Here is a 230686-nt window from a genome sequence, read left to right on the forward strand (position 1 = left end):
GTCGTACCGATCCTCTTCCTCATCGAGGCGCTGGACGTCTGGCTCGGCGCCGGCTTCGACATGGCCGCCGGGATCATCCCGCGCCGGATCGACGGCCTCGACGGGGTCTTCTTCTCCCCGTTCCTGCACCACGGCTTCGACCACCTCTACAGCAACAGCATCCCGCTGATCCTGCTCGGCACCTTCGTGCTCGCCGCCGGGGTGCGCCGGTTCCTCTGGTCGACCCTGGTCATCATCCTGGTCAGCGGCCTGGGAGTGTGGTTCACCGGCTCACCGAACTCCATCGTGGTCGGTGCCAGCGGGGTGATCTTCGGATACCTCGGCATCCTGTTCATGCGGGGCATCGTCGAGCGCAGCTGGTGGAACTTCGCGGTGGTGCTCCTGGTCGGCCTGCTCTACGGCTGGCAACTGCTCGGCATCCTCCCCACCGACGAGCGCATCTCCTGGCAGGGGCACCTGTTCGGGCTGCTCGGCGGGCTGGTGGCCGCGGTGATCTTCCGCCGCCGTCGGTCGGAGACCGAGCCGTACTCCGACTCCTCGTTGCTCTGAGCTGGCACCGGCCGCGGTCAGCCGCGTCGAGCCGATCCGAGCCGGCCGCGGTCAGCCGCGTCGACGCCGACCGGAGCCGAGGGCGGCGATCAGCACCGCGACCAGGGTCAGGGCCGCCCCCACCAGGGTGATCGGCCCGGGTCGCGAGGCCGCCGTGGGCAGCACCAGATCCAGCAGTACGGCACCGAGGATCTGCCCGGCGATGGTCGCCAGGCCGAGCAGCAGCACGCCGGTGAGCCCGACCAGCGCGGCGGCGACGGCAATGAAAGCGACCCCGATCGGGCCGCCCAGATAGAGCCACGGCTCGGTCGGCAGGCTGCCGGTCGGCCAGCCCCGTACCGCGACGTCCACGGCGAACGCGAGCAGCAGGGCCGCCAGACCGACGACGAAGTTGACGAGCGTGGCGGTCGGCGTGCTGCCGGCGGCGGCCCGGACCCGGCCGTTGACCGCCTGCTGCCAGGCCACCCCCACCCCGGCCAGCAGCGGCAGCACGGCCAGCGCCAGGGCACCCGGGTCTCCCAACCGGTCGCCGACGGCGAGCAGCACCGCCAGCACGGTGAGCACCGCCCCGGCGAGCCGGGTGACGGTGACCGGCTGCCGGCCGGCCGGGCCGATCCCCGCCCGGTCGACCAGCAGGCTGCTGCCGGACTGCCCGGCGACCACCGCCACGGTGAAGATCGCCACGCCGAGGGTGCCGATGGTCAGCCCCTGGGCGGCGACCAGGAAGGCCCCGCACACCCCGCCCAGAAGGTGCCAGGGGCGCAGCGAGCCGTCGCTGAGCGCCGTCCGCAGGGCGACCAGCCCGCCCCGCCCGGCCGCGGTGGCCAGGACCAGCACCAGCAAGATCAGCAGCCCCAGGCCGAACGAGATGACGGCGGCGGCGAACCCGTCGGCCAGCCGTACGCCCAGCTCGCCGTTGATCCGGGACTGCACCGCGACGGTGAAGCCGGCCGCGGTCGCCAGCGCCACCCCGGCGACCCGACGGGAGGTGGGCAGAGTTGCGTGTTCCGTGGCCTACTCCTGCTCAGCGAGGGGGCGGCCGTCGAAGTCGATGGCCGAGTAGAGCGCCAACTTCTCCAGCCGGTGGTACGAGTCGATCACCCGGATCGTGCCGCTCTTGGACCGCATCACGATCGACTGCGTGTACGCCCCACCGGCCCGGTAGCTGACCCCGCGCAGCAGGTCGCCGGAGGTGACCCCGGTCGCGACGAAGAAACAGTTGTCCCCGGTGACCAGGTCGTCGGTGGTGAGTACCCGGTCCAGGTCGTGCCCGGCGTTCAGCGCCCGGTCCCGCTCGGCGGCGTCCTGCGGCCAGAGCTTGGCCTGCATCACCCCGCCGATGCACTTGAGGGCGCAGGCCGCGGTGATCCCCTCGGGGGTGCCCCCGATGCCCATCAGCACGTCGATCTCGGACTCGTTGCGGGCCGCGGCGATGGCCCCGGCGATGTCGCCGTCGGAGATGAACCGGATGCCCGCGCCGGTCCGGCGGATCGTCTCGACAAGTTCGTCGTGGCGGGGGCGGTCGAGGACGCAGACCGTGACCTCGGACACGTCGGTGCCCTTGGCCCGCGCGATCCGGCGGATGTTCTCCACGGCGCCGGCTTCGATGTCCACCACGTCGGCGTAGGCCGGGCCGACGGCGAGCTTCTCCATGTAGAACACGGCGCTGGGATCGAACATCGCGCCCCGCTCGGCGACCGCCAGCACGGCGAGGGCGTTCGGCATCCCCTTGCTCATCAGGGTGGTGCCGTCGATCGGATCGACCGCCACGTCCACCTCGGGGCCGGTGCCGTCACCCACCTGCTCGCCGTTGTAGAGCATCGGCGCGTTGTCCTTCTCGCCCTCGCCGATCACCACGACGCCGCGCATCTGGATCGAGTTGATCAGCTTGCGCATCGCGTCGACGGCGGCCCCGTCGCCGCCCTCCTTGTCCCCCCGGCCGACCCACCGACCGGCGGCCATCGCTGCCGCCTCGGTGACCCGGACCAGGTCGAGGGCGAGGTTACGGTCGAGATCCTGGGGGATCCGCGTCCTGGTGTTCGTCATGGCTCTCCTCGCGACGCTGCGGGGTGGACCGGCGCACGGCCCGCTGCCGGCTCTGCCGCGCGGCTGCGCTGCCGGCTTCGCCGCTGATCCTCACACGCTGGTCAATCTAGCGCCGGGGCGGGTCGGTGGTGGCCCGGTTCCCGGGACCAGGGGGGCTGTCAAGATGGGGAGGTGGAACCCGTCCAGCCAGCCAACCGCGTACCCGCCGACCCGACGCCGCCGGACGGCCAGCCGCCGGTGACCCCGGCGACCCCGGCCCCCGACGAGCCGGTCGAGCCGACCGCTGACGCCCCGCCGTCGGTGCGGCCGTCCGAGCACGGCCGGCGACCCCGGGACATGGCGATCTCGCTGCTGGTCCTGCTGATCCCGATCGCCCTGCTGTTCGTCTTCTACCGGGGGTTCCTCGGTGGGGACCAGCCGATCTCGATGGACCCGGCACCGGCGGTGGAGCAGGCGCGGGACGCCGGCCTCTTCCCGGTAAGCGAGCCGACCGGGCTCGGCCCGGACTGGCACCCGGTGCGGGCCAGCTACCAGACCGTCGAGGGCGGGGCGAACCTGCGGATCGGCTACGTCACGCCCGAGGGCCGTGGTGCCCAGCTGGTGCAGAGCAACGTGCCGGCGGAGCGGCTGCTCCCCGCCGAGCTGACCGCCGAGGGGCAGCCGCAGGGCTCGGTGGACCTGGCCGGGCGCAGTTGGCAGCGGTACACCGCCCGGGGCAACGAACAGGCGTACGTCCTGCTGGAGCCGAACCGTACCGTCCTGGTCGTCGGCGACGCCCGGGACAACGAACTCCGTCAGTTGGTCACCGCCCTGGGGTGACGGTGCGGTGGGATTGGTCACCGCCCTGCGGTGACGAAGCGGTGGGATTAGCGAAGCCGACGTTCGGGAACAGAAGGTACGGATCCCGTCGGTCGCAGGTCGGACCGGGCGGGACCGGTGCCCGGGGTGGGCGTACGCCTCGGCACCCCACCTCCTGCGGCCCCACCCGGGCCGGACGACCGGTTGGAGATGCTCACGTGACGATTCGGCGCTTCGGCGCGGCGGTCTTCGCCGCGACGCTTCTCGCCCCCACGCTGTCCGCCTGCACCGGGACCGCCGAGACCGGGGCCGGGGCAACTCCCACGGTCTCCGGCAGCGCCTCGCCCGCCCCGTCGGGAACCGTCTCGCCCGGCCCGTCCGGCGCGGTCAGCGGCGACGCCAAGCAGGCCCTGCTGAACTCGACCAACGAGATCAAGAACGGCAACTTCCGGTTCACCATGTCCGGTGCCGGATCGACGGCACAGGGCCAGGTGCACCAGCCGAGCCAGAGCGCCCAGCTGAAGATCAGCCTCGGCGAGGCGGGATCCGACCTGATGCTGGCCCTGGACCTCATCCACGCCAAGCCGGACAGCTGGGTCAAGCTGGACCTCGGTGGTCAGGTGGCCCCGAGCCTGCCGCCGGCGCTGCGCGAGCTCAACCTCGACAAGTACCAGCACCTCGACCAGACCAAGATCCAGGGCAACCGGAGCCTCGGCTTCGACTTCGACAAGCTCGACCCGGCCGGCAGCGCGGTGCTCACCCAGGGGATCACCGAGGTCCGGCAGACCGGCGAGGGCGCGTACGCCGGCACCGTCGACGTGTCGAAGGCGGCCGAGGCCGGGTCGTTGGACACCAGCCTGATCACCGCGCTGGGCGCCCAGGCCCAGTCGCTGCCGTTCACCGCCCGGCTCGACCCGCAGGGGCGGCTCAACGAGCTGATCATCAAGATCCCAGCCACCGGCCAGACCGAGGCGCAGGACGTGAAGATCACGTACTCGGATTACGGCAACGCCACCGAGGCGCCGAAGCCGCCGGCCGACCAGACCGTCGAGGCCCCGGCGGAGCTGTACAACCTGCTCAAGTGACCCGCCGCCCGGCCGGGCAGTGACCCGCCGCCCGGCCGTGGCCGGGCAGTGACGCGGGCCCGGCGCTCGCCGGGCGGATGATGCGGGTGCCCGACCGTGACCGGGCGGGTGGACCCGGCGGCCTGCCGCCGGCCGGCTTCCTCGACCTCCGGGTCAGGAGTCGGTCGGCTGTCGGGCCGCGTCGATGCGGGTGCGCGCCCCGTCCAACCAGCGTTGACAGATCACCGCCAGCGCCTCGCCGCGTTCCCACAGCGCCAGCGACTCCTCCAGCGAGGTCCCGCCGGTCTCCAGGCGCTCCACCACCGAGGCCAGTTCGGCGCGGGCCTGCTCGTAACTGAGCCGTTCGTCCGGCCCGGCCTTCTTCTCGTCAGTCATCGCCACCATCTCAACACACCGGGTCCCGGCCACCCTCAGGCCAGGTAGCCGCTCGGATCCCGTGTCGCGCCAGCTCCGTGCCACCAGTCCCGGGCCGGGCCCAGCTTCGGGCCGGGCCCAGCTTCGGGCCGGCTCAGCTTGGGGTCGGGCTCAATACCGGGTCGCGTCCAGCTTGGGGTCGGGCTCAATACCGGGTCGCGTCCAGCTTCGGGCCGGGCTCAGCTTCGGGCCGGGCTCAGTATCGGGCCGGGCTCAGTATCGGGCCGGGCTCAGCTTCGGGTCGCGGTCACGGTGGCCGCGATCTCGCCCTCGGCCAGCCGGACCCGCAGCGGATCACCCCCGGCCACCTCGGTCGCGGCGCGTACCACGTGGCCGTCGGCGCGTTGCACGATCGCGTACCCCCGGTCGAGGGTGGCGGCGGGGGAGAGCGCCCGCAGTCGGGCCAGGGTGTGCCGCAGGTCCTCGCCGGCGGCGGTGAGCCGATGGTCCAGGCTGCGTCCGGCGCGCTGCCGCAGGGCGGTCAGCTCGCTCGCCCGCTGGTCGAGCATCACCTGCGGCCGGGCCAGCACCGGCCGGGACCGCAGTCCGTCGAGGCGGTGCTGTTCCCGGTCGACCAGGTTGCGTACCGAACGTTCCAGCCGGTGCCGGGCCTGCCGGATGAGGCGTACCTCCTCGGTGAGGTCGGGCACCACCCGCTTGGCCGCGTCGGTCGGGGTGGAGGCGCGCACGTCGGCGACGTAGTCGACCAACGGTGCGTCGGTCTCGTGGCCGATCGCGCTGACCACCGGGGTACGGCAGGCGAAGACCGCCCGACACAGCGCCTCGTCGGAGAAGGGAAGCAGATCCTCGATGCCGCCACCACCGCGGGCCAGGACGATCACCTCGATGCTCGGATCGGCGTCGAGCACCTTCAACGCGTCGATGATCTGCGGTACCGCGCCCGCCCCCTGCACCGCCACGTTGACCGTGCGGAACTCCACCGCCGGCCACCGACGACGGGCGTTGGTCAGCACGTCCCGCTCGGCCGCCGAGGCCCGGCCGGTGACCAGACCGATCCGGCCGGGCAGGAACGGCAGCCGACGCTTGCGGGCCCGGTCGAAGAGCCCCTCGGCGGCGAGTAGCTTCTTCAACTTCTCCAACCGGGCAAGCAGCTCACCGAGGCCCACCTGGCGGATCTCGTCGGCCCGCAGGCTCAGCGTGCCCCGGGCGGCGTAGAACTCCGGCTTGGCGTGCAGCACCACCCGGGCACCCTCCCGGAGCTCCGGCGCACCGGCGTCGAGCACGTCCCGGTTGGTGGTGACGGTCAGGCTGAGATCCGCCGATGGGTCACGCAGAGTGATGAAGACCGTGCTCGCTCCCGGCCGTCGGCTGATCTGCGCCACCTGCCCGTCGACCCAGACCCAGCCGAGTCGGGCGATCCACGCCCCCACCTTCTGGCTGACCACGCGTACCGGCCACGGCTGTTCGGAGCTGCTCCTACCATCCTCACCCACCCGCCCACCCTACGGACGCCCGCCACCCCCCACGACCCCACCACCTGTAAGGAAGGGCCCCTTCCTATCGCTTTCTGTTGTACAGGGGGCCCTTCCTTACCCCCGGTCGCGGTGGATGTCGGGGGTGGAGAGAGGCACGTACGATGGGTGGGTGACTGAGGCTGACCCGACTCCCCGGACCGGCAAGCGCGTGCTCCTGGCCAACCCCCGCGGCTACTGCGCGGGCGTGGACCGCGCGGTGCAGACCGTCGAGGAGGCGCTCAAGCTCTACGGCGCCCCGATCTACGTCCGCAAGCAGATCGTGCACAACAAGCACGTGGTGCAGACCCTGGAGGCCCAGGGTGCGATCTTCGTGGAGGAGAACGAGGAGGTGCCGGAGGGTGCCACCGTGGTCTTCTCCGCGCACGGCGTGGCACCCGAGGTCCACGAGCAGGCCAAGGCCCGCTCGCTCAAGGCGATCGACGCGACGTGCCCGTTGGTGACCAAGGTCCACCACGAGGCCCGCCGGTTCGCCGCCGAGGACTACGACATCCTGCTGATCGGTCACGAGGGGCACGAGGAGGTTATCGGTACCGCCGGTGAGGCTCCGGCCCACATCCAGCTGGTCGACGGTCCGGACGACGTACAGAACGTCACCGTCCGTGATCCGAACAAGGTCGTCTGGCTCTCCCAGACCACCCTCTCGGTCGACGAGACGCTGGAGACGGTCGCCCGGCTCAAGAAGCGGCTGCCGCTGTTGCAGTCGCCGCCCAGCGACGACATCTGCTACGCCACCTCCAACCGGCAGCACGTGGTCAAGGAGATCGCGGCCGAGTGCGACGTGGTGATCGTGGTCGGCTCGCGCAACTCCTCCAACTCGGTACGCCTGGTCGAGGTGGCCCTGGACGCCGGAGCCCGCGCCGGGCACCTGGTCGACTTCGCCACCGAGATCGACGACGCCTGGCTGACCGGGGCCGGCACCGTCGGTGTCACCTCCGGCGCCAGCGTGCCGGACGAGCTGGTGCAGCAGGTGCTGGCCCACCTGGCCGAGCGGGGTTTCACCGACGTCGAGGAGATCACCACCGCCGACGAGCGACTCGTCTTCTCCCTGCCGCAGGAGCTGAAGCGGGACATGAAGGCCGCCGCTGCCGCCGCCCGGGACTGAGCCCGCTGAGCACCGCCGGGGCTGAGCACCGTCCGGGAGTGAGCACCGCCCGGACGGGTGGTTCCGGCCGTGGACCGACGGCGCGTGCGGGTGGCGTGACCGGGCCGTCGGCCCCGCTCCGACCCGGGTCCGCGCCAGCGGGTGGGAACGGAACTTCTCCCGGGTACGTCAGAGCTGGTATGAGGACTACTCGGATCGCCCTTCCCGCCCTCGTCGCCTGCCTGGTGCTGAGCGCCTGCGGTGGCCAGGGCCCCGGTGACGTGACCGGCGAACCCGGCAGCACAGGAGGACCGTCGATGGCCACCCCCACCGATCCGACCGACCCCACGGGCCTGCCCGATCCCACCGCCTCGGCCGATCCGACCGCTGCGGTGTCCCCGTCGCCCCCGACCCGGCTGCCGAAGCTCAGCCCGCCCGCCACCCGGCCGGCCGAGCCGCCGGTGCCAAACCCCGGTGGCTCCGGCGGACCGGCCGCCACCACCCTGACGGGGACGGTCGAGGCCGGGGTGGAGCCGGGCTGCCTGTTGCTGGACGGCCACCAGTTGGTCGGTGGCCCCCGTGACGTGCTGCGGGCCGGCGCCCGGGTGACCGTCACCGGGCAGGTCCAGCAGGACCTGATGACCACCTGCCAGCAGGGCATCCCGTTCCTGGTGGCAAGCGCCCGCGCGGCCTGAGCCGCGCTCACCCGGCCTGGGCCGGAGCTCGGACGTGCCGGAGCTCGGACGCGCCGGGGGCTCGATGTGCCGGGGGCCCGATGTGCCGGAGCCCGGCCCCGAGGATCGGGGGCCGGGCTCCGGTGTCGAGCGGGTGCCGGTGGGTCAGTTCACCGCGTCGATGGCCACCGCACCGCGGCCGACGACCGCGCCCTCGGTGGTCACCACGGCCAGCTCACCCTGCAGTTCCCGGCCGGCGGCCGGGGTGGACAGGGCGGTCACCGTACCGGTGAGGGTGGCGGTGGCGCCGTACGGCAGGGTGAGCGGGGTGCTCGGGGCGGCGAGCGTGCCCAGCGACGGGGCCGAGAACGAGTCCCGGTAGTCGTAGGCGGTGCTGGTGCCCGGCCCGTCGACGGAGTAGCCGTCCACCACGATCCGGTAGGTGCCCGGTGCCGGGTTGGTGATGGTCACCGCCTCCTCGGAGTCACCGTCGGCCTGCTGGCCCACCAGGGTGGTGCCCCGGTAGACGAAGAGATCGAGGTCGGCACCGGGGTTGGCGGTGTTGCCGATCCGGGCGGAGAGGGTGGTCGCCCCGGCCGGAACCTCCACCGTGAACTCCTGCTGCGCGCCGTCGGCGATGGTCGGCCGTTCGGTGTGCACGCTGGAGAGCGGGCCACCCCGTCCGGTCACCGAGACCGGACCGAAGGTGTTGGTCAGGTCCCAGGTCACCGGGGTCGGCGTACCGGCGGTGACCGCCGGCAGTTCGACCACGGCCGGCGAGAGTGCCACGCCCTGGATCCGGGCCCGCAGGTGGAACGGGTTGTTCAGCGCCGGCGAGGTACGCCGTGACTCCACCTCGATCTCCCAGACCCCGGGAATCGGGTTCTGGTAGTCGCGTTCCTGCGGCTTGCACGCGTTGGCGTCGGAGAAGTTGGTGAAGCAGGCGGTGCTGGCGGTGCTCTCCACCGGCACGCCGTACGGGTTGATCGCGATGAACCGGGTCTGCGAGCCGGTGGCGATGCCGGAGAGGTTCACCTGCAGCGCGCCGGCACCCGGCGGCACCGTCACGAAGAACGAGGTGAAGCTGTTGCGGTCGACCGTACCCTCGCCGGAGAAGGAGAAGCTCGGCCTGGTCGGCTCGTGCGGGACGACCACCGTGACCGGGATCTCGAAGTCCACCGTGGAGGTGTTCGGGTCGTCGATCGTCATCAGCACGGCGTGCAGCCCACGGGCGGTCGGCCGGGCGGTGACCGGGATGGTGACCGGCCGGTTCAGCGCCAGCGACACCTGCTGACGGGCCCGGAAGGTCCCGTCGTTGCCGCGCAGCGTGATCTGGTGCGGGATCCCCTTGGCCGGGCCGCTGGTCCGGGTGATGGTCACCTCGTACGCCCGGGACTGGTTGATCCGGTGGCCACCGTCGGCGGTCGCGCACCGGTTGTACACGCCGCTGCCCCGGTGCGGGTTCGGCACGAAGGTGCCGAGGTCCCGGTCGTACCGGGTCAGGTTGGCCGACAGCGGGGTGCAGACCGGCGCGTCCGACAGGTACGAGCGGGCCTCCACGCCACCGGCGAGCAGCTCCCAGCTGGCCGGTACGTCGAACATGCCGTACCCCTGGGCGTAGGTCGGCACGTCGGCGATCGGCTTGCCGGCGGTGTAGATGGCCCGGCGCAGCGCGGCCGGGCTGACCCCGCGGTCGGTCGCCTTGGCGGCCGAGAGCAGCAGCGCGGCGGCACCGGCGGCCTGCGGTGAGGCCATCGACGTGCCGTTGAGCATCTGATAGCCCGGGGGCAGCGGGTAGCCGGCCTCCGGTACCGGGTTGCCCGGCTGCCAGAGCGGCGCGGTGGAGATCGCCGAGCCGGGGGCGGCGATGTTGGGCTTGAAGCCGCCGTCCTCCCGCGGACCCCGGGAGGAGAAGTTGAACAGCGCGTTCTCCTTGCGCACCACCGAGCCGTAGTTGGCCAGCCAGGTGTCCTTGCTGATGCTCGCCGCGACGCTCACCACGTTGCTGGCCACCGACGGGTCGCCCACGGTGTTCGCGCCCGGGCCGGAGTTGCCGGCCGAGATGAACATCTGCACGCCGTAGATGTCGATCAGGTCGTTGTAGAGCTGCGCGCGGGCGTTGGACCCGTCGTTCAGGGTGGGCAGGCCACCGATCGACATGTTGACCACGTCGACCTTGCGGTTGACCACCAGGTCGACCATGCCGGTGGTGAGCGCCGCGGCGGTGCAGCCGCCGCCCCACGAGCAGGCCCGGGAGGAGACCAGCTTGGCACCGGGTGCGGCACCGTCGAAGGCGGCGTTGCCGAGCATGTCGTTGGCGGCGGTGATGCCGGCGACGTGCGTGCCGTGGGTGCTCTCCACGATGCCGATGTTGACGTAGTCGACCAGGCCGGGGCCGCCGGCCGGGGTGGTGTCGACGTTCTTGCGGTACTCCACCACGAACGGGATCTGCTCCCGGACCGGGGTGGCCGGGTTGTCGGTGCCGAAGTGGCCGACCTGGAAGCTCTCCCGGTACGGCCGGATCAGCTCGTCGGCGGAGAAGTTGCGGTCCTGGTTGGCGTCGACCCAGATGTTGTTGGTCTGCGGGTCGAACAGGATGCCCCAGGTATCGGTGGTGTCACCGTCGCGGTTGACGTCACCGCGGGCGTCGCTGTTGGCGGTGATCGACTCGCTGAACCGGTTGAACCGGTAGGTGCCGGCCGGCGCGGTCCAGGTGAGGCCGGCGGCGGTGAAGGTGGGGCCGGCGACCTCGGTGATCATCGCACGCCAGCTGGCGTCCTCCAGCGGGTCGGTGGCGGTCACCCAGTCGACGATCTTGCGCTCGCCGGTGGTGGTCTGCTGCAGGGCCGGGTGGTCCAGGTCCACCCCGGAGTCCATGATGCCGATCGTCACGCCCCGGCCGTCCCACTGCGGGTTGTCGGCCTTGAAGGCCTCCGCGCCCGTCTCGTTCGTGGGCATGTACGGGTTGACGCCGGGCGTCTGCGCGTCCGGGCCGGCCAGGGTGCTGCCCTGGGCGGTGGCCGTCGCGCCGTTCGGGGCCCGCTCCGGAGCCGGGTCGGGCAGCGGGATCGTCTCGTCGAGGTCGACCGCGGCGACCCCGGGCAGGGTGGCGGCCTTGAGGACCTGGCCGGTCGGCACCTTGGCCAGCACGTAGCCGACCCGGTCGAATTGCTGGCTGACCGTACCGCCGAGCTTGCGGACGCCGTCGGCGACCTGCTTGGTCTCGCCCTTGTCGGCGGCGACGATCAGGGTCACCGTGGCGGCCTTCTTCGCCTGGGCCTGGGCCAGCAGCTTGGCGTCGTGCGCGCCGAGGGCCTCGGCGGCGGTGGCCGGTGCGTCGGACGTGCCGGGGGCGGCGCTGGCGGTGCTGGCACCACCGGCCACGGAGATGGCTCCGGCCGCCATGACCGAGGCGATGAAGGCGGCGGAGGTACGCCGACTCCGATTGCGGGGTTTGCTCACGTTCGGTATCCCCCAGGATGATGAGGGCCCCGAGAGATCGCGGGGCGTGGTGTGAGCGCATCCTTTGTCGTCCCGCCCGTCGATGTCACTACTCGGCAGTACGTTGTGACCAGGTCGTGACGTGTGGCCGTACACAGTGTCATGTTTAAGGTGATGAAACTCGGACACACCTCAGCGGTCGGTCGATGTGGACGCCGCCCCGTCGGCCAACTCGGGCGCCTGCGGTTGGCGCGGCGCCACCTCAAGCTGACCCGGGGTGGCCAACTCCTGATCCGAAACGCCCAACTCGGCGAGCTTGCGGGCACTTACCAGCACCCGCGCCTCCAGCGACCCCACCGCCCGGTTGTACGCGGTCACCGCCCCGCCCAACGAGGTGCCCAGCTTGCCGACGTGCTCACCGAGGGTGGAGAGCCGCCCGTACAGCTCCCGGGCCAGCGAGTGGACCGCCACCGCGTTACGGGCCAACGACTCCTGCCGCCACGAGTACGCCACCGTACGCAGCAACGCGACCAGGGTGGCCGGCGTGGCCAGCACGACGTTGCGGGCGAAGGCGTGCTCCAGCAACGTCGGATCGCGCTGCAACGCCACGTCGAGAAAGGTGTCGGCCGGCACGAACAGCACCACGAACTCCGGCGTGCTGTCGAACGCCGCCCAGTACGACTTGGCCGCCAACGCCTCGACGTGCATCCGCAGGTGCCGGGCGTGCAGGGTCAACTGGGCCTCGCGGCCCCGCTCGTCCCGGGCCTCCATCGCGGTCAGGTACGCGTCGAAGGGCGCCTTGGCGTCCACCACCACGCTCCGGCCGCCGTGCAACCGGACCACCAGGTCGGGGCGTACCGTCTGGTGGTCGGCGGCGGCGGTGACCTGCTCGTCGAAGTCACAGTGCTCCAGCAGGCCGGCGGCCTCGACGATCCGCCGCAACTGGTGCTCGCCCCAGCGGCCCCGGACCTGCGGCGCACGCAGCGCCGACACCAACTGCTTGGTCTCGGTACGCAGCTCGCCCGAGACCGCGCCCATCGCCCGCACCTGCTCCCGCAGCTCGGCGTACGCGTCGACCCGGTCCCGTTCCAACTCGGCCACCCGGGACTCGTAGCGCAGCAGCGTGTCGTGCAGCGGTGCCACCGCCCGCGCCACCGCCTCCTGGGACTGGGCGGTCGCCTCGAAGCTCAACGCCCGCATCGACTGCTCCAGCCGTCCCTCGCCGGCCTGCGCGGCGGCCAGGGTCGCCTCCAACCGGGCCACCTCGGCGGCCGTCCGGGACCGGGCGGCGAGCCAGCCGAGCGCACCACCGGCGGCGAGGCAGACGACCACCACGGCCAGCGTCGAGAACTCCATCCCCGAAGCTTGCCAAACCCCACCCCCACCGCTGTGTAAGGAAGGGCCCCTTGTTAACGCTTTTCGTATAGCGGGGCACCCCTCTCACACCCCCGAAGTTGATCAACGGCGGTCGCCCGGAGGGCGGGTGTGGGCCGGCCCGGGTACCGTCGAGTCATGGATTTTCTGCTGGTGGTCGTACTCGTGGCGCTTGTGGCGGGCGGTTTCCTGTGGTGGCGGCGGGAGAGCGCCGCGCGGCAGGCCCGGGAGTTGGCCGACGTCCGGGCCGACGCGCAGCGCTGGTACGAACGGCTCGGCGGCCAGGTGATGAACCTGCACGGCGACGAGCCTGCGGTCCGGCAGGCTCTCGTCGACGCCGGCGAGCGGTACAACGCCGCCGGCAGTCAGCTGGAGCAGGCCCGCACGGCGCAACAGTTCCGGCTGGCCCGGGAGACCGCCCTGGAGGGACTCGCCTACGTCCGGGCGGCCCGTACGGCGCTCGGCATCGACCCGGGGCCGGAGCTGCCGCCGCTGGCCGCCGCCCAGGGCGTGGGGCAGATCACCAAGGAGCGGCAGGTCGATGTGCAGGGGCAGACCTTCAAGGCCGGCCCGCAGCCGGGGCGGGACACGCCGTACTACTACCCGGGTGGGCGGATGCAGGGCCGACCGGTGCCCGCCGGGTGGTACTCGACGCCCTGGTGGAAGACGGCGCTCGGAGCCGGTGCCGGTGTCCTCGGTGGCATGCTGATCGCCGACGCCCTGCTCTCGCCCAGCTTCGGCGACCCGGGCTACGCCGAGGGTTACCAGGACGGCATGGGTGACGCCGGTGACATGGGTGACATGGGCGGCGACATGGCCGGCGGGGACATGGGCGGCGACTTCGGCGGTGGTGACTTCGGAGGCGGTGACTTCGGCGGCGACTTCTGAGCCGACGCCGACGCACCTCGGTGGCCGACCCGCTCCGGGTCGGCCACCGCTTTTTTCGATCTCGCCGCTGCGGGCCGGTCTCACCGCCGCGCCGCTGCGGGCCGTAGCCGGTGAGAAGGGGCCCCTGCTATACCGAAAGCGTTAACAGGGGGCCCTTCCTTACACCTCAGCCGGTGTTGCGCATGCCGGCGGCGATGCCGTTGACCGTGGTGAGCAGGGCGCGCTCCAGGGCGGTGCCGTCACTGGGGGCGCGGCGGCCACCGGGGGCGGTGACGACCGCCCGGCCGGCGGCACCGGAGTCGCGGTACTGGCGCAGCAACGCCACCTGCAGGTGGTGCAGCGGCTCCAGGTAGGTGTCCCGCACGGCCAGGGTGCGTTGCAGCACCGGCGAGTTGTCCAGCAGGTCGGGTGAGGCGGTCACCGCCAGCACCTCGCGCCGGGTCAGCTCGTACTGCTCCTCGATGGTGTCGAAGATCGGGTGCAACGGCTCCGGCACCAGGGTCTCGACGTACCGGCGGGCGATGCTCAGGTCGGTCTTGGTGAGCATCATCTCCACGTTCGACAGGAACGTCCGGAAGAAGTGCCAGTTGCGGTACATCTCGGCGAGCACGTCGGCGTGGCCGGCCTCCCGGGCGGCGGCCAGCCCGGCGCCCACGCCGAACCAGCCGGGCACGATCTGCCGGGTCTGGGTCCAGCCGAAGACCCACGGGATCGCCCGCAGGCCGGACAGGCCCGCGCCGGTGTTGGGCCGCTTCGCCGGCCGGGAGCCGATGTTCAGCGCGCCGAGCAGCTCGGTCGGGGTGGAGGCCCAGAAGTACGCCGGCAGGTCCGGGTTCTCCACCAGCGAGCGGTACGACCGGAAGGCCGCCTCGGAGACCACGTCCATCGTCGCGTCCCAGCGTTCCAGCATCTCGGCCGGCTGCCGGGGCGCGGTGTGCAGCAGCGTCGCCTGCAGCACCGCCGCCAGGGTCAGCTCCAGGTTCTCCCGGGCCAGCGAGGGCAGGGTGTACTTGTCGGAGATGACCTCACCCTGCTCGGTGACCTTGATCGCGCCGTCCAGGGTGCCGTACGGCTGGGCCAGGATCGCCTCGTGGGTCGGGCCGCCACCGCGCCCGACGGTGCCGCCGCGACCGTGGAACAGCCGCAGGTGTACGCCGTGCCGGGCGGCCACGTCCCGCAGCGCCCGCTGGGCCCGGTGGATGGACCACTGGCTGGTGGTGATGCCGGCCTCCTTGTTGGAGTCGGAGTAGCCGAGCATCACCTCCTGCACGTCACCCCGGGCCGCCACCAGCGCCCGGTACGCCGGCAGGGAGAGCAGTTCGTCGAGGAGTTCGCCGCCGGCGTTCAGCTCGGCCGGGGTCTCCAGCAGCGGCACGAGGCCGATCCGGGCCCGGCCGCTGTGCACGTCCACCAGACCGGCCTCGCGGGCCAGCACCACGGCGGCGAGCACGTCGTCCACCCCGAGGGTCATCGAGATGATGTACGACTCGATGATCTCGGAGCCGAACCGGTCCTGCGCCTCGCGGATGGTGGTGAAGACGTCGAAGGTCTTGCGGGCCGACTCGGTGAGTGGGGTGTCGGCGGCGGAGAGCGGTCGACGACCGGCCAGCTCGTCGGCGAGGAGCTTGGTGCGTTCCAGCCGGCTCAGCGCCGGGTAGTCGTCGACCTCACCCACCGAGCGGTAGAGCTGACCGAGCACCTCGTGGTGCTTCTCGGCGTGCTCGCGTACGTCCAGGGTCGCCAGGTGCAGCCCGAACGCGGAGACCGTACGGATGGTGGAGGCGAGCCGGCCGACGGCGGTGAGCTGGCCGGCGTTGCGGGCCAGCGAGGCGCGCAGCAGCTCCAGGTCGGCGATCAGCTCGGCCGAGCCCCGGTAGTCCCGCCCGGGTACGTGCGGGGTGGCCTGGCGCAGCCGCTGGCGGGTGTTGGCCAGCTTGGCCTTCACACAGCGGGCCTTGAGCCGGTACGGCTCCTCGGCGTTGACCCGACGGAACCGGGGGGCCACCTCGGGCAACGCGTCCAGGTCGGCGGCGAGGCTGGCGGAGAGGTCCAGCGACACCCCGCGCAGCCGGCGGGAGACGCTCACCTCGTCGATCAGCGCCTCCATCGCCGCCTCGGTGGCAGCGATGCCGTGCTCGTGCTGGATGGTCAGCACCTCGCGGGTGACCAGCGGGGTGACGAACGGGTTGCCGTCCCGGTCGCCGCCGATCCAGCTGCCGAAGGTCAGCGGCCGGGCGGTGGGGGAGGTCTCCACCCCGAGGGTACGCAGCGTCTCGGCGAGGTCGTCGAGGACCTGCGGGGCGGCCTCGGCGTACAGGTCACGCAGGTAGTAGATGGCGTTGCGCGCCTCGTCGGTCGGGTCGGGCCGGTCCAGCCGCAGCTCGTCGGTCTGCCACATCAGGTCGAGCAGCTCGGCCAGTCGCCGGTTGGCCGGTCCCTCGTCGCTGGCGCCGTAGAGGATGGCGTTGGCGGTCTCGGTGTCCAGCTCGTCGGCGACGGCCCGCAGCTTGGACAGGATCGAGCGCCGGGCCGCCTCGGTCGGGTGGGCGGTGAAGACCGGCCGGACCGCCAGCCGGCGGGCTGCCGCGGCGATCTCCTCCGCCGGCACCCCCCGCTCGGCGATCATCCGGGCCGCCTGGTCCAGCCAGCCGCCCTGGACTGCCCGGCGGCGGCGCAGGTCCCGGGCCCGGTGCACCTGCTCGGTGATGTTGGCCAGGTGGAAGTAGGTGGAGAAGGCGCGGGCCAGCTTGGTGCCGGTGGTCACGTCCAGCCCGCCGAGCCGCTGGGCGGCGGCCGGGGCGTCGGTGCGCACCTGGGCGCGGATCTCCTCGACCAGGTCCAGCAGGGGACGGCCCTCCTGCCGGGCCAGGGTCTGGCCGAGCAGGGTGCCGAGCCGGCGGATGTCCGCCCGCAGGGCGGCGTCGGGGCCGTCGTGGTCGTGGTGGTCGGTCACGATGCGCTCCTTACGCGAGTACGAAGGACAGCGCTGTCCGACTCCCCCCGATCGTATCCGCGCCCACCCGCCCGCAAGGAAGGGCCCCTTGTTAACGCTTTTTGTATAGGAAGGGTCCCTTCCTTACCGCTGGGGGTGGTAGGGGGAGGGGGTGCGGGCACGGCGGTGCCGGGTACGGGGGCTGTCCCCGTACCCGGCATCTGGTGGAACGTCAGAGCGCGCGGACCCGGATGTCCCGGAAGTCCATCACGTCACTGTTGCCGTGGTTCTGTAGACCGACGAACCCGCTGGTGAACTGACGCAGGTCGGTCGGGGGGTCCCCGGCCCGGGAGGACTGCTTGCCCGGGACGTTGTCGAAGACGTTCAGGGTGACCCCGTTACGGATGATCGTGTAGCGCTGCCCGACCACCCGGATCTCGTAGTCGTTCCACTCACCCTTCGGGGTGGCCCCCGACTGGTCCAGGGTCAGCGGCTGGAAGTTGTACACCGAACCGGTCTTCTGGGGCTCACCGGTCGCCCCGTCGTACAGCTGAATCTCGTGACCGCACATGATCGCCACCCAGGCCTGGGAGGTGCGGGCCGAACCCAGCGTGGAGCAACTGCCCTCGGGCCGCTCCTCCAGCGGCGTCCGCGGGTCCGGGAACCGGACGAAGACACCGCTGTTGGCTCGGGTCGTGCCCGGCGAGGAGTCCCGGAACTTGAGCTTGATCGAGTAGTCGGCCAGTTCCTGGCCGGCGTACCAGAGCATGCCCATGCCGCCGATACTGCGGATGGACCCGTCGGGGTTGAGCGCGAACGACCCGCCGGGTGCCTGCCGCCAGTCCGCCAACGAGTACGCCGACCCGTCGAAGATGGGCTGGTAGCCGGGGGTACGGCCGATCGGGGACGCCTCACCGGCGGTCCGCAGCGCGGCCTTCTCCTCGTTGTTGATCACCCGGGTCTTGCTGAGGTGGTCGAGCACGGAGTCCAGGTGGGCCAGGAACGAGCCCTGGTTGGGCCAGCTCCGCTCGTCGTCGATCAGGTCGTTGATCGTGCACCCGCCGTTGGCCTTCCGGTTGGGCAGGCCGGTGTCGGTGTCGAGCAGCCAGACCGTGTCGCGCCGGTCCGGCGCGACGCAGCCGGTGCTGACGTCGATGGTGCTGGTGGCGGTCTTGCCGTCGGCGTACTTCACCTTCAGCGTGACCTGGTAGGAGCCGTGCGTGCGGTAGGTGTGTGTCGGGTGCGGCTGGGTGGAGCCCTTGGTGCCGTCGCCGAAGTCCCACTCCCAGGAGACGCCACCGACCTTGGCGCTGGAGAAGGAGACCGTCCGGTAGTTGCTGGCGGCCTCGATCTGCGCGCTGGCGTGGCTCGGGCCCGGGGTGGGCTCGCCGCCGGTGTAGACGATCCGGATCAGCTTCTGGTTGCCGTGCAGGCTGAAGAAGCCACCGGCGTAGTCCAGCATGTAGAGCGCGCCGTCCGGGCCGAACTTGGCGTCCATCCAGGACTGGAGCTGGTTGGCCCCGTTGCCGCCCGGGATGATCGCCCGCAGGTCCTCGGCGAAGGACGGTGCGCCCTGCTCGGGCACGGCGGCCGGGTCGACGGTGACCGCCACCCGGTTGCCCGAGTTGGACTGGTCGCCGATGAACCACTTGTTGTCCCAGTGGGCCGGCCAGGCCACCCCGCTGTCGGTGTCGACCTTCGAGCGCTGGTAGGTCGGGCCGTCCATCACGGCCTGGCCACCACCGCGCAGGTACGGGCGGGTGAAGGTCTCCTCACCGAGGACGTACGAGGGCAGCCCGCTGCCGTCGGTGCGGGTCGGGTAGACCGGCCCACCACCCTGCGGCGAGTACCAGATCATGCTGGGCCGGGACGGCGGAATGTCCACCAGACCGGTGTTGCGCGGCGAGGTGTTCTTCAGGTTGTCGCAGTCGTACCAGCCGGTCAGCTGGGTCGCGTCGGTGTTGCTCCGGTCCCGGTACGGCTGGTTGTTGCCCATGCAGTACGGCCAGCCCTGGTTACCGGCGGAGGTGATGATGGTGGCGTGCTCGTACTTGGCCGGGCCCAGCTCCGGGCTCGGCGTGGCGGCGTCCGGGCCGACCCAGGCCGCGGTCAGCCAGTTGTTCACCGGATCCCAGTTGAGCCGGGAGATGTTGCGGACACCCATCACGTAGATCTCGGGGAGGGTCTTGCCGCCACCCTCCTCCTGCCCGGTGAAGAGGTTGCCCTCGGGAACGGTGTACGTGCCGTCGTCCTCCGGGTGGATCCGCAGGATCTTGCCGTTGTAGCTGTTGGTGTTGCCGGAGGTACGGCGGGCGTCCTGGAACGAGATGCCGGCGTACTCCTGGGTCCAGTTGTTGCCGGAGTAGCCGTTGGAGCCGCCGGAGGAGTTGGCGTCCCCGCTGCCGATGTAGAGGTTGCCCTCGTTGTCGAAGGCCATCCCGCCACCGGCGTGGCAGCAGCTGTGGATCTGGGTGTCCCAGCTCAGCAGGTCCTTGCGGGTGTCCTGGTCGATCGAGTCGGCCTGCTTGTCGTAGGTGAACCGGGAGACGGTCCGCTTGCCGACCCGCTTCTCCCGGTCGATGGACTCGTGCGGCATCCAGAACGCGTAGACCCAGCCGTTCTCGGCGAACTTCGGGTCGAGGGTGATGCCGATCAGGCCCTCTTCGTTCTTGACCAGCTCGCTGCCGCTGCCCCGGTTGCCCATCACCGGCAGGGTGGTGAGCAGCTTGACCTGCTTGCTCTCCGGGTCCCAGCGGTGGATGGTGCCGCAGCCCAGGCCGACGTTGGGGTTGTTCCAGTCGGCGATCGGGCCGGACGGGCAGGCCGCCTTGCCGATGTAGAAGACCGAGCCGTCCTCGGCGATGGTCAGCCCGTGCGGCTCGCCGATCTGGTCGAGCTGCCCGGACTGGTTGGCCACGGTGAGCCGCTCGACCCGGTAGTTGGCCGAGATGGTCGCCTTGCAGTCACCCTGGACCGTGCCGGCGGTCCACTGCAGCGCGCCGAGCAGGTGGCTGCGGAACTGGGTGTCGGAGGTCCAGGTGTCCTCGGTACGCCCCATCCCGGTGTAGAAGGACCGGCCGCCGTCGTAGTCACGGCACCAGGAGACCGGGTGGAATGGACCGTTGCCGGCGAGTCCGGCGTCGTAGCTGGTCTCGTCGACCTGGGCGATGGTGTGCACCCGGCCGACCGGGCTCGGGTCCCAGTTGATCCACTGGTCGGAGCGGGTCCAGTTCAGCGGCAGGCCCTTGTTGGCCGGGTGCTGGCGGTCGGTCACCTGGACCACCGCCTCCTGCACCTTGGTCTCCGGGGCCGCCGGCGCGTCGTTGCCGATCAGCCACAGCTCGGCGAGCTGGATGAGCGGCTCACCGCTGTTGGCGGTGATGTTGAGCCGGTAGTGCTGGTAGGCCTGGGTGTTGGTGAACGAGTACTGCTTGGTCTGGAAGCGCTGCGGGAAGCTCTCGCCGGTGCGCTTGTCCAGGTCGGTCCAGGTCTGCCCGTCGGCGGAGCCCTGCAGCGTCCAGTCCCGTGGGTCCCGGCCGGGCGAGTCGTTGGCCGAGGAGAGGGCGTACCGGTTGACCACGGTCGGCTCGGCGAGCTTGCCGGCCAGCCAGCCGGTGTTGGTCCGGGTCAGCCACTTGGTGCTGGTGGTGCCGTCGAAGGCGTGGGCGGCGGTCTCGTTCGGCGGGTTGTTGCCGCTGGCGGTCGCCTCCACCACCTTCTCGGCGGCGGGCAGGCTGGGCGCCGGCCGGGTGCCGATCAGACCGGTGAACCACTCCGAGCCGGGTTGGGCGTACGCGGCGTCGTGGATGCCGACGAAGCCGCCGCCACCCTTGACGTACGACTGGAACGCCGCCTCCTGGTCGTCGCTGAGGGTCACCCCGTTGGCGGAAAGGAAGACGACGCTGCGGTACTTGGCCAGGTTGTCGGCGGTGAAGACGCCCGGGTCGGCGGAGGTGTGCACGTAGAACCCGTGCTCGCTGCCGAGCTGGCGGATGATGTTGGCGGCCCGGTTCACCGGGTCGGCCTGGTCGGCGGCGGGTCCGTGGAAGACCAGCACGTTGACCACCCGGGATCCCCAGGTGGGCGGGGCCGCGCTGGCCGGCTCGGAGGCGGCCGGGACCACGGCGAGCAGGCCGGCGGTGAGGACGGCGGCCGAGGTCACGGCGAGCGCGCGGCGGGTGGTGGTGGTCAGTCGGGTTAGTCGGAAATGGCGTTTAAGGGCCATTTCTGCTCCTTCGGTGGACGGGTGGGGGTGGTGGGCAGGTCAGGAACCGGCGGGTTGGTGCCCGGCGTGTGCCGCACTTCCGGCCGTGGTGGGGTTGCCGGCCGGCCCGTTGACCTGGGCCGGGCCGTGGTGCCCGTGGTGCGGCGGCATCTGGCCGTTCTTGTCGAGGATGTGCAGCGACGTCGCCATGCCGAGGTCGGAGTGGAACTGCATGTGGCAGTGCAGCATCCAGTGCCCCGGTCCGACCGCGTCACCGGCGACGATCGTCACCCCGAAGGAGTCACCCGGCCCGAGTGTCTTGTTGTCGATCACCGGAATCGAGTCGACCAACGCCTTGTTGTCCCCGGCGACCACCCCGGTGCGGGTGTCCGCCCAGGCATGCCCGTGCAGGTGGAAGGTGTGCATGTCGTTGCCGATCCCGACCACGATGAACTCCACCCGCTCGCCCTGCTTGGCGACCAGGCAGGTCGGTCCGGGCTGTGGGTTCTCCGCGTCACAGGTGTCCACCTCGGCACCCCGGCGCAGGTTGATGGTCTGCCGGTCACCGAAGAAGCTCACGTAGGTGCGGTCCGGCCGGAGGTCGCCCTGCCGCCGTACCACCAGGCCGCCGAAGAGGCCGGCGTTGAGACCCTGGGTACCGTGGGTGCCGCCGACGACGTGGTCGTGGTACCACCAGTAGCCGGCGGTGCCCGGCGAGCCGGTCTTGGCGTTGCGCGGCTTGGCGTACCAGGTGTAGGTACGCGACTCGCCCGAGGCCACGTACGAGCCGCTGTGCACCGTGCCGTCGGAGTCCTGGGTGTACTTGACCCCGTGCACGTGCAACGAGACCCCGAGCGGATGCTCCGGGTCGGTGCGCAGCTGCGCCAGGGTCGCCTCCGGCACCTGGTTGTGCAGGGTGATCGCCAGGCACTCGCCCTCGATCATCTCCATCGTCGGCCCCGGGTACGAGGCGGTCTGCGGGGTCAGCCCGTACCCGAGCCGGACCTGGTTGGTCGACGGGTCCTTGGGCAGCTCCACCGCGTACAGCTGCAGGGTGCGGTCCGGTGCGACGCAGCCGTCGGGCTTCTCGGCGAAGAAGCCGGACTGGACCGCGAAGGCCGTTCCCGCGCTGCCCAGCGTGACCGCGGCCACCGCCAGCGCGAGCAGGGTACGCAGGCCGCTTGTTCGGCGTCGTCGCGGAGGTTCGGGTTGGTTGTCGAGCACGTCGTTCTGATCCACGGTGGTTCCAATCGGGTCGGTCAGCCGTGGCCGGCAGCCCTGCCGGCCACGGCTGACGAGAAGTGGAGGCGGGGTGGGGTCAGGGGGTCAGCGGCGCGACGCGGACGTTGCGGAAGCTGACGATGTCGTTCGCCCCGTGCACCTGGAGGCCGATGTACCCGTGGGTGTTCTGCCGGCCGGCGCCACCCGGGTCGTCCGCCCGCGGCGGGCTGAAGGCCGCACCGGGGTCGTTGACGTACTCGTTGATCAGCACGCCGTTGCGGAAGATCGAGTAGTGCTGCCCGACCACCCGGATCTCGTAGTCGTTCCAGGTGCCCTTCTCGGTGACCCCGGCCCCGGCCAGGTTCACCTGGTCGAATCCGTAGACCGACCCGGTCTTGTACTGGTCACCGTCGGTGCGGTCGAGGATCTGGATCTCGTGGCCGTACTTGATCGCCACCCACTCGGGCCGGGACTCCTGCGGGTGCTGGTGCACACCCGGGAAGCGGACGAAGACCCCGCTGTTGGCCCGGCCGTCGCCCGGGGCGTCGTCGCGCCACTGCAGCTTCAGCGAGAAGTCACCGTAGCTGCGGACCGGGTACCAGAGCATGCCCAGGCCGGCGACCGGCTTGCTGGTGATCGAGCCGTCGGAGCTGCGGGTGAACCCACCCGGGCCGACGTGCTCCCACTCCTTGAACGAGGCGCCCGAGCGGCTCAGCAGTGACCGGTAGCCGGTCTGCTCGTCGGACTTGCCGACGTTCGACTCGCGGGCCGAGTCGACCAGGAGCTGCCGCTCGTCCCGGTTGATCACCCCGAGGTGCATCAGGTGCTGGGTGGTCGCCCGGACGTGGGTCATGAACTCGGCGTGGTTGAGCCAGTTCCGCTCGCTGGCCATCAGGTTGTTGATCGTGCAGCCGGTGCCCACCGTCCGGTTCGGCAACCCGCTGTTGACCGTGCCGAACCAGACAGTCGTCCGGGTGTCCAGCACCGGGCAGTCCGGGTCGGTACCACCCATCACCACCGAGAAGCTGACCGTCTCGGCCGTCGAGGTGTTGCCGGCGTTGTCGGTGGCCCGGTAGCTCACGCTGTGCTGACCCGGCCGGTTGACCGCGAACGGACCGGTGTACGTGGTGAACGGCTGGCTGTCCAGGGAGTACTCGATCCGGGCCACGCCGGAGTCGGCGTCGCTGGCGGTCAGGGTCACCGTGGCCGCACCGACGTACGCGCCGTCGGCGTCCCGCTCGCCGCTGACCGCCACCGTGACCGTCGGCGCGGTGGTGTCCGGGTCCGGCGGAGCGACCACCGTGAAGTCCACCGACCGGACCGCCGAGGTGTTGCCGGCGACATCGGTGGCCCGGTAGTCGACCTTGTGCGCACCGGGCTCGTTGACTGTCAACGGCGCGGTGTACGTGGTGTAGGGCGCACCGTCCAGGGAGTACTCGACGCTCTCCACACCGGACCCGGCGTCCTCGGCGGTCAGGGTGACGGTGGCCGCCCCGACGTACGCGCCGCTGTTGTCCTGTTGTCCGGCGAGCGAGGCGCTCACCGTCGGTGCGGTGGTGTCCTCCTCCTCGTCTCCGCCGGTGACGACCAGTAGGCCGGTCATCGAGCCGTGCCCGGGGATCGCGCAGAAGAAGCGGTACGTGCCGGGGGTGAGCACCACGTCCACCGTCCACCGGCCACCGTTGGCGTCGAACGGGTCGGCCAGGATGTTGACGTTGACGTCCTGGTTGTACCGCGGGTCACCGGTGTCGAAGGTCAGGGTGTGCTGCATGCCGCTGGTGTTGCCGGTCGCCGCGCTGTTCTCGAAGACCAGCGTGGTCGGCCCGGCCACGGCGGTGGTGGGTGCGGTCTTGTACCTGGTGACGTCGTTGTCCGCCGTCCAGGTGAGGGTCTGCTCCAGTTGCTGGGCGCTGCTCTCCTGGGCACCCACCGGCACGGCGTTCAGCGCGGAGGTGACCACCAGGGTGAGCGCCAGGGTGAGGGCGGCCAGCGGCCGGCGGAACCGGCCGGAGGGTGTTATGGGAGGACGGGGACCGCTCGGTGTGCCGTCTCTGAGGGAGCGCAATAGCATCTCCGGCATACCTTTCATCAACGTCTTTTTCAGACTTTGTCGGGTATCCCGGGGGTGAGGTCCGCCGGGACGTCGGGGTGGTGGCCGTTGTCGGGCGCGCGGCAGCCGCACCTGCCCGGTGTCGCTGGTGGGCAGGCTTGCCTGGGGTACGACGTGATGTGCGGTGCGACCTGACGCGCGGTGCAGCGGTGGCGTGCGGTGCAGCGGTGGCGTGCTGTGCAGCGGTGGCGTGCTGTGCAAGGTGGCGTGCGTGGGGTCCACGTGCGGTGAGGCTCAGCGTGAGGCGGGCTCAGGCAGGCGACGGCCCAGCGTGCGGCGATCGTGGTGAGGCGGTGGTGGATCGTCCGGGCTGGTCTCGCTGCGCGGGGGAGGGCGGGCGGAGTCGGAGGGGCCAGGGACAGGACGCGCGCCGACGCGTCGGAACTGGAGCTGTTCCGCTGGGGTGCGACCCCGACGGAACGACCGTGGCCGTGGGCGCGTGAGGCTCGCCCCGTTGCCAGGTCCCGCGAGGTAGCCGCGCCGCCGGATACCTCGTCGAAACAAGTTCGTGGCCTGACCCTAACGGACTTGCAGTCAGGGTGTCCACAGCTTTCATCGATCTGGCAACTACTTTTATCGAAGTGAACGAAAGTGATGGCTAAGGTCCACTTCGACCGATCGGCGAGGTTGCGCCCTTCCCCCGTTAGCCCAGCTCAGACGGTCAGCAGACGCTGCTCAGACGGGGAGCAGACGCTGCTCAGGCGGGCAGGGGACGCTGCTCCGGTCAGGACGGGGCGCTGCTCAGCCGGGCAAGGTCGCGAAAGCTCGGACCGGGAAGGTGCCCATGCCGGCGACCATCGGAGGGGCGGCGGTGAACCGGAAACCCTGCGGAGGCAACGCCGCCAGCCCGGTCAGATGCTCCACGATGGGCACCCCGGCAGCCAGCAACGTGCTGTGCGCGGGACGGGTGCCGACCTCGGCCGGCCGCATGTCGTCGATGTTCACCGAGTCGATCCCGACCAGCACGGCCCCCGCCTCGACCAGCCACCGGGCGCCCGCCCCGGTCAGGTACGGCGCCTCCGGGCCGGAGTACCGTCCGGTGCCGAAGTGGACATCCCAGCCGGTGTGCAGCAGCACCGCCCGCCCCGCCACCTCGTACGTCGCCAGCAACGGCCGGTCGACCGCCCGGGAGCCGGCGGGCACCCGGACCACGACCCCGGGCAGGTCGGCGAGGCGGTCCAGGGGCACACCGGTCAGGTCCGCCCCGTCGGCGTACCGGTGCGACGGAGTGTCCAGATAGGTGCCGGTGTTGGCGATCATGTCGATCCGCCCGACGTGGAACTCGGTGCCGGGGGCGTACCGGTCGCGGGACGCCTGCCGGGAAAGCCAGTCGCTGATCCGGGGTCCCGGCCAGTCCGGCAGGGTCGTCATGCCGTCCGAGATCACATGGCTCAGCTCCACGTGCCGGCGGGCACCCGGGAGCTCACGTACGGGATCGGTAGGCATCACCGCATCGTGCCCGGCCGCCGGTGGGCCCGTCCACCCCGCCCGGGAAACCGCTCGATCGCCACGGCTCAGGCTGGACCAGTCGTGGGCCTCGACCGGGAAGAAGCCCGACAAAAGTGACCTACCGAACCCCGAACCGCCTGCTGGTCGGCCACCGAGTGCCGCGCCGCTTCGCGTCGCCGGACGTCAGGGGCAACGAAAGGTGTGGGGAGATCTGTTGTCGCCAGGGCGACAACAGATCTCCCCAGACCCGCGGCTACTGGTGGTTCGCCCGTAGTCAGGTGGGTGGGGGGTGGGGGGCGTGCTTGGGCTACTTGTCTCGGGTGGGCCTGTCCGCGCCGCTTTTTGTTCAGCGGAGGGGGCAACGGCCGGCGCTGTAGTACTGGACGGCGGCCAGGATCTCCGCCTCCGACCTGTCGGCGAAGTTGAGCGTGGCGACCAGCCCGGAGCCGTAGAAGGCCTTCAGGAGTCCGCTGTCGAAGGCGGTGTACGCGCCCAGGTTCTGCAGCGTCCGGGGGTCGTGGGGCTGAACGACCAGCATCTTCTCCAGACTCCAGCGGCGACGGGAGATCTGCGCGACGGCCTCCCAGGGCAGCCAGACCGCCTGACCCCGGGTCGGTCGGGACCGGATCCACAACCCGTCGGGGCCGAGCGCCAGCACCGGCCCACCGGACGCGAGCAGCCAGATCTGGAGTCCCAGCGGCAGCACGAGCCCGAGCAGGCTGATCACGGCGATGACCACGGTGATGCCGACGGCGCTTCCAGCACTGCCGGCCTGGGCGATGGCGAAACCGACACAGCAGAGGATGGGCAGGAGGACCGCACCCACGACCGCGCTGATCAGCCCGACTCGCTTGGCGATGTTGGGCCGGGCCACGAAGGGCTGGTCCTCGGGGATCCGCTTGGTCGTCGGTGCCGGTGGAGGCACCGGCGGGTAGGACTGCGGGTAGCCGGGCTGCGACTGCCCCGGCTGCGGCCATCCCTGCGGGTACGCCGAGGGTGGCCCGGACTGCGGTTGTTGGTCGGGCGACGACCAGGACGGCGGGGTGGACACCGGAGGCACTCCAGAGATCGACGGGTGAGGCGGAGTCGTCCCACGAGCGCGGTCTCGTCCCCGGCGCTCGATCAACTCCGCCCACCGTAGTCCGGGCGTGCACTTCCCGCCCGGCACGGCAACCCTGGCGTACCCGGGGCGGGGGCCGCGGGCCTCCCCGAACAGGTCCGCGCACCCCCGGGCCGCCAGCACGGCGATCTCCCCGGGCCCCGTGGACCATCTTCGGCCGGCTACCGGGCCCGGGTCTTGAACATCGTTGCTCACTTCACCGACACAGCCACCCCACCCCACCCCCCAGGCCGCCGCCCCACCCCCGGGCCACCCGCACCGGCACTCCGCCAACCTGGTGTCGCCTCCGCCCGGCGGAGAAGATCTTGGAAGTTATCGGCCCCCGGAGGGGCACTTTTCTTCCAAGATCTTGTGCGCCGCTCCGTGTGCGCCGCTCCGTGTGCGCCGCTCCGTGTGCGCCGCTCCGTGTGCGCCGCTCCGTGTGCGCCGCTCCGTGTGCGCCGCACCGGGTTCACCGCCCGCCCAGGGGGTGCCAGACACCGCCGTCCCTCGGGACACCGGACGCCCAGTCATCGGGCTGGGCAGAAAGGGTCAGGTGAGCAGCCGGCGTAGCTGGGCCGGCGGCTGGCCGAGTTGGTCCCGGACCACCCGGGTGAGGTGGGCCTGGTCGGCGAAGCCGTGGTCGGCGGCGACCGCGCGCAGCGGCCGGCCGTCGGACTCGGCGAGGGTGTCGAGCACCGCGCGGACCCGCAACCGGTTCCGGTACGCGGTCAGGCTCTCCCCGGTGACCCGCTGGAACACCCGGCTCAGATGGTGCGGTGAGCTGCCCACCTCACGGGCCACCTCGTCGAGGGTACGGGTGAAGCCGTGGCCGGCCAGCACCTCGCGGGCCCGGTCGGCCAGTCGCCGGTGCGCGACCAGGGTGGCCGGCCGGCGGCGGACGGCCCGGTCCACCTCGGCACCGGGTGGGTCGGCGGCGCGGGTGGTGTGCTGCAACAGCCGGCCGAGGAACAGGTGCAGCCGTTCGGCAAGCTCGAAGGCGTCCAGGCCCCGACTCGCCTCGGCGACCAGCAGCCGGTGTGCCAGGTCCAGCCGGGCGTCGGAGCTGCCCGCCCAGCCACCCCGGTCGAGCCAGTGCGCGGCGTCGGGTCGCTCGGCCAGCACCTCGGCGTCGACCTCCAGACAGGTGTACGAGTCTCCGCAGCCCAGCGGGTGGGAGACCGACAACTCGTCACCGGGGCGGGTGAGCACCACCGAGGTGGCGTCGGAGAACTCGATCCGGTCGTTGAGCCGCCGCCGGTACACCCCGGAGCGGCCGAGCAGCACCCGGTGCCGGGCCTCCGGTGCGGGCTCGGTCCAGCCGTGCTGCTCGACGAGGCATCGCGCCTGGAAGATCAGCATGCCGTCGGGGTGCCCGAGCACCCGCCACCGGGCGGCGGTCGTGGCCCGGCGGGGATCACTGCCGACCCCCTCAGACACCGAACCACCCCAGGTCGGACCCGCACAGCTCGGACCGCGCTGAACTGGATCTTCGTGGGCCGGACCGTACCGGGCCGTGGCTACCGGCTGGCCGAACGGATGTCACCACAGAGAGATAGTGTCGACTGGTGTAACCCCCCGTCCAGCCCGGACGCGGGGTGATCGTCGTGTCCTCCCGCTGGAAGTGATCACATGCTCGCCGGACTTTTCTCCGCCGCCCTGGCCGACCCGGGGCTGGCTCGGGCGCGTGACCTCGCGCGGTCCGGTGCCGCGCAGGTCGACGGGCTCGATCTGACCGCCCCACCGGCGTTGCGCCCGTTCGCGGTGGCGGCGGTCGCCGCCGACCCCGACGGCCACCCCGACACCGAGAACGACACCCGGCGACCGGGCGGCGGAGCAGCGGCACCGGGCACCGGCACCGGGCACCCGGGCGGAGGCGCCGGGCACCCGGGCACCGGCACCGGGCGGCCAGGCACCGGTACCGGGCACCCGGGCGGAGGCGCCGGGCGGCCGGGCACCGGCGGCGGGGCCGGGCGGCCGGTGCTGGCGGTGACCGCGACCAGCCGGGAGGCCGACGACCTGGCCGCCGCGCTGGGTGGTCTGCTGCCGGCGGAGCAGGTGGCCGTCTTCCCGTCCTGGGAGACGCTGCCGCACGAGCGCCTCTCGCCCCGCTCCGACACGGTCGGCCGCCGGTTGGCCGTGCTGCGCCGGCTGGCCCACCCGGACGCCGCCGACGCCCACGGTCGTACCGGGGCGTTGCGGGTGGTCGTCGCTCCGGTCCGTTCGCTGCTGCAACCGCAGCTCAAGGGGCTCGGCGACCTGGAACCGGTGCGGTTGACCGGCGGGGCCGAGGCCGATCTGGAGCAGGTCGCCCGCCGGCTGACGGACCTGGCGTACGCCCGGGTCGACCTGGTCACCAAGCGCGGCGAGTTCGCGGTGCGCGGCGGGATCCTGGACGTCTTCCCGCCCACCGACGAGCATCCGTCCCGGGTCGAGTTCTGGGGCGACGAGGTGGAGGAGATCCGTACCTTCGCCGTCGCCGACCAGCGGACCATCGAGGCGGTGCCGGGGCTGTGGGCACCGGCCTGCCGGGAGCTGCTGCTCACCCCGGACGTGCGGGAGCGGGCCGCCGCGCTGGCCAAGGAGCATCCCGAGCTGGCCGAGATCCTCGACAAGCTGGCCGAGGGCATCCCGGTGGAGGGGATGGAGTCGCTGGTCCCGGCGCTGCTCGGCGACGACAGCCTGGAGCTGCTGCTGGAGACCATGCCGGCCGGCACCCACGTACTGCTCTGCGATCCGGAGCGGATCCGCACCCGGGCGCACGACCTGGTCCGTACCTCGGAGGAGTTTCTGCAGGCCAGCTGGGCCGCGGCCGCTGTCGGAGGCCAGGCCCCGGTGGACCTCGGCGCCGCCGCCTTCAAGACCCTGGCCGAGGTACGCGCCACCGCCGCGACGCGGCGTCAGCCCTGGTGGACGCTGTCGCCGTTCGGGCTGGCCCAGGCCGACGCGGCACCGGCCCGGCAGCCCTGGGAGGACGCGCCCGGGGAGGTGGACGTCACCCCCGACGACGCGATCGCCGTCACGCTGGCCGCCCAACCCGCCCCGCTGTACCACGGCGAGACGCCGCGCCTGGTTGACGACCTCACCCGCTGGTCCGGCGAGGGCTGGTCGATCGCGCTGGTCTTCGAGGGGCACGGTCCCGCCCAGCGGGCCGTCGAGGTGCTGCGCGACGCCGGCCTCGGTGCCCGCCTGGTCGACCAGGTGCCGACCGCCCCGGCCCCGGGTGAGCTGCTGGTCGCCTGCGGTCCGCTGCGCCACGGCTTCGTCGACGAGGCGTCCCGGTTCGTCCTGCTCACCGGCGACGACATCACCGGCGGCCGGGGCAGCTCGACCCGGGACATGCGCAAGATGCCGAGCCGGCGGCGCAACACCATCGACCCGCTGGAGCTGAAGGCCGGCGACCACGTGGTGCACGAGCAGCACGGCATCGGCCGGTACGTGGAGCTGGTGCAGCGCACCGTGAACGGGGCCTCCCGGGAGTACCTGGTCATCGAATACGCCCCCAGCAAGCGCAACCAGCCGGGCGACCGGCTCTTCGTCCCCACCGACCAGCTCGACCAGCTCAGCCGGTACGTCGGCGGCGAGCAGCCCACCCTGCACAAGATGGGCGGCTCGGACTGGCAGAAGTCCAAGGCCCGGGCCCGTAAGGCGGTCCGGGAGATCGCCGCCCAGCTCATCCAGCTCTACGCCGCCCGCAAGGCGTCCAAGGGGCACAACTTCGGTCCGGACACCCCGTGGCAGCGGGAGCTGGAGGACGCCTTCCCCTGGCAGGAGACCCCCGACCAGCTGGCCGCCATCGAGGAGGTCAAACGGGACATGGAGCAGACCGTCCCGATGGACCGGCTGATCTGCGGCGACGTCGGGTACGGCAAGACCGAGATCGCGGTCCGGGCGGCGTTCAAGGCGGTCCAGGACGGCAAGCAGGTGGCGGTGCTGGTGCCCACCACGCTCCTGGCCCAGCAGCACTACAACACCTTCGCCGAGCGGATGGGGCAGTTCCCGGTGGTCATCCGGCAGCTGTCGAGGTTCCAGACGCCGAAGGAGACCGAGCGGACCCTGGAGATGGTCGCCGACGGCAGCGTCGACATCGTCATCGGCACCCACCGGCTGCTGCAGACCGCCACCCGGTTCAAGCAACTCGGCCTGGTGATCGTGGACGAGGAGCAGCGCTTCGGCGTCGAACACAAGGAGCACCTGAAGACCCTGCGCGCCTCGGTCGACGTGCTCAGCATGTCGGCCACCCCGATCCCGCGGACCCTGGAGATGGCGATCACCGGGATCCGGGAGATGTCCACCATCGCCACCCCGCCGGAGGAGCGGCACCCGGTGCTGACCGCCGTCGGGGCGTACGACGACCGGCAGGTGGCCGCCTCCATCCACCGTGAACTGCTCCGCGACGGGCAGGTGTTCTACCTGCACAACCGGGTCGAGTCGATCGACCGGACGGCCCGGAAGCTGCGCGAGCTGGTGCCCGAGGCCCGGGTCGCGGTGGCGCACGGGCAGATGGGCGAGGAGGCCCTGGAGAAGGTGATGGTCGGCTTCTGGGAGAAGGAGTTTGACGTGCTGGTCTGCACCACGATCGTGGAGTCCGGCATCGACATCCCGAACGCCAACACGCTGATCGTGGAGCGGGCCGACCTGCTCGGCTTGGCCCAGCTGCACCAGATCCGGGGCCGGGTCGGCCGGGGCCGGGAGCGGGCGTACGCGTACTTCCTCTACCCGCCGGAGAAGCCGCTGACCGAGCACGCCCACGAGCGGCTGGCCACCATCGCCCAGCACACCGAGCTGGGCGCCGGCATGTACGTGGCGATGAAGGACCTGGAGATCCGGGGCGCGGGCAACCTGCTCGGCGGCGAGCAGTCCGGCCACATCGAGGGCGTCGGCTTCGACCTGTACGTCCGGATGGTCGGTGAGGCGGTCTCGGCGTTCAAGGGTGAGCAGGCCGAGGAGGAGACCGACGTCAAGATCGATCTGCCGGTCGACGCGCACCTGCCGCACGACTACGTCGGGGTGGAGCGGCTGCGCCTGGAGATGTACCGCAAGCTCGCCGAGGCCCGCGACGACGACCGGCTGCGCGAGGTGGCCGCCGAGATGACCGACCGGTACGGCGAACCGCCCGCCCCGGTGCAGAACCTGATCGCGGTGGCCCGGTTCCGGCTGCTGGCCCGCCGCTACGGCCTGACCGACGTCAGCATGCAGGGCAAGCACCTGCGCTTCGGCCCGCTGCCGCTGCCCGACTCCAAGCAGCTGCGACTCAAGCGGTACCACCCGGACTCGGTCTACAAGCAGGCCACCGACCAGGTGAGCGTGCCCCGGCCGAGCACCCGCCGGGTGGGCGGCGAGCCGCTGCGCGACCAGGCCCTGCTGCAGTGGTGCGAGCAGTTGCTCACCGACGTCCTCGGCGCGCCCGTCGGGGCCGGGAAGTGACGCCCCGGGCCGGTCGGGGCCGCCCGGAGGGTGTGAGAGAGTGATCCGTATGCGTGTTCGTCGTCTCATCGCCGCTGCCAGCGTCGCGGCTCTCGGTCTTGTCTCCGTCGCCGGCTGCGGCAACAGCTCACCGGACGTCGCCGCGTACGTCGGTGACGCGAGGTACTCGCTGGAGCGGGTGGACGAGGTCTACGACGACGCCCAGGCCCGCTACGGCGCGGCCGTACGCGAGCAGGCCACCCAGGCCGACGCCACCCTGTCGCCCGAGCAGCTGCGCTCGAAGGTGACCCGCCAGGACGTGGTCAACCTGCTGGTCAGCCTGGAGCTGGGCCGGCGGGTGGCCGCCGACAAGGGTGTCCAGGTGCCCGACGAGATCCGGCCCGAGCAGCTGGCGGAGCAGCTCCAGATGCCCGCCACCGCCGAGTACACCAAGCTCTGGAGCGAGTGGCTGGACGTCTCCACCGCGCTCGGCGGCGCGCTGCCGCCGGCCCAGCTCAGCGACGACGCGGTGCTGGCGGTCTACCGGGCGATCGAGAAGACCGGGGCGATCCAGCCCGGCCTCTCCGTGGCCGAGGTGCGGCAGGCCTTCGGCGAGGGCGCCTTCGTCCGGCAGGCCTCCGCGCTCAGCGCCGCCCTCACCTCCGAGGCCGAGCGGGTCGGCACGACGATCAACCCGAGGTTCCGGCCGATCGGGGTGCCGTCGGTGGTCAGCACCGGCCAGTCGCTGGTCTTCTACTCGCTGCCCTACATCGACGAGGCCGGCCCCGTGACCGACATCTCGACCCCGCGCGCCCCGGCCGGCGGCCCGAGCGCCGCCCCGGCCGCCGGTTGAGCATGACCCGGCGGATCGTACTGCTGGTCACCTCACCGCGGCTGCCGGCCGGCCTGCTGACCGCTGCCGCCTGGGACGTGCTGCGTACCCGTCCGGTGTTGGCCGGGGAGCGCAGCGCGCTGACCGCGGCGCTGGACGCGACGGGCGTCGAGGTCACCGTGGTCGACGGCCCACCGGCGCAGGCGTTGCTGGACGCCGCCGCCGAACACGGCACGGTGGTCTGGTTGGCCGGCCCGGCCGGCGACGAGTCGCTGGCCCGGCAGGTGGGGCTGCGGCTGGCCCGCGAGCCCGGCCTGGCCGAGCTGGAACTGATGTACGGCTCGTGGGACCCGCCGGGGGCCCGGCTGCTCGACGCGGTCGAGGTGATGGACCGGCTGGCCTCGCCCGGCGGCGACCCGTGGAAGCGGGCGCAGACCCACCGCAGCCTCGCCCACTTCCTGCTGGAGGAGTGCTACGAGGCGTACGACGCGATCAGCGCCGACGACACCGAGGCGCTCCGCGAGGAGCTGGGTGACGTGCTGCTCCAGGTGCTGCTGCACGCCCGGCTGGCGGAGAACCTGCCCGACGACGAACGGTGGAGCGTCGACGACGTGGCCGGCGCGCTGGTGGACAAGCTGGTGCGGCGCAACCCGCACGTCTTCGCCGACGGCGAGGCCGGCTCGTTGGCTGACATCGAGGCGAGCTGGGAGCGGATCAAACAGGCCGAGAAGGCCCGGGACTCGGTGCTGGACGGCATCGCGCTGAGCCAACCCGCCCTTGCCCTGGCGGCCAAGATCCTGGACCGGGCCGGCCGGGTCGGGCTGGCCGTCCCGCCGCCGCTGGCCGACTCCCAGGTCGACCCGGAGGCCCGGCTCGGCGCGAGCCTGCTCGCCACCGTCGCCGCCGCCCGCACCGCCGGCCTGGACCCGGAGGCGGCCCTGCGCCGCGCCGCCCTGGCCTACGCCACCGCCGTCCGCGCCGCCGAACGGGAGCCGGTCGTGGACCCGGCCGCCGAACGGCAGCCCGTCGTGGACCCGGCCGCCGAAGGGCAGCCCGTCGCGGATTCCGCCGCCGAGCACGCCGCCGCCGAGCACGCCGCCGCCGAGCACGCCGCCGCCGAGCACGCCGCCGCCGAGCACACCGTCGGCGAGCGCACCGACTGAGGACGGTCCGGCTAGGGTCGTCGCATGTCGTCCTTCGCACCCCGGGCCGAACGGATCGTGGACGCCCTGCTGGCCAGCCGTCCCGGCTTCGCCACCTCGCTCGGCGACCACCGGTACGACGACCGGCTGCCCGACCTCTCCGCCGAGGCGACCGCCGTCGACCGGGCGATGCTCACCGAGGCCTCGCACGCGCTGGCCGAGCTGGACCCGGACGCCCTCGACCCCGACGAGCAGGTCGACCACGAGCTGCTCAGTGCCCTGGTCGACCGGGAGCTGTTCGAGTCGACCGAGATCCGTACCCACGAGTGGGACCCGCTGCGGCACAACCCCGGCCCCCTGCTGCACGCCCTGCTCGCCCGCCCGTACGCGCCGGCCGAGGTCCGGTTGACCGCCCTGACCGGGCGGCTGGCCGCCGTACCGGATGCGTTGGCGACCGCGCGGGCGACGCTGGCGCAGATGCCCCGGATCCATGCCGAGACGGCGGTCGGGCAGTTCACCGGCGCGGCGGCGCTGGTCCGCGACGAGGTCCCGGCGTTGCTCGCCCAGGCCCCCGCCCTGCGGAGCCAGGTCGAGCCGGCCGCCACCGCCGCGATCGCCGCGCTGGAGGAGTTCGTGGCCTGGCTGCGGGCCGGGCTGGCCGCCGACGCCGGGCCGGGACCGGACCCCCGGCTGGGACGGCGACGCTTCGAGGCGCGGCTCTGGCACACCCTCGACACCGAGCTGAGCGCCGCCGAGATCCAACGTCGGGCCTGGGCCGCCCTGGACGAGATCACCGAGGAGATCCGGGCAGCGGCCGTCGAGCTGGTAGGTGGCCCGGCCGACGACGAGACGGTACGCCGGGCGCTGGACCTGCTCGCCGCCGAGCACCCCGACGACCACACCATCGTCGACCTCGCCTCGACCACCCTGGACGAGGCCACCGACTTCGTCCGCGACCACGACCTGGTCACCCTGGTCGACGATTCCTGCGTGATCCAGGAGATGCCCGGCTTCGCCCGGGGCGTCGCGGTCGCCTACTGCGACGCGCCCGGCCCGCTGGAGACGGCGAACCTGCCCACCTTCTACTGCATCGCGCCGACCCCCGAGAACTGGCCGGCGCAGCGGGTCGAGACGTTCTACCGCGAGTACAACGATCACCTGATCCGTGGGCTGACCGTGCACGAGGCGATGCCCGGCCACTTCCTCCAGCTCGCCCACGCCCGCCGGTACGCCGGCTCCACCCGGGTCCGGCCGATCACCCGGTCCGGGGTCTTCATCGAGGGCTGGGCGGTCTACGCCGAGCAGCTGATGGTCGAAGGGGGCTTCGGTGGCCTGCCGGTCCGGCTCCAGCAGCTCAAGATGCAGCTCCGGATGGTCATCAACGCCCTGCTCGACCAGCTCGTGCACGGCGAACAACTCGCCGAGGCCGACGCGTTGGCGCTGATGACCGGCCGGGGCTTCCAGGAGGAGGGCGAGGCGGTCGGCAAGTGGCACCGGTCGCTGCTCACCTCCACCCAACTCTCCACCTACTTCGTCGGCTACACCGAGATGGCCGAGATCGCCCGGTCCCGACCGGCCGAGGTGCCGCTGCGCGACTGGCACGACGCGATGCTCGCGCACGGCTGCCCCCCACCCCGCCACCTCCGCACCCTCCTCCACCTGTAAGGAAGGGCCCCCTGTTAACGCTTTCGGTATAGAAGGGCCCCCTTCTCACACCGCCAACGGCAGCGGCGCGGAGGATGGCCGGGACCGCCCGAGAGGGGCGGTGGCGCGGAGGATGACCGGGACCGCCCGAGAGGGGCGGTGGCGCGGGTGGCCGAGGGGACAGTCCGCGTGGCGTCAGCCGGTGGCGCGGGTGGCGGCGGCGTCGATCAGCCAACGCGAGATCGAGTACGCCGGCGGTAGCGCCTCGGGGAGCGCGTCCAGCGGGAACCAGCGGGCCTGGACCAGCTCCCGACCGTCCACGACCGGCTCGGCGGCCGGGTCGGTGACCGTGGCCGTGAAACCGGCGAGCAGCACGCCCGGCCCCGACATCGCCCACGGTTGACTGCCGAAGTAGACCGGCGGACCAAGATCGAGTCCGACCTCCTCGGCCACCTCCCGGTGGACGGCCGCCTCCAGCGACTCGCCGGCCTCCACGAACCCGGCCACCAGGGCCCACAGCTCGGTCGGCCCGTACGAGTGCCGGACCAGGAGCAGTTCGTCGACCGGGCCGGGGCGGGTGATCGCCACCAGCACGGCGGGGGAGAGCTGCATCGGCACGTACAGCCGGCAGTCGGGGCAGCGCCGGGCCGGTTCGCCCGGCACGTCGGCCAGTTCGGCCCGGCAGGCACCGCAGTACCGGTGCCCGCGCCGCCAGGTGACGACCTGCAGGGCCCGGCCGGCCAGGGCGGCCAGCGGCTCGGGGACCTGCGCGGCGAGCGCCCGCCAACTACGCCACCGACCGGGTACGTCGCCGGTCGCCGTCACAGCCGCACCCCAGGCCGGTACGCCGTCGAGGGTGCCCAGCGGCAGCCAGCCGGTGTCGGCGGGCAGGTCGGCGACCCGAGGAAACCCACCGTTCGGGCTGGTCAACAGCTTGCGCCCGGCCACCACCACGGCCGTATCGTCCGGTCCCGGCGGCCCCGGATGCCCAGCCCCCGGCACGAACCGCGCCCCGAACTCGGCCCGAGCCGTCCACCCCGGCCCCGCGACCTGTTCGGCTCGCGCCTCCGATCCGGCCCGCGTACCCGATTCGGTTCGCGCGCCCGGCTCGGTTCGTGCCCCTGGTTCGGTCCGGTCCTCTGCCTCGGCTCGCGCGCCCGGTTCGGTCCGCGCGCTCGGTTCGGTCCGCGCGCCCGGTTCGGTCCGCGCGCCCGGTTCGGTCCGCGCGGCTGGGGTGTGTGTTTCCGGTACGGGCGGTGCGGCTGGCTCAGCCCCGGTGGGGGCGTCGGTCACGAGTCGGTGGGTCGCTGGTCGACCACGCCCGCGCCGGACGGTACCTCGAACGCGGCCTGGTCGACGGTGTTGGCGTAGCGGGTCAGGGCCAGCTCGACCCGCTTGCCCTCGACGTCGCCGGTGAAGCTGCCGAGCACGCCCTCGGTGGTGACGCAGGCGCTGAACGGGTCGGGCACCTGGGAGACCTGCACACAGGTGGCGTGGTACCCGGCGAGGGTGGTGTCGCTCTGCTCGATGACCGCGGCCGGTTCCAGGGCGGCGGCCGTCAACAGCCCCACCACCACCGGCGGGGTGACCAGACCGCGCCGCTTGGCCTCGGCGAAGACGGCCACCGAGGGCGGGCCGCTGGCCGGCGGCTCGACCACGGTGCAGACCGGCCGCTCGCTGGCGGTCTCACACTCTGTGGTCGCTTCCCTGGTGACGGTGAGCTTCCCACCCGGGTACGTGTACGCGGTGCGGGCCGGCTTCTGCTCCTGGGCGATCGAGGCGCTCTCCCCGCCGGCGAGCTGGTACTCGGCCAGGTAGGTCGACTCCATCGCCTGGTCCATCCGGGCGGCGACGTCGTTGACGAGGTCGGATCGCCCGAGTACCCGGCCGGCGTCGTCGAGTGTCTGGCAGCCGGAGACGGTGAACAGGGCGATGACCGAGAAGACGAGCACACGGAGAGTGGTCGTGGCGGCGGGCATGGCGCCCAGCCTTGTCGATCGGGTCCGCCCGGCGCAAACCCGTTGCCCGGTTGAGCCACGAGAATTCGGGAATGTCCGTCCTTGACGGTGGCCCAGAGTGAGCGGCGGTGTCGGCCCTCGGGCGACTCCCGGCCCGGTGGGCGAGCGTCGGCCGAAGACGAGGCAATTACCCTTGGTAGCCGGAGTGCCGCGTTCCGGTGCGGGTGGGCTGCCGGGTGACGCCGGGTCGGTGAGCGTCGCCCGATACGCTGCGTGGTAACACCTTCCTCAGCCGCACCGTCGCGGCCCATACCGCACCGGAAACAGACAAACGAGGAGCGACTTAGTGGCAACCATCGAGGGAATCGTCGCCCGGGAGATTCTCGACTCGCGGGGCAACCCGACGGTCGAGGTCGAGGTCGGGCTGGACGACGGCACGATCGCCCGCGCCGCGGTGCCGTCCGGCGCCTCCACCGGGGCCTTCGAGGCGGTCGAGCTGCGCGACGGTGACGCCGACCGCTACCTGGGCAAGGGTGTCGAGAAGGCGGTCTCGAACATCGAGGACCGGATCGTCGACCAGCTGGTCGGGTACGAGGCCAGCGAGCAGCGGCTGATCGACCAGAAGATGCTGGACATCGACGGCAGCGACAACAAGGGCGAGTTGGGCGCGAACGCCATCCTCGGGGTCTCCCTGGCGGTGGCGAAGGCGGCGGCCGGCAGCGCCGAGCTGAGCCTCTTCCGCTACCTGGGTGGCCCGAACGCGCACCTGCTGCCGGTGCCGATGATGAACATCCTCAACGGTGGGGCGCACGCCGACTCCAACGTCGACGTCCAGGAGTTCATGATCGCCCCGATCGGCGCGCCGAGCTTCCGGGAGGCGCTGCGCTCCGGCGCGGAGGTCTACCACGCGCTGAAGTCCGTACTCAAGAAGAAGGGCCTCTCCACCGGCCTCGGCGACGAGGGCGGCTTCGCGCCCAACCTGCCGACCAACGCCGCCGCCCTGGACCTGATCGCCGAGGCGGTCGAGAAGGCCGGCTACCGGCTGGGCACCGACATCGTCTTCGCGCTCGACGTGGCCGCCACCGAGTTCTTCGCCGACGGCACCTACACCTTCGAGGGCACCGGCAAGTCCGCGGAGGAGATGAGCAACTACTACATGAAGCTCGCCGACGACTACCCGATCGTGTCGATCGAGGACCCGCTGGCCGAGGACGACTGGAGTGGCTGGCAGACGCTCACCGCGTCGGTCGGTGAGCGGATCCAGATCGTCGGCGACGACCTGTTCGTCACCAACCCGCTGCGGATCGCCCGGGGCATCGCGGAGAGCGCGGCGAACGCCGTACTGGTGAAGGTGAACCAGATCGGCTCGCTCACCGAGACCCTGGACGCGGTCGACCTGGCCCACCGGGCCGGCTTCCGCTGCATGATGAGCCACCGTTCCGGCGAGACCGAGGACACCACCATCGCCGACCTGGCGGTGGCCACCGGCTGCGGCCAGATCAAGACCGGCGCCCCGGCCCGCTCGGACCGGGTCGCCAAGTACAACCAGCTGCTGCGCATCGAGGAGGAGCTGGGCGACGCGGCGCGCTACGCCGGGGCCGGCGCGTTCCCGCGTTACCGTTCCGCCTGACCAGACCGCGACGCTTCGGGGGAGGGGTGTGATGCAGCAGCGGCGCACACCGGGCGGCCCACGTCCGGCCCGTCGGCCCACCGGCCGGCCGGGCGGGGCCCGTGGTGTCCGCGCCGAGCCGCGTGGACGCGCGTCGGGCACGGCCCGCGCCGGTGACGGGGTACGCTCCGCGAACCGGCCGGCCGCAGCCCGGCGTACGGTCGCCGGCGGCGGCGTCAAGCGGCTCTCCGCACCCCACCCCCGACGCATCACCGGGCGGGCCACCGTGCTCTTCGCGGTGCTGATCGCGCTCGCCCTGGCCTACACCTATCCGGTGCGGGTCTACCTCGACCAGCAGGCCGACATCGAGCGGATGGAGTCGGCCCAGAACGCCCAGCGTGCGGTGATCGAGCAGCTCTCGGTCGAGGCGGCCAAGTGGCGCGACCCGGCGTTCATCGAGAGCGAGGCCCGGCGTCGCTTCTACATGGTGTACCCGGGCGAGGTGCCGGTGATCGTCCTCAACGACCCGGCCGGCGCCGCCCGGGAGGCCGGCGCGGCCGGGCAGCCGACCCGACCCGAGACCCCCGATCCCTGGTACGACACCCTGTGGTCGAGCATCCGAGCCGCCGACGCCGAGCCCACCGGCCGGTGAGCCCGCACCGACGAGAGATGGACAACGTGACTGTCGTACCCCCGCCGGAGCCGGCGGCGGACTCCGTACCCCTGCCGGAACGGCAACCGGCCACCCGGGCCGACCTGGCCGCGGTGGGCGCGCAGCTCGGACGCCAGCCCCGGGGCACCCGGGCGGTGGCCCACCGCTGCCCCTGCGGCCTGCCCGACGTGGTGGAGACGACGCCCCGGCTGGCCGACGGCACCCCGTTCCCGACGTTGTTCTACCTGACCTGCCCCCGGGCCACCGCCGCCTGCAGCCGGCTGGAGTCGGCCGGGCTGATGAAGGAGATGGCCGAGCGGCTGGCGACCGACCCGGACCTGGCCGCCCGGTACCGGGCGGCGCACGAGGACTACCTGGCCCGCCGGGAGGCGATCGGCGAGGTACCGGAGATCGCCGGGATCTCCGCCGGTGGGATGCCCGGCCGGGTCAAGTGCCTGCACGTGCACCTCGGGCACGCCCTGGCCGCCGGCCCGGGGGTCAACCCGTTCGGCGACGAGACACTCGCCCTGGTGGAACGCTGGTGGGCCGCCGGCCCCTGCGTCGAGCCGCCCGAGCCGGCTGAGCCCGAGCCGGCTGAGCCCGAGCGGGCTGAGCCCGAGCCGGCTGAGCCCGAGCGGGCCGAGCGGGCCGAGTCCGAGCCCGACGGGGCGGACGGAGCGGCCGGGGCGTGAGCGACGGCCCGGGGCAGACCGGTCAGGACGTCGTCGTGCGGCGGGCCCGCACCCGGGACGTCCGGGGCATCCGGTCGCTCGTCGACACGTACACCAACGACCGGCGGCTGCTCAGCAAGGCCACCGTCACCCTGTACGAGCAGGTGCAGGAGTTCCGGGTCGCGGTCCGCCACACCGACGAGGCGGTGGTGGGCTGCGGCGCGCTGCACGTGATGTGGGAGGACCTGGCCGAGATCCGTACCGTCGCGGTGGACCCGTCCTGCCGGGGCCAGCGGATCGGCCAGCGGATCGTCGACGAGCTGATCGACGCGGCCCGCGAGCTGGGCGTACGCCGGATCTTCGTGCTCACCTTCGAGACCGACTTCTTCGGCTCGTTCGGCTTCCGGCCGATCGACGGCGCCCCGGTACCGCAACCGGTCTACGAGCAGCTGCTCCGCTCGTACGACGAGGGGGTGGCCGAGTTCCTCGACCTGGAACGGGTCAAGCCCAACACCCTGGGCAACACCCGCATGCTCCTCCGCCTGTAAGGAAGGGCCCCCTGCTAACGCCTACGGTCGAGAGGGGTACCCCGCTAACCACGCCGGGTCCGCGTTGAGCGCGCCGGGTCCGCGTTGAGCACGCCGGGTCCGCGTTGAGCGCGCCGGGTCCGCGATGAGCACGCCGGGCCACGTTGAGGGGGCGCGCGAGTGGGTGGGGCAGCGCGCGGGCTTGACGCGTACCCGCACTGTGGCGGGGTGAGGAAGCGGACGGTCGGCGCGTTGCTGGTGGGGGTGCTCGCCCTGGGCGGCGTGTTACGGCTGGTCGCCCCGGCGACGGCCGGCGCCGACGGCGAGCCGCCCGGGGTGGGTCGGCAGCTCACCTTCGTGCGGGCGGCGCTGGACGACGGGGCGGGTGGGGATGCCCAGCGGCTCTTTCCCGAGGGCTACTTCTTCGCCCACGCCCTGTACGGGTTGGCCCGGGTCGAGTCGGGACTGCGCCGGCCGGTGGGGGATCCGCAGCGGGCGGTGGCGCTGCGGGAAGCCCGCTGGGCCTTGCAGCGGTTGGATTCCCCGGCCGGCCGGGCCCCGTTCAGCCCCGAGCTGCTCCCCGCATACGGCGTCTTCTACGTGGGTTGGACGAACTGGTTGCGCGGCGGGATGCTCGCCCTGCAACCGCCCGAGCGGCGCAACCCGACCGAGGTACGCCGGTTCGCCGACGACTCGGCCGCGCTCGGGGCCGCCTTCGCCTCCGCCGGCACGCCGTACCTGTCCGCGTACCCGGGGCAGGCCTGGCCGGTCGACTCGACGGTGGCCGTGGCCTCGCTGCGGCTGCACGACTCGCTGCTGACGCCCCGGTACGGGCCGACCGTCGACAGGTGGCTGGCCGGGGTACGACAGCGGCTGGATCCGGCCACCGGGCTGATGCCGCACCGGGTGGACCCGGTCAGCGGTGGCCCGGTCGAGGTGGCCCGGGGCACCTCGCAGAGCATGATCCACCGTTTCCTGGTCGACGTCGACCAGGAGTTCGCCCGCGAGCAGTACCTGCGCTTCCGGGACCGGTTCGTGACCACGCCGCTGCGGCTGGGCCCCGCCGTGCGGGAGTATCCCGAGGGGACCACCGGGGCCGGCGATGTCGACTCCGGCCCGCTGCTGCTCGGGGTGAGCCTGTCGGCGACCGTGGTGACCCTCGGCGCGGCCCAGGCCCACGGCGACGACCGGCTCGCCGGTGCGCTTGCCAACTTCGGTGAGTTCGCCGGTCTGCCGCTGCACACCCCGTGGACCAAGCGGTACGCCCTCGGCGCGCTGCCGATCGGGGACGCCTTCCTGGCCTGGTCGAAGACCGCCCGCCCGTGGGTGGCGGACCCGCCCGCGCCGCCACCGGCGAACGTGTCCGGCTGGTGGCGGCTGCCGCTGCTGACGGCCCTGCTCGGGCTGGCCCTGCTGCCCTGGACCCCGTTGCTGGCCGCCCGGCGACGCGCCGCCGGCCGGCCAGCTGGCTGACGGCCGCGCCGCGCCGGCAATCTCGCCGGCCGACCCGCTGGCCGGCGGCCGCCGCGCGCCGGCTCGCGGTCAGATCGGCCGCGCGCCGGCTCAGGGTCAGGGTCAGATCGGCCGCGCGCCGGCTCAGGGTCAGATCGGGGGTCCCGGGCCGATTCGCCCTCCGGTGACGCCCCGCCGGGCCGTCGACTGTCGCGGGAGGGCGGTGGACCGTAGGCTTCCCGGGGTGACGACGCGTGTGGCGGCCATCGACTGCGGAACCAACTCGATCCGGCTCCTGGTGGCCGACCTGCCCGATCCCTCGGCCGGCCCGCAGGCACCGCTGGTGGACGTCAGCCGGCGGATGGAGATCGTCCGGCTGGGGCAGGGCGTGGACCGTACCGGCCGGCTCGATCCGGCGGCGATCGAACGGACCCGGGTGGCGTTGGCCGACTACGCCACCGAGATCGAGAAGCTGGGCGCGGAGCGGGTCCGGATGTGCGCCACCTCGGCGTCCCGGGACGCCGCCAACGCCGACGACTTCACCACGATGGTCCGCCGCACCCTCGGCGTCGACCCCGAGGTGGTCACCGGGGACGCCGAGGCCCGGCTGTCGTTCACCGGCGCGGTGCGGGGACTGCCCGACCACACCGAGGAGCCGTACCTGGTGGTCGACATCGGGGGCGGTTCCACCGAGTTCGTGGTCGGTACCCGTACCGGCGGGGTCGAGGCGGCGGTGTCGACGGACATCGGCTGCGTCCGGATGACCGAGCGGCACCTGGCCGGCGACCCGCCCACCCTGTCCCAGGCCGCCGCCGCCCGCGCGGACATCGCCGCCGCCGTGGACCAGGCCCTGACCGCCGTGCCGGGCCGCGAGGCCGCCACCCTGGTCGGGCTGGCCGGTTCGGTCACCACCGTGGTCGCCATCGCCCAGGGCCTGACCGGGTACGACCCGGAGCGCATCCACCACGCCCAGGTGACGTACGAGCAGGTCGTCGAGGTCACCACCGACCTGCTGGCGAAGACCCGCGAACAGCGGCTGGCCATGCCGGTGATGCACCCGGGCCGGGCCGACGTGATCGGCGCGGGTGCCCTCATCCTGGAGATCATCATGAAACGGGCCGGCCTGCCCACGGTGATCGCCAGCGAACACGACATCCTCGACGGCATCGCCTGGAGCCTCCAGGAGTCCGACGGCGGGGCAGCCCCCAGATTGCGGAACATCGCTCACGAAGTGGCCGAGCGTGACGCGGAGTTGCTGCGTCGACTGGGCGAGTGACCGAGGTCGCCCCGGTCACCGTGGCCGAGGCCGAGCGGGTGCAGGAGGCGTTGCGCCGCCGGGTCGACCTGACCACACCCCTGCCCGGCCCTCCGGCGACGGTGGTCGGCCTCGACGTGTCGTACGAGGTGGGTAGTGACCGGGTGGTCGCCGCCGCCGTGCTGCTCGACGTGGCGACCGCGCGGGTACGCCGGGCGGAGTTCGCCGTCGGCGAGGTGAACTTCCCGTACGTGCCGGGGTTGCTGGCGTTCCGGGAGGTGCCGTTCCTGCTGGCGGCGCTGGAGAAACTGACGGTACGCCCCGACGTGCTGGTCTGCGACGGCTACGGGGTCGCCCACCCGAGGCGGTTCGGCCTCGCCTGTCACCTGGGGGTGCTCACCGGACTGCCGAGTCTCGGCGTGGCCAAGACCCCGTTCACCGCCCGCTTCGACCCGCCCGAACAGGCCCGGGGTGCCTGGTCGCCGCTTGTCGACGGGGACGAGACGGTGGGCCGGGCGGTGCGTACCCAGACCGGGGTGAAGCCGGTCTTCGTCTCGGTGGGGCACCGGATCGGCCTGGCCGAGGCGACCGGGTTGACGCTGGCGCTCGCGCCCCGGTACCGCATCCCGGAGCCGACCCGCCAGGCCGACCTGCTCTCCCGTACCGTCCTGCGCGAGCTGCCACCTGCGGGTTAGCGGGGTAGTCGGGGCGTGCAGGGGGTCTGGTGGTCGGCGCGCAGCACGCACCGCCGACCACGGTCGAGCCGCCGATCGCAGAACACCCGGTGGCGTACCCCCTGCTCGTCCTCGGCCGACACGGTGGTCTCGCCGGGATCGACCTGGGTGAGGAAGGCCAGCGCGCGGACCGCCGTGCGGGCCAGGATCCGGGCCCGGACCAGGTCCGTCGCCACCACCGGCAGGTGGATCACGTACCTGCCGACGCGGCTCACACCGGCCCCGCCACGCCCGGCACCTGCTGGGACTGCCACCGGCGCAGCGCGTCCCGGACCCGGGCGGCCTCCTGCCGGCTCGCGGCGAGCGCGACCTGCGCGGCGGCCAGCTCGCCGGCCACCCGGTCGAGGTACGCGGCCACCTCCACCGGGTCCGCCCCGCGCCGCCGGATCGTGAAGGTCCGGCTGCGCACCTGCCACGGCCGCAACGCCGGGTACGCCCCGGACGGCTGAACGTCGGGCAGCCAGGTCGGACTGTCGGTGCGACGATGCGCCGGCCGCGCTCGCCTTCGCCAGGTCAGGGATCTCAGCAGGTCACGCACGATGTCCTCAGCCTTTCGTGGAGTTGGTCCGGTGCCGCGTGGAGGCGGCCCGGCCGGGCCCGGAACCCGGCCCGGACCGCCCGCCCTGTCGCCGCAGCCCTGCTGGCGGTACGTCGACAGAGCCGTGCGCGTGATCGGGGCGGACCACCGGGGCTCACCCGCCCCGATCACCAGCGGGACCCTGAGGTTGGAGACCGATGAGCAGCCCGCTGGGGACAACTTAAGCGAACTACTTCGCTTAGGTCAAGGAACTAGTTCGCTGTACCGGCAACTTGCCGGCGGAAGTTCGTGCGTGCTCTGATGATCGGTGGAGACCGAGGAGTGCCCATGCCTGCCACCAAGTGGGAAAAGCTCGCTGAACACATTCGGACGCAGATCAAGGCCGGAGAACTGAAGCCGGGCGACAAGTTGCCGTCAACCGCCCAGCTCAAGGCGGAACACGGCGTGTCCGATTCCGTCATCCGCTATGCCATGCATGCCCTGCGCACGGAAGGTCTCGTCACGAGCGCCCACGGGGTCGGCGTCTTCGTGGCGGAGCGGGCCTGAAATAGATCTTGGAAGATTTCGGCCCCTCCGGGGGGCACATTTCTTCCAAGATCTTCCGTAGGTCGGCCGCCCGGCCCGGCTGCAGAGGCCGCGCAGGCGCACAAGCGGGACAAATCGCCGCAAAGAGTTTCGGCTTCCCGATCCGCCCCACCGACCCACCCGCCTCCGTCGCTGCCGAAGCGGGCAGCGAGGTAGATCTTGGACACTTACCGTTCTATTTGGACGGTAAGTGTCCAAGATCTACGCGTCCATCGCGCCAGCCGTGCCGACCACACTCACCGCGCAACCGCGCCGAGACGCGTACTGCGCAACCGCGCCGAGACGCGCACTGCGCAACCGTGCCGACCGCGCCATCAGTGCTGGACCGAGGAGCAGCCCGACCGCCAGGTGCCGGCGTATCCGTACTGCCCGGACCTCGCACCCTTCCGGGCCGCACCCGGAGCACCCGCAGTGCCATCAACGCCCGGAGGATCCGGAGCACCCGCAGAGCCCGGCGTGCCCGCAGTGCCGGGAGCACCCGGAGCGCCCGCGCCGGAGTTGCCCTCGGTCCCGCCCACCTCGACCACCGCACCGGCTGCCGGTCCGTCGCCGAGCCAGGCCGCCCCGACGACGGTCGGGCCGCTGCCCACCGGGCCGACCGATGCCGGCACGCCCGACCTGCCGCCGACGAGCGACCCCCCGCCCGCAGGCCCGGGACCGGTACCCGCTCCGACCGCCTGACCTGCCGCGGACGAGCAATGCCCGGCCCGGGGCCGGTACCCGCTTCGACCGCCTGACCTGCCGCGAGACGTGAGCGGCGGGGGTTGGGGACGAAACGAACAGGAGGCGAATGCCACTGGTCCGGCGTCTTTCCCCGGCCGGTCACCGCGTGGCAGGCTACCGGCACGTATCACCACTGTGCGACCAGCCAATGTTGACTGACCGCTAGGAGGACGGGCCGATGGGCGAGATGGTGACCTACCGCGACAACGGGGGCACGAGTCAGGGGTATCTGGCGGTACCCGCCACCGGGACGACCAGCCCGGCCGTCATCGTCATCCAGGAGTGGTGGGGCCTGGTGCCGCACATCACCTCGGTGGTGGACCGGTACGCCGAGGCCGGCTTCGTGGCCCTCGCCCCGGATCTCTACCGTGGCGAGTCCGCCGACGAGCCGGACGAGGCGCGCCGGCTGATGATGGCGCTGCGGATGGACGACGCCGCCAAGGACATCGCCGGGGCCGCCGACTACCTGGCCGGTCGGCCCGAGGTCGCCGGCAAGGTCGGCGCGGTGGGCTTCTGCGCCGGGGGGAGCCTGGCCCTCTGGTCGGCGACCCTCTCCGAGCGGATCGTGGCCACGGCCGGCTTCTACCCGGTGCTGCCGTGGGAGAAGATGAGCCCGGACTGGGCCGACTACGCCGGCAAGAGCGCCATCATCCACTGCGCCGAGGCCGACGGCACGTCCAGCGCGGACGGGGTGCAGACCGCCCGCGCGGCCATCGAGGCGGCCGGCGGCACCTGCCAGACCTACGACTACCCGGGTACCGCGCACGCCTTCTTCAACGACGACCGGCCCGAGTCGTTCGACCAGCCGGCCGCCGCCAGCGCCTGGGCCCGTACCCTCGAACTGTTCCGGGCCAAACTTGGCTGACCGACCCATCCCACCCGCCGCCGCCGACCCGGGCGGCGTGGTGTCGCGTACCCCGGTGGAGGTGGTCGGGCGCGCGGCGCGGGCGGCCGACCTGGCCGACCTCGACGGCGCGGTGGTCGACTGTTTCGCCTGCCCACGGCTGGTGGCCTGGCGCGAGGAGGTGGCCCGCACGAAGCGGGCGGCCTTCCGGGAGCAGGAGTACCACGGTCGGCCGGTGCCCGGATTCGGTGCACCGGACGCCCGGATCGCGATTCTCGGGCTCGCCCCGGCCGCGCACGGTGGCAACCGGACCGGTCGGGTCTTCACCGGGGACCGCTCCGGTGACGTGCTCTTCGCCGCGCTGCACCGGGCCGGCCTGGCCAACCAGCCGACCAGCGTCGCCGCCGACGACGGACTGGCGTTGACCGGCACCCGGATCTTCGCCGCCGTACGCTGCGCGCCGCCGGACAACAAGCCCACCCCGGCCGAGCGGGACACCTGCGCGCCATGGTTGCACCGGGAGGTCGCGCTGATCCGGCCGAGCCTGCGCGTCGTGGTCGCCCTCGGGGCCTTCGCCTGGGCCACGTGGTGGCCGGTGCTGCGTGACGTGTACGGGGTCCGCCCGCCCAGCCCGCGACCGGCGTTCGGCCATGGGGCACACTGGTCCGGCACGGCCGCACCGGAGTTGCTCGGCTGCTACCACGTCAGTCAGCAGAACACTTTCACGGGGCGGCTGACGCCGGGGATGCTGGACGACGTGTTCGTCCGGGCGAAACAGGTGGCCGGGTTGGACTGAGATCGCGTGGGGCGGTGGCGATGACGGACGTACGGCGTACGCCCCGGCCGAAGCTGACGCTGGCCCGGAGGTAACCGCCGGTGGAGTTCAGCGTGCTGCGCAGGTGGTGGCCGATCGCGGTGGTTGCCGCCCTGCTCGGGCTGGCCGCGTTCGCGGCGGGACACTCGTCGATCGGGGCGCAGCGGATCCCGCCCGCCGCCGAGAACCTCCCCCTGGTGCCGGAGTACCCGGAAGGGGTGGCCGAGACCGCGATCCCGATCGAGCCCCGGCAGGACGCCGAGGCCACCCAGTTGGAGATCCCGGCGTGGCTGGCCACCGGTGCGCTCGCCGTGCTCGGCGTCGCCCTGCTGGCTGCCGCCGGCTACCTGGTCTGGACGCTGCTGCGGGGCGTGCTGCGTCGGCGTACCCGGGCCCTGCCGCAGCAACGGGCCCGCACCGCTGCCGGTACCGCCGCGGAGGTGGTCGCCGCCCTCGACGCCGGCCTGGTCGAGTTGGACGACACCGACACCGATCCACGTACGGCGGTGATCGCCTGCTGGGTACGCCTGGAGGAGGCCGCCGCCACGGTCGGGGTGCCGCGCCGGGCCGGCGATACCCCCACCGACCTGGTCACCCGGCTGCTCCGGGGCGACCCGACCGCCGGGGTGCCGGCGATCGTCAGCGCCGACGTGCTGGCCGGCTTCGCCGAGGTCTACCGGGAGGCCCGGTACGCTCCCCGCGCCGTCGACGAACGGACCCGGGACCAGGCCCGGGTGGCGTTGCGTCGGTTGCGTGGCGAGCTGACCGCCACCGCCGGGAGCGACTCGTCGACCGGGGACGAGGTGCCGGCGTGACCGGGCGGCGTACCGGGGACGGGATGTCCAGGTGAGCAGCACCAGCATCGACGACCTGCTCGGCTCCGACGAGGAACGACCGGCCACCGTGGAGCCTCGCCGCTCCGGTGGGCGGATCCGGGCGGTGCTGAAGTTTCTCGCGGTCACCGCGGCGGCCAGCGCGGTGGTGGTCGCGGTGCTGCGTGCGGTCGGTCTCACCGTCTCGCTGGAGGTGGTGGTGGCCGGGGTGGTCGCCGTGCTCACCGTGCACCGGGTGAGCAGGGCGCTCGCGCCGCCGCCGACCCGGCGGGTGGGCACCCGGCTCAACTCCGGCGAGGAGCCGGGCACCTGGAACTTCGGGGCGCGTGACGCCCTGCGTACCGCGATCAACGGTTGGGGGGCGCCGCTGGAGTGGTCGGCGGGCAAGCCGGAGCGGTTCACCAGCGTGCTGCTGCCCCGCCTCGGTGAGCTGGCCGACGAGCGGATGCGCCAGCGGCACGGCCTGACCCGCGACTCCGACCCGGTCCGGGCCCGCGCCCTGCTCGGCGAGAAGCTCTGGACCTTCCTGGAAACCCCGCCCCGACGCACCCCGTCGCCGCGCGATCTCGCGGCGATCGTCGCCGATCTGGAGAAGATATGAACGACGTGGACCGCACCATTTCCCCCGCCGAGGTCGGCCGGCTGGCCCGGGCGGTGCTGGACGCGGTCGGCACGGTCGTGGTCGGCAAGCGGGACACCCTGGAGCTGGTGCTCGCCGGCATCCTGGCCGGCGGCCACGTCCTGCTGGAGGACCTGCCCGGTCTGGGTAAGACGCTGACGGCACGCTCCTTCGCCCAGGCGCTGGGGCTGGACTTCCGCCGCCTGCAGTTCACCCCCGATCTGCTGCCCGCCGACGTCACCGGCTCCTTCCTGTACGACCAGAGCAGCGGGGACTTCTCGTTCCGCGCCGGGCCGGTCTTCACCAACCTGCTGCTGGCCGACGAGATCAACCGGACCCCGCCGAAGACCCAGTCCGCCCTGCTGGAGGCGATGCAGGAGAAGCAGGTCTCGGTGGAGGGCGTCACCTACCGGTTGGACGAGCCGTTCCACGTCCTGGCCACCGCCAACCCCATCGAGTACGAGGGCACGTACCCGCTGCCGGAGGCGCAGCTGGACCGGTTCCTGCTGCGGGTCTCGTTCGGCTACCCGGAGCCCGAGCAGGAGTGGGAGGTGCTGCGTCGGCGGATGACCCGCCGCCGCGAGGAGGCCGAGATCTCCCCGGTGGTCGACGCCAAGACGCTGCGGGCCATGCAGGCGGCGCTGGAGAACGTGGTGGTGGAGGACTCCATCGGCCGGTACATCGTGGCGTTGACCTCGGCCACCCGGGAACACCCGTCGGTGCTGGTCGGTGCCTCGCCCCGCGGGTCGCTGGCGCTGCTGCTGCTGTCCCGGGTCCGGGCGGTCTTCGCCGGCCGGGACTACGTGGTGCCCGAGGACGTCAAGGAGGTGGCGGTGCCCGCCCTGGCGCACCGGATCACGCTGCGTCCGGAGATGTGGCTGCGCCGGGTCGATCCGTCCTTCGTGGTGGGTGAGGTGCTCGACGCCACCCCCGCGCCGGCCAGCGGCGCGCTGCCCAGTCACGGCCGGCCCGGGTACTGATGGCCGCTGACACCACACCGGAGCAGGAACCGACGTCCGGCTGGACACCCACCGCGGCGCTGGGGCGGGCGGTGCTGCTCACCGGGCTGCTGTTGATCGCCGCGGTGCTGCTCGGCCGGGCCGACCTGGTCGTGCTTGCCGCGCCGTTCGCGCTCGGCACCGCGTACTCGTTGCGTCGCCGGCCGACGGCCGCCCCGCAGCTCTGGGTGGCCACCGGCGACGCGCACCTGGTCGAGGGGGGCGAGCTGAGCGCGGCGATCACCGTCGGCAACCCGGACCGGGTGGCCTACGACCTGACGGTGGTTCGCACCCGGGTCTCACCCTGGCTGCGGATCACCCGCGCCGGCTTCGGTGGCGCCCAGGTGGACGTGACCCCCGGCACCGCGGACCGGCCCTTCGTCACCTCGGTACCCGTCGGCGCGGCGGTCGACCTGGAGCTGACCGGTACCGCCCGGCGGTGGGGCCGGCACCCGCTCGGCCCGGCCGGCGCGCGGGCCGCCGCCGCCGACGGCCTGCTGGTGTCCCGGGCGACGGTGGTCGAGCCGGAGCGGGTCCGGGTCTATCCGAAGACCGAACCGTTCGAGGCGGTGGAGGCGATGCCCCGGGCCGCCGGCCTGGTCGGCGCGCACCGGTCCCGCCGCCCCGGCGAGGGCGGTGAGCTGGCCGGGGTACGCGTCTTCGCCCCCGGCGACCGGCTGCGCCGCATCGACTGGCGGGTCTCGTTGCGGGCCCGGCAACTGCACGTCGCGGCGACCCTGTCGGACCGGGACGCCGAGGTGGTGCTCCTGCTCGACGTGCTGGCCGAGGCGGGCCGCTCCGGTGGCGTCGACGGGGCCGCCTCGGTGCTGGACACCACGGTCCGCTCCGCCGCCGCGATCGCCGAGCACTACCTGCACCGGGGCGACCGGGTCTCGATGCTGGAGTACGGCCCGACCGCCCGGCGGCTGCGCCCCTCCACCGGCCGGCGGCAGTACCTGACGGTGCTGGAGTGGCTGCTGGACACCCACGCCGAGTCCTCCCCGCACGAGCCGTACGACCAGGTCTTCGGCCCGCACCTGCTCTCCTCGGACGCGCTGGTGGTGGTGCTCACCCCGCTGTTGGACGAGCGGTCGGCGCAGATGCTGGCCCGGCTGGCCCGCTCGGGCCGGTTCGTGGTGGCCGTGGACACCCTGCCGACCGAGCTGTCCCCACCGGGCGACGCGGGCTGGGCGAAGGTCGCCTACCGGCTGTGGCGGCTGGACCGGGACACGATGATCGGCCAGCTCCGTGAGCACGGCGTGCCGGTGGTCCGCTGGGCCGGGGCGGGCAGCCTGGACGAGGTGCTGCGGGACGTGGCCCGACTGGCCACCGCGCCCCGGGGGGGTGCCCGGTGACGGCGCTCACCGCCCGGCTGCGCGCGCTGCGGCACGGCGTCACCCGGATCACCCTCGCCCCGCTGCTGGTCCGCTTCGGCATCTTCCTGACCACCCTGGCCGGCCTGGTCCTGGCGTACCCGACGGAGCTGCTGGTCGGCCGGACGCTCGGCGTACTGGCGGTCGTCGCGTTGTTGCCGGCGGTGTCACCGGGCCGGTTCTGGCCGACCTTCGCGGCCCTGGTCACGGTGGGTGGCTGGTGGCTGGCCACCGCCGGGTACGGCCGCCCGGTGGCGCTGTGGCGGTTGCTGGCCGTGGCGGCGGCGCTCTACCTGGCGCACACCCTCTGCGCGCTGGCGGCGCTGCTGCCCTACGACGCGGTGCTCGACCCGGACGTGGTGACCCGCTGGTTGACCCGGACGGCGGTGGTGCTGCTGGCCACCTCGGTGCTGGGGGTGTTGCTGGTCGCCGTGGGGGCGGTCGGGCCCGGTGCCGGATTCCGCGCGGTCACGGTGGCGGGGCTGCTGGTGGCGGTGGGCCTGAGCGGGCTGCTGGGCTGGTTGTTGCGACGCAGGTGAATGGCACGTCATGCAGGTCACAGGGTTGTGCTCCGTCACAGAACAGGGGCGTGGACGGGATTAGGCGGGCCGGCCGGGGAAAGATGTAAGCGTGAATCCGAAGCGGATCCTTGTCGTTGGTGCCGGACATGTCGGGCTGTACGCGGCCCTGCGGCTGTCGAAGAAGCTCAGCTCCCGTGAGGCTGAGGTGATCGTGGTCGACCCGCAGCCGCACATGACCTACCAACCGTTCCTGCCCGAGGCGGCGGCCGGCAACATCTCGCCCCGCCACTCCGTGGTGCCGCTGCGCCGGGAGCTGCGCAAGTGCACGGTGGTGGCCGGCGCGGTCACCTCGATCGCGCACGACCGCAAGGTCGCCACCGTCCAGCCGATCATCGGCCCGCCCCGGGAGATCGCCTACGACCACGTCGTGGTGGCCCCCGGCTCGGTGTCCCGCACCCTGCCGATCCCCGGCCTGCACGAGCACGGCATCGGCTTCAAGACCATCGGCGAGGCCATCTACCTGCGCAACCACGTGCTGGACCGGCTCGACGTGGCCGCCGCCACGACCGACCCGGACGTCCGCCGTTCCGCGCTTACCTTCACCTTCGTCGGCGGCGGGTACGCCGGCATCGAGGCGCTGGCCGAGATGGAGGACATGGCCCGGGACGCGCTGCGGTACTACCCGGAGCTGAAGCCCGCCGACATGCGCTGGGTGCTGGTCGAGGCGACCCAGCGGGTGCTGCCCGAGGTCGACCGGGACATGGGTGCCTACACGGTGCAGCAGCTGCTCAAGCGGGACATGGACATCCGGCTGGACACCCGGCTGGAGTCCTGCGTCGACGGGCTGGTCAAACTCTCCGACGGCGACAGCTTCCGCTCCGACACCATCGTCTGGACCGCCGGGGTGAAGCCCTCGCCACTGCTGGACGCCACCGGCTTCCCGCGCGACGAGCGGCGGCGGGTCACCTGCCTGCCCACCCTCCAGGTGGTCGACGGCGAACAGGTGATCGAGGGGGCGTGGAGCGCCGGTGACTGCGCGGCCGTGCCGGACCTGACCGGCCCGCCCGGGGCGTACTGCTCGCCGAGCGCCCAGCACGCGGTGCGCCAGGCCGCCGTGATGGCCGACAACATCCGCGCGGTGATCCGGGGCCAGGAGCCGGTGGAGTACAAGCACAAGCACGCCGGCAGCGTGGCCAGCCTGGGCCTGCACAAGGGCGTCGCCCAGGTGTACGGGATCAAGATGACCGGCTGGCCGGCGTGGTTCATGCACCGGACGTACCACATGAGCCGGATCCCCTCGTTCAACCGCAAGGTCCGGGTCGTGGTCGACTGGACGCTTGCCTTCTTCCTCAAGCGGGAGGTGGTCGCGCTCGGCCAGCTGCACGACCCGCGTGAGGAGTTCGAGGTCGCCTCGCAGCCGGTCGACGCGAAGCGGTCCTGAGGCCCCGGCCGGTTGCGGCCTGCCTGGCGGGTCCCGGAGGGTGGCGGTTTGTCTGCCGGGTCAGACCCGCCAGATCCAGGCGTCGGCTATCCGGCGGGGCGGGCCGTAGAGCTGCTGCAACGTGGCGAGCAGGTTGCCCACGTGCGGGGCGTCCTCGGTGAGCACCACGCAGGACGCCCCCCAGAAGGCCGCGTCCCGCGCCGCCTGCCGGCGTTGCGCGTCGCCGATCGCCGGCGAGCCGCCCTCCCTGGCGACCCGGGCGAGCATGGCGGAGGTGGGCTGCTTGAAGGTGCCCATCGCCGCCGTGCCGCCCTTGCCGTACGGGCCGATGAAGAAGCCCTCCGGCAGGCGGAACTCGGCGTCGGCGGCGGTCGCCCAGCGCATCGGCCAGGGTTCCTTCGGGGTGGGAGCGGGCACCGGGACGAGCACCCCGCCCGGTGACACGCACTCGCGCCAGTGCCCGCCGGTGATGAACTCGGGCAGCGCCGGGCGTTCGGCGGTGGGCAACGGCGTCGGCAGCGTCGGCAGCAGGGCCGCCGCCACGGCAACGGGCACGATCCACCGGGTCGGGCCGCCACCGCGCAGCGCCCGGTCCACGACCAGCGCCAGCACCACCCCGAGCAGCGGCAGCACGGCGAGGGCGAACCGCATCGGCAGCGCGCCGTCGACCACGGGCAGACCCATCAACAGCCGGTACGGCCCCGGCACGGTGCTCCGGTCGCCGGCCACCACCACGTCGGGGCCGAGCGACAGCCCGCCCATCACCAGGGCGGAGACCAGACAGGCCAGCACCAGCGGCCGGTACCCGCAACGGCCGGAGCCGCGCTGCGCATCGGGCCGCTCGGCGGTCGTGGCCTGCGCGTGGGGTTGGTCGGCTTCCTCGGCGGGCGCGGGGGTGCGGCGGGTGCCGGTCAGGAGCCAGCCGGTGCCGGCCAGGGCGACCACCAGCAGCGGCCAGCCGAGGAACGTGTTGTACTCGGCCGGACCGGTGGTCAGCCCGGCCGCCTCGGCGCTGCCGGCCACCGAGAGCGGGGAGAACGTCCACCAGCTGCTCAGATCCGCCGAGAAGTAGTACGGGCTGAACATTCCGTCGGCGACCCCCTGCGGGCCGGCGAACTGGAACCACAGCGGGTATCCCACCACCATCAGGGAGAGGCCGGCGGCGAGCAGCAGCCCGCCGGCGAACCCCGGCAGCACCCGGCGGACCAGGGCCCGGTCGGCGACCGCGTAGGTGAGCGTCATCACGATCAACGTGACGGCGGCGAGGAAGAGCACCTCCTCGCCGATGAAGATCTGCGCGCTGACGGCGGCGGCCAACCCGAGCGACGAGGTGATCATCCGCCGCCGGTCCACCCCGCCGTCACGGGAGCCGTCGGCGGCCGGGTCGGCGGCCCGGACCAGCCGGACCACCAGCCAGACGATCACCGGAACCAGCCACTGGGCCGTCATGTGCAGGTGGCTGTTGCTCTGGGACAGGATGCCCGGCCCGAACCCGGCCAGCCCGGCACCGAGCGCGGCGGCCAGCCGCCGGACCCCGGTCGTCCGGGTGAACAGCAGGTACCAGGCGACCGCGGTACCGGCCAGGTTCGCCCCGGCCAGCAGCGCGAAGGTGACCGGGGCACCGAAGACCAGGGTGACCGGCGCGAGGAGCACGCCGAGCGCGATGACCGTGGTGTTGGTCATCAGGTTCACCCCGTCCGGGGCGTTCAACTTCTCGGTGAGCAGCGAGAAGTCACCCAACAGCGCCCGCGCGTCCACCGCCAGGAACCACTCGTACAGCGCCTGGTCCTCCGGGTTGAGCGCGAGCACCCGGCGGGCCGGATCCGGCCAGAGACCGTGGGTCAGCCACCCGGCCAGCAGGACGAAGATCCCGATGACGACCAGATCGGCCCGGTGCCGCCGGACGCCGGCGACCAGCGCGGCGGGGCTTTTCCTGGCGGCGGCGACCAGCCGGACGGGGCTTTCCCTGGCGGCGGTGACCAGCCGGACGGGGCTTTGCCGGACGCCGGCGACCAGCGCGGCGCGGTACTGCCGGACGCCGGCGACCAGCGCGGCGCGGTACCGTGCGGTGGCGGGCAGCGGCCGGTCGGCGCGCTCGTCGCGGGTCGCCTGGTCACCCGGTGGGACCGGCTGGTCCGAGCCGGCCTCGGCTGCCGTGGGGGCTGTGCTGGTCACGGCCTCGACCCTAGTGTTCCGGACCCACCCGGGTACGCCGGGACGTGCCGGCGAGGTCCGGGCAGGGTACGCCAGCCCGGTCGGGACCGGTTACCGTGACACTGCACCGCCGCGCGTCGACCACGCCGGTGGGGGTCGCCCGGGTGGTGGAAAGGCAGACACGGCCGCCTTAAAAGCGGCTGCCGCAAGGCGTGCGGGTTCGATCCCCGCCCCGGGCACCGACACTCTCAGCTTCCATCCAGCTTGCCGATCTGCGCTGGGCTGCCCCGGGCGTTTACTCTTGGGGTGCACGTTCACGTGCGACGACCCCCTGAGGGAGGCCTGAAAGTGAAGACTTCGAACCCGGTGCTCGCCCGTCTCGGCCAGGCGGCCGAGCGGGAGCGTTCCGCCGGGTACGCCCCGACCGGGCCGTACGGACAGCCCGGCCATCCGCAGCAGTACCCGGGCGCGCCCGGGTACCCGGCCGCACCGCCGACCGTCTCGCCCATGTCGATCGACGACGTGGTGGTCAAGACCGTCATGCTGCTGGCCATCGTCGGCGCTTCCGCCGCAGCAGCCTGGGTGCTGGTGCCGGACGCGCTGCTCGGCGCCGCGTGGATCGGCGCGGCCGTGGTCGGCCTCGTACTCGGCATGATCATCTCGTTCTCCCGGATGGCCAACCCGGCGTTGGTGATCGCGTACGCCGTCGTCGAGGGCGTCTTCGTCGGCATGATCAGCAAGTTCTTCGAGTCGCTGTACGACGGCATCGTGCTGCAGGCGGTGACCGCCACCTTCGGTGTCTTCTTCCTGATGGCGATGCTCTACAAGGCGCGCGTCATCCGGGCCACGCCGAAGTTCGTCCGCGGCATGATCGCGGTGATGGTCGGCCTCTTCGCGGTGATGCTGATCAACCTGGTGCTGGCGCTGTTCGGCATCAACACCGGTCTGCGCGACGGCAGCCCACTTGCCATCGGCTTCAGCCTGGTCTGCATCGTGGTCGCCTCGTTGAGCTTCGTGCTCAGCTTCCACGAGGTGGAGGAGGGCGTCCGGATGGGCCTGCCTCAGCGCTACTCCTGGACGGCCGCCTTCGGCATCCTGGTCAGCCTGATCTGGCTCTACATCGAGATCCTGCGTCTGCTGAGCTACTTCCAGGGTGACGACTGACGTTCGTCATCGACCGGCGCCCGCCCCCGCGATCCCGCGGCGGCGGGCGCCGGTCGTTTCACCGGGCTGTTCGGCCCGGAAGTCGCCCGAGGGCTTGCCCCCGCCCATTCCACGAGCGCACCACAGCCTGCCGTCCCGCCGTCCCGCCGTCCTGCCGTTCCGCCGTCCCGGCGAGGCAGCAGCAGCGCCGCCGTGGTTCGAGTGCCGCAGAAGATCTTGGAAGAAAAGTGCCCCTCGTTCAGGGGCCGAAATCTTCCAAGATCTTTAAAGCCCACCAGCCGCCAGCCGCCAGCCACCAGCCACCAGCCGCCAGCCGCCAGCCGCCAGCCGCCAGCTGCGGGGGCGCTCGGGGCGCTGAGGGCCGTAGACTCTCTCGGATGGGCGCAGGGGTGGACCTTCAGCGGGCGGTGGAGTTGCTGACCCGGCAGGTGGGGCACTGGCAGCAGCCTCGCTGGGCGGCCATCGCCACCGGTGGCAACGTCTCCCGGGCCGACCTGGTGCACCGGCTGGTCCAGGAGATCGCCAACCTCGCCGCCGACGCGGAGGGTCAGCCGCGACGTTCCGTACCCCGGCTGGCCAACGACCTGGCCCTGCCCGACCAGCTCCGGGTGGTCAGCGCCGATCTGGTCGCGGCCGACCCGCCCGCCGAGCTGCTGGCGCGGGCCGACGCGGAACTGACCGCCACCCGGCGCGCTCTCTGACACCGGCTCCCGCCGACCCGCCCAACGGTCGCCCAGCCCAGCCCAGCCCAGCCCAGCCCGTCCCGGCCCCAGCGAGAGCCCAGCCCGGTCCCGGATAGCCCGGCCAAGCGCCCGCACCGGCCCGGCCAAGCGCCCGCACCAGTCCGACCGATGCCCGTGCCGGCCCACCTCCGGCCGGTGGTACGGCCCACCTCCGGCCGGTGGTACGGGTCAGCTCAGGCGTTCGAGGACCATGGCCATGCCCTGGCCGCCGCCGACGCACATGGTCTCCAGGCCGATGCTCTTGTCGTGCCAGTCCAGAGCGTTGAGCAGGGTGCCGGTGATCCGGGCCCCGGTCATCCCGAACGGGTGGCCGACGGCGATGGCGCCACCCGCGACGTTCAGTTTCTCCAGCGGAATGCCGAGCTGCCGGTAGGAGGGGATGACCTGCGCGGCGAACGCCTCATTGATCTCGACCAGGTCGACGTCGTCGATGGTCATGCCGGCCCGCCGCAGGGCCTGCCGGGAAGCCTCGACCGGACCCAGGCCCATGATCTCCGGGGAGAGGGCGGTGACGCCGGTGGAGACGATCCGGGCCAGCGGCGTGATGCCCAGGTCCCGGGCCCGCTGGGCGCTCATCACGATCACGGCCGCCGCGCCGTCGTTGAGCGGGCAGCAGTTGCCGGCGGTGATGCGGCCGTCCGGGCGGAACACCGGCTTCAGGCCGGACACCCCGGCCAGGGTCACTCCGGCGCGCGGGCCGTCGTCGGTGCTGACCACGGTGCCGTCCGGCGTGGTGACCGGGGTGATCTCGCGGGCCCAGAAGCCGTCGGCGATCGCCTTCTCGGCCAGGTTCTGGCTGCGGACGCCGAACTCGTCCATCTCGGCCCGGGTGACGTCGTACACCTGGGCGAGGTTCTCGGCGGTCTGCCCCATGGCCAGGTAGACGTCCGGTAGTTCGCCGGCCTCGCGCGGGTCGGTCCAGACCTCCGCGTCGCCCTGCGCCCGGCGTTCGGACCGCTTGCCGGCCTCGGCGAAACGCGGGTTCTCCCATCCGCCGCCGACCAGCGCCTGCGCCGCCGACGGCAGGCCGTCGGAGTTGCCTCGGGCGTACCGGGAGACGGTTTCGACCCCGGCGGAGACGAACACGTCGCCCTCGCCGGCCCGGATCGCGTGCATCGCCATTCGGGTGGTCTGCAGCGAAGACGCGCAGTACCGGGTCACGGTCGTACCGGGAAGGGTGTCGTGCCCGAGCAGGGTGGCCACCACCCGGCCCAGGTTGAAGCCCTGCTCACCGCCGGGCAGTCCGCAGCCCAGGTGGAGGTCGTCGATCTCGGTGGGGTCGAGCTGGGGAACCTTGTCCAGGGCGGCCTGGACGATGGTGGCGGCGAGATCGTCCGGACGGACGTCGCGCAGGGAACCCTTGTGCGCCCGGCCGATGGGGGAGCGGGCGGTGGCGACGATGACGGCGTCGCGGGACGACTCGGTCGGCATGAACCAACGTTAACCTGCAGGTAACTTTCCGTGGAAGGCGTCGTCCCGGCGGGAAATGTCACCCCGGCGGGCCGCCGTGGGACCGGAGGCGACGGTTACGGCGGCGTCAGTGCGGGGAGGTGACCGCCGCGGCGGCGGCGACCGCGGGCAGCAGCGCGTGCGCCCAGATCCGGTACCCGTCGGCCGACGGGTGGAAGCCGTCGTGACAGAGCGTTCCGGCGTCGGCCCGGAAGACCGGACCCGTCTCGGTGGCCAGGTCAACCACGGTGCCGCCGGCCTCCAGCACCGCGATGGTCTGGGCGTACGCGATGCGCCGGCCGGACCACCCGACCACCTGTCGCAGCGGCGGCGCGATCGCCCGGACGGCACCCAGATCGGGGCAGGTCCCCACCACCACCTCGGCGCCGGCCTCCCGCAGCCGGTGCACCGCCGAGGCGAGGTAGGCGGCGGAGTCGGCCGGCCGGCGCAGGGTGGTCGCGTCGTTGGCGCCGATCAGGATCAACGCCACGTCGGGTGGCTCACCCAGCAGCGACCTGGCCACCTGGGTGGCCAGGTCGGTCGAGCGCGAGCCGGAAACGCCGACGCTGGACAGGTGCACCAGGCGGCCGGTCGGACCCTCGGCGAGCAGGCCGGCCAGCAGGCCACCGACGGTGTCCTCCAGGTGCGTCACGCCGACCCCGAGCGCCGCGGAGTCGCCGAGCAGCACCAGCCGCAGGGCGGGCGCGCCGGGCCGTCCGATGGTGGCGCGCAGGCCCAACCCGAACTCCGGCTGGGCGTACCGACGGTGGCGGGCGGCGAGCACCTCGCCAGCGAGCAGTGCCGCGCCACCCACGGTCCCGGCGACCACGGAGAGAGCCGCCGCCCGACCGAGGCGGGCGGTGAGACCGCTGATGATCTGACCGCTCATGACAGTCCTTCCACTGTGGGTGACTCGGCGGTGGTGCCGGGGCGCGGCATTGTGGCGGCGCTGGCCGGGTGCCGGCGGCGCAACTGGGCCCACCGCCCCGCCGGCCCACGCTCACGGCCGCTGACCTCGGTGCCGCTGACCTCCGTACCGGCCTGGTGGGCCGCCTCCTGAGCCGCCTGGGGCAGCGACCGCACGCCTTCGCCGTGGGTCAGCGGTAGCCGTTCCTGGCCGGTGCCGAGCGCGGCGAGCACGGTCGGCAGCAGCGCGGCGGCGACCGCCGCATACCCCTGGGCCGAGGGATGGAACCGGTCCCAGGCGAACATCCGGACGGGATCGGCGGTGAACCGGGGGCCGATCAGGTCGCCGAGCGAGACCGTCCAACCGCCGGCCTCCACCACCGCCACCGTCTGCGCCGCCGCCAACTGCCGGCTCCACCGCCGGGCCACCCAGCGCAGCGGCGGCTGGATCGGCCGGATCGCACCCAGGTCGGGGCAGGTGCCCACGACCACCTCACAACCCGCGGCGCGCAGCGTGCGCACCGCGTCGACCAGGTGGCGCACGGCCGCCCCGGGGGCCGACCGGTTGGTCACGTCGTTGCCACCGACCATGATCACCGCAACGTCCGGTGCGGTCTCCAACGCTGACTCGACCTGCGGCTTCAACCCTGCGGAGAGCGCACCGACCACGGCGAAGCGGTGCACCCGCACCGGTCGGCGCAACCGGCGGGACAACCCGGTGCCGAGCAACCCACCGGGGGTCTCCCGGCGACGGTGCACGCCGTAGCCGGCGGCCGAGGAGTCACCCAGGATCACCAGGGTCAACGGTCGGCCGGGGAACCGTGGGCCGTAGACGCCGTCGCAGCGGGGCGGGGGTGCCTGGGCCATCGGGATGGTGCGCCGGGCCTGCCGGGCCTGACCGAGCAGCACCCCGGTGGCCGCGGCGAAGGCCGCCGCGGTGGCACCCGTGCCGATCGCCGCGAACCGGGCGACCTGCCGGGTGCGCTGCCAACGCGGACCAGTCGGTACGACGGAACCAGCGACCCCCATACCGCGACATTATCTCGCCGCTACGACAGACCGCCGTCGTCGAACGGCCGGGAGGTGGCTGGAAGACGACGGTTCTGGGTACCAGATCCGACAGTCGGACGTCGATGACCGTACCGTCGTGCCGAAGCGGCGGGCAGTGGACGGCGCGGCGAGCCGGCGGCGGGCCGGTCGGCGCGGCGGGTCGGCGCGGCGCGGCGGGCGGGCCGGCGGCGGGCGGGGTGGCTGCCGGTTGCGGCGATCCCGCACGATGGGCGAGGACAGAAGGAGGCGACGGGATGGGCAGGACGCTGAAGCGGACCGCGGCGTTCACCGCGTTGGCGAGGGCGCTGGCCGCCGGGTCCCGGGGTGGGCCGGCGCTGGGCACCCGGGTGGCGGCGGTACCCCGGATGATCCGGGCCAGCATGCGGGGCGAGTACGACGGCGGTCTGCGACTGGCCCTGATGACCGCCGCGGTGGCGTACGTGGCCTCCCCGGTGGATCTGGTGCCCGAGTTGATGCTGAGCGTGTTCGGCCTGGTGGACGACGCCGTGGTGGTCACCTGGCTGGCCGGTACGGTGCTCGCCGAGACCGAGCGCTTCCTGCAGTGGGAGAAGACCCGCAGCCCGGTGGTCCCCGGACACGTCGTGCCCTGACGGGACGTACGCTGGGCGTTGAGTCAGCAGCGCCCGGCACCGCCGCCGGGGCCGGAGTGAGGGGCACAACGAGGTGCGGTACTACGACAACGTCGTCGACATGATCGGCGACACCCCGCTGGTGCGGCTGCGCAACGTCACCGAGGGCATCCGGGCGACCGTGCTGGCCAAGGTCGAGTACCTCAACCCCGGCGGTTCGGTGAAGGACCGCATCGCGCTGCGGATGGTCGAGGACGCCGAGGCCGCCGGGATCCTCAAGCCCGGCGGCACCATCGTCGAGCCGACCAGCGGCAACACCGGCGTCGGACTGGCCCTGGTGGCTCAGCTCAAGGGCTACCACTGCGTCTTCGTCTGCCCGGACAAGGTCAGCCAGGACAAGCAGGACGTGCTGCGGGCGTACGGCGCCGAGGTGGTGGTCTGCCCCACCGCGGTCGCCCCGGAGGACCCGCGCTCCTACTACAACGTCTCCGACCGGCTGGCCCGGGAGATCCCCGGCGCCTGGAAGCCCGACCAGTACAGCAACCCGGCCAACCCGCGCTCGCACTACGAGACCACCGGTCCCGAGCTGTGGCAGCAGACCGAGGGCCGGATCACCCACTTCGTCACCGGGGTGGGCACCGGCGGCACCATCTCCGGCATCGGCCGGTACCTCAAGGAGGTCTCCGACGGGCGGGTCCGGGTGGTCGGTGCCGACCCGGAGGGCTCGGTCTACTCGGGCGGGACCGGCCGGCCGTACCTGGTCGAGGGGGTCGGTGAGGACTTCTGGCCGGAGACCTACGACCGCTCCGTCGCCGACGAGATCGTCGAGGTGTCGGACAAGGCCTCGTTCGAGATGACCCGGCGGCTGGCCCGCGAGGAGGGGCTGCTGGTCGGCGGCTCCTGCGGGATGGCCGTCGTCGCCGCGCTGGAGATCGCCCGGAAGGCCGGCCCGGACGACGTGGTCGTGGTCCTGCTGCCGGACAGCGGCAAGGGCTACCTGTCCAAGATCTTCAACGACGCCTGGATGGCCCGGTACGGCTTCCTGACCGCCTCCGGCACCGAGCCGACCGTCGCGGACGCCCTGTCCAGCAAGCCGGGTGGCCTGCCCGAGCTGGTCCACGTGCACCCGACCGAGACGGTCCGCGACGCCATCGACTACATGCGCGAGTACGGCGTCTCCCAGCTTCCGGTGCTCAAGGCCGAGCCGCCGGTGGTCACCGGCGAGGTGGCCGGCTCGATCGCCGAGAAGGACCTGCTCGACGCCCTCTTCACCGGTCAGGCGCACCTGCACGACACGATCGAGCGGCACATGGCCGACCCACTGCCGATGATCGGTGGCGGGCAGCCGGTGAGCGAGGCGGTGGGCCTGCTGGAGAAGTCCGACGCCGCGCTGGTCCTGGTCGACGGCAAGCCCAAGGGTGTACTCACCCGACAGGACCTGCTGGCCCACCTCGGCGCCCACTGACCCGCGTGTAAGGAAGGGCCCCCTGTTAACGCCTGCGGTATAGAAGGGCTCCCTTCTTACCGTACGCGGGTGGGGACCCGAGGCTGGCCGGATCCACAGCGCCAGCACACCCGCCGCACAGCGCCCGCGTAACCGGTCTCCCTAACGTCCGTGGTGGATCACCTGATCCACCACGGACCTGGGAGGACCGCATGGAACACGCCCACGACCACCACGAGGGGCAACGGGTCAGCCGGCGTCGGCTGATCGCCGGGATCGGCTCGGTCGGCCTGGCCGGCCTGCTGACCGCCTGCGGCCGGGACGGGGGCACCGTCACCACGTCGACCGGCGAGACCGTCACCCCGCAGGCCAGCACCACGAGCGACCTGACCGGCTTGTTCGCCGATGCGAACACCTGCACGCTCACCGCGAGCACCACCCAGGGCCCGTACTACTTCGACGCCGACAAGATCCGTAGCGACATCCGGGAGGACCGGGCCGGTACCCGGTTGCGGTTGGCCATCCGGGTGCAGGACAGCGAGGCGTGCGGGCCCCTGCCGAACGCGGTGGTGGAGATCTGGCACTGCGACGCCGCCGGGCTCTACTCGGGCGCTGAGGCGCAGTCCTCGGGCGCGGACGACGGGCCCGGCGGCGCTGCCGGTGGTCCGGGTGATGCTGGTACGCCGCCGAGCGGCGGTCCAGGCGACGCTGGTACGCCGCCGAGCGGTGGTCCGGGTGACGCTGGTGCGCCGCCCAGCGGTGCCGCGGGCGGTGCCCCGGGCAGTGGCGGACCCAGGGGCGACGGGGGCGGGGCCGCAGACCTCACCCCGACCGACGATCAGCGGTACCTGCGCGGGGCGCAGGTCACCAACGCCGATGGGATCGTCGAGTTCACCACCATCTGGCCCGGTTGGTACCGGGGACGCACCGTCCACGTGCACGCCATGGTGCACGTGGACAACAGTCGGGTGCTCACCACCCAGGTCATGTTCGACGAGGCGCTCAACACGAAGGTCTTCGCCGCCCAGCCGTACGCCGCGCACAGCGGCCGGGACACCTTCAACGACAACGACAGCATCTACGCCGACAGCATGCTGTTGACGCTGAGCGAGGAGGGAGACGGCTTCCTCGGAGTGATCAACTTCTCGGTCGACTCCGACCAGGACGGCTCCTGACCCGCATCCGGATGGTGAGCGGGGTGCCCCTCTCTACCTAAAGCGTTAACAGGGGGCCCTTCCTTACACGGGGCGGTGGTAGCGGAGTTGGGTGGTGGGGATGGTGCCGATCCGGTCCGTACGGCGCTCACCGGTGGGCCGCCAGTCGCCCCGTTCGTAGAACCGGCGGGCCAGGGTGTTGCGTTCCAGCACCCAGAGGGTGGCCCGCCGCCAGGCCCGGTCCCGCATCACCGCCAGCGCGTCGACCATCAACAACCGGCCGGTGCCCCGCCCCCGCTCGGCGGGGTCGAGGTGCAGGGCGTTGAGCAGGCCGGTGGCCGGGTCGCCACCGTCGTCCGGGCCCAGGTAGCTGAAGCCCACCAGCTGGCCGTCGCGCTCGGCGACGGTCATCAGGTGGTCGTCGCGCTCCCAGACCCAGCGTTCGGCCCAGTACGCCCCCATCGCCTGCGCGGACGGCTCGGCCAGCGCCTCCACCGGCAGGAACGCCGAGTAGGTGGCGACCCGGGAGCGGTGGTGCAGGGCACCGACCGGGTGCAGATCGTCGAGGGTGGCGTGGCGGAGGGTGAGCGTCACCGTCCGAGGCTACCGCCGGGGTGGCACCGGTACGACGCTCAGGTCCTCGGCGATCACCAGCTCCCCGGCGAAGTGCTCCCGCGCCTCGGCGGCGAAGCGTTCCGGGTCGGCGTACCGCTGGGAGAAGTGGGTGAGCACGAGTCGGCGTACCCCGGACTCGGTGGCCACCCGGGCGGCCTGCGCCGCGGTCAGGTGGCCGACCTCGGCGGCGAGGGCGGCCTCCGAGTTGAGGAAGGTCGACTCGATGACCAGCAGGTCGGCCCGCTCGGCGAGGGCGTACACCCCGTCGCAGAGGCCGGTGTCCATCACGAAGGCGAACCGCTGCCCGGGTCGGGGCCGGCTCACCTCGGCCAGGGTGACGCGACGCCCGCCGACCTCCAGGTAACCGGCGCGCTGCAGCTCGCCGACCGCCGGCCCGACGATGCCGTACGCGGACAGCCGCTCGGGCAGCATCCGGACGCCGTCCGGTTCGACCACCCGGTACCCGTAGGTCTCGATCGGGTGTCGCAGTCGGCGGGCCTGGAGCGTCGCTCCGGTCAGGGCGAACCGCGCGCCGTCGGTGTCGACCGGCTCGGGGCGCAGTTCGGCGGTCTCGTGGAAGGAGCTGGCGTGCCGTAGCCGGGCGAAGTAGTCGACGCCGCCGGCGGGGAAGTGCACCGGCACCGGGTGCGGGACCCGGTCCAGGCTGAGCCGTTGGATCAGGCCGGGCAGGCCGAGGCAGTGGTCGCCGTGGAAGTGGGTGACGCAGATCCGGGTCAGTTGGGTGGCGGTGACGCCGGTGTGCAGCAGTTGCCGCTGGCTGCCCTCGCCCGGGTCGAAGAGGATCACCTCGTCGTCCCAGCGCAGCACGTACCCGTTGTGGTTGCGCTGCCGGGTCGGCGTCTGGCTGGCCGTCCCGAGCACCACCAGTTCCCGCGTGGACAAGGGCCCTCCCGGACATGAAGCGACCCCCGGGGCTTCCGCGCTCGCGCGCGGGCCGGCTGGACTTGGGCCGGCACCCCGGGGGTCGGGTGGCTGTCGTGGTTTCGCCGCACCGCTGCCACACGGTCTCGACGATCTTGCGTGTCCGCCTCGCGACGGACGAGTTTTCACTGTCGAGGACAGCGGCTAGCGGACAGCCACCTCACGAGTCCGATTGCTATACAAGTCTGGACCACCTCCTTTCCCGTGTACCGCCACGCTACCCAGTCGTCGGCCGGGTCCGGTACTCCTTTTTCGGAGTTCTTCTCTCCTGGTGCGGCGGATCACGGCGTCGGGAGGTGTCCGGCGCCTCGTGCGGTGGCGGGAAACCGGTCACCGACCACGGACCGCTGCGCAAGCGGGACATCGGCGACTGCGCCGCACCGCCCCGCTGCGCGAGGCCCGCACCGCCCCGCTGCGCGAGGCCGAGCGGCTCGACGGCCAGATGGTTGGTGAGAAGGGGCACCCTCTCGACGTTATGCGTTAAGCGGGGGCCCTTCCTTACACCTCAGTCGAGGCCGATGGGGCCCTCGCGGGGGCCCTCCTCGCTGGCCGGCTGCACCGACAGGGACGGGAAGTCGGCCAGCTCCCCCTCGGGCTCGGCGTCCCACTCCGGGAAGACCAGGTCGCTCTGCAGGTAGAGGCAGAGCAGTTGGGTCAGGTGGCGCAGCCCCTCCAGGTGGGTGCGCTCGTGCCCGTGGGTGGCGTCCACGCCGAAACCGAGCAACGCCACCCGGGCGTGCGCCCCCGCCTCGACGGCCGCCGCCACGTCCGAGCGGTAGTAGTCGAAGACGTCCCGGACCAGGTCGACCCCGTGCTCGGCGGCGATGCCGGCGAGTTTGCGGGTCAGGTGGTAGTCGAACGGTCCCACCCCGTCGCCCATGGCCAGGGTGGCTGAGGTCTCCCGGGACTGCTGTCCGGGAGCTACCACGGCCGCGTCCACCGAGATGATCTCGGCCACGTCCGGGTCGAGGCCGTGACTGGCCCCGTGCCCGATCTCCTCGGTGACCGTGACCAGCAGGTGGGCGGTGACCGCCGGCGTGATCCCGGCGTCGACGATCGCCTTGAACGCGGTCAGCACCGCGGCCACCCCGGCCTTGTCGTCCAGGTGCCGGGACTTGACGTACCCGCTGGGGGTGATCGTGGCCGTCGGGATGATGGCCACGAAGTCCCCGGCGTCGATGCCGAGCGCCCGCAGGCCGGCGATGCCCTCGACCGGCTCGTCCACCCGGACCTCGACGTGCTCCCAACCGACGCCCTGCAGGTCCACGTCGTCGTTGTAGCGGTGCCCGCTGGCCTTCAACGGCAGCACCTGACCGGTGATGACCTGGTCCAGTTCGTCGGTGAAGATCCGGACGTGGGCGCCCTCAGCGAACCGCGCGCTGTGGGTGCCGATCGGCTTGAGTTCCAGCCGGCCGTTCTCCTTCAGCCGCTTCACCATCCCGCCGATGGTGTCGGTGTGCACCACGATCGCCCGGTCGGCCCCGGTCTGCCGAGGGCCGGCCAGGCACGCGCTGAGCGCGCCCCGGCGGGTCAGCGTGGACGAGATGCCGAGTGCCGAGAGGCGCTCACCCACGTACTGCTGCACGTGGTCGGTACGCCCCGACGGACTCGGGATGTCCAACAGTTCCAACATCACCTGCTGGAGGTAGTCAAGATCGAGTTTGAGCGGAGCGATGGTGCGTGCGGTCATGTCCCAGATGGTGCCGCACCCGCCGGAGTCCACAGCCGTTGCGGTGCCCGTGTTCCGGGGAACAGCAGGTCGACGAAGCGTTCGGCGGTCGGTTGGGGCTCGTGGTTGGCCAGGCCGGGCCGCTCGTTGGCCTCGATGAACACGTGTTCGGGCCGGTCGGGGGCGGGCACCAGCAGGTCCAGCCCGGTGACCGGGATGTCCAACGCCCGGCTGGCGGCCACACACGCCTCGGCGATCTTCGGGTGCAGCTCACCTGTGACGTCGTGCATCGTGCCGCCGGTGTGCAGGTTGGCGGTCCGACGGACGGCGAGCACCTCCCCCTCGGGCAGCACGTCGTCCATCGCGTACCCGGCCTCGGCCACCACCTCCCGGGTCAGGTCGTCGATCGGGATCCGGGACTCACCGCCGGTGGCGGCGGCCCGGCGACGGCTCTGCCGCTCGATCAGTTTGCCGACGGGGTGCACCCCGTCACCGGTGATCGACGCGGGCCGGCGCACCGCGGCGGCCACCACCTCGTGGTTGATCACGATCACCCGCAGGTCCTCGCCGGCGCGCAGCTCCTCGATCAACACGTCCGGGCAGAACTGGGAGGCCAACGCGACGGCGGTGACCAGCGCCTCCGGGGTGCGTACCCCGACGGTGATGCCGTTGCCCTGCTCACCGCGGGCCGGCTTGACCACCACCTCACCCAGCTCGGCGAGGAAGGCCGCATCGGCCTCGTCCCGGGTCGCGGTGCGGCCCCGGGGGACCGAGAGGCCGGCCGCGGTGAGGATCCGGCGGGTGACCCGCTTGTCGTCGCAGCGGCTCATCGCCACCGCCGTGGTCAACTCCGACAGCGACTCCCGGGTGAGCACCGTCCGTCCGCCGTTGCTCAGCCGCAGCTCACCCCAGTGCGGGTCGGTGACCTCCACCCGGATGCCGCGGCGCATCGCCTCGTCGGCGACGATCCTGGCGTACGGATTCAACTCGTCGTAGCCCACCGGCACGCCGGGCAGGAAGAGCCGCTCGTTGATCGGGTTCTTCCGCTTCACGCAGAGCGTCGCGATGCGGTAGAAGCCGAGCCGCTCGTAGAGCCGGATCGCCCCCTCGTTCTCGGCGAGCACCGACAGGTCGACGAAGGCCCGCCCCCGGTCGGTCAGCCGGGCCGCCAGCTCCAGCAGCAGCGCCTGGCCGGTGCCCGGAGGGGCCTGGTTGAAGTCCACGGTCAGACACCAGAGGCTGGCACCGTTCTCGGGGTCGTCGAAGACCGCCGTGTGGTCCACGCCGGTGATGGTGCCGACGATCTCGCCGGTGACCGCCTCGGCGACCAGGTGCAGGAACTTGTCCGTGCCGGCGTTGGCCACCAGCACGTCGACCGGGGCGGTGACCATGCTGTTGCGGGCGTAGATCCGGTTCACCGCGTCCGCGTCGGCGGCGTCCCGCAGCTGACGGATCCGCAGTCCCGGGACGTCACCGTGCTCGACTGTCGCCCCGGTACCGGCAGCGGCCCGCGGGGTGTCGCCGATGCCGTCGTCGGTGGTCGGCCCGGCCGTCCCGGTGAAGCGGCCGGGACCGAGCGGCAGCCGGTACGTCAGGGACGGGTCGATGAAGATCTCGTCCGGCAGTCGGGACACCAGCACGTGCGGGTCGCGCAGGTAGACGCAGATGTCCCGGGCACCGGCGGCCTCCGAACGCAGCACGTCGGCCACGGCGGCCTGCTCACTGAAGGTCTGCCCGAAGACCAACCGGCCCCAGCCGCAGTCGAGGACCACACCGGTGTCGTCGCCCGACCGGCGGACGGCGTCGTCCGCGGCGGTGGGGGCCATCGGGTCGCCGCCCGGCCCGACCCGCTCGTAGCGGCTACCGCGCCCACGGGACCGGTCGGTACGCGCCACTCCGGTGGCCAGGGTGTCGGTCACGGTCAGTCGATTCCGTGGCTCTGCAGCCACATCTCGAGGAGTCCGAGCTGCCACAGCTTGTTTCCCATCAACGGGGTGAGTTCGGCGTTCGGGGCGTCGAGCAGGGTGTTGACGTAGTCGGGACGGAACAGGTTGCGGCGGCGGGCCTCCGGGGCACCCAGCGCGTCACGTACCCGGTCGAGCAGCTTGCCCTCCAGGTGGGTGATGCCGGGCACCGGGAAGTAGCCCTTGGGTCGGTCGATCACCTCGTGCGGCAGGACCCGCCGCCCGATCTCCTTGAGCACGCCCTTGCCGCCCTGGGCCAGCTTCAGCTCGGGCGGGCAGGTAGCGGCCAGCTCGACGAACTCGTGGTCGAGGAAGGGCACCCGGGCCTCCAGCCCGTGCGCCATCGTCATGTTGTCCACCCGCTTGACCGGGTCGTCGGTGAGCATGACCTGGGTGTCCAGGCGCAGACCGGCGTCGACCGCGGTCTCGGCACCGGCGCGGGCCAGGTGCGCCGCGACGAATTCGCGCGCCGGATCGCCGTCGGCCAGCCAGGCCGGGTCGAGCACCCGGGCCAGCCCGGCCGCGTCCCGGTCGAAGAAGGCCTTCGCGTACGTCTCGACCGCCTGCTCCCGGCCGACCGAGGCCAGCGGCGGGTACCAGTGGTAGCCGCCGAGGATCTCGTCCGCGCCCTGACCGGACTGGACCACCTTGACGTGCCGGGCGACCTCCTGGCTGAGCAGGTAGAACGCCACACAGTCGTGGCTGACCATCGGCTCGGCCATCGCCGCGACCGCCGCCTCCAGCGGGGGCAGGAGGTCCTGGGCGGCGACCCGGATCTGGTGGTGGTCGGTGTCGAAGGTCTTGGCGACCACGTCGGAGTAGCGGAACTCGTCGCCCTCCCGACCGCCCACCGAGTCGAAGCCGATCGAGAAGGTGGCCAGGCCGCGCTGGCCCTCACCGGCCAGCAGCGCCACCACCAGGCTGGAGTCCAGGCCACCGGAGAGCAGCACGCCGACCGGCACGTCGGCGACCATCCGGCGGCGTACCGCGGTGGTCAGCGACTCGTGCAGGGCGTCCTCCCAGTCCCGGGCCGACCAGTCGGCCCGGTCGGCCCGGCGGGTGAAGGACGGGTCCCAGTAGACCCGCTCGTCGACCCGCCCGTCGGGCTCGTAGACCCGGACGGTGGCCGGCGGGAGCTTGCGTACGCCGCGCAGGATGGTCCGCGGCGGCGGGACGACGCTGTGGAAGCTGAGGTAGTGGGCGAGCGCCACCGGGTCGAGGTCGGTGTCGACGTCGCCGCCGGCGAGCAGGGCGGGGACCGTGCTGGCGAAGCGCACCACGCCCGGCGTCTCGGCGACGTAGAGCGGCTTGATGCCGAGCCGGTCGCGGGCCAGCACCAGCCGGCCGGTGGCCCGTTCGGTGATCGCCACGGCGAACATGCCGATCAGGTGGTCGACGAAGTCCAGACCCCACTCGGCGTACGCCTTGAGCACCACCTCGCTGTCCCCGGTGGAAAAGAAGCGGTGGCCCTTGGCCTGCAGCTCCTCGCGCAGCTCGCGGTAGTTGTAGACGCAGCCGTTGAAGACGCCGGTGAGTCCGGCGGCGGAGTCGACGATGGGTTGACCACTGGCGGCGGAGAGGTCGATGATCTTCAGTCGTCGGTGACCGAACGCCACCGGCCCCTGCGCCCACAGCCCGCCGTCGTCCGGCCCCCGGTCACTCATCGTCGCCGCCATGCGGGCCACCGCCGACACGTCGGCGGCGCGACCGTCCCGCCGGAGCTCCCCTGCCAGTCCGCACATGCGGTCAATGGTGCCAGGAATGCCGGAGAATTGCCCGTTCGGCTAGTGGGCGATGGTGCAACAGGCTGATACGGTTGCGGGCTTTGGGTAGGGTGCATACTGCGGAAAAGTCCGAAAAGCGCGGGGACGTTCATCCTGTTTTGCCGCATCAGCGGTGTGGTGTTGACCACAAAACTGCCGACCCTGCCGCGCGGGCGATTCGCCCGCGCGGCAGGGTCGGCAGTCGCTTTCCGCCACGTTTCACCTGCGGTGAGTGTCGACGTCCCGGTCGCGATCGGTGGGCTGCGCGATCCGGCGGGCTCCGCGATCGGTGGGCTCCGCGATCCGGCGGGCTCCGTGATCGGTGGGCTCCGCGATCCGGTGGGCTCCGGCGGGCTCCGCGATCCGCGCCAGCGCCCTGCCGGGGTCAGGCCGTCCTGGCCACGCCCACCGGGCAGGTCATCCCGTTCGGGCCGTGGTTGCAGTAACCTCCCGGATTCTTCGTCGGGGCCAGGTACTGCTGGTGGTACGTCTCGGCGAAGAAGTAGTCGCCCAGCGGAGCGATCTCCGTGGTGATCTCACCCTTGCCGGCGCTGGCCACGATCGGCGCGAACGCGTCCCGGGAGGCCTGGGCGGTGGCGAGCTGCTCGTCGGTGCTCGCATAGATCGCCGACCGGTACTGGGTGCCCACGTCGTTGCCCTGACGCATGCCCTGGGTCGGGTCGTGGTTCTCCCAGAAGACCTTGAGCAGGTCCTGGTAGCTGATCGTCGACGGGTCGTACACCACCTGGACCGCCTCGGTGTGCCCGGTCATCCCGGAACAGACCTCCTCGTACGTCGGGTTCGGGGTGCTGCCCCCGGCGTAACCGACGGACGTGGTGTACACCCCCGGCAGGGTCCAGAACAACCGCTCGGCGCCCCAGAAACAACCCATCCCGAAGACGGCGACCTCGGTGCCCGCCGGGAACGGGCCCTTCAGCGGGGTCCCGAGAACCTCGTGCCGGTCGGCGACGGGCATCGGCAACGGGCGACCCGGCAGGGTCTGGTCGGCGGTGGGTAGCTCGGCCTTCATGCGGCGAAGGAACACGGTGGAACTCCTCTCGTACCTCTCGCAGCCTGCAACGCCAACGGGCCCGGCATCCTTACCCGCCTGTTGCCGGATCAGGCGACTGCCGGCGTCGGCTTGCCATGAAGTATGAAAAAGTTCAGAATTGAGGCATGCCGACGACCAGGGAAGTCCAGTGGAGTGAGCTGCAGCGCGATCCCAAGAGCGTGGCTGCGCTGGCTGACTCTGGGGACGTCAGAGTCCGCCGCCGGGACGGGGCCGCGCTCCTCTTGACCCGGGAGGACCGGATGATGGCAGCCGGTGAGGGTGCGGTGGCCGCTGCCCGGGCCCTTCGTAACGCCCTGGCGCACCTTCCCCGGGAGGTCGCTGCCGAGGTCCTGATGGACGAGTTTCCGTGGCTCGGGCTGCTTCCGGAGGAGAGTCTCGCGCAGTTCGTGACGGATTTCGTCACGGCAACCCGGATCTCGGCCGACCTGGGAGAGTGGTCGGTGCTGGCGCAGACCGTCCGAGAATGGCGGGCTACCGCAGCTGTCTACACCGACCCCCGTCTGGTGCGGGAGCTCAGCGAGCCGCTGTCGGAGGACCATGGCCCCGTTCCCGGTCCCACGGAGGCATGATCCGTGGGAGCCAAACGTGGTGACCGGGTCGCACCGCCGGGACGACCGGGCGGATGGGAGGCCCGGTTCGCGACCTCAGAGGCGGCCAAGGGTTGGGAACAGCTCTGCCAATCCGCCCGTTCCAACACCTGGGAAGCGTGGGTCGTGCTCACCGAGCGGCCCACGGAGCCGGAGAATCCGGCGCGGCAACACCGGCTGAGAGGCCCTCTCGCCACCCGGGAGGTGGGCGGCCGAGCCTTGTCGCAGTGGCAGTACGAGGTGACTGCCGGTGGTCGAATCTGGTACTGCCCGGATACGGAACGTCGTATCGTCTGGATCGTGTCGGCCGGGCCGTCCCACCCGAAGCTCACCGAGTGAATGCCCCGGATCAGGCGAGTGCGGCGGTGATCCGGGCGGCGTGGTCGGTCGCCTCGGCGTCGTCGGCGTAGCGCCTGCGGGGCCAGAAGAACCCGCGCAGGCCGTCTCCCCGGGTCCTCGGCACCACGTGGGTGTGCAGGTGTGGCACGGACTGGGACACCTTGTTGTTCATCGCGACGAACGTGCCGCCGGCACCGAGCCCGCTCTCCACCGCGAGTGCCACCCGCTGGACCAGCGCGAAGTAACCGGGCAACGCCGCCGCCGGCAGGTCACCGAGGGTCACCAGGTGCGGGCGCGGCACCACCAGCACGTGCCCGGGGAAGACCGGTCGGGTGTCCAGGAACGCCACGCCGTCCGGCTCGTCGGTGACCCGGAACGCCGGTACGTCGCCGGCGACGATCCCACAGAACACGCAGTCCGCCATCCGCCGAGGCTAGCCCCGCGGACCCTCGAACGGTCAACGGCGGTGAGAAGGGTGCCCCTCTTTACCGTAGGCGTTAATGGGGGGCCCTTCCTTACAGCTAGCCTCACGGGAATGAACCACGGCTTCGAGACGCTCGCCATCCACGCCGGTCAGGACCCCGAGGCCCGCACCGGCGCGGTGATCCCACCGATCTACCAGACCAGCACGTACGCCCAGGACGCCGTCGGCGCGCCCCGGCTCGGGTACGAGTACAGCCGCTCCGGCAACCCGACCCGCGACGCCCTCCAGGAGTGCCTGGCGGCCCTGGAGGGCGGTCGGGTCGGGCTCGCCTTCGCCAGCGGTCTGGCCGCCGAGGACGCCCTGCTGCGGGCGGTCTGCCAGCCGGGTGACCACGTGGTGATCCCGGACGACGCGTACGGCGGCACGTACCGGCTCTTCGCCCGGGTGGCGCAGCGGTGGGGGCTGGACTTCACCCCGGCGCGGGTCTCCGACCCGGACGCGGTACGGGCCGCGATCCGCCCCGGCAGCACGAAGATCGTCTGGGTGGAGACGCCGACGAACCCGCTGCTCGGCATCGCCGACATCGCCACCCTGGCCGCCGTGGCGCACGACGCCGGGGCGCTGCTGGTGGTGGACAACACCTTCGCCTCGCCGTACCTGCAACAGCCGATCGCCCTCGGTGCGGACGTGGTGGTGCACTCCACCACCAAGTACGTCGGCGGTCACTCCGACGTGGTCGGCGGCGCGCTGGTGGTCGCCGACGCCGGCCTCGGCGACGAGCTGCGCTACCACCAGAACGCGATGGGCGCGGTGAACGGCCCGTTCGACGCCTGGCTGACCCTGCGCGGCGTCAAGACCCTCGGGGTACGGATGGACCGGCACTGCGACAACGCCGAGCGGATCGTCGCCTACCTGGACGGGCACGCCAAGGTGGCCGAGGTGCTCTACCCGGGCCTGCCGTCGCACCGGGGACACGAGGTGGCCGCCAAGCAGATGCGCCGCTTCGGCGGGATGATCTCCTTCCGGGCCACCGGTGGCGAGGCGCACGCCGTGGAGATCTGCAACCGGGCGAAGCTCTTCGTTCTCGCCGAGTCGCTCGGCGGGGTGGAATCCCTGATCGAGCACCCGGGGAAGATGACACACGCAAGTGCTGCCGGCTCGCCGCTTGAAGTTCCCGCCGATCTCGTGCGACTGTCTGTCGGCATCGAGACGGTCGAGGACCTGCTCGCCGATCTGGAGCAGGCGCTGGGCTGACCGCTGGCTGGGGAGGGTGGCCGTGCAGGACATCATGCCGACCTGGGTGGGGGCAACCGCCAAACAGATCGCCCGGGGCGTACGCCGGGGTGATGTCTCGGCGACCCAGGTGGTGGCCGACCATCTCGACCACATCGACCGGGCCGACGCCGGACTCGCCGCGTTCCGCACGGTACGCGGCGGGGCGGCGATCACCGAGGCGGAGAAGGTCGACGAGCAGGAGGACCTGGCCAACCTCCCGCTGGCCGGGGTGCCGGTCGGGGTCAAGGAGAACACCCCGGTGGCCGGGCTGCCCACCTGGAACGGCTCCGCCGCGGTGCGGACCGCGGTCGCCGAGGCCGACCACGAGGTGGTCCGCCGGCTGCGCGGGGCCGGCGCGGTGATCCTCGGGGTGACCCGGATGCCGGAGCTGGGGCTCTGGGGGCTCACCGACGACGAGACCGCCGTCACCCGCAACCCGTGGGACACCGGGCGTACCCCCGGCGGCTCCTCGGGCGGGGCCGCCGCCGCGGTGGCCGCCGGGCTGGTGCCGATCGCGCACGGCAACGACGGGCTCGGCTCGATCCGCATCCCGGCCGCCTGCTGCGGCCTGCTCGGTCTCAAGCCCGGCCGGGGCGTGGTCCCCTGCCAGCTCGGCGCGGACGACTGGTTCGGCCTCGCCGAGCACGGCGTGCTGACCGGTACGGTCGCCGACGCCGCCGTGGGCTTCGCCGTCCTGGCCGGTCGACGGCCGGAGAAGCTGGTGCCGCCGCAGCGGCTGCGGGTCGGCGTCTCGCTGCGCTCGCCGGTCCGGGGCGTCCACCCCGACCAGCCGAACCGGGACGCGGTCACCGCCGCCGGCCGGCTGCTCGCCGCCGCCGGACACGACGCCGTACCCGCCGACCCGGTCTACCCGACCGCGCTGGGCCTGCAGGGGATGGCTACCTGGTTCGCCGCCGCGGCCGCCGACGTCCGGGCCGCCGGCGTCGACCGGCGCAGCCTGCAACGGCGCAGCCGCCGGCACGTCGCGCTGGGCGAGTGGGCCCAACGACGCGGGTACGTCCGCGAGGCCGACCGCGCCGCCTGGCGGGACCGGTCCATCGGGTTCTTCGGCGACCACTCGGTCGACCTGCTGCTCACCCCCGCGCTGGCCAGCGCCCCGCCGCCGGCGCACGCCTGGTCGGGCCGGTCCTGGCGGTCCAACCTGCTGACCAACATCCGGTACGCCCCGTACGCCGCCCCGTGGAACGTCGCCGGCCTGCCGGCCCTGGTGGTGCCGGTGGGCCGCCGCCCGGACGGGCTGCCGGTGGGGGTGCAGCTGATCGGGCCACCCGGCTCGGAGCTGCTGCTGCTGGCCGTCGCCGGGCAGTTCGAGCTGCAGGCCCCCTGGCCCCGGCACGCCCCCGGCTACCCCCGGGTCGGCACACCGGTCGTCGCCTGAGCGTCCCGCTCCCGGTGACGGGGTCGTTGCCGCAGGTAGTGGCCGGTGTGCCCGCCGATGTCGCCGTCGGCGGCGGGCCGGGCGGGTGGCACGATCGGGGCATGACGGAACTGGTAGGCCTCGCCGACGTGCAGGCGGCCCGGGACGTGCTCGCCGGGGTCACCCGGGTCACCCCGCTGGAGCCCTCCCGGCCGTTGAGCGCGGCGCTCGCCGGTCCGGTCTGGCTCAAGTGCGAGAACGTGCAGCGCGCCGGGTCGTACAAGGTGCGCGGGGCGTACCTGCGGATCTCCCGGCTGTCGGCGGCGGAGAAGGCCCGGGGGGTGGTGGCGGCCAGCGCCGGCAACCACGCCCAGGGGGTCGCGCTCGCCGCCGGGCTGCTCGGCACCCACGCCACGGTCTTCATGCCGGTCAACGCCCCGCTGCCCAAGGTCGCCGCCACCAAGGGGTACGGCGCGCAGATCGAGCTGACCGGCGCGAACGTCGACGAGGCGCTGGTCGCCGCGCAGGCGTACGCCGAACGGACCGGTGCGGTGCTGATCCACCCCTTCGACCACCGGGACGTGATCGCCGGCCAGGGCACCGTGGCGCTGGAGATCCTGGAGCAGTGCCCCGACGTCAGGACCATCGTCACCGGCGTCGGCGGCGGTGGGCTGATCTCCGGGATCGCGGTGGCCGCGAAGGCGCTGCGCCCCGACGTCCGGGTGATCGGCGTGCAGGCGGCGAGCGCCGCGGCGTACCCGCCCTCGCTGGCCGCCGGTGAGCCGGTGCCGCTGACGGCCTTCTCCACCATCGCCGACGGCATCGCGGTCGGCCGACCGGGGGTGATCACCTTCGAGCACGTGCGCAAGCTCGTCGACGAGATCGTCACGGTCACCGAGGAGGACATCTCCCGCGCCCTGCTGATGCTCCTGGAACGGGGCAAGCAGGTGGTCGAGCCGGCCGGGGCGGCCGGCGTGGCCGCGCTGCTGGCCGGCGCGGTGCAGGTCGAGCCACCGGTGGTGGCGGTGCTCTCCGGCGGCAACATCGATCCGCTGCTGATGCTCCGGGTGATCGAGCACGGGCTGGCCGCCGCCGGCCGGTACCTGCGGGTCACCGTCCGCTGCTCGGACCGGCCGGGTCAGCTCGCCTCACTGCTGGCCGAGATCGCCGAGCACCGGGCGAACGTGGTCGACGTGGAACACCAGCGGGCCAACCCGCACCTGCACCTGGGCGAGGTGGAGGTGGCCCTGTCGGTGGAGACCCGGGGGGAGGAGCACTCCGAGGAGCTGATCGGCGCGCTGCGCGCCAGCGGCTACCAGGTCGGCTTCCCCGGCCTGGCCTGAGCCGTACGGCGGTGCCGCGCCCGTCGGCGGGCGCGGCACCGGTGCGCGGTGGGTCAGCCGGAGAACGGCTCGTAGTTGACCACGGTGACCTTGATGTCGGCCCCGCTCGGCGCGGTGTAGGTGACGGTCTGGCCGGACCGGCTGCCGAGGATCGCCTGACCGAGCGCCGACTCCGGGCTGTAGACGGTCAGGTCGGTGGTGGAGGCGATCTCCCGCGAGCCGAGCAGGAACGTCTCGGTGTCGGCCTGGTCGTCGTCGAAGTAGATCGTCACGACCATGCCGGGGGCGACCGCGTCGGCACTCGGCGCCTCGCCGACCTTCGCCGTGCGCAACAGCTCCTGCAGGTAGCGGATGCGCCCCTCCTGCTTGCCCTGCTCCTCGCGGGCGGCGTGGTAGCCGCCGTTCTCCTTCAGGTCGCCCTCCTCGCGCCGGGCGTTGATCTCGGCGGCGATGACCGGACGGCCCGCGATCAGCTCGTCGAGCTCGGCCTTGAGGCGGTCGTGCGCGTCCTGGGACAGCCAGGTGGCGGGCGCCTCGTTGTCAGTGGTGGACACAGGCGGTCTCCTCGATTCTGCGGTTCTGGCTGACAGGTGAATGTCCAAGTTACCAGTGCCGCGCACCACAGCGGTGTCGTCGATCACCGGCCGTACCGACGGCCCTGCCCGTCGTGCCGGCGCTCGGGTGGGCTCAGTCGGGGGCCCGGCAGCGCAGTACCTCGCCGATGAACGGCCGGCCGGTGGTGGTCAACCGGTGCCGGGAGGTGAGGTGCCGTTCGTCGGGACCGGCGGTCACCGTCACCTCCTCGCGGGCCACCTCCGCACCGGCCTGGTCGCGGGCCCGCAGGACACAGAGCGCCGAACCGCCGGCCGGCACGGTGACCCGGAAGTCGACCACGATCTGCGTGTCGGTGATCCCGGTGTAGGTGATCACCTCGGCGTCGTAGTTCGGGTCACCGTAGAGCTGGTACTGCCGGACCGCGACCAGGCTCAGCACCGCCGCCATCGCGACCGCCACGAGCACGACGAGCACGGTCCGCCGACGGCCGGGCGCGCGGCGACGGCCGTAGCGCCCGGGTGGGAACACCGGTGCCCCGGCGGGAATTGTGGCGTGCGTCTCGGTCACCGGCGGGTATCTCCTGGCGTTGTTGTCGGTGGCATCGGCAAGAATGGTCAGAGTCCATCTTTCCAGCCCGGCGCTGAGTCAACGATGGCAGGTCGGCACGGCTTGTGGTCACGATCTTGCAGGCACGATCTTGCGGGCACGATGTCGGGGTCACGATCTTGCGGTCACGATCTTGCGGTCATGGTCCGCTACGGTTCGGGCCGACCCGGGTGGGTCTGCCGCCGGGCACAGACGAGGAGCGCCGAAGTTGGCAGAGCAACTGCGTCTCATGGCCGTTCACGCACACCCCGACGACGAGTCGAGCAAGGGTGCCGCGATGATGGCCAAGTACGTCGCCGAGGGGGTGGACGTGCTGGTCGTGACCTGCACCGGCGGCGAACGCGGCAGCGTGCTCAACCCGAAACTCGACAGGCCCGAGGTGTGGGCCGACATCGCCGACATCCGCCGCCGTGAGATGGACGCCGCCCGGGCCGTCCTCGGCGTCGACCAGGCCTGGCTGGGCTTCGTCGACTCCGGGCTGCCCGAGGGCGATCCCCTGCCCCCGTTGCCGGAGGGCTGCTTCGCGCTGCAGGACGTCGAGCAGGCGGCGGGGCCACTGGTGCGGCTGATGCGACAGTTCCGGCCGCACGTCGTCACCACGTACGACGAAGAGGGCGGTTACCCGCACCCCGACCACATCATGTGTCACAAGGTCACCGTGGCGGCCTTCGACGCCGCCGCCGACGCCTCGCGCTATCCGGAGCTCGGCGCGCCCTGGCAGCCGCTGAAGCTCTACTACGACATCGGCTTCTCCCGGGGCAAGATCATGGCGCTGCACGAGGGGATGCTCGCCGCCGGCCTGGAGTCGCCGTACCAGGACTGGATCAAGCGGTGGGAGGACCGGGTCGACAAGGGCCCGCGGATCACCACTCGGGTGGAGTGCGCCGAGTACTTCCCGGTCCGCGACGACGCCCTGCGGGCCCACGCCACCCAGGTCGACCCGGACGGCTTCTGGTTCCACGTGCCGATGGAGATGCAGCAGCGGGCCTGGCCGACGGAGGACTTCGAGCTGGTCCGATCGCTGGTGGACAGCCCGCTGCCGGAGTCCGACCTGTTCGCCGGGGTGCGGGAGACCGTTGATGCCCGCTGACCACCGCCGGGGCTACCCTGGTGGGCAGTCATCCACCGGAGGTCCCTCATGCTGACCGCAGCCCAGGTGCTCGCTGCGAACAATTTCGGCAACACCCGTACGGGTGGCCTGGCCGGTCCGATGGGCCTCTTCCTCATCCTGGTGCTGGCCATCGTCACCGTGCTGCTCATCCGGAACATGAACTCCCGGCTGCGCCGGCTGCCCGACCGGTTCCCGGAGTCGCCGGGCGAGGCGTCCCGGGCCGAGGCGACCGCCGCCGAACCGGCCGACGTGAGCGTCGCGCAGGAATCCTTACCGAATGCCGGCAAGGGGCGCCAGCAGCGCCGCAACGGGTAGTTCATTCGTGATTCACGCCGAACCGGATGGTCGCCCCCTGTTGCGACCATCCGGTTTGGCTTAGCCTTCCGCCGGGGGACCAGACGTTCCCCGAGCCGTGCGCGGAAGGGGGCGCCGATGAAGGTCACCGCACCGGTCGCCCGTGGTGCCCGCCACCGGCCGACCGACGGAGGCGTCCGGTGATCCCCGGCCGGGCCGGCGAGGATCCGATCGACCGGCTCGGGTGGCGCGGCACACCGACGCGCGTACTGCTGCTCACCGGCGCGGTCCTGCTGACCGCGCTGGCAGCCGCCGTGGTCGGATTGACCCTGCCCGCCCGCCTGCCTGCCGACGACCCGCTACCGGGTCCCGCCCGCTTCGGCCTCGCGGTGGCCGCCTTCGCGGTGGCCCAGCTGGCCCGGCTGCGCTTCCGCACCACAGCGGGCATGGTGAGCATCACCTGGGGCGAGGCCGCCCTGATCGTCTGCCTCTACCTGGTACCGGCCGGCTGGCTGCCCGCCGCCGCGCTGCTCGGCACCGGACTCGCCTGGTGGGCGATGTCCATCGCCGGGGACCGTCAACCGACGCTGGAGATCGTCCGCATCGCGGCCTCGTTGGCCGCGGCGACCGCGCTGGCCGCCTCGGTCGCCACCACCCTGGGTCGGCCCCTGCTCGCCGCCCCCACGCCCGGGCTGGCGCTCGCCCTGGTCGCCGGGTCGGTGACGTACCTGCTGGTGACGGCCTGGCTCGGCGGGGTGATGCTGGGGCTGCGACACAGCGTGCCGATCGGCACCCCGCTGCTGGCCGCGCTCCGCGGCAAGCTGTTGATGTTCGTCGGCAACATCGCCGTCGGCCTGGTCGTGGTCGCCCTGATGGAGATCGACCCGCGCTGGCTGCTGCTGCTCCCGCCACCACTGTGGCTGCTCCAGCAGACCTACCGGCACCGGCTGCGCTCCGATCAGGAACGTCGTACCTGGCGGGCCTTTGCCGAGGCCACCGCCGCACTCAACCAGCTGGAGGAGCGGGGGGTGGCCACCGCCGCGGTCACCGGCGCGCTCAACCTGTTCGGCGCGGAGACGGTCGAGGTGGACGTGGCCCGCCCGGACGGCCACTGGCGACGTTACCGGTGCGACGTGGGTGGCCAGGTGACCGAGCTGGACGCCGACCCGCCGACCGGTCACGAGCCCGGTGAACACGAGCTGCTCCGCCGGCTCGGCGTCGGCTCGACCGAGGTCGGCGAGCTACGGCTGCGTTTTCCCCGCTCGGCACCGCCGGAGGCCCGGGAACGGGACGCCCTCGCCGCCTTCGGTGACGCGCTGGCCGCGGCCCTGCACGACGCGGCGACCCACCGGGAGCTGCGGCGGGTCACCGAACGCTCGTCGTACGAGGCGGTGCACGATCCGCTCACCGGACGGCTGAACCGGACGGCCATGCTCAGCCGGGGCGACCAGGCGCTGCGCCAGTTGGCCCACGAGCACCCGGTGGCGCTGCTGCTGCTCGACATCAACCAGTTCAAAGAGGTCAACGACACCCTCGGGCACGCCGCCGGTGACCAGCTGCTGCGGCTGACCGCCGACCGGCTGGAGGCCCTGGTCCGCCCCGGTGACCTGCTCGGGCGGCTCGGCGGCGACGAGTTCGCGCTGCTGGTGACCTCTGTCCCGGTGGTCGGCGACCGGGCCGCCCCGAGCGCGTACGCGCTGCGCCGGGCCCGGGAGATCGCCGAACGACTCGCCGCCCCGACCGAGGTGGCCGGGGTGCGGATGTCCGTCGAGGTCTCGGTGGGGGTGGTGGTGACCGCCGCCGGCACCGCCGACCTGACCGAACTGCTGCGCCGGGCCGACATCGCGATGTACCAGGCCAAGGGCAGCGGCGGCAGCATCGTCGCGTACGACAGCGCCCGGGACGCCGCCAGCACCGACCAGCTCGCCCTCCTCGCCGAGCTACGGGAGGCCCTCGCCGCCGACGACCAGCTGGTGCTGGCCCTGCAACCGGCCGTCGACCTGACCACCGGGGCACCGACCGGGGTGGAGGCGCTGATCCGCTGGCACCACCCGCGCCGGGGCTGGCTCAACCCGGTGGAGTTCATCCGCCCGGTGGAGCTCAGCGAGCAGCTCGGCACCTTCACCCGGTACGTCCTCGACAAGGCGCTGGCGGTGGCGGCCGGCTGGGCCCGGGAGGGGGTGGACGTACCCATCTCGGTCAACCTGTCGGCGCGTAGCCTGCTGGACCCCCGGCTGCCGGCCGACATCGCCGACCTGCTGCGTCGCCACCAGGTGCCGGCGCACCGGCTGGTGCTGGAGATCACCGAGACGGTGGTGATGAGCGAGCTGGAGATCATCGACGAGGTGCTGGCCACGCTGCGGGCGATGGGTGTGCAGCTCGCCGTGGACGACTTCGGCACCGGCTTCTCGTCGTTGACCTTCCTGACCCGGATCACCGTGGACGAGCTGAAGGTGGACCGCTCGTTCGTGCTCCGGATGGCCGACTCGCCCGAGGCGGCGGCCATCGTACGGACCACCGTCGGGCTCGCCCACGAGCTGGGGCTGCGGGTGGTGGCCGAGGGCGTGGAGACCGCCGAGCAGCGCCTCGCCCTGACCGAGCTGGGCTGCACGGCGGCCCAGGGCTACCACTTCTTCAAGCCGATGCCGGCCGACAAGATCAGCGCGGTACTCGGCTCGATGATCGACACGAGCCGCCCCACCGTCGTCCCGCTCCGCGCCGACGGCGCCTCCTGACCGCTGCGCGCCCGGCGGGGCCTCCCAGGCGCTGTGCCGATGGGGCCTCCCAGGCGCTGCGCCGATGGGGCCTTCTGGGCGCTGCGCGCCGGGCGTGGGGTTTCATGGGCGCTGCGCGCCGGGCGCGGGGCTGGGTAGGGTCGTCGGGTGAACCGACTCGTCGACGCCACCAGCCCGTACCTGCTCCAGCACGCCGACAACCCGGTGGACTGGTGGCCCTGGTGTGACGAGGCGTTCGCCGAGGCCAGGCGCCGGGACGTGCCGGTGCTGATCTCGGTGGGCTACGCGGCCTGCCACTGGTGTCAGTGAACCGGCAACCCAGTAGTGCGGCAGTCGGCACGACAGCGAAGCGCGTTGCATCAAGGCCGCCACTCGCCCGTCGCTACCCGTTAGCCATCCGTTACGGCAGGTCAGTCATCGTAGGTTGCCGGGCAACGGTGGCCGAGCCGTGAGAACGGTGGTGACCCGGCTGCCCTGCTCGACCCAACGTCGACTCGTGGGACAAATCCAGTCAGCGACTTGCAGTGAAGTTCGGTACAGGCTCACCAGTGGCCGATTGAACATCGGTTCGTGGTGAGCCATCCGGTTTCGTGCCTCGTGTAGCAAGCCGACCGCATCGGAGACCGCTGCACGCCGCTGACGAGGGAAAGCTTCGTGAAGGCAGGGATGCCACAGGCCGCGGTCGTACCGACGAGCGAGAAGGAACCGCCAGAAACCAAGGTTCAGTTCTGCGACGACGCGCCCTGGCGTCTCGGGCCGCCCGTTGCGTACGGCACGAGCCCTCGCCTTAGTGATGTCTTCGACAGCCTCGGGGAACAGGAAACCTCTCGGTAGCGCCGAAGATCGGGGATTGAGGTACCAGCATGGCTCGCCGAAGGTTCGGGCAGACCAGGCTTCGAGTTGGCAGTGCAGGGCGTTGCGCAACAGCACTTCGATGTGACCCAATGTAACCGAAAGCGCTGCGGTGACCTCGGTGTTCCACCGGTACAGCGCTAGTGCTGCCCGTAGATCGCCGCCGCATGCCAGCTTGTACGGACCGAGGCGCTCAGGTGAGAGGCGCTCTTCGAGCACCGTCAGCTCTTCCGCCTGCATGCCCGTCTCCCGCTCCTGGTCAAAGCACGCTATGATTCAGCACGAAGACCCCGGTCCGCCTCTGCCCGTGAGGGCATGCCGCCGGGGTTTTGTCTGTGCTGAGTCTCGATCACATGGCCCCATGGCCGTCCCGGTGAGTGGCGACCGAGCCAGCGCTCCTAATCGTAGAGAATGACGATTGGCAGCGCAAGTCTAGCTGTGCTCGACTTGGCTGCGGAGCGCATGAAGCGGCTTGCCGCTCGGTACGTGGACATAGACCCAGCCGTTGATCGTTGTGCCGGTCTGTTCCGCAAGCGCTCGTGACGGAGTTGCGAACGATGTTCCGTTCGCAAGCTTGAGCCAGCCTCGCGTCGTGACCGTTGCCTCGTGAACCATGCGCCGTCTCGGCTGCTCGTGCCGTAGAACGTCCCCGGGGGCGAGGACGCCAGCCTTGATCAACGGCAGCAGGGCTCCTGGCCGCGGGGGTAGGCGCCTTATGGTTGGTGCGGGCTTCTCGTGTGGTTCCTCCGAGTCTCCGCTGAGAAGCAGGCGGCGCAACACATCGTTCGGTGTGTCGACCAGTGGCTCGCAGTGCTCCTGTAGGAAGGTGAACACTTCGTCATCGACCTCGATGGTGCGTCTGGTCATTACGGTCCCCAGCCTCCCGATCGCCGCAGCTCTGCTAGCCTAGCTGACGATTGAGAGATTAGGCTGTGCTCACCGACTGCAGAGGTCGAGGAGGAGCCATGTCAGCAGCGTGAAGCCTTGGCGTGAGAGGGTGGGAGTCGTGAACCGGCTCTCTGACAGCACTTCCCCCTACCTTCTCCAGCACGCCGCCAACCCGGTGGACTGGTGGCCGTGGGGAGAAGACGCCTTTGCAGAAGCCAGACGACGAGACGTACCAGTGCTGATCAGCATTGGGTATTCGAGTTGTCATTGGTGTCATGTGATGGCCCACGAATCGTTCGAGGACGAGGCGGTCGGTGCCCTGCTCAACGAGGGCTTCGTGGCGATCAAGGTGGACCGGGAGGAACGCCCCGACGTCGACGCCGTCTACATGACCGCCACCCAGGCGATGACCGGGCAGGGCGGCTGGCCGATGACCGTCTTCGCCACGCCGGACGGTACCCCGTTCTTCTGCGGCACCTACTTCCCGAAGGCCAACTTCGTCCGGCTGCTGGAGTCGGTGGGCACGGCCTGGCGGGAGCAGCGGGACGCCGTACTCCAGCAGGGGGCCGCGGTGGTCGAGGCGATCGGCGGCGCGCAGGCCGTCGGAGGTCCCACCGCGCCGCTCACCGCCGACCTGCTCGACGCCGCCGCCGGTCAGCTTGCCAAGGAGTACGACCGCCAGCACGGCGGTTTCGGCGGGGCGCCCAAGTTCCCGCCGCACCTGAACCTGCTCTTCCTGCTCCGGCACCACCAGCGCACCGGGTCCGCCGAGAGCCTGGAGATCGTCCGGCACACCTGCGAGGCGATGGCCCGGGGCGGCCTGCACGACCAGCTCGCCGGCGGTTTCGCCAGGTACTCGGTGGACGCGCACTGGACGGTGCCGCACTTCGAGAAGATGCTCTACGACAACGCCCTGCTGCTGCGGGTCTACACCCAGCTCTGGCGGCTCACCGGTGACCCGCTGGCCAAGCGGGTGGCCCGGGACACCGCCCGGTTCCTCGCCGACGAGCTGCACCGCCCCGGTGAGGGCTTCGCCTCCGCGCTGGACGCCGACACCGACGGCGTGGAGGGGCTCACCTACGCCTGGACGCCCGCCCAACTCGTCGAGGTGCTGGGCGAGGAGGACGGCCGGTGGGCCGCCGACCTCTTCGCGGTCACCGAAGCCGGCAGCTTCGAACACGGCACCAGCGTGCTGCGGCTGGCCCGGGACGTCGACGACGCCGACCCGACGGTACGGGGGCGCTGGCAGCGGGTGGTCCGGCAGCTGCTGGCCGCCCGGGACACCCGCCCGCAGCCGGCCCGCGACGACAAGGTGGTGGCCGCCTGGAACGGCCTGGCGATCACCGCGCTCGCCGAGTTCGTCCGCCTCGTCGAGGCCGAGGTAACCACCGGCCCGCCTGGTGGTCCGGCGTCGCCCGGTGAGCGGGCCGGGGCTGACGATGGCACCGATGCCGCCGACCGTGCTGCTGACGCGGCCGGTGCCGCCGACCGTGCTGCTGACGCGGCCGGTGCCGCCGGGGTCGCGGGGGCCGGTGACGACAACCTGCTGGCGGGGGTGACCATCGTCGCCGACGGGGCGATGCGCGACGCCGCCGAACACCTGGCCCGGGTGCACGTCGTCGACGGCCGGCTGCGCCGGGTCTCCCGCGACGGCGTGGTCGGCGAGCCGGCCGGGGTGCTGGAGGACTACGGCTGCGTCGCCGAGGCGTTCTGCGCGATGCACCAGCTCACCGGTGAGGGGCGCTGGCTGGAGCTGGCCGGGCAGCTGCTGGACACCGCCCTGGCCCGCTTCGCCGCCCCCGGTGGCGGCTTCTACGACACCGCCGACGACGCCGAGCAACTCGTCGCCCGGCCGGCCGACCCGACCGACAACGCCACCCCGTCCGGTCGGTCGGCGATCGCGGCGGCGCTGGTGACGTACTCGGCGCTGACCGGCGAGACCCGCTACCGGGAGGCCGCCGAGGCCGCCCTGGCCACCATCGCCCCGATCGCCGCCCGGCACGCCCGCTTCACCGGGTACGCGACCACGGTGGGAGAGGCACTGCTCTCCGGGCCGTACGAGATCGCGGTGGCCACCACCGACCCGGCCGCCGACCCGCTGGTCGCCGCCGCGTTCCGGCACGCCCCACCCGGGGCGGTACTGGTCGCCGGCCTCCCGGACCAGCCCGGGGTGCCGCTGCTGGCCGACCGCCCGACACGCGACGGCCAGCCCACCGCGTACGTCTGCCGGGGTTTCGTCTGCCAACGTCCCGTCACCACCGTCCCCGACCTCCTCACCCAGCTGTAAGGAAGGGCCCCCTGTTAACGCCTGCGGTAGAGAAGGGTCCCCTTCTTACCGCCCGACCGACCGCCCGTCCGGCGCGGCCCCGTCCGGCGCGGCCCGTCCGGCGCGGCCCGTCCGGCGCGGCGCGGTCTGGCGTGATGCGGACTGCGGGGGGCGGGGGGCGAGAGGGGGGTACCGGAGCGCGCGGTTAGGCTGGCGGCCGAGATGGATACCCGAACCGGTCTGCCTGTTGTCGGCATGGTGGGGGGCGGCCAGCTGGCCCGGATGACCCACCAGGCCGCGATCGCCCTCGGTCAGTCGCTGCGCGTGCTCGCGCAGTCGCCCGACGATGGTGCCGCCCTGGTCGCCGCCGACGTGCAGTACGGCGACCACACCGACCTCGCCGCGCTGCGTACCTTCGCCAAGAGCTGCGACGTGGTCACCTTCGACCACGAGCACGTGCCGACGGAGCACATCCGGCTGCTCGCCGCCGAGGGGGTGAAGCTCTTTCCGCCGGCTGACGCCCTGCTGCACGCGCAGGACAAGCGGATCATGCGGGAACGCCTCGGCGCGCTGGGCGCGCCGAACCCGGTGTGGCAGCCGGTCACCGAGCCGGCCGACCTCGTCGCCTTCGGCACCGAGCAGGGCTGGCCGGTGGTGCTCAAGGCCGCCCGGGGCGGGTATGACGGCCGGGGCGTCTGGCTGGTCGACGACGCCGCACAGGCAACCGAGCTGGCCGGCACCCTGCTGGCCGGCGGGACCCGGCTGATCGTCGAGGAGCGGGTACGGCTGCGCCGCGAGCTGGCCGTGCAGGTGGCCCGCTCGCCGTTCGGCCAGGTGGCGGCGTACCCGGTGGTGGAGACCGTGCAGGTCGACGGCGTCTGCGTCGAGGTGCTGGCCCCGGCCCCCGGGTTGGCCGAGGAGGTGGCGGTCGCCGCCCAGCAGCTCGCCATCGACCTGGCCACCGCGCTCGGGGTGGTCGGCCTGCTCGCGGTGGAGCTCTTCGAGACCCCGGCCGGCCTGGTCGTCAACGAGCTGGCGATGCGACCGCACAACTCGGGGCACTGGACCATCGAGGGGGCCCGGACCTCGCAGTTCGAGCAGCACCTGCGGGCGGTCCTGGACTACCCGATGGGGGACACCGCGCTGACCGCCCCGGTGGTGGTGATGGCGAACGTGCTCGGTGGTGAGCCGGGTGGGATCTCCGTCGACGAGCGGTTGCACCACCTCTTCGCCGCCGAGCCGGGGGCCAAGGTCCACCTGTACGGCAAGCAGGTGCGTCCCGGTCGCAAGATCGGGCACGTGACGGTGCTCGGTGACGAGCTCGACGACGTACGGGCGCGGGCCGCGCGGGCCGCCCGCTGGCTGCGAGAGGGAACCAGTGAGTGAGCTTGCCAACGTCGGGGTCGCCGACGAGGGACTGCCGACCGCCAGTACGGTCGGACTGATCATGGGCAGCGACTCGGACTGGCCGACGATGCGGGCCGCCGCCGAGGCGCTTGACGAGTTCGGGGTCGCCTACGAGGTGCACGTGATCTCGGCGCACCGGACCCCGGTCAAGATGATCGAGTACGGCCGGGCCGCCGCTGACCGGGGGATCAAGGTGATCATCGCCGGGGCGGGTGGCGCGGCGGCCCTGCCCGGCATGGTCGCCTCGGTGACCCCGCTGCCGGTGATCGGCGTACCGGTGCCGTTGAAGCATCTCGACGGGATGGACTCGCTGCTGTCGATCGTGCAGATGCCCGCCGGGGTGCCGGTGGCCACCGTCTCCATCGGCAACGCCCGCAACGCCGGCCTGCTCGCGGTACGCATCCTGGCCGCCGCCGACCGGGCCCTGCTGGACCGGATGGCGACCTACCAGGCAGACCTGGAGCAGTTGGTCGCCGAGAAGGACGCCACCCTGCGCGCCTCCCTGGCCTGACCCCACCCGCCCCACCCTGCCTTCCGCACGGCCCTGCCTTCCGCACGGCCTCGGCTTCGCGTCGGGCTGGCCTCCGGCTGGTGAGAGGGGTACCCCGCTATACCGAAAGCGTTAACAGGGGGCCCTTCCTTACACCCTCATCAGCGCATGCCGCGTAGGGCGGTCTGGAGGCGTTCCTGGGCGCGGCGGCGGCGTTCGTTGCTCGCGCCCAGGACCAGTAGCACCAGTCCGACCGGGATCAGCACCAGCCACGGGCCGAGGCTGAACAACGCGTGCAGTGCGGCGATCGCGGTCACCACCGCCCCGATGATCACCGGTGCCTGCTGCTGACTGGTCGAGCCGAAGACCAGCACGGCCACCGCGCCGAGCAGCAGCAGCACCTGGCGCATCAGGCTGGTGTCGGTGGCCAGCACGATCGCCAGGGTGGGTACGAAGGCGGCGACCAGCGCCGGACCGTACGCCACCCAGCTGCTCAGGTCCGCCCGCTGCCGCAGCTCCAGGAGCCCGACCAGGAGGGCGAGCAGGGCGAACGGCAGGGTGTACGCCTCCGGCAGGGCCACGTCGGCGACCCGCATCAGGATCCACCAGGCGGTGATCTCGCAGAGCACCACCGCCCAGAACAGGATGCGCCGTTCGGTCGGCCGGCGGCCGGGCCTGGTGGCCGCCACTCCGAGGACCGCGCCCCAGGCGGCGAGCAGGCCGGCGATGTGTCGGGGCGAGTCGAAGGCCAGGGCCAGCGCGATGAGTGCCGCGGCGAACCCGCTCCACTCGACGGTGGCCGCCTCGCGCTGCGCCTCGGGGCGACGCAACCGGGGCAGCGTCACCGCGAGCACCTGCAGGGCCGCCCCCACCGCCAGCACCCCGAACGCGGACCAGACCGCCGGGAAGCCGGCGGCCAGCCCGAGGGTGAGCACGAAGAGTTGGGCCTTGAGCGAGGCGAAGAGCCAGCCCAGGATCCGGGCCCGTCCGGTGGTGCCGAAGATGGCCGCGACCAGGCCCACCGCCGCGCCGCCGCCGAGGACGAACAACGTCAGCTCCTGGGTGGCCAGTCCGGCCGCCAGTCCGGCGCCGCCGGCGGCCAGCCCGAGGCCGAACACCAGCACCCGGGCCCACCGCAGCGAGCGGGCCCGCTCGGCGGGCGGCGGCGGTGGGGTCAGCGCCAGGCCGAGCATCGAGATGGTGAAGACCGCGAGTCCGGCCAACGCGCTGGCCGGCCAGGGCTGTCCGAGGGCGATCGGCGCGATCAGCAGCGTGACGCCGATCCCGGGCAGGATCACCGGTACGGCCCGGGACCGGCGTCCGTCGCTGAAGCCGACGGCGGCCAGCGCGGCGGTGACGGTGAGCAGCAGCGTGGTCAGCACGTGGGTCGGGTCGGCGGCGGCCGGCGGCACGCTGAGCAGCTCCGGTGGTGGCCCCTGCCAGGTCGCCGACAGCGTCCGGTACGGCTGCACCAACGCCATCACCAGGGCCGGCCCGATCGAGTAGAGCGCCAGCAGGATCGGCACCGTGGCGGCGGCGAGCGCCCCGGCGGCGGGGCTGACCCGCCAGCGCAGCACCGGATCGTCCGGGTCCCGGCGCAGCGCCCCGTCGAACCGGACCGACCAGCGGCGGACCGGCCGGGCCGACTCGGCAGGTGGTGCGGTGGCCGCGCGGAGCAGTTCGGCGAGTACCCCGAGCAGCGCCGCGGCGGCGGCGTACACGCCGACGGGCAGGCCGACGGGGATCGCCGCCAGCGCGGTGATCGTCGCACCACCGGCGACCGCGCCGCTGCCGTACGGCAGGTACTGCGGCACCCGGTCGCGGACCGTGCCCAACGCGACCAGCCCGAGGCTGGTCGCGGCCAGCGCCGAGGTGAGGATGACCTGGGGCGAGCGACCGAACTCGGCGGCCAGCGCGGCGACCGCGCCAGGGGTGGCCAGCAGGGCGGCACCGGCGGCGGCACCGCCGATCTGGACCAGGTGCGGCGGCATGCCCTCGGTCGTCAGGTCGTTCACCTGCCAACTGGCCTGGACCCGGGCCACCACGGCGACCGCCACACCGAGCAGCACGATGCTGCCCAGGGCGAGGGCGGTGGTCCACGGCCGGACCAGCCCGGCGCCGGCCGCGTACAGGCAGAGCAGGCCGGCCAGCAGCGCCCGGGAGAGCCCGGCCCGGGGGTCCACGGTGGCCACCGCGGCCATCGCGAAACCGGTGGCGACCATAATGCCGACCAGGACCGGCGACCACCACGGCAACCCGAAGGCAGCCGGTACGGCGATCGTGGCGAGCACGGCCGCGCCGCCCGACACGTCGTACCGCCAGGGCGGTGGTAGCAGCACCGCGGCGGCGACCGCCAGCAGCGCCAGCGCGACCGGCGCCTGCCAGGTCGAACCGCCGGTCGGCGCGGCCGGCCAGTTGGTCAGGTCACCGGACCAGATCGGGCCCGGCGTGGCCAGCACCCCGAACCCGCCGCGCACCGCCGACCAGCCGGCGAGCACGCCGATCAGGACGCCGCCGACGGCCACCCCGAGGATGGGGCCCCGTCGCCACTCCACCGGCATCGCCCGGGCGGCGACCGCGATCACCAGGACCAGCACGGCGGCGACCACGAGCTGACCACCCGGGGTGAGCACCGCCGCGATCCGGACCATGGTGGCGACCAGCGTCGTGGTCACCGCGGCGAGGGCGAGGTCGGCACCGTCCACCGAGGCGTCGGAACGGCGACTCGCGTCGATCGACGGGGCGAGGACCACCAGGGCCGTGGTGGCCAGCACCAGTACGCCCACCCACAGGTCGGCCGCGGTTCGCCCGGGTGCCACCACCGCGGTGGCGCCGACGACCAGGGCGCCCAGTCCGGCGCCGGCGGCCAGGGGTGTGGGGATGTGCCGCTGGGACACCTGGACCACCGCGGCGTAGCCGAGGGTGACACAGACCGCCAGGAAGCTGGCGGCCAGCACCGGCACGGTCATCTCCCGCACGCTCGCCGGGGTCGGCGTGGGATCGACGACGATGTTGGCGGCGACGAACGCGGCGACCGACCCGGGCAGGGCGAACGCCGCACCGCCGGCGGCCCACGCGGCGACCGTTCCGGTGCCGGCCGGGGTCATCCGGTAGCGCGGGGCCAACGCCACCGCGATGCCGGCCAGGCAGAGCGCCAGCAACACCGCGCTGGTCAGCCCCGGTCGGGCCAGCGACGCCCCGGCGCCCGCCGCGCCCACGACGGCCGCGGTGACCACGTGTGCCAGCGCGGACCGCTCCGTCGTGGTGCTCAGCCCGAGCGCCCCGATGCCGACCGCCGCCAGCACCATCGGCCAGGGCGCGGCCGACCAACCCAGACCGAAGGCCGCCGGTACGGCCAGCGCAGTCAACGCCGCCCCCACCACGGCGAACTCCCGGCGGATCGGCACCGGCAGGGCCAGTACGGCGGCCACCGTCAGCAGCAGCGCGGCGGCCGGCAGCTGCCAGGCGGCCGGGCCGACGGCGGCGGCCAGCTCACCGGGGTACCGGTCCAGGTCGGCCGCCCAGGCCGGCAGGGCGGCGCGGACCGGTGCGAGGCCGGCGCGTACCGCGTCGACGGCGACCAGGACGCCGCAGACCGTCAGCGCCGCGGCCGAGGCGAGCTGCGGGCCGCGCCGGGCCGCCTCGGGTACCGCCCGCACGGCGAGCCCGGTCAGCGCGATCACCGCCGCGATCAGCAGGACCGCCCGGCCGGGCAGGGCCACCGCGGCCACCCGGCTGAACGCGGCGATCACCGCGAGCGTGACGATGCCCGCGCCGAGGTCCGGCAGCGGCGGCTGGCGCAGGGTCAGGGTGCCGGCCAGGCAGACCACCGCGGCCAGCAGCAGCGCCATCCCGGCCCCGGCGGCGGCCGGCACCGTGTCGGCGCGCAACAGGCCGGTGACCGCGTACGCCAGCGCCACCGCGATCGCGACGCCGTGCAGCGTGAAGGTCAACTCCCGCAGCCCCGGTACCGGTCGGGCCGGGCCGGTGGTCATCCGGGGGCGGGTGGGCCCGGCCCCGAGGACCTCGCCGGTCTCCTCCTGCGCCGTCTCGGGGCGGCCCTCGGTCGGCATCGTCAGCGGTGGGTACCGGTCGGCGAGGTCCTGGCGTACGGGTCGTTCGACGGTCAGCGGGGACCGGGCCAGCCAGAGGTCCACCGCGGCGACCACGGTCAGCACCAGCGCCCAGCCCACCGGCCCGCTGATCCAGTCGTACGCCAGCAGTGGCACCACCGGTTGCGCGGCCAGCACGGTGGTGAAACGCGGCACCCGCAGCCCGGTCCACCGCGCGTACGCCAGGCTGCACCCGGCGGTGCCGCCGAGGACCAGGGCGGCGAAGAGCGCGCCGGAGACGGCGCCGGAGCCGATCCGGTCCACGGCCCAGAGGGCGTACCCGGCCAGCGGCAGCAGGAGCAGCCCGACCGCCGCGATGGTCTCGGCGGTGGAGGTGAGGCCCCGGCGGGCCAGTACCGGCGGCGCGAGCAGCATCAGCACCGTGGCGACCAGCAGCACCCCGAGCCGGCCCAGCGCCCCCATCGAGCTGGTCCCCAGCACCGCGAAGACCACCGCGGCCACCCCGAGCACCAACGCGCTCAACCCGAGGGGGATGTTCTGTACCTCCCGGGAGGAGGCCTCCGGCGGGTGCTCCGGGTCGTCGGCGTCCAGCCAGGTGGCCCGGGACAGCGGCGGGTCCTCCGGTGGGGGCGCGACCGTGGGGCCCTGCCGGGGCACCCGTGGGGGCGTACCCGGGCTTCTGGTGCCGGTGGTCTCCGTCGTCGCGCCGGCGGTCGGTGCCCCGGCCTGCTGGGGCACCCGCCCCGCCCCGCCGGTGGGTGTATCGGTCCTGCCGGGGGACGTGTTGCGCCCGCCGGGCGACGTCCCACCGGTCCGGGGTGGCGTGCCGACCGGCCCGGCGGCGGCACCGCTCGTGCCGGCCTTACCGCTCGTGCCGGCTCTGTGGGCCCTGCCGGTGGTGCCGCCCGCCCGGCCGCGCCGGACCCGCCGCGGCCGGACGCCCTGCTTGCCCGGTTGTTCACCGGCGTGCGCGAGGATGTCCCGCTGGAAGAGCGCGGCCTGCATCTTCTGGGCGATCTGCCGCTGCTCGGCGGCGATGGCGGCCTCCCGGGCCTTCATCTCCGCGATCGACCGCTCCACCTCCGCCAGGTGCCCGGCCCACTGTGGCTGGTCGGCCCCGCAGTGCGGGCAGTGGGCGGCGGCTTTGATCTCCCTGCCGCACGAGGAGCACTGAAAGGTCTGCACGACACCCCTCCACCCGGCTGGCCCGCACTGTGGACTTCCACTGTCGCAGCATGCCAAACCCGGCGCTGATCTCGACACCCGTCGCCGCGTGGTCGATCGGAATCCTTCGTCCCCGGCCACGCCCCCTCTCCCGGGAGAGGGCACGCCCCTCCCGGGAGAGGCGAAGCCTCCCTCTCGGGGAAGGCACGCCAGAAAGCAGGAAATAGTGGCCTCACCAGGGGGTGAGACCACTACTTCCAGGAAACAGCCGCCCAGACCCTGGGGAGCGGGGCGGGGCAGGTCTCAGGGGCGGCCGAGGCCCCGGTACTCCCAGCCGGCCTGGGTCCAGAGGGCGGAGTCGAGGCAGTTGCGACCGTCGACGACCCGCCGTCCGTTCACCAACTCGCCGAGGACGATCGGGTCGGCGTTGCGGAAGTCGGCCCACTCGGTGAGCACACAGACCAGGTCGGCACCGGTGACGGCGTCGGTCATGCTGTGCTCGTAGCTCAGCTCCGGCACCGCCCGGCGGGCGTTCTCGATCCCCTGCGGGTCGAAGACGTGCACGTCCGCGCCGGCCTTCTGCAGCAGCGCGGCGACCGACAGGGCGGGGGCGTCCCGGACGTCGTCGGTGTTGGGCTTGAAGGTGGCCCCGAGCACCGCGATCCGGGTCCCGGAGAGGTCCGGGCCCGCCGGGCCGGCGCGGCGACCGAGCAGGTCGGCGGCGAGATGCAGGACCCGGGTACGCCGACGCAGGTTGATCAGGTCGACCTCGTGCAGGAACCGCAGCGCCTCCCCGGCGCCCAGCTCCTGGGCCCGCGCCTGGAAGGCCCGGATGTCCTTGGGCAGGCAGGCCCCGCCGAAGCCGAGCCCGGCCTGGAGGAAGCGGTTGCCGATCCGGGGGTCGTACCCGATGGCCCGGGCCAGCTGGGTGACGTCGCCGCCGGAGGCCTCGCAGACCTCGGCCATCGCGTTGATGAAGGAGATCTTGGTGGCCAGGAAGGCGTTCGCGGCGACCTTTACCAGCTCGGCGGTGGCGAAGTCGGTGACCACCAGGGGCACCTCGCGGTCCTCGGTGGCGGCCAGGTCGAAGACCCCCTTGTGGGCGGCGTAGAGCATGCCGTTGGCCCACTCGCTCTTGACCCCGACCACGATCCGGTTGGGGCGCAGCACGTCGTCGACGGCGAAGCCCTCCTGGAGGAACTCCGGGCTCCACGCCACCTCGACGCCGAGGTCATCCGGGGTGTGCTTGCCGACCAGCTGCTCGACCCACTCGGCGGTGCCCACCGGCACCGTCGACTTGCCGACGATCAGGGCCTTGCGGGTCAGGTGCTGGGCCAGGCCGGTCACCGACGCCTCGACGTACGACAGGTCGGCGCCCATGCCGTCGGCGCGCTGCGGGGTGCCCACGCAGATGAAGTGCACGTCACCGAAGTCGGCGGTCTCGGCGATGTCGGTGCTGAACCGCAGCCGGCCGGCGGCCAGGTTGCGCTTGAGCAGCTCGTCCAGGCCGGGCTCGTGGATCGGCACGTCACCGGCGTTGAGCTTGGCGATCTTGTCGGCGTCGACGTCGAAACCGAGCACCTCGTAGCCGAGTTCGGCGTAGCAGATGGCGTAGGTCGCGCCCAGGTACCCGGTGCCGAGGAAGGTCACCCGGGGCCGGGACGCGCCGGACGGCGGTGTCACCGCGGCGATCGCCGGCATCGGCTGGGTGTTCGGGTACGGGATCGTCACGCCTGTCTTCTCCGCTCGCACTGGCGGCGCTTGGTTTGCGTCGCGTTCGGCTGGGCGCCTGTCCGGGGCACCAAGAAAGTTGTGGATCGTGGTGGGGGTCGGCGGCGCGCGCCGACGGCATCAGGACGAGCCTACGCGGCGGTAAGGATCACCTGAAGCATGGTCGCTATCCTTCATTCTGCGCGGTCGACGGGGCCGGCCACGGCGCCGACTGCGCATGATAGCGGTGAAGGGGAGGGGGCCGACATGGCCGCAGAGGAACCGTTCGACGTCTACCGGCTGCCCGAGGAGCACGAGGCGATCCGGGCTGCGGTCCGTGAGGTCTGTGCGGCGAAGGTGGCCCCCGGTGCTGCTGCGGCCGACGAGACTGGTGAGTTCCCGCAGGCCTCCTACGAGGCGTTGCGGGCCGCCGACTTCCACGCCCCGCACGTGCCCGTCGAGTACGGCGGCGCGGGTGCCGACGCCCTGGCCACCGCGATCGTCATCGAGGAGGTGGCCCGCGCCTGCGCGTCGTCCTCGTTGATCCCCGCGGTCAACAAGCTGGGCACGATGCCGCTGCTGCTGGCCGGCTCGGAGGAGCTGAAGCGGCGGTACCTGACCCCGGTGGCGGCGGGCGAGGCGATGTTCTCGTACTGCCTGTCCGAGCCGGAGGCCGGCAGTGACGCCGCGTCGATGACCACCCGGGCCGTCCGCGACGGCGACCACTGGGTGCTCAACGGGGTCAAGCGGTGGATCACCAACGCCGGTGTCTCGGAGTACTACACGGTCTTCGCCGTCACCGACCCGGCCGCCAGGTCCCGGGGCATCTCGGCCTTCGTGGTCGAGAAGTCCGATCCGGGGGTCAGCTTCGGCGCACCGGAGAAGAAACTCGGCATCAAGGGCTCACCCACCCGCGAGGTCTACCTCGACAACGTCCGGATCCCCGCCGACCGCATCATCGGCGAACCCGGCACCGGTTTCGGCACCGCCATGCGGACCCTGGACCACACCCGGGTCACCATCGCCGCCCAGGCCGTCGGCATCGCCCAGGGCGCCCTCGACTACGCCAAGGCGTACGCCGCCGAACGCCAGCAGTTCGGCAAGGCCATCGCCGAGTTCCAGGGCATCCAGTTCATGCTCGCCGACATGGGCATGAAACTGGAGGCGGCCCGACAGTTGACGTACGCCGCCGCCGGGAAGTCCGAACGCGGCGACGCCGACCTGACCTACTTCGGCGCGGCGGCCAAGTGCTTCGCCTCCGACGCCGCCATGGCGATCACCACCGACGCCGTACAGATCCTCGGCGGCTACGGCTACACCCGCGACTACCCCGTCGAACGCATGATGCGCGACGCCAAGATCACCCAAATCTACGAGGGCACCAACCAGGTCCAACGCATCGTCATGGCCAGGCAACTCCTCAAGGACTGACCCGGGTCGGTGGCGGGCCGCCCCATCGGCCCGCCACGGCTCAGATGTCGTCCAGGGTGTCGTCGGATCGGCGCGGTGCGCGTGGCGGCGCCGACCAGGGTGAGTTGCCGGTGCGCCGGGGCAGCGGCTCGGTAGGTGTGTCGTCGGGGTACCCGAGGGTCGGCGGGTTGGTGTCCCGGTCGTACGAGGGGCTCGCCGGCCAGTCGTACTCCTGGGTCTGGGTTGTCGTCGGCTCCGGCTCGGCCGTCGCCGGCACGGGCGCGGGCGCGGGCAGCACCGTCGGCCTGGGCCAGCGCCGCCACCGTTGCCCGCTGAAGGTGGCCATCAGCAGCATCAGGCCCAGCAGGAACAGGGTGCCGTTCTGCACCGGCAGTTCCAGGGGCAGCGGATCGCCCAGGATCCGCCAGCCGTCCGGGATCCGCTCTCGGACCTCGAACGGGACCACGAACATGCCGACGTACGGGGTGACGAGCAGCAGCCCGGCCACCAGCGGGCCGAGCGGTGAGACGCGCAGTGTGCCGAGCAGACCGAGCAGGATCCCGGCGACGCCCAGGTAGACGGCGGGCTCGATCAGGTTGGCGGTGTTGAAGGTACCTACCTGCACCCAGCGGTCGACGGTCCGGGCGGACCCGTCCTGCCCGAGGGTGACCAGGACCCAGGTGACCGGTGCCACCACCAGCCCACCGAGAAGGCTCCACAGATGTCGCATCCGCGCACCGTACCGTTTCCGCCATGACGGAGCACTTCTCTGCCGCGCCGGGTAAACCGACGTCGTACTCCCGGGTGACGCTGAGCCGCATCATGACGGCGGTCGATGTCAACCTGTACGGGACGGTACACGGTGGGGTACTGATGAAGTTCGTCGATGACGTCGCCGGAGCCGCCGCGGCCCGGCACAGCGGAGGCACCGCCGTCACCGCCGCGATCGACGAGATCGTCTTCTCCGAGGCGGTCCGGGTCGGCGACCTGGTGCACGCGCACGCCCAGGTCAACTGGACCGGGCAGACCTCGATGGAGGTCGGGGTCCGGGTGGTGGCCGAGCGGTGGGACTCGGCCGAGGACGAGGCGGTCCGAGTCGCCACGGCGTACCTGGTCTTCGTCGGGGTCGACGCGGGCGGCGCGCCCCGGGCGGTCCGGCCGGTCCTGCCGGAGACCCCGCAGGACGAGCGGCGGTACCGGGAGGCCGAGATCCGCCGCGCCCACCGGCTGGCCCGCCGCCGCGCCATCCAGGCCCACCGCGCCACCTGACCTCTCGCGCCGCCGCCCCGGCCCCCGCGCCGCGGTCTCGGCCCCCGCGCCGCGGTCTCGGCCCCCGCGCCGCGGTCTCGGCCCCCGCGCCGTCGTCCCGGCCCCCGTGCCGCCGTCCCGGCCGGCTCCGCGCGGGTCGCCGGGGTGAGAGGGGAACCCCGCTATACAAAAGGCGTTAACAGGGGGCCCTTCCTTGCAGTTGGGGAGGGAGGGGTGGGGTGGGGCAGGATGGCGGCATGGACGTGTTGTGGACGCCGCCGGCGGACGTACGCGAGCGGTCCCGGATCGGGGCGTACCTGCGCTGGCTGGCCGAGCACCGGGGGCTGGAGTTCGCCGACTACCACGCGTTGTGGCAGTGGTCGGTCGACGACCTGGACGCCTTCTGGCGTTCGATCTGGGACCACTTCGAGGTGGTCGCGCACACCCCGCCGACGGCCACACTCACCGATCCGGCGATGCCTGGTGCCCGCTGGTTCCCCGGGGCCCGGCTGAACTACGCCGAGAACGTGCTGCGGATGCCCGGTCGGGCCGACGACGACCCGGTGGTGGTGGCGCACGGCCAGACCCGCCCGGCGGTCACCCTGACCGCCGCCGGCCTGCGCGAGCAGGTTCGCCGGGTGGCGGCCGGGCTGCGCCGGCTCGGTGTCGGCCCCGGCGACCGGGTGGCCGCCTACGCCCCCAACATCGGTGAGACGTACGTGCTGCTGCTGGCCACCGCCAGTCTGGGTGCGGTCTTCTCGTCCTGCGCGCCCGAGTTCGGCACCCGCAGCGTCGTCGACCGCTGGCAGCAGATCGAGCCGGCGGTCCTGGTCGCCGTGGACGGCTACCGGTACGGCGAGAAGCCGGTGGACCGGCGCGCCGAGGTGGCCGCGATCCGGGCCGCGCTGCCGTCGCTGCGGCACACCGTCTGGGTCCCGTACCTGGACCCGGCCGGCCCGCCGCCGGCGGAGACGCTTACCTGGGCCGAGTTGGCGGCGGCGACCGACGAGCCGTTGGCCTTAACCCCGGTGCCGTTCGACCATCCGCTCTACGTGCTCTACTCCTCCGGCACCACCGGGCTGCCCAAGCCGATCGTGCACGGGCACGGGGGGATCCTGCTGGAGCATCTCAAGATGCTGGCGCTGCACCACGATCTGGGTCCGGCGGACCGGTTCTTCTGGTTCACCACCACCGGCTGGATGATGTGGAACTTCCTGGCCTCCGGCCCGGCGGTGGGCGCGACGATCGTGCTCTTCGACGGCAACCCGGGCCACCCCGACCTGGGCGGGCTCTGGCGGCTGGCCGAGGAGACCGGCACCACCTACTTCGGCACCTCCGCGCCGTACCTGCTGGCCTGCCGCAAGGCCGGGTTGGTGCCGCGCGAGACCGCCGACCTCAGCAGGTTGCGCGGGGTCGGCTCGACCGGCGCGCCGCTGCCCGCCGAGGGCTTCGCCTGGGTGTACGAGGCGGTCGGCGACGACCTGCAACTGCAGTCGCTGTCCGGCGGCACCGACGTCTGCACCGGGTTCGTCGGCGGGGTCCCGCTGCTGCCGGTGTACGCCGGGGAGATCACCTGCCGGGCGCTCGGCGCGAGGGTGGAGGCCCGGTCGGCCGACGGCACGCCGGTCCTCGGTGAGCTGGGCGAGCTGGTGATCACCGCGCCGATGCCGAGCATGCCTGTCGGCTTCTGGAACGACCCGGACGGCGTCCGCTACCGGGAGGCGTACTTCGACCACTATCCCGGGGTGTGGCGGCACGGCGACTGGATCACCATCAACGACCGGGGCGGCTGTGTGATCACCGGTCGTTCCGACGCCACCCTCAACCGGGGCGGCGTCCGGCTCGGCACCGCCGAGTTCTACTCGGTGGTCGAGGGCCTGCCCGAGGTGGTCGACTCGGTGGTGGTGCACCTGGAGGACGACCAGGGCGGCGCCGGTGAGCTGCTGCTCTTCGTGGTCCTCGGCGAGGGGCTGACCCTGGACGACGAGCTGCGTCGGAAGATCAGCCGCGAGCTGCGTACCGCGTTGTCGCCCCGGCACGTGCCCGACGAGATCCACCAGGTCCGGGCGGTGCCCCGCACCCTGTCGGCGAAGAAGCTGGAGGTCCCGGTCAAGAAGATCCTCACCGGGGTGCCGGTCGACCGGGCCGCCGCCACCGGCGCCCTGGTCAACCCGGAGTCGCTGACCGCCTTCGCCGCCCTCGCCCAGCGCCGGGCGGTCACCGGCTGAACCGCCGCCCCGGGTCCGGTTGAACCCGCCCGGGTCCGGCCCGGGTCGCGCCGCGATCCGGGCCGCCGCCGGGGTCAGGTCAGGGTGTGGGTGGTCTTCTCGGTCTCGGCGCGGGCGGCCAGCCGGGCCGGGTCGAGGTTGCCGCAGAGCACCACGCTGGCGGCCACCGTGAGCGGGGCCAGCAGCCAGTCCACCGGGTCCGGGTGGGCCGCCGCGTCGACCAGCACCCGGTCGCCGGGGCCGAGCCCGAGCTGATCGGCCCGATCGGCCGCGCGGGCCAGCAGCGCCGCGTCGTCCGGACCACCATCCGGGTACGGGGTGAAGTGGTCGCCGTGCACCCGTACCTCGCTCACGTAGTCGGCGAAGCCGGGCGGCACCTGCCGCAGCGGCCGGGCGAACGGGTCCAGCGCGAGGGCGTACCGTTCGCCGGCCGGCCAGGCGTCCGCCTCGGTGACCCGGTCGACGGCGGCGAAGAGCACCTCGACCGGACCTGGTCGGGGCAGCACGCTCAGCCGGGCCGACCAGCAGCCGAGCAGCACCGCCGCGGTCTGCCAGTGCGGGGGGAGCAGGACGGCGACCAGATCACCCTCGGTTACCGCCACCTCGTCGACGAGCAGGTTGGCCGTCTTGGCCACCCAGTTCGCCGCGGTGGCGCCGGAGATCTCGGTGCGCTCGCCGGTGGCGTCGTCGTACCAGGTCAGCAGGGGGCGGGCGGGGTCGGCTGCGATCGCGTCGGCGAACACCCGGGCAATGTTGTCGGCCATCGTCGCGAACGATACGCCGCCGCCGGCCGTACTCGTTGACAACGACAAGTCGGCGTACGGTCGGGTCGCAGTCAGCACCCGTACCGCGCGGCGGCGTAGGCTTGCCCGGAGTGTTGTTCCACACATCAGCGAAGTTCTAGGAGTCGCCCCGTGACCCCCGGCCGTCCGCCCCGCGTACTGATCGACGCCACGAGTGTCCCGGCCGACCGTGGTGGCGTCGGTCGATACGTCGATGGCCTGCTCGGTGCCCTCGGCAAGGTCTGCGGTTCGGGGGTGGACCTGGCCGTGGTCAGCCTCCGCACCGACCTGGAGCGTTACACCCGGATGCTGCCCGGCGCGGAGATCGTCCCCGCCCCCGCCGCGGTGGCCCACCGGCCCGCCCGGCTGGCCTGGGAGCAGACCGGGCTGCCGCTGCTGGCCCAGCAGGTGGGTGCCCAGGTGCTGCACTCGCCCTTCTACACCTGTCCGCTGCGGGCCGGCTGTCCGGTGACGGTCACCGTGCACGACGCCACCTTCTTCACCGAGCCGGAGCACTACGACAAGTCCCGGCGGACCTTCTTCCGCAGCGCGATCAAGACCTCGTTGCGTCGGGCCGAGCGGGTGATCGTGCCGAGCAAGGCCACCCGCGACGAGCTGATCCGGCTGCTGGACGCCGACCCGACCCGGATCGACGTCGCCTACCACGGGGTGGACCACACCGCCTTCCACGCCCCCAGCGAGGAGGAGAAGGCCCGGGTCCGGGCCCGACTGGGGCTGGGCGGCAGCAGCTACGTCGCCTTCCTCGGGGCCAAGGAGCCGCGCAAGAACGTACCCAATCTGATCCGGGGTTGGGCCCGCGCGGTGGGTGACCGGCCGGATCCGCCGGCGCTGGTGCTCGCCGGCGGGCAGGGCCACGACGACGACATCGACCGGGCGGTCGCCGAGGTCCCGTCGCACCTGCGGCTGTTGCGGCCGGGCTACCTGCGCTACGCCGACCTGCCCGGCTTCCTCGGCGGCGCGCTGGTGGCGGCCTACCCGTCCTACGGGGAGGGTTTCGGGCTGCCCATCCTGGAGGCGATGGCCTGCGCCACCCCGGTGCTCACCACGCCCCGGCTCTCCCTGCCGGAGGTCGGTGGCGACGCGGTCGCCTACACCAGCGAGGCGCCGGACCAGATCGCCACCGACCTGGCCGCGCTCCTCGACGACGAGCAGCGCCGGCTCACCCTGGCCAAGGCCGGGTTCGACCGGGCCAAGGAGTTCACCTGGGCGTCCAGCGCCGAGGTGCACATCGCGGCGTGGAGCCGGGCCCGTTCCTGAGACTTCACTGGCGGTGCCCGCGAGGCTTCGTCCCTAGCGTGGCGGTTCGGGCATGATGTGCTGATGCTCTACGCCGTCATTCCGGCGGGTGGCAGCGGCACGAGGTTGTGGCCGTTGTCCCGCGCCGGCCACCCCAAGTTCCTCCACCCGCTCACCGGCTCGTCGGCCTCCCTGCTGCAGGAGACGGTGCGCCGGTTGGCTCCACTGAGCACGCCCGAGCGCACGTTGGTGGTGACCGGGGTGGCGCACGCCACGGCGGTCGCCCGGCAGCTGACCCAGCTGCCGGAGGAGAACATCCTGGTGGAGCCCTCGCCCCGGGACTCCTGCGCGGCCATCGCGCTGGCCGCCGCGGTGATCGCGACCCGGGACCCGGAGGCGGTGATGGGGTCCTTCGCCGCCGACCACGTGATCGGCGATCCGCAGCGCTGGGCGCAGACCGTGCGGGAGGCGGTCCACGGCGCCGAGCAGGGGCTGCTGATGACCGTGGGCATCACCCCGACCCGGCCCGAGACCGGCTACGGCTACCTGCAGACCGGTGACCCGGTGGGCGACGGTCCACTGCGTCCGGTGGCCGAGTTCAAGGAGAAGCCCGCCGTCGAGGTCGCCGAGGCGTACCTGCGCTCCGGGCACCACCTCTGGAACGCCAGCATGTTCGTCTGGCGGGTCGACGTGTTCCTGGCCGAGCTGGCCCGCCAGCAGCCCGACCTGTACGCGGGCGTCACCGCGATCGCCGCCGCCTGGGGCACCCCGGCGCAGGACGAGGAGCTGGGCCGGGTCTGGCCGACCCTGCCGAAGATCTCCGTGGACTACGCGGTGATGGAGGGTGCGGCGGCGGCCGGCCGGGTGGCCACGGTGCCCGGTGACTTCGGCTGGAACGACGTGGGTGACTTCCACACCCTCGGTGACGTGCTGCCCACCGACCCGGCCGGCAACGTGGTGCTCGGCACCGACGCCAAGGCGGACGTGCTGCTGCGCGACAGCAGCGGTCTGGTGGTGGTCTCCCAGTCCGGCCGGCTGGTGAGCGTGCTGGGCATGCGGGACACGATCGTGGTGGACACCGCCGACGCGGTGCTGGTCTGCCCACGCGAGCGCGCCCAGGACGTCAAGGCGCTCGTCGACGAGCTGAAGCAGCGCGGCGAGGAAGCCCTGATCTGAGGTTGCCCGGTCGGCCCCGGTCGGGCCGGCCCGGGACCCGCAGGCTCAGCGCGGCCGGTGGAAGGTGGCCCGGGTCAGGGTGGCCAGGGCCGGGGCGACCAGCTGGGCGGTCGCGTTGGCCAGCGGCCGGGGCAGCCGGTCCGGGGGGAACCAGCCCAACGCCTCGGACTCGGCACTCACCCGCTCCACCGCCCCGGGCGGCGCGAGGACCGCGAAACGCACGTCGTAGTGCGCCGATTCGCCACCACAGCGCACCGGGTGGATGTCCACGTCGATGGGGACGGGGTCGACGCGCAGGCCGTCGATCCCGGACTCCTCGGTGGCCTCCCGCAACGCCGCGCCGGCCAGCGTACGGTCGCCGGGTTCGCAGTGTCCGCCGAGCTGCACCCACCGACGCAGCTTGCCGTGCAGGCAGAGCAGCACCCGGGAGCCGGTCGGGTCCAGCACCAGCGCGCTGGCGGTGACGTGGCCGACCCGGTGGGCCCGACCCAGCGCCGACGGACCGGCGGTGAGCAGGCCGAGGGTACGGTCGCGGCCCACGGCGGCGCTCGGGCTGGTCGGCTCCCAGCCGGTCAGCAGCGCCACGGCGTCGGCGTGCAGGTCGAGGTACGCCGACCCGGCCGGCTCCACCGGCAGTGCCCCGCTCACAGGGCGAGGGCGGCGCTGGCGGTGCTGCCCGCGGGCGGGGGCAGCAGCACGGACGACACCTGCTCGGCCGCCAGCGCGGTCCGTAGCCGCTGCAGGTCGGCACCGAACCGGATCAGGTCGGCCGGTTCCACCGGGGTGGCCGGCGAGCCCAGCACCAGGGTGGCCGCCCCGGCCGGCCAGCCAGGCACGGCGGCGACCAGCTCGGCGCGTACCTGGTCGTCGGTGACCAGGGTGAAGGTCGTGCCGGGGGCGACCGAGTCGGCGACCACGGCGATCGCGCGTCGGACCGCGGCCGGGTCGACAGGTGCCGCCTCGTGGCGGTCGGGCAGGGTGGCCGCCTGGCGCAGGCCGGCCGCCTTCGCCTCGGCGGTGCCCAGCGAGAACAGGTCGAGCGCGGCGTCGCGGATCAGCGTTGACGCACCGGCGTCGGGGTCGGCGTCGGTACGGGTCGCGTTGAGGTAACCCCGGACCACCGCGACCGGCACCTGGTCGCACTTGCCCTTGACCAGTTCGGCCGCGCCGGCCAACTCGTCCACCACCGCCATCTGGGTCAGGCTCAGCTCGTTGCCGTACGGGTCGACCTCCCCCCGGTGGTCGCGCAGCGCCGCCATCCCGGCCACCCCGAGCGCCACGTCGGTCAGCCCGTTGCGCCACGGTCGGCCCATCGTGTCGCTGACGATCACCGCGACGTCGAGGTCGTACCGCTGGCGCAGGGCGGCGCGCAACGCCCGAGCCGAGGCGTCCGGGTCCACCGGCAGCAGCACCAGCCGGGTCTTGGCCACGTTCGAGGCGTCGATCCCGGCGGCGGCCAGCACGAAACCGTGATGGGTCTGCACGATCCGGGTCGCCCCCCGGGTCGCCACCACCCGGGCGGTCTCGGCGGCCAGCACCTCGTCGCGGGCGGCGATCCGCTCCGGGCCGTCGGCCGGCACGTCGACCAACCGCCCCTCCGCCTTCGACACGATCTTGCTGGTCACCACCAGCACGTCGCCGTCGCGTAGCCAGGGCGCGGCGTTGCCGATCATCGTCGCCAGGTCGTCGCCCTCGGTCACGTCGCCGATGCCCAGCACCGGCAGGATCTCCAGTCTCACGCCAACTCCAATGCGGCCCGTACCATCTGCGCGGTCGCCTCCTCGTCGGTCATCCGCAGCGGGGCGGCCCGGACCGTCACCCCCGGCACCACCGTGCCGGCGTCCTCCTCGGCGACCAGCCAGCCGTCCAGCAGACCACCGGAGCCCCGCCCGCCGTAGAGCCGGCCCACCCCGGCGGCGCTGCACTCGACCCCGAGCACCGCCAGGCACCGGTCGGCCATGCCGCGTACCGGCGCGCCACCGATGATCGGTGAGACGCCGACGACCGGGGCCGGCCCGTCGGCGACCGCCTCGCGCAGCCCCGGCACGGCCAGCACCGGGGCGATGCTCACCACCGGGTTGCTCGGCGCGATCAGCACCGCGTCGGCGGAACCGAGCGCCTCCAGCACGCCGGGTGCCGGCTTCGCGGTGTCGGCACCGACGAAGACGAAACGGTGCGTGTCGATCATGGCGCGGTGCCGCACCCACCACTCCTGGAAGTGGATGGCCCGCTGGCCCGTCCCGCTCCCGTCGGTGCCGTCGCCGCTGACCACCGCGTGGGTCTCCAGCCGGTCGTCGGTCGCCGGCAGCAGCCGTACGCCCGGCTGCCAGCGACCGGCCAGCGCCTCGGTCACCGCGTGCAGGGGGTACCCGGCGTTGAGCATCGTGGTGCGGACCAGGTGGGTGGCGACATCCCGGTCACCGAGGCCGAACCAGGTCGGTTGGGCACCATAGGCGGCCAGCTCGGCCGAGACCGTCCAGGTCTCGTCGACCCGGCCCCAGCCCCGCTCCGGATCGGCGCCCCCACCGAGGGTGTACAGGACGCTGTCCAGGTCGGGACAGATCTTCAACCCGTGCAGGAACAGGTCGTCGCCGACGTTGACCACGGCGGTCACCTCGGCACCGACCTCCCGGGCGTACGCCCGGACGCCGAGCAGGAAGCGGGCCCCACCGATGCCACCCGCCAGAACCACGATGTGCATGAGGTCCATCCTCGCGCACCGACGTCCCCGGCCCGCGCTCGCGTGGGGAGACTAGGCTCACGTCCGCAACCATTCGTCCATCCACGCCCTTCTAGGGGGAGCCCGTGACCAGCCCCGCCGGGTCCGCGTCGCCCGACGCGCCACAGGCCAGCCAGCTGACCAAGCCGTTACGCGAACTCGGCGCGTTCGTGCTCCTCGGCGCGAACGCGGTTCTGCTCTTCGTCGGACTGATCCGCCTGCTGGCCCCGACCGGATACGGCGACTTCACCGCTCGGGCCGGCCAGAACTACTTCACCTTCGTGGGCCTTGAGGCCGCCGTGCTGCCGGTGCTCGCGGTGCTGCTGGCCACCCACGTCCAGCCGGTCCTGCCGAAGGCGAAGTTGATCGTCCAGGTGGCCCTGGCCCAGTACGGGTTCAGCGTGCTGCTCGGCGGACTGACCTTCCTGATCTGGACCGTCGGCCGGCTGGCCGCCGCCGAGGTCCTGGACGCCCTGCTCGGCATGCTCACCCGGACGGCCTGGCTGGCGCTGCTCGCGTTCGGCGCGTTCGTGGTCTACCGGGTCTGGCGCAACCTCTACCACGTGCCGAAGCCGCAGGCCGAGCCCGGCGTCTACGGTCAGCCCCAGCCCGGGTGGGGGCAGTACCCGGGCGCGCCCGGTCAGCCCGGCACCGGCCAGCCGGGTGGTTACCCGCCCGCCGGCCAGTACGGCTACCCGCCCAATCCCGCCTCGGCCCCGCCGTTCGGCGCACCGTCCGCTCCCTCCTTCGGCGGGCAGCCGGCCCAGCCGCAGTCCGCACCGCCGTTCGGCGGGCAGCCCGGTGCTCCGCAGTCCGCACCGCCGTTCGGTGGCCAGCCGCAGTCCGCACCGCCGTTCGGTGGACAGCCGGGTCAGCCGCAGTCCGCACCGTCGTTCGGTGGGCAGCCGTCGGCTGGTTGGCCGACCACGTCGTCCGCGCCCGCGCCGCCGGTGCCGGCCCCGCCCTTCGGGCAGCCGCCCTCGGCGGACCCGACCCAGGCCATCCCCCGGCAGCCGCACCACCCGACCGAGACCGGCGGGCAGCCGCCGGCGGAGGCCACCGAGCAGTTCCGGGCCGCGCCCGCCGAGGCCACCGAGCAGTTCCGTACCGGTTCGGCGGACGCGACCGAGCGGATCGCTCAGGAGAAGACGGCGGCGACCGAGGCGATCGGCACCGGTTCGGCGGATGCGACCGATCGGTTGGGTACCGGTTCGACGGATGCCACCGAGCGGATCGCTCAGGAGAAGACGGCGGCGACCGAGGCGATCGGCACCGGTTCGGCGGATGCGACCGATCGGTTGGGTACCGGCTCGGCGGATGCCACCGAGCGGATCGGGCAGGAGTCGGCGGAGCCGACCGAGGCGATCGGCCGGACCGACAGCGACAGCGACCGTACCCAGCCCTTCACCGCTCGGCCCGACTCCCGCTGACCGTCCGACCGGCCCCGGCCGGGACATCCACCGCAGGCCCAGCGGGCCGACGCCGGATGTCCCCGGCCGGGGCCGGCGTCCCGGTGGGCACGGATCGGGGGGTGGGCGGGGCCGACAGGACCGGTCGGGCTGGGCATAGGCTGGGCCGATGGTTGATCGCACCGAGCCCGGTCCGACGGTGCAGAGCATTCGTCGGGCCCTGCACCGGGCCGCGACCGGGCGGACGCTCGACGTGGCCGAGGCGACCGCACTGCTGGCCGCCCGGGACACCGAGCTGACCGAGCTGCTCCGGCTCGCCGCCGGGATCCGGGACGCCGGGCTGCGCGAGGCGGGGCGACCCGGCGTGGTCACGTACTCGAAGAAGGTCTTCATCCCGCTGACCCGGCTCTGCCGGGACCGCTGCCACTACTGCACCTTCGCCACCGTGCCGCACCGGTTGCCGGCGCCCTTCCTGGACCGCGACGAGGTGCTGGCCATTGCCCGCGCCGGGGCCGACCAGGGCTGCAAGGAGGCGCTGTTCACCCTCGGTGACCGGCCGGAGGAGCGTTGGCCGGCGGCCCGGAGCTGGCTGGACGAGCGCGGCTACGACTCCACCCTCGACTACCTGCGGGCCTGCGCGGTGGCGGTGCTGGAGGAGACCGGGCTGTTGCCGCACCTCAATCCCGGCGTGCTCTCCTGGTCCGAGCTGCAACGGCTCAAGCCGGTGGCGCCGAGCATGGGGATGATGTTGGAGACCACCGCCACCCGGCTGTGGTCCACCCCGGGTGGCCCGCACTTCGGCTCGCCGGACAAGGAGCCGGCGGTCCGGCTGCGGGTCCTCGACGACGCCGGCCGGGTCAACGTGCCGTTCACCACCGGCATCCTGATCGGCATCGGCGAGACGGCCGCCGAGCGGGTCGACGCGATCTTCGCGATCCGCCGGGCGCAGCGCGGGTACGGCCACCTCCAGGAGGTGATCGTGCAGAACTTCCGGGCCAAGCCGGACACCGCGATGCGGGGCATGCCCGACGCCGAACTGCACGACCTGGCCGCCACCGTGGCGGTGGCCCGGGTGCTGCTCGGCCCGAAGGCCCGCATCCAGGCCCCGCCGAACCTCATCGCCGGCGAGTACGACCTGCTGCTCAATGCCGGGATCGACGACTGGGGCGGGGTGTCCCCGCTGACCCCGGACCACGTCAACCCGGAGCGGCCCTGGCCGCAGCTCGACGAGCTGGCCCGGCACACCGCCCGGGCCGGCTTCACCCTGCGCGAGCGGCTGACCATCTACCCGGAGTACGTCCGCGCCGGTGACCCGTGGCTCGATCCACGGCTGCTGCCGCACGTGCGTGCGTTGGCCGATCCGGAGACCGGGCTGGCCGTCGAGGCGGCGCGGCCGGTGGGCCGGCCGTGGCAGGAGCCGGACGAGACCTACGGCGGGCGGACCGACCTGCATGCCACCATCGACACCACCGGCCGCAGCGAGGACCGGCGCGGCGACTTCGACCACGTCTACGGCGACTGGTCCGAGGTCGCCGAGCGGGTCACCCCGGCCGGCCCGGTGGTCCCGGCGGCCCGGGAGCAGGGGGGTGGGGTGGGGGATCCGGCGTTGCGTACCGGGCTGCGGCTGGCCGCCGACGACCCGGCGGCGCTGCTGGAACCCCGGCACACCGACGCGGCGCTGGCGCTCTTCGCCGCCGACGGGCCGGCGTTGGACGAGCTCTGCCGGCTCGCCGACGACGCCCGGCGGGACGCCGTCGGCGACGACGTCACCTACGTGGTCAACCGCAATATCAACTTCAGCAACGTCTGTTACGTCGGTTGCCGGTTCTGCGCCTTCGCCCAGCGGGAGCGCGACGCCGACGCGTACCGGCTCTCCGTCGACCAGGTCGCCGACCGGGCCGAGCAGGCGCGGGCGGCCGGTGCGACCGAGGTCTGCCTGCAGGGCGGGATCGATCCGAAGCTGCCGGTGACCATCTACGCCGACCTGGTCCGGGCGATCAAGGCGCGGGTGCCCGACATGCACGTGCACGCGTTCTCCCCGATGGAGATCGTCACCGCGGCGGCCAAGGCCGGCGTGCCGATCCGGCAGTGGCTGACCCAGTTGCGCGAGGCCGGGTTGGACACCATCCCCGGCACCGCCGCCGAGATCCTCGACGACGAGGTCCGCTGGGTGCTGACCAAGGGCAAACTGCCCGCCGCCGCCTGGGTCGACGTGGTCGCCACGGCCCACGAGCTGGGCATCCGGTCCAGCTCCACGATGATGTACGGGCACGTCGACCATCCCAATCAGTGGTTGGCGCACTTCCGGGTCCTGGCCGGGGTGCAGGACCGTACCGGCGGTTTCACCGAGTTCGTGGCCTTGCCGTTCGTGCACACCAACGCGCCGATCTACCTCGCCGGCATCGCCCGGCCGGGGCCGACCTGGCGGGAGAACCGGGTGGTGCACGCGATGGCCCGGCTGCTGCTGCACGGCCGGATCGACAACATCCAGTGTTCCTGGGTCAAGTTGGGCGACGCCGGGACGGCGGCGCTGCTGCGGGGCGGCTGCAACGATCTGGGCGGCACCCTGATGGAGGAGACGATCTCCCGGATGGCCGGTTCCGGCAACGGTTCGGCGCGTACCGAGCAGGAGTTGGTCGCCATCGCGCAGGCCGCCGGACGGCCGGCGCGCAGGCGTACGACCGCGTACCGTCACGCGCGCTAGGAACATCGAACCTTTTCCCGCCGCCGGCCGTACGACTGGATGCCGGCGGCGGTCGAGGCGAGGACCGCCGCCGGGTGTCCACGAAGGACCCGCCGCACCCGCGGCATTGGGATCCCTTCGCCCGTTGGCGCGGGTGTCGCGTGTCGCCCGCCGGAAAGGGTGCTCATGAGAAGTGACCAGTCGAAGTGGCGTCTGCCCAGACTGACCCGCCGTCAGACGTTGACCGCAGCGGCGAGCGCGACCCTCGGGGCGGCGGCGCTGGCGGTGCCCGGCCTGTCGGCCGCCACCCAGAACGACGCCGTCGAGGCGTCGGGTGAGCCGATCATCGTGCATCTGCGCGACGCCGAGAAGGGCACGATGGACATCTTCGTCGGCACGTCCAAGGTCGAGGTGCGGGACCGGGGCCTGGCCGACCGGCTGCGCCGCGCCGCCGCCCGTCGCTGACCCTCAGGTACGGCCACCGCTGGTGGCCCCCCGCCGCTTCCGATCCGTTCGACGCCCAGTGAGGTTGGTCCACCCATGTCTTCCCACCGCGAGGCTCCGGAGATCGCCAAGGATCCGGTCGCTGACAGCGCCGACCTGTACGCCTTCGTCAGCCCCGACAAACCCGACACGGTCACGCTGATCGCCAACTACGTGCCGTTGCAGCTGCCCTCCGGTGGCCCGAACTTCTTCGAGTTCGGCGACGACGTGCGGTACGAGATCCACATCGACAACGACGGCGACGGCCGTCCCGACGTGACCTACCGGTTCGAGTTCACCACCGAGATCACGAACCCGAACAGCTTCCTCTACAACACCGGTCCGATCGACGCGCTCGACAGCGAGACCTGGAACCGGCGGCAGTTCTACAGTCTGACCCGGATCGCCGACGGCCGGGAGCAGCGGCTGGCCAAGAAGCTGCCCTGCCCGCCCTGCAACGTCGGGCCACTGTCCACGCCGAACTACGCGAAGCTGGCCCGGCAGGCCACCTTCGCGCTCTCCACCGGGGAGAAGGTCTTCGCCGGGCAGCGGGCGGACGGCTTCTTCGTCGACCTCGGCGCGATCTTCGACCTGGGCACCCTCCGGCCGTTCCAGCAGCTGCACGTCGCCGGCAAGAAGCTGTTCCGGGACGAGGGCACGCCGGTCAACGCCACCGACCGGATGAACGTGCACAGCATCGCGCTGCAGGTGCCGCTGGGCAGGGTCCGGCGCAAGGCCAACCGGTACTCGGTGGCCGACCCGGCGTCGACGATCGGCGTCTGGACCTCGGCCTCCCGCCAGCAGGTACGGGTGCTGGACCCGGGTCCCGACCTCGCCGCCGGACCCTTCGTCCAGGTGTCCCGGCTGGGCAACCCACTGTTCAACGAGGTCATCGTGCCGATGGCACAGAAGGACAAGTGGAACTCGCTGCCGCCGTCGGAGGACAAGCGGTTCGTCGGGTTCGTGGAGAAGCCGGAGTTGGCCGGCCTGCTCCCGGCGCTCTACCCGGGGGTGTTTCCCAACCTGGACCGGCTCAACAAGGCCGGCAAGCCCCGCGCGGACCTGGTCGCGATCCTGCTGACCGGGGTGCCGGCCGGGTTGATCGACGGGTTCACCAACACCACGGGTGACGTCCAGGCGGACATGCTGCGGCTCAACACCGCCATCCCGCCGAGCCGTCGACCGAACCGGTTCGGCGTGCTGGGCGGGGACCTCGCCGGGTTCCCGAACGGCCGTCGGGTCGACGACGACGTGGTCAGCATCGAGCTGCGGGCGATCGCCGGGCTCACCGTACCGCTCGTCGACAAGACCTTCCGGCCGGACGAGGCGGCGGCCGCGCTGACCCCCGGGCTCAGCGCGGCGGACGTCACCGCTCCGCTGCTCGGGCACTTCCCGTACCTGGGTACGCCGTACGACGGGTTCAACAACCCGCCGGCGTCGTCCTGACGATCGGAACCGGCCAGGAGAGGAGCAGATCGTGCACGAGCACCGGTACGGACCCTCGGAGACCGGCAGTGTCGTGCTCGACATCGGTGGCGATGCGGGCGCGTTGATCATCTATACCGGACAGCAGTGGCACGGGCACGAGATCGAGGTGAGCCGGGTCGACCAGCCCGACGAGCCCCGGACCCACTCGGCGGTGCGGGAACGGCGGGTCCGCGACGGTACGTTCCACAGTGCGGTCTATCCGGACCTGCCGGCGGGCCGCTATACCGTCTGGTGGGACGACGACACGCCGGCCGGCGCGATCTCGGTCACCGGGGGTGTCGTCGCCGAGTTCGTCTGGCCCGCCAGCGCGCCGCCCGGGGCGCACTGAGCTGCCCGACCGGTTTCCGAACCACAGCGCCCCGTCCACGATGTGGACGGGGCGCTGTGCTGTGTGGCGGATTCCGGTGCGCGGATGTCGGCGGCTCGCGTTACTCTTGCCCACCAAGATCACTGATCTTGGTGGGTTGCTTGTCGGTGCCCCGCGTCGACGGCTCCGGCCGGGGGTGCCGGTGGCCGCCGTGACCGGTCCGTCCCTGGTGTCGGCGGGCCGACGCGCGGTCGGCCACGGGAGAAAAGTCGAGCGACTCGCCGGGAGGGCGTTACTCGTCCGGGGTCTGAATCGGTAGGGCAGGTTGCGAGGTCGGACGGCCTGGACGGCCGTCGGGCGCAGTGTCAGGAGGACGACTCCATTATCAAGTTCGGCTTGACGGCGCACGCATTACACGCGTGTAATTTGAATGGGGTTGTCCGCACGGAACACAGCAAATCGGGACCGGACGGACACGCACGCCTTTCGCGTGGGGGGTTGCAGCGGCGGAGTCGTCGGTGCGCGACAAGGAGGCAACTGAATGGACGGCCAGCTTGAGGTGGCCGACCTGCTCGGGAACGCGCCGGAGTGGCAGGAGCGGGCGCTCTGCTCGCAGACCGACCCGGAGGCGTTCTTTCCCGAGAAGGGCGGTTCGACCCGCGAGGCGAAGCGGATCTGCTCGCGTTGCGAGGTCAAGACGGAATGCCTGGAGTACGCGCTCGGCCAGGACGAGCGGTTCGGAATCTGGGGTGGGCTCTCGGAGCGGGAGCGGCGCAAGCTCAAGCGACGGGTCGCCTGAGCCAGCCGGGCCGGGGCGGTGGGGGCCGCCCGGCTCAGGCCAACTCGTCCGGGTCCACGCCCAGCAGGTTGGCGACCTGCTCGATGATCACGTCGTGGACGAGATCCGCCAGATCCTCCCGGTCCATGGCCCGGAACTCCAGCGGCCGCCGGTAGAGCACGATGCGGGGCGGCATCTCCTGCCGGCCGGGGCGCCCCGGCAGCAACCGGGCCAACGGCACCTCGCCGTCCTCCAGCACGTCGGAGTCGTAGACGTTCAGATCCGGTGGGACGTCCTCCACCGCGAACTCGACCCCCGCCAACTCCTTGGCGAACCGCCGTTCCAGCGCCTCCACGGTGTCCAGGACCAGATCGTCGAAGACCTCGGCCTTGGTACGCGCCAACGGGACGGTCGCCGGCACCAGCCGTCCACGCAGCCCACGCCCGTGCCGATCCCGATGGGTACGGCGACCGGAGCCGGGGCGGCGGTGTTCCGGGCTCGTCATGCGGCCAGCGTAGCCCCCACCACGGCCTGGCCCGCGACTGCGGCCACGACCTGGCGTGCCGGGGTTGATCCGGGCCGGGCGGCTCCGAATTGTGATCACGGAGACGGGCGTGTCGCAACGCGAACCGGTGCGCCGGACCCGGTAATGGAGATACCCTGCCGCCGTGAGGTCACCTCGGCGCTGCTCCCGTAACGCCTGCCCCCGGCAAGCGGTCGCCACATTGACCTATGTCTACCACGAGTCGACAGCGGTCGTCGGGCCGCTGGCGGCGTTCGCCGAGCCGCACACCTACGACCTCTGTGAGCCGCACGCCCGCAGCCTCACCGCCCCCCGGGGCTGGGACGTGGTCCGACACGAGGGCGAGTTCGAGCCCCCGCCGCCCACCACCGACGACCTGGTGGCGCTGGCCGAGGCGGTCCGGGAGGCCGCCCGCCCCGCGCCCCGCCCGCCCGCCGAGGACGAGCGCGCCCCCACCAACCCGCAGACCGGCCGCCGGGGCCACCTGCGGGTGATCCCTCCCCACCACTGACCCCCGGCGGGGGCTCAGCCGTACGGCTGGCTATCGGCGTACCCCTTGCGGGCGGCCCGCCCCACGACCCACGATGTGCAGATGACGCCCCCGACCGTCGACGCGGCAATCGGGCGGATCCAGCTGGTCGATCTCTCCGTCGAGCCGGACGCCACGCTGCTGCGGCGGGCCTACACCGAGATCCTCGCGCCCAGCTTTCCGCCGGACCAACTGGACTCCTTCGAGGTCGTCACCGAGTCCGACACCGTCCTCGTCGGCGTCGCCACCCACGACAGGTCGCCGGTCGGCGCCGTGGTGGCCGACCCCTTCGACCGGGTGTTGCTGCTGAGCTACCTGGCCGTCCGGCCGGGTATCCGGGGCGGCGGCGTCGGTGGCGCGTTACTGGCGCACCTGCTGCCGGCCTGGCGGGAGCGCTGCGGCTCCGACGTGGTCCTCGCCGAGGTGGAGGACCCCCGGCTGCACCCGGCCGGCGAGTTCGGCGACCCCACCGCCCGCCTACGCTTCTACCAGCGGGCCGGCTTCGGCCTGCTGCCCGTACCCTTCACCCAACCCCGGGTACGCCCCGACGCCCGGCGCGAACCCGGCCTGCTGCTGGCCGGGTGGCCGATGGCCGGCCCGGTGCCGGCGGCGATGGTGCGGTCGTTCGTCACCGACTACTACCGGTCGGCCGAGGGGACCGGGCCCGGCCAGGACCCCGAGCTCGACGCGCTGCTGACCGCCGTCGAAGGCCAGGGGCCCGAACTGGCCCCGCTCACCCTCGACCGGTACGAGCAGGTGCCCCTGTTGGACGTGCCTACCCGCCGGCCGGGGGAGCAGGGGTAGCCCCCGGCTGGTTCCGGCCGCCGGTCGGGCCGCGTCCCCGTGCTGTCAACCGGTCGAGCCGTCGCCGGACAGCTCGTCGGCGAGCTGGTCGATCCGGTCCAGTTCGGCCCGGGGATCCAGGTCCAGCCGGTCCACGACCTCGCCCCAGTGATCGGTGAACGGCCCCGAGCGCCGGTACAACTCCGCCGGCTCCGGTCCCCGGGGGAAGAGCTGAGCCGCCACCCGGTCGGTCGGGGTGTCCGGACCGGGTCCCACGTCGAGGACCTCCGGCGGGGTACCGGCGGTCGCCTCGACCAGGGCCGCCAGGATCTCCGCCCGGCGGGGCAGCTGATCCCAGCCGACCGCCCGGGCCGCCGCCCGCAAGGTGATCTCGGTGTAGAACTGGCTGGTGTAGTCGTCCGGCGGGCTCACCGAACCGTCCAGCACGTTGTCCATCCGGTGGAATACGAAGGCGTGCTTGACGGCCTGGCCGTACTGCTCGGCGGCGGCGACCGGGTCCGACTCGTGCAGCAGGTCACCCAGCAGCCGGTGCACGTTGGCCAGCAACTCCGACTCGATCTCCTCGTCGGCGACGAGCTGGCGGAGCCAGTGGCTCGACCGCCGGCACCGGGTCGCGGCCGCCCGCCGGTCGCCGGCGTCCCACCCGACCTGGGCCCACTCGTAGTAGAGCCAGGCGAGCATCCACTCGTCGGCCAGGTCGAGGAACTCCGGCTCCAGCTGTCCGTACGTCGCCTCGGCCGCGGCGAACCGGCGGTCGTACCAGTAGGTGTGGGCGGTGAACAACCGCAGGTACAGCCAGGCCTGCCGGCGGAGCTCCTGGACCTCGGCGGAAGAGCCCGGATCCCGCCAGCCGTGGTGCACCCCGCACAGCTCGCCGATCGCCCGTAGCGCGTGGCGGGCCTGTGTCCAGTGCGCGCCGGTCGGTTTGTCCGGCCCGGTGGGATAGTGCTGGTGGAAGCGGCGTACCTCGTCGAGCAGGTCCCGGTCCAGCCCGGTCCGGGCCGCCCGCTGCCAGCTGTCGAGCAGCTGGTGGCAGAAGGAGAACGTGATGTAGAGGCCCCACCACCAGAACGCCTTGAGGAACAACACGACGAACTGGATCCGGGTGACCTGCCGCTCGTCGGGCAGCTGGGCGGAGTGGGACAGCCACTCGGCCTCGTACATCTGCCAGACCGCGTTCTCGTACTTGAACCAGGAGCCGTACACCGTGGTGGTCTTCTCCTCCACGGCGGCCACCTGCCGGTAGTAGTAGGCCGCCGCCCGGCGGTGCAGCTGCGTCCACCGGGTCGGCTGGAACCTCCGCACGGCCGAGGCGACCGCCGGCCGGACGAAGTCGTGCAGGCGGAACCGTCCCGCCACCGGCAACGGGTCGAGCAGGCCGAGCCGCTCGATCCGGCCCACCGCCCGGCCCACCCGCTCGGCGTCGGTGGCCAGTTCCTCGCCGTCGAGCAGCTCCACCAGCATCGGTACGTCGAAGCTGTTCAACAGGGACGCCACCTGGGCCACCCGCCACACGTCCGGACTGCGCTCCGGCCGGATCACCGCCCGGACCAGCTCGTTGACCCGCGGGTCGCCGTCGTCGGACAGCTGGGACAGCAGCTCCCGCAGGCGGTCCGGGTCCAACGCCTCGTCGACGTGGGCGTGGATGAACTGCACGACGAGCTTGAGCCCGTACGGGTGACCGCCGGTGAAGCCCACCACCAGCTCCGCCAGGCGCCGACCGGCCCGATCCCCGAAGTGGTACGCCAGGTGGGCCTGGGTCTCGGCGACGGTGAACCGGGGCAGGTTCTCGACGAGATCGGGGTCCAGCACCCGCCGGCCGTGCTCGGCGTACTCGCGCGGCACCAGCGACAACACCACGACGGTGTCCGGCAGGCGCGCGGCGAACGCCACGAACCACTGCCCCACCGCGTCGTCGATCAGGGTCTCGAACCCGTCGAGGATCAGCACGGCCCGCCGGCCGGCCAGGAAGGTACGCCAGTCGGCGAGGAACGCCTCGTCGATCCGGCGCTGCGCCCGGCGCAACCGCTCGACCGGGCTCTCGTCCCTGACGTTCACGTCGATCCGCGCGTCGGAGACGGACCCCCACGACCTCGCGGCGAACGTGTTCTGCACGGTCACCGAGTTCGCCGTCCCCCGGATGCCCTCCGTCGCCAGGACGAACCCGCCGAACTGCGGCACCAGGTCCTGCACCAGGTCACCGAGGAGCTGGGCCGATTTCTCCAGCACCAACGCGGAGATGCCGGTGGTGGTCGCCGACCCGTACTGCCCCCGGTACAGCTCACTCAACCCGTACGGCTCCGCCGTCATGTCCGCCCGGGTGGGCATCAGCACCACGTCCGGCAGGTCCCGCCGGACGGCCACGCGCAGCAGGCTCAGGAACGAGGTCTTGCCCATGCCCTGACCGCCGAGGACGGCGAAGGTCCCGTGGCCTCCCCGGATACCGGCCATGACCTTGGCCAGCTGTTCGTCCCGCCCGACCAGCCCGTCGACCACCCGGACCCGCTGGATCGCCACCTGCGGTGGGCGTACCTCGTGCGGTGCTGGTGCTGGTGCTGGCCCGGCGACCCGGACATCCTCGATGGTGGCGCCGAGCCCGGCGGTGAAGGTGTGCCCGGCACCGGAGTCGGCGAGCAGGATCCGGCGGATCCGCGCGCCGATCCCGGCCCGAAAACTGTGCCCCGGCCGTCCACCCTCGCCACCGGTGCCATTGGCGACGAACGCGACGGCTGCCACGAAGCTGCCGATGCCGGCCAGCCAGCCGAGCACCTCCACCCCTCGCAGGCCCCAGAACGCCGCGGCGACGCCGAGCGTGACCGCGCAACCGCCGATCAGGAGGGCCCGTCGAGTGCGCCAAGCCGGGGAGACCATAGGGCCAGTGTGGACAGTGCGGAGATGTCGCTCAATCAGATATCTGCATCATTCGGCCTGCTCGTTCGGTGTGCCGGTCCGCCGATCGTGGCGGGTCGCTGCCGTTCCGTTGCCGCCGGGTGTCACCAGGTGCCGTCGTCGCGTACCCGGGTGGGCGCGTGGCCGAGCAGCAGGGTGTTGAGGGCCGAGTCGATGTCCTGGCCGAGAAACCACTCACCGCCCTGGTCGAGGGCGAAGATGCGGCCGTGTTCGTCGACGGCGAGGATGCTGTGCTGCTGTTCGGAGCCGATCGGGAAGAGCCGGGCCCCGAGCACCGCGGCGAAGTCGGCAAGCGTGTCCGCACTGTGCGCGCCACGAAGTGGGTTGGTGGTGAACCGGCTGATCCACACATCTCGTCCCGGGCCGCGACGGCGGGTCGTGACGGCAGGGAAGGCGGTCAGCGTGCGCTCGGCGGCCGGAGAGATGCGGTGCCGGTGTGTCTGCCCCACGATCTCCTCGGTCTCGGCGATCGCACCCGAGGCGAGCGCCTCGTTGAAGGGACCGTCCTCCCAGCCGGCATCCATGAGCGCGTCGCCGACGGCCGGGGAGAACCGCTCGGGATGAATTACCGACTGTGGATCGGGATGCCACTCCCGGGTGAAGGCGAGATCGGACCAGGGCAACAGGTTGAAGTGGACCAGGAAGTTGACGCATGAATCGCAGGGGCGCTCGGCGGGACCACCGGCCGGGTCGTGCGGTTCGCGGATGCGGTACGTCTCGAACCGGGCGGCCTCGAACAGGGCGCGGACCGCGTCGAAGGTCAGCGGCGGCTGCCCGTTGGTGGTGCGCTCGTGGTCGTACTGGTGCAGGACGTCGGAGACGACGATCAGCTCGGCGTGCCGGTCGCCACCTCGTACCAGGTGGCCGGTGGGTAGCTCGGCCAGGTAGGCCTGGACCAGCGGGTGGTGGTGGAGTGCGACGTCGCCCTTGGCGCCGCCGGCGGTGTGCAGGTGGCCGTCCAGGGTCAGGTGGGCGGCACCGCCCGGGGTGGGCAGCCGGCGGACCTCGCGCAGCAGTTGGCTGGCCGGGTCCACGGTGGTCGGCGGGGTCGGACCGGCTGGTCGGCTGCGCCGGTACATGTCCTCGACGACGTGGGTGGGGACGCGCGGCCAGGTGGAGACCTTGCCGCTCTCCTTGTCCAGGACGATCGTCGGCAGGTCACCCGGGACGGTGGACGCCTCGGTGGAGACCGTGGTGAGGATGACGTAACCCAGGTCGAACTCGCTGACCAGCGGAGTGCACTCGTACCCGAGGCGTTGCGAGTCCCGGCGCGCCCACGCCTCGGCGAGCTGTTCGGCCTGTCGACGGTCGATCACCGTGCTGAAGTTACCGGACCCACAGGATTCGTGGCACCCGGTATGGTCTGGCCTACTGATCGTGACGGGAGGTGGCGGTGGTCGAGAGCGTGGACCGGGATGCCAACCGGGCGCTGCGGGCCCGGTTCGACGACGTCTACGGGCAGTACCGACAGCTCCGGTCCGGTCTGGACGACCTCCAGGTCAGGCTGGCGGAGCTGCGGGTCACCCGACGCTCCGACGACGGTCAGGTGACCGCGACCGTGGGCGCGCGGGGAGAGGTTCTCGGCATCGAGCTCGACCAGACCGTGTACCGGGACCGGGACGCCGCCGCGCTCAGCCGGAAGATCACCGCGACGGTGCGCCAGGCGACCGCCGACGCGGCAGCCGCCACCCAGGACCTGGTCGCCGGCTACCTGCCGGCCAGCTCCGGGACGATGGACTTCCTCCGTTCCGGTGATTTCGGTGCGCTGCTGCGCCGGGCCGACGCCGCCGTCGAGCGCGGAGAGCGGGGCCAGCATGGCTGAGGGGCACCTGTGGCTCGATCCGTCCCGGGCCCGCCGCGGTGCGACGGACCTGTCGTCGGCCGGCGCGGCGATCAGCGCGAGGCGGCGACAGACCGGTGGTCGGATCGCGGCGGCGAGCGCGAAACGCCCCTGGGGGAACGACGACATCGGCGCCGCCTTCGAAGAGCGCTACCGCGGCATCGAGGAGCTCGTGCTGCGGGCCTGGGAGGGCGTCGGACGCCGGGTCGAAGGACTGGGTGGCGACGCCGTCCGGTCGGTGGAGGCCAACGTCGGCACGGACGTCGGTAACGCCGCACGGTTCGATCGGATCCCGGACCAGCGCCACCTCGACCGTTGACCGTCGGAGGCCACCCTCGTGACGCTGTTGCCGAGTCCGATCCCGCATCCGCTGGAGTTCTCGCCGTGGGAGCTGCCGGGCTGGGTGTACGAGGCCCTGGACTGGGTGGTCGGTGTCCAGTGGCCCGACGGCAACGAACGCGCCGTCTGGGACCTTGCTGACCAGTGGTACGGGGTGGCGGCGGCGTTGGCCGGTCCGCGTGCCGACGCGTTCGCCGCCGCAGCCGAGGTGCGGTCCGGGTACGGCGGCCTCGGGGCGGTGGCCGAGGCGTTCGACACCGCCTGGCGGCGGGTGTCCGAGGGCGACGACGCTCCGCTGCCGGTGCTGTTGGCGGTCACTCAGGATCTCGGCCGGCTGGTCGAGGAGTGTGGTTGTGACATCGAGGGCGCCAAGATCGAGGTCTGGATCGAGCTTGGCATCCTCGTGACCGAGCTGGCCATCCTGGCCGCGGTGACGGTGCTGACCGCCGGGGCGGCATCACCGGCCGCCGCCCCGCTGATCGCCGCGACGCGGGTGGTCGTCCAGCAGATCTTCCGGCGGCTCATCGCCCAACTGGCCCGCAAGGGGCTCAAGCACGGGCTCAGGGAGGCCGGCGAGCGGGCGGCCAAGGAGACGATCCGCAGCGGTGCGCGAGGGCTGGCCCGGCGAGCGGCCGTCGGTGGTGCCTTCGAGGCGGCCGAGGAGAGCGGCATCACCCTGGCCACCCAGGCGTACCAGAACTCCACCGGTCGTCGGCACGGCCTGGACGTGGCGGACGTCGGTGCCTCGGCGGTGGGTGGGTTCGCCGGGGGTGCCGCCGCGCCGGCGGCCTTCCTGGGCCGGCACTTCAGCGGGCGGGCGGCCCGGATCGGCGAGCATGTCGGCAGGTCGATGGCCGGAGAGGTGATCGCGGAGAACGCGGCCAGCCTCGCCACCGGGCAGGGGCTCACGTCCGGGCAGGACGCCGCCCGCGCCGCAGCCTCCGGGGTCCGGGGATCGGCCACCGGCCAGGCCGACGCCGCCCTGCACGCCCGCCTCGACGGACGCCTCAGCGCCCTGGCCGGCAACTCCGCCGCCCCGCCGAACCTCGGTGCACCGCCTCCGGCGTACCCCGAGGGGGTGACCGTTCCCGCGACGGACGGCGACCCGGCGACCACCGGCATCCCTTTCCCACGCGCGGGCTCCGCTCCGGACGCCGCCCTGTCGCAGGCCGCGTCGGCCCCGGTCGTCGAAGGCCGGGCCGCCCTCGTCTCCGGACCACCCGACAGCCGTCCTACCTCGACGGCGGACCCCGCGCCACACTCGACGGCCGGTGCCCCCAACCTGGTCGCTGGCGTCACCGCCGACCTGCCGGCCGACCCGTCCTCGGGTACCCCGACCATCGCGTCCGGTCCGGTGGTTCCCGCCCCGCCCGACGGTTCACCGTCGTCGAGGCTGGAGGCGACACCAGTCGGGGTTATTCAGGGTGACGTCAACGCATCTCCCGCCTCGGATGTGCCGAGCAATCCCCATCTCGCCGCCACCGGCGCACCGGTGACCAGCCCTACCCTGTCGTCGGTGCTCGTGGAGCCGATGGCTGCGCCACCCTCTCCACCGGCGTCGTCGGTGTCTCCGGTCGGGTCCGTCGCCGGGTCGGCCGAGCCCGGTGTCACGACGAACAACAACACCCCACCCGCCGGTCCGGCGACCAGCGCCGTCGCCCCGGTGTCTGCCACTTCCACGGCAGCCCCGCCCTCGACCTCTGTGATCCCACAATCCACCGTGGTCCCGCCGGATGGGGTGGCGCGACCGGTGAGCACCGGCCCGGCAACGGGGGTGTCGCCTGTTCCCGGCACGGTCTATCGGTCCAGGCACAGCTCGGTCACCCAGCCCCTCAACCCCGGCCCACCGACGGCCCCGCCGGATCCGGCACCACACCCCGACCGGCAGGACCTGGCCCACCTGCAACCACGCACCCCGCAGTGGTACGCCGCCAAGTGGGCCGTCGAACGAGAAGGCCTCGACCGCCGCCGCTACCAGGGCTACTTCGAAGCGCAACGCGCCTGGTACGAGGAGAACCGGCGTCGCGACCTGGCCGCCGATCTTCGCGAACAGGCAGACCAACGCTACGACGAGGCACGCTGGCTCACCAGACGCGCCTACGAACTCAGCGCCGCTGGCGACCAGATCGCCACCCGAAGCCACATCGAGGAGGCGGGCCGACGAGAGAAGCTCTGCCACCGCCAGCGTGATCTCGCTGAGGCGGTGTTGGCGGGGACGGTCAAGCCGCACTCCGTCCGCATCGACGACGAGTCGGCTTTCCAGCGGATCAACGACGACGTGGCCGACCTGGCGACCGGCGCGGTCGAGACCGACGACCGGTCGGCGCTCACCGGTGACGGTCGTCCGCCGACGATCGACCGCTCCCGCCCGTACGGTGTCCGGGGTGGACTCCGTCCGCCGTTGGCGCTGCACCAGACCGACCTGGAACGGCAGATGCCGCGCGACGACCAGGGCCGGGTGCTGCGTACCGCCGATCCTCGCCGGGGTGGATGGTTCGCGCTGGCCAACGACGGCGGGCCACAGGCCGACCCGACCCGGGGCATCAACTGCCTCGACTGCACCCTGTCGCTCTACGAGACCTGGATGCACGGTCGTCCCAGGGTGTCGGCGCCGCGTACCTTCGACGCCTACGCCGAGGGTGACATCAGGTCGCCGCTGGGCGGTGAGGCGGACGGCCCCGGGCGCGCCGAAACCGCGACCGGCGGCCGCTTCCAGCGCCTCTGCACCCCGCCGAACACCCAGCCCATGACCGTGGCGTACGCGGTGGACCAGTCCTACCGCAACCTGCACGACCAGCTTCGCCTCGGTGGACACGGCAGTTTCGCCTTCGTCATCACCGACTGGGAGGGCGGTGGCTCACACATCTGGGCTGCCCTCAACCAGAACGGCACGGTGCTCTACCTCGACCCGCAGACCAACCTGGTAAGCGACCGCCCGTTGTACGGCCACAACGGTGCCACGAACCCGCACAACGTCGTCGGCATCGACGTCATGGTGCTCGCCCCGGACGGCCGGCCCATGCCCCTCGGTGGCCTGCAACGCGGTTGGCACAGCCAGCAGCCCGACCTGCCGCACCATCCACCCGCACCACAGAATCAGGGGTACGGCGAGCCGTACCTCAACCGCCTCCACCTGCTCAACGGCCGGCCGTCAGCGGCACCAGCCGGCCCGGCCGGTGAAGAACGGGTGCTACCCGCCGGGTTGGCAGGCCACCCCACGGCCCAGGAGCCGGGTCGAGAAGGTTCGCCTGCTGCCGATCCTGGTGTCCGGTCCGTGTCCGCCCGGGATGTGGTGGCTGGCGGCGCCGACCTCGACGAACTCCTTGCTGCCGGGGTAGGCCCGGCTGCGCTCGCGGCCGAATTGGACCCGGCGACACTGCAACGTCTGGTGCCGCACCTCGGTCAGCAGGATGCGCAGGACGTGTCGCGGTTGTTCGCCGACGCCCGAATCCAACGGATGTTCGACGAGGTGTCGAGCACCTTGTCGGAGAGCCATCCGAAGTTGGCCGAGACGCTGTTGACCCAGCTGGCACGTCAGCCGGACTTGGTCCGCATCATTCTCGACTCACCCGAACTTGCGGCATCCCTGACTGCCAGACCGGTGACCCTGCACAACCTGGGAAAGCACCCGCAGGCGATCCAAGCTCTTCGTGAGGTAACCAAAGGTGTTGCTGCGGAGGGCGGGGCTTCGCCGGTAGCGCACGACCACACGTTGCCGCCGGTTCCGTTGACACCGATGCAACGAGCCCTCAGTGCGAACATCAGTCCCGGCGCCCGAGAAGGCCGCCAGCCCGGCTTCGACCGGAGGCGGAGTGATGATCCTGCTTACCGAGAAGCCTATCTGCACGAGCTGTACTCAGCTGCAGCCGTGGCCCAAAAGGATCTGAACAGGTTGGCCGTGGAGCTTGCAGCGGTGGACGGGAAGCAGGTCGGCGTTCCTGGCTGGCGGCAGGAGCCGAAGTTGAAAGCCAGGGCCCGAGACAAAATTGTCTTGTACAAAAACGATGTCTCGAAGTTGTGTGATCTGGCGGCGGCCAAGGTTGTGTTCACCTCTCTGGACGAGCTATACCTGGCACTGAGGCGCATCAGTGACCACCCCTCGGTGGAGATCGTCCACTTCAGCGATCGTTTCATCAATCCGAAGGCGAGCGGCTATCGTGATGTTCAGATGAGGTTGAGGCTTCCCAATGGCCACGTCGGAGAGTTCCGACTACACTTGGCGCAACTGGACGAGGTGGCGGTTTGGGAGCATTCATTGTTTGAGGTCACGCGGGACCTCGAAGCTTTGGCGCGGCGTGAAGGTCGGCCGTTTAGCCGTCGAGAGATGCAGATTGTCCATGGTGTCTCAGCGTATCAACGTGCACGCTTCTGGGACGCCTTGCGGTCTGCCTGTGGAATGGGTTCGTGATGTCGCAGTCGCTATCAGATTTAGTTCCCTCCTATTACCTCTATTACGATTCGCCAGTGAAGATCGTAGGTACTGCGGAGGGCGGTGCGCGACTGTGGAGGTTGTCAAGCGCTGACGGATCATGGCAGGAAGAAAACGATCTGATCCTCAAAGTTGTCTTCGCCATGGGGGGCGAGGTCGACCTGATCTCGGTTGATCGTTTCGTGCAGGAGGTCGAGGCGTTTCGGGGTGAGTACCTGTCGGGTGACGGCCCAATCTTCGCGCTGTATGAAACCGTCGCGAGTATCGCTTCGGCGGAAACGCGGGAGCGCCGGAGACTGAGCCCGAGTGAGCGGGAGTTGATCCGGGCCATTCGGCGGAAGACCTTCGTCCTGTTCGAGGAGCAGTTGCAGCGGGACGGTAAGCCCGGAGCTGACCCCGGTCTGGCCCAGTCGCCGTCATGAGCGCCGAGGTGCCCAGGGGACGTCAGTCGTTGGTCGAGGGCCCTGGTCCAGGTGTCGCGTACCGGGCGGCGATGGTGCGGACCGCCTCGTCGACCACCTGGGCGGCGAGTTCCACGTCCTCGACCCGTACCGTTCCCGCCTCGTGCTCAGCCAGGAGATAGCTGCGTACGGACTCGAAGTAGGGCATCTCGCCCTGCGAGAACTGCGCATGGGCCAGCTCAGGGAAGCGCGGCAGCTCGGCGATGACGATCCTGAACAGGTCGGTCATCTGGGCGCGGCCCAGTAGCTCGGCGTAACGGCGACCGATGATGCCGAGCCCGTCGACGACGTTGCCTACCGGCGGCGGATCCACCTCGTCGGCGGTCGACCAGGACTCGGCCACGATGGCGTCGAACAGGGCGGCCTTGCTCGGAAACTGCTTGAACAGGGTGGCCCGCGAAACGCCCGAGCGCTCGGCGATCCGCGCCAGCGACGTCCGGTCGTAGCCCAACTCGAGAAACAGTGCGGTCTCGGCCGTCACGATCAGCGCGCGCTTCTCGTGGGCGACGCGCTGGTGGTACGTCGGCACGACCCTGCTCATGGGCCGAGCATGCGAGGTGAGTGGCTCGACTCACCATTGCCGTCGACCTACTGTCTTCAGGCCGAGACCGTCGAGCGCTCGATGCCGTCTCATCCCTGACCTGGGGGGAGCGGGTCTGCCGGCAGGGTTGGACTTCGTCCGGTCGGGGCATCATCGACGGCATGGCGGGACCGGAGGAGTCGAAGTGGCGATCCAACCTGTGGGCCTGGCCGGCAGGGCTCGCGATCGGCCTGGCGATCGGCCTGGGCGCCTTCGACGGGGTTCTCGGCGTCGCGCTCGGGATGAGCTTCGGCCTGACCTTCGCGATCGCGTTCGGTGCCCTGTCCGGAGGTGAGACCAAGAAGCCGGCGGACGACGATGCGGCGGAGCGCGGGGCCGGGGCGGGTCGGGGTGGGTCACCGAAGTAACCCTGCCCACAGGCGCGGGGCTGGGAGAACAGCGCGTCTGGTGCCTCGGTAGTAGCCTGACCGGCGGCCCAACTCGGGGCCGGACACGGTGAGGTGATCATGTCGGTACGTCGGCACGTGGTACGCCTGGTGACGACCAGTGCGGTGCTCGGCGGTCTGGTGGCCGTCGGCGCGGCCCCGGCCTTCGCCGACGACGACTCGGTCCGGGTCCGTTCCTCGGACGGGTTCAGCGCCGGTGGTTCGCCGGGTGCGGTGACCGTGGAGGTCCGCAAGCGCAGCGAGGGCTGTGCGCAGGTGCGTACCGTGCTGGGGTTGCGGCTCGACGGACTGCGGGCCGACCAGGTCCGGGTGCAGGCCGACGCGGGCGGACGGTGGGGCCCGGTGGGGGTTTCCGGCGGCGACGGGGCCGTCGGCACCGCTACCGTCGTGCCCGCCCGGCCCGTGGTCTGCGAGGGCCGGAGTGCCCGGGTGCGGTACCGGATCTCGTTCACCGCCGGGGCGCCCGCCGGCCGGTTGACGGTGGTCGCCCAGGTGGTGACCGCGCAGGGCCGGTCGATCGGCCAGGACGCCACCACGTCCCGGGTCGGTGGTCGGCTCGCCGCCGTCGCCACGCCGTCGCCCACCCCGTCGAAGTCGAAGAAACCGAGTCCGACGCCGAGTCCGAGCGCGGTCGCCACCACCGAGGCGGCGGCACCGCCGGCGGCACCCGCCGCCGCGCCGGCGCTGGCCACGGTCGCCGCCGGGTCGGGGTCCCTCGCGGCGGCGCCCTCCAGTGGGATGTCACCGGTGTTGCTCTTCGGGGTGGCCATGGTGGTGCTCGGGCTCGGGCTGATCATCCTGCTGGTCCGCCGGTCGCGGGCGGACCGTAGGTCGACCGAGCCGGCGGAGGAGACCTCGGTCGGGCCGGCGTTCCCGCTGCCGGGCAAGCCGGGCGGCACCACCTACGGTGCCGGTGCGCCGGTGCCGCCGGGTGGCTCGCCGCCGGCGGCCGGCGGCGTGTACGGGCGGCAGCAACCGAGCCAGCCGACGCCGTCGGGTGGCACCGTGTACGGCGCGCCGACGCCCCGGCCGGCCGGCAACGTCTACGGGGCCCCACCGGCCCCGGCCACCGGCCCGGCACCGTCGACCCCGCCGAGCGCCGCAACCCCGTCGAGCGCCGCAACCCCGCCGAGCGCGTCGGGCGCGCCGCCGCCGTACCAGGCGGGTCTGCCGAAGGCCGGGCTCTACCCGCCGGTCGTGCCGCGTCAGCCGACCGGCGAGGCCGGATCCACCGGTACGCCACCGGCGGGCCCGGCAGCGGGCGGCGACTCGACCACGATCATGCCGCGCCTGCCCGACTGAGCCGGGTGGAGCCGGACCACTCCGATACGCTCAGCTTCGTTGACGACCTGCTGCGAAGGAGTGGAACCGGTGGCTGATTTGTCCCAGATTGTGAAGGCGTATGACGTCCGTGGGACGGTGCCGGACCAATGGGACGAGCGGGTCGCCGAGGCTCTCGGCGTCGCCTTCGCCCAACTGCTGAACGGCCTCGGTGAGCCGGGTGACGCGGTGCTGGTGGCGCACGACATGCGGGCCACCGGCCCCGGTCTCGCCGCCGCCTTCGCCCGGGGCGTGCAGGCGCAGGGGCGCTCGGTGATCGACATCGGGCTGGCCTCCACCGACATGCTCTACTACGCCTCCGGGTCGCTCGACCTGCCCGGGGCGATGTTCACCGCCAGTCACAACCCGGCCCAGTACAACGGCATCAAGATGTGCCGCTCCGGTGCCCGCCCGATCGGCCAGGACAGCGGGCTGGCCGAGATCCGTCAGCGGGCCCAGGCGCTGCTGGACGCCGGCGAGGTCGGCGCGGCCGGGCAGCCGACCCGGTCGGTCGAGCAGCGCAACCTGCTCCCCGAGTACGCCGCCCACCTGCGCAAGCTGGTCGACCTGAGCGGTATCCGGCCGCTGAAGGTGGTCGTCGACGCCGGCAACGGCATGGGTGGCTACACGGTGCCGAGCGTGCTCGGTGACGCCGCCCTGCCGGCCCTGCCGCTGGAGATCGTCCCGCTCTACTTCGAGCTGGACGGCACCTTCCCCAACCACGAGGCGAACCCGCTGGACCCGGCGAACCTGGTCGACCTGCAGCGGGCTGTCCGCGAGCACGGCGCGGACCTCGGGCTGGCCTTCGACGGCGACGCCGACCGGTGCTTCGTGATCGACGAGCGCGGCGAGCCGGTCTCCCCGTCGGCGATCACCGGTCTGGTCGCGGTCCGGGAGCTGGCCCGGCACCCCGGTTCGGTGGTGATCCACAACCTGATCTGCTCCAGCGCCGTCCCGGACATCGTCCGGGAGCACGGCGGCGAGCCGCTGGTGGCCCGGGTCGGGCACTCTTTCATCAAGGCCGAGATGGCCCGGACCAACGCCGTCTTCGGCGGGGAGCACTCGGCGCACTACTACTTCCGGGACTTCTGGTTCGCCGACACCGGCATGCTGGCCGCCATGCACACCCTCGCCGCCCTCGGCGGGCAGGATCTGCCCCTGTCCGAGCTGGCCCGGGAGTACGAGCGGTACGTCGCCTCCGGTGAGATCAACTCGACGGTGACCGACCAGGCCGGGAAGGTCGCCGAGGTCCGGGCCGCCTACCCGGAGGCCGAGGCCGACGAGCTGGACGGGTTGACCCTGCGCTTCCCGGACGGGGCCTGGTTCAACCTGCGCGCGTCGAACACCGAGCCGTTGTTGCGGCTCAACGTCGAGGCACCGGCCCGGGAGCGGATGATCTCGCTCCGCGACGAGGTGCTCGACCGGGTACGTCGATAAGATCCCTGCGCCGGTCGGCACCGCCGACCGGTGAGACCGCACACGTGGAAGGAGCCGCGCCGTGGCCCTGGACCCGCAGTTGCTAGAGATCCTCGCCTGTCCGGACACACACCACTCGCCGTTGGACTACGACGCCGGGGCGCAGACGTTGACCTGCACCGAGTGCGGGCGGATCTTCGAGGTCCGCGACGACGTACCGGTGCTGTTGTTGGACGAGGCGCGCGGCGGCCCGGAGCAGCGGTCGTGATCGACGGTACGGCGGGGGTCAGCGGACGCCGGGACCCCGACGAGGCCCTGCTCGACAACCCGGACGCGCTGGCCGAGCGCGACCCGGGCGGCATGCTGCGGCACACCGCCAGCGCCGGTGCGCAGGTCCGGGAGGCGGCGGCGCTGACCGCCGAGGCCAACCTGTCGGTGCTCGCCGACGAGGGACGGCCCCGCGCGGTGATCATCGCCGGCATCGGCACCGCCGGCCGTACCGGGGACGTGCTGGCCACCGTCGCCGGGCCGCGCTGCCCGGCCCCGGTCATCGCGCACCGCAGCGCCGGGGTGCCCGGCTGGGTAGGCGCGGCGGACGTGGTGATCGCGGTCAGCGCCTCCGGGCGCAGCCCCGAGGCGCTCGGTGCCGCCGAGGCCGCGCACCGCCGGGGTGCCCGGCTGGTCGCGGTCGGCGCCCCCGACTCGCAGCTCCAGTCGGTCGCCGAGCGGGCGCGGGCGCCGTTCGTGCCGGTGCCCCGCCGGGCCCCGGCCCGGGCCAGCCTCTGGGCGCTCACGGTGCCGGTGCTGCTCGCCGCCCGGGCGCTCGGCCTGGTGAAGGTCAACGAGGCGGACCTGGCGGAGACGGCCGCGCGGCTGGACGCCGAGGCGGACCGGAGCCGGCCTACCGCCGAGTCCTTCGTCAACCCGGCGAAGTCGCTGGCCCTGGGCCTGGCCGGCTCGGTACCGATCGTCTGGGGTTCGTCCCCGCTGGCCACCGTGGCGGCCCGTCGCTTCGGCGACACCCTGTCGGCGAACGCCCGGTACCCGGTGGTCACCGGGGCGCTCGGTGAGGCCGGCCGGGGTCGGGTGGGACTGCTCGACGGCGTCTTCGGTGGGCTGGTCGAGGGGGAGCGGGACATCTTCGCCGACCCCGACGAGTCCGCCGACGGTGGCACCCGACTGCGGCTGGTGCTGCTGCGCGACGGTGGCCTGAACGCCGAGGACGACACCGACGAGCCGTTGGCGGTCGAGGAGCGTCGGGCCGACGCGGTGCAGGTCCTCGCCGAGCGGCGGGGGGTGCGCTGCGACGTGGTCACCGCCGAGGGTGGCTCCGCGCTGGAGCGGCTCGCCTCGCTGGTGGCGGTGCCGGACTTCGCCTCGATCTACCTCGCGCTGGCGCACGGTCTGGACCCGATGGCGGTACCCGCCGTCACCGAGATGAAGGAGCTGGCCAACCAGTGAGCACTGGTGACACCGGGGCGGGGGCGGCGTGAGCGCCTCCGGCGGGACGAAGGCGATCATCGCCGCCCTGTTGGCGAACGTCGGCATCGCGGTCACCAAGTTCGTCGCGTTCCTGCTGACCGGCTCCTCGTCGATGCTTGCCGAGTCGATCCACTCGGTGGCCGACTCCGGCAACCAGGGTCTGCTGCTGCTCGGTGGCCGCCGGGCCCGGCGGGCGGCCACCCCGCAACACCCCTTCGGGTACGGGCGGGAGCGCTACATCTACGCGTTCATCGTGTCGATCGTGCTGTTCACCGTCGGTGGCCTCTTCGCGCTCTACGAGGCGTACCACAAGTGGTCGCATCCGGAGGCGATCACCGCCTGGCACTGGGTGCCGGTGGCCGTGCTGCTGGCGGCGATCGTCATGGAGTCCTTCTCCTTCCGCACCGCGATCCGGGAGTCCAACCTGGTCCGGGGCGGTCAGTCCTGGGTGCGGTTCATCCGGCGGGCCAAGGCGCCGGAGCTGCCGGTGGTGCTCCTTGAGGACTTCGGTGCCCTGATCGGCCTGGTCTTCGCACTCTTCGGGGTGGGGCTGACCCTGGCCACCGACGACGGTCGTTGGGACGCGGCCGGTACGGCGATGATCGGCGTGCTGCTGGTGGCCATCGCGGTGGTGCTGGCGATCGAGACCAAGAGCCTGCTGCTCGGTGAGGGGGCCGAGGAGTCCGACGTCACGGCGATCTCCCGGGCGGTCACCGACGGGCCGGAGGTCGAGCGGATCATCCACATGAAGACCCTCTACCTGGGCCCGGAGGAGCTGATGGTGGCCGCGAAGATCGCCGTCGAGCCGTGCGAGAGCGCCGAGGAGCTGGCCCGGGGGATCAACGCCGTGGAGGCGCGGATCAGGGCCGCGGTGCCGGTCGCCCGGGTGATCTACCTGGAACCGGACATCTACTCCGCGGCGGCGGCCCGGTCCGCCACGGGCGGCGGCGAGCAGGGCCCGGCAGCCGATCCGCCGGGCGTCGCGGAGCACTGAGCGTGGAGGTGCTGCACGGGCCGATCCGGGACTACGCGTGGGGGTCCCGGTCGGCGCTCGCCCGCCTGCAGGGGCGTCCGGTGCCCAGTGCCGGTCCTGAGGCGGAGCTGTGGTTGGGCGCCCATCCCGGTGCGCCGGCCGAGGTGGAGCGGGACGGCGTCCGGGTCAGCCTGGGCGAGCTGCTGGTGGCCGAGCCGACGTACTGGCTGGACAGCGAGGGGGTACGGCGGTTCGGCACCCGGCTGCCGTTCCTGCTCAAGGTGCTGGCCGCGGCGGCGCCGTTGAGCCTGCAGGCGCACCCGGACGCGGCACAGGCCCGGGCCGGGTACGCCGCCGAGGCCGGGCGGGCCGACGGGCCGCGCAACTACGTCGACCCGTACCACAAGCCGGAGCTGCTGGTCGCGCTCTCGCCCTTCGAGGCGCTCTGCGGGTTCCGTGATCCGCGGGTCTCCGCCGAGGTGCTCGCCGCTTTCGGCGTACCGGCGTTGGCTCCGGTCGTCGCCGCCCTGCGGGACGGGCCGGACGGGCTGCGTACGGCCGTACGCACGTTGTTGACCTGGCCGGACCGGCAGCGGGCGGCCCTGGTGGCGGCGGTGCTCGCGGCGCCGGTGGCCGGCCCGGACGCCGAGCTGGCCCGGGACCTGGCGGCCGACTACCCGGCCGACCCGGGGGTGCTGGTGGCGCTGCTGCTCAACCATGTCCGGCTGGCGCCGGGGGAGGCGATCTGGATGCCCGCCGGCAACCTGCACGCCTACCTGCGCGGCTGCGGGGTGGAGATCATGGCGGCCAGTGACAACGTGTTGCGGGGTGGGCTGACCCCGAAGCGGGTGGACGTCGACGAGCTGGTCCGGGTGCTCCGGTTCGAGGTGCTCGACGAGCCGGTGCTGGCGCCCCGGCCGGTCTCGCCGGGGGTGTCGACGTGGCCGGTGCCGGTGGACGACTTCGCGTTGCACCGGGTCGAGGTCGCAGCCGCGGTGCCGACGGTCCGCCTGCCGGTGCCGGGGCCACGGGTGGTGCTCTGCGTCGCGGGGGAGTTGCGGGTGGACGACGGGGCCGGGTCGGTCGGGCTGCGTACCGGTCAGGCCGCGGTGGGGCCGGCGGTGGCCAGACCGCTGGTGGTGCACGGCACCGGTGAGGCGTTCGTCGCAACCGCCGGTTGACCGCGGCACGGGGTGCCGGGCGGGGGTCGGCGGAGATCACCCGACACGCATATCCGAAATTTCCGGAATGAGTTGACTCGGCGGGCACCGGGTGCGAACCTATGGGTGCGCAGCGTTATCGCGACGATGGTCCGAGAGCGCGCGGGGAACCAAACCGGGGGGATGCACGGGGCGGCCGGCTTCTGGACGGGAGATCCGTTCGACGCCGACCGCCCCGTGCGCTGTCCGCCGTCCGCGTATGGTGGAGGGTCGGTCAGCACATCGTTCGACAGGAGACTTCATGACCAGCACCCTCCCGGCCGCCACCACCGGCGGTCAGACCGAGGTTCGGCCGAGCACCCTCGCCGACGGCGACTACCGGGTGGCGGATCTGTCGCTCGCCGAGTTCGGGCGCAAGGAGATCCGGCTCGCCGAGCACGAGATGCCGGGCCTGATGGCCATCCGGCGGGAGTTCGCCGACGCGCAGCCCCTGGCCGGGGCGCGGATCACCGGTTCGCTGCACATGACCATCCAGACCGCCGTGCTGATCGAGACCCTGGTCGCGCTCGGTGCGCAGGTGCGCTGGGCCTCGTGCAACATCTTCTCCACCCAGGACCACGCCGCCGCCGCGGTCGTGGTCGGCCCGACCGGCACCCCCGAGGCCCCCGCCGGCGTGCCGGTGTACGCCTGGAAGGGCGAGAGCCTCCAGGAGTACTGGTGGTGCACCGAGCAGGTTCTCGACTGGCCCGGTGGGGCCGGCCCGAACATGATCCTCGACGACGGCGGTGACGCCACCCTGCTGGTGCACAAGGGCGCGGAGTTCGAGTCCGCCGGGGCCGTTCCGCCGGTGGAGTCCGCCGACTCCGAGGAGTTCGCGGTCATCCTGGAGGTGCTGCACCGCAGCCTCGCCCAGGACAACCAGCGGTGGACCCGGATCGCGGCCGGCATCAAGGGCGTGACCGAGGAGACCACCACCGGTGTGCACCGGCTCTACGAGATGCACCGGGCCGGCACCCTGCTCTTCCCGGCGATCAACGTCAACGACTCGGTGACCAAGAGCAAGTTCGACAACAAGTACGGCTGCCGGCACTCGCTTATCGACGGCATCAACCGCGCCACCGACGTGCTGATCGGCGGCAAGATGGCCGTCGTCATGGGCTACGGCGACGTGGGCAAGGGCTGCGCCGAGTCGCTGCGTGGCCAGGGCGCCCGGGTCGTGGTGACCGAGGTCGACCCGATCTGCGCTCTCCAGGCGGCGATGGACGGCTACCAGGTCGCCACCCTGGAGGACGTGGTCGAGACCGCAGACATCTTCATCACCGCGACCGGCTGCTACGACGTCATCACCAACGAGCACATGGCCCGGATGAAGCACCAGGCCATCGTGGGCAACATCGGCCACTTCGACAACGAGATCGACATGGCCGGCCTGGCCAAGCGCTCCGACGTGACCCGGGAGAACATCAAGCCGCAGGTCGACGTCTGGCGCTTCGCCGACGGGCACGCCATCATCGTGCTCTCCGAGGGCCGCCTGCTGAACCTGGGCAACGCCACCGGGCACCCGAGCTTCGTCATGTCGAACTCGTTCGCCAACCAGACGATCGCCCAGATCGAGCTGTTCACCAAGACCGACGAGTACCCGACCGGCGTCTACGTGCTGCCCAAGCACCTCGACGAGAAGGTCGCCCGGCTGCACCTGGACGCCCTCGGCGCGAAGCTGACCACCCTCAGCAAGGAGCAGGCCTCCTACCTGGGTGTCTCGCCCGACGGCCCGTTCAAGCCGGAGCACTACCGCTACTGAACCGCGGGTTCCGCTCCACCGACGCACGGGCCGGCCGACCACTGCCGGCCCGTGCGTCGCGTCCATAGGCGGCCCGGGCGTCGGTCAGCGGCCCGTGCGTGCGTAGGTCAGGGGCGCCCGTGCGTAGGTCAGGGGCCCCGGCGGCGGGCGGGGCGTACCCAGGTCCAGACGCACCAGGCGAGCCAGGTCAGCGAGACGACCATGGCCAGCGGACGCAGCCGCAGCGCACTGAGTAGCAGTACCACGGCGAGTACGGCCAGCCAGGGGAGGAATGCCTTCACGCCGGCCATTGTCCGCTGTCGCCGGGCCACCCGCCAGGGGCGGACCCGCCGGGCCGGCGTACGGTGTCGGCTCGTCGACTCACCCGGCGTGATGATCGCGGGTCGGGTGTCGGATGACGGCTTCGCGCAGTACCGTGCCGGGTGACGTAAACACATCGACCTGAACAGGGATGGGACCATAACCCCCATGAGAGCCCGGGTACTGGTGGTTGACGACGACCCCGCGCTCGCCGAGATGCTCGGCATCGTGCTGCGCAGCGAGGGTTTCCAGCCCTCCTTCGTCGCCGACGGAGAACGGGCACTGGCGGCGTTCCGTGAGAACCGTCCCGACATCGTGCTGTTGGACCTGATGCTGCCCGGAATGAGCGGTATCGACGTGGCACGGGCCATCCGGGGTGAATCGGGCGTACCGATCGTGATGCTGACCGCGAAGAGCGACACCGTCGACGTGGTGCTCGGGCTGGAGTCCGGCGCGGACGACTACGTGGTGAAGCCGTTCAAGCCCAAGGAGCTGGTCGCCCGGATGCGGGCCCGGTTGCGCCGGGGCGAGGACGCGGCCCCGGAGCTGCTCACCATCGGGCCGCCCGGCAACCAGATCACCATCGACGTGCCGGCGCACACCGTCAGCCGCAACGGTGAGGAGGTGAAGCTGACGCCGCTGGAGTTCGACCTGCTGGTCGCGCTGGCCCGCAAGCCGCGTCAGGTCTTCACCCGGGAGGTGCTGCTGGAGCAGGTCTGGGGCTACCGGCACGCCGCCGACACCCGCCTGGTCAACGTGCACGTGCAGCGGCTCCGGGCCAAGATCGAGCCGGATCCGGAGCGGCCGGAAATCATCCTGACCGTGCGGGGCGTGGGCTACAAGGCGGGCACCGGATAACCTGGTCGGACTGTGACCACCTCCCCGAACGTCACCGGTTCCGCTCCGCCTCCCCGCCGGCGCACCGCCGCGCGGGAGCTGTGGCACGGCCTGGCCGGGTGGTCCGTCCGGTTCGTGGGCGGTCTGCGCCAGACCTGGCGGCGGTCGCTGCAGGTCCGGGTGGTCAGCATCACGTTGGTCGTCTCCAGCCTGCTGGTCGGCGGGTTCGCCTACCTCATCGCCGACAAGATCACCAACATCCTGGTGGAGAACGCCAAGGCCGACGTGCTGATGCGGCTGCAGAGCGGCAGCGACTACGCGGCCAAGCAGCTCAGCTTCTACAGCACGCCGCAGGAGGCGCAGCTCCAGGAGACGATCGAGGGCACGGTCAACTACCTGGCCGGTGGCGACCCGCAGCAGACCAACGGGGTGCTGGTCGCGCTCACCGCCGACCGGTACACCGGCATCATCGAGCCGCGCAGCTCCTCCGACGTCAACTACCGTCCGTTGATCAGCCCGGAGCTGGGCGCGGCCGTGGCCGACGGCAACGTCGCCCACCAGATCCGCAGCGGCCGGCTCACCGACCAGCGCAGCAAGTACCTGGTCTACGGCTCGCCGGTGCCCACCAAGTTCGGGCAGTTGGAGCTCTACTACCTCGTCCCGCTGGACCGGCAGGACGCCACCGCCGCCGACGCCCGGGCCACCGTGGCGGCCACCGGCGTCGCCCTGGTGCTCCTGCTCGGCCTGCTGGCCGCCCTGGTCACCCGGTTGGTGGTACGCCCGGTCCGGGTGGCCGCGCGCACCGCCCAGCGGCTCTCCGCGGGCCTGCTCGACCAGCGGATGGTGGTCAACGGGGAGGACGACCTGGCGTTGCTGGCCGCCTCGTTCAACCAGATGGCGACCAACCTCCAGCGGCAGATCCTGCGGCTGGAGGAGATGTCCCGGTTGCAGCGCCGGTTCACCTCGGACGTCTCCCACGAGCTGCGTACCCCGTTGACCACGGTCCGGATGGCCGCCGACCTGATCTTCGCCGAGCGCGACGAGTTCGACCCGGCGGTGGCCCGTAGCGCCGAGCTGCTCCAGGCCGAGCTGGACCGGTTCGAGGAGTTGCTCACCGACCTGCTGGAGATCAGCCGGTTCGACGCCGGTTTCGCGATGCTGGACGCCGAGCCGACCGACCTGGTGCCGATGGTGCACCGGGTCGCCGACCGGCTGGCCGGGCTCGGCGAGCGGGTGGGCGTGACGATCGAGCTGGACCTGCCGGCCACGCCGGTGATCGCCGAGGTCGATCCACGCCGGGTCGAGCGGGTGCTGCGCAACCTGGTGGGCAACGCCGTGGAGCACGGTGAGGGTCGACCGGTGCTGATCACGCTGGGCATCGATCAGACCACGGTGGCGGTCACCGTCCGCGACCACGGGGTGGGCCTCAAGCCGGGCGAGGAGAAGCTGGTCTTCAACCGGTTCTGGCGGGCGGACCCGTCCCGGGCCCGGCAGACCGGTGGCACCGGGCTCGGCCTGTCGATCAGTCTGGAGGACGCCCGGCTGCACGGCGGCTGGCTGGAGGCCTGGGGAGCGCCCGGTCAGGGGGCCCAGTTCCGGCTGACCCTGCCGGCGCGGGCCGGTGACCGGTTGACCACCTCCCCGCTGCGGTTGGTGCCCGCCGACGCCGCGCTGCCCTTCGGCGGTCCGGTGGAGAGCGGGGCGCTGGCCATCGGCCCGGGACCGGGTGGCACGCTGGCCATCGGCCCCGCGCCCGCCGGCACGGGCGACCGGGCGGAGGTGGGGTCGTGACCGGACGGGTGGCGCGGGCGGGGGCTGGCGCGGCGCGCGGCCCCGTCGCGCGGGTGCTGACCGCCGGGCTGGTCGTGCTGCTGGCGGCCGTCGCAGCGACGGGCTGCGGGATTCCGCACGAGTCCGACGTCCAGGTGGACCAGCGGGGGCCGTCGGTGGTGTCCGGCTCGTCCAGCCTGCGTCGGGACGAGCCACCGAACCGCACCGCCGCCGGCACCGACCCGGACGCCTTCGTCCGTAACTTCCTCGCCGCGGCGGCCGGTGAGCCGGACCGGGCGTACCAGCGGGTCAAGCAGTTCATCGACCCGGCTGAGCGGGACCGGCTCCAGGAGAAGCAGGGCAGCGAGATCGGGCTGACCGTGGTCCGGCTGAAGGACGAGCCGGTGATCACCACGGACGTGGAGAGCACCAAGATCAGAATCGCGGTGCAGCAGATCGGCCTGCTGCGTGCCAACGGCACCCTGGTGCCCCCGGTGGCCACCGAGACCGAGTACCGGTTCGAGGTCGACACCGGCGAGCGCGAGGAGAGTTCCGGCCTGTACGTCCGGGATCCACCGAACGTGCTGCTGCTCAGCGACACCGCGTTGCGCGAGTTCTACCAGGCCGAGACGATCTACTTCTGGAACTCCGACCGCACCCGGTTGGTGCCCGACCAGCGTTACCTGCCGCTCTCGGCGCCCGACGAGCGGCGGGTCACCGACGTGGTGCGGTGGCTGACCGCCGGCCCGTCGGACTGGCTCGGGTCCGGCGTCAGCCGCCTGCCCGACGGCACCAGCCTGATCAACAACGCCACCGAGTCGGACGGCCGGTGGGAGGTCAACCTGAACATGACCGGCGAGGACGACAACCGGCTGGACCAGTTCGCCACCCAGCTCGCCTGGTCGTTGCCGGAGTTGCAGGGTTCGCTGGAGCTGAAGATCCGCAACCAGTCGCGCCGGATCATCGACAGCCTCCGCGAGCACCGGATCGCCAACCCGGCCTACCGGATCAGCAACAGCCCGCAACGGTTCTGCGTCTACGACGGCGCTATCCAGCCCCTGGCGTTCGCCGGTGAGCCGGTCGGCACGGTGCCGGTCAGCGCCGGTGACAACCAGCGGGTGGTCTCGGCGGCGGTGACCCGGGCCGGGGAGAAGATCCTCGCCGCGCTGGTCGTCACCGCGACCGAGCGGCGGCAGCAGTTGGCCGTCGGCACCGGCCCCGACCCGGTGAAGGTCTCCGCCACCAGCGACGCGTACGCCTCGATCGGCCGGCCGGTCTGGTTGCGTTCGGCCGACCCGGTCCGGCCGCAGGGGCTGACGGTGGCCGACGGCGAGCTGTACCGGTTCGGCGCGGACGCCCGGCTGGTACGGGTGCCGCTGCTCAACGTGGCCGGCCCGGTGACCGCGGTGGCCGCCGCCCTGGACGGTCACCGGATCGCGGTGATCGCCGGTGGTGCGCTCCACGTGGCCGCGGTGAACCTCGACGGCGGTCAGCTCAACCCGGGCCCGGCCCGTCGGGTGGTCACCTCGTTGACCAACCTGACCGCAGTGGACTGGGGCGGCGAGAACACCCTGATCGTGGCCGGTTCCGGCGGCCGGCCGGCGATCCACGACATCAGCGTCGACGGTGCCCTGGAGACGCCGCGCAACACCGACGTCGGCGCCCAGGTGACCCACCTGGCGGCGTACCCGGCCAACTCGGTCGTCTCGCTCTCCACCGGAACGCTCATGTACGAGGCCAACGGGGTGGCGTACCGCAGCAACCCGTTCGAGCGGATCCGGCAGGACCAGGTGCTGTTCACCCCGCCGCCGGGGCAGGACCGGGCGGGCAACCCGACCGCACCCTTCTTCTTCTACTGACCGCCGTGCCCGATCCCGGTGGACTGTGGGCGGACCTCACCGATCTGGTGCTGCCCACCGAGTGCGCCGGTTGCCGGCAGCGGGTGGCGGGGCTGCGTCACGGCCTCTGCGCCGGTTGTGTGGCCGTCCTGCGCGCCCTGCGACCCCGTCCGGCGCTGCCCACTCCGGCGCCGGCCGGGCTGCCGCCCTGTGTGGCGCTCGGGGCGTACTCGGGGGTGTTGCGGCAGACGCTGCTGGCGTACAAGGAACGGGGTAGACACGGGCTGGCCCGGCCGCTGGGCGCGCTGCTGGCCGAGGTGGTCGTGGCGGCGGTGGGTCCGGTCCGGCCGGTACTGCTGATCGGGGTGCCGGACACCGCGGCGGCGGCTCGGTCCCGCTACGGCGACCACCTGGACCGGTTGACCCGGCACGCCGCACGCCGGCTGCGGGCGGGCGGCTGGCCGGTACGGGTGCTGCGACCGGTGCGGGCGCTGCCCCGACCGGACTCGGTGGCGCTGGACAGCGCCGGTCGGGCGCGGGCGGCCGAGGCGGCGTTCCGGCTGCGTGCCGGACGGTTCCCCGCCGCCCCGCCCACCCAGGCGGTGGTGCTGCTCGACGACATCGTCACCACCGGGGTCACCCTGGCCGGGCTGGCCCGGGTGCTGACCGTCACCGGCCTGTCGCCGTCGGTGGCGGTGGTACTCGCCGCGACCCGGAAAAGACGCACCCCGTAACCCTCCGTGTTTCCGTTTCACCCGAAGGTGTCCGAGGTGTGAAAAGTTTTTGGCCGCGGTGACAACAGGGGGTGACGGCCGGGCAAGGAAGAGTTAGCGTTTCGGTGTCCGGGGTAGGGATGTCCGCATACCCGCCCCGGCGGTGAAAGGAGGCGTAGCCGTACTGACCGGTCGACGCCGAACGGGATCTCCCCGGCTGACGGCTCGACCGGAACTTCGGATCGAACGACCATCCGTACGAGGAGGTCAGATGGACATCGTTGTCAAGGGCCGTAACGTCGAGGTGCCGGACCACTACCGGGTCCACGTCGCCGAGAAACTCGCCAAGATCGAGCGCTACGACCACAAACTCATCCGGGTCGACGTCGAGCTGTTCCACGAGCGCAATCCCCGCCAGGCCGACCACTGCCAGCGGGTCGAGATCACCTGTGTCTCCCGAGGACCGGTGGTACGCGCCGAGGCCTGCACGAACGACTTCTACAGCGCGCTCGACGCGGCCATCGCCAAGCTGGACACCCGGTTCCGCCGGGCCGCCGACCGGCGGCGGGTCCACCGGGGACGGCACGCGCCGATCTCCGTCGCCGCCGCCACCGCGGGACTGCCCGTGGCGGAGCGGGGCGACACCCCGTTGACCGCCGCCGTCGCCGCCCGTAACGGCTCCTCGACCGCCCTCGCCGAACGCGAGGACGAGTCGGAGGACGAGTACGACGACCAGCCCTGGCACATCGCGCGGGAGAAGATCCACCCCGCCGAGCCGATGACCGTCGACGACGCCCTCTTCCAGATGGAACTGGTCGGCCACGACTTCTACCTGTTCCAGGACAAGGAGTCCGGCCGGCCGAGTGTCGTCTACCGGCGACACGCCTACGACTACGGCATCATCTCCCTCGACACGTAGGATCATCCCCGCCACGCGAGTGACCGGGCGGTGCGGTGGACGACCTGCCACCGTGCCGCCCGGGCCGGCTCAGGTCAGCTCCCCCGGCAGCAGCGCGAACGTCAGGTCGTCGAGCCGGCCACCGGCCAGCCCCGGCAGCCGGGCCCGCAGCAGCGCCTCCCGGTGGAAGCCCACCCGCTGCAACACCCGGTGCGAGGCGGTGTTGTCGGGCACCGTACCGGCCCCGATCCGGGCCACTCCGACCGTGTCGAACGCCCAGCGGGCGAGCAGCCGGACCGCCCGGGTGGCGAGGCCGCGGCCCCGGAAGGCGGGGGAGAGCGCGTACCCGATGGTGGCGTGACCGGTGCCGGGCTCGGGGTAGCCGAGCCCGCAGCTGCCGGCGAAGGCCCCCGAGGCGGCGTCGACGATGGCCAACCGGGCGGTCTCGCCTACCAGCCAGGCGCTCTCGGCCAGCCGGCACCGGGTTTCGATGGCCGAGGGCTCGGGTGGCACCGGTGGCGCCTGGTTCGCCACCACCTCCGGGCGGCTGTGCAGGGCGTACATCTCGTCCACGTCGTCCGGGGCGATCCGGCGCAGGAGCACCACGCCGTCGGTGAGCCGGTCGTCGGGCAGGTCGGGCAGGAGCCGGGGGGTCGGTTCGTCGGGGTCGTCGGCCAGGCGTACCCAGGCCAGCAGGTCGCGCCGCCCACCACCGGGTAGCGGCGCGGCGGCCGGGCGTACCCCCTCGGGTCGGAAGCCGGCGGCCAGCGCTACCCGCTGGCTGGCCGTGTTCTCGGCGTCGGTGAGCAGCTCCAGCCGGGCGGTCCCGGCTCCGAAGGCCTGCCGGGCCAGCAGCCGGGTGGCGGCGGTCGCCACGCCGCGCCGGCGGGCCCAGGGCGCCACCCAGTAGCCGATCTCGCCCTGCTGGCGCGCGGGCACCGGGTTGTTCACCCCGACCGCACCGAGCAGCCGGTCGGTCCCGGCGTCCGCGATGGCGTACCCGACCCCGCCGCCGGCCCGGGCCGCCGGAGCGCCCTCGGTGATCCACCAGCGGGCGTCGGCCTCGGTGTACGGCGCGGGCAGGCCGGGCAGCCACCGCCGGATCGACGCATCGGCGCAGGCGGTGGCCAGGTCATCGGTGTCGTCGACCCGGAACTCCCGCAGCCGGACCGGGTCGCCCTCGACGGTGCCCGGGTACCCGCTCACTGCAGGTCCTCGGGGAGCAGCGCGGCGACCAGGCAGTCCACCCGTTGCCCCCGGTGGTTCAACCCGGCCCGGGTGACGCCCTCGACGGTGAACCCGGCCTTCTCGGCGGCCCGCCGGGAGGAGGTGTTGCCGACCAGCGCCCGCCACTCGACGCGGGCCAGGCCCAACGTGGTGAAACCCCAGGCGGCCAGGGCGGTCAGCGCGGCCGGCTGGTACCCCCGTCCCCGGGCGTGCGGCGCGGTCATGAAGCCCACGTCGGCCAGGAGCGGGTCGGCGGCGGACAACCGCAGGCTGACCGAGCCGGCGTACCGGTCGGCCGGGTCGGCGATCACGAAGAGGGCGCTGGTCCCGTCCGCCCAGGCCTGCTGACCGAACCGTCGGTGCGACTCGGCGTCCTCACGGCGGTACGGATCGGGCACCGTGGTCCAGCGGATGGTCTCCGGGTCCCGACAGGTGACCACGACGGCGTGGATGTCGCGCTCCTCCATCGCCCGTAGCCGCAGCTCGCTGCCGTCGACGGTGGCGAAGAGGACCGGCTGGGCCCGGCCGAACACGGCGGCCCGCCGCGCCGGCAGGGTGCCGGGGCCGGCCGGTCCGGTCTCGCCGGGGGCCGGCACCTCGCCGGGCAGCAGCGAGCCGATCCAGCCGTCGCCGGTGCCCCCCGGAGTCGGATCGGCCAGCCGCAGCTGCCCGGAGACCCGGACCCCGGCGCGCAGCGCGACCAGCCGGGAGGCGTGGTTGCCCAGCTCCGCCTGCCAGATCAACCGCCGCAGCCGCAGCTGCGTGAACGCCCAGCGGGCCACCGCCCGCAGGGCCCGGACCGCGACCCCCCGGCCCCGGGCCCAGGGCGCGGTCCAGTACCCCACCTCGGCGGAGCGCAGCCGGTCGTCGATGGCCACCAGCCCACAGGAGCCGAGCAGCTCACCACTTGCCGCGTCGCAGACCGCGAAGGGCGCGCCGGTGCCGCCCTCCCACGCCGCGGGGGCCAGCTCGGTGACGAAGGAGAGCGCGTCGACCAGCCGGTAGGGGCGGGCCACCCCGGACCAGCGCGCAAGGTCCGGGTCCTGGCAGGCGCGGTGCACCGCGTCGGCGTCCCCGGCCCGCCACGGGCGCAGCAGCAGGCCGTCCTCGGCGATCCGCACGGGCTCCATGCGGGCAATCGTGCCGGATCGTTCGCGCTGGGCGTAACCGGATTTCCGGTCGCCGGGCGGCAGGTGCGGGAAATATGTCGGCTTCGGCGCGTTCCAGGGCCGCCACCAGTGACCAACACCCCGACGGAGCGCCTACGATGGGTCGAGACTGTCTAGGGGAGCGTTGATCCGTGTCGATTCTGGAAAAGGTCCTCCGCGCCGGTGAGGGCCGTATGGTGCGCCGGCTCAAGGCCATCGCCGCCGCTGTCAACTCGATCGAGGACGACTACGTCGACCTCACCGACGAGGAGCTGCGCGGCATGACCGACCAGTTCCGGGAGCGGATCGCCGACGGTGAGAGCCTCGACGACCTGCTGCCGGAGGCCTTCGCGGTGGCCCGGGAGGCGGCCGCCCGGGTGCTCGGTCAACGACCGTACGACGTCCAGGTGATGGGCGGCGCGGCGCTGCACTTCGGCAACATCGCCGAGATGAAGACCGGTGAGGGCAAGACCCTGACCTCGGTCATGGCGGTGTACCTCAACGCGCTGTCCGGCAAGGGCGTGCACGTGATCACGGTCAACGACTACCTCGCCCAGCGGGACGCGGCGTGGATGGGTCGGGTGCACGAGTTCCTCGGGCTCACCGTGGGCGTGGTCCTGCCGAACCGCCCCTCCAGCGAGCACCGCGCGGCGTACGAGTGCGACATCACCTACGGCACCAACAACGAGTTCGGCTTCGACTACCTGCGCGACAACATGGCGTGGTCGAAGGAGGAGCTGGTCCAGCGCGGCCACAACTTCGCCGTGGTCGACGAGGTGGACTCGATCCTGATCGACGAGGCCCGGACCCCGCTGATCATCTCCGGTCCGGCCGAGCACTCCGCCCGCTGGTACGGCGAGTTCGCCGGCGTGGTGGCCCGCCTCCAGTCCGGCAAGGACGGCGCGGGGGACTACGAGGTCGACTACGCCAAGCGGACCATCGCGGTCACCGAGCGGGGCGTGGCCAAGGTGGAGGACCGGCTCGGCATCGACAACCTGTACGAGTCGGTGAACACCCCGCTGGTCGGCTACCTCAACAACGCCATCAAGGCCAAGGAGCTGTACAAGCGGGACAAGGACTACATCGTCAGCGACGGCGAGGTCCTGATCGTCGACGAGTTCACCGGCCGGATCCTGCACGGCCGCCGGTACAACGAGGGCATGCACCAGGCGATCGAGGCCAAGGAGGGGGTGGAGATCAAGCAGGAGAACCAGACCCTGGCCACCATCACCCTGCAGAACTACTTCCGCCTCTACTCGAAGCTCTCCGGCATGACCGGTACCGCCCAGACCGAGGCCGGTGAGTTCAACAAGGTCTACAAGGTGGGCGTGGTGACCATCCCCACGCACCGGCCGATGGTCCGCGAGGACCGCGCCGACGTGATCTACAAGACCGAGAAGGCCAAGTTCAACGCGGTCATCGAGGACATCGCCGAGCGACACGTGCAGGGCCAGCCGGTGCTGGTCGGCACGGTCTCGGTGGAGAACTCCGAGATCCTCTCCCAGCTGCTGCGCAAGCGGGGCATCCCGCACTCGGTGCTGAACGCGAAGTTCCACGCCCGGGAGGCGGAGATCGTCGCCCAGGCCGGCCGCAAGGGCGCGGTCACCGTCGCCACCAACATGGCCGGCCGGGGCACCGACATCCTGCTCGGCGGCAACGCCGAGTACCTCGCCGCCAGCGAGCTGCGCCAGCGTGGCCTCGACCCGGAGGAGCAGCCCGAGGAGTACGCCAAGGCGATGGAGGAGGTCCTGCCCACCTGGAAGCAGGCCTGTGACGCCGAGGCGGACGAGGTGGCCGCCGTCGGTGGCCTCTACGTGCTGGGCACCGAGCGGCACGAGTCCCGCCGGATCGACAACCAGCTGCGCGGTCGTTCCGGCCGGCAGGGCGACCCGGGGGAGTCCCGCTTCTACCTGTCGCTGCAGGACGAGCTGATGAAGCGCTTCCGAGCCGGCGCGGTCGAGGCGGTGATGGAGCGCTTCAACATCCCCGAGGACGTGCCCATCGAGTCGAAGATGGTCACCCGCCAGATCAAGAGCGCGCAGGCCCAGATCGAGGGCCAGAACGCCGAGATCCGCAAGAACGTCCTCAAGTACGACGAGGTGATGAACAAGCAGCGCCAGGTGATCTACGCCGAGCGGCTGCGGGTGCTCAACGGCGAGGACCTCTCCGACCAGGTCCGCAACATGATCAACGACACCATCGAGGCGTACGTGCGGGGGGCCACCGCCGACGGGTACGCCGAGGACTGGGACCTGGAGCAGCTCTGGACCAGCCTGAAGCAGCTCTACCCGGTGGGCGTGACCATCGAGGACCTGGAGGAGGAGGCCGGCGGCTCCCGGGCCGGGCTCGACGGCGACTTCCTGGTCGCCCGGCTCAAGGAGGACGCCAACGCCGCGTACGACCGGCGGGAGGCCGACCTCGGCGAGGAGGGTGCCCGCCAGTTGGAGCGGATGGTGCTGCTCCAGGTCATCGACCGCAAGTGGCGTGAGCACCTCTACGAGATGGACTACCTCCAGGAGGGCATCAGCCTGCGTGCCTACGCCCAGCGCGACCCGGTCGTGGAGTACCAGCGCGAGGGCTTCGACATGTTCGCCACCATGATGGAGGGCATCAAGGAGGAGACGGTCGGCTTCCTCTACAACCTGGAGGTCCAGGTCACCGAGCCCGAGCCGGCGGCCGAGGAGGTCAAGCTCCTGGAGAAGCCGGTCGAGATCAAGGCCAAGGGCCTGGGTCGGGCACCCCAGCAGCAGGGCCTGCAGTACTCCGCACCCACCATCGACGGTGAGGCCGGTGCCGGTGCGGTGGTCGTCGAGCGGCCCGAGGAGGAGGCCCCGGCGCTGGGCATCGGCCGGTCCAGCTCGTCCGGTGGCGCGCAGTCCGGGTCGCCCCGTCCCGGCGCGCAGTCGGGCCCGGGATCACCGCGTCCCGCCGCCCAGGACAACGGCCAGCAGCGCCCGCCCGCCGCCCTGCGTGGCCCGGCGGTGGCGTCGAACGTGGCCCGGCGGAACGCGCCGGGCCAGGCGGAGGCCGCCGGCGGACCGTCCCGTAACGCGCCCTGCCCGTGCGGGTCGGGTCGCAAGTACAAGCGCTGCCACGGATCGCCCAACGGCGGCGCCTGAGCCGCCAGCACGCTCCTGACCGGCGACCCCGGCATCCCCACGCTCGTGGTGGATGCCGGGGTCTCGGCTTGTCGGGGCGTCGTGGCTCAGCCCCCGGCTAGAGCACCTGGATGGTGGTGCAGAGCCAGCTGCCCCGCCGGTGCTCCAGGCGCAGCGCCATCGCCCAGGAGCGGCCGGTGGGGGTGCCGAGGACGGCGGCCACCTCCACCGCCCCGGCCCTCGGCTCGCAGACCCGTAGCCGACGCAGCCGTACCGTCGGCCGGGTCGACCGGCGGCGTACCGGGCCGGACCGGGCGGCCCCCCGGGCCAACTGCTCGGTCACCTCGGCGACGGCGTCCGGAGCGGCCAGCGGTCGGATCTGCCCCGGCGGACGGTAGCCGTTGAGGATCTCCAGGCAGGTGGTCACGAACCGGTGGGCGGCCCGACCGGCCTCCGGGCTGGTGCCGCCGCCGGGCAGCCGGGGCCCGGTAGTGGGTGGCCGCTGCTCGGGACGGGTCGGCGTGGGCCGGGGATCCCGCTGTCGGGTGTTCGGCCGGCCAGGGTGGGCCCGGGCCGGGTCGAAGAGGTCGAGCGCGAGCTGAAGGCTGGGCGGCCGGGGCCAGAGATCGGCCGGGTCGTCGGTGAAGGGCGGGTCGAGCGGCGGGACCGGGCGTAGCCGGAACGGTGGACGCGCCGACGTGGGACGGCGAGTGTCGACCATCGCGAACCCTTCGTTTGGTTTCGTTTGCCTCCGATTGCCTTCAGTCTCCGGCACGACAGTGTCCATCGTCAATGGTGGGACGACTACTCGGGGTCACGTTCGGCGAGTGGGTTCTCCCGTACCCACTCGGCGGTCTCGGTGTACTTGAGCTGGATGTACTCCTCCAGCCGGGCCCGCTCCACCCGCCACTGTCCCCGGCCGCCGATCTTGATTGCGGGCAGTTCGCCGCTGCGCACCATGTGGTAGACCTGCGAGTCCGACACGTTCAGCTCGGCGGCCACGTCGGAGAGCAGCAGGAACCTGGGCTCCACCGGCACCCCCAAGGCTCGACTACGTTTGCCTAAGCTTGCCACCGATCGCCTCGTCGCCCCGCCCGCCCCGCACGGCGGTCGCGGGTAGCCACGTTCGTGGCCCGACGGCCCGACGGCTCGGCGAGGTCGCGACGTCCTCGTTCCCGCCTGGCGCTCGGGGTGGCATGATCGGCGCTCGGGGTCGGCTTGGTCCGACGCGACAGTACGGGTCGGCTTAGGCCGACACGCGACAGTGTGAGGTCGGCTTAGGCCGACACGCGACAGTGTGGGGTCGGCGTGGCCGGCTTGCGACAGTGCGGGGTCGGCAGGGGCCGGCTCGGGTGACGACGGGGGTGGCCGGTGCGCGACGAGCTGATCCGGGTGTACGTGCCGGCGACCGTGCCGATGCTCGCGCGGTTGCGGTCCGAGGGGCTCACCGTGGCCGGGACGGTGCATGCGGTGACCCCCGCCCTGCGGGAGTGGTACGCCGAGGGCGACGAGGAGGAGCTGGAGTACGTCGCCTTCACCCGGGCTGCCCAGGATGCGCTGCCGCTGCTGGGGTCGGACCCGTCCGCGCCACGCCGTCGGGTGGTGGTCTCGGTCGACCTGCCGGCCGCGCAGGTCGGACGGGGTGACCTTGAGCTGGGGTCCAGCATCGTGGCGCTGAACGGCCCCCTGCCGGTGACCGCGGTCGCCGCCCTGCACGTCGACGGTGCCGAGGCGGTCGCCGACGTGACGGCTGCCGTCGAGGCGGTCGACGCGGCACTGGCCGGCGACCCGGACGCCCAGTTCACCGTCGACGGCGTCGAGGACCACGAGCTGGAGTGGTACGCCGTCAGCGAGCTGGACCTGCTGCTGCACGCCGTGGCCTGACCGCCCGCCCCCTGCCCCGCCCTCCGCCTGCCCCGCCCTCCGCCTGACCAGCCCGCCCCCTGCCCCGCCCTCCGCCGGGCTGCCGCAGGGGTGAGAAGGGCTCCCCGCTATACCGAAAGCGTTAACAGGGGGCCCTTCCTTACTCGTTGTCGGTGGGGGGTGGGGTCAGGGTGCGGCCGAAGGCGATGAGCGAGACCAGGGCGCCGACGAAGAGCACCCAGATCCCGTTGTCGATCCGCGAGGTGCCGAGCGAGGTCTGCGCCACCGCGTCCGCGTCGCTCAACGCGCTGGCCAGGTCGAGCAGGGAACGACCACCGATCCGGAGGATCACCTCGGCGGTGAGCAGGAGCAGCCCGGGTCCCGCCCCGGCCAGCAGGTACGCCGGCCAGCGCAGGTCGGCCGCGTCCGGATCACGGCGGGCAGCGTGCCGGCGGGCCCAGCGCAGGTACCCGAAGGCGAGCAGGCCGGCGAGCAGGCTGGCGAGCAGCGACTCGGTGCGCGACACCCAGTTCGCCGCGCTCACCAGGGCCTCCTGGCTGCCGCCGTCCCCGCCGTACAGGTCGAACAGGGGGCTCCGGGCGCGGCTGAACGCCACCACGAAGAGCAGGACGCCCAGCCCCGACAGCACGGCGGCACCGACCACCGGGGCGGTCCGGGCGGCGGCCACCGCGCCGCCGATGATCGCCGCCGCCGCGGCGGTGCCGGCGATGACGTTTGTCGTCGCGGTGTCGAGGTAGGCCAGGTTGATCGCCGTCGCGGTGGCCACCCCGACCAGCAGGCCGGTGCCGACCGCGACGAGGAAGCGCAGGGTGGCCCGGTCGGCCGTCCGCCGGGCGAGCAGGTTCGTCGCCGCGAGGGCGACCGCGGCCCCGGCGACCAGCGCCGCCGAGATCACCCCGGGCAGCGCGAAGGCGGAGAGACTGATCGCGGTCGACCCGGCCTCGGCCGAGCCGATCGCGGCCCGGGTCGACCAGAGCATCGCCGCCAGCCACGCGATGCCCAGCACCTCCAGCAGCGCGGCACCCGGGGCGGGTAGCCGCCGGGACGGGGCGTCCGCCGCGGGCTCCTGACCGGCGGTCGGCTGGTCCTCGGCGGTGGTGCGGCCGGGATCGTTGCTCATCGTCTTCCCTTTCGACGGCCGTCCGGCCGGGCCTGAGCGGGTCACCAGCCGTCCAGCGTACGCGTGCCGCCCCCCGGACCTGCGGCCCGCGCTCCCGGCCGGTGGCGCGCAGGTCGGGTCGGCTGCCGGGCGTGGAACAATCGCCGGAGGTCCCGCCGCCGCGACCGGCGTACCCCCGTGCGCGGAATCCGGCATCCGGTCATCCGACCGGCCCGCCGGCGGGGCCGATGGCCACCGCCGCCGCGAGCACCCAGGAGCTGTGATGGACGCCGTGTTCCACGTACCCGCGCCGCACAACGAGCCGGTACGCACCTACGAGCCGGGGAGCCCGGAGCGGGAGCGGCTGCGACAACGGCTGACCGAGCTGGCCGCCGAGCAGATCGAGCTGCCGATGACCGTCGCCGGTGAGCAGCGGATGGCCGGCGGCGAGCGGATCGACGTGGTGCAGCCGCACCGGCACGCGCACGTGCTCGGGGTGACCGCGCACGCCACCCACGACGACGCCCGGACGGCGGTCCGGGCGGCCAAGGAGGCCGCACCGATGTGGCGGGCGCTGCCCTTCGAGGAGCGGGCCGCGATCTTCCTGCGCGCCGCCGAGCTGCTCGCCGGCCCCTGGCGGGACACGCTCAACGCGGCGACGATGCTCGGTCAGTCCAAGACGGTGGTCCAGGCCGAGATCGACGCGGCCTGCGAGTTGATCGACTTCCTCCGGTTCAACGTGGGCTTCGGCCGGGAGTTGCTGGAACAGCAGCCGAACTCCTCGGCCGGGGTGTGGAACCGGTTCGACCACCGTCCGCTGGAGGGTTTCGTCTACGCGGTAACCCCGTTCAACTTCACCGCGATCGCCGGCAACCTGCCGTCGGCTCCGGCCCTGATGGGCAACACCGTGGTCTGGAAGCCGTCGCCGACCCAGCAGTTCGCGGCCCATTTCACCATGCGGTTGTTCGAGGCGGCCGGCCTGCCGCCGGGCGTGCTCAACATGGTCACCGGTCGGGGCGAGGAGGTCTCGGACGTGGTGCTGGCCGACCCGGACCTGGCCGGCATCCACTTCACCGGCTCCACGAAGGTCTTCCAGCAGCTCTGGCGCGGTGTCGGGGAGAACATCGCCGGCTACCGGGGGTACCCCCGGTTGGTGGGTGAGACCGGCGGCAAGGACTTCGTGGTCGCCCACCCCAGCGCCGACGTGGACGCGCTGCACACCGCGCTGATCCGGGGGGCCTACGAGTACCAGGGGCAGAAGTGCTCCGCGGCGTCCCGGGCGTACGTGCCGCGTTCGCTCTGGGACGGTGGCCTGGCCGACCGGCTGGCGGCCACCGCGGACTCGTTGACATACGGCGACGTGACCGATTTCGGCAACTTCGGTGGCGCGGTGATCGACGCCAGGGCGTTCGCCCGACACACCGCCGCCCTGGAGTTGATCTCCAGCGACGACAGTTGCCGGGTCCTCGCCGGTGGGACCGCCGACGACTCGGTGGGCTACTTCGTCCGGCCGACGCTCTTCGAGTGCTCCGACGCCGCGCACGAGACCTTCACCACCGAGTACTTCGGTCCGATCCTCGGCGTGCACGTCTTCGACGACGCCCGCTTCGACGAGGTGGTCGACCAGGCCGAGTCGGTCGCGCCGTACGCGCTCACCGGGTCGATCTTCGCGACCGACCGTCGGGTGGTCGACTCCGTGGCCGAGCGGATGCGGTACGCGGCCGGCAACTTCTACGTCAACGACAAGCCGACCGGTGCGGTGGTCGGGCAGCAGCCCTTCGGTGGCGCGAGGGCCAGCGGCACCAACGACAAGGCCGGCTCCTGGCACAACCTGGTCCGCTGGACGTCCCCACGGACGATCAAGGAGACCTTCGTGCCGCCCACCGACCACACCTATCCGCACATGCGCTGACGGGCCGGCTCCGGCCCCCGGGTGTCCCCTGCGGAGGGGCTCCGGGGGTCGGGCGGAGCACCCCGCGGCGCTTTCCGGTGTCCCCTACGGAGAGGTTCCGGACCCGGATCGGACGATCCGGCCGCACCCGCAGTCAGGGTGACAGACTGTGATCTCGCGCACCGGAACCCGAACTGTCGCGCGCCGACAGTGCACATAGGAAGTCCTAGCGGGTGGCGAAATGGTGAAATCCTGGACGCCGGGACCGCAAAGTGGCAGCGTAATGGGCATGGCGGAATCCGGAGTCAACCCCACGGCGGCAGCTCTGCTCGGGCTGCTCCACGCGGGACCAATGACAGGCGGCCAACTGATGGCCGCCGCTGAGCGCCGACTGGCGCCGTACTGGTCGATGACGCGTAGTCAGGTCTACCGCGAGTTGCCGGTGCTGGCCGAGCGGGGTTTCGTACGTCTGGGCAAGCCCGGTCCACGGATGAGCCAGCCGTACGCGATCACTGCGGCCGGAAAACGGACATTTTCTCGCTGGTTGGCGGAAAATCCCGGGAAGGACACTGTCCGTAACCCCGTGGCACTGCGGATCGCCTTCGGCGACCTGCACTCGGCGAGCCAGCTGCGCAACCTCTACGCCTCGGCCAACGAGTACCACACCGAGGCGCTGGCGGCGGTCCGGGAGCAGGTGAAGAACGCCAAGAAGGAGGGCGAGACGTACGACGCCAGCGCGCTGGAGTTCGCCGTCGCCTACCACAAGGCCGCGCTGTCCTGGCTCAAAAGCGCCCCGGTCGGCTGACCGGGCCGCAGGCAGTACGCTTAGCTGTCGTGACCGCTGCCGATTACGCCGAACAGCTCAAGGAACTCGACGCGACCCTGCGCAACATCGAGGCCGTGCTCAACCTCGACCGGTTGCAGGAGGACAAGGCCCGGCTGGAGCAGGAGGCCTCCGCGCCGGACCTCTGGGACGACCAGGCCAAGGCGCAGCAGGTGACCACCCAGTTGTCGTACGTCAACGGGGAGATCAGCAAGCTGGGCAGCCTGCGCTCCCGGCTCGACGACGCGCGCGTCCTGCTGGAGCTGGCCGAGGCGGAGGACGACTCCGGGGTGCTCACCGAGGTCGAGGGTGAGATCACCGGCCTGACCAAGGCCATCCAGGAGATGGAGGTCCGCACCCTGCTCTCCGGTGAGTACGACTCCCGGGAGGCGCTGGTGGCCATCCGGGCCGGCGCCGGCGGGGTGGACGCGGCGGACTTCGCCGAGATGCTGCTGCGGATGTACCTGCGCTGGGCCGAGCGGCACGGCTACCCGACCGAGGTCTACGAGACCTCGTACGCCGAGGAGGCGGGGTTGAAGTCGGCCACCTTCGCGGTCAAGGTGCCGTACGCGTTCGGCACCCTCAGTGTCGAGTCGGGCACCCACCGGCTGGTCCGGATCAGCCCCTTCGACAACCAGGGGCGCCGGCAGACCAGCTTCGCCGGGGTGGAGGTGCTGCCGGTCACCGAGCAGACCGACCACATCGACATCCCCGAGAACGAGATGCGGGTGGACGTGTACCGCTCGTCCGGGCCGGGTGGCCAGTCGGTCAACACCACCGACTCGGCGGTACGGCTCACCCACATCCCGACCGGCATCGTGGTGACCTGCCAGAACGAGAAGTCCCAGCTGCAGAACAAGGCCTCCGCGCTGCGGGTGCTGCAGGCCCGGCTGCTGGAGCGCAAGCGGCAGGAGGAGCAGGCCAAGCTGGAGGGTCTGAAGACCGACGCCGCCGGCTCCTGGGGCGACCAGATGCGCTCGTACGTCCTGCACCCGTATCAGATGGTGAAGGATCTGCGTACCGAGCAGGAGACCGGCAATCCGAGCGCGGTCTTCGACGGTGAGCTGGACAGCTTCATCGAGGCCGGCATCCGGTGGCGCAAGCAGCGGCAGCTCGCCGGCGACAGCGCGTGACGGGTCGCGGGCGCTGCGCTTCTTCGATCTCCCGCTGACCGGGTATTTGGATGACTCGGCTCGCATCACCGGGGCGTAGCGCTTGGCGTTCCGATTACAGGGCGTAGACTCACCACCCGTGATTCAGCTTGAGCAAGTGACGAAGACGTACCCGAAGGCGTCCCGGCCTTCGCTCGACAACGTGTCCGTCTCGATCGAGAAGGGCGAGTTCGTCTTCTTCATCGGTCCCTCCGGCTCCGGCAAGTCGACCATCATCAAGTTGTTGCTGCACGAGGTCGCCCCGAACAAGGGGCGGGTCGTGGTCAACAGCAAGGACGTCACGTCGCTGCGGTCCTGGAAGCGTCCCCACTTCCGGCGGTCCATCGGCTGTGTCTTCCAGGACTTCCGGCTGCTGCCGAACCGCACCGCGTACGAGAACGTGGCCTTCGCCCTGGAGGTCATCGGCAAGACCAAGGCGGTCGCCCGCCGGGTCGTGCCGGAGGTGCTGGAGCTGGTCGGGCTGGGCGGCAAGGAGCACCGGTACCCGCACGAGCTCTCCGGTGGTGAGCAGCAGCGGGTGGCGGTGGCCCGGGCGTTCGTGAACCGACCGCTGATCCTGCTGGCCGACGAGCCGACCGGGAACCTCGACCCGGACACGTCCATCGAGATCATGCGCCTGCTGGACCGGATCAACCGCACCGGTACGACCGTCGTGATGGTGACGCACGACTCCAACATCGTGAACCAGATGCGCCGTCGGGTGATCGAGATCGAGAGCGGCCAGATCGTGCGCGACCAGGCCCGCGGCGTCTACGGGTGAACCGGCGCCCCACCCCTGCGAAGTCTGACGACGAACACCTCATGCCGGAGACCCGGAGGATCCCCCGATGCGCGTGAAATACGTCCTGTCCGAGGTACTGGTCGGGCTGTGGCGCAACGTGACCATGACCATCGCGATGATCATCACGATGGCGGTGTCGTTGACCATGCTCGGCGTCAGCGGCCTGGTCTACACCAAGGTCGCCGACATGAAGGACCTCTACTTCGAGAACGTCGAGGTCTCGATCTTCCTGACGCCCGAGGTCACCGAGGAACAGCGGGCCACGCTGGACACCCAGCTCAAGAGCGACCCACTGGTCCGGGAAGCCATCTACGTCGACAAGAACGAGGCGTACGAGCGCTTCAAGGACATGTACCGGGACGCTCCCGACCTGGTCTCCGCGGTGAAGCCGGACCAGCTGCCCGAGTCGTACCGGCTGCGGTTGGTCGACCCGGAGCAGTACAAGCAGATCGCCGACCAGTACACGTCCACCGAGGGGGTCGACCAGATCGTCGACCAGAGCCGGGTGCTCGACAAGATCTTCAACCTCTTCACCGCCGGGCAGAACGTCGCCCTGGTCGCCGCGATCGCGATGGCGATCGCCGCGCTCCTGCTGGTCGCGAACACCATCCAGGTGGCGGCGTACAGCAAGCGCCGGGAGGTGGCGGTGATGAAGCTGGTAGGTGCGTCGAACTGGTTCATCCAGGCCCCCTTCGTGCTGGAGGCGGTCGTCGCCGGCCTGATCGGCTCGGTGCTCGGCCTCGGCGCGCTGGTCGCGCTGAAGCGCTTCCTCTTCGACGGGGCGCTGAGCAGCCTGCAGGGCCTCTTCTCGCCGGTCAGCTGGGGTGAGATCTTCCTGACCTTCCCGCTGATGGCGGCGGTCGGCGGGCTGGTCAGCGCGATCACCGCCTGGGTCACCCTCCGCTTCTACCTGCGGGTCTAGTTACGGTACGGCGTCCGCACGCGGCTTGACGAGCCCTCCCGCACCGGAACAAAACGGTGCGGGAGGGCCGTTGTCGTTCGGGTAGCATGATCCCCGCCCGGCGGCCGGTCCGTCGGGTCGGAAGCTCGGGGTCGGAAGCTCGGAAGGGGGTGGCCCGATGCCACGGGAGAAGGGGCGCAAGGTCGTCGCCTCCAACCGGAAGGCGCGGCACGACTACTCGATCCTCGACACGTACGAGGCGGGGATGGCCCTGACCGGCACCGAGGTCAAGTCGCTTCGTGCCGGTCGCGCCTCGCTGGTGGACGCGTTCGCCCAGGAGCGCAGCGGGGAGCTGTACCTGCACGGGATGCACATCCCGGAGTACACCCAGGGCACCTGGACCAACCACGAGCCGCGTCGGACCCGCAAGCTGCTGCTCAAGCGGTTGGAGATCGACCGGCTGATCGGCAAGACCCGCGAGGGCGGGTTGACCATGGTGCCGTTGCAGGTCTACTTCTCCGACGGTTGGGCCAAGGTGGAGATCGCCCTGGCCAAGGGCAAGAAGTCGTACGACAAGCGGCAGGACCTGGCCAAGCGGGACGCGGACCGGGAGATCGCCCGGGTCGCCGGCCGGCGTGGCAAGGGAATGTCTGAGTAGTTTGCCCGGTTTGTCCCAGCGGGCCACTCCGGGCCGGGGCTCGGGGATGAAAGCTGTTGCCCGAGGCGTTAGTCTTGGGTGGTGCTGCCGATCCGGCAGCCCGTCGAGGGGGTGACTGGTTTCGACTTCGTGCGTTGCGGCAGGGGAAGCGAGCCGAGGAAGCCGACGTCGTCTCGATAATCGGTCGTCGGAAAACAATAAGCGCCAAGCAAAATCGCGCTGACTTCGCTCTCGCCGCCTGAGGCGAGTAGCAAGTCTGTCGGCCTGGGATCGCCTTCGACCCAGTTAGCCGGCATCAGCTAGGAGGCTGGCCAAGCGGACCCGGTCGCGGGGTCCGTGCGGCGAGATCAATCAGCGACTGGGCCCGTCACACCGACTCGCTCGCGTGATCGGAGGGGCCGAGTAGAGGCATAGCGAGCTGCGCTCGGAGAAGCCCTGACAAGGCGGCGAAGGACCCGGGTTCGATTCCCGGCACCTCCACCACCACCCGAGGCGCCCCGGTCCACCAGGACCGGGGCGCCTCGTCGTGTCGCCCCGCCGCCCCGCCGCCCCGCCGCCCCGCCGCCCCGCCGCCCCGCCGCCCCGCCGCCTCCGCCGCCCCGCCGCCTCCGCCGCCCCGCCGCCTCCGCGGCAGGAGCAGGCTTCGCGGTCACAGCAGGGTCGGGATGTCGGTGCTGATCGGGACCGGGAGAATCGTGGGGCGGTCGGCGAGCAGGCCGGTGGCCAGGGCGTCACCGAGCTGGTCGGGGTCGTCGACCACGGTGGCGGCGCACCCGTAGCCCCGGGCCAGCGCGGTGAGGTCCAGGCCGGGCAGGTCCAGCCCGGGCACCCCAGGGGTCTCCTTCAACGCGGCGAAGGCCTTCAGGATGGCGTACTGCTGGTTGACCGGGACCACCACGACCAGGGGCAGCCGGAGTCGGGCGGCGGTCCACAGGGACTGGACCGAGTAGTGGAAGGAGCCGTCGCCGATCACCGCGACCACCGGGCGGCGCCGGCCCGTGTCGCGTTCGGCCAGGGCGATGCCGACCGCCGCCGGCAGGCCGAAGCCGAGGCCGCCGCTGGCCATCGTGAAGTACGACCCGGGCCGCCGGATCCAGAGCTGGCGGCGCAGCGCGGCCAGGTTGGAGGGTGACTCCTGCACCAGAACCCCGTCGGCGGGCCAGTGCCGGGCCAGCGCGGCGAAGAGCGCGTCGGCGGAGAGCGGGACGCCGGCCGGCGGTGTCTCCGGCGCGGGTCGGGGTGGCGGGTCGGGCCGGTCGGCGGAGGGCAGCAACTCCACCAGCGCGTCGAGGGTCAGTCCGGCGTCGCCGAGCAGGCTGTCGCCGACCGGAGCGCGGGCCGCCTCGGCGGGGTCGTCGGTGACGTGCAGCAGCCGGGTGCCGTCGGGCAGGTGGTCGCCGGGCACGTGGGGGTAGTACCGGAACACCGGCGCGCCGACGACCAGCACGGTGTCGTGGCCCCGTAGGGCCTCGGCGAGCGGCGCGATCGCGTACGGCAGGACGCCCCGGAAGTACGGGTGGTCCTCCGGGAAGCTGGCCCGCTCCGCGGCCGGTGCCGACCAGACCGGTACCCGCAGTTTCTCCGCCAACGCCACCGCCGCCGGCCACGCCAGGGCCCGGTCCACCGCCGCCCCGAGCACCAGCACGGGCGTGCGGCTGGCCGCCAGGATCTCGGCGAAGTCCCGCAGCCGTCGGGGGTCGGGGGCGTACCGGGTGGCGACGGCACGTACCGGTGGTGGCGGGTCGGCCGGCTGGTGCCAGTCGTCCAGTGGCAGGGAGAGGAAGACCGGGCCGGCCGGGGGTTGCACCGCGGTGGCGTACGCCCGCATCACCGCCGCCGGGATGTCCTGGGCGCGTACCGGTTCGTGGCTCCACTTCACGTACGGCTGGACCAGCTCGGTGGCGCGGGGGCTGGCCAGCCGGGGCTCCAACAGCAGCATCTCCCGACTCTGCTGGCCGGCGGTGACCAGCAGCGGGGTGCGGTTGTGCCAGGCGGTGACCAGGTTGCCCATCCCGTTACCGGTGCCCGGGGCGGTGTGCAGGTTGACGTGCGCGGGTCCCTGGGTGGCCTGGGCGTAGCCGTCGGCCATCGCCACCGCCGAGGCCTCCTGGAGGGCCAGCACGTAGTGGAAGTCGGCGGGGAAGTCCTGCAGGAAGGGTTCCTCGGTGGAGCCGGGGTTGCCGAAGACGGTGGTCAGGCCGAGTTCCCGCAGCAGGTCGTAGGTCGTGTCGCGGACCGTGGCCATCGTCACCCGCCTCCTGTCTGCGCCGCCACCTCAGCCGAATCTATCCGGATAAGTCTCGCAAAAGGCGCTTTTGGCTCGTGTCCCGTACTCCTTGATCTTGTTGATCACCGCCGGCCGGACCTTAGCCAGCGCGGGAAGGGCAAGCTATGGTGCCAGGCATGGCGTTGACAGCGCGGAGGACCCGGGTGGACGGTGCGCCCCCGGCACGGCGATCGCCGTCCGGAATCGGGGCGGCCGGAGGTGGCCCGCGACGCCGGGGTGGCCAGGTGGCAGCGCGGTTGACCGATGGTTGACATGCAGGGAGAGGGGCAGGCGATCGGCGGTCGTGCGATGGAGTCGATGGCCGGCCGGCTGCTGGTGGCGACCCCTGCGCTCAAGGATCCGAACTTCGACCGGACCGTGGTGATGCTGGTGGCGCACGAGCCGGGCGGGGCGCTCGGCGTGGTGCTCAACCGGGCCACCGAGGTGCCGGTCGCGGACGTGCTCGGCGCCTGGAGCGACCTGGCCCGGCATCCGGCGGTGCTCTTCGAGGGCGGCCCGGTCCAGCCCGACTCGGCGATCTGCCTGGCCCGCCTGCGTAACCCGGTACGCCGGCTGCGCGGCTTCCACCAGGTCGCCGGGGCGATCGGCACGATCGACCTGTCGGTCGACCCCGACCGGCTCCGGGAGAACGTCGCCGGGATCCGGGTCTTCGCCGGTTACTCCGGCTGGGGCGCGGGCCAGCTGGAGCAGGAGATCGAGGAGGGCTCCTGGTTCGTGCTGGACGCCCTGCCCGGGGACGCCTTCGTCGACCGGCCGGACGACCTCTGGCCGATGGTGCTACGCCGGCAGGGCGGGATGATGGCCGCCGTCGCCCACTTCCCGCCGGACGTGGCGTTGAACTGATCCGGGGGGCACCCCCGCGTTTCGACCGCGGCGGTCGGGATGTGTATAGTTTCGCCAGTGCCCGGGCGACCGGGACAGCAGCAGGGGGCCGTGGCGCAGCTGGTAGCGCACCACACTGGCAGTGTGGGGGTCAGGGGTTCGAGTCCCCTCGGCTCCACCCCGAGCAGCAACTCAGCGGCCTGGTCGAGCAATTCCGACCAGGCCGCTGATTCGTTTCCGTCCCGGCGTGGTACTCCGTTCACCCGGGGTGTCACCGTCAGTTGTCGCAGCCCGGGTGGCCTCCGAAACGCGTGATAGGTTTCGCCGATGGGTCAGCCATCCTCCGGCAGCAGCGTGGTAACCGGGCACGTCGATCGGGTCGCCGACTACTACGACGCCAACACCCGGCGCTTTCTGCGCTTCGGCGAGTCGACCGAGGCGATCCATCGCGGAGTGTGGCTGCCGGGAGTGGCGAATGCGGCCGAGGCCGGGGACACGGTCAACCGGCTGGTGGTCGAACGCCTGAGTGACCACGTGCCGGTGCCCGAGGGGCGGGTGCTCGATCTGGGTTGTGGTGTCGGCGCGACGGTGGTGCGTATCGCCCGGACGATCGACGCCCGGGTGGCCGGTGTGACGATCAGCCGGGTGCAGGCCGAGATCGCCGAGCGGCGGTTGGCGGCCGAAGGCCTGACCGAGCGGTGCCACATTGTCCGTGGTGACTTCGCCGAGCTTCCCCCTGAGCCGCGTTACCACGCCATGGTCGCCATCGAGTCCATGGTGCATTCACCGTCGTTGGCCGAGCTGATCCCGACGTTGGCCGAGCGCCTGGAGCCGGGCGGCCGGTTGGTCCTGTGCGACGACTGGATGACCGACAAGGATCGCGGACTGCCGGCCCGTGAACGGTGCCTGGACCAGTTCCGTGCCGGCTGGCGGGTCGGCAGCCTGCACAGCGTCTCCGAGTTGACCGAGATGGGCCAGCGCGCCGGGTTGCGCCTGTTGGAGAACGTGGATCTCACCGCACACCTGCGCCTGGGCCGGCCCCGGGACCGGGTGATCGACGTGGTCGTGGGGGCCACCGGTGCCCTGCCCCGGGTGCGTGACCGCCTGGTCGAGACGCCGTTCTGGGCCAACATGATCGGCGGCTCGGCGTTGCAGGCCGGACTGTCCCGGCGCTGGATCGAGTACCGCCTGTTGGTCCTCGAACGCACAGTCAAGTGAGTGTTCTGCGTCACACATTGAACTGTTGGGAATCCAGAGTCCTTTTAGCCCGTTCTCGGGTCGGATTCCCGTTGCGATGAACCGATCCGGGCGCCGGGTGCCCTTCGTCGCCGCTCGCCTGGTGCTACGTATCGGGTGGGGATCTGTACGCAGAGTGCTGGTTGTGGGCCCCGGGGTGGGCTGCGGACGCCCGTCCGGCTTTCGTCATCCGGCCGAATTTTGCGCCGCTCACTACCCTGTTCGATGATCCCGAGCGTGGGCACCAGTCGAGAGCGATAAGGGCAGCAGATGAGTGACAGTTACCCTCCGTACGGAGGGCAGCCGGACCCGAACGCCACCCCGTGGAGCGGGCCCCCGGCCCAGCAGAGCGGCTACCCCGCCTACGGACATCCAGGTCAAGGTCAGCCCGCTCACCTGGGCGCTCCGTTCCCGCCGCCACCGCAGAAGTCGAACAAGGGCCTGATCATCGGGCTCTCGATCGGTGCCGCGGTCATCCTGCTCCTCGCGCTCTGTGGTGCCGGCATCGCGTTCGCCCTGGCCGGCGGCGACGACGAGCCGGATCCGATCGCCTCGCAGAGCACCCCCGCCGAGGGCGGGGGCGAGAGCCCGCAGCCGGGTGGCGAGAACACCCCCGGCCCGCAGGAGTCCACCCCGCAGGAGGCGCCGCCGAACAACAACGCGGTGACCGCCCGCTACTCCAGTGACTTCTCCTCGGTCTGCGACGGCAGCCCGATCCTGAACGCCGCCACCTACACCAGCGGCGGCTCCGGGGCCAAGGCGTACACCTTCTCGAACAACCCCGAGCGGCTGACCACCTGGTCGACCCGGTCGGTCAGCTCCAGCAAGAGCTACTACGCCCGGTCGACCGAGTTCGAGTCGGTCTCCGTGGTCGGCTGCCTGAAGTTCGTCGAGGGCAGCGAGGGTGAGCCCAGGAAGTGCGACTACAAGGACAGCGACGACAAGCCGGTCTCGGTCTCCTACATCTCGTCGCGGTACACGCTCACCTTCCACGCGGCCAAGACCGCCGAGAAGATCGGCGACGGCGGCACGGTGAACGCCCCGGCCAACCGTTGCCCGAGCTTCATCTCGTACAACCGGACCACCATGAAGGCGTACGCGGCGCCGGACGCCGGCAGCATCGAGGCCGCCCTGGACAAGTTCCTGTCCTGAGGCAGCGCACCACCGGCAGGCTGAGCAGACACCAGCAGGCTGAGCAGGCACCAGCAGGACGAGCGGTACCGGCCGGGCCGGGGCGGGGAGACCGCCCCGGCCCGGCCGCGTTCGTCGTGCCGGTCCCTCGATAGGCTCGGGCCGACCAGCGGGCCCCGACCGGGTGGGTCGCGTGACGAGGAGGCTGGCCGGCACCGTGGCGCGGACGTTGAGGATCACCACCCGGAACGCCACCTTCCAGCAGTGGCAGGCGCTGCTGACCAACCGCACCAAGCGGCAGCGGGCCGGTGAGTTCCTGGTCCAGGGGGTACGGCCGATCTCGCTGGCGGTCCGGCACGGTTGGCCGGTGCGTACCCTGCTCTGCCCGGACCGGGTGGCACTGTCCCGGTGGGCCGGTGACCTGTTGGACACCGTCGACGCCACCCGGGCGGTGCTGGCTCCGGAGCTGCTGCGTGAGCTGGGCGGCAAGGACGAGGACGCACCGGAGCTGCTCGCGGTGGTCGAGCTGCCCGCCGACCGGCTGGACCGGATCCCGACCGGCCCGGACCCGCTGGTGCTGGCCTTCGACCGGCCCACCACGCCGGGCAACATCGGCACCATGGTCCGCTCGGCCGACGCGTTCGGCGCGGCCGGGGTGATCGTCACCGGGCACGCCGCCGACCCGTACGACCCGAAGGCGGTCCGGGCCAGCACCGGCTCGCTCTTCGCCGTACCGGTGGTCCGGGTGCCGAGCCACCGGGAGGCGCTGGAGTGGGTGGCCTCGGCGCGTACCGCCGGGGTCGAGGTGACCGTGGTCGGCACCGACGAGTCCGGCGACGTCGACATCGCCGGAGCGGACCTGACCGGCCCCACGCTCGTCGCCGTCGGCAACGAGACGCACGGCCTCAGCGCGGCCTGGCGACAGTCCTGCGACCGGATGGTACGGATCCCGATCAGCGGCTCGGCGAGCTCGCTGAACGCGGCGACCGCGGCGACGGTGGCCCTGTACGAGGCGACCCGGCAACGCGCCGCACGCCGCTGAGTCGCACCTCTTGAAGGAAACGTCCGTCCACTGACAAACCCCCCGACCGTGACGGCGGAAGGCGCTGGCTAACGCCTCTGCGGCGATCTGGACCGCCTCTGTTGCCCGACCGGCATGGGGGTGGTTCGTCGTTGGATGACCAACCCCGCCGACTGCACGAAGATCGACCGTCGAGCCACCGCGTCGCCCGTGGCGTCAAGCTGGTAGCCGTCGAGCCAACACCACCCGTTGTAGGTGGTCCGGGTCCAGTCCTCGATCACGCGGATGACTCGGAACATGATCGGGTTGACGAACTGCACGCTGGCGGCTCTGGTCACCTGCACCAGGTCACCCGCCATCGGTAGGAGCGCGCTCACCGCAGGTTCCTCACCGTCCGCCAGGCCAGAAGCTGAGCACGAGAGACGGTGACCCGAGGAAACCAGCCGTCCGGGCGGCACCGTTGACAGCGCCCGAAGGTGTGGTCATCGAGAACCAACCAGGCCACCTGGACCCGGAACGGCACCTCGGGCTCAGTCATCGGTCCTCACCCGGCCAATGCCCCCGGTTGATCGGGATGCGGTGTCTGACCCGGCACGGCAGTTCTGAGCCGCACCGGCAGACCCACCGCCACTTGACCCAGGACCACACCGGCCGATGTCGGCGGGCCAGCGTGAGGGCTACCGCCGTCAGGTACTCCGCGTATGTGACCCGTCGAGACATGTCCACCTCCGGCTACTGCGGCACCCCGGCCCGCCGAGCCCCGCTCCACCGAACCGGGGGCACCGCGTGACCGATCCCACACCCACAGCTGCCCGGTGTCAACTAGGGCACGCCCTACAGGGCAGGTCTTTAGGGTTGCGCCCTACAGGGCGGGGTGCGTAAGGCAGGCCCTAAGGGGTAGGACTCACTGTGCCTACCTTGTGGGACATGGGCGAGGAGGAAGTCCCAGGCCCGCTTGTAGGAGCGGCTGAGATTCAGGACATGCTGGGCGTGAGCCGGTCGCGGTTCCGGCAGATCATCCTGCTGCCCAGATTCCCGAAGCCGTTCCAGAAGCTGATCGGCGGCTCGGTGTGGCTGCGGTCCGACGTTGAGGCATACATCCGGGACTACCGCCGCCCCAAGCCGGCGGACGACGACGACTAGCATCAAGCCCGGGCAGCCGACGTCCGTTTTGTGACAGCGACGGCGTCGGATCCGCAGGTTGTGGCAGCCCGGGTCGAACCTTTGCCGTCCCGGCCGCGTACCAGTGGCGGGAGGTCGAAGCCGTGACCGTACGCCGAACGCTCGCCGCCGTCGGGGTCGCCGCCGCCGCGGTGCTGTTCACCGGGGCGGCCGTGGTGCTGCCGCCCACCGGGCCGGCCTCGGCGCACGGTGCTCCCGTCGACCCGGTGAGCCGGTCGGCCGGCTGCGCGCCGGGCAGCCCGGCGGCCGACACCCCCGCCTGCCGGGCGGCAGTGGCGGCCGGGGCGGCGCTGCGCGAGTGGGACAACATCCGGGTGTACGGGGTGGCCGGCCGGGACCGGGAGGTGATCCCGGACGGTGAGCTGTGCAGCGGCGGCCTGTCGGCGTACCGGGGACTGGACCTGCCCCGGGTGGACTGGCCGACCACCGAGCTGACCGGCGGCAGCGCCTTCACCTTCCGCTATCGGAACACCGTCGAGCAGCGGGGCACCTTCCGGCTCTACCTCACCGTCGACGGCTATGACCCGAACGCGCCGTTGACCTGGGCGGACCTGGACCGGCTGCCGTTTCTGCGGGTGACCGACCCGCCGGTGCGGGGTGGGGAGTACCGGGTGTCGGGGATCCTGCCGGCGGGGCGGACCGGGCGACACCTGATCTACACCGTCTGGCAGAACTCCGACACCCCGGACACCTACTACTCCTGCTCGGACGTGCTCCTCCGGTCCGCCGGTGACGACCCTGCTGCCCCGTCGTCGGGTGACGACCGTGCTGCTCCGTCGTCGGTCAGTGCCGTCGACGCGGCGGTGGAGACACCGTCGGGTACGGCGTCGGCGGCACAGACCGATCCGGGGGTGCCGGTGGCGTCGGTGACCGCGACCGCCCAGCTGCCCGGGGGCCGGCCGTTGCTGGTCGGTGCCGCGGTGGTGGTGGTTCCGCTGCTGGTCGGCATGGCCGCCGTGCGATTGCGGCGACCCCGGCCGGTGGCTCCCGGTCGACCGTGTCAGGTGCGTAACCACCGGGTCGGTAAACGCCGGATCTGGTGATCGGGTCACCGAAACAAGAATGGCGCTCACAGATGGAATTTGCGACCGGGAAAGCGCTTGTCGTCGTTCACTATTAGAATAATATTCTCGTTATTTCGGGACTCTGAGCTGCCTCTTTAGCTGCACAATGCGAACTTGTCGAGGTCTCTTTCGGTCGACCATGCGACCGGAAGGGGCGTGGACCACTGCGCTTAACCCGCTCTACTCTCTGCGTATTCTCGCTATTCACCGATGATGTGGCGTACGTGAAAATCAATTCACGTCACGGTTCCCGGCGAGCATTCAGGAATGGCCCACCGTCCTTTGCGGCGGTGAGTGCTGCTGTCCACGCGGAGCCCGGAGGGTTCAATGACAACTGCCGCGACCGGTCACCCGGCGGTTCGCCGGCCAGACGACGACGCGCCACGGACCCTGCACGAGCCGCCGGTGGGCGGCCGGATCCGGCTCACCGTCCTGGTGCCCACCCGTAACGAGGCGGGCAACGTGGCGGAGCTGTTGAACCGGCTCGTCCCGGCGGTGGCCACCATCGGCGCGGAGATCCTCGTCGTCGACGACAGCGACGACGACACCCCGGCGGTGCTGGCCCGGCACGCCGCCGGCGCGACGGTGCCGGTCCGCCTGCTGCACCGGCCGGCCCAGCGCCGAAGCGGTGGACTGGGCGGCGCGGTGCTCGCCGGCGCGCACCACGCCCGGGGGGAGTGGGTGCTGGTGATGGACGGCGACCTGCAACACCCACCGGAGGCCGCCGCCGCGCTGGCGGCCGTCGCGTTGCGGCACGACGTCGACGTGGTGATCGGCACCCGGCCACGGCTCCTGGGGTGGGCTCGGCGGCCTGCTGCGCGAGCTCACCTTGGTCGGTGCGACCCGGCTGGCCAAGAGTCTCTTCCCGCTCCGGCTGGCCACGGTCAGCGACCCGATGAGTGGCCTGTTCGTCTTCCGCCGCTCGGCGGTCCGGCTGGACCGGATGCATCCGCTCGGCTTCAAGGTCCTGCTGGAGCTGTTGGTCCGGCACCCCGGTGCCCGGGTCGCCGAGGTGTCCTACGAGATGGAGAAGCGCCACGCCGGCCACTCCAAGGCCTCGCTGTCCGAGGGCGTCGCCTTCCTGCGGCACCTCAGCCGGTTGCGCGGGCAACGCCTGGTGGGGCAGATCCGGCAGCGTCCACGAACCATCCGTGAGCGCTTCCACGAGCTGTTCCGGATGGTCGCCTTCGGTCTGGTCGGGCTCTCCGGGATGGTGGTGAACACCGCGGCGCTCTGGTTCTTCTACGAGCCCGCCCAGCTGCACCACCTAGTGGGCGCGACGCTGGCCACCCAGCTCTCCACCTCGTGGAACTTCCTGCTGGTGGACAACCTGATCTACCGCGGCCAACGGCGTGGCTCGCTACCTGCCCGGGCGTTCCGGTTCTTCCTGCTCAACAACGTGTTGCTGCTGGTCCGGCTGCCGGTGCTGCAGGCCCTGGTCTGGGCCGGGGTGGGTGTGCTGGCCGCCAACGCGGTCACCCTGGTCGCGCTCTTCCTGGTCCGGTTCCTGATCAACGACCGGGTCATCTACAGCGCCGACGACCGGGGACGCCGGGACCCGGTGTGCCTGCTGGTCGCCTTCGGCGCGGCCGAGCGCGTCACCCCGCCCTCCCGGCGGCGGTACCAGTACCTGCCGTACCGCTACGACGTGGCCGGCGTGGTCACCATCGGTTCCCAGATCATGTTGCCGGAGCTGGAGTTCTTCCGGGCCCAGTGGGTGGCCGACGCCGACCTGGACATCAAGGTCCGGGTCGACGACGTCGGGGGCCGAGGCCCGCAGCGCCGCGCCGCGATGACCCAGTACGCCCAGCAGGACGTGCTGCGGTACACCGAACAACTGGGCCGGCTGGGGGCGAACTTCCGGATCCAGCTCGGCCCACCGATCGACATCCGGGTGGGCCCGCTGCTGGCCCGCTCGCCGCACGTGGTCTACACCAACATCCTGGAGGCGCTGCTGCGCTTCGTGATGGTCTCGCGCGGCCACATGCTCCTGCACTCGGCCTGCGTCACCCTCGACGGCGTCGGTGTGATGCTCTCCGCGCTCACCGACACCGGCAAGACCGCCACCGTGCTGCGGCTGCTGCGCGACCACGGCGGGCTGTTCCTCTCCGACGACATGACCATCGTCCGGCCGGACGGGGTGGCGCACTGCTTCCCCAAGCCGCTGACCATCAGCTCCCACACGCTGCGCGCGGTGCAGGCGCAGGACCTCACCCCGGGAGAGTGGCGGCGGTTGCAGCTGCAGAGCCGGCTGCACTCCAAGGGCGGCCGGTCGCTGGCGCTGACCCTGAGCCGGTTCAACCTGCCGATCATGGGCATCAACGCGGTCACCCAACTGCTGGTCCCACCGCCGAAGTACAGCGTGGACCGGTTGGTGCCCTGCCGCATCGGGACCACCACCCGGGTCGAGGAGCTCTTCGTCATCGAACGCGGTACGCCCGCGATCAGCGACCTGACCCCCGCCGAGACGGTGCAGCGGATGATCCAGAACACCGACGACGCGTACGGCTTCCCGCCGTTCCGGTACCTCGCCCCCTCGTTGACCATCGGCGGGCTCAGCTACCCGCAGCTGCGCGAGCGGGAGCTGGAGATCCTCACCGGCTTCCTGACCCGGGTCCGCAGCCGGGTGATCGCCTCGGACCGGTTCGGCTGGGCCGACGACATTCCCGACCTGCTGCGCCAGGAGCGCCCGGAGGCGGCCGTCGGGGTCGTACCGGCGCAGGGTTGGCCCCGCTGGAGTGCGGACCTGGCCACCGCCGGGGGCGGCGCATGAGGGTGCTCAAGGCGCCGAGCTGGGTGGTACCCGGGCAGCGGCGGCGGACCGCGGACCAGCCGGCGGCGGCGGTCCGGCGGGTGCGGTGGCCGGTGGTCGGCGCGCTGCTGGCGATCGCGACCCTGGCGGTGCTGGTGCGGACCTGGCAGCTGGACAGCTTCGGCTTCAACAGCGACGAGGCGGTGTACGCCGGGCAGGCGGCCTCGCTGGCCGGCAACCCCCGCTACACCCCGCACTTCCCGGTCTTCCGGGCCCACCCGATGCTGGTCCAGGCGGTGCTGTCGCCGTTCTTCCGCACCGGTGAGGCCGACCTGGTCGGGCGGCTGGTGGTGGCCGCGTTCGGGGTGGGCACCGTGCTGGCGGTCTACCCCCTGGGCACCCGGCTGTACGGCCGCCGGGTCGGTCTGGTGGCGGCGCTGCTGCTCGCGGTCATGCCGTACCACGCCACCGTGACCCGGCAGGTGCTGCTGGACGGGCCGATGCTCTTCTTCAGCACGCTCACCCTCTACTGCCTGGTGCGCTACGTGCAACGCCAGCAACTGCTCTGGTACGTGGCGACGGCGGCGATGCTCGGCCTCACCATGCTCGCCAAGGAGACCAGCGTGGTGTTGGCCAGCAGCGTCTACGCGTTCCTGGCGTTGACCCCGGCGGTGCGCCGGCCGATCCGGGCCACCTTCTTCGCCCTGCCGGTGCTGGCGGTCGTCTTCGCGGTGCACCCGCTCTCCCAGGCGCTGGCCGGCCGGAGCAGCACCGGTCGCAACTACCTGGTCTGGCAGCTGTTCCGCCGCCCCAACCACCCGCCGGAGTTCTATCTCAGGACCGTGCCGGTGGCGATGGGGCTGCTGCTGGTGGCCGCCGCGGTGGTCGCGCTGGTGTGGAGCGCCCGCCGGTGGACCTGGCGGGAGACCCTGCTGCTGTCCTGGATCGCGGTGCCGGTGCTGTTCTTCCAGCTCTGGCCGGTCAAGGGCTTCCAGTACCTGCTGCCGGTGGCGATCCCGATGGTGCTGCTGGCCGGCCGGGCGCTGGTGGCCGTACCCGCGCCGACCCGGCTGCGTCGACCAGGATGGCTGAGCTGGCCGGGATGGCTGCGCCGGTCCGTCGGCGGTGGGCCGGTGCGGGGTGTCCGGGTCGCCCTCGTCGCCGTGGTGGTGCTGAGTCTGGCCGTACCGTGCTGGAAGGTGGTCAGCCCGCCGGGCGGGACGACCTTCCTGGCCGGCTCCGGTGGCGTGCCCGGCGGCCGGGAGGTCGGCCGGTGGTTGATGGCCAACACCCCCGAAGGGGCGGTCATCCTGACCCTCGGCCCCTCGATGGCCAACATCGTGCGCTACTACGGGCACCGGGAGAGCTACGGGCTCTCGGTCAGCCCGAACCCGTTGCACCGCAACCCGTCCTACGTCCCGTTGAACAACCCGGACAACCGCCTGCGCAGCAACGACCTGCACTACGTGGTCTGGGACTCCTTCTCGGCCGGCCGGTCGGAGTTCTTCGCCCAGCGGCTGATGATCCTGGTCCGTCGCTACCACGGGCGGGTGGTGCACACCGAGTACGTCGACCAGCCCGACTCCTCGGGCCGGCCGGTGCCGGTACCCGTGATCGTCGTCTACGAGGTGCGGCCGTGACCGCCCTCCCGCCCCGACGCCGGGGCATGCCTGGAAGGAAACCGATGACTGACCCCGGTACCCGTACCGGTCGCCGCCGGCTGACCTCGGCCGCCGCGCTGCTGCTCGCCCTCCTGCTGGCCAACCTGGCCCCGGCCGGTGCGGCGCTGGCGGCCCCCGCCGCCGGGCCGGCCACCACGACGCCGATCGACCACTTCATCTTCCTGATGCAGGAGAACCACACCTTCGACAACTACTTCGGTACCCGGGAAGGGGTCGACGGCATCCCGAAGGACGTCTGCATGCCGGTCAAGGCCGGCCAGCCGGAACCCTGCGTCACCCCGTTCCACATCGGCGACCTGGGTGCGATCGACCTGGACCACTCCGCCGAGGCGTTCCGGCAGCAGTACAACGGCGGCCGGATGGACGGCTTCGTCGAGGGGGTGAGCAGCCAGGGCAAGGACGGCAAGATGGCGATGGCCTACTACGACGACCGGGACCTGCCGTTCTACTGGAACGTCGCCGACGAGTACGTGCTCTTCGACCGCTTCTTCAGCTCGTCGAACTCCGGCAGCATCCGCAACCACATGTACCGGGTGACCGGCGGACCCGGCGCGGCCGGCAAGGCGGAGACCATCCCGGCGCAGGGCTGGGGCGACATCCCGACCATCTTCGACCGGCTGGAGGCCGCCGGCATCAGCTGGAAGTTCTACGTGCAGAACTACGACCCGACGATCACCTTCCGGTCCCGGGTCGAGGAGGAGAACATCGACCGCGGGGCGCAGGTCATCTGGGTGCCGCTGCTGGCCTACGCGCGGTACGTCGACGACCCCAGGCTCTCCAGCAAGATCGTGGACCTGGACGAGTACTACACCGACGCGGCCACCGGCAACCTGCCCGCGGTCTCGTTCGTCGCGCCGTCGGGCAACAGCGAACACCCGCCGGGCAACATCGCCTCCGGGCAGAACCTGGTCCGCTCGTTGATCACCCAGCTGATGCGTTCACCGGCCTGGCCCTCGTCGGCGTTCCTCTGGTCCTACGACGACTGGGGCGGCTGGTACGACCACGTCAAGCCACCGCAGGTCGACCGCTACGGGTACGGCTTCCGGGTGCCCACCCTGCTGGTCAGTCCGTACGCTCGGCGCGGGTACGTCGACTCGACCACCCTCGACTTCACCTCGGCGCTGAAGTTCATCCAGGTCAACTGGGGGGTCGAACCGTTGGCCGAGCGGGACGCCAAGGCGGAGACCTTCCTCGGCGCGTTCGACTTCCGGTCACCACCACGCCCCGCCGTGCTGCTCGGCACCGAACGGGAACCGGCCGCCGTGCACCGACCCGATCCGGTGCCCGTCTACGCCTCGTACGCCACCGCCCTGGGGCTGGTCGGCGCGCTGCTCGGGGTGGCCCTGGTCCGTGGGCGGCGAGCCCGGTGACCGCGCGTCGATGGCTCTGGCGGTGCCTGGTACCGACCGGTCCGGTGGTGCTGGCGGTGCTCCTGCTGCCCGGCACCGCGCCGGCCGCGCCCGCCTCGGCGCTGCCCGGCACGCTGCGCCTGCAACTGGTCCCGCCGATCGCCGGGGTGACCGCGAAGGTCGACGGCGACACCGCCCGGTCCGACCGGCTGGGCCGGATGAAGCTGCGGGTGCGTAACTTCACCGGCCTGGACGACCGGCTCTCGGTGCTGCCCACGACCGTCGCCGAGGGCCGTCGGGTGGTCTTCGACCGGACCCGGGGCAGCGTCGACCACGGGGTCCGGGGACGGATCGTCGAGGTGGGACTGCGCACCATCCGGCAGGTGCACTGGAACTTCCTGAACCGCTTCGACGAGGCGGTGCCGATCGACCGGGTCAGCACCATGCGGTTGCGCAGCAACACCGGCGAGATCTTCAACCTCGCGGGCAGGCAGCTGCGCGAGCCACTCTGGGTGGCCGAGAGCCGTACCCAGCAGGGTCCGCGCGGGCTCGCCTCGAAACGGCTGTACTACGTGGTGGACGACGTGGTCGTGGACGGCGCCTCGGTGGTGAACCGGGCCGGGCAGAAGTTCGTGCCGTGGGACCTGCAGAGCTGGACCGTACGGTTGCTGTTCTACCGGGTGTCCTTCACCGCCACCGACATGTTCTTCGGCTGGTCCGCCGGTGACGGCATCGCGCTCACCAGGGCCGACGGCCGCGTCGAGCGGCTCCGGTTCGCCGCCGACCGCACGGCCGTCGTGCCCGACCTGCCCCGGGGTACGTACACCGTCACGGTCGCCGGTGGCGGGGTGTCCTTCGCCCGGCCGGTCAGCATCAGCCGGGACCAGCAGGTGGTCCTCACCGTGATCACCCCGTTCGACCTGGGGTTGGTCGTCGCCGGGCTGCTCACCCTCGCCATCGGTTTGGTCCTGATCGGTCGCCCGCACCTGCGGCGACGGCTGCGCTGGCGGCGCGGATCCGGCACCGGCCCGCCGTGGCGGCCCCGGCAACGCCGGGAACGCCCACCGACCCGGCCGGACCGGCACGCGGTGACCACCGGCGCCGCCGCCGCGGCAGCTGTGCTGCTCGCCGGCCTGCTCTGCCCGGTGCCGGCCCGGCCGGCGATGGCTGCGGTGCCGGCCCGGCCGGCGATGGCCGCGGTGCCGGCCCGGTCCGGGTCGGCCGGTGCGTCGACGGTGCGCCCGACCCCGGTGCTGGCGCACTACTACATCTGGTTCAACGCGACCTCCTGGAACCGGGCGAAGGTCGACTACCCGGCGCTGGGCCGGTACTCCAGTGACGACACCGAGATCATGCGCCGGCACGTCCGGATGGCCAAGGCGGCCGGCATCGACGGCTTCCTGGTCTCCTGGAAGCGCACCCCGCTGCTGGACGACCGGCTCGCCAAGCTGGTCGAGGTGGCCGCCGCGGAGGACTTCCGGCTGGGCATCGTCTACCAGGGCATCGACTTCTCCCGGAACCCGTTGCCGCTGGCCACGGTCCGCGCCGACCTGCGGTACTTCACCCAGCGGTACGCGGCCGAGCCGGTGTTCGACATCTTCGACCGACCGGTGGTGATCTGGAACGGCAGCGACCGGTTCGACCCCGACGAGATCGCCGAGACCACCCGCGAGGCCCGCCGGGACCTGCTGGTCCTCGGCACGGCGAAGAACGTCGAGGCGGTCGAGTCGAGCCGGTCGGCGCTGGACGGCCAGGCGTACTACTGGTCGTCGGCGGATCCGGAGAGCGACCGGGTGACCGACCGGCTCGACGCGATGGCCCGCGCCGTACGGCAGGGCGGTGGCCTGTGGATCGCGCCGGTGACCCCGGGCTTCGACGCCCGGTTGATCGGCGGTCGACGGCAGGTGGGTCGCCGGGACGGCGAGACGCTGCGGGCCTCCTTCGCCGCCGCCCGGCACTCCGCGCCCGACGCGATCGGGGTGATCAGCTGGAACGAGTTCAGCGAGAACACCCACATCGAGCCCAGCGAACGCTTCGGCGCGACGTACCTGCGGGTGCTGGCCGACCTGCTGGAGGTCTCCCTCGACCCGGACGTGTCCCCGGAGAGCAGCCAGGCCGACGGCGAGTACCGGGCGCTGCCGCCCTGGGTGGCGCTGCTGGCCGGGGCCGGCGTGCTGGCCCTGGGGCCGGCGGGCCTGCTGATCCGGCGACGCCGCACCCGGGTTGCCGCCACCGCGACCGCCGCCAGCGGTCCCACCACCGCGACCGCCGCCAGCGGTCCCACCACCGCGACCGCCGCCAGCGGTCCCACCGCCGCGTCCGCCGATGGCGGGCCGGCCACCGATGCTCACGGCTCGACGGGGAGCCGGGGGAAGGATGTCTGACGTGATCAACCGCTGATCGGGGCGGCTCGCCACCGGTGCCGTCGCCGCCCCGGCACTGGCACGTGGGGAGTTGCCATGTCACGAGCGAGCCGCACCGTCCGTCGAGCGCTACCGGTGCTCGTCCTGCTGCTACCGACCCTGCCCCTGCCCGCCGCGGTGGGCACCACACCGATCCACCGGGCCGGCGCGACGGCCCACGGCACCGCTTCGCCGGCCCGGCACCGCTTCGCCGGGCCGGCGTCGTCGGCGGCCCCCACCGTCCACCATCCGGTCGCCGACAGCTGGGTGGACAGCATCAACCCGGCCCGCAACTACGGCACCGGCAGGTACCTGAAGGTCGACGGTTCGCCCCGGGAGGTGACGTACCTGCGCTTCGAGGTGACCACGGCCGGATCGACCCCCTCGGCGGTGCTGCGGGTGTACGCCGAGACGGCGAGCAGCACCGGTTTCGCCGTACACCCGGTGGAAGACGGTGCCTGGGGCGAGACGACCATCACCTACCTGACCGCGCCGGCGGTCGGTGCGGTGGCCAACAGCACCGGACCGGTGTCGGCCGGCCGGTGGGTGTCGGTGGACGTGTCGTCGCTGGTGACCGGGAACGGGCCGGTCACCATCGCCCTGACCACCAGCAACGACACCGGCATGAAGCTGACCAGCCGGGAGGGGACCAACCGGCCCGAGCTGGTCGTCCCCGGGCCGGCGAACCCCTCGCCGTACACGGTCAGTCGCAGCGGTGACACGTACCGGGCGGTGTCGGCGGCGGCCGGCCCGACCTTCACCGGCAGCCTCAAGTCGGTGGTGGAGAGCGCGGTGGCCGAGCTGAACCCGCTCGGCGGCGGCACCGTCACCTTCGGGGCCGGCACCTTCGACTTCGGCTCGCAGTACCTGAAGCTGGAGAGCATCCGCAACATCATCTTCGCCGGGGCGGGCATGACCGCCACCGTGCTGCGTAACAGCAGCTCCGCCGCCGCGGACACCGAACCGTTCAACACCAAGGGACTCAACGGGGTGGTGATCCGGGACCTGACCGTCCACGCTGGTGGCCCGGCCCGCACGACAAGCGACGCCCTCGACTTCGACGACGGCAACAACGTGTTGGTGGAACGGGTCCGGGTGACCGCCTCCCGGGGACGCGGTGTCGTCTTCGACGGCAAGAACCAGACCTGGTCGTCGATGGGCAACACGGTACGCGACTGCGAGATCACCGGCGCCGCGAGCGACGGGATCGAGCTGCTGGCCAGCAGCGGTAACACCGTCTCCGGCTGCTCGATCAGTGCCGTCGGCGGCCACGGCATCCAGATCAACCGGGCCTCGTCCGGCGCCGACCAGCCCAACAAGACGGCCGACCACAACATCGTCAGCGACAACACGATCGACCAGGCAGGTCAGGACGGGATCAACGTCGACAGCGGCAACGACAACCGGATCGCCGACAACCACATCACCGACAGCGCCAACGTCACACCCAACCACGACGGCATCCGGATCGCCACGATCAGCGGGGTGAGCTGCACCGACAACATCGTCACCGGCAACGTGGCCACCGACAACCAGGCGGTGAAGACCCAGCGGTACGGGCTGCACATCACCTCCGCCGGCTGCGTGCGGACGGTGGTCGGCACCGGCAACGACTTCACCGGGAACAAGCTCAACGCGATCCGCGACATGGGCACCGACACCCTCTACCGCTGACGCCCGCGGTGGCCGTCCGACCGGTTCCGACCGGCCGGGCGGCCACCCCGGGTAGCGTCGGGGCATGCGCTACGTCGAGCTCGACACCCCCAAGCCCATGTCCAGGATCGGCCTCGGGACCTGGCAGTTCGGTTCCCGGGAGTGGGGCTACGGCTCCGACTACGAGCAACGGGCGGCGCAGATCGTCCGCCGTGCCCTCGACCTCGGGGTCACCCTCTTCGACACCGCCGAGATGTACGGCTTCGGCCGCAGCGAGCGGATCCTCGGCGCGGCCCTCGGCGAGGACCGGAGCAAGGTGGTGGTGGCCAGCAAGATCTTCCCGCTGCTGCCGGTCGCCCCGGTGGTGCAGCAGCGGGCGGTCGCCTCGGCGACCCGGCTCGGCGTCGGCCACATCGACCTGTACCAGGTGCACCTGGCCAACCCGGTCATCGCCGACACCACCACCATGCGCGGCATGCGCACGTTGCAGGACGTCGGCCTGGTCGGCGAGGTCGGGGTGAGCAACTACAGCCTGCGCCGCTGGCAGTTCGCCGAGGCGGCGCTGGGCCGGCGGGTGCTCACCAACCAGGTCCGGTACAGCATGCTCGACCGGGGGCCCGAGGACGACCTGCTGCCGTACGCCGCCCAGGCCGGTCGGATCGTGATGGCGTACAGCCCGCTGGCCCAGGGCTTCCTCTCCGGCCGGTACGACGCCGGCAACCCGCCGAGCGGGTCGGTACGCCGGGCCAACCCGTACTTCCTGCCGGAGAACCTGGCCCGCGGCACCCAGTTGATCGAGACGTTGCGCGCGGTGGCCGACGCGCACGACGCCACCCCGAGCCAGATCGCCCTGGCGTACCTGCTGCGCCACCCGAACGTGGTGGCCATCCCCGGCGCGTCGAGCGTCGAGCAGATGGAACGCAACGCCGCCGCCGCCGAGATCGACCTCACCGACGACGAGTACGCTGCCCTGGTCACCGCCGCGAGGCAGTTCCGGCCGGTCACCGGCCTGGCCGCGGTACCCAAGCTGATCCGCGCCCGCGTCGGCCGGTGACCCGCGCCCGCGTCGGCCGGTGACCCGCGGTGGCCGGTGGTCCAGCGGTGGCCGGTGGTCCGTCGGCGGCCGGCGGTCCGACGGCGGGACCGGAAAGTAGCTCGGATGTGACGTTGCGTGGCCGCCCGTTCGGTGTCCGGGCGAGCTAGCGTGGGCGAGTGACTGCGTCTGATGCGTCTACCGCGGTACCGCCGGTGCCGCCCACCGACCTGCCCGGCACCCTCGGCGAGCTGCGTGCGGCCGGGCACCGGTACCGCACCGTCAAACAGGAGCTGCGCGACAACCTGCTCGCCGCGATGCGTGCGGGCGGGGACCGCTTCCCGGGCATCGTCGGGTACGACGACACCGTGCTGCCCGAGGTCGAGCGGGCCCTGCTGGCCGGCCACGACCTGGTGCTGCTCGGTGAGCGGGGGCAGGGCAAGACCCGGCTGATCCGGGCGCTGGTCGGGCTGCTGGACGAGTGGACACCGGTGATCGTCGGCTCGGTGCTCAACGAGCATCCGCTGCACCCGGTCACCCCGGCCTCCCGAGCGCTGGTCGCCGAGGCCGGCGACGACCTGCCGGTCGGCTGGCTGCACCGTTCGCTGCGGTACGGCGAGAAGCTGGCCACCCCGGACACCAGCGTCGGCGACCTGATCGGTGACGTGGACCCGATCCGGATCGCCCAGGGGCGCACCCTCGGCGATCCGGAGACCATCCACTTCGGCCTGGTGCCCCGGACCAACCGGGGCATCTTCGCCGTCAACGAGCTGCCCGACCTGGCCGAACGGATCCAGGTGGCGCTGCTCAACGTGCTGGAGGAGCGCGACATCCAGGTCCGCGGCTACCAGTTGCGGCTGCCGTTGGACCTGCTCCTGGTGGCCAGCGCCAACCCGGAGGACTACACCAACCGGGGCCGGATCATCACCCCGCTCAAGGACCGGTTCGGCGCCGAGGTGCGTACCCACTACCCGCTCGACCTGGAGCTGGAGCTGGCACTGATCCGGCAGGAGGCCGACCTGGTCGCCGAGGTGCCCGAGCACGTGCTCGAGGTGCTGGCCCGTTTCGCCCGCGCGGTGCGCGAGTCGCCCTCGGTCGACGTACGCTCCGGCGTCTCGGCCCGGTTCGCCATCGCCGCAGCCGAGACGGTGGCCGCCGCCGCCCTACGTCGCGCCGCCCTCCTCGCCACGCCCACCACCACCCCCACCGCGCCTGCCACCACCACCCCCGCCACCACGCCCGCCGCGCCTGCCATCGGGTCCGCCGCCGCCCAGGTGTTTGGAAGGGACCCCTATACATCAGAAAGCGTTAACAGGGGGCCCTTCCTTACCGAGGGGGCGGTGGCTCGGGTGGGGGATGCGGTGTCGGTGACCAGCACCCTGCGCGGGAAGGTCGAGTTCGAGAGCGGCGAGGAGGGCCGGGAGACCGAGATCCTCGGCCACCTGCTGCGTACCGCCACCGCCGAGACGTTCCGGGCCCGGCTGGCCGGGTTGGACCTGTCCGGGTTCACCGGTCTGGTCGCCGACGGGGCGGTGATCGAGACCGGTGAGCTGGTGCCGGACGCCGACCTGCTGGGCCAGGTCGGCACCATCGGCGGGCTGGCCAAGGTGCTGGACCGGCTCGGCCTGGGTGACGCGCCCACCCCGGGGCAGGCCGCCGCCGGCATCGAGTTCGTCCTGGAGGGGCTGCACCTGACCCGCCGCCTCGGCAAGGACGTCACCGAGGACGGCCGGGCCCGCTACGGCAGCCGGGGCTGACCGTGGCCGGCAACCGGTTCCGGTACGGGCAGTGGCGCGGCGGCCCCGACCCGCTGGCACCCCCGTACGACGTGCGGGAGGCGGTCGATTCCGTCGGCGCGCAGGTGCTGGCCGGCGAGAGCCTCCGGGATGCCCTGCGGGACCTGCTGCGTCAGGGTCCGAACGGGCGGGGTGGCCTGGACGACCTGGCGGCGCGGGCCCGGCGGTTGCGTCGGGAGGCGCTGCGCCGGGGCAATCTGGACGGTGCGGTGACCCGGGCCCGGGCCCTGCTCGACCAGGCGCTCGCCGCGGAACGCGACGAGCTGCGGGGCCGTGCCGACGAGGCGGCCCGGTTCGCCGAGGCGGTGCTGGACAACCTGCCCCGCTCCACCGCCCGCGCCGTGCAGGAGCTGGACGGGTACTCCTGGGCCAGCGACGAGGCCCGGCAGACGTACCAGCGGATTCTCGACGGCCTGCGCGGCGAGGTGCTGGAGCAGCGCTTCGTCGGGCTGCGGGAGGCGGCCCGCTCCGCCGCCGACCCGGCGGCGCAGGCGCGGCTGGCCGAGCTGATGCGCGACCTGAACGACCTGCTGGCCCGGCACGCCCGGGCCGAGGACACCAGCGACGCGTTCGCCGAGTTCATGCGCCGGCACGGTGAGTTCTTCCCGGAACGCCCCCGGGACGTCGACGAGCTGGTCGACGTGCTGGCCCGGCGGTCCGCGGCCGCGCAGCGGCTACTGGGGTCGTTGACCGACCGGCAGCGCCAGGAACTGGCCGGCCTGATGCGCCAGTCGCTCGGTGACCGCCTCGACGACCAGTTGGCCACCCTGGACGCCAACCTGCGGGCGCTCCGGCCCGACCTGGGCTGGGGCCGGAGCGAGCGGGTCCGGGGCAACGAACCCCTCGGCTACTCCGAGGCCGCCGGCGCGCTCGGTGACCTGGCCGAGTTGGACGAGCTGCTGGACCAGCTCGACCAGGAGCATCCCGGGGCGACCCTGGACGACGTCGACGTCGAGGCGGTCGCCCGGACGTTGGGGCGCGACGCCGCCGACGACGTACGCCGGTTGCGGGAGCTGGAACGGGAGCTGCGCCGGCAGGGCTGGGTGGACCGGGACGCCGACGGGCTGACGTTGAGCCCGAAGGCGCTGCGCCGGTTGGCCGGTACCGCGTTGCGCCGGGTCTTCGCCGACCTCTCCGCGGGGCCGCGCGGTCAGCACGACCTGCGTTCGGCCGGGGCCGCCGGCGAGGTCAGCGGCGCGTCCCGACGCTGGGAGTACGGCGACGAGCAGCCCCTGGACGTGGTGCGCACGATCACCCGGGCGGTCCACCGGGCCGGCCCGAGCGTTCCGGTGCGGCTCACCGTCGAGGACTTCGAGGTGGTCGAGACCGAGCGGCGGGCGTCGGCGGCGGTGGCGCTCTGCGTCGACCTGTCGTACTCGATGATCTCGCAGGGCCGGTGGGGGCCGATGAAGCAGACCGCGTTGGCGCTGTCGCACCTGATGGCGACCCGGTTCCCGCAGGACGCGCTGCAGATCGTCGGCTTCGGTCGGCAGGCGGTGCCGATGACCCAGCAGGAGCTGGCCGCGGCCGAACCGGACATGGTGCAGGGCACCAACCTGCAGCACGCGTTGCGGCTGGCCGGCCGGCACCTGCGGCGGCACCCGGACGCCGAACCGGTGGTGCTGGTGGTCACCGACGGTGAGCCGACCGCGCACCTGGACCCGGTCGACGGTGAGCCGCGCTTCCACTGGCCGCCCCTGCCGGAGACCATCGAGGCCACGATCCTGGAGGTCGACCGGCTCACCCGCTACCGCGCCACGCTGAACCTGTTCATGCTCGGTGACGACCCGGGCCTGCGCCGGTTCGTGGCGGCGGTGGCCCGCCGCAGCCGGGGCCGGGTGTTCACCCCCGACCCCGACGACCTGGGCGAGTACGTCGTCTCCGACTACCTGCGCGCCCGCCACGGCCGCCGCTGACCTCCGCCCCACCCGGCTGCCCGATCCACGAAACCGTGCCCTCGACCGGGCGCTGTGGCCACTCGATCCAGGTTGTGATGGTCGGCCGGGCGCTGACGCCGCTCGATCCGGGTTGTGGTGGTCGGGCCGGGCGCTGTGGCCGCTCGATCCGGGATGCGGTGGTCGCGGCGGGTGCTGACCCCACCAGATCCAGGATGTGGTGGTGGGGTGGGCGCTGTCGCCGCTCGATCCACGATGTGGTGGTCGGTTTGGGCGCTGTGGCTGCTCGATCCTGGTTGTGGTGGTCGCGGCGGCCCTGTCGCCACTCGATCCGGGATGTGGTGGCCTCAACCGGTGCTGTCGCCGCTCGATCCACGAAAACGTGGTCCCGACGGGCGTTGACGCCGCTCGATTGGCGAGAACGTGGTCTCGGCGGACCGGGGGATCACTCGATCCACGATCGACCCCGTGAGCCGCCCGGGAGGTGGTCAGGGTGGGGTGCGTAGGGCCCGGAGTTGTTCCAGGTGGGCCGGGAGGTGGACGCGCAGGTGCAGGTCGAGGGTGCGTTCCCAGGGCAGCACCTCGTCGACGACCAGGGAGAAGCCCTCCCGTAGGTGGGTCTCGACCGGGGTCTGCGCCGCCGGGCCGAGCCGCTCGGCCAGGGTGCAGAGCTTCGAGCTGGTCGTCCGGAGCAGCCCGGCCAGCCCGGCCATCCCGCCGCACTCCGCGACCAATTCGTCCAACTGTGGGCGGTGGATGCTCGCCAGGTCGTAGTAGGCGAAGTGCGAGCCGGCCAGCACCGCCTCCATCGCCTCGTTCATCAACTCGTCGTTGGCGGCGAGGTGCGCCACGATCTGCTCGGCGGTGAGGTCCCCCTCGGCCGGCGGTCCGAACCCGCCGGCGTCGATCTCCGCGAACACCTCCTCGTACGCCTCGCGCAGCCGGCCGCTCTCCATGCCCCCAGTCAACCCCGACCGCCCGTCGGCCGGGCCGGTGACGCCCGTCGGATTCACCCGGACGGGCCACCCGGGGCGGGCGGGGCGGGTGGAACCGTCAGTTGATGGCCCACTGTTGTTCGGGGCTGCCGGTGCAGCCCACCTGGATGATCTCGGCACCGACCCCGGTGCCGGCGTCGCGGACCTGCGCGCACCGGCCGGAGGCCACGCTCACCAACAGCACCGGGCCGGAGCCGACAGCGCTCAGCCGCCACTGCTGGTTCGGCTCGCCGTGGCAGGGGAACTGCTGGATCTTCGCCCCGTCGTCGCCGCTGGCACCCTCGACGTCCAGGCACTGGCCGTACGCGGCGTTGGTCAGGGTGATCACGTCCGGTGCCACCTGGTTGGCCACCCACTGCTGCTCGGGGGCACCGGTGCAGTCGGCGAGCAGAGCGCGGGCCGTCTGGTGACCGCCCTCGGCGGCGACGCAGCGTCCGGAGCCGACGCCCTGGAACACCGTCGGTCCGGACCGACCCGCCGGGGCGGCGGCGGTGCTGGCCGAGGGGGTCGGCGTCGGTTCCGCGGTGGGGGTCGCCTCGACCGTCGAGGGGGTGGGCTCCGGCTCCGGCTCCGGTGCCGCGCTCGGCGCTGCCACGGCTGCGGCCTTCGTCGGTACCGCCGGCTGGTCACCGCCGCCGAGCACGCCGGTGGCGAAGAACACCCCCAGCAGTACGCCCACCAGCCCGACCGCCGAAGCGGCCCGCAACAGCGGATCCCGGGTCAGCCCGCCGCGGCCGACCCGTGGCGCGTCCCGCCGACGGCCGGCCCGCCCGGGATGGCCCTCCTGTCCGGTGCCGTAACCGCGGCCGCCGTACCCGCTGGCGTCCTGTCCGGTGCCGTAACCGCGGCCGCCGTACCCGCTGGCGTCCTGTCCGGTGCCGTAACCGCGGCCGCCGTACCCGCTGGCGTCCTGTCCGGTGCCGTAACCGCGGCCGCCGTACCCGCTGGCGTCCTGTCCGGTGCCGTAACCGCGGCCGCCGTACCCGCTGGCGTCCTGTCCGGTGCCGAAGCCGCGGCCGCCGTACCCGGTGTTGTCCTGCCCGGTGCCGTGTCCGCGGCGGGCGGGTGGCCCGCCGTAGACGGTGCCGGAGGTGTCACGGGACGACGGGTCGCTGACGGCCATGCTGGCATCCTCACCCGACCGGGGCCCCGATGGCCAGCCGACCCCCGCCGCCGGGTGGTCAGTCGACGACGGTCACGTCCTTCCAGAAGGCCACCCGGTCGCGGATCATTTCGGCCTCCGCCTTCGGTTCGGGGTAGTACCAGACCGCGTCGGTGCTGGCCCGGCCGTCGGACTCCAGGCTGTAGTAGGACGCGGTGCCCTTCCACGGGCAGACGGTCCGCGTCGGGGACTCCCGCAGCACGTCGTCACGCAGCGCCGCTCGGGGGAAGTAGTGGTTGCCCTCGACCACCACCGTGTCGTCGCTCTCGGCGATCACCAGGTCGTTCCAGACGGCTTTCGGCATGTCGCCAGCCTAGGTGCTGCGGGCCACGCCGCAACCCTGCCCGACATTCCGCAGTCGAACGCCTACAGTGATCGCATGTGTGCGGTGCGTGCCGAGCGGGCGGCGGGTCAAGGGGAGACCGGCCACGGGAAGACCGGTCGTCCGGAGGCGGTGGCCCGGGACCGGGCGGTCGACCACGAGGCGGCGGTGCGGCGGCTACGGCGGTCGTACGCGGCGGTGCCCGCCGGGGAGACCGTACGGCTGGCCAAACGCACCTCCAACCTGTTCCGTCCCCGGGTCCAGCCCCGGGTACCGGGGCTGGACGTCAGTGGCCTGGCCGGGGTGCTCGCCGTCGACCCGGTCACCCGTACCGCCGACGTGCAGGGCATGTGCACCTACGCGGACCTCGTCGACGCCACCCTGGCGCACGGCCTGATGCCGCTGGTGGTGCCGCAGTTGCGCACCATCACCCTGGGCGGGGCGGTGACCGGGCTGGGCATCGAGTCGACCTCGTTCCGGCACGGCCTGCCGCACGAGTCGGTGCGCGAGATGGACGTGCTGACCGGCAGCGGTGAGCTGCTCACCTGCGCCCCGCAGGGCGAGCACGCCGACCTGTTCGCCGCCTTCCCCAACTCGCTGGGCAGTCTCGGGTACGCCACCCGGCTGCGCATCGAGCTGCAACCGGTACGCCGGTACGTGGCCCTGCGCAACGTCCGGTTCACCGGCCTGGCCGAGCTGACCGACGCGATCGGCGAGATCACCGAGACCCGTTCCTGGGCCGGCGAGCCGGTCGACGCGCTGGACGGGGTGCTCTTCGCCCCGGATGAGGCGTACCTGGTGCTCGGGACCTTCACCGACGACGCGGCCGGGGTCAGCGACTACACCGGCCAGGCGATCTACTACCGCTCGCTGCGCGAGCGGAGGCGGGACACGCTGCGGACCCACGACTACCTCTGGCGGTGGGACACCGACTGGTTCTGGTGTTCGGCGGCCTTCGGGGTGCAGCACCCGGTGGTACGCCGGATCTGGCCGGCGCGGTGGCGGCGCAGCGACGTCTACCACCGGCTGGTCCGCTGGGAACACCGGCACCAGGTGGCCGCCCGGATCGACAGGTGGCGCGGCCGGCCGCCCCGGGAACGGGTGGTGCAGGACGTGGAGATCCCGCTGGACCGCACGGCGGAGTTCCTGCGCTGGTTCGCCGACACGGTGCGGATGGCCCCGGTCTGGCTATGCCCGCTGCGACTGCGCGAGCCGGCCGGGCCGGGCAGCGCCACCGCCTGGCCGTTGTATCCGCTGCGACCGGGGCAGACCTACGTCAACATCGGGTTCTGGGGGAGCGTGCCGATCCCGGCCGGGGCCGCCGACGGCGACCTCAACCGGTCGATCGAGCGCGCGGTGGCCACCGCCGGGGGGCACAAGTCGCTCTACTCCGACGCGTACTACGACCGGGTGTCCTTCGAGCGGCTCTACGGCGGCCCGACCTGGCGGGCGGTGCGGGAACGGTACGACCCGGACCACCGGCTCACCGGACTCTACGAGAAGGCGGTGACCCGGCGATGAGCCTGACCGAGAAGCACCGGACCCCGGCCGACCGGGCAGATCCCGCCGGCCGGCCGCCGGGCCGCCGGACGCGCACCACCGTGGCCGACGTCGTCCGCGCGTCGACCGTCGGGGACCTGCCGGTGCGGATCACCGGGTACGACGGCAGCGCGCTCGGCCCCGCCGACAGCGGCTACACCCTGGCCATCCGTTCCGAGCGTGGCCTGTCGTACCTGCTCACCGCCCCGGGTGACCTGGGGCTGGCGCGGGCGTACGTCAGCGGTGACCTGGCCCTGCTCGGGGTGCACCCGGGCGATCCGTACCCGGCGTTGCGGCTGCTCGCCGACGAGCTGCGGCTGCGCACCCCGGGCCTGGTCGAGGCGTTGGCGCTGGTGCGGGGGCTGGGCTGGGAACGGCTGCTGCCGCCGGTGCCCCCGCCGCAGGAGGCCCCGCCCCGCTGGCGTCGGGTGCTGGGCGGGCTGCGGCACTCCCGGAGCCGGGACAGCTCGGTGATCTCGCACCACTACGACGTGTCGAACGCGTTCTACGAGCGGGTGCTCGGGCCGTCGATGACGTACACCTGTGCCGTCTTCGGCTCGCCGGACGACACCCTGGAGCAGGCCCAGTGGGCCAAGTACGAGCTGGTCGCCGGCAAGCTGGCGCTGCGGCCGGGGATGCGGCTGCTCGACGTCGGCTGCGGGTGGGGCGGCATGGTCCGGCACGCGGCCCGTGAGCACGGGGTACGCGCCCTCGGGGTGACCCTCTCCCGGGAGCAGGCCCGGTGGGCGCAGGCCGCCATCGAGAAGGAGGGGCTGACCGGGCTGGCCGAGGTACGGCACCTGGACTACCGGGACGCCCCACCGGGGCGGTTCGACGCGATCTCCTCGATCGGGCTGACCGAGCACATCGGAGTCCGCAACTACCCGGCGTACTTCGCCGCGCTGCGGGACCGGCTGAGTCCGCACGGCCGGCTGCTCAACCACTGCATCACCCGACCGGACAACCGGGCCGCGCACCGCTCCGGGGCGTTCATCGACAGGTACGTCTTCCCCGACGGCGAGCTGGCCGGGCCGGGTCGGCTGATCGGCGAGCTGCACGACGTGGGCCTGGAGGTGCAGCACGCCGAGAACCTGCGCCGGCACTACGCGCTGACCCTGGCCCGCTGGTGCGCCAACCTGGCGGCGAACTGGGACGCCTGCGTGGCCGAGGTGGGTACGGGCACCGCCCGGGTGTGGGGCCTCTACATGGCCGGGGCCCGTTTCTCCTTCGAACGCAACGGCGTCCAGCTGCACCAGGTGCTGGCCACCCCGGTCGACCCCACCGGTGAGCGGCCCTTCCCGCTGCGCCCCGACTGGACCCCCTGACCGACGCCGCGCCCCGACTGGACCGGCCAAACGACGAGTAGGTTCCGCCGGGGCGGGGTAAAGGCGAGCGATGTTCTTCATCTTCGGACTGCGCACCAAGGTGCACCGCTCGGGGGTGGTCACCGCGGTCTGCCGGTACTGCGGCAAACAGGCCGCGCAGGTGGTCACCCGCCACTCGACCAGGTTCACCCTCTTCTTCGTGCCGCTGATCCCGATCCGGACCCGGTTCGTGCGGCAGTGCACCTTCTGCGGGGCGGAGGACGTGATCAGCCGCGACGAGGCGAGCCGGGCCACGGCGCCGGTCGCTCGATGACCCGCTTCCTCTGCTGGCTGATCGGCCGACCGGCAGCCCCGGCACCGGTCCACTCGGTGCCCCGCCCGCCCTGCACCCCACGCCGCCGGCACCGCCGCCGGACCCGTCGCCCCCAGGCCGGCCACCGGCTGCCGCGCTCGCCCTGGAACCGCTCACCGGAGCACTGACCGCCGGTCCCGCCTGGCTGCCGCCTCCGTCGGCGTGGCCACACCTCGCCGGTCCGGGCCGGCGTCGGACCCACCCCGCCGGTCCGGCGTCCAGGCGACGGTGGCGGCTATCGTGGCGGATCATGCGGAGCACCGAGCAGCGACTGGCCGAGATCCGGGGTGGGGTGCCACCTCGGCGGCACAACGCCCGTACGATCGCCGCGCTCACCGGCAACCCGGGCTGTACCCGCCGGGCGGTGCTGGACAGCGCCGGGGTGGACAAGACCGGCCTGGCGCAGCAGGTCGGGTTCCCGGCCCGGTTCGGCCAGTCCCGCTTCGCCATCACCCGGGGCAACGCCTTCGAGGCCCAGCTCAAGGCCGACGGCGGTACGGAGCTGCTGCGGCTGGTCGCCGAGCGGCTGGGCGTACCGGTGCCGGCCGAGACCAGCTGGACCGACCTGGGTGACGGCAGCGACGGCCAGCCCGACCGGCACCGGCGTTCCCGGGCCCGCCTGCTCGCCGCCGTGGGCCCGTCCACCGTGGGCCCGTCCGCCGTGGGCCCGTCCGCCGCGGGCCCGTCCGCCGTGGGCCTGTCCGCTTCGGCCCGCGACGACGAGACCGTCGGTCCCGGCCCGGCGGCGGATGCCGCGCTCTTCGACCATCCGCTGTTGGCGTTGGAGGTGGCCGGGCAGCGGGTGCACCTGGAACCCGACCTGGTCGCCGCGCGGCTCGCCGGCCGCTGGCACGTCGTCGAGATCAAGTCGTTCCCGGTGATCGACGGGCAGGCCGATCCGGCCAAGGTGGCCGCCGCCGCGATCCAGTCGGCCGTCTACGTGCTGGCCCTGCGTGACCTGCTCACCGCCGCCGGGCACCCGGCCGAGCTGGTCAGCACCGACGTGGTGCTGATCTGCCCGCGTGACTTCGGCAACCAGCCGGTGGCGAGCCTGGTCGACGTGCGCAAGCAACTGCTGGTGCTGCGCCGCCAACTGGACCGGATGGAACGGATCGACACGCTGCTGGCCGGGGTGCCGGCGGACTTCACCGCCGACCCGGCGGCGGATCCGGCGACGGTGACCGCCGCGCTGCGCCGGGTGGACGCCCGGTACGCCCCGGAGTGCCTGGCCAGCTGCGAGCTGGCGTACTTCTGCCGGCACGAGACGCGCGGGCAGACCGGTTCGCTGGGGCGTCCGGTCCGGGAGGCGCTCGGCGGGGTGGCCACCGTCGAGGAGGTGCTCGCACTGGCCGCCGGGGAGCGGACCGCCGAGCCGGACCAGGCCGAGGCCGCCGCCCTGCTGCGCGCCGCTGCCCGCCTGAGAGCCGACGCCCTGTCTGTCCCGTCGCCCGGCGACACCCTCCCGGCCCCGTCGCCCGGCGACACCCTCCCGGCCCCGTCGCCCGGCGACACCCTCCCGGCCCCGTCGCCCGGCGACACCGTCGCACCCCAGTCGCCCCGCGCCGCCGCGCCCGTGCCGCCGGGTGACGCCGCCGCGCCCGTGCCGCCGGGTGACGCCGTCGCACCCCACCCCGCATGAGTACGCTGCGCGCGCTCGCCCGCGCCCAGGCGCTCGCCGCCGGGCGGGCCCAGCCGGTGGCGACGGTACGACACCTGCACCTGGCCGAGCGCCCGTTGGTGCTGGTGCCGCTGGTGCTGGCGGGTGAGGCGAACGCCCCGCTGGCCGCCCTGGTCGGTGCGGCACCACAGGAGGCGAAGCTGCTGGTCGTGCCGCAGCCGCGCAACCGTGACCAGCGGTTCGCCTTCGCCGCCGAGCTGGCCTCGGTCGTGCTGCCCTGGATCGACGAGCACCGCGGCCCGACCGAGGCGGTACCTGTCGACCGGGGCCGGGACGTGCGGCACCGGTACACCGACGCCCCGCAGGTGGTGGTCCCCAACCCGGCCGGGGTGACGTTCCTGCGGCTGTTCGGCCGGGCCACCCGGTTCCGCCGTACCGACGGGGACTATCCGGTGCACCCGTCGGTGCCGCTGCTCGGGCAGTGGCTGACCTTCTTCGCCGAGCGGGCCGAGCATCCGGGTTCGGCGGCGACCGTGGCGCTGACCGAGGCGTTGACCCTGCACTGGGCGACCGGGCAGTCGACGGTGGAGGACCTGCACCTGCCGGCGCTGCTCGGCTGGCTCGACCCACCGGCCGGCTCGGACGGCCCCACGGCGGCGGCCCGGGCCGAGGATCCGGCGCGCTGCCCGCCGGCCGGACCGGCCACCGATCCGGAGTTCGACAACCGGGTGCTCGCCCCGGCGATGAGCGCGTACGCCGACGCCGAGGACGACCCGGACGCGCGGCGGGCGGCGTACGAACGGCTGGTCGGGGTGCTGCGTGAGCAGCTCGCGCCGACCTGGGAGCTGGCCTGGCGTGGCCTGGGGTTGTTGCGGTCGTTGTCGCCCGGCGCGCGGGTGGCGGGGCGTTTCGCCGGTGACCGGGACGCGTTCACCGCCTTCTGCGAGCACCTCGACGACTCGGGTGGCCCGCAGCCGCGCCGGGACTCGGCGGTGGCCGCCGCCGCCCGACTGCACCGGCTGGAACGGGCGGCGACCTCGTACGCGGTGCAGCGGGCCTACGACGATCCGCTGGTGATGGCCGAGTACCGGCTGACCGGCGAGGCGTTCGCCGGTGAGGTACGGCTGGCCGATCCGAAGCGGGTGGACGACAGCGGAAAACGGCCGGTGCTGCGTCCCCGGATCCAGCTGGTCACCGACGAGCCGGTGCTGGTGCCGGTCGGCGCGACCCTGACCTGCCCGGACCGGCCCGGCCAGAAGGCCCGGGTGGTCTTCGTGACCCCGGTCGACGGCACCCGGACCGAGGTGGTGCTGGAACTCTCCGGTGGCATGGGCCGAGGGTTGACCGCGCCGGCCGGCAGCGTGCCGGTGGTGGGGGAGCGGCTCTGCTACACCACGCTGTCCGAGGCGTTCCTGCCCGCCCCGGTGTTTCCCGCGCCGGAGGAGACCCCCTGGACACACGGGGGTCCGCCCGCCGCACCGGCGCCGGTGTAGTTTCCGACAGTCCGCCTCGGTCCGATGTGGATCGCGGGATGGCGGCACCTCCGGTAGCTGGCTAGGCTGACCGCGTTCGCTGTCCGTGACCGGTCCCCGCCGTGTGCAGGAGGGAGAGCCGGACCGCTGTGCTGCCCCTGGACGTGAGGTCGGGATCCGTGCCGGTGCCGTCACCGAACCGCCCGGGTCTCCCGGTGCCGTCACCGAACCGCCCGGCTCGCCTGGGCCTGTGGTTGGCCGGGGTGGTCCTGCTCGTCGAGGCGGGCTGGCTGGTGGCCGGGTTGCCGCAGGCGGCCCTGGCCAGTGACCTGGGCGCGGTGGTCGTCGCCGGCTGGGCCGCGGTGGCCTGCCTCGGTGCGGCCCGCCGGCATCCGCCGTCGCTGCGCCGGTTCTGGTGGTTGCTGGCCGCCACCATGGTGCTGTCAGGTGTCGGCCGGTCGATCTGGACGGTGCAGCGGCTGATCGGTGACACCCTGCCGCACACCCCGCTGATCGGCGCCATCTTCACCGCCGGCATCGTCACCGGCACCGCCGCGCTTTTCCTTCCGCGGTCGGCTCCCCGCACCGGGCTCGGCCGGGCCCGGACGTTGCTGGACGGGGTGATCGTCGGGCTCGCCCTGATCCCGATCGGTTGGATAGTGGTGTACGGGGACATCGCCGAGGCGGACCTCGCCTATCCACTGCGTATCCTCGGCCTGGCCTATCCGGTGCTCGACCTGATGCAGTTGACCATCCTGGTCGCGGTCGCCGGGCCGGGACGTCCGATGTGGCGGCCGTTGCCGTGGATCGGGGTGAGCCTGGCCGTGCGGGGAATGGCCGACGCGCTCTACGTCTGGCTCGTCACCCAGGGCAGCTACGCGCCGGGGCACCCGATCGATCTCTGCTGGCCGTTGAGTTACCTGCTGATCGGCGCGGCCACCCGCCATCCGCCACCGCCCGACGACGACGGTGCCGACGAGGCGACCGAGCCCCCGTTGTCGGCCAGGTGGCGGGTGGCCCTGCCGTACCTGCCGGTGGGCGGGGCGATCGTCGCGGTGGTGCTGTCCCGCCGGAGCACCGGGCAGACCCCCGAGGTGATCTTCTACGGCATGATGGCGCTGCTCGGCGCGCTGGCGTTGCGCCAGGGGTTGGCCGCCAACGAGATCCTGCGGTTGGTCGGTCGCCTGCGCCGGTTGGCCTACCGGGACCAGCTCACCGGCCTGCCCAACCGGCTGCTGTTCAACAAGCGGCTGCGGCAGGCCCTGCGTCGGGAGTCCCCGGTCGCCGTCCTGCTGCTGGACCTGGACGGCTTCAAACAGGTGAACGACCGGTTCGGCCATGCCGCCGGTGACACCCTGCTCACCAACATCGCGGCCCGGATGCGGGCCGCCGTGGACGCCGACGCCACGGTGGCCCGGCTCGGCGGCGACGAGTTCGCGGTGCTGCTCGACGGCGACCGGTCGACCCCGCCGGAGCTGCTGGCCGAGCGGCTGCTGGTGGCCCTGCGTCCCTCGGTCGGCGAGGAGGAGGCCGGCGTGCACCCCTCGGCGAGCATCGGCATCGCCGAGTACGGCCCGCAGCACGCCTCGCACACCGACCTGCTGCGCGACGCTGACATCGCCATGTACGCGGCCAAGGCGGCCGGTAAGTCCGCGTACCGGACCTGCACGTCGACGTTGCGGGAGTCGGCGGTGAGCCGGGCGGAGCTGATCGCCGAGCTGCGCCGGGCGGTCGACGAGAACCAGCTGTGCCTGGAGTTCCAGCCCATCGTGGACCTGGCCACCGGCACGGTCGGCAGCGCCGAGGCGCTGGTCCGCTGGCGGCACCCCCGGCTGGGGATGCTGCCCCCGGCGAGGTTCCTGCCGTTGGCCGAGGAGACCGGGCTGATCCTGCCGATCGACAGGTGGGTCATCCACGAGGCGTGCCGGGCCGCCGCGGCCTGGCGGGGCCGTGCCCCGCAGGCCACCGTGGCGGTGAACATCGCCGCCGCCCACCTGCACCGCTCCGACCTGATCGCCACGGTCACCGACGCCACCGCCCGCGCCGGCCTGGCCCCGGGCGCGCTCACCCTGGAGCTGACCGAGTCGGCGTTGATCGAGGGCAGCGAGGTGGTGCTGGACCGGCTGCGTCAGCTACGTGAGCTGGGTATCCGGATCGCCATCGACGACTTCGGCACCGGTTACTCGTCGCTGAGCTACCTGCACCGGATCCCGGCCACCGAGCTGAAGATCGACAGGTCCTTCGTGACCCGGCTCGGCGAGGACGACCGGGCCTACGCGACGGTGGAGATGGTCACCCGGCTGGCCGGCGCGTTCGACCTGGCGGTGGTCGCCGAGGGGGTGGAGACCGAACGGCAGCACACGGCGGTCGCCGCGATCGGCTGCGCACACGGCCAGGGCTACCGGTACGGCCGCCCCGGCGAACTGCCCGACCTGCGCGGCCGTACCGGCGTCGGCTCGCCCGCCTGACCGGGTGGCGACTACTGCGGGGGCTCCGACGGTGGGGGTTCCGGTGGCAGGTTGGGGGAGAGCCGCCGCAACGCGCCGAAGGTCGGCAGCAACGCCTCGTACAGCTCCTCGTGCAGCGGCAGCAGCGCCGCGTAGGTGGCGGCGGCGGCCGGGTCGGGGGTGACCGTCTGGTCGATGCGGACCAGGTCGGCCGCCACGTCGACCGAGGGGATCAGGCCCAGCGCCTGCATCCCCAGCAGCGCCGCGCCGAAGCTGGACCCCTCGTGCCCAGCCGGGAAGCGCACCGGCAGACCGAGCGCGTCGGCGAGCATCTGCCGCCACAGTGGGCTGCGGGCGAAACCGCCGCTGGCCCGCACCTCGCGTACCTCGTTGCCGGCGGCCTGCACCGACCGCAGCACCAGGGCCAGCTGCTGGCAGACCCCCTCCAGCGCGGCCCGGATCAGGTGTTCCCGGCGGTGGCCGTGGGTCAGCCCGACGTACGCCCCGCGCGGCAGCGCGCTCCAGTGCGGGGCCCGCTCACTGAGCAGGTACGGCAGCATGATCAGCCCGCCGGAGCCGACCGGGGCGCGGGCGGCCAGCGCCAGCAGCTCCTCCTCGGGCTGCTCGCCCAGGTCGGGGGCGAGCGCGTCGCCGGTCCAGCCGAGCACGATGCCGCCGTTGTTGATCGCGCCGCCGACCACCCAGCGTCGTTCGGTGAGCGCGTAGCAGAACACCCCGCCGAGCGGGTCGACGGCGGGCTGCTCCACCATCACCCGCAACGCGCCGCTGGTGCCGATGGAGCAGGCCAACACGCCGGGGCGGACCGCGCCGAGACCCAGGTTGGCCAGCGGGCCGTCACCGGCGCCGACCACCACCGGGGTGCCGGCCGGCAGTCCGGTGGCGCGGGCCGCCGCCGGGGTGAGGCCGGGCAGCACACCGGTGGTGGGGACCAGCCGGGGCAGCTGTGCCTCGGTGATGCCGGCGATGCCCAGCGCCTCCGGGTCCCAGGCCAGCCGGTGGATGTCGAACAGCCCGGTGCCGGAGGCCAGCGAGTGGTCGGTGACCAGCTCACCGCAGAGCCGCCGCAGGACCAGGTCCTTGCTGCCCACCCAGTGCGCGACCTGCTCGAAGAGCCGGATCTTCTGCTCGGCGTACCAGACCAGTTTGGGCAGTGGGGCCATCGGGTGCACGGGGGTGCCGGTCCGGCGGTGCAGGGCCAGCGCGTTGGCCCCGGCGCGCAGCCGTTCGGCCTGCCCGCTGGCGCGCGAGTCGGCCCAGGTGAGCACGGGGGTCAGCGGTTCGCCGTGTACGTCGAGGCCGATCAGGCTGTGCATCGCCGAGCTGAACGACAACCCGGCGACCGGCCGGGCCAGCCCGGCGACGACCACCCGGACGGTCTCCAGCACGGCGGCGTGGATCAGCTCGAAGTCCTGTTCGGCGTGACCGGGCCGGGGCGCGTCGAGCGGGTAACCGACCGCGTGGCTGCCGAGCTGCCGCCCGTCGGTGTCGTAGGCCACCGCCTTGGTGCTGGTGGTGCCGATGTCGACGCCGATCACCACCGGTCGGTCGGCTGCGGAGCCTCCCACGCGCGCACCCCCTGACTCCCGCGCCGAGTCCGGCGCGAATTTATCATTCGATCGGATGATTTACCCCCTGCGGGTTGACAACTCTCCGTCTGCCACTCGTTGACCAGGGCGACACCCCAGATTGGTGGCCTGCACGGCGGAGGAGTCGGCATGGCGAGGACTGATTCGACGGGTACCTGGCGGTACCGCTGGGCGCACCGGGAGAACGACCGGTTGCGGCAGGCGTACCGTGATGCCGAGCTGACCTGGCGACGGCGCGACGAGGAGCTGCGGCGCATGCGCGCGGCGGCGCTCGGGTTCCGGGCCGCCGCCACGGCCGCACCCGGCCTGCCGCTGGAACTCGACAGCGACGAGCGGGTGCACTGGGTGGCGCCGGCCGCGCAGCTGGTCGAGAGCCGGCACTCGGCGGTGCTGCCGGCCCCGGAGTTGTCCGTCCCGGTCTCCGGCGCCCGGCCGCGCCCGCGCCGCCCCGACGGCCTGCGGGTGCTCGACACCGGCCTGGCCGTGATCACCAACCACCGGCTGGTGCTGCTCGGCGGCCGGGGCCGCCGCGACTGGGCGTACGGCCGGATCAGCGGCCTGGCGCACGACCCGGCGGCACCGGTGACCCTGATCCAGGTGCTGGACCGGCGGCCGGCCTCCGGGCTGCTGCTGCCGCCGGCCACCGTCGCCGAGTTCCGGCTCACCCTGACCCTGGCCTTCGCCGACGTGATCGAGCAGGGTCCGGCCGTCGTCGCGCAGCTCGACGAGCTGATCGCCGAACACGACCAGGTACGCCCGTTCCGTCCCGAGATCGTCACCCCGGCGCAGGCCCAGTTCACCGCGCGGGTACCCGGCGGCCGGCGGACCGTGGCGGCGGCAGCGGCCGGACTGCTGCTGATACCCGCCGTGCTTGTCGACTCCGACCCACCCGGCCCGACCGGCACCCAGGCTGCCGTCGCCGCCACCGGCGAGGTCGCCGCGCCGGTGGCGGCGACGGCGCGGCCCGCCACCTCGCCGACCCGGACCCGGTCACCGAAGCCCCGCCGGGCCACCGGCGGCGGCACCGCGACCCCGTCGCCCCGGGACCGGTTCTGCGGCGCACCCCGCAACCCCTTCGGGTACGACTTCTGCGACGGCCAGCAGATCTGGACGCCCGCCACCGAGTTCTGCGACTGGTTCTCCTGTGGCCAGGACTTCCAGGACGGCCGGGGCTACCTGGTGCAGTGCCGTGACGGCTCGTTCAGCCGCTCCGGCGGCCAACCGGACGCCTGCGACCTGCACCGGGGCGTCCGCCGTACCCTGCACTCCTGAGCCGGTAGCCGAGGTCCCGAGCCCGCTCAAGGGCAGCTGAGCCGGGGTGGCGCGGCTGTTCCATGATGTCTGGCGTGATCCAACGCAACCGCAAGCGGGACTACTGCGACTGTGCCGGCCCGAGCTGCGACAGCCCGAACTGCGACGGCCCGGGTTGCTGCGACTTCGGACTCTTCTCCTTCCTGCTCACCCTCGGCGCGGCCACCGCCCAGGTCACCCGGGCGCCCCTGGTCGACCGGGCCGGCCGGGCCGCGATCGGCGGCTACCGGCGCTGGCTGTCGCACCGCTGGCCCGGCCGGTGCCGCTTCACCCCGACCTGCAGCGGGTACGGCCTCACCGCCGTCGAGCGGTACGGCCTGGCGGTGGGCGGCCGGATGGCGGCCGACCGGCTGCGCCGTTGCCGTCCACCGGTGCCACTCGGCACCCATGATCCGGTGCCGCCGGGTACCCACGATCCGGTGGCTCCCTCGCCTTGACCGGCCTGGAGGATCTTGGAAGAAATCGGCCCTCGGAGGGGCACTTTCCTGCCAGTATCTTGTCCGCGTCCGAAGGGTGACCTGCGCTCGGCGTCGACCACACAGCCCTTGGCCCGCTCGGCTACCGAACTGCTCATCTGGGTCTCCCGCCAGTGGGAGGCGGCCGGTAGGGTTCGAGGATCATCGGTGGGAGGATCAAGAGGCGCAATGGTCGGTTAGCTGATCCCCACGTTGCATCGTCGCAGCCAGCCAAAGGTGTCCCATGCTCTCCCGCTCCACCGTGGTCTCCGCCACCGAGTCGCCGTCGCTGATCCTCGACCGGGTCACCTCCCTGGTCGACTATCTGATGGCCGTCCGCGCCCAGCAGGAGAAGCCGGCCCGGACGGTGCCGACGGCCGATGCGTACTGGCAGCACGGCCTGCCCGGGCACGTCGACTGCGAGGTCGGGGCGGACCCCGACGGGGTGAGCTGGCTACGGGTCGGCCTGCCCGCCGCCCCCGCCCACCCGGCCGGCGAAGCCGACCAGGACACCCCCGTCGACCCGGACGAGCAGGCCCAGCGCATCGACCAGGTGCGGGAGCTGCACCGTAGCCTCTTCGACCTGAAGCACCGGGTCGACATGAGCGCCGGCAGTCACGAGCTGGTCTGGGGCCACGGGATCCTGCGCACCGAGGTCGCCGGCCACCAGGTGCGGTACCCGCTGGTGGTGACCCCGGTGGCCATCGAGTACGACGCCGACCGGTCGATGGTCCGGGTGGTGCCGCAGGGGGCCGCCCGCCTGCAGACCGACCCGTTGACCGGCCTCGACCAGCGGTACCTCGGTCAGCTGCTGGCCCTGGCCGGTGCCGGTGGGCAGCTCGACCTCGACGTCTGGAACGACCTCGACCGGCGGGAGTTCTTCGAGCGGGCGTTGCGTCGGCTCGGCCACGATCCGGTGGTGCGCGACATCGACGCGCCGGCCCCGACCGGGCCGCACGTGCACGACACCGGGGTGCTCTTCGTGCGGCCCCGGCAGCGGATGCTGCGCCGGTTCCTGGAGGAGCTGCGGTCCCGGCTGCTGGCCGGCGACACCACAAGCATCGGGGCGCTGGCCGCGATCCTGGCCCACGAGCCGAGCCGGCTGCGGATGCCGCAGGACCAGCCGGAGCGCTGGCAGCCGCTGGGGGAGCGGCTGCTGATGCCGCTGCCCACCAACGAGGCCCAGGAGTCCATCGCCCGTCGCCTCGCCGAGCACCGTAACGTCGCCGTGCAGGGCCCGCCGGGCACCGGCAAGACGCACACCATCCGCAACCTGATCTGCCACCTGATGGCCCACGGCAAGCGGGTGCTGGTGGTGGCGCAGAAGGAGGACCCGTTGCGGGTCCTGCGCGACGGTCTGCCGCCGGAGATCCAGTCGCTCTGCCTGGCCGTGCTCGGCCGCTCCACCGACCAGCTCGTGCAGCTGCAGCTGGCCGCCCGGGAGTTGTCCGACCGGGGGGCCACCCTGGACCGGCGCGCCGAGCAGCAGCGGGTCGACCGGCTGCGGCGACAGTTGGCGGAGGCCGAACGGGACCTCGGGCAGGCGCTCGCCGGTCTGCGCACCATGGCGGAGAACGAGTCCGCCCAGTACGAGATCGACGGCATCCGGCTCTCCCCCAGCGACGTCGGCACCTGGCTGCGCGAGCGTGCCGACCGCTACGGCGACCTGCCCGACGCGGTCCCGGCCGACCTCGACGCCCCGCTGACCGTCGAGGAGTTCACCGACCTGCTCGACCTCGCCCGGCGTACCCGGCGGGCCGACCGGACCCAGGCGGTGCGGCACCTGCCGACGGTGGCCGAGCTGCCGGACGCGGCGACGGTGCTGGCCGACCGCGAGGAGCTGGCCGAGGTCCGCGCCGAGCTGGACCACCTCGCCGCCGCGGGGGTGGTCCTGCCGGAGGTCCGGGAGTTCGGCCGGGCCGGCCTGGCGGAGCTGGGCGGGCAGCTGCGGGAGGCGATGGCCCTGCTCGCCGACCGGGAGGGCGCCTGGACCGACCGGCTGGCCACCCTCCTGCAGGCCGACCCCAACTGGCGGGCCCGGTGGGAGGACCACGTCGACGCCTGCGAGCGGGTGCTGGCCGAGCTGGCCGAGGCCGCCCGGGTCATCGCCGGGCACCAGGTGACCGTCTTCGAGGCCCACCTGACCGAGCCGCGCCGGCTCCTGGCGCAACTCGGCGAGCTGCGTCAACGCTTCGCCGCCGGCAAGGGCGTGCACAAGGTCTTCCAGGCCACCCTGGCCCGGGTCGCCGGCGAGTGCCGGATCGACGGCGAGGTCCTGCGCGGCGTCGACGACGTGGACATGGTCGTCGCCTACGTGACCAGCCGCCGGCTGCAACGGGAGCTGACCACCCGCTGGGACGAGTGGCGGCAGACCCTCGACCTGGCCGACCTGGACGACCAGCCGGAGCGCTGGAGCGGGCAGCTGCTCACCGCCGCGGCCACCGCCCTGGACTGGGACCGCCGCCGCTGGCCCACCCTGCTGGCCGAGCTGCGCCGGCTGCTGCCCCGGGTGGAGCGCACCGTCGACGTACATCGGTTGGCGGCCCTGGAGGACGTGGTCGACAGGTGCGCGGACGTCTTCGTCCACGACCGGCTGGTCGCCGAGGAACGGCAGCTCGACGCGTTGTTGCAGGCCGGCATGGTGCACCCCGAGGCCAGCGAGCTGTGGCGGCTGCTCGACCAGAGCCGCCAGCGGGCCGACCTGGCCGGCTGGGACACCCTGGTCGACGAGGTACGCCGGCTCGCCGCGCTGCGCCCGGCGGCGCTGCGCTTCGCCCAGCTCACCGACCGGCTGCGCCCGGTCGCTCCGGGGTGGACCGCACAGCTCGACGACGGCTCCGCGATCCCGCCCGGCACCGGCGCGGACTGCCTGCGCCGCTGGCAGTGGCGGCAGGCGCAGAGCTGGTTCGACAGCGTGGTGGGCAGCGTGGATCCGGTCGCCGTGGGCCGTCGGGTCGACCGCAGCCGGGAGCGGATCCGGCAGCTCACCCGGGAACTCGTGGTCGCCTCGGCCTGGTTGGAGGTGTCGCTGGCCCTGGACGACCGGCGGCGGGCCGCGCTGGCCGACTGGACCACCGCGCTACGCAAGATCGGCAAGGGCACCGGCCGCAACGCCGCCCAGTGGCAGGCACACGCGCAGAAGGCGATGACGGCCGCCGTGGACGCCGTACCGGTCTGGGTGATGTCGATCGACCGGGCGATCGAGCAGTTCGCCGGCGGGGCCCGCTTCGACGTGGTGATCGTCGACGAGGCGTCCCAGGCCGACCTCTTCGCGCTGCCCGTGCTCAGCCTCGCCGAGCGGGCCGTGGTGGTCGGCGACGACCAGCAGATCGGTCCGCAGCTCTCCTTCGTCGGTACGGTCACCAACCTGATCGACGCGCACCTGACCGACGTGCCCTCGGCGGAGCACTTCGACCCGGAGAGCAGTCTCTACGACCACGCGGTGCGCCGCTCGCCGGAGCGGATCCTGCTCACCGAGCACTTCCGCTCGGTGCCGGCGATCATCGGTTTCTCCAGCGACACCTACTACGGCGGTGAGATCGAGCCGCTGCGTACCGACCGGCCGGCCGGCATCGGCGACCCGGTCACCGCCGTGTACGTCCCCGAGGGCATCCGCCAGGACCTGCCGACGTACGGCAACGTCAACGTCGCCGAGGCCGAGGCGCTGGTCACCCGGGTGGCCGCGATCGTCGCCGACCCGGCGTACGCCGGCCGGAGCATCGGCGTGGTGAGCCTGCTCAGCACCAGCGGACAGGCGCTGTACCTGCTGTCCCGGATCCGGGAGACCGTCGGCGAGGAGGAGATGGAGCGGCGTCGGCTGCGCGTCGGTGACCCGTACACCTTCCAGGGCGACGAACGCGACGTCGTGCTGGTGTCGACGGTGGTCTCGGCGCACAACGGCCCGGTCGCCGCCTTCACCAAACGCGACCACCACCGGCGGGTCAACGTGGCCGCCTCCCGGGCGCGCGACCAGCTCTGGGTCTTCCACTCGGTGCAGCCCGCCGACCTGCGCGCCGACGACGCCCGGGGTCTGCTGCTTACCTACTGCCAGCAGGCCACCGGGGCGGAGGAGAGCTACGGGCAGCTCGAACAGCGCTGCGACAGCGACTTCGAACGCGAGGTGCTGCGCCGCCTGCTGCGCCGGGGCCACCGTCCGTTGCCGCAGTTCCGCATCGGCGGGTACCGGATCGACTTCGTGCTGCCCGCCCCGGACGGCCGCCGGCTGGCTGTCGAGTGTGACGGCGACGCGTACCACGGCCCGGACCAGTGGGAGAGCGACATGCGCCGGCAGGCGGTGCTGGAGCGGGTCGGCAACTGCGTCTTCGTCCGGATCCGGGGCAGCGTCTTCAGCCGGGACCCGGATGCGGCCCTGGAGCCACTGTGGCAGCGCATCGAGGAACTCGGCATCACGGCGGTGGGCTCCGCGGCGTCGACTGTGGTCGACGCCGCCGCACACCCGGGGTGAATGTCCGACAACGCAAAGTTGTTCCATTTTGGTGGCAGCAGCCACGGTGGTCCACCGCGTTGAGGGGGAGGAGTTGTCCCCACACGCGCTAGGAGCACCATTCGATGGGATTCAACCGCAGGCGGACCAGGGCCGGGCTGGCGGTGACGGCCGCCGTCACCATCGCCCTCGGTGTCGGCATCGGCGCCGCTGGCGCGAGTGGCCGACAGGACTGGTGGGGGCGCGGCCAGCAGCAGCCGGCACCCACCTCCAGCACGCCGACCGAGGCGGCCGGCAGCACCGCCGCACCGGCCCCGGGGGCGACGCAGAGCACGACCCCGACCGACTCGCCGGCCTCGGCCGCGCCGGCACCGGCGACGACCGCGACGCCCACCGCCACGACCCCGGCCACCACGGTCGCGCCCTCGTCGGCCGCGCCGAAACCGGCCGCCCCGGCCACCGCCCCGCCGCGGACCTCCGCCCCGGTCCGTAAGGGAGCGGGTACGACCGCCGCCTGGGCGCCGCCGCCGGCCAACGCCAACTTCGACTACCAGATCGGCGGGGCGTACGCGCCGCCGAGCGGGGTCACTGTGGTCAGCCGGGACAGCGAGGCCAGCCCGGCCGCCGGGATCTACAACATCTGCTACGTCAACGCCTTCCAGGCCCAGCCCGGCGCCGAGTCGTGGTGGAAGACCAACCACCCGAACCTGTTGCTGCGCGACGCCAACGGCAACCTGGTGGTCGACGAGGACTGGGACGAGCTGATGCTGGACTTCTCCACCGAGGCCAAGCGCACCGCGCTCACCCGGATCGTCGGCGGTTGGATCGACACGTGCGCCAGCAAGGGGTTCAAGGCCATCGAGCCGGACAACCTCGACTCGTACACCCGCTCCAAGGGTCTGCTGACCCGGGCGCAGGCCGTGTCGTACGCGGCGTCGCTGAGCGCGTACGCCCACAGCAAGGGCCTCGCCGTGGCCCAGAAGAACCTCGCCGAGCTGAGCACCGCCGACGCCCGTAAGGCCGGCTTCGACTTCGCCGTCGCCGAGGAGTGCGCCACCTGGAACGAGTGCGACGCCTACACCGCCACGTACGGCAACCACGTGATCGTCATCGAGTACACCGAGAGCGGCTACACCAAGGCGTGCCGCTCACACGGCAGTACGCTCTCGGTCGTGCTGCGCGATCTCGACGTCACCACCCCGGGCTCGCGGTCGTACGTCCGGAAGGCCTGCTGAGCCCCTGTCCCTGTTCCGCGACGCCGCCGAGATCTCCGGTGCCCGCCCCGGGCCCGGAGATCTCCGGCGTGCCGCCACCCGCGAGGTCGGCGCTGTCCACACCGGTCAGCCGGCGGACTTCGACGAGTTCGTGCAGGGGCGCGGACGGGCGCTGCTGCGCTTCGCCTACGTCCTCTGCGGAGACGCGCACCTGGCCGAGGACATCGTCCAGGAGGTGCTGGCCCGGATGCACCGGCGCTGGGACAAGGTCACCGCGATGCACCACCCCGAGGCGTACGTGCGTGCGGCGATCGTGCGGCAGTTCCTGTCCTGGCGTCGGCGGCGGGCCTCCCGGGAGGCCGTCCTCGCCGAGGTGCCCGAGCCGGTCGGCCCCGACGAGCCCCAGCACCGGGTGCTGGCCCGCGCCCACATGTGGCAGCTGCTGGCCGGGTTGCCCCGCTCGCAGCGGGCCGTGCTCGTCCTACGCTTCTACTGCGACCTGCCCGACGACGAGATCGCCACGCTGCTGGGCTGCGGCGAGTCGACGGTCCGGTCCCAGGCGTCCCGCGCGCTCGCCCGGATGCGCACCATACTCGGCGAGGCGGGGGTGAGCGGCGATGGATGAGCTGGACCGCCTGCTCGCCGAGACGCTGCGCGGGGCCGACGACCGCGCGCCCACCGACGCCGGCCTGCTGGACACGGTGCACCGACGCTCCCGCCGGTACCACCGCCGCCGGATCGCCACCCGGCTGACCGCCGCCGCGGCCGTGCTGGCCGTCGGCCTCCCGGCGCTGTCGGTGCTCACCACCGGCCCCGACCCGGTCGGACCGCCGCTGGACGTCGTACCACCGGTCACCGCCCCACCGGTCACCCCCACCCCGACCCCGCCGCCGGCCACGACCAGCGCGCGACCGGAGCGCACCACACCCGCGCCGTCGGCCACCGGCTCGACCCCACCGCGCGGCACCGTCCCGGCCACCCGCGCGGTCACCCTCACCGACGGCTGGTCCGCCCCGAGGTTCCCGTACACGCTACCCGCCGCCGCGCACCGGCAGACCCCGGTGGCCTCGATGTCCGACGGCGACCTGGTCGGCTTCTTCGAGACCACCGACTGGCACGAGGCCGACGTCACGGTCACCGTCTCGGCCCGCCGACCGACCTTCCCCGCCGGCTCAGCCGCCTCCGAGCAGGAGATCCGGGTACGCGGCCAGGCCGGCACCCTGCGCACCGTCGACGTACGCCCCGCCAAGCAGCTCACCCTCTACTGGCGGGAGTCGTCGAACCGGTGGATCCAGCTGGCCACCGACGACACGTACACCCCGGCCGAGGTGGTGGCGCTCGCCGAGTCGCTGTCGGCCGCGTCGATCGCCGTACTGCCGCCGTTCGAGCTGGCCCGCAGCCCCGCCGACCTGGTCACCGACACCGTGACCAGGTCCCGGATGACCTTCCGCGCCCCGGGCTCGGCACCGGGCACCGACGGGTTGAGCACCGTGCTGCGGGAGCGACGGCAGCTCACCGGCGTCAACCAGCGGGTGAACGGCGACGACGCGGTGCTCACCCGCCGGGACGGCCGGGTCACCCTCGCGGTCGACGTCACCAACTGGCAGGCCACCCTGGAGATCACCGTCGGCAACGGCCTCACCATCAGCGACGCCGACCTGCTGCGCTACGCCACCGGGGTACGCATCCTGGACCGCTCCGACCCGGAGTGAGCCATGGCCAGGCGACCCGGCCCTACGCGGCGATGGCGCGGGCGGCAGCGTACGTCTCGGCCGGCAACGGGTACGCCAGCTCCCAGAGGATGCGCATCGGCCGGTCCCCGGTGTGCCCCCGGTACGTCATCGGACCCGCGTACAGGTACGCCGGTGCGCCGAGGTCCCGGTCCGGTACCCGGGACTCCCGGACGAACAGGTGCACACTCGACCCACGCTCAGCATGGTGGACGTACCGTTGCCCGGTGCTCGACGCCGCCGAGGTGGTGCTCTGTGACTCCCACTGGAACAGCGTCTCGGTGATCGCCCGGTCGGCGTACATGGTGGTGGGGGAGTAGTGCTGTGCCGCCTTGACCAGGGTGACGAAGAAGAGGTCGGCGCGGACGTCGGGCAGCCACTTCACCCCCTCGCGCAGCGACCCCGGGTTGGTCATCCCGAACGCCGCGCACGCCTCGTTGCGGCTGTACCGGGCGTGCACCCGCAACAGCCCCGACGGCACGCTGACCCGGTGGATCCGGTCCCGCAGCACCTCGGCGACCTGGCGCAACTCGACGCAACGGGCCGGCTCCGCCCACAACCGGGCCAGCCGCTCGTCCCGCGAGGTCAACGGCGCGTTCGGCCCCCACAGGTCGAAGTGCAGCAGGTCCCAGAGCCGGTCGTCGGCCGGTGGGCGCTGCCCGGCGGCGACCCGGGCCAGCAGGTCGAGCCGGTCGACGTCGTCCAGGTGCAGCATCCGCCCGATCGCCCGTCCGAGCGTGGTGTCGTCCGGCCCGGCCGCCGGCACGGGCAGGCCGGCGGCCCGCCGCAGCCCGGTCCACCCACCCAGCGCGGCTGACCGGTACACGTCCTCGACCTCCCACCCGGTCTCGGCGAGAAACTCGGCGAGCGTGGCGTCCTTGAGCTGCCGCAGCTCGGCGACCAGGTTCCGGCGGAAGGTCGGCAGTGCCGTCTTCAGGTTGGCCAGGACCACCTCCTTGGCGACCCGGTCCAGCTGGATGTGGCAGCCGCTGGGCAGCGACGGGAAGTCCTGCTCGACGGCCTCCCGGACGGCCCGCCGACTCACCCCGGTCAACGCCCGCCAGCGCAGGTCGAACCGGAAGTTGGCGTGCTGGCCGCCGATGAAGTCCAGCACCGTCAGGCAGGCCTTGTCGTCGTCCAGCCGCAGCCCCCGACCGAGCTGCTGGAGAAAGATCGTCGCGCTCTCGGTGGGCCGCAACATCAGGATCGTGTCCACCATCGGCAGGTCGACGCCCTCGTTGAACAGGTCGACAGTGAAGAGCACCCGCAGCTTCCCGGCCTTGAAGTCCCGCAACAACCCCTGCCGGGCGGCCGGCTCCACCCGCGAGGTCACCGCCGCCGACGGTACGCCGTGCCGGCTGAACCAGTCCGCCATGAACTCGGCGTGCCCGATGCTGACGCAGAAGCCGAGCGCCCGCATCCGGGTCACGTCCACGGTGTCGCGAACCGAGGTCAGGATGATCCGCGCCCGCGCGTGGTCGGCGGTGTAGAGGCTGTCCAGCTCGGCGCGGTCGTACCCGTGCCCGCGTTTCCACCGCAGGTGCGACAGGTCGGTGTCGTCGTGCAGCCCGAAATACTGGAACGGGGCGAGCAGCTGCCGCTCCAGGGCATCCCACAGGTGCAGCTCCGCCGCCGACCGCCCGCCGAACCACCGCCGCACGTCACCGCCGTCGGTCCGGTCCGGCGTCGCGGTCAACCCCAGCAGTACGCGCGGCGTCAGCCGCTCCAACAATCCGGCGTACGTCGGGGCCTCCGCGTGGTGGAACTCGTCCACGATCACCATGTCGTACGCCCCGGGGTCGAACTCCCGCCGGTGCAGCGACTGGATCGAGGCGAAGACGTGCCGCGCCTGCTCGGGTCGTTTCCCGCCGATCAGCAGCTCGCCGAAGCTGCCGTCGGCCATCACCTGCCGGAACGTCGACCGGCTCTGCCGCAGGATCTGCTCCTGGTGCGCCACGAAGAGCAGCGAGTCCACCGTCCCGGCCCGGCGCAGTCGCCGGTAGTCCAACGCGGCCACGATCGTCTTGCCGGTACCGGTCGCCATCACCACCAGGTTGCGGTGCCGGCCGTGCACCTGCCGCTCCGCGTCCAGGTCGGCCAGGATCTCCGCCTGGTACGGGTACGCCCGCACATCCAGGTTGGCGATCTCGGTAGGTGCCTCGTCGGCCCGCTCCCCGCGCAGCGCCACCCGGAGCCGCTCGGCGTCCCGACCGGCGTCGTAGGTCTCGAACGCCGGATCGTGCCAGTAGTCCTCGAAGGTGGCGGTGAAGGTGTCGATGACGTGCCGCTGCTCCACGTTGGAGATCCGGACGTTCCACTCCAGCCCGTCCAGCAGCGCCGTCCGAGACAAGTTGCTCGATCCGACGTACGCCGTGGTCAGGCCGTTGCCCCGGCGGAACAGCCAGGCCTTGGCGTGCAGCCGGGTGGTCCTGGTCTCGTACGACACCTTGATCTCGGCCCCGAGGTCGGCCAGCCGGTCCAGCGCCCGCTGGTCGGTCGCGCCGAGGTAGGTCGTGGTGATGACCCTGATCCGGCCACCCCGCTCCCGCAGCTCGCGCAACGCCGGCTCGACGGTGCGTACGCCGGCCCACTTGATGAACGCGCAGAGCAGGTCGACACTCTCGGCGGAGGCCAGCTCGTGGTTGATCTCGTGGCCGATCCGGGGCTGGTGCCGGCCGTTGACCAGCAGCGCACCGGTGGAGAGCGGGGTGGCCGGGCGCGGCGGGAAGCGCGGCCCGGCGGGCGGGACCGGCGGGGCGGCGATCGCGTGCAGCAGGTTCCGGGCGTCGACAATCTCGTCGTGCGCGTCGTCGTCGGCGGCCGGGTCGAGGGCGACGATGTGCTCGGCGATCCGGTTGGCCACCTCGACCTGCCGCAGCAACCGGTCGTCACCGGCGGGCACAGCGTTTATGGCGCGACGAGCGAGGCCGGCGAGGTGCCGAGCGAGCAGGTCGGGCGCGTCGGCGGGGTCGAGCTGGGCCCGTTGGATGAGGTCGGGGTCGATCCGTTGGAGCCGGGTGGCGAGCTGCCGGGTGATCAGGTGTTCGTGAATGCCCGGCCCAAGATCCGTCACCGCAGCAGGTTACCCAGCGAGCACCGTTCCGCGTTGCCCTCGGCGCGCCGGATAGCATCGCTGCGATGAGCACTGAGTTGCGTGGTCAACGGAGGGCAGCGCCGGCAGTTGTCGGGACGGACGACGCCACCCGGGTCGCCGTCGAACTCGGTGACGAGGTACGGCAGTTGCGGCTGCGGCGCGGCTGGAGTCAGACCCAGCTCGCCCACGCCGCCGGCATGACCCAGTCCACTGTCGCCCGGTTCGAGGTCGGCGGCACGGTGCCGACCCTGCCCGTCCTCCTCCGCCTGGCGGGTGCACTGGGCAGAAGACTGGACATCCGCTTCGTACGCTGAGTCCGGCGGAATTGCGAGCGCCCCGGTCGGGAGGCGACAGCTTCCTCGTTGCAGTGGTCTCGGGCGGGTGCGTGGGACAACAATTTGGTTGTTGTGGAACATATGTGACAGCAGCTCCCCGGGGCGCTACCCAGTCGTCACAACCGACGACTTTGCGGGCAAATCGGGATCGGGCCAGTTTGCATTGGCAACAACCGAATCGATCAATGTCAACACCTTAGACGCCTGCGGTTGCCAAGAGGCCCGTCTTCCGGAGTTGGTCATGCGCAAGCCTGATGTGGGACGGAGTGAAGAGCCGTGCTTTGCGGCCACTCCATACCTGAACCCGCTTGACTAGCGCATCAAGGTCCATGGTTGGAGGTGGCAACTCTGCGGCAAAGTGCACGGTGGCGAGCAGTTCGAGGCTGTAGGGCGTCTCGAAACCATTAACGATCCCAGCCAGTCGATCCAGTACTTCATCGGGCGAGGAGTGCTCGTTGAACCAGGATGAAAGATTCTCTGCCGTGCCATCGACTAATTGGATTGGCCGAAGTTCTTCGACGCGGGCGGATCTATCGCCGAAACCGGTTAAGTAATGGCCTTCAAGGCGGTCGAGGACATGGTTGAGATTCTCCGCGTATGGGCCGTACCGCCCTCTTCCGAAGGTCAAGCGAAGTGGTTGCCCAAGAACCTGCAGGAAGTAGGCGATCTTCTGGATCTCCAGAATGGTCACGCCGTCGCGAGGCTCAAGAACTTGAGCGCGTTCTAGGTAACGCTCGATGGCTCGTAGCAACACGGCGCGGCCGGGGGTCAACGGTGGTTTCTCGGTGGCGACCGGCATATCGGCAGGGTCGGGTGCGCCTTCCGGGGGGAACAGCAGCACCCTCACGTGGGGTAGTTCGGCGAAGGCATGTTCGATCATCGGCCGGACCTGGTGCCAGTCGAGCCCGCCGTTGCCGCAACCGAGTGCCGGTACCGCTACGGAGGTGATTTGGCGCTCGCGGACCACGCGGACCAAGTCGGCGAGCCCTTCCTGGATGTCGGCAGCCCGTGCGTTGGCTCGCCAGTGCCCCTTGGTGGGAAAGTTGATCACATATCGACGGAGGCCCAGCCGGGTGGAGTCGAAGACGAACATTTCGCCTAGTTTGACCTGATTAATGGCGCACGCTGCCCGGTAGGCCGCATAGTTCGCCGGGTGGGCGCGCTTGAACTGAAGGGCGATGCCCTTGCCCATCACACCCACGGTGTTGACGGTGTTGACCAAGGCTTCCGCGTCGGCGGTCAGCAGGTTGCCATGGCTGATGACGATCATCAGAGCACCTCCTCCCGTGAGTAGCCGTAGTACCAGTCGGGTCTGACATCAACGTACGCGCTGATGATGCCAGCAGCACGAAGGAGTTGCCGAAGCTGCCTCGCCCGCGTGGCCGTCCGCACGACGTAGCCGGCGACGAGTTCGAGCGGGAAGTCCTTGTGAACGAGAAGTTCGGCCATCCGTCGCCGGACTCGATCCGGGTCTTCCGGCACGTTGTTCCAGTACCTCGCGGCCATGAGAGGCCAGTCGACGAGGTCGGCAAGCTCCACCAAGCTCCGGGAGAACGTCGTGAGTCCGGCAGCGCAGTTGCCGTCGCTCACGACCCACGACAAGCCGGCAGTGCGCACCCGATCGATGGAACTCACCAGATAGACCAGCGGATCGTCGCCGCCTGGGTAGCAGCCCGCTCGCCCATCACGGTGCTCACAAGCGATGCGGTACATCATCGGAGACCGCGGCGCGAAGTAGAACGGAACGTAGTCAGCTACCACTCCGCCCGGTGGGCAGGTGACCGGACGCACCCGGCGAGTCAATTTGATGTTGACAGCTCCCACATCAGTAGTCAGTTGGCTGCCGACGATGTTGTCAGCAAGCAGACGTCCACCTGCGAAGATGCTGGTCAGGTTGTCGATGTGTGTGAAGTGCATGATCGGTGCCTGCTCGGGCTCAAAGGCCGAGGAGTCCATTGGTCAGACTGCTTCGCCGGGATCGATCCGCGCCTTCACCTCCGCATGTTCAGCAAGAAGGTAGAGTAGGTTGGATCCGTCGATTAGTTCGAGGGGCTTGCCGGAGGCAAAATCGTACGAAGCGGGACCGTAGCCGCTCGTGGTCACCAGGATGCCCTTGGATGCGCCCTCGTTCTGAAGCGTTCCGAAGAGGTCTCGGACAGCGGACACGTCGACGGTGTTGCGGTATCGCTTGGCTTGAATGACGACTTTCCCGCCGAAAATCGGTCGGGGGTCGAAGGCCACACAGTCGACGCCACCGTCTCGGGAGGCTCTGGTTTGCTTGGTGTCCAGGCCCATCTTGGCAAAGAGGTTTTGGATCAGGCTCTCGAACTCGGTCGGAGTGAGCTTGAGCAGGTTGGGTCGCTGGTCGAGATCGGCCAGCACGTCGACCTCATCTACAAACCTCTTATCAACCATGTCGAACTCCAAGACCGGACGTACCGGAGCAAGTTCGGCGGGCCTCTTCGACACCGAGGCATTGAGGTGCTGTAAGCAGGCGAGGGGTTCCACCAGACGCAGATTCAAATCCGTGAAGACTTCGCGGGTGGGTCCGCAGTGTCACCAGGCAAGGTTGGACAGAGGTGCCTGTTCGGGGATCAGTAGTATCGACAATGCCGTTGAACACAATCGTCCCCACGATTCCCGTACGATCTGCTTCGAACAACTCGTGCACGGTCCGTAGCGTGACCTGAGCGACCAGCTTCGCGTATCGCTCCTTGACTTCTTTTGCGGAACGAACTGTAGTGGTGATCTCGTCACGTGCCTTCACGTAGCGGTATTCTCTTGCAGCCGGGATCACGTCAAGTGTAGGTAGGTGGTACTCCACCACCAGTTGCCGGGATTCCGGCACGAACGCTAGGCGGTAATGCTGCGGAAAGTCATCGGGGTAGACTGAATTTCCGAGGACCATGCCGAAGTACTCGACCACCGCCGCCGGTTCTGCAGCGGCGAGAAGCGCAGCGAAACGGTCGAGCTCCGCGTTGTGGGCCGCAGCCTCGGCATCGGCCTTGGCACAGCGTTGCAGGTACCGCTGGTGCGCGGCCGAAAGTCGCTGCTGGCGGTTGGCCTCGGCAACGGCGTACTGCTGTTGTGCCTGCCCGAACGCGTGCTGCGCCACCGCGAGCTGCTGCTGATACCTGGCTTGGCCGCCGAACATCTTGCTGAGGCTGGAAGGAGCGGGTGGTTCGAAGCGGCGCCAATCGGGCTGAGGTAGTGGGTTGCCGAGGCTTCCTGGCGCGAACGGCGGGTGTTCAACCGCCTTCCTTAGCCGCCCAAGGTCGATATAGTCATCGACTTCGAGCGTCGCGGTAAGGAGGTTATCCAGCTCTTCGAGACGTGATTGTAGTCCCGAGTTGTCAGCGGAAACTTCGGCTAGCCGTGCCTCGGCATGCAGTCGTTTACGCTCTCTCTGGTCGGCGGCACTCGCGCGCTGGGCCGCCTTCATGGCGTGTTCGGCTTCGCGGCGTAGTTGCTGATGCTGCCGATACGCGGCGGTCTTGGCCTGCTTCTGGGCGCGCACCTGCCGTGCGTGCGCTCGCTGCATCTCCTTGAGGATGCCCACGTCATTCCTAAGCGTCAGGAGGATTGCGGAGTCGAAACCATAGCCAGTTGTCGGCCGACGTGAAAGTCGGCGATCGAAATTGCAGCTCTGATCTTTCCCGGATTGTCGGGTATTGCGCAGGTTGGCATCATCGCTGATGTCGGATTCTGGACATTCGCTTGCCTGTTTCAAGCGGTCGCTTGCGGTGCTCGCGTAACCAGCGCCTCCATGCGTCGTCACTAATTTCCACAAGAGAGCCGAGCGACAGGCAAGATCCGTGACCTGAGTTTGCCGTGTCGTTCCAGCCCGGCCGGAGCCGGGTCCGCCCTGCCAGCCCCAGGACCGGTACACGGTCTGTACCCGGGGCATGGTCTCCGCGTCGACCAGAAGCGTGCCTCGGTCCTCCGTAGGGCGGAAAGCAGTTCGCCATACAGGATCAACGGCGTACGAACTGGTCGTACGCCTCGACGAACTCGCGCGTCGCGGCGGTCGAGTGCGCCGGCAGCCCCAGGTCGGAGCGCACCTGGGCGAACATCCGGGTGGCCCGCATCGACTGCATCTGACGCAGCTCAGGTAACGCACCCAGCGCGGTCCGAGCCGCCTCGTTGACATCACCCTGGCGGTAGGTCGCGTTGGCGAATTCCAAGGTGTAGAGCAGATGGTTGCGGCGCAACGTCGGCGAAGGTGTCGTGGCGATCAAGCGGAAGAGTTCGGCGGCGCGGTCGGGTCGTTCCAGTGCGAGGTAGGCGAGCCCCTGCAGGCCGTCAACCTCCTGCTCGGTCACGAAGTGGATGAACGATAGATCGTCCTCGTGCGATCCACGGTCGAACTCTCGGCGGGCCTTGGTGATCTCGCGGTTGAACCCGCTCGCATCTCTCAGGGTGGCGTAGGCGTTGGCCCGCCGCAGATGCAGCAGCGTGAGCAACCGGGGTGTCGCCCAACCCGATGACGCTCGAAGAGCCGCCTCGGCGCAGTGCAGTGACTCGCCCGGCCGGTCCTCGCGGTGCAACAGGGACAGCATGGCCAGTCCCTGCACCTCTACCCGTGGGTCATCCGCCATGCGGGAGCGGCTGATCGCCTCGTACAGGAAGGGTTGTGTTTCTGGTCGGCGCTCGGCGTCGATGGTGAGCCAGGCGGCCTGGTTCGCGAGATCGGCCAGGGCAGCGTGCAGGGCTTCGCCGACCTCCCGGCTGTAGGTGGCCTTCGCGGCCCAGTTGGACAGGTGGGCGTGGACCCGGATGGCGACGTCGCAGAGGTCGTTGGCGCCGACGGCGGCGTCTGCCCGGCGGAACTCGTCGACCAGGGAGCTTGCGTACCGTACCTGCTCAAGGCCGATGGTGCGGGGTGCGTCGGTGGGTGCGGCGAGCAGGTCGAGCGAGCCGGTCGCGGCGATGCCGGCGAGCGCGGCCAGGGCGTGGAACTGTCGGCGGTCCGTGGTGCCACCTCCTTCATCGGATGCCGTGGTGACGGCATCGGCCGGTGCCGGCGGGGTCGCCGGCCCGGCTTGCGTGACGGGTACGTCGGCGGGCGGGTGTGCGGCGGGCGGGTTGTCGGCGGGTAGCGGCTGGTCGGGCAGGCTGAACCAGAGGTAGCGGGGCGGGATCCGCAGAAGTTGCGCCCAGTGGATGAGTCGGTCCAGGTGCACGATGGGCGGGCTGTTCTCGATCCGGCTGAGCTGGGCCTGGGTGATGCCGAGCCAGCCGGCCACGGCGCTCTGCGGCAGGGCGTTGCGGCCGTGGTACGGGTGGTTGCGGAAGGCGCGGATCACCCGGCCGAGGTTGCGTTCGGTGAGGGCCTGGCGCAGGGCCCCGTGCTGCCAGAAGCTGGCCGGCACCACGGGTGGTCGGCTCAGCCGGTCGCGCTCGGCGGTGTCGCAGGGGGCGCACCGTCCACTGTCGTTGTCGCGGGCCAGTCGGCCACCGCAGCGGGGACAACTCGGGTGGGCCTTCGGGGACCTCGCCATCTGCCGCCGACTCCATTCAGGTCGCCTCATCAAGGGTAACCATTCAACCCCGCTTGGTGAGGAATCGGTATGCGTGGCGCGCATATCGGGGTATCCGCCGGAGCGGACTCACGGTGATCGCTTCGATGCCTACCGTCACTGTCGCCGACCTGATCACGGTCATGGCCTGCCCCTGCCCGGCCGGCACGCTGTGTCACATGGCCCGGGGCGGGTGCCGGCCCACGCGGTAGGTCCCCCGCCGCCGCTCTGCCCGCCCGCCCCGGTGCCACGTCACGTGCGTGTGTTTGCAGGGGGCCCTTCCTATACAGAAAGCGTTAATAGGGGGCCCTTCCTTTCAGAGAGGGGTGGGTATGACGGCGGAGGAGACGGCGCGACGGTGGTTGCGGTTGGTGGTGGCGGACGCGGAGTTGTCGCCTCACCTGGTCGGGGTCGACCTGCGGCGGTTGGGGGCGCATCTGGCGGCGAGTCTGGCGGCGGCCACCGACGGGGTGGACGTGGCCGACCCGTGGGCCGGGCTGGGACTGTCGGAGGAGCAGCACCGGCGGGTGCTGGACTACCTGGTCGGGGTGCTCTGGGCGGGTGACGTCCCGGCGGAGCGGATCAGCCGGCTGCGGACCGGGGTCGGCGGGTGAGCTGGGTACCGGCCGAGGTGGTCGACCACTACCGGCCCGGTCGCGGGATCGCGATCCTCACGGTGCGTCCGGTCTGGCCGCTCGCACACCGTCCGGGTCAGGCGGTGCCGGTGCGCACCCCGCGCCACCCGGACCGGTGGCGCTGGTACTGCCCGGCGAACGCCCCGCGCCCCGACGACACCATCGAGCTGCACGTCCGCGCGGTACCCGCCGGCACCGTCTCCGGCACCCTCGTTCATCGGGTACGCCCCGGCGAGCTGCTGCACCTCGGCCCACCGGCCGACACCGGGCTGCGGCTGGTCGACGGGCGGGACCTGTTGCTGATCGCTGGCGGCACCGGGCTGGCCCCGCTGCGGGCCCTGGTCGAGCAGGTCGCCGCCGCTCCGGCCGGTCGGCGGGTGACCCTGGTCGTCGGCTCCCGCACCTTCGTCGAGCTGTACGACTCGATCAGCCTGGACGATCTCCAGAGCGCCCACGACTGGCTGCGTCTGGTGCCGGCGTTCTCGCACGACCCGCAGGCCGAGCCGGGGGAGGTGGGCGACGCCCTCACCGTCGCCCTCGACCACCGCCACGGCGACCAGCGGGTGTACGTCTGCGGGCCGCCGGCGATGCTGGCCGGCTCCCGACTCCGGCTCCTCGCCGCCGGCGTCCCCGCCGACCGGATCCACCTGCCCGGCCAACCGTCGGTTCCTACCGGACGAGTTTCGGTCAGCGCCCGGACCTGGCGCGAGTGGGACGACCTCGCCGGTGTCTTCGACCGACCCACCGACCCGGAGTGGGACGGTTGATCGTGGCATCGAACTGCTCGTTCGTGCGCCGGGCCAGCGAGTTCGTGCTATATAAGTATTATCCGAAGAGGATAGGTAATGCTTATATCGTCGTCAGTCTGGCAGCGGCTCAACGAGATCGGGGTGACCCTCGTTCCGGTCGGTCCTGACCGTGTCGAGTTGGGCTGTGCGGGCGTCCGGGACGTGTTCACCGTCGTGGCAACGACGGCACCTCTGCATCCCGGTGACATCGCTGTACTGACCGGTCGTCATCCGGAGGCATGCCTGGTGATCGTGCCGACGGCGACATCGGCGGTCCGCGGGGCGGTGGAGCGGGCGAACTGGTCCCTGCTCGTCGGGGCTGAGCAGCAGGTCGAAGGCTTCCTGAACATCGGTGGCCGAAGAATCGCGGTCAATGGAAGGGGTGCCGGTGACAGGAGGCGCGGCGTCCGCCCCGGACGGGTGCCCTGGGGGACGTACACCCTGCTTCGTCGCCTTGTCGATCGCCCCATGGCCACCCAGCAGGAGTTGGCCAGGCTCGTCGGCATCTCGCAGCCCCGGGTCTCGCAGGCACTGCGCGCGCTTGGCGAGCACGGCCTGGTGTGTCGCGCCTCAACCGGTTGGCAGGTCCCTGACGTGGAGCAGGCGCTGCGGTGGTGGTTGCGGAACTACCCGGGGCCGGGCGGCATCACCACGTTCTGGTACAGCCTCGACCCGCCCAGGGAGCAGGCCTATGCGATCGCTGCCCTGAACGAACACGGACCTGCTGGGTTGGCTGTCTCCGGGGATATCGCCGCCGATCTTCTCGCGCCCTGGCGCAGCCCGCAGCGGGCCGTCCTGTACACCCGAGGTGGTCTGGACCTGACCGAGACCGGCTTCACCCCGGCAGGTGAAGAGGAGGCGACACTCGAACTCACCGTGCCCAGAGACCCAGGAGTCTGGGCCGGGCTGGACCTGCCAGGCCCAGGAGCGGGGGAGCTTCCGCTAGCGGACCCGATGCAGATTCTCTGGGACCTGAACCGAGCGCCCGGCACGGATGTCGAGGAGGCCGTGGAGCGCCTCTGGAACGTGATGCTGCGCCAGCAACGGGGACGGGCGGCGTGACAACATCACGCAAGGTGATCATGTGGAGTCATGGGAAGGTTTGTTAACTAGTAATTGACGTCAGCTGTTGACAATCTGCATCGATGGACGTGAAGCTGGGAGAGCGCTCTCCCGTCGATGTCGGGGCGACTGCCAGCTGATCCAGGGGAGGGGTCGCCTGTCTCCCCGAGTCGAGGTTGACCCCCGAGGGTCGATGTGGAGCCCAGCCCCCATCCCGAAGGAGTCACTGTGCGTAACCCGCTCGGTAGGAGAAGCAGAGCCGTCCTGGGTGGACTGGTCGCCGTGGTGTTGGCGCTGCCGGTCAGCCTCGCCGTCAGCGGTCCAGCCCAGGCCGTCGGCCCCGACCTGCTGCCCGTCACCGTCACCAACAACTCCGGTCGCGCCGAGGCGACGTACCTCTATGTTCTCGGCACTGACATCAGGCCCGGCGGCGGCCTCGGCTACGTCAACGCCGCCGGCCGGTTCACCCGCTGGCCGGCCGGCGGGCTGCCGCCGACACCCGCGCCCGACGTGGCGATCGCCGGCCCGGCCCGGGGCGGCAGCGTCACGGTGCGGATCCCTCGGTTCATCTCCGGCCGGATGTACTTCTCCTTCGGCCGCAAGCTCGACTTCCGTCTCACCCCCGACGGCTTGGTGCAGCCCGCGCCGTGGGCCGGCGCCGACCCCAACCGGGACACCCTCTTCGACTGGTCGGAGTTCACCTACAACGATGCCGGCATCTGGCTGAACAGTACCCAGGTGGACCACTTCGCCGTGCCGCACGCGGTCTCGGTCACCGACGCCCGGGGGGCCACCTCGAAGACCGGCCAACTGGTCACCGGCGGCCGGGCCAACGTGATCAACGGGCTGAAGGCCCAGCCGGCGTTCGCCCGCTCGGTGGTCACCCGCTCCGACGGTACGGTGCTGCGGGTGCTCGCCCCGGGCAAGGCCATGGAGGCGGGGCTGATGGACCCGCGCTACCTCGACGCGTACATCGACTCGGCGTGGCAGACCTACACGAGCCGGACGCTCACCGTGGTGCCCCGCAGCGCCGAGCCGAACCGGCGCTTCACCGGTCGTACCGTGGGGTCGAACATGGTCTTCACCGACTCGACAGGTGCCACCGTGGCCACCGTCGGCAAGCCCACCACCAGCAACGTCTGGGGCTGCGACGGCGTCTTCAACGCCCCGAACGTGCCACCCTTCATCGAGCCCGAGATCAAACGCACCCTCTGTACGGCGTTGGTCCGCGGCACCCTCGGCCGGTACGACGTCGAGCCGAACCTGACCGCCGCCAACTTCTACCGCAACAGCGCCCCGAACCACTACTCGCGGCTCATCCACGCCAACATGGTCGACGGCCGGGCGTACGGCTTCCCCTACGACGACGTCGGCGGCTTCGAGTCGCTGGTGCACAGCGGCGACCCCCGCTCGGCCGCCATCACCCTGACCCCGTTCAACTGAGTCAATCCCAAAGCCGGCTGACCTGCTACTTTCCGGTCATTGCCCCATCGAGGAGCAAAAAGCGCATAACCCCGCAACCACCCGGGTACGTGATCAGGGGCGGGCCGGTCGCACCGGCCGTACCGCGAGGATCTGACCGCGAGAGGTGGGAGCAGGGCATGACGTTACGCAGGTGGGCCGCCGGAGCAGGCATCCTGGTGTTGACCGGGGCGATCGGTGCCTGCGGCAACGCCGACCCGGACACCGACGCCGCGTCCGCCTCGACGCCGGCCTCCGGTGTGGAGAGCCCCACGACGAGCCCACCCGGGGCCACGCCCAGCGCGACCCCGGGTGGCTCGGAGGCCACCGACGACAAACTGCTCTCCGGTACGCGCCGGATCACCATCGTCCGGACCGAGGGCTTCGAGTCGGGTCTGTCGCTGCTCGACGGCGGCAACCTGGCCGAGGTCGACGACGACAGCGGCCGACAGGTGTTCGTGCCGACGCCGCTCGACGGCGGCACCTTCCAGATCAAGGCGTACCAGAGCGGCGGCACCGGCAGCCCGGTCTGCTGGCAGGTGACCGACGCGCAGCCCGCGAAGATCGAAGGCGCCACCTGCGCCGCCGACGAGCAGAAGCAGCAACTCAACATCAACAAGGCGGAGGGTGCCGAGGGGCTGTACTACATCGGCCACGGCTCGGCCACCCTGCAGCACTCGTCCACCGAAGGCCTGGTCGTGGTCGACTCGGGCGACGCCGCGGTGCGGCACACGTTCCGCTTCAACGACACCGGAGCCGCCCCGGAACAGGGCTGACCCAGCTGTAAGGAAGGGCCCCTTGTTAACGCTTTCTGTTGCACAAGGGGCCCTTCCTAACGGCCCGGGTGAACCGATCACTCTGGGAGATCATTGTCGCGGGCGGGAACGCTTTGATTTCCGCTGGTCGGAAGCCCGACGGGCCGGCGCACCTGACCCCTGGCCGACGGCTGGTCCGGAGCCCGATTGCAGGTTTGCCGCCTTGACGAGATTCCGGCTTTCCTTCACGATCCTTCGGGACGCGCTCCTGACCGCTGTGACCAGTTTTTCCTGTGCCTTCTGGAGTTCTTTTCGAGAATTCTCAAGTGAAGTGTCAGAGGTGCCCCGTTTTTCGCGCACCGCGTTACTGTATTCCTTTAACTCGAGGTGGGGTCGGAGTGCCTTCACGGCAGTGAGCTGCTCCGCTCGCTCCTTCCCTGGGACCTCACCCGCGCTCGTGAAGTAGTGTATGTCTCTGGTCACGGTGGTCGGCTCGCCGTTCAGTCTCCGTCCCTGCAGGCTCTGGGTCAGGATGAGGTGCCCGGTGTTGACGTAGGGCGAGGAAACGAATTCTCCCTTCTTGTCCTGGTAGCCTTCTTGTCGGTAGTGACGCCGGTCTGGGCTGGCGGAAACCGCAGATATGATCTCCTCTTGCAGCCGTACCTCGTCGAATTTTTGGGACGTCTTCTTGATGTTTTCCTTCACTGTGGGGTCATGAGCCAGTTCCCGCTGCTGCTCCGGCCGGAGGGCGTCGGCGAACTTCGCTGTGACCTCCGGTGGGCAGAGCCTCCGGATCTGGAAGACGGGGTCGAACTGGGAAGATCCGTGCGGCCCGCTGTTCAGCACGTCCATGACGGCTCCAACTCCAACAATTGTGGCCGGCAGGGCTCCCACCGGCGCGTACAGACCGATCCGCTCTACGACCGGAGGCCCTTGGCGGTTCAGTGCCGCGTCGTTTCTGCCCCGTGCCCGGTGCCCGGTGCCCCGTGCACGTCCCTGCAGGCCGTCACGACGGCGAGGTGGGTCAACACGGTGCCCGGCCCCGATGCCGGTAGGGTGCGAGAACCGCGGGTGGGGAGGTGGCACGGTGCGAGGGCTGCAGGTTCCGCCCGCTGTCGAGGCGGAGCAGGTCGTCACGGCCGTGCTGGCCGACCTGCGCTCCGGGGAACACCGGGGTGTGGTGGTCGACTCCCCGCCGGGGGCCGGCAAGTCGACCCTCGTCGTGCGGGCCGCCGTCGAGCTGGCCGCCGCCGGTGAGCCGCTGATCATCATCGCGCAGACCAACGAGCAGGTCGACGATCTGATCGACCGGCTCGCCCGCAAGGCCCCCGAGCTGCGTATCGGTCGGCTGTCGGCCAACGACTACCGGGCCCCGGACCGGGTCACCGCCCACGAGCAGGTCCGGGTCGCCTCGAAGGTCGCCGACCTGAACAGCCCGGCCGTCATCATCGGTACCTCCGCCAAGTGGGCCCTGGTCACCGAGGGCTCCTGGCCGTGGGCGATCGTGGACGAGGCGTACCAGATGCGCTCCGACGCCCTGTTGCGGGTGGCCGGCAGGTTCGAGCGGGCGTTGTTCGTGGGGGACCCGGGGCAGCTCGACCCGTTCTCCACCGTGGAGACTGCCCGCTGGACCGGGCTGACCTGGGATCCGATGCAGTCGGCGGTGGCGGTGCTGCTGCGGCACAACCCGCAGCTGCCGGTGCACCGGCTGCCGGTCTCCTGGCGGCTGCCGGTCTCGGCGGCCCCGGTGGTCGCGGCGGCGTTCTACCCGTTCACCGGGTTCCGGGCCGGCACCGGGGCGGGTGACCGGGTACTCGTGCTCACCGAGGCCGGGACGGGTGACGCCGTGGACTCGGCGGTGGAGCTGGCGGCGGCCTCCGGCTGGGCGCTCTACGAACTGCCGGCCCGGCACACCCCGCGTACCGACCGTCAGGCCGCCGCGGCCTGCGCGGAGCTGGCGTTGCGGATGCTGCACCGGGGCGCGGTCGCCGTCAGCGAACACGCCCCGGCCGGCGCGCCGGTCACCGCCGACCGGATCGCCGTCGGTGCCGCCCACCGCGACCAGGTCGCGGTCATCCGCGCCCACCTCGGCCAGGCCGGGGCGGGCATCACCGTGGACACCGCCAACCGGCTCCAGGGCCGCGAGTACGACGTGACGATCGTGCTGCACCCGTTGTCGGGTCGACGCGACGCCACCGCGTTCCACCTGGAGTCGGGGCGGCTCTGCGTGCTCGCCTCCCGGCACCGGCACGCCTGCGTGGTGGTGGCCCGCGCCGGCATCGGTGAGCTGCTCGACGCCCACCCGTCGACCGAACCGGTGCACCTGGACGTGCCGGTCAGGTTCCCCGACGGCTGGGAGGCCCACCAGCACATCCTGCACGCCATTCCCCGGCAGGCCGCCGGCTGAGCCGGCGCCTCGTCGAGACGGGCTGTCCCGTCGGGGCCGTCGAGCTGAGTCGGCTACGACATCAGCTCGACAGCGTCCGGGGGTGCCTTCCCGCTCAGCTACCGGGGCGGGGGCGGGGCAGTGGCCAGCGGGTGGGCGGGCCGGTGATTTCGGTGCGGAAGATGTCGTACCGGTTGTTGGTGTCGCCCGGCACCAGCGAGGTGCCCGCCGAGACGTACGCGACGTAGCGGCCGTCGGCGGAGATGTCGGGGTGCTCGCCACCACCGTCGGTGCCGTGGGCGGGCACGGCGACCAGGACGTTGGTCCGGCTGACCCGGTCGAACCGGAAGACCTGGTTCTGCCACGGGACGGGCTGGCCGGTCAGGTTCTTCGCGTTGGACCAGAAGGTGACGTACCGGCCGTCGGCGCTGAGCCGGGGCGACAGGGCGGTGCCGTTGCCGGGGACACCGGCCGGGGTCGCCGAGGCGGCGACGAGCGTGCCGGTGGCCCGCTCCCAGAGGAAGACGTCGGTGGTGTCGTTGGTGTCACCGGGTACGAGGTTGGTCGCGTCCGAGGTGAAGGTGACGTACCGGCCGTCGCTGCTGATCTCCGAGCTGGTGGCGTGGGCGGCCGGTGCCGGTGGGCCGCTCGGCGGGGCCGAGACGAGCTGGGTGGTGCCGCGTTGCCGGTCGAAGAGGTAGACGTTGTTGCCGTCGGAGACCGGCTGCTCGACGAGGTCGGTGGCCCGTGACTGGTAGCTGATGTACCGGCCGTCGTCGCTGATCGACGGGTTGGTCGAGGCGCCGAGGAAGGGCGCGGTGCCGTCCGGGGTGCGCGAGACCAGCGTCGTCGTGCCGGTGTCGCGGTCGTGGACGTACACGTCGGTGTCGAAGTTGGTGTCCTGCGGCACCAGGTTGGCCACCGCCGAGAAGGTGACGTACCGGCCGTCGCCGCTGATGTCCAGCGAGTCCCAGCTGTGGCTGGCCTGGGAGATCCGGGTGAGCTGCTTCGTCTCCCGCTCCCAGACGAAGACGTGCCCGCTGAAGATGGTGCCCGGATCGCCGGCCAGCTGAGCGGAGGAGTTGAACGCCACGAAACGGCCGTCCCGGCTGATCCGGGGCAGCTCCGACGAGCCGTACACCGGCACTCCGGCCGGACCGACGCTCACCAGCTCGGTGGAGCCGGTCACCGTGTCGTGCAGGAAGACGTCCCGTGAGTAGTTGGTGTCACCGGGCACCAGGTTCTGCGCCGCCGAACTGAACGCGACGTACCTGCCGTCACCGCTTATCGACGGTCGGTACGAGTCGCTGTCGGCCTGGGTGCCGTCGGTGGCGACGGAGACCCGGACGGTGGTGGTATCGGCAGCGGCCTGGGCGGCGGTGACCGGGACCAGCGCGGTCAGCACCCCGACCGCGGTGGCACCCGCCAGGCGGGCGCGCGACATCAGGTGCAACACATTCCTCCCCGTGTGGTTCCCCGGCCGCACATCGACGGTCGCCGGGGACTGCGTACAGCGGCACGCTAGCAGTGCGGCGTCCGTCGATGTGACCACAGGGATCGACGGCTGTGATTCTAGGTCGCGTGGTGGTCAGCACCGGCCGTGGTGGTGGCCTGGTCCAGCCAGTGGCGGTACCAACCGGCGAAGCCCAGCGGGGTGCCGTCGGCGTCCAGCAGCGGCTCGAATCCGCTCTCCTCGGCGGTGCCGTCCGACCACATGGTGCCCCGGGCCGGGCCGCTGACCACCAGGGCGTCCCGCAGGGCGCAGCCCCGGTGGCAGAGGTAGATCAGCCCCACCGAGAGGGCCGGGTCGTACATGACCGCGTCGTGCCGCTCCCACCAGGCCTGCTCGGCAGCCTCGTACTCCTCGGTCGAGTCGAAGTCGTCCGCGTCTGGCATCTCGGGCACCCCGTCGGCCTGGTTGAACGCCTCGGTGAACGGGAACGGCTGGTCCAGGGTCGCCAGGGCGGTCAGGTCGGAGCCGTCGCCGTCCCACGTCCACCGGCCGTCGACGCGGCGCAGCCCGAACAGCCCGTACGCCGGGCCGGCCCCGCCGCGTCCCACCTGGAGCAGGAACGACCGGTACTCACCGGGTAGCTCGACCCGGAGTTGGCTCTCCACCTCGGCCAGCTCCGCCGGGGTCAGCGGCGGCTCGACCACCCACTCGTGCGCGCCCGCCCCGAACACCTCGCCGGCGGCCGGCGCGGCGGCCAACCGGGCGAGTCCTTCCCGTACGTCAGACCAGTCGTGTTCCGTCACGGCCGGCACCATACCGACACCCACCGACGGCTACGGCCGACGGCGCGGTGCTCAGCCCGCGCCGGCGAGCACGTTGGCGGTCTGCACCCGGACCGGGTCGGGGTCGGCCCAGCTCCAGTTCGGGTGGGCCCGGTTGGTCAGCAGCACGTACACCAGCGCGCGGGTCGGGTCGACCAGCAGGGACGTGCCGGTGAAACCGGTGTGGCCGAAGGTCTTCGGGTTGGCCAGCCGACCCATGAACCAGGGCTGGTTCAGCACCACGCCGAGGCCGTGGTCGGAGGTGCGGTTGGGACGCTCCGGGTCGACGGCGGGCAGCCCGGCGTTGGCGTTGGTGAGCATCCGGCGCACCGTGGCCTCGGTGAGGATCCGTTGGCCGGCCCAGCTGCCGCCGTGCAGCAGCAGCTGGCCGATCACGGCGACCTCCTCGGCGGTGCTGAAGACGCCGGCGTGCCCGGCGATGCCGCCGAGGTGGTTGGCCACGTCGTCGTGGACGACGCCGCGCAGCAGCCCCCGGGAGGAGCGGGCGTCGGTGGCGACCAGCCGGTTGGCCTTGTCGGCGGCGCTCAGCCAGGTGTTCGGCGTGAAGCCGGTCCAGCGCAGGCCCAGCGGGTCGGTCAGGTGGGTCTTGAGTGCCTGGTCCAGTCGCAACCCGGTGACCTTCTCCACCAGCTTGCCGGCGACCATCAGGCCGACGCTGGAGTAGCGGAACACCCGGCCGGGGACCGCGCCGCTGACCAGCGGGGTGGCCAGCACCGCCCGCCAGCGTTCGGCGACGGTGTCGTAGCCGGTGACCTTCGCCCCGACCGGCAGGCCGCTGGTGTGCGCCAGCAACTGCGCCACGGTGACCGTGCTCTTGCCGGTACCGGTGAACTCCGGCAGGTAGCGGACCACCGGGGCGGCCAGGTCGAGCTTGCCCTTCTCCACCTGCTGCAGGGTCAGGATCGCGGTGTACACCTTGGTGATCGAGGCCAGGTCGAAGATGGAGTCGGCGCGCATCTTCACCCGCTGGGCGGCCGGCAGCAGCTTCGGCCCGGCCCCGTACCGCAGCGCCTCGCCGACCACCGCCTGGGTGGTCGGCCGGGGGCGGCCGGCGGTGAAGGCCATCGCGACCGCACCGGCGTACGTCGGGTGGTCCGGATTCTCCGGGGTCGGGCTCAACGACCGGGTGAGCACGGTGGTCAACTGTCCGCTGGGCGGTGCCGGCCGGGGCGCGGCGGCCCGCGGTGCCGGCGCCGCGGCACCCTGACCGCCACTGGCCGCGACCGGGGTACGCCAGGCGGCCGGCGCCGACTCGGCGCGGCAGCCGGTCAGGGTGGCGGTGGTGGCGGCGATCCCGAGCCCGAGCAGCGCCCGGCGACTGGTCGACATCGCTGCATCATGCCACCCACCGGTTGGATCCGTGGCCCCGCCAGGGGCCGCTTGCCCGGTTGGATCCGTGGCCCCGCCAGGGGCCGCTTGCCCGGTTGGATCCGTGGCCCCGCCAGGGGCCGCTTGCCCGGTTGGATCCGTGGCCCCGCCAGGGGCGGCCGACGGGTCACCCGGAACGGCTCCACTCGCCTAGGGTGAGGATGCCATCACAGGGGCGTCCCGGCGGGGGCGGCAACCCCACGTCGGGGCAGCCGGCCCGGCGACGGCGCGGATGCGGGATCCGCAACGCGCCGGGCCGGCCCTGCCGGTTCTGTCGGTCCGGTCGGCCGGTGGGCCTGCTGGTCAGGAGGGCAGGTAGTCGAAGGTGTCGGGGTGCTCACCCTGCCGCCCGGCCTCACCCCGGTCCAGGCTGCTGATCCGCTCCATGGTGGCCTCGTCCAACTCGAAGTCGAAGAGCCGGAAGTTCTCCTCGATCCGGGCCGGCGTGTTGGACTTCGGGAAGACGATGTCGCCGCGCTGCAGGTGCCAGCGCAGCACCACCTGGGCCGGCGTCCGGCCCAGCTGTTCGGCGACGTCGACGATGGTCGGGTCGTCGAGGACCAGTCCCTGGGCGATCGGCGACCACGCCTGGGTGAGGATCCCGTGCGCCCGGCCGTACGCGCGGACCTCCTCGTTGCCGAAGTACGGGTGCACCTCGATCTGGTTGACCGACGGCACGATCTCCGTCTCGGCGGTGAGCCGCTCCAGGTGCGGCACCTGGAAGTTCGACACCCCGATCGAGCGGGCCCGACCGTCGCGGCTGAACTCCTCCAGCACCTGCCAGGTGGAGACGAAGTCGCCGTCGTAGCGGGTCGGCAGCGGCCAGTGGATCAGGAACAGGTCGAGGTAGTCGAAGCCCAGCGCGTCCAGCGTCGCCTCGAACGCCTTGCGGGCGTCGTCCGGCCGGTGTGCGGCATTGGTCAGCTTGCTGGTCACGAAGACCTCGTCGCGGGTCAGCCCGGAGGTGCGGACCGCCTGGCCGACCTCGGCCTCGTTGCCGTACATCTCGGCGGTGTCGATGTGCCGGTAGCCGACCTCCAGGGCGGTGCGGACGGCCTGGGTGGTGTCCCGGGGCTTGATCTGGAAGACCCCGAAGCCGAGCTGGGGGATGGTGGTGCCGTCGTTGAGCGGGATGTCGGGGACCGGGTTGCTGGCCATGGTGACTCCTGTTCGGTGATCGAGCGTGACCGGACGACTCCTGATTGTCATACCCGGGATGGCGGTTACCTACCGACGACACCGGACGAATCCCGACGCGTCGGGCGCCGGGTTCACCCGGGTCGGTCCGTCGGCCCTTGTGGAGGCGCGATCAGTGGATCTCCGTCTGCCCGAACGGGCCCCTTCCGCTCCGTGCTGACCTGCATCAGGATTGGTCGATGGTCGGCCTCCGGGAGTCGGAGAGCCGGACGGGGACGACAAGAAGGGGCGTGGCACGCGTGCTGTCATTTCCAGCCAGGAGGGTGTTGGCCGCGATCGCGGTCGGAACACTCGTGAGCACGGTGGCGTTGGCGAACCCGGCGACGGCCGCGCCCAACGACACCGCCAACAAACTGACCCGGGCGGTGACGCTCAAGGGCGTACTCGACCACCTGAACTCCTTCCAGCACATCGCCAACCGCAACGGCGGCACCCGCGCCTCCGGCACGCCCGGCTACGACGCCAGCGCCAACTACGTGGCCCGCAAGCTGCGGGCCGCCGGGTACCGGGTGACCCGCCAGAAGTTCGACTTCCCGTACTTCGAGGCGTTCGGCTCGTCGTTCGCCCAGGTGGCGCCGGGGCAGGTCAGCTACGTCGAGGGCACCGACTACACGCTGCTGGAGTACTCCGGCGACGGGGTGGCGCAGGGCACTGTCGTACCGGTGGATCTGAACCTGACGCCGCCACGCGCCTCCACCTCCGGCTGTGAGGCCAGCGACTTCACCGGGGTCGACGTGGTCGGCAAGATCGCGCTGATGCAGCGCGGCACCTGCGGCTTCGGCGACAAGGTCGCCAACGCCGAGGCCGCCGGCGCGATCGGGGCGATCATCATGAACCAGGGCAACGGCACCCCGCAGGAGAACCCGGACCGCTTCGAGCTGTTCAACGGCACCCTCAGCGGGCCGGTCGCCACCATCCCCGGGGTCGCCGTCTCCTACGACACCGGTGCCGCCTTCTCCACCACCGCCGGCCTGGCCGTACGCATCACCGCCGACACCATCAGCGAGGTACGCAGCACCGAGAACGTGGTGGCCCAGACCCGCGAGGGGCGCACCGACAACGTGGTGATGGCCGGGGCGCACCTGGACAGCGTGCCGGAGGGGCCGGGCATCAACGACAACGGCTCCGGCAGCGCCGCCCTGCTGGAGGTGGCCCTGCAGATGGCCGAGGTCAAGCCGGCCAACGCGGTCCGGTTCGCCTGGTGGGGCGCGGAGGAGGCGAACCTGCTCGGCTCCCAGTACTACGTGGACCAGCTGACCGAGCGGCAGGTCGACAACATCGCGCTCTACCTGAACTTCGACATGATCGGCTCGCCGAACTACGTCTTCGGTGTCTACGACGGTGACGACTCCGCGCAGCAGGGCGCCGGGCCGGGGCCGGAGGGCTCCGCCGAGATCGAGGCCCTCTTCGAGCGCTTCTTCGCCGCCCGTGACCTGCCCACCGTGCCCTCGGACTTCACCGGCCGCTCGGACTACGGCCCGTTCATCGCCGCCGGTATCGACATCCCCTCCGGCGGTCTCTTCACCGGTGCCGAGGGGCTGAAGACGGAGGCGGAGGCCGCGCTCTTCGGCGGCGTGGCCGGTGCGGCGTACGACCCGTGCTACCACCAGCGGTGCGACAGCAAGAAGCCGGTGGTCCACGGTGCCGACGCCGACCTGTACCGCGAGCTGCGCGGCTCGCACCGGCTCTGGGGCAACGTGAGCACCTTCGCCCTGGACGTCAACTCCGACGCCGTCGCCATCGCGGTGATCACCTACGCCTTCGACACCTCTGCGGTCAACGGGGTCTCGAAGAGCACCGACCGGGCTGCCGCCAAGACCCGCAGCGCCCCGGTCGCCGAGGTCGCCGCCGACGCCCACGGACACGGGCATCCGTGGAAGTGAGCTGACGCCTGCGCCGACGCGGGCCGGGCCCTACCGTGGGGCCCGGCCCGTGCCGTGTCACCGGTCGGCCCGTGCCGTGTCACCGGTCGGCCCGTGCCGCGTCACCGGTCGGTCGGTCGCCAGTACTGGCGTTTCCGCTCGTCGCGGACCACCACACCGAGCCGGCCCAGCTCGGTATGCAGGTCGCGGAGGTCGTCGCCGTCGCCCCGTTCCAGGGCGCGTTGCCGGGCCCGCAGCAGCGCGTCCGCTCCCGCCGGCAGACCGGGTAGCTCCGGTACCCAGCGCCGGTAGGCGTTCCGGTACGGATCCTGCTCCGTCCAGGGCCAGCCGTGCTCCCGCAACGCCGCCGCCAGCCGGTCGCCGGGCAGCTCGCCGGACTCCCGGACCAGCTCCTGCCCGGCGGCACCGAGCACCATCAGGTCGTTGCCGTCACGGAACACCGCCTGCGCGTCCCGGCGCGACACCTCCGACCGGGTACGGTCGCGGCGCAACCGGATCCGTTCCCGCTCGACGGTGACGGTGAGCCGTTCCGCCGTGCCGATCAGCGCGACGACCAGCCCGGCCAGCGCTCCGAGCAGCGGCGCGCCGATCGTCACGTACGGCTCGGGGGCCCCGGCGACCAGCTTGAGGACGTCCTGGAACGGGACCCAGGACCGGCCGGTCAACCAGTCCGCACCGGCCGCGAGGGCCCCGACCGCTCCCGCGCCGAGCAGCGGGAAGCCCAGCCACATCACGACCAGCTCCCCGGCACCGGCGTGCACGACGGTGGAGGTGCCGGAACTGTCGGCCCGCACGGTCAGGACACCTCCCTGCGCAGCGTGCGCACCGTCCCGGCGGCCAGCGGCAGCACCAGCCAGACCAGCAGGGAGACGCCCAGCCGGGCCCACTGCTCCCCGGTCACCGTCGAGCCGTAGAACGGCTCCATGGTCAGCGCGGTGTCCAGCCAACCGGCCGGCCCGCGCAGCGCCGGGATCGTCGCCCCGAGGGTGGACCAGAGGATCGGCAGTAGCAGGTAGCTCACGATGGCCAGCGGGGTGTTCAGCAGCAGCAGCCCGAAGCCCGCCCCCATCAGCACGGCGGCCACCTGGAGCACCACCGCGTGCCAGAGCAGCTCGGGCGCGAACCGCCACGGCCCGTCCGCGCCGGTGGCCCCGGCGACCAGCGCGCCGAGCGCGGCCACCGCCAGGCTGACCAGCACCGAGGCGAGCGCGGCGAGGACCACGGCGGCGAGCTTCGCGACGATCACCCGCTCCCGCCTCGGTACCAGCGCGAAGGTGGCCAGCGCGGTGCGCTGCGACCACTCGCTGGTGATCGACAGGATGCCGAGCACCGGCAGCAGCACCCCGATCGGCAGCAGGGTGAAGGTGAAGAAGAGGGCGAAGGTCTGCTCCTGGCGGGGTGCCCAGATCAGCATCGCGGCGACCAGCGCGGCGGCCAGCAGGCCGATGCCTACCAGCAGCCAGAGCCCGGCCCGGGTGTCGAACAGCTTGCGGGTCTCCACGGCGACCAGCCGGGGCAGCGACGGACGGCGTACCCGGGCGGGCCGGCGGGGTTCGACGGCGGGTGCGGTGATGGTCAACGGACTGCCTCCTTGACGGACGTGCCGGCGGTGAGGGTGAGGAAGATCTGTTCCAGGCCGCCGCTGCCGGCGGGGCGCAGCTCGGTCAGGGCGACGCCCGCGTCGGCGGCGGCCTGCCCGACCACGCCGGCCTCGGCCGGCACCAGCAGCCCCCCGTCGGTGCCGCTGGTGACGGCGAGCCCGGCGCTGGTCAGCGCGGCGCGCAGGGCCTGCGGATCGCGGGCCCGGACCACGGTGCCGGCGGCGCTGAGCAGCTCGTCCTTGTCGCCCTGGGCGACGATCCGGCCGCCGCCGATCACCACCAGCCGGTCGGCGACCGCCTCCACCTCACGCAGCAGGTGGGAGGAGAGCAGCACGGTGCCGCCCCGGTCGGCGAAGTCGCGCAGCAGGCCGCGCATCCAGAAGATCCCCTCCGGGTCGAGGCCGTTGGCCGGCTCGTCGAGGATCAACACCCGGGGGTCACCGAGCAGCGCGTGTGCCAGGCCGAGTCGCTGCCGCATGCCCAACGAGTACGCCCGCACCCGCCGTCGGGCCGCCACCGCGTTCAACCCGACCAGGTCGAGGGTGGCGGCCACCCGATCCGGGCCGACACCCATGGTGTGGGCGGCGACGGTGAGCACCTCCCGGCCGGTCCGCCCGACGTGCTGCGCGGCGGCGTCGAGCAGCACGCCGACCTCCCGGCCCGGATTGTCCAGCTCCCGGTAGGGCCGTCCGGCGACGGTGGCCCGCCCGGCGGTCGGCCGGGCCAACCCGCAGATCATCCGCATGGTGGTGGACTTGCCGGCACCGTTGGGCCCGAGGAAACCGGTCACGGTGCCCGGTAGGCAGCGAAACGTGACGTCGTCGACGGCGGTGTGCCGGCCGTACCGTCTGGTGAGCTGTTCGACCTCGATCATGTGCACAGCGTGCCGGCGGTGGGCGGCGGTGCGCTGCGGCCGACGGTCCATCCCCGGTAGCCGTCGGTCGACGTCGAGGTCTCGACTTTGGTAGCTGGTCGGAGGGTCCGTCGGCTGCCTAGCATCGGAGGGTGACCAGCGCCGTCGTACCGGATCATCCCTGGCTGCTACCCGGTGCCCTGACCACCGGCGGGCAGCCGGCGCGGCGACCCCGGCGCACCACCCGCGACTGGCTGGTCGACGGCACCTTCTTCCTGCTCGCCCTCGCCTTCCTGGTCGCGGCGCACTACGACGCCCGGCAGGCGCAGCCCGAGTTCGCGCTCAACGCCGGCCCGTCCTGGCTGGTCGGGGTGGACACCCTGGCCGGCCTGCTCGCCGTGGCCGCCCTCTGGGTACGCCGCCGCTGGCCGGTCGCCCTCGCCCTGGTCCTGTTGCCGGTCGGGCTCTTCTCGGTCACCGCCGGGGTGGCCCTGCTGGTCGTGCTCTTCACCGTGGTGGTGCACCGGGCGTTTCCGGTGGCGGCGGCGGTGGTCGGCCTGCACCTGCTGGCGGTCCCGGTCTCGCTGCGGCTGCGTCCGGACCCGGTGCTGTCGGACCTGGCGGCGGTGATCCTGGTCGGCTCGCTCATCGCGGCGACGGTGGCCTGGGGGATGTTCGTCCGGGCCCGGCGGCAGCTGATCCTCTCCTTGCGGGACCGCGCCGAGCGTGCCGAAGCCGAGCAGCAGCTCCGGGTCACCCAGGCCCGCCAGGTCGAACGCACCCGGATCGCCCGGGAGATGCACGACGTGCTGGCGCACCGGATCTCCCTGCTCAGCCTGCACGCCGGAGCGTTGGAGTTCCGTCCCGACGCGCCCCCGCCGGAGATCGCCCGCGCCGCCGGGGTGATCCGGGCCAGCGCCCACACCGCCCTGGAGGACCTGCGGGCGGTGATCGGCGTGCTCCGCGCCGACACCGCCGCCTCGGACGCCCCGGAGCCACCGCAGCCGACCCTGGCCGACGTCCCGGCCCTGGTCGGCGAGGCACGGGCCGCCGGGATGCGGGTCGAACTGACCGACGGGGTACGCGAGCCGACCGCGGTGCCGGCGGCGCTGGGGCGCACCGGGTACCGGATCGTGCAGGAGGGGCTGACCAACGCCCGCAAACACGCGCCCGGCGTGGTGGCCACCGTGGCCCTGACCGGCGGCCCGGCCGACGGACTGACCATCGAGATCCGCAACCGGTGGCCGGTCGGCGGCCCCGTCGCCCCGGAGATCCCCGGCACCGGCACCGGCCTGGTGGGCATCGCCGAACGGGTAAGCCTGGCCGGCGGGCGCCTGACCCACGGGCGCGACGACACCGGCGACTTCCACCTGACCGCCTGGCTCCCATGGCCGACCTGACCTCATCCGCCGAGCCGGCCGGCGGTCCGGGTGTTGCCGGTTCGGCCGGCGGTCCGGGCGCTGCCGGCGGTTCGGGTTCGGCCGGTGCCGCCGGCTCTGCGGGCGCTGCCGGTGGCGCGGCGGACCCGGGCGTGGTCCGGGTGCTGATCGTGGACGACGACGCGCTGGTCCGGGCCGGCCTGTCGATGATCCTCGGCGGGGTGCCGGACGTCCGGGTGGTCGGCGAGGCCACCGACGGCGACGAGGTGCCCGCCGCCGTCGTCGCGTACGCCCCGGACGTCGTGCTGATGGACATCCGGATGCCCCGGGTCGACGGACTGGCCGCGACCGAGGCGCTGCGGGCGCTGCCCGACCCGCCCGAGGTGCTGGTGCTGACCACCTTCGACGCCGACGAGCAGGTGCTGCGGGCGTTGCGGGCCGGCGCGGGCGGATTCCTGCTCAAGGACACCCCGCCAGCGGAGATCGTCCAGGCGATCCGCCGGGTGGCCAGCGGGGAGGCGACCCTCTCCCCGAGGGTCACCCGCACGCTGATCCGGCACGTGACCGCCACCGGGCAGGCCCACGCCGGCCCGGCGGTCGGTGGCTCGGCGATCTCCGGCGCGGCGGTTGGTGGCTCGGCGGCCGACGGTGGGTCGGCTGCCCGGCGGGAGCGGGCGCTGCGGCTGCTCGACGGGCTCAGCGCCCGGGAGCGGGAGGTGGCCGTGGCGCTCGGTCGGGGGCAGAGCAACGCCGAGATCTCGGCGGAGCTGTACATGAGCGTGGCGACCGTGAAGGCGTACGTCTCGCGGCTGTTGACCAAGCTCGACCTGAACAACCGGGTGCAGGTGGCGCTGCTCGTCCACGACGCCGACCTCACCTGACCCGCCCGGCCGGCTGGCCTCGGTCGATCGTCTACCGCCGGCTGCATGCACCGAGAAGACTACCAAATTTGGTTGTATCATTTTTGGTGCTTTCATGGATGGTTGCTTCAGTGGTTGGGGGATGGCCGGATGGACGGGTTCGTAGGTCGAATCAGGGAGCTGGCTGTCCTGGACGGCATGCTGGGACGGGTCAGCCGTGGGGGGCGTGGTGGACGGCCCGGACGTGCGCTACTGATGCGAGGCAGACGCCGGGTCGGCAAGTCACGCCTGGTGGAGGAGTTCGTCGAACGGGCGGAGACGCCACACCTGTTCTTCACCGCCTCGGCTCAGCCGACCGCTGCGGCCGACATCGCCCTGTTCGTGGCGGCGGCCGCCGCCTCGTCACTGCCCGGGGCGGCGCTGTTCGACGCGCAACGCCCCAGCACCTGGGACGCCGCGTTGACACTGCTCGCCAGTGCGCTGCCGGTGGACCGTCCGAGCGTGATCGTGCTGGACGAGATGCCGTACCTGATCGGGACGGACCCGGGGTTCGAGGGAACGCTGCAGAAGATCTTCGATCGGGAGTTCTCCCGTAGGCCGGTGTTGTTGATCTGTGTCGGCTCGGACCTGGCGATGATGGAGGCCCTCAACGACTACGGCCGACCATTCCACCAGCGGGCCACAGAGATGGTGGTGCCACCGATGAACCCGGCGGAGATCGGGGAGATGCTGGCTCTGCCCGCCGCCGAGTCCTTCGACGCGTGCCTCGTCACCGGTGGACTGCCCCTGATCCTCGACGAATGGCCTGCCGGAGCGTCGTTGACCGACTACCTGGCCACCGCCGTCACCGATCCGACCTCGGCGCTGATGGTCAGTGGGGAGCGGGCCCTGGCCGCCGAGTTCCCCCCACAGAGCCAGGCCGGCCTGTTGCTACGGGCCATCGGCACGGGAGAACGGAGCTTCACGTCGATCTCCCGTGCCGCTGGCGGGCTGCCCCAGGCATCGCTGGTCCGGTCCCTCAAGGTGCTCACCGAGAAGCGGATCGTCTCGGCGACCCTGCCGCTGTCCACCAGACCGTCCCGGGAGACGAGGTACATCGTCGCCGACCCGTACCTGCGGTTCTGGTTGTCGTTCCTTGGCCCGCACCTGGCGGAGATCGAACGGGGCAGGGGTGACCTGACGCTGGCCCGGATCACCTCGTCGTGGACGTCCTGGCGAGGACGGGCGATCGAGCCGGTGGTCCGCGAGGCGTTACGTCGGTTGCCACCTGGGCTGCTGCCCGGTGACCCCGAGGTGATCGGCGGTTACTGGACCCGCACGAATGATCCGGAGATCGACCTCGTCGGTGCCGACCGGGAGCCGGTCGCCCGGCGGGTGAGTTTCGTCGGGTCGGTCAAGTGGTTGGAGAACCGCCCCTTCGACGCGCACGACCTGGGGCGCCTGCTGCTGCACCGGTCCCTGCTGCCCGGTGCCGACGAGGACACCGAGCCGGTTGCGGTCTCCCGGAGCGGGATCACGGTCGATGGCGTACGGGGTGTCTCCCCGGAGGAGCTGCTGGCCGGATATCGGGATTGAACCGACGGCACCCCGGCGACGTACCAGTGCACGAGGATGCGGCGCGTCAGCCGCACCGCTGCGGAGCTGCGGGAGGCCTACCGTGCGAGTTGGTGAGCAGTCGACGGATCCTATCGACCAGGTGCTGGGTGAGGTGCCGCTGCCGGCATCGCTG

The 230686-nt window shown here is 72.1% G+C and carries 180 protein-coding genes, 2 tRNA genes, 1 other RNA gene and 9 pseudogenes (2 of these 192 running past the window's edge); 123 read left to right on the top strand and 69 right to left on the bottom strand.

Going from position 1 to position 230686, the window contains the following annotated elements; all coding sequences use genetic code 11:
• Positions 1–549, top strand: partial view of a rhomboid family intramembrane serine protease gene (locus tag ACN28G_RS01645; protein WP_091434743.1) — the 3' portion only. The gene continues 93 nt to the left of window position 1, outside the view; only the last 549 of its 642 coding nucleotides appear in the window; its start codon lies off the left edge, out of view; its stop codon occupies positions 547–549.
• A gap of 51 nt (positions 550–600) precedes the next feature.
• Here the strand turns inward: ACN28G_RS01645 and ACN28G_RS01650 are convergent, their stop codons facing one another.
• Together ACN28G_RS01650 and glpX are read right to left on the bottom strand one after the other, a co-directional pair.
• A complete protein-coding gene (locus ACN28G_RS01650; protein WP_091434745.1) occupies positions 601–1545 on the bottom strand; it encodes a DMT family transporter in 945 nt (314 codons plus the stop codon).
• Between the two features lie 18 nt (positions 1546–1563).
• Positions 1564–2595 carry a class II fructose-bisphosphatase gene (glpX, locus tag ACN28G_RS01655; protein ID WP_091434747.1) on the bottom strand — a complete coding sequence of 344 codons (1032 nt, stop codon included), beginning with the start codon at positions 2593–2595 and terminating at the stop codon, positions 1564–1566.
• 171 nt (positions 2596–2766) lie between these two features.
• Here glpX and ACN28G_RS01660 point away from each other — a divergent pair, with 171 nt between their 5' ends.
• Positions 2767–3414: a DUF4245 domain-containing protein gene (locus ACN28G_RS01660; protein WP_421478220.1), complete on the top strand. Its 648-nt coding sequence runs from the start codon at positions 2767–2769 to the stop codon at positions 3412–3414.
• A gap of 197 nt (positions 3415–3611) precedes the next feature.
• Complete coding sequence (locus ACN28G_RS01665; protein ID WP_091434750.1) at positions 3612–4478, top strand: hypothetical protein; 867 nt, start codon at positions 3612–3614, stop codon at positions 4476–4478.
• A 153-nt stretch (positions 4479–4631) separates the two neighbouring features.
• Here the strand turns inward: ACN28G_RS01665 and ACN28G_RS01670 are convergent, their stop codons facing one another.
• Positions 4632–4853 (bottom strand): exodeoxyribonuclease VII small subunit, encoded by a 222-nt coding sequence (locus ACN28G_RS01670; protein ID WP_091445971.1) that lies wholly within the window; start codon positions 4851–4853, stop codon positions 4632–4634.
• Between the two features lie 269 nt (positions 4854–5122).
• Positions 5123–6346 (bottom strand): exodeoxyribonuclease VII large subunit, encoded by a 1224-nt coding sequence (gene xseA, locus ACN28G_RS01675; protein ID WP_421478221.1) that lies wholly within the window; start codon positions 6344–6346, stop codon positions 5123–5125.
• Between the two features lie 151 nt (positions 6347–6497).
• Here xseA and ACN28G_RS01680 point away from each other — a divergent pair, with 151 nt between their 5' ends.
• Positions 6498–7490, top strand: coding sequence for a 4-hydroxy-3-methylbut-2-enyl diphosphate reductase (locus ACN28G_RS01680; protein WP_091434754.1), 993 nt, complete (start codon positions 6498–6500; stop codon positions 7488–7490).
• A gap of 179 nt (positions 7491–7669) precedes the next feature.
• Positions 7670–8164, top strand: coding sequence for a hypothetical protein (locus ACN28G_RS01685; RefSeq protein WP_091434756.1), 495 nt, complete (start codon positions 7670–7672; stop codon positions 8162–8164).
• 144 nt (positions 8165–8308) lie between these two features.
• Here ACN28G_RS01685 and ACN28G_RS01690 read toward each other — a convergent pair whose 3' ends face one another.
• On the bottom strand, positions 8309–11605 hold the full coding sequence (locus ACN28G_RS01690; protein ID WP_421478222.1) for a S8 family serine peptidase: 3297 nt from the start codon (positions 11603–11605) through the stop codon (positions 8309–8311).
• A gap of 171 nt (positions 11606–11776) precedes the next feature.
• Positions 11777–12940 (bottom strand): DNA recombination protein RmuC, encoded by a 1164-nt coding sequence (locus ACN28G_RS01695; protein ID WP_421478223.1) that lies wholly within the window; start codon positions 12938–12940, stop codon positions 11777–11779.
• A 156-nt stretch (positions 12941–13096) separates the two neighbouring features.
• On the opposite strand from ACN28G_RS01695, the gene ACN28G_RS01700 reads away from it, so the two are divergent.
• Positions 13097–13846 carry a hypothetical protein gene (locus tag ACN28G_RS01700; protein WP_091434762.1) on the top strand — a complete coding sequence of 250 codons (750 nt, stop codon included), beginning with the start codon at positions 13097–13099 and terminating at the stop codon, positions 13844–13846.
• A gap of 166 nt (positions 13847–14012) precedes the next feature.
• On the opposite strand, the gene ppc is transcribed toward ACN28G_RS01700, so the two are convergent.
• The 7 genes from ppc to ACN28G_RS01735 form a co-directional block, all read right to left on the bottom strand.
• Complete coding sequence (gene ppc / locus ACN28G_RS01705; protein ID WP_091434764.1) at positions 14013–16799, bottom strand: phosphoenolpyruvate carboxylase; 2787 nt, start codon at positions 16797–16799, stop codon at positions 14013–14015.
• A 211-nt stretch (positions 16800–17010) separates the two neighbouring features.
• Entirely contained in the window at positions 17011–21003 is a 3993-nt protein-coding gene (locus ACN28G_RS01710; RefSeq protein ID WP_421478224.1) for a ThuA domain-containing protein, read from the bottom strand.
• 39 nt (positions 21004–21042) lie between these two features.
• Positions 21043–22221 (bottom strand): multicopper oxidase domain-containing protein, encoded by a 1179-nt coding sequence (locus tag ACN28G_RS01715; RefSeq protein WP_091434769.1) that lies wholly within the window; start codon positions 22219–22221, stop codon positions 21043–21045.
• Positions 22222–22300: 79 nt separating this feature from the next.
• Positions 22301–24274, bottom strand: coding sequence for an OmpL47-type beta-barrel domain-containing protein (locus ACN28G_RS01720; RefSeq protein WP_421478225.1), 1974 nt, complete (start codon positions 24272–24274; stop codon positions 22301–22303).
• A 780-nt stretch (positions 24275–25054) separates the two neighbouring features.
• On the bottom strand, positions 25055–25759 hold the full coding sequence (locus ACN28G_RS01725) for a cyclase family protein (RefSeq protein WP_421478226.1): 705 nt from the start codon (positions 25757–25759) through the stop codon (positions 25055–25057).
• A gap of 349 nt (positions 25760–26108) precedes the next feature.
• Positions 26109–26813 (bottom strand): hypothetical protein, encoded by a 705-nt coding sequence (locus ACN28G_RS01730; protein WP_091434773.1) that lies wholly within the window; start codon positions 26811–26813, stop codon positions 26109–26111.
• Positions 26814–27413: 600 nt separating this feature from the next.
• Positions 27414–28301, bottom strand: coding sequence for a helix-turn-helix domain-containing protein (locus tag ACN28G_RS01735; RefSeq protein ID WP_421478227.1), 888 nt, complete (start codon positions 28299–28301; stop codon positions 27414–27416).
• Between the two features lie 516 nt (positions 28302–28817).
• On the opposite strand from ACN28G_RS01735, the pseudogene mfd reads away from it, so the two are divergent.
• From mfd to ACN28G_RS01755, 4 genes and pseudogenes are all read left to right on the top strand, one after another.
• Positions 28818–32288 (top strand): annotated as a pseudogene (gene mfd / locus ACN28G_RS01740) (transcription-repair coupling factor); the annotation flags it as partial.
• Between the two features lie 49 nt (positions 32289–32337).
• Positions 32338–33120: a hypothetical protein gene (locus ACN28G_RS01745; RefSeq protein ID WP_421478228.1), complete on the top strand. Its 783-nt coding sequence runs from the start codon at positions 32338–32340 to the stop codon at positions 33118–33120.
• Between the two features lie 2 nt (positions 33121–33122).
• Positions 33123–34088, top strand: a pseudogene (locus ACN28G_RS01750) (nucleoside triphosphate pyrophosphohydrolase); the annotation flags it as partial.
• A 198-nt stretch (positions 34089–34286) separates the two neighbouring features.
• Positions 34287–35906: a DUF885 domain-containing protein gene (locus tag ACN28G_RS01755; protein ID WP_421478229.1), complete on the top strand. Its 1620-nt coding sequence runs from the start codon at positions 34287–34289 to the stop codon at positions 35904–35906.
• Positions 35907–36080: 174 nt separating this feature from the next.
• Here ACN28G_RS01755 and nudC read toward each other — a convergent pair whose 3' ends face one another.
• Complete coding sequence (nudC, locus tag ACN28G_RS01760) at positions 36081–36839, bottom strand: NAD(+) diphosphatase (RefSeq protein WP_421478230.1); 759 nt, start codon at positions 36837–36839, stop codon at positions 36081–36083.
• 335 nt (positions 36840–37174) lie between these two features.
• Entirely contained in the window at positions 37175–37864 is a 690-nt protein-coding gene (locus ACN28G_RS01765) for a hypothetical protein (RefSeq protein ID WP_091434787.1), read from the bottom strand.
• A gap of 325 nt (positions 37865–38189) precedes the next feature.
• Here ACN28G_RS01765 and eno point away from each other — a divergent pair, with 325 nt between their 5' ends.
• The 7 genes and pseudogenes from eno to ACN28G_RS01800 all read left to right on the top strand — a co-directional run bounded on the left by eno (position 38190) and on the right by ACN28G_RS01800 (position 44704).
• Positions 38190–39473, top strand: coding sequence for a phosphopyruvate hydratase (gene eno, locus ACN28G_RS01770; protein ID WP_091434789.1), 1284 nt, complete (start codon positions 38190–38192; stop codon positions 39471–39473).
• 31 nt (positions 39474–39504) lie between these two features.
• Positions 39505–40104 carry a septum formation initiator family protein gene (locus ACN28G_RS01775; RefSeq protein WP_421478231.1) on the top strand — a complete coding sequence of 200 codons (600 nt, stop codon included), beginning with the start codon at positions 39505–39507 and terminating at the stop codon, positions 40102–40104.
• 26 nt (positions 40105–40130) lie between these two features.
• Positions 40131–40676, top strand: a pseudogene (locus ACN28G_RS01780) (DUF501 domain-containing protein); the annotation flags it as partial.
• Between the two features lie 116 nt (positions 40677–40792).
• Positions 40793–41323 carry an amino-acid N-acetyltransferase gene (locus ACN28G_RS01785; RefSeq protein ID WP_091434792.1) on the top strand — a complete coding sequence of 177 codons (531 nt, stop codon included), beginning with the start codon at positions 40793–40795 and terminating at the stop codon, positions 41321–41323.
• Positions 41324–41530: 207 nt separating this feature from the next.
• Positions 41531–42775 (top strand): hypothetical protein, encoded by a 1245-nt coding sequence (locus ACN28G_RS01790; protein ID WP_421478232.1) that lies wholly within the window; start codon positions 41531–41533, stop codon positions 42773–42775.
• Between the two features lie 235 nt (positions 42776–43010).
• Positions 43011–43937, top strand: a pseudogene (locus ACN28G_RS01795) (exopolyphosphatase); the annotation flags it as partial.
• Between the two features lie 89 nt (positions 43938–44026).
• On the top strand, positions 44027–44704 hold the full coding sequence (locus ACN28G_RS01800) for an endonuclease V (protein WP_421478233.1): 678 nt from the start codon (positions 44027–44029) through the stop codon (positions 44702–44704).
• Here ACN28G_RS01800 and ACN28G_RS01805 read toward each other — a convergent pair.
• Positions 44701–44958 carry a hypothetical protein gene (locus ACN28G_RS01805; RefSeq protein ID WP_091434798.1) on the bottom strand — a complete coding sequence of 86 codons (258 nt, stop codon included), beginning with the start codon at positions 44956–44958 and terminating at the stop codon, positions 44701–44703. The two genes, ACN28G_RS01800 and ACN28G_RS01805, sit on opposite strands and share 4 nt — an antisense overlap.
• Positions 44955–45281 carry a DivIVA domain-containing protein gene (locus ACN28G_RS01810; protein ID WP_421478234.1) on the bottom strand — a complete coding sequence of 109 codons (327 nt, stop codon included), beginning with the start codon at positions 45279–45281 and terminating at the stop codon, positions 44955–44957. The genes ACN28G_RS01805 and ACN28G_RS01810 overlap by 4 nt, the downstream gene beginning before the upstream one ends.
• 327 nt (positions 45282–45608) lie before the next feature.
• On the opposite strand from ACN28G_RS01810, the gene ACN28G_RS01815 reads away from it, so the two are divergent.
• The 9 genes from ACN28G_RS01815 (at position 45609) to ACN28G_RS01855 (ending at position 54032) form a co-directional block, all read left to right on the top strand.
• Positions 45609–45827, top strand: coding sequence for a winged helix-turn-helix domain-containing protein (locus tag ACN28G_RS01815; protein ID WP_421478235.1), 219 nt, complete (start codon positions 45609–45611; stop codon positions 45825–45827).
• Positions 45828–46767: 940 nt separating this feature from the next.
• Positions 46768–47454 (top strand): dienelactone hydrolase family protein, encoded by a 687-nt coding sequence (locus ACN28G_RS01820; RefSeq protein WP_091434802.1) that lies wholly within the window; start codon positions 46768–46770, stop codon positions 47452–47454.
• 61 nt (positions 47455–47515) lie between these two features.
• Positions 47516–48229: a uracil-DNA glycosylase gene (locus ACN28G_RS01825; protein WP_421480842.1), complete on the top strand. Its 714-nt coding sequence runs from the start codon at positions 47516–47518 to the stop codon at positions 48227–48229.
• 80 nt (positions 48230–48309) lie between these two features.
• Complete coding sequence (locus ACN28G_RS01830) at positions 48310–49062, top strand: DUF4129 domain-containing protein (RefSeq protein WP_421478236.1); 753 nt, start codon at positions 48310–48312, stop codon at positions 49060–49062.
• A 31-nt stretch (positions 49063–49093) separates the two neighbouring features.
• Positions 49094–49681, top strand: a complete 588-nt coding sequence (locus ACN28G_RS01835; protein WP_091434806.1) for a hypothetical protein — start codon at positions 49094–49096, stop codon at positions 49679–49681.
• Positions 49678–50679, top strand: coding sequence for an AAA family ATPase (locus ACN28G_RS01840; protein ID WP_421478237.1), 1002 nt, complete (start codon positions 49678–49680; stop codon positions 50677–50679). The genes ACN28G_RS01835 and ACN28G_RS01840 overlap by 4 nt, the downstream gene beginning before the upstream one ends.
• Positions 50679–52052 (top strand): DUF58 domain-containing protein, encoded by a 1374-nt coding sequence (locus ACN28G_RS01845; protein ID WP_189021530.1) that lies wholly within the window; start codon positions 50679–50681, stop codon positions 52050–52052. Before ACN28G_RS01840 ends, ACN28G_RS01845 begins: the two co-directional genes overlap by 1 nt.
• Complete coding sequence (locus ACN28G_RS01850) at positions 52049–52609, top strand: hypothetical protein (protein WP_091445980.1); 561 nt, start codon at positions 52049–52051, stop codon at positions 52607–52609. The genes ACN28G_RS01845 and ACN28G_RS01850 overlap by 4 nt, the downstream gene beginning before the upstream one ends.
• Before the next feature lie 91 nt (positions 52610–52700).
• The gene (locus ACN28G_RS01855; RefSeq protein WP_091434810.1) at positions 52701–54032 is read left to right on the top strand and encodes an NAD(P)/FAD-dependent oxidoreductase; all 1332 of its coding nucleotides are present in this window, start codon (positions 52701–52703) and stop codon (positions 54030–54032) included.
• 60 nt (positions 54033–54092) lie between these two features.
• Here ACN28G_RS01855 and ACN28G_RS01860 read toward each other — a convergent pair whose 3' ends face one another.
• A complete protein-coding gene (locus tag ACN28G_RS01860; RefSeq protein WP_421480843.1) occupies positions 54093–55982 on the bottom strand; it encodes a hypothetical protein in 1890 nt (629 codons plus the stop codon).
• 362 nt (positions 55983–56344) lie between these two features.
• Here ACN28G_RS01860 and ACN28G_RS01865 point away from each other — a divergent pair.
• From ACN28G_RS01865 to ACN28G_RS01875, 3 genes are all read left to right on the top strand, one after another.
• Positions 56345–56425 (top strand) — tRNA-Leu (locus tag ACN28G_RS01865).
• A 109-nt stretch (positions 56426–56534) separates the two neighbouring features.
• A complete protein-coding gene (locus tag ACN28G_RS01870) occupies positions 56535–57350 on the top strand; it encodes a Bax inhibitor-1/YccA family protein (RefSeq protein ID WP_091434812.1) in 816 nt (271 codons plus the stop codon).
• A 377-nt stretch (positions 57351–57727) separates the two neighbouring features.
• Complete coding sequence (locus tag ACN28G_RS01875; RefSeq protein WP_091434814.1) at positions 57728–58051, top strand: hypothetical protein; 324 nt, start codon at positions 57728–57730, stop codon at positions 58049–58051.
• A 210-nt stretch (positions 58052–58261) separates the two neighbouring features.
• Here ACN28G_RS01875 and ACN28G_RS01880 read toward each other — a convergent pair whose 3' ends face one another.
• The 3 genes from ACN28G_RS01880 to ACN28G_RS01890 all read right to left on the bottom strand — a co-directional run bounded on the left by ACN28G_RS01880 (position 58262) and on the right by ACN28G_RS01890 (position 61477).
• On the bottom strand, positions 58262–59524 hold the full coding sequence (locus ACN28G_RS01880; protein WP_091434816.1) for an acetyl-CoA C-acetyltransferase: 1263 nt from the start codon (positions 59522–59524) through the stop codon (positions 58262–58264).
• Positions 59525–59630: 106 nt separating this feature from the next.
• Entirely contained in the window at positions 59631–60431 is an 801-nt protein-coding gene (locus ACN28G_RS01885; RefSeq protein ID WP_421478238.1) for an SGNH/GDSL hydrolase family protein, read from the bottom strand.
• On the bottom strand, positions 60428–61477 hold the full coding sequence (locus ACN28G_RS01890) for an SGNH/GDSL hydrolase family protein (RefSeq protein ID WP_091434820.1): 1050 nt from the start codon (positions 61475–61477) through the stop codon (positions 60428–60430). Before ACN28G_RS01890 ends, ACN28G_RS01885 begins: the two co-directional genes overlap by 4 nt.
• Before the next feature lie 275 nt (positions 61478–61752).
• On the opposite strand from ACN28G_RS01890, the gene ACN28G_RS01895 reads away from it, so the two are divergent.
• The 3 genes from ACN28G_RS01895 to ACN28G_RS01905 all read left to right on the top strand — a co-directional run bounded on the left by ACN28G_RS01895 (position 61753) and on the right by ACN28G_RS01905 (position 64707).
• Positions 61753–62109 carry a YkvA family protein gene (locus tag ACN28G_RS01895; protein ID WP_091434822.1) on the top strand — a complete coding sequence of 119 codons (357 nt, stop codon included), beginning with the start codon at positions 61753–61755 and terminating at the stop codon, positions 62107–62109.
• Between the two features lie 73 nt (positions 62110–62182).
• Complete coding sequence (locus tag ACN28G_RS01900) at positions 62183–63553, top strand: cystathionine beta-synthase (RefSeq protein ID WP_421478239.1); 1371 nt, start codon at positions 62183–62185, stop codon at positions 63551–63553.
• Between the two features lie 191 nt (positions 63554–63744).
• The gene (locus ACN28G_RS01905; RefSeq protein ID WP_091434826.1) at positions 63745–64707 is read left to right on the top strand and encodes a protocatechuate dioxygenase; all 963 of its coding nucleotides are present in this window, start codon (positions 63745–63747) and stop codon (positions 64705–64707) included.
• A gap of 63 nt (positions 64708–64770) precedes the next feature.
• On the opposite strand, the gene ACN28G_RS01910 is transcribed toward ACN28G_RS01905, so the two are convergent.
• The 6 genes from ACN28G_RS01910 to msrA all read right to left on the bottom strand — a co-directional run bounded on the left by ACN28G_RS01910 (position 64771) and on the right by msrA (position 72684).
• Complete coding sequence (locus ACN28G_RS01910) at positions 64771–65280, bottom strand: GNAT family N-acetyltransferase (RefSeq protein ID WP_091434829.1); 510 nt, start codon at positions 65278–65280, stop codon at positions 64771–64773.
• 9 nt (positions 65281–65289) lie between these two features.
• Positions 65290–66204 (bottom strand): ribonuclease Z, encoded by a 915-nt coding sequence (locus tag ACN28G_RS01915; protein WP_421478240.1) that lies wholly within the window; start codon positions 66202–66204, stop codon positions 65290–65292.
• Between the two features lie 544 nt (positions 66205–66748).
• Positions 66749–67933: an osmoprotectant NAGGN system M42 family peptidase gene (locus ACN28G_RS01920; RefSeq protein WP_091445983.1), complete on the bottom strand. Its 1185-nt coding sequence runs from the start codon at positions 67931–67933 to the stop codon at positions 66749–66751.
• A complete protein-coding gene (gene ngg / locus ACN28G_RS01925; RefSeq protein ID WP_091434833.1) occupies positions 67930–69831 on the bottom strand; it encodes an N-acetylglutaminylglutamine synthetase in 1902 nt (633 codons plus the stop codon). Before ngg ends, ACN28G_RS01920 begins: the two co-directional genes overlap by 4 nt.
• 2 nt (positions 69832–69833) lie before the next feature.
• On the bottom strand, positions 69834–71618 hold the full coding sequence (locus ACN28G_RS01930; protein ID WP_091434835.1) for an N-acetylglutaminylglutamine amidotransferase: 1785 nt from the start codon (positions 71616–71618) through the stop codon (positions 69834–69836).
• Between the two features lie 406 nt (positions 71619–72024).
• The gene (msrA, locus tag ACN28G_RS01935; RefSeq protein WP_421478241.1) at positions 72025–72684 is read right to left on the bottom strand and encodes a peptide-methionine (S)-S-oxide reductase MsrA; all 660 of its coding nucleotides are present in this window, start codon (positions 72682–72684) and stop codon (positions 72025–72027) included.
• A 131-nt stretch (positions 72685–72815) separates the two neighbouring features.
• Here msrA and ACN28G_RS01940 point away from each other — a divergent pair, with 131 nt between their 5' ends.
• Entirely contained in the window at positions 72816–73280 is a 465-nt protein-coding gene (locus ACN28G_RS01940) for a hypothetical protein (protein ID WP_091434856.1), read from the top strand.
• Between the two features lie 367 nt (positions 73281–73647).
• Here ACN28G_RS01940 and ACN28G_RS01945 read toward each other — a convergent pair whose 3' ends face one another.
• A complete protein-coding gene (locus tag ACN28G_RS01945) occupies positions 73648–74049 on the bottom strand; it encodes an HIT family protein (protein ID WP_421480844.1) in 402 nt (133 codons plus the stop codon).
• A gap of 123 nt (positions 74050–74172) precedes the next feature.
• On the opposite strand from ACN28G_RS01945, the gene ACN28G_RS01950 reads away from it, so the two are divergent.
• The 3 genes from ACN28G_RS01950 (at position 74173) to ilvA (ending at position 78057) form a co-directional block, all read left to right on the top strand.
• The gene (locus ACN28G_RS01950) at positions 74173–75315 is read left to right on the top strand and encodes a cystathionine gamma-synthase (protein ID WP_421478242.1); all 1143 of its coding nucleotides are present in this window, start codon (positions 74173–74175) and stop codon (positions 75313–75315) included.
• A gap of 16 nt (positions 75316–75331) precedes the next feature.
• Positions 75332–76735, top strand: a complete 1404-nt coding sequence (locus tag ACN28G_RS01955) for an amidase (protein ID WP_421478243.1) — start codon at positions 75332–75334, stop codon at positions 76733–76735.
• A 101-nt stretch (positions 76736–76836) separates the two neighbouring features.
• Complete coding sequence (gene ilvA / locus ACN28G_RS01960; RefSeq protein WP_091445987.1) at positions 76837–78057, top strand: threonine ammonia-lyase; 1221 nt, start codon at positions 76837–76839, stop codon at positions 78055–78057.
• A gap of 53 nt (positions 78058–78110) precedes the next feature.
• On the opposite strand, the gene greA is transcribed toward ilvA, so the two are convergent.
• Positions 78111–78611, bottom strand: coding sequence for a transcription elongation factor GreA (gene greA / locus ACN28G_RS01965; RefSeq protein ID WP_091434866.1), 501 nt, complete (start codon positions 78609–78611; stop codon positions 78111–78113).
• A gap of 133 nt (positions 78612–78744) precedes the next feature.
• Entirely contained in the window at positions 78745–79179 is a 435-nt protein-coding gene (locus ACN28G_RS01970) for a DUF4307 domain-containing protein (protein WP_091434868.1), read from the bottom strand.
• 247 nt (positions 79180–79426) lie between these two features.
• Here ACN28G_RS01970 and mca point away from each other — a divergent pair, with 247 nt between their 5' ends.
• The 4 genes and pseudogenes from mca to ACN28G_RS01990 form a co-directional block, all read left to right on the top strand.
• Positions 79427–80308, top strand: coding sequence for a mycothiol conjugate amidase Mca (gene mca, locus ACN28G_RS01975; protein ID WP_421478244.1), 882 nt, complete (start codon positions 79427–79429; stop codon positions 80306–80308).
• A gap of 48 nt (positions 80309–80356) precedes the next feature.
• Entirely contained in the window at positions 80357–80644 is a 288-nt protein-coding gene (locus ACN28G_RS01980) for a hypothetical protein (RefSeq protein WP_091434872.1), read from the top strand.
• Positions 80645–80853: 209 nt separating this feature from the next.
• Positions 80854–83358: a putative bifunctional diguanylate cyclase/phosphodiesterase gene (locus ACN28G_RS01985; RefSeq protein WP_244891699.1), complete on the top strand. Its 2505-nt coding sequence runs from the start codon at positions 80854–80856 to the stop codon at positions 83356–83358.
• Between the two features lie 147 nt (positions 83359–83505).
• Positions 83506–83661, top strand: a pseudogene (locus tag ACN28G_RS01990) (DUF255 domain-containing protein); the annotation flags it as partial.
• A 111-nt stretch (positions 83662–83772) separates the two neighbouring features.
• Here ACN28G_RS01990 and ACN28G_RS01995 read toward each other — a convergent pair.
• Together ACN28G_RS01995 and ACN28G_RS02000 are read right to left on the bottom strand one after the other, a co-directional pair.
• Positions 83773–84450 carry a hypothetical protein gene (locus tag ACN28G_RS01995; RefSeq protein ID WP_421478245.1) on the bottom strand — a complete coding sequence of 226 codons (678 nt, stop codon included), beginning with the start codon at positions 84448–84450 and terminating at the stop codon, positions 83773–83775.
• A gap of 192 nt (positions 84451–84642) precedes the next feature.
• Positions 84643–85077, bottom strand: a complete 435-nt coding sequence (locus ACN28G_RS02000) for a hypothetical protein (RefSeq protein WP_421478246.1) — start codon at positions 85075–85077, stop codon at positions 84643–84645.
• 139 nt (positions 85078–85216) lie between these two features.
• Here ACN28G_RS02000 and ACN28G_RS02005 point away from each other — a divergent pair.
• From ACN28G_RS02005 to purE, 4 genes and pseudogenes are all read left to right on the top strand, one after another.
• Positions 85217–86470, top strand: a pseudogene (locus ACN28G_RS02005) (thioredoxin domain-containing protein); the annotation flags it as partial.
• Between the two features lie 129 nt (positions 86471–86599).
• Positions 86600–87385 (top strand): annotated as a pseudogene (locus ACN28G_RS02010) (hypothetical protein); the annotation flags it as partial.
• A gap of 201 nt (positions 87386–87586) precedes the next feature.
• The gene (locus ACN28G_RS02015) at positions 87587–88750 is read left to right on the top strand and encodes a 5-(carboxyamino)imidazole ribonucleotide synthase (protein ID WP_421478247.1); all 1164 of its coding nucleotides are present in this window, start codon (positions 87587–87589) and stop codon (positions 88748–88750) included.
• 61 nt (positions 88751–88811) lie between these two features.
• Positions 88812–89282 carry a 5-(carboxyamino)imidazole ribonucleotide mutase gene (gene purE / locus ACN28G_RS02020; protein ID WP_091445990.1) on the top strand — a complete coding sequence of 157 codons (471 nt, stop codon included), beginning with the start codon at positions 88812–88814 and terminating at the stop codon, positions 89280–89282.
• Between the two features lie 140 nt (positions 89283–89422).
• On the opposite strand, the gene ACN28G_RS02025 is transcribed toward purE, so the two are convergent.
• Together ACN28G_RS02025 and ACN28G_RS02030 are read right to left on the bottom strand one after the other, a co-directional pair.
• Positions 89423–94519: an SCO7613 C-terminal domain-containing membrane protein gene (locus ACN28G_RS02025; RefSeq protein WP_421478248.1), complete on the bottom strand. Its 5097-nt coding sequence runs from the start codon at positions 94517–94519 to the stop codon at positions 89423–89425.
• Positions 94520–94801: 282 nt separating this feature from the next.
• Positions 94802–96229 carry a UDP-glucose dehydrogenase family protein gene (locus tag ACN28G_RS02030; protein WP_091434879.1) on the bottom strand — a complete coding sequence of 476 codons (1428 nt, stop codon included), beginning with the start codon at positions 96227–96229 and terminating at the stop codon, positions 94802–94804.
• A 246-nt stretch (positions 96230–96475) separates the two neighbouring features.
• Between ACN28G_RS02030 and ACN28G_RS02035 the strand changes: the two genes are divergently transcribed.
• On the top strand, positions 96476–97639 hold the full coding sequence (locus ACN28G_RS02035) for an acyl-CoA dehydrogenase family protein (protein WP_421478249.1): 1164 nt from the start codon (positions 96476–96478) through the stop codon (positions 97637–97639).
• Positions 97640–97679: 40 nt separating this feature from the next.
• Here the strand turns inward: ACN28G_RS02035 and ACN28G_RS02040 are convergent, their stop codons facing one another.
• Positions 97680–98348 carry a hypothetical protein gene (locus ACN28G_RS02040; protein WP_421478250.1) on the bottom strand — a complete coding sequence of 223 codons (669 nt, stop codon included), beginning with the start codon at positions 98346–98348 and terminating at the stop codon, positions 97680–97682.
• A 23-nt stretch (positions 98349–98371) separates the two neighbouring features.
• Here ACN28G_RS02040 and ACN28G_RS02045 point away from each other — a divergent pair, with 23 nt between their 5' ends.
• Complete coding sequence (locus ACN28G_RS02045) at positions 98372–98887, top strand: acyl-CoA thioesterase (protein ID WP_091434885.1); 516 nt, start codon at positions 98372–98374, stop codon at positions 98885–98887.
• A 236-nt stretch (positions 98888–99123) separates the two neighbouring features.
• Positions 99124–101094 (top strand): acetoacetate--CoA ligase, encoded by a 1971-nt coding sequence (locus ACN28G_RS02050; RefSeq protein WP_421478251.1) that lies wholly within the window; start codon positions 99124–99126, stop codon positions 101092–101094.
• 74 nt (positions 101095–101168) lie between these two features.
• Here ACN28G_RS02050 and ACN28G_RS02055 read toward each other — a convergent pair whose 3' ends face one another.
• The gene (locus ACN28G_RS02055) at positions 101169–101858 is read right to left on the bottom strand and encodes a TIGR03089 family protein (protein WP_421478252.1); all 690 of its coding nucleotides are present in this window, start codon (positions 101856–101858) and stop codon (positions 101169–101171) included.
• 150 nt (positions 101859–102008) lie between these two features.
• Here ACN28G_RS02055 and ACN28G_RS02060 point away from each other — a divergent pair, with 150 nt between their 5' ends.
• On the top strand, positions 102009–103154 hold the full coding sequence (locus tag ACN28G_RS02060) for a glycosyltransferase family 4 protein (protein WP_091434892.1): 1146 nt from the start codon (positions 102009–102011) through the stop codon (positions 103152–103154).
• Between the two features lie 63 nt (positions 103155–103217).
• Positions 103218–104309, top strand: coding sequence for a mannose-1-phosphate guanylyltransferase (locus ACN28G_RS02065; RefSeq protein WP_421478253.1), 1092 nt, complete (start codon positions 103218–103220; stop codon positions 104307–104309).
• A gap of 45 nt (positions 104310–104354) precedes the next feature.
• On the opposite strand, the gene ACN28G_RS02070 is transcribed toward ACN28G_RS02065, so the two are convergent.
• From ACN28G_RS02070 to cofD, 3 genes are read right to left on the bottom strand one after another with little or no spacing between them, the layout of a single operon-like run.
• Positions 104355–104957, bottom strand: coding sequence for an NUDIX hydrolase (locus ACN28G_RS02070; RefSeq protein WP_421478254.1), 603 nt, complete (start codon positions 104955–104957; stop codon positions 104355–104357).
• On the bottom strand, positions 104954–106048 hold the full coding sequence (locus ACN28G_RS02075; RefSeq protein ID WP_421478255.1) for a coenzyme F420-0:L-glutamate ligase: 1095 nt from the start codon (positions 106046–106048) through the stop codon (positions 104954–104956). Before ACN28G_RS02075 ends, ACN28G_RS02070 begins: the two co-directional genes overlap by 4 nt.
• The gene (cofD, locus tag ACN28G_RS02080) at positions 106045–107010 is read right to left on the bottom strand and encodes a 2-phospho-L-lactate transferase (RefSeq protein ID WP_421478256.1); all 966 of its coding nucleotides are present in this window, start codon (positions 107008–107010) and stop codon (positions 106045–106047) included. The genes ACN28G_RS02075 and cofD overlap by 4 nt, the downstream gene beginning before the upstream one ends.
• Before the next feature lie 104 nt (positions 107011–107114).
• Between cofD and ACN28G_RS02085 the strand changes: the two genes are divergently transcribed.
• The 6 genes from ACN28G_RS02085 (at position 107115) to ACN28G_RS02110 (ending at position 114197) form a co-directional block, all read left to right on the top strand.
• Positions 107115–108458 (top strand): hypothetical protein, encoded by a 1344-nt coding sequence (locus ACN28G_RS02085; RefSeq protein WP_091434896.1) that lies wholly within the window; start codon positions 107115–107117, stop codon positions 108456–108458.
• A 148-nt stretch (positions 108459–108606) separates the two neighbouring features.
• Positions 108607–111141 (top strand): bifunctional FO biosynthesis protein CofGH, encoded by a 2535-nt coding sequence (locus ACN28G_RS02090; RefSeq protein WP_421478257.1) that lies wholly within the window; start codon positions 108607–108609, stop codon positions 111139–111141.
• Between the two features lie 165 nt (positions 111142–111306).
• On the top strand, positions 111307–111585 hold the full coding sequence (locus ACN28G_RS02095; protein WP_091445999.1) for a hypothetical protein: 279 nt from the start codon (positions 111307–111309) through the stop codon (positions 111583–111585).
• 75 nt (positions 111586–111660) lie between these two features.
• The gene (locus tag ACN28G_RS02100) at positions 111661–113049 is read left to right on the top strand and encodes a DUF4331 domain-containing protein (protein WP_091434901.1); all 1389 of its coding nucleotides are present in this window, start codon (positions 111661–111663) and stop codon (positions 113047–113049) included.
• 31 nt (positions 113050–113080) lie between these two features.
• Positions 113081–113419: a phospholipase gene (locus ACN28G_RS02105; RefSeq protein ID WP_091434903.1), complete on the top strand. Its 339-nt coding sequence runs from the start codon at positions 113081–113083 to the stop codon at positions 113417–113419.
• A 520-nt stretch (positions 113420–113939) separates the two neighbouring features.
• On the top strand, positions 113940–114197 hold the full coding sequence (locus ACN28G_RS02110) for a WhiB family transcriptional regulator (protein ID WP_091434905.1): 258 nt from the start codon (positions 113940–113942) through the stop codon (positions 114195–114197).
• A gap of 34 nt (positions 114198–114231) precedes the next feature.
• Here ACN28G_RS02110 and ACN28G_RS02115 read toward each other — a convergent pair whose 3' ends face one another.
• Positions 114232–114681, bottom strand: a complete 450-nt coding sequence (locus ACN28G_RS02115; protein WP_091434907.1) for a metallopeptidase family protein — start codon at positions 114679–114681, stop codon at positions 114232–114234.
• Between the two features lie 163 nt (positions 114682–114844).
• Between ACN28G_RS02115 and ACN28G_RS02120 the strand changes: the two genes are divergently transcribed.
• Both ACN28G_RS02120 and ACN28G_RS02125 read left to right on the top strand, forming a co-directional pair.
• Positions 114845–115210, top strand: coding sequence for a DUF3499 domain-containing protein (locus ACN28G_RS02120; RefSeq protein ID WP_091434910.1), 366 nt, complete (start codon positions 114845–114847; stop codon positions 115208–115210).
• An 81-nt stretch (positions 115211–115291) separates the two neighbouring features.
• Complete coding sequence (locus ACN28G_RS02125) at positions 115292–116032, top strand: GNAT family N-acetyltransferase (protein ID WP_421478258.1); 741 nt, start codon at positions 115292–115294, stop codon at positions 116030–116032.
• Between the two features lie 45 nt (positions 116033–116077).
• On the opposite strand, the gene ACN28G_RS02130 is transcribed toward ACN28G_RS02125, so the two are convergent.
• Positions 116078–118903, bottom strand: coding sequence for a hypothetical protein (locus tag ACN28G_RS02130; RefSeq protein ID WP_421478259.1), 2826 nt, complete (start codon positions 118901–118903; stop codon positions 116078–116080).
• Positions 118904–119025: 122 nt separating this feature from the next.
• On the bottom strand, positions 119026–120258 hold the full coding sequence (locus tag ACN28G_RS02135; RefSeq protein WP_421478260.1) for an SUKH-3 domain-containing protein: 1233 nt from the start codon (positions 120256–120258) through the stop codon (positions 119026–119028).
• Positions 120259–120335: 77 nt separating this feature from the next.
• On the opposite strand from ACN28G_RS02135, the gene ACN28G_RS02140 reads away from it, so the two are divergent.
• From ACN28G_RS02140 to ACN28G_RS02155, 4 genes are read left to right on the top strand one after another with little or no spacing between them, the layout of a single operon-like run.
• Complete coding sequence (locus tag ACN28G_RS02140; RefSeq protein ID WP_091446001.1) at positions 120336–120764, top strand: YbaB/EbfC family nucleoid-associated protein; 429 nt, start codon at positions 120336–120338, stop codon at positions 120762–120764.
• Complete coding sequence (locus tag ACN28G_RS02145) at positions 120757–121101, top strand: hypothetical protein (RefSeq protein WP_091434919.1); 345 nt, start codon at positions 120757–120759, stop codon at positions 121099–121101. Before ACN28G_RS02140 ends, ACN28G_RS02145 begins: the two co-directional genes overlap by 8 nt.
• Positions 121102–121119: 18 nt before the next feature.
• Positions 121120–125529, top strand: a complete 4410-nt coding sequence (locus ACN28G_RS02150) for a toxin glutamine deamidase domain-containing protein (protein ID WP_421478261.1) — start codon at positions 121120–121122, stop codon at positions 125527–125529.
• 56 nt (positions 125530–125585) lie between these two features.
• Positions 125586–125972, top strand: a complete 387-nt coding sequence (locus ACN28G_RS02155; RefSeq protein ID WP_421478262.1) for a hypothetical protein — start codon at positions 125586–125588, stop codon at positions 125970–125972.
• A gap of 22 nt (positions 125973–125994) precedes the next feature.
• Here ACN28G_RS02155 and ACN28G_RS02160 read toward each other — a convergent pair whose 3' ends face one another.
• Positions 125995–126552: a TetR/AcrR family transcriptional regulator gene (locus ACN28G_RS02160; protein ID WP_421478263.1), complete on the bottom strand. Its 558-nt coding sequence runs from the start codon at positions 126550–126552 to the stop codon at positions 125995–125997.
• Between the two features lie 161 nt (positions 126553–126713).
• Here ACN28G_RS02160 and ACN28G_RS02165 point away from each other — a divergent pair, with 161 nt between their 5' ends.
• The 8 genes from ACN28G_RS02165 to ahcY all read left to right on the top strand — a co-directional run bounded on the left by ACN28G_RS02165 (position 126714) and on the right by ahcY (position 135150).
• Complete coding sequence (locus tag ACN28G_RS02165; protein WP_421478264.1) at positions 126714–126959, top strand: hypothetical protein; 246 nt, start codon at positions 126714–126716, stop codon at positions 126957–126959.
• Positions 126960–127058: 99 nt separating this feature from the next.
• The gene (locus ACN28G_RS02170; RefSeq protein ID WP_421478265.1) at positions 127059–128300 is read left to right on the top strand and encodes a hypothetical protein; all 1242 of its coding nucleotides are present in this window, start codon (positions 127059–127061) and stop codon (positions 128298–128300) included.
• Between the two features lie 69 nt (positions 128301–128369).
• Positions 128370–129755, top strand: coding sequence for a phosphomannomutase/phosphoglucomutase (locus tag ACN28G_RS02175; RefSeq protein WP_091446007.1), 1386 nt, complete (start codon positions 128370–128372; stop codon positions 129753–129755).
• Between the two features lie 61 nt (positions 129756–129816).
• Positions 129817–130002: a Trm112 family protein gene (locus ACN28G_RS02180; protein ID WP_091434926.1), complete on the top strand. Its 186-nt coding sequence runs from the start codon at positions 129817–129819 to the stop codon at positions 130000–130002.
• Positions 129999–131195: an SIS domain-containing protein gene (locus tag ACN28G_RS02185; RefSeq protein ID WP_091434928.1), complete on the top strand. Its 1197-nt coding sequence runs from the start codon at positions 129999–130001 to the stop codon at positions 131193–131195. Before ACN28G_RS02180 ends, ACN28G_RS02185 begins: the two co-directional genes overlap by 4 nt.
• Positions 131196–131223: 28 nt before the next feature.
• Positions 131224–132210: a cation diffusion facilitator family transporter gene (locus ACN28G_RS02190; RefSeq protein ID WP_091434930.1), complete on the top strand. Its 987-nt coding sequence runs from the start codon at positions 131224–131226 to the stop codon at positions 132208–132210.
• A gap of 2 nt (positions 132211–132212) precedes the next feature.
• Positions 132213–133370, top strand: a complete 1158-nt coding sequence (gene manA, locus ACN28G_RS02195; RefSeq protein ID WP_421478266.1) for a mannose-6-phosphate isomerase, class I — start codon at positions 132213–132215, stop codon at positions 133368–133370.
• A 280-nt stretch (positions 133371–133650) separates the two neighbouring features.
• Positions 133651–135150, top strand: coding sequence for an adenosylhomocysteinase (gene ahcY / locus ACN28G_RS02200; RefSeq protein WP_091434934.1), 1500 nt, complete (start codon positions 133651–133653; stop codon positions 135148–135150).
• Positions 135151–135278: 128 nt separating this feature from the next.
• On the opposite strand, the gene ACN28G_RS02205 is transcribed toward ahcY, so the two are convergent.
• Positions 135279–135431, bottom strand: coding sequence for a hypothetical protein (locus ACN28G_RS02205; protein ID WP_175440454.1), 153 nt, complete (start codon positions 135429–135431; stop codon positions 135279–135281).
• Positions 135432–135618: 187 nt separating this feature from the next.
• Here ACN28G_RS02205 and mtrA point away from each other — a divergent pair, with 187 nt between their 5' ends.
• The 5 genes from mtrA to hpf all read left to right on the top strand — a co-directional run bounded on the left by mtrA (position 135619) and on the right by hpf (position 141527).
• Positions 135619–136308, top strand: coding sequence for an MtrAB system response regulator MtrA (mtrA, locus tag ACN28G_RS02210; RefSeq protein ID WP_091434935.1), 690 nt, complete (start codon positions 135619–135621; stop codon positions 136306–136308).
• A gap of 90 nt (positions 136309–136398) precedes the next feature.
• Entirely contained in the window at positions 136399–138078 is a 1680-nt protein-coding gene (gene mtrB / locus ACN28G_RS02215; protein ID WP_091446009.1) for an MtrAB system histidine kinase MtrB, read from the top strand.
• 53 nt (positions 138079–138131) lie between these two features.
• Complete coding sequence (locus ACN28G_RS02220; protein WP_421480845.1) at positions 138132–139916, top strand: LpqB family beta-propeller domain-containing protein; 1785 nt, start codon at positions 138132–138134, stop codon at positions 139914–139916.
• Between the two features lie 5 nt (positions 139917–139921).
• Entirely contained in the window at positions 139922–140629 is a 708-nt protein-coding gene (locus ACN28G_RS02225; RefSeq protein ID WP_091434939.1) for a ComF family protein, read from the top strand.
• A 250-nt stretch (positions 140630–140879) separates the two neighbouring features.
• Complete coding sequence (gene hpf / locus ACN28G_RS02230; protein ID WP_421478267.1) at positions 140880–141527, top strand: ribosome hibernation-promoting factor, HPF/YfiA family; 648 nt, start codon at positions 140880–140882, stop codon at positions 141525–141527.
• A 69-nt stretch (positions 141528–141596) separates the two neighbouring features.
• On the opposite strand, the gene ACN28G_RS02235 is transcribed toward hpf, so the two are convergent.
• Both ACN28G_RS02235 and ACN28G_RS02240 read right to left on the bottom strand, forming a co-directional pair.
• Positions 141597–142712: a GNAT family N-acetyltransferase gene (locus ACN28G_RS02235; protein WP_421478268.1), complete on the bottom strand. Its 1116-nt coding sequence runs from the start codon at positions 142710–142712 to the stop codon at positions 141597–141599.
• Positions 142709–143863 (bottom strand): GNAT family N-acetyltransferase, encoded by a 1155-nt coding sequence (locus tag ACN28G_RS02240; protein ID WP_421478269.1) that lies wholly within the window; start codon positions 143861–143863, stop codon positions 142709–142711. Before ACN28G_RS02240 ends, ACN28G_RS02235 begins: the two co-directional genes overlap by 4 nt.
• Positions 143864–144033: 170 nt before the next feature.
• Here ACN28G_RS02240 and secA point away from each other — a divergent pair, with 170 nt between their 5' ends.
• Positions 144034–147000, top strand: a complete 2967-nt coding sequence (secA, locus tag ACN28G_RS02245; protein ID WP_091434949.1) for a preprotein translocase subunit SecA — start codon at positions 144034–144036, stop codon at positions 146998–147000.
• Positions 147001–147097: 97 nt separating this feature from the next.
• Here secA and ACN28G_RS02250 read toward each other — a convergent pair whose 3' ends face one another.
• Both ACN28G_RS02250 and ACN28G_RS02255 read right to left on the bottom strand, forming a co-directional pair.
• Complete coding sequence (locus ACN28G_RS02250) at positions 147098–147700, bottom strand: Rv3235 family protein (protein ID WP_421478270.1); 603 nt, start codon at positions 147698–147700, stop codon at positions 147098–147100.
• Positions 147701–147783: 83 nt separating this feature from the next.
• Entirely contained in the window at positions 147784–148011 is a 228-nt protein-coding gene (locus tag ACN28G_RS02255; protein WP_091446012.1) for a helix-turn-helix domain-containing protein, read from the bottom strand.
• A gap of 339 nt (positions 148012–148350) precedes the next feature.
• Here ACN28G_RS02255 and ACN28G_RS02260 point away from each other — a divergent pair, with 339 nt between their 5' ends.
• Positions 148351–148863: a DUF6912 family protein gene (locus ACN28G_RS02260; protein ID WP_421478271.1), complete on the top strand. Its 513-nt coding sequence runs from the start codon at positions 148351–148353 to the stop codon at positions 148861–148863.
• 139 nt (positions 148864–149002) lie between these two features.
• Here the strand turns inward: ACN28G_RS02260 and ACN28G_RS02265 are convergent, their stop codons facing one another.
• On the bottom strand, positions 149003–149983 hold the full coding sequence (locus tag ACN28G_RS02265) for a hypothetical protein (protein WP_421478272.1): 981 nt from the start codon (positions 149981–149983) through the stop codon (positions 149003–149005).
• 262 nt (positions 149984–150245) lie between these two features.
• Between ACN28G_RS02265 and pruA the strand changes: the two genes are divergently transcribed.
• From pruA to ssrA, 7 genes are all read left to right on the top strand, one after another.
• Positions 150246–151874, top strand: a complete 1629-nt coding sequence (gene pruA / locus ACN28G_RS02270; RefSeq protein ID WP_421478273.1) for an L-glutamate gamma-semialdehyde dehydrogenase — start codon at positions 150246–150248, stop codon at positions 151872–151874.
• A 268-nt stretch (positions 151875–152142) separates the two neighbouring features.
• Positions 152143–152658: a helix-turn-helix transcriptional regulator gene (locus ACN28G_RS02275; RefSeq protein WP_091446014.1), complete on the top strand. Its 516-nt coding sequence runs from the start codon at positions 152143–152145 to the stop codon at positions 152656–152658.
• Positions 152659–152687: 29 nt separating this feature from the next.
• Positions 152688–153809 (top strand): peptide chain release factor 2, encoded by a 1122-nt coding sequence (gene prfB / locus ACN28G_RS02280; RefSeq protein WP_091434959.1) that lies wholly within the window; start codon positions 152688–152690, stop codon positions 153807–153809.
• A gap of 118 nt (positions 153810–153927) precedes the next feature.
• Positions 153928–154608 (top strand): cell division ATP-binding protein FtsE, encoded by a 681-nt coding sequence (gene ftsE / locus ACN28G_RS02285; RefSeq protein ID WP_091434961.1) that lies wholly within the window; start codon positions 153928–153930, stop codon positions 154606–154608.
• Between the two features lie 67 nt (positions 154609–154675).
• Positions 154676–155551 carry a permease-like cell division protein FtsX gene (gene ftsX, locus ACN28G_RS02290; RefSeq protein ID WP_091434963.1) on the top strand — a complete coding sequence of 292 codons (876 nt, stop codon included), beginning with the start codon at positions 154676–154678 and terminating at the stop codon, positions 155549–155551.
• Positions 155552–155708: 157 nt separating this feature from the next.
• Positions 155709–156188: an SsrA-binding protein SmpB gene (gene smpB / locus ACN28G_RS02295; RefSeq protein WP_091434964.1), complete on the top strand. Its 480-nt coding sequence runs from the start codon at positions 155709–155711 to the stop codon at positions 156186–156188.
• Positions 156189–156295: 107 nt separating this feature from the next.
• Positions 156296–156671: a transfer-messenger RNA gene (gene ssrA, locus ACN28G_RS02300) on the top strand.
• Between the two features lie 166 nt (positions 156672–156837).
• On the opposite strand, the gene mdlC is transcribed toward ssrA, so the two are convergent.
• Positions 156838–158433, bottom strand: coding sequence for a benzoylformate decarboxylase (gene mdlC, locus ACN28G_RS02305; RefSeq protein WP_421480846.1), 1596 nt, complete (start codon positions 158431–158433; stop codon positions 156838–156840).
• 294 nt (positions 158434–158727) lie between these two features.
• Here mdlC and ACN28G_RS02310 point away from each other — a divergent pair, with 294 nt between their 5' ends.
• From ACN28G_RS02310 to ACN28G_RS02330, 5 genes are all read left to right on the top strand, one after another.
• A complete protein-coding gene (locus ACN28G_RS02310; protein ID WP_091434968.1) occupies positions 158728–159318 on the top strand; it encodes a YqgE/AlgH family protein in 591 nt (196 codons plus the stop codon).
• 84 nt (positions 159319–159402) lie between these two features.
• Positions 159403–159475, top strand: a tRNA-Ala gene (locus ACN28G_RS02315).
• 149 nt (positions 159476–159624) lie between these two features.
• Complete coding sequence (locus ACN28G_RS02320) at positions 159625–160515, top strand: SAM-dependent methyltransferase (RefSeq protein WP_091434970.1); 891 nt, start codon at positions 159625–159627, stop codon at positions 160513–160515.
• Between the two features lie 288 nt (positions 160516–160803).
• Positions 160804–161685, top strand: coding sequence for a hypothetical protein (locus ACN28G_RS02325; RefSeq protein WP_091434972.1), 882 nt, complete (start codon positions 160804–160806; stop codon positions 161683–161685).
• A 196-nt stretch (positions 161686–161881) separates the two neighbouring features.
• Entirely contained in the window at positions 161882–162706 is an 825-nt protein-coding gene (locus tag ACN28G_RS02330) for a TrmH family RNA methyltransferase (protein WP_091446016.1), read from the top strand.
• A gap of 68 nt (positions 162707–162774) precedes the next feature.
• Here the strand turns inward: ACN28G_RS02330 and ACN28G_RS02335 are convergent, their stop codons facing one another.
• Entirely contained in the window at positions 162775–163044 is a 270-nt protein-coding gene (locus ACN28G_RS02335; RefSeq protein ID WP_091446018.1) for a hypothetical protein, read from the bottom strand.
• Positions 163045–163612: 568 nt separating this feature from the next.
• On the opposite strand from ACN28G_RS02335, the gene ACN28G_RS02340 reads away from it, so the two are divergent.
• The 11 genes and pseudogenes from ACN28G_RS02340 (at position 163613) to ACN28G_RS02390 (ending at position 179514) form a co-directional block, all read left to right on the top strand.
• Positions 163613–163828 (top strand): helix-turn-helix transcriptional regulator, encoded by a 216-nt coding sequence (locus ACN28G_RS02340; protein ID WP_091446020.1) that lies wholly within the window; start codon positions 163613–163615, stop codon positions 163826–163828.
• 122 nt (positions 163829–163950) lie between these two features.
• On the top strand, positions 163951–164910 hold the full coding sequence (locus ACN28G_RS02345) for a lytic polysaccharide monooxygenase auxiliary activity family 9 protein (protein WP_421478274.1): 960 nt from the start codon (positions 163951–163953) through the stop codon (positions 164908–164910).
• Between the two features lie 348 nt (positions 164911–165258).
• Positions 165259–165666: pseudogene (locus ACN28G_RS02350) on the top strand (glycosyltransferase family 2 protein); the annotation flags it as partial.
• A gap of 94 nt (positions 165667–165760) precedes the next feature.
• Entirely contained in the window at positions 165761–167704 is a 1944-nt protein-coding gene (locus ACN28G_RS02355) for a GtrA family protein (protein WP_421478275.1), read from the top strand.
• The gene (locus ACN28G_RS02360) at positions 167701–169323 is read left to right on the top strand and encodes an ArnT family glycosyltransferase (protein WP_421478276.1); all 1623 of its coding nucleotides are present in this window, start codon (positions 167701–167703) and stop codon (positions 169321–169323) included. The genes ACN28G_RS02355 and ACN28G_RS02360 overlap by 4 nt, the downstream gene beginning before the upstream one ends.
• Before the next feature lie 44 nt (positions 169324–169367).
• Positions 169368–170735, top strand: coding sequence for an alkaline phosphatase family protein (locus ACN28G_RS02365; RefSeq protein WP_421478277.1), 1368 nt, complete (start codon positions 169368–169370; stop codon positions 170733–170735).
• Complete coding sequence (locus tag ACN28G_RS02370; RefSeq protein ID WP_421478278.1) at positions 170732–173098, top strand: endo-1,3-alpha-glucanase family glycosylhydrolase; 2367 nt, start codon at positions 170732–170734, stop codon at positions 173096–173098. The genes ACN28G_RS02365 and ACN28G_RS02370 overlap by 4 nt, the downstream gene beginning before the upstream one ends.
• 75 nt (positions 173099–173173) lie before the next feature.
• Positions 173174–174790, top strand: a complete 1617-nt coding sequence (locus ACN28G_RS02375) for a right-handed parallel beta-helix repeat-containing protein (protein ID WP_421478279.1) — start codon at positions 173174–173176, stop codon at positions 174788–174790.
• Positions 174791–174854: 64 nt separating this feature from the next.
• Positions 174855–175823, top strand: coding sequence for an aldo/keto reductase (locus tag ACN28G_RS02380; protein WP_091434989.1), 969 nt, complete (start codon positions 174855–174857; stop codon positions 175821–175823).
• 158 nt (positions 175824–175981) lie between these two features.
• Positions 175982–177559, top strand: coding sequence for a magnesium chelatase (locus tag ACN28G_RS02385; RefSeq protein ID WP_091434992.1), 1578 nt, complete (start codon positions 175982–175984; stop codon positions 177557–177559).
• Positions 177560–177561: 2 nt separating this feature from the next.
• Positions 177562–179514: a vWA domain-containing protein gene (locus ACN28G_RS02390; RefSeq protein ID WP_091434994.1), complete on the top strand. Its 1953-nt coding sequence runs from the start codon at positions 177562–177564 to the stop codon at positions 179512–179514.
• Between the two features lie 467 nt (positions 179515–179981).
• On the opposite strand, the gene ACN28G_RS02395 is transcribed toward ACN28G_RS02390, so the two are convergent.
• The 3 genes from ACN28G_RS02395 to ACN28G_RS02405 form a co-directional block, all read right to left on the bottom strand.
• Positions 179982–180449, bottom strand: a complete 468-nt coding sequence (locus ACN28G_RS02395; protein WP_091434996.1) for a hypothetical protein — start codon at positions 180447–180449, stop codon at positions 179982–179984.
• A gap of 97 nt (positions 180450–180546) precedes the next feature.
• Complete coding sequence (locus tag ACN28G_RS02400) at positions 180547–181611, bottom strand: RICIN domain-containing protein (RefSeq protein WP_421478280.1); 1065 nt, start codon at positions 181609–181611, stop codon at positions 180547–180549.
• 58 nt (positions 181612–181669) lie between these two features.
• Complete coding sequence (locus ACN28G_RS02405) at positions 181670–181954, bottom strand: DUF427 domain-containing protein (protein WP_421478281.1); 285 nt, start codon at positions 181952–181954, stop codon at positions 181670–181672.
• 186 nt (positions 181955–182140) lie between these two features.
• Here ACN28G_RS02405 and ACN28G_RS02410 point away from each other — a divergent pair, with 186 nt between their 5' ends.
• The 6 genes and pseudogenes from ACN28G_RS02410 to ACN28G_RS02435 all read left to right on the top strand — a co-directional run bounded on the left by ACN28G_RS02410 (position 182141) and on the right by ACN28G_RS02435 (position 190746).
• A complete protein-coding gene (locus ACN28G_RS02410; RefSeq protein ID WP_421480847.1) occupies positions 182141–183493 on the top strand; it encodes an FAD-binding oxidoreductase in 1353 nt (450 codons plus the stop codon).
• Positions 183490–184836, top strand: a complete 1347-nt coding sequence (locus tag ACN28G_RS02415) for a class I SAM-dependent methyltransferase (protein ID WP_091435001.1) — start codon at positions 183490–183492, stop codon at positions 184834–184836. Before ACN28G_RS02410 ends, ACN28G_RS02415 begins: the two co-directional genes overlap by 4 nt.
• 70 nt (positions 184837–184906) lie before the next feature.
• Positions 184907–185149 (top strand): zinc-ribbon domain-containing protein, encoded by a 243-nt coding sequence (locus ACN28G_RS02420; RefSeq protein ID WP_091435003.1) that lies wholly within the window; start codon positions 184907–184909, stop codon positions 185147–185149.
• Between the two features lie 289 nt (positions 185150–185438).
• A pseudogene (locus ACN28G_RS02425) lies at positions 185439–186626 on the top strand (hypothetical protein); the annotation flags it as partial.
• A 197-nt stretch (positions 186627–186823) separates the two neighbouring features.
• Positions 186824–188299, top strand: coding sequence for a hypothetical protein (locus ACN28G_RS02430; RefSeq protein WP_091435005.1), 1476 nt, complete (start codon positions 186824–186826; stop codon positions 188297–188299).
• Between the two features lie 194 nt (positions 188300–188493).
• Entirely contained in the window at positions 188494–190746 is a 2253-nt protein-coding gene (locus ACN28G_RS02435; RefSeq protein ID WP_175440456.1) for a putative bifunctional diguanylate cyclase/phosphodiesterase, read from the top strand.
• A gap of 11 nt (positions 190747–190757) precedes the next feature.
• Here ACN28G_RS02435 and ACN28G_RS02440 read toward each other — a convergent pair whose 3' ends face one another.
• Positions 190758–192311 carry a gluconokinase gene (locus ACN28G_RS02440; protein ID WP_421478282.1) on the bottom strand — a complete coding sequence of 518 codons (1554 nt, stop codon included), beginning with the start codon at positions 192309–192311 and terminating at the stop codon, positions 190758–190760.
• Between the two features lie 150 nt (positions 192312–192461).
• On the opposite strand from ACN28G_RS02440, the gene ACN28G_RS02445 reads away from it, so the two are divergent.
• From ACN28G_RS02445 to ACN28G_RS02470, 6 genes are all read left to right on the top strand, one after another.
• Complete coding sequence (locus ACN28G_RS02445) at positions 192462–193604, top strand: hypothetical protein (RefSeq protein ID WP_091435011.1); 1143 nt, start codon at positions 192462–192464, stop codon at positions 193602–193604.
• 65 nt (positions 193605–193669) lie between these two features.
• Positions 193670–194080, top strand: coding sequence for a membrane protein insertion efficiency factor YidD (gene yidD, locus ACN28G_RS02450; protein WP_373868294.1), 411 nt, complete (start codon positions 193670–193672; stop codon positions 194078–194080).
• 262 nt (positions 194081–194342) lie between these two features.
• The gene (locus tag ACN28G_RS02455) at positions 194343–198563 is read left to right on the top strand and encodes an AAA domain-containing protein (RefSeq protein WP_421478283.1); all 4221 of its coding nucleotides are present in this window, start codon (positions 194343–194345) and stop codon (positions 198561–198563) included.
• Positions 198564–198667: 104 nt separating this feature from the next.
• Positions 198668–199777, top strand: a complete 1110-nt coding sequence (locus ACN28G_RS02460; RefSeq protein ID WP_421478284.1) for an endo alpha-1,4 polygalactosaminidase — start codon at positions 198668–198670, stop codon at positions 199775–199777.
• Between the two features lie 31 nt (positions 199778–199808).
• Positions 199809–200381, top strand: a complete 573-nt coding sequence (locus tag ACN28G_RS02465; protein ID WP_091435019.1) for a SigE family RNA polymerase sigma factor — start codon at positions 199809–199811, stop codon at positions 200379–200381.
• Positions 200374–201468 carry a hypothetical protein gene (locus ACN28G_RS02470; RefSeq protein WP_421478285.1) on the top strand — a complete coding sequence of 365 codons (1095 nt, stop codon included), beginning with the start codon at positions 200374–200376 and terminating at the stop codon, positions 201466–201468. Before ACN28G_RS02465 ends, ACN28G_RS02470 begins: the two co-directional genes overlap by 8 nt.
• A 22-nt stretch (positions 201469–201490) precedes the next feature.
• On the opposite strand, the gene ACN28G_RS02475 is transcribed toward ACN28G_RS02470, so the two are convergent.
• Entirely contained in the window at positions 201491–204559 is a 3069-nt protein-coding gene (locus ACN28G_RS02475; RefSeq protein ID WP_421478286.1) for a DUF3427 domain-containing protein, read from the bottom strand.
• A gap of 65 nt (positions 204560–204624) precedes the next feature.
• Here ACN28G_RS02475 and ACN28G_RS02480 point away from each other — a divergent pair, with 65 nt between their 5' ends.
• Positions 204625–204894 (top strand): helix-turn-helix transcriptional regulator, encoded by a 270-nt coding sequence (locus ACN28G_RS02480; RefSeq protein ID WP_421478287.1) that lies wholly within the window; start codon positions 204625–204627, stop codon positions 204892–204894.
• A gap of 217 nt (positions 204895–205111) precedes the next feature.
• Here the strand turns inward: ACN28G_RS02480 and darG are convergent, their stop codons facing one another.
• The 5 genes from darG to ACN28G_RS02505 form a co-directional block, all read right to left on the bottom strand.
• Positions 205112–206185, bottom strand: a complete 1074-nt coding sequence (darG, locus tag ACN28G_RS02485) for a type II toxin-antitoxin system antitoxin DNA ADP-ribosyl glycohydrolase DarG (protein WP_421478288.1) — start codon at positions 206183–206185, stop codon at positions 205112–205114.
• Positions 206185–206871: a type II toxin-antitoxin system toxin DNA ADP-ribosyl transferase DarT gene (darT, locus tag ACN28G_RS02490; protein ID WP_421478289.1), complete on the bottom strand. Its 687-nt coding sequence runs from the start codon at positions 206869–206871 to the stop codon at positions 206185–206187. The genes darG and darT overlap by 1 nt, the downstream gene beginning before the upstream one ends.
• Positions 206872–206874: 3 nt before the next feature.
• A complete protein-coding gene (locus ACN28G_RS02495) occupies positions 206875–207342 on the bottom strand; it encodes a restriction endonuclease (RefSeq protein ID WP_421478290.1) in 468 nt (155 codons plus the stop codon).
• Positions 207323–208645, bottom strand: a complete 1323-nt coding sequence (locus ACN28G_RS02500; protein WP_421478291.1) for a hypothetical protein — start codon at positions 208643–208645, stop codon at positions 207323–207325. The genes ACN28G_RS02495 and ACN28G_RS02500 overlap by 20 nt, the downstream gene beginning before the upstream one ends.
• Positions 208646–208889: 244 nt before the next feature.
• Entirely contained in the window at positions 208890–210416 is a 1527-nt protein-coding gene (locus ACN28G_RS02505) for a helix-turn-helix domain-containing protein (RefSeq protein WP_421478292.1), read from the bottom strand.
• A gap of 350 nt (positions 210417–210766) precedes the next feature.
• On the opposite strand from ACN28G_RS02505, the gene ACN28G_RS02510 reads away from it, so the two are divergent.
• The 5 genes from ACN28G_RS02510 (at position 210767) to ACN28G_RS02530 (ending at position 215156) form a co-directional block, all read left to right on the top strand.
• The gene (locus ACN28G_RS02510; protein WP_229688118.1) at positions 210767–211048 is read left to right on the top strand and encodes a hypothetical protein; all 282 of its coding nucleotides are present in this window, start codon (positions 210767–210769) and stop codon (positions 211046–211048) included.
• A complete protein-coding gene (locus ACN28G_RS02515) occupies positions 211045–211836 on the top strand; it encodes an FAD-binding oxidoreductase (RefSeq protein ID WP_421478293.1) in 792 nt (263 codons plus the stop codon). Before ACN28G_RS02510 ends, ACN28G_RS02515 begins: the two co-directional genes overlap by 4 nt.
• 183 nt (positions 211837–212019) lie before the next feature.
• Positions 212020–212919, top strand: coding sequence for a MarR family transcriptional regulator (locus ACN28G_RS02520; RefSeq protein ID WP_421478294.1), 900 nt, complete (start codon positions 212020–212022; stop codon positions 212917–212919).
• Between the two features lie 228 nt (positions 212920–213147).
• The gene (locus ACN28G_RS02525) at positions 213148–214362 is read left to right on the top strand and encodes a beta-1,3-glucanase family protein (protein WP_421478295.1); all 1215 of its coding nucleotides are present in this window, start codon (positions 213148–213150) and stop codon (positions 214360–214362) included.
• 158 nt (positions 214363–214520) lie between these two features.
• Positions 214521–215156, top strand: a complete 636-nt coding sequence (locus tag ACN28G_RS02530; RefSeq protein WP_421478296.1) for a hypothetical protein — start codon at positions 214521–214523, stop codon at positions 215154–215156.
• A gap of 90 nt (positions 215157–215246) precedes the next feature.
• On the opposite strand, the gene ACN28G_RS02535 is transcribed toward ACN28G_RS02530, so the two are convergent.
• On the bottom strand, positions 215247–215987 hold the full coding sequence (locus ACN28G_RS02535; RefSeq protein ID WP_139135594.1) for a hypothetical protein: 741 nt from the start codon (positions 215985–215987) through the stop codon (positions 215247–215249).
• 235 nt (positions 215988–216222) lie between these two features.
• Between ACN28G_RS02535 and ACN28G_RS02540 the strand changes: the two genes are divergently transcribed.
• Positions 216223–217542 carry an AAA domain-containing protein gene (locus ACN28G_RS02540; RefSeq protein ID WP_373868292.1) on the top strand — a complete coding sequence of 440 codons (1320 nt, stop codon included), beginning with the start codon at positions 216223–216225 and terminating at the stop codon, positions 217540–217542.
• Positions 217543–217636: 94 nt separating this feature from the next.
• Here the strand turns inward: ACN28G_RS02540 and ACN28G_RS02545 are convergent, their stop codons facing one another.
• From ACN28G_RS02545 to ACN28G_RS02560, 4 genes are all read right to left on the bottom strand, one after another.
• Complete coding sequence (locus tag ACN28G_RS02545; protein WP_139135595.1) at positions 217637–218965, bottom strand: TolB family protein; 1329 nt, start codon at positions 218963–218965, stop codon at positions 217637–217639.
• Positions 218966–219093: 128 nt separating this feature from the next.
• Positions 219094–219777: an SMI1/KNR4 family protein gene (locus tag ACN28G_RS02550; RefSeq protein WP_421478297.1), complete on the bottom strand. Its 684-nt coding sequence runs from the start codon at positions 219775–219777 to the stop codon at positions 219094–219096.
• A gap of 51 nt (positions 219778–219828) precedes the next feature.
• Positions 219829–221145: a serine hydrolase domain-containing protein gene (locus ACN28G_RS02555; protein WP_421478298.1), complete on the bottom strand. Its 1317-nt coding sequence runs from the start codon at positions 221143–221145 to the stop codon at positions 219829–219831.
• Positions 221146–221487: 342 nt separating this feature from the next.
• On the bottom strand, positions 221488–222342 hold the full coding sequence (locus ACN28G_RS02560) for an aldo/keto reductase (RefSeq protein WP_421478299.1): 855 nt from the start codon (positions 222340–222342) through the stop codon (positions 221488–221490).
• 305 nt (positions 222343–222647) lie between these two features.
• Here ACN28G_RS02560 and ACN28G_RS02565 point away from each other — a divergent pair, with 305 nt between their 5' ends.
• Positions 222648–224264: a M20/M25/M40 family metallo-hydrolase gene (locus ACN28G_RS02565; RefSeq protein ID WP_421478300.1), complete on the top strand. Its 1617-nt coding sequence runs from the start codon at positions 222648–222650 to the stop codon at positions 224262–224264.
• Between the two features lie 101 nt (positions 224265–224365).
• Here the strand turns inward: ACN28G_RS02565 and ACN28G_RS02570 are convergent, their stop codons facing one another.
• From ACN28G_RS02570 to ACN28G_RS02580, 3 genes are read right to left on the bottom strand one after another with little or no spacing between them, the layout of a single operon-like run.
• Complete coding sequence (locus ACN28G_RS02570) at positions 224366–225058, bottom strand: YqeB family protein (RefSeq protein ID WP_421478301.1); 693 nt, start codon at positions 225056–225058, stop codon at positions 224366–224368.
• Positions 225059–225060: 2 nt separating this feature from the next.
• Positions 225061–225843, bottom strand: coding sequence for an ABC transporter permease (locus ACN28G_RS02575; protein WP_091435051.1), 783 nt, complete (start codon positions 225841–225843; stop codon positions 225061–225063).
• Complete coding sequence (locus ACN28G_RS02580) at positions 225840–226739, bottom strand: ABC transporter ATP-binding protein (RefSeq protein ID WP_421478302.1); 900 nt, start codon at positions 226737–226739, stop codon at positions 225840–225842. Before ACN28G_RS02580 ends, ACN28G_RS02575 begins: the two co-directional genes overlap by 4 nt.
• Before the next feature lie 131 nt (positions 226740–226870).
• Here ACN28G_RS02580 and ACN28G_RS02585 point away from each other — a divergent pair, with 131 nt between their 5' ends.
• The 4 genes from ACN28G_RS02585 to ACN28G_RS02600 all read left to right on the top strand — a co-directional run.
• A complete protein-coding gene (locus ACN28G_RS02585) occupies positions 226871–228118 on the top strand; it encodes a sensor histidine kinase (RefSeq protein WP_421478303.1) in 1248 nt (415 codons plus the stop codon).
• Positions 228106–228978 carry a response regulator gene (locus ACN28G_RS02590; protein ID WP_421478304.1) on the top strand — a complete coding sequence of 291 codons (873 nt, stop codon included), beginning with the start codon at positions 228106–228108 and terminating at the stop codon, positions 228976–228978. The genes ACN28G_RS02585 and ACN28G_RS02590 overlap by 13 nt, the downstream gene beginning before the upstream one ends.
• A gap of 234 nt (positions 228979–229212) precedes the next feature.
• A complete protein-coding gene (locus ACN28G_RS02595) occupies positions 229213–230532 on the top strand; it encodes an ATP-binding protein (protein WP_229688116.1) in 1320 nt (439 codons plus the stop codon).
• Positions 230533–230614: 82 nt separating this feature from the next.
• A protein-coding gene (locus tag ACN28G_RS02600; protein WP_421478305.1) for a hypothetical protein crosses the window boundary here: on the top strand, positions 230615–230686 show its beginning. It continues 672 nt past the right edge of the window; the window shows 72 of its 744 coding nt (coding positions 1–72); it begins with the start codon at positions 230615–230617; its stop codon lies off the right edge, out of view.

The sequence above is a fragment of the Micromonospora sp. WMMA1923 genome, assembly GCF_049179195.1.
Classification (GTDB): Bacteria; Actinomycetota; Actinomycetes; order Mycobacteriales; family Micromonosporaceae; genus Micromonospora; species Micromonospora yangpuensis.

Excerpts from the sequence above, each read along its gene's own strand:
- ACN28G_RS01845 (WP_189021530.1), top strand. The coding sequence starts at position 50,679 with ATGGCCGCTGACACCACACCGGAGCAGGAACCGACGTCCGGCTGGACA.
- hpf (WP_421478267.1), top strand. The coding sequence starts at position 140,880 with ATGGACATCGTTGTCAAGGGCCGTAACGTCGAGGTGCCGGACCACTAC.
- ACN28G_RS01685 (WP_091434756.1), top strand. The coding sequence starts at position 7,670 with ATGAGGACTACTCGGATCGCCCTTCCCGCCCTCGTCGCCTGCCTGGTG.
- smpB (WP_091434964.1), top strand. The coding sequence starts at position 155,709 with ATGCCACGGGAGAAGGGGCGCAAGGTCGTCGCCTCCAACCGGAAGGCG.
- ACN28G_RS01890 (WP_091434820.1), bottom strand. The coding sequence starts at position 61,477 with ATGGGGGTCGCTGGTTCCGTCGTACCGACTGGTCCGCGTTGGCAGCGC.
- mtrA (WP_091434935.1), top strand. The coding sequence starts at position 135,619 with ATGAGAGCCCGGGTACTGGTGGTTGACGACGACCCCGCGCTCGCCGAG.
- ACN28G_RS02560 (WP_421478299.1), bottom strand. The coding sequence starts at position 222,342 with ATGGCCAGCAACCCGGTCCCCGACATCCCGCTCAACGACGGCACCACC.
- darG (WP_421478288.1), bottom strand. The coding sequence starts at position 206,185 with ATGATCGTCATCAGCCATGGCAACCTGCTGACCGCCGACGCGGAAGCC.
- purE (WP_091445990.1), top strand. The coding sequence starts at position 88,812 with ATGGGCAGCGACTCGGACTGGCCGACGATGCGGGCCGCCGCCGAGGCG.
- ACN28G_RS01670 (WP_091445971.1), bottom strand. The coding sequence starts at position 4,853 with ATGACTGACGAGAAGAAGGCCGGGCCGGACGAACGGCTCAGTTACGAG.
- ACN28G_RS02040 (WP_421478250.1), bottom strand. The coding sequence starts at position 98,348 with ATGCGACATCTGTGGAGCCTTCTCGGTGGGCTGGTGGTGGCACCGGTC.
- ACN28G_RS02125 (WP_421478258.1), top strand. The coding sequence starts at position 115,292 with ATGACGCCCCCGACCGTCGACGCGGCAATCGGGCGGATCCAGCTGGTC.
- ACN28G_RS02325 (WP_091434972.1), top strand. The coding sequence starts at position 160,804 with ATGAGTGACAGTTACCCTCCGTACGGAGGGCAGCCGGACCCGAACGCC.
- ACN28G_RS01815 (WP_421478235.1), top strand. The coding sequence starts at position 45,609 with ATGCCTGCCACCAAGTGGGAAAAGCTCGCTGAACACATTCGGACGCAG.
- ACN28G_RS02340 (WP_091446020.1), top strand. The coding sequence starts at position 163,613 with ATGGGCGAGGAGGAAGTCCCAGGCCCGCTTGTAGGAGCGGCTGAGATT.
- ACN28G_RS02310 (WP_091434968.1), top strand. The coding sequence starts at position 158,728 with ATGCAGGGAGAGGGGCAGGCGATCGGCGGTCGTGCGATGGAGTCGATG.
- ACN28G_RS02095 (WP_091445999.1), top strand. The coding sequence starts at position 111,307 with ATGAGAAGTGACCAGTCGAAGTGGCGTCTGCCCAGACTGACCCGCCGT.
- ACN28G_RS01950 (WP_421478242.1), top strand. The coding sequence starts at position 74,173 with ATGAACCACGGCTTCGAGACGCTCGCCATCCACGCCGGTCAGGACCCC.
- ACN28G_RS01880 (WP_091434816.1), bottom strand. The coding sequence starts at position 59,524 with ATGCCGACCGAGTCGTCCCGCGACGCCGTCATCGTCGCCACCGCCCGC.
- ACN28G_RS02430 (WP_091435005.1), top strand. The coding sequence starts at position 186,824 with ATGAGTACGCTGCGCGCGCTCGCCCGCGCCCAGGCGCTCGCCGCCGGG.
- ACN28G_RS02000 (WP_421478246.1), bottom strand. The coding sequence starts at position 85,077 with ATGACCAGACGCACCATCGAGGTCGATGACGAAGTGTTCACCTTCCTA.
- ACN28G_RS02580 (WP_421478302.1), bottom strand. The coding sequence starts at position 226,739 with ATGATCGAGGTCGAACAGCTCACCAGACGGTACGGCCGGCACACCGCC.
- ACN28G_RS01710 (WP_421478224.1), bottom strand. The coding sequence starts at position 21,003 with ATGGCCCTTAAACGCCATTTCCGACTAACCCGACTGACCACCACCACC.
- ACN28G_RS01885 (WP_421478238.1), bottom strand. The coding sequence starts at position 60,431 with ATGAGCGGTCAGATCATCAGCGGTCTCACCGCCCGCCTCGGTCGGGCG.
- ACN28G_RS02380 (WP_091434989.1), top strand. The coding sequence starts at position 174,855 with ATGCGCTACGTCGAGCTCGACACCCCCAAGCCCATGTCCAGGATCGGC.
- ACN28G_RS02455 (WP_421478283.1), top strand. The coding sequence starts at position 194,343 with ATGCTCTCCCGCTCCACCGTGGTCTCCGCCACCGAGTCGCCGTCGCTG.
- ACN28G_RS02460 (WP_421478284.1), top strand. The coding sequence starts at position 198,668 with ATGGGATTCAACCGCAGGCGGACCAGGGCCGGGCTGGCGGTGACGGCC.
- ahcY (WP_091434934.1), top strand. The coding sequence starts at position 133,651 with ATGACCAGCACCCTCCCGGCCGCCACCACCGGCGGTCAGACCGAGGTT.
- ACN28G_RS01775 (WP_421478231.1), top strand. The coding sequence starts at position 39,505 with ATGCAGCAGCGGCGCACACCGGGCGGCCCACGTCCGGCCCGTCGGCCC.
- ACN28G_RS02160 (WP_421478263.1), bottom strand. The coding sequence starts at position 126,552 with ATGAGCAGGGTCGTGCCGACGTACCACCAGCGCGTCGCCCACGAGAAG.
- ACN28G_RS02400 (WP_421478280.1), bottom strand. The coding sequence starts at position 181,611 with ATGGCCGTCAGCGACCCGTCGTCCCGTGACACCTCCGGCACCGTCTAC.
- ACN28G_RS01905 (WP_091434826.1), top strand. The coding sequence starts at position 63,745 with ATGGAACACGCCCACGACCACCACGAGGGGCAACGGGTCAGCCGGCGT.
- ACN28G_RS02505 (WP_421478292.1), bottom strand. The coding sequence starts at position 210,416 with ATGGCGAGGTCCCCGAAGGCCCACCCGAGTTGTCCCCGCTGCGGTGGC.
- ACN28G_RS02065 (WP_421478253.1), top strand. The coding sequence starts at position 103,218 with ATGCTCTACGCCGTCATTCCGGCGGGTGGCAGCGGCACGAGGTTGTGG.
- ACN28G_RS01820 (WP_091434802.1), top strand. The coding sequence starts at position 46,768 with ATGGGCGAGATGGTGACCTACCGCGACAACGGGGGCACGAGTCAGGGG.
- ACN28G_RS01720 (WP_421478225.1), bottom strand. The coding sequence starts at position 24,274 with ATGCTATTGCGCTCCCTCAGAGACGGCACACCGAGCGGTCCCCGTCCT.
- darT (WP_421478289.1), bottom strand. The coding sequence starts at position 206,871 with ATGGACTCCTCGGCCTTTGAGCCCGAGCAGGCACCGATCATGCACTTC.
- ACN28G_RS02145 (WP_091434919.1), top strand. The coding sequence starts at position 120,757 with ATGGCTGAGGGGCACCTGTGGCTCGATCCGTCCCGGGCCCGCCGCGGT.
- ACN28G_RS01875 (WP_091434814.1), top strand. The coding sequence starts at position 57,728 with ATGGGCGCAGGGGTGGACCTTCAGCGGGCGGTGGAGTTGCTGACCCGG.
- ACN28G_RS01700 (WP_091434762.1), top strand. The coding sequence starts at position 13,097 with ATGGATTTTCTGCTGGTGGTCGTACTCGTGGCGCTTGTGGCGGGCGGT.
- ACN28G_RS02165 (WP_421478264.1), top strand. The coding sequence starts at position 126,714 with ATGGCGGGACCGGAGGAGTCGAAGTGGCGATCCAACCTGTGGGCCTGG.
- yidD (WP_373868294.1), top strand. The coding sequence starts at position 193,670 with ATGTCTGGCGTGATCCAACGCAACCGCAAGCGGGACTACTGCGACTGT.
- ACN28G_RS02415 (WP_091435001.1), top strand. The coding sequence starts at position 183,490 with ATGAGCCTGACCGAGAAGCACCGGACCCCGGCCGACCGGGCAGATCCC.
- ACN28G_RS02530 (WP_421478296.1), top strand. The coding sequence starts at position 214,521 with ATGACGTTACGCAGGTGGGCCGCCGGAGCAGGCATCCTGGTGTTGACC.
- ACN28G_RS02250 (WP_421478270.1), bottom strand. The coding sequence starts at position 147,700 with ATGGTCGACACTCGCCGTCCCACGTCGGCGCGTCCACCGTTCCGGCTA.
- ACN28G_RS02275 (WP_091446014.1), top strand. The coding sequence starts at position 152,143 with ATGGCGGAATCCGGAGTCAACCCCACGGCGGCAGCTCTGCTCGGGCTG.
- ACN28G_RS02050 (WP_421478251.1), top strand. The coding sequence starts at position 99,124 with ATGGACGTGTTGTGGACGCCGCCGGCGGACGTACGCGAGCGGTCCCGG.
- ACN28G_RS01995 (WP_421478245.1), bottom strand. The coding sequence starts at position 84,450 with ATGCAGGCGGAAGAGCTGACGGTGCTCGAAGAGCGCCTCTCACCTGAG.
- ACN28G_RS02170 (WP_421478265.1), top strand. The coding sequence starts at position 127,059 with ATGTCGGTACGTCGGCACGTGGTACGCCTGGTGACGACCAGTGCGGTG.
- ACN28G_RS02035 (WP_421478249.1), top strand. The coding sequence starts at position 96,476 with ATGGCCGCAGAGGAACCGTTCGACGTCTACCGGCTGCCCGAGGAGCAC.
- ACN28G_RS01920 (WP_091445983.1), bottom strand. The coding sequence starts at position 67,933 with ATGACCGCACGCACCATCGCTCCGCTCAAACTCGATCTTGACTACCTC.
- ACN28G_RS02480 (WP_421478287.1), top strand. The coding sequence starts at position 204,625 with ATGAGCACTGAGTTGCGTGGTCAACGGAGGGCAGCGCCGGCAGTTGTC.
- ACN28G_RS02545 (WP_139135595.1), bottom strand. The coding sequence starts at position 218,965 with ATGTCGCGCGCCCGCCTGGCGGGTGCCACCGCGGTCGGGGTGCTGACC.
- ACN28G_RS02320 (WP_091434970.1), top strand. The coding sequence starts at position 159,625 with ATGGGTCAGCCATCCTCCGGCAGCAGCGTGGTAACCGGGCACGTCGAT.
- ACN28G_RS02595 (WP_229688116.1), top strand. The coding sequence starts at position 229,213 with ATGCGAGGCAGACGCCGGGTCGGCAAGTCACGCCTGGTGGAGGAGTTC.
- cofD (WP_421478256.1), bottom strand. The coding sequence starts at position 107,010 with ATGCACATCGTGGTTCTGGCGGGTGGCATCGGTGGGGCCCGCTTCCTG.
- ACN28G_RS02055 (WP_421478252.1), bottom strand. The coding sequence starts at position 101,858 with ATGGCCGACAACATTGCCCGGGTGTTCGCCGACGCGATCGCAGCCGAC.
- ACN28G_RS02240 (WP_421478269.1), bottom strand. The coding sequence starts at position 143,863 with ATGGAGCCCGTGCGGATCGCCGAGGACGGCCTGCTGCTGCGCCCGTGG.
- ACN28G_RS01745 (WP_421478228.1), top strand. The coding sequence starts at position 32,338 with ATGCGTGTTCGTCGTCTCATCGCCGCTGCCAGCGTCGCGGCTCTCGGT.
- mdlC (WP_421480846.1), bottom strand. The coding sequence starts at position 158,433 with ATGGCCACGGTCCGCGACACGACCTACGACCTGCTGCGGGAACTCGGC.
- ACN28G_RS02420 (WP_091435003.1), top strand. The coding sequence starts at position 184,907 with ATGTTCTTCATCTTCGGACTGCGCACCAAGGTGCACCGCTCGGGGGTG.
- ACN28G_RS02535 (WP_139135594.1), bottom strand. The coding sequence starts at position 215,987 with ATGGACGTGCTGAACAGCGGGCCGCACGGATCTTCCCAGTTCGACCCC.
- ACN28G_RS02110 (WP_091434905.1), top strand. The coding sequence starts at position 113,940 with ATGGACGGCCAGCTTGAGGTGGCCGACCTGCTCGGGAACGCGCCGGAG.
- ACN28G_RS02590 (WP_421478304.1), top strand. The coding sequence starts at position 228,106 with ATGGCCGACCTGACCTCATCCGCCGAGCCGGCCGGCGGTCCGGGTGTT.
- ftsX (WP_091434963.1), top strand. The coding sequence starts at position 154,676 with ATGCGCGTGAAATACGTCCTGTCCGAGGTACTGGTCGGGCTGTGGCGC.
- ACN28G_RS02470 (WP_421478285.1), top strand. The coding sequence starts at position 200,374 with ATGGATGAGCTGGACCGCCTGCTCGCCGAGACGCTGCGCGGGGCCGAC.
- ACN28G_RS02360 (WP_421478276.1), top strand. The coding sequence starts at position 167,701 with ATGAGGGTGCTCAAGGCGCCGAGCTGGGTGGTACCCGGGCAGCGGCGG.
- ACN28G_RS02365 (WP_421478277.1), top strand. The coding sequence starts at position 169,368 with ATGACTGACCCCGGTACCCGTACCGGTCGCCGCCGGCTGACCTCGGCC.
- ACN28G_RS02100 (WP_091434901.1), top strand. The coding sequence starts at position 111,661 with ATGTCTTCCCACCGCGAGGCTCCGGAGATCGCCAAGGATCCGGTCGCT.
- ilvA (WP_091445987.1), top strand. The coding sequence starts at position 76,837 with ATGACGGAACTGGTAGGCCTCGCCGACGTGCAGGCGGCCCGGGACGTG.
- ACN28G_RS02445 (WP_091435011.1), top strand. The coding sequence starts at position 192,462 with ATGGCGAGGACTGATTCGACGGGTACCTGGCGGTACCGCTGGGCGCAC.
- ACN28G_RS01725 (WP_421478226.1), bottom strand. The coding sequence starts at position 25,759 with ATGCCTACCGATCCCGTACGTGAGCTCCCGGGTGCCCGCCGGCACGTG.
- ACN28G_RS01980 (WP_091434872.1), top strand. The coding sequence starts at position 80,357 with ATGCTGACCGCAGCCCAGGTGCTCGCTGCGAACAATTTCGGCAACACC.
- ACN28G_RS02115 (WP_091434907.1), bottom strand. The coding sequence starts at position 114,681 with ATGACGAGCCCGGAACACCGCCGCCCCGGCTCCGGTCGCCGTACCCAT.
- ACN28G_RS01840 (WP_421478237.1), top strand. The coding sequence starts at position 49,678 with ATGAACGACGTGGACCGCACCATTTCCCCCGCCGAGGTCGGCCGGCTG.
- ACN28G_RS01755 (WP_421478229.1), top strand. The coding sequence starts at position 34,287 with ATGTCGTCCTTCGCACCCCGGGCCGAACGGATCGTGGACGCCCTGCTG.
- ACN28G_RS01895 (WP_091434822.1), top strand. The coding sequence starts at position 61,753 with ATGGGCAGGACGCTGAAGCGGACCGCGGCGTTCACCGCGTTGGCGAGG.
- ACN28G_RS02405 (WP_421478281.1), bottom strand. The coding sequence starts at position 181,954 with ATGCCGAAAGCCGTCTGGAACGACCTGGTGATCGCCGAGAGCGACGAC.
- ACN28G_RS02555 (WP_421478298.1), bottom strand. The coding sequence starts at position 221,145 with ATGTCGACCAGTCGCCGGGCGCTGCTCGGGCTCGGGATCGCCGCCACC.
- ACN28G_RS02395 (WP_091434996.1), bottom strand. The coding sequence starts at position 180,449 with ATGGAGAGCGGCCGGCTGCGCGAGGCGTACGAGGAGGTGTTCGCGGAG.
- ACN28G_RS02045 (WP_091434885.1), top strand. The coding sequence starts at position 98,372 with ATGACGGAGCACTTCTCTGCCGCGCCGGGTAAACCGACGTCGTACTCC.
- ACN28G_RS02130 (WP_421478259.1), bottom strand. The coding sequence starts at position 118,903 with ATGGTCTCCCCGGCTTGGCGCACTCGACGGGCCCTCCTGATCGGCGGT.
- ACN28G_RS01940 (WP_091434856.1), top strand. The coding sequence starts at position 72,816 with ATGCCGACGACCAGGGAAGTCCAGTGGAGTGAGCTGCAGCGCGATCCC.
- ACN28G_RS02090 (WP_421478257.1), top strand. The coding sequence starts at position 108,607 with ATGGTTGATCGCACCGAGCCCGGTCCGACGGTGCAGAGCATTCGTCGG.
- ACN28G_RS02265 (WP_421478272.1), bottom strand. The coding sequence starts at position 149,983 with ATGAGCAACGATCCCGGCCGCACCACCGCCGAGGACCAGCCGACCGCC.
- ACN28G_RS01930 (WP_091434835.1), bottom strand. The coding sequence starts at position 71,618 with ATGTGCGGACTGGCAGGGGAGCTCCGGCGGGACGGTCGCGCCGCCGAC.
- ACN28G_RS02510 (WP_229688118.1), top strand. The coding sequence starts at position 210,767 with ATGACGGCGGAGGAGACGGCGCGACGGTGGTTGCGGTTGGTGGTGGCG.
- ACN28G_RS02335 (WP_091446018.1), bottom strand. The coding sequence starts at position 163,044 with ATGGCGGGTGACCTGGTGCAGGTGACCAGAGCCGCCAGCGTGCAGTTC.
- ACN28G_RS02375 (WP_421478279.1), top strand. The coding sequence starts at position 173,174 with ATGTCACGAGCGAGCCGCACCGTCCGTCGAGCGCTACCGGTGCTCGTC.
- glpX (WP_091434747.1), bottom strand. The coding sequence starts at position 2,595 with ATGACGAACACCAGGACGCGGATCCCCCAGGATCTCGACCGTAACCTC.
- ACN28G_RS02015 (WP_421478247.1), top strand. The coding sequence starts at position 87,587 with ATGGATACCCGAACCGGTCTGCCTGTTGTCGGCATGGTGGGGGGCGGC.
- pruA (WP_421478273.1), top strand. The coding sequence starts at position 150,246 with ATGGACGCCGTGTTCCACGTACCCGCGCCGCACAACGAGCCGGTACGC.
- ACN28G_RS01765 (WP_091434787.1), bottom strand. The coding sequence starts at position 37,864 with ATGCCCGCCGCCACGACCACTCTCCGTGTGCTCGTCTTCTCGGTCATC.
- ACN28G_RS01695 (WP_421478223.1), bottom strand. The coding sequence starts at position 12,940 with ATGGAGTTCTCGACGCTGGCCGTGGTGGTCGTCTGCCTCGCCGCCGGT.